This is a genomic window from Paenibacillus sp. FSL H8-0283 (assembly GCF_045040675.1).
Classification (GTDB): domain Bacteria; phylum Bacillota; class Bacilli; order Paenibacillales; family Paenibacillaceae; genus Paenibacillus; species Paenibacillus amylolyticus.
In genome coordinates this window covers 6,282,123-6,512,808 of record NZ_CP150295.1, presented here as the reverse complement: position 1 = coordinate 6,512,808, position 230,686 = coordinate 6,282,123, and the positions used below count along the sequence as shown (strand labels likewise).

176 protein-coding genes, 1 tRNA gene, 3 rRNA genes and 1 riboswitch (2 of these 181 only partly in view) are annotated in these 230,686 nt (G+C 47.0%); of the genes, 153 read left to right on the top strand and 27 right to left on the bottom strand.

Features of this window, described 5'->3' with window-relative positions; all coding sequences use genetic code 11:
• Nucleotides 1–140, top strand: the 3' portion of a protein-coding gene (locus MHI52_RS28665; RefSeq protein WP_076209748.1) for an SDR family oxidoreductase. It extends 649 nt beyond the left edge of the window; 140 of the gene's 789 nt are visible here — the last part of the coding sequence; its start codon lies off the left edge, out of view; the stop codon is at nucleotides 138–140.
• A 113-nt stretch (nucleotides 141–253) separates the two neighbouring features.
• On the opposite strand, the gene MHI52_RS28660 is transcribed toward MHI52_RS28665, so the two are convergent.
• Together MHI52_RS28660 and MHI52_RS28655 are read right to left on the bottom strand one after the other, a co-directional pair.
• The gene (locus MHI52_RS28660; protein ID WP_036612698.1) at nucleotides 254–802 is read right to left on the bottom strand and encodes a GNAT family N-acetyltransferase; all 549 of its coding nucleotides are present in this window, start codon (nucleotides 800–802) and stop codon (nucleotides 254–256) included.
• 127 nt (nucleotides 803–929) lie between these two features.
• Entirely contained in the window at nucleotides 930–1,172 is a 243-nt protein-coding gene (locus MHI52_RS28655; protein WP_244988428.1) for a DUF2164 domain-containing protein, read from the bottom strand.
• A 280-nt stretch (nucleotides 1,173–1,452) separates the two neighbouring features.
• On the opposite strand from MHI52_RS28655, the gene MHI52_RS28650 reads away from it, so the two are divergent.
• Nucleotides 1,453–3,186 carry a glutamine--tRNA ligase/YqeY domain fusion protein gene (locus MHI52_RS28650; RefSeq protein ID WP_127548964.1) on the top strand — a complete coding sequence of 578 codons (1,734 nt, stop codon included), beginning with the start codon at nucleotides 1,453–1,455 and terminating at the stop codon, nucleotides 3,184–3,186.
• A 261-nt stretch (nucleotides 3,187–3,447) separates the two neighbouring features.
• Nucleotides 3,448–4,005 (top strand): stalk domain-containing protein, encoded by a 558-nt coding sequence (locus MHI52_RS28645; protein ID WP_353882398.1) that lies wholly within the window; start codon nucleotides 3,448–3,450, stop codon nucleotides 4,003–4,005.
• A 187-nt stretch (nucleotides 4,006–4,192) separates the two neighbouring features.
• On the opposite strand, the gene MHI52_RS28640 is transcribed toward MHI52_RS28645, so the two are convergent.
• Entirely contained in the window at nucleotides 4,193–5,386 is a 1,194-nt protein-coding gene (locus MHI52_RS28640; RefSeq protein WP_036667790.1) for an MFS transporter, read from the bottom strand.
• Between the two features lie 163 nt (nucleotides 5,387–5,549).
• Between MHI52_RS28640 and MHI52_RS28635 the strand changes: the two genes are divergently transcribed.
• Nucleotides 5,550–6,179: a molybdenum cofactor guanylyltransferase gene (locus MHI52_RS28635; protein ID WP_405158054.1), complete on the top strand. Its 630-nt coding sequence runs from the start codon at nucleotides 5,550–5,552 to the stop codon at nucleotides 6,177–6,179.
• Here MHI52_RS28635 and MHI52_RS28630 read toward each other — a convergent pair.
• The gene (locus MHI52_RS28630; RefSeq protein WP_405158053.1) at nucleotides 6,149–7,120 is read right to left on the bottom strand and encodes an AraC family transcriptional regulator; all 972 of its coding nucleotides are present in this window, start codon (nucleotides 7,118–7,120) and stop codon (nucleotides 6,149–6,151) included. The two genes, MHI52_RS28635 and MHI52_RS28630, sit on opposite strands and share 31 nt — an antisense overlap.
• A 248-nt stretch (nucleotides 7,121–7,368) precedes the next feature.
• On the opposite strand from MHI52_RS28630, the gene MHI52_RS28625 reads away from it, so the two are divergent.
• From MHI52_RS28625 to MHI52_RS28600, 6 genes are all read left to right on the top strand, one after another.
• Nucleotides 7,369–9,372, top strand: a complete 2,004-nt coding sequence (locus tag MHI52_RS28625; protein ID WP_340984067.1) for a beta-galactosidase — start codon at nucleotides 7,369–7,371, stop codon at nucleotides 9,370–9,372.
• Nucleotides 9,373–9,495: 123 nt separating this feature from the next.
• Nucleotides 9,496–11,286: a sensor histidine kinase gene (locus tag MHI52_RS28620; RefSeq protein WP_405158052.1), complete on the top strand. Its 1,791-nt coding sequence runs from the start codon at nucleotides 9,496–9,498 to the stop codon at nucleotides 11,284–11,286.
• Nucleotides 11,283–12,392 carry a response regulator gene (locus MHI52_RS28615; RefSeq protein ID WP_405158051.1) on the top strand — a complete coding sequence of 370 codons (1,110 nt, stop codon included), beginning with the start codon at nucleotides 11,283–11,285 and terminating at the stop codon, nucleotides 12,390–12,392. The genes MHI52_RS28620 and MHI52_RS28615 overlap by 4 nt, the downstream gene beginning before the upstream one ends.
• A gap of 147 nt (nucleotides 12,393–12,539) precedes the next feature.
• Complete coding sequence (locus tag MHI52_RS28610) at nucleotides 12,540–13,820, top strand: ABC transporter substrate-binding protein (protein ID WP_047840742.1); 1,281 nt, start codon at nucleotides 12,540–12,542, stop codon at nucleotides 13,818–13,820.
• Nucleotides 13,821–13,999: 179 nt separating this feature from the next.
• Nucleotides 14,000–14,884 carry a carbohydrate ABC transporter permease gene (locus MHI52_RS28605; RefSeq protein WP_047840741.1) on the top strand — a complete coding sequence of 295 codons (885 nt, stop codon included), beginning with the start codon at nucleotides 14,000–14,002 and terminating at the stop codon, nucleotides 14,882–14,884.
• The gene (locus tag MHI52_RS28600) at nucleotides 14,881–15,708 is read left to right on the top strand and encodes a carbohydrate ABC transporter permease (protein ID WP_405158050.1); all 828 of its coding nucleotides are present in this window, start codon (nucleotides 14,881–14,883) and stop codon (nucleotides 15,706–15,708) included. Before MHI52_RS28605 ends, MHI52_RS28600 begins: the two co-directional genes overlap by 4 nt.
• Before the next feature lie 161 nt (nucleotides 15,709–15,869).
• Here MHI52_RS28600 and MHI52_RS28595 read toward each other — a convergent pair whose 3' ends face one another.
• Nucleotides 15,870–17,363 (bottom strand): PLP-dependent aminotransferase family protein, encoded by a 1,494-nt coding sequence (locus tag MHI52_RS28595; RefSeq protein ID WP_405158049.1) that lies wholly within the window; start codon nucleotides 17,361–17,363, stop codon nucleotides 15,870–15,872.
• Between the two features lie 135 nt (nucleotides 17,364–17,498).
• On the opposite strand from MHI52_RS28595, the gene MHI52_RS28590 reads away from it, so the two are divergent.
• Nucleotides 17,499–18,107, top strand: coding sequence for a LysE/ArgO family amino acid transporter (locus tag MHI52_RS28590; RefSeq protein WP_405158048.1), 609 nt, complete (start codon nucleotides 17,499–17,501; stop codon nucleotides 18,105–18,107).
• A gap of 214 nt (nucleotides 18,108–18,321) precedes the next feature.
• On the opposite strand, the gene MHI52_RS28585 is transcribed toward MHI52_RS28590, so the two are convergent.
• The 3 genes from MHI52_RS28585 to MHI52_RS28575 form a co-directional block, all read right to left on the bottom strand.
• Entirely contained in the window at nucleotides 18,322–19,158 is an 837-nt protein-coding gene (locus tag MHI52_RS28585; RefSeq protein ID WP_076319250.1) for a methyl-accepting chemotaxis protein, read from the bottom strand.
• A gap of 376 nt (nucleotides 19,159–19,534) precedes the next feature.
• A complete protein-coding gene (gene moaA, locus MHI52_RS28580; RefSeq protein WP_076253648.1) occupies nucleotides 19,535–20,536 on the bottom strand; it encodes a GTP 3',8-cyclase MoaA in 1,002 nt (333 codons plus the stop codon).
• A gap of 119 nt (nucleotides 20,537–20,655) precedes the next feature.
• Nucleotides 20,656–22,881, bottom strand: coding sequence for a methyl-accepting chemotaxis protein (locus MHI52_RS28575; protein WP_405158047.1), 2,226 nt, complete (start codon nucleotides 22,879–22,881; stop codon nucleotides 20,656–20,658).
• 364 nt (nucleotides 22,882–23,245) lie between these two features.
• Between MHI52_RS28575 and MHI52_RS28570 the strand changes: the two genes are divergently transcribed.
• The 11 genes from MHI52_RS28570 (at nucleotide 23,246) to MHI52_RS28520 (ending at nucleotide 35,712) form a co-directional block, all read left to right on the top strand.
• A complete protein-coding gene (locus MHI52_RS28570; RefSeq protein ID WP_100528372.1) occupies nucleotides 23,246–24,070 on the top strand; it encodes an ABC transporter ATP-binding protein in 825 nt (274 codons plus the stop codon).
• The gene (locus MHI52_RS28565) at nucleotides 24,051–24,863 is read left to right on the top strand and encodes an ABC transporter permease (protein WP_405158046.1); all 813 of its coding nucleotides are present in this window, start codon (nucleotides 24,051–24,053) and stop codon (nucleotides 24,861–24,863) included. Before MHI52_RS28570 ends, MHI52_RS28565 begins: the two co-directional genes overlap by 20 nt.
• Nucleotides 24,860–25,798 carry an ABC transporter permease gene (locus tag MHI52_RS28560; protein WP_405158045.1) on the top strand — a complete coding sequence of 313 codons (939 nt, stop codon included), beginning with the start codon at nucleotides 24,860–24,862 and terminating at the stop codon, nucleotides 25,796–25,798. The genes MHI52_RS28565 and MHI52_RS28560 overlap by 4 nt, the downstream gene beginning before the upstream one ends.
• A gap of 140 nt (nucleotides 25,799–25,938) precedes the next feature.
• Nucleotides 25,939–27,003 (top strand): ABC transporter substrate-binding protein, encoded by a 1,065-nt coding sequence (locus MHI52_RS28555; protein ID WP_405158044.1) that lies wholly within the window; start codon nucleotides 25,939–25,941, stop codon nucleotides 27,001–27,003.
• 21 nt (nucleotides 27,004–27,024) lie between these two features.
• On the top strand, nucleotides 27,025–28,398 hold the full coding sequence (locus MHI52_RS28550) for an aspartate aminotransferase family protein (protein WP_405158043.1): 1,374 nt from the start codon (nucleotides 27,025–27,027) through the stop codon (nucleotides 28,396–28,398).
• Nucleotides 28,399–28,495: 97 nt separating this feature from the next.
• Complete coding sequence (locus tag MHI52_RS28545) at nucleotides 28,496–29,785, top strand: M20 family metallo-hydrolase (protein WP_405158042.1); 1,290 nt, start codon at nucleotides 28,496–28,498, stop codon at nucleotides 29,783–29,785.
• A 4-nt stretch (nucleotides 29,786–29,789) separates the two neighbouring features.
• Entirely contained in the window at nucleotides 29,790–30,671 is an 882-nt protein-coding gene (locus MHI52_RS28540) for a nitrilase-related carbon-nitrogen hydrolase (RefSeq protein ID WP_405130929.1), read from the top strand.
• A 49-nt stretch (nucleotides 30,672–30,720) separates the two neighbouring features.
• Entirely contained in the window at nucleotides 30,721–32,088 is a 1,368-nt protein-coding gene (locus MHI52_RS28535) for an NAD(P)-dependent oxidoreductase (protein WP_076253640.1), read from the top strand.
• 659 nt (nucleotides 32,089–32,747) lie between these two features.
• On the top strand, nucleotides 32,748–34,043 hold the full coding sequence (gene preA / locus MHI52_RS28530) for an NAD-dependent dihydropyrimidine dehydrogenase subunit PreA (RefSeq protein WP_076319240.1): 1,296 nt from the start codon (nucleotides 32,748–32,750) through the stop codon (nucleotides 34,041–34,043).
• Nucleotides 34,040–35,485 (top strand): dihydropyrimidinase, encoded by a 1,446-nt coding sequence (hydA, locus tag MHI52_RS28525; protein WP_405158041.1) that lies wholly within the window; start codon nucleotides 34,040–34,042, stop codon nucleotides 35,483–35,485. The genes preA and hydA overlap by 4 nt, the downstream gene beginning before the upstream one ends.
• Complete coding sequence (locus MHI52_RS28520) at nucleotides 35,485–35,712, top strand: hypothetical protein (protein WP_047840726.1); 228 nt, start codon at nucleotides 35,485–35,487, stop codon at nucleotides 35,710–35,712. Before hydA ends, MHI52_RS28520 begins: the two co-directional genes overlap by 1 nt.
• A 16-nt stretch (nucleotides 35,713–35,728) precedes the next feature.
• Here the strand turns inward: MHI52_RS28520 and MHI52_RS28515 are convergent, their stop codons facing one another.
• The 8 genes from MHI52_RS28515 to MHI52_RS28480 all read right to left on the bottom strand — a co-directional run bounded on the left by MHI52_RS28515 (nucleotide 35,729) and on the right by MHI52_RS28480 (nucleotide 45,444).
• The gene (locus tag MHI52_RS28515; protein WP_308600310.1) at nucleotides 35,729–37,405 is read right to left on the bottom strand and encodes a PucR family transcriptional regulator ligand-binding domain-containing protein; all 1,677 of its coding nucleotides are present in this window, start codon (nucleotides 37,403–37,405) and stop codon (nucleotides 35,729–35,731) included.
• A gap of 339 nt (nucleotides 37,406–37,744) precedes the next feature.
• The gene (locus MHI52_RS28510; RefSeq protein WP_339284507.1) at nucleotides 37,745–40,969 is read right to left on the bottom strand and encodes an efflux RND transporter permease subunit; all 3,225 of its coding nucleotides are present in this window, start codon (nucleotides 40,967–40,969) and stop codon (nucleotides 37,745–37,747) included.
• A 33-nt stretch (nucleotides 40,970–41,002) separates the two neighbouring features.
• Entirely contained in the window at nucleotides 41,003–41,950 is a 948-nt protein-coding gene (locus tag MHI52_RS28505; protein ID WP_036612627.1) for a TetR/AcrR family transcriptional regulator, read from the bottom strand.
• 213 nt (nucleotides 41,951–42,163) lie between these two features.
• On the bottom strand, nucleotides 42,164–42,295 hold the full coding sequence (locus MHI52_RS28500; RefSeq protein WP_280523080.1) for a hypothetical protein: 132 nt from the start codon (nucleotides 42,293–42,295) through the stop codon (nucleotides 42,164–42,166).
• Nucleotides 42,296–42,566: 271 nt separating this feature from the next.
• Complete coding sequence (locus tag MHI52_RS28495; protein ID WP_017691901.1) at nucleotides 42,567–42,881, bottom strand: multidrug efflux SMR transporter; 315 nt, start codon at nucleotides 42,879–42,881, stop codon at nucleotides 42,567–42,569.
• The gene (locus MHI52_RS28490; protein ID WP_017691902.1) at nucleotides 42,881–43,222 is read right to left on the bottom strand and encodes a multidrug efflux SMR transporter; all 342 of its coding nucleotides are present in this window, start codon (nucleotides 43,220–43,222) and stop codon (nucleotides 42,881–42,883) included. The genes MHI52_RS28495 and MHI52_RS28490 overlap by 1 nt, the downstream gene beginning before the upstream one ends.
• Nucleotides 43,219–43,842: a TetR/AcrR family transcriptional regulator gene (locus MHI52_RS28485; RefSeq protein WP_405158040.1), complete on the bottom strand. Its 624-nt coding sequence runs from the start codon at nucleotides 43,840–43,842 to the stop codon at nucleotides 43,219–43,221. The genes MHI52_RS28490 and MHI52_RS28485 overlap by 4 nt, the downstream gene beginning before the upstream one ends.
• 126 nt (nucleotides 43,843–43,968) lie before the next feature.
• Nucleotides 43,969–45,444: a phospholipase D family protein gene (locus tag MHI52_RS28480; RefSeq protein WP_405158039.1), complete on the bottom strand. Its 1,476-nt coding sequence runs from the start codon at nucleotides 45,442–45,444 to the stop codon at nucleotides 43,969–43,971.
• Nucleotides 45,445–45,711: 267 nt separating this feature from the next.
• On the opposite strand from MHI52_RS28480, the gene MHI52_RS28475 reads away from it, so the two are divergent.
• The 9 genes from MHI52_RS28475 (at nucleotide 45,712) to fni (ending at nucleotide 56,326) form a co-directional block, all read left to right on the top strand.
• Nucleotides 45,712–46,656 carry a MerR family transcriptional regulator gene (locus tag MHI52_RS28475; protein ID WP_076319235.1) on the top strand — a complete coding sequence of 315 codons (945 nt, stop codon included), beginning with the start codon at nucleotides 45,712–45,714 and terminating at the stop codon, nucleotides 46,654–46,656.
• Between the two features lie 263 nt (nucleotides 46,657–46,919).
• Nucleotides 46,920–48,470 (top strand): phytoene desaturase family protein, encoded by a 1,551-nt coding sequence (locus MHI52_RS28470; protein WP_315370811.1) that lies wholly within the window; start codon nucleotides 46,920–46,922, stop codon nucleotides 48,468–48,470.
• Complete coding sequence (locus MHI52_RS28465; RefSeq protein WP_315370812.1) at nucleotides 48,467–49,930, top strand: phytoene desaturase family protein; 1,464 nt, start codon at nucleotides 48,467–48,469, stop codon at nucleotides 49,928–49,930. Before MHI52_RS28470 ends, MHI52_RS28465 begins: the two co-directional genes overlap by 4 nt.
• On the top strand, nucleotides 49,927–50,799 hold the full coding sequence (locus tag MHI52_RS28460; protein WP_036612612.1) for a phytoene/squalene synthase family protein: 873 nt from the start codon (nucleotides 49,927–49,929) through the stop codon (nucleotides 50,797–50,799). Before MHI52_RS28465 ends, MHI52_RS28460 begins: the two co-directional genes overlap by 4 nt.
• The gene (locus tag MHI52_RS28455; RefSeq protein WP_405158038.1) at nucleotides 50,799–51,566 is read left to right on the top strand and encodes a carotenoid biosynthesis protein; all 768 of its coding nucleotides are present in this window, start codon (nucleotides 50,799–50,801) and stop codon (nucleotides 51,564–51,566) included. The genes MHI52_RS28460 and MHI52_RS28455 overlap by 1 nt, the downstream gene beginning before the upstream one ends.
• A complete protein-coding gene (locus MHI52_RS28450; protein WP_405158037.1) occupies nucleotides 51,535–52,296 on the top strand; it encodes a lysophospholipid acyltransferase family protein in 762 nt (253 codons plus the stop codon). Before MHI52_RS28455 ends, MHI52_RS28450 begins: the two co-directional genes overlap by 32 nt.
• A 1-nt stretch (nucleotide 52,297) precedes the next feature.
• Nucleotides 52,298–53,446: a glycosyltransferase family 2 protein gene (locus tag MHI52_RS28445; RefSeq protein ID WP_340984084.1), complete on the top strand. Its 1,149-nt coding sequence runs from the start codon at nucleotides 52,298–52,300 to the stop codon at nucleotides 53,444–53,446.
• Nucleotides 53,443–54,924, top strand: coding sequence for a phytoene desaturase family protein (locus MHI52_RS28440; RefSeq protein ID WP_405158036.1), 1,482 nt, complete (start codon nucleotides 53,443–53,445; stop codon nucleotides 54,922–54,924). The genes MHI52_RS28445 and MHI52_RS28440 overlap by 4 nt, the downstream gene beginning before the upstream one ends.
• 334 nt (nucleotides 54,925–55,258) lie before the next feature.
• Nucleotides 55,259–56,326 carry a type 2 isopentenyl-diphosphate Delta-isomerase gene (fni, locus tag MHI52_RS28435; RefSeq protein ID WP_405158035.1) on the top strand — a complete coding sequence of 356 codons (1,068 nt, stop codon included), beginning with the start codon at nucleotides 55,259–55,261 and terminating at the stop codon, nucleotides 56,324–56,326.
• A 550-nt stretch (nucleotides 56,327–56,876) separates the two neighbouring features.
• On the opposite strand, the gene MHI52_RS28430 is transcribed toward fni, so the two are convergent.
• Complete coding sequence (locus MHI52_RS28430) at nucleotides 56,877–57,113, bottom strand: helix-turn-helix domain-containing protein (protein ID WP_339284494.1); 237 nt, start codon at nucleotides 57,111–57,113, stop codon at nucleotides 56,877–56,879.
• 385 nt (nucleotides 57,114–57,498) lie between these two features.
• Here MHI52_RS28430 and MHI52_RS28425 point away from each other — a divergent pair, with 385 nt between their 5' ends.
• From MHI52_RS28425 to MHI52_RS28415, 3 genes are all read left to right on the top strand, one after another.
• Nucleotides 57,499–58,842, top strand: coding sequence for a transcriptional regulator (locus MHI52_RS28425; protein ID WP_405158034.1), 1,344 nt, complete (start codon nucleotides 57,499–57,501; stop codon nucleotides 58,840–58,842).
• Nucleotides 58,843–58,848: 6 nt separating this feature from the next.
• Entirely contained in the window at nucleotides 58,849–58,986 is a 138-nt protein-coding gene (locus tag MHI52_RS28420; RefSeq protein ID WP_307415876.1) for a hypothetical protein, read from the top strand.
• A 147-nt stretch (nucleotides 58,987–59,133) separates the two neighbouring features.
• Nucleotides 59,134–59,304 carry an aspartyl-phosphate phosphatase Spo0E family protein gene (locus MHI52_RS28415; RefSeq protein WP_101313549.1) on the top strand — a complete coding sequence of 57 codons (171 nt, stop codon included), beginning with the start codon at nucleotides 59,134–59,136 and terminating at the stop codon, nucleotides 59,302–59,304.
• A gap of 81 nt (nucleotides 59,305–59,385) precedes the next feature.
• On the opposite strand, the gene MHI52_RS28410 is transcribed toward MHI52_RS28415, so the two are convergent.
• Entirely contained in the window at nucleotides 59,386–59,820 is a 435-nt protein-coding gene (locus MHI52_RS28410) for a hypothetical protein (protein WP_405158033.1), read from the bottom strand.
• 215 nt (nucleotides 59,821–60,035) lie between these two features.
• Between MHI52_RS28410 and MHI52_RS28405 the strand changes: the two genes are divergently transcribed.
• The 71 genes from MHI52_RS28405 (at nucleotide 60,036) to MHI52_RS28055 (ending at nucleotide 151,710) form a co-directional block, all read left to right on the top strand.
• The gene (locus tag MHI52_RS28405; protein ID WP_353882375.1) at nucleotides 60,036–60,506 is read left to right on the top strand and encodes a GNAT family N-acetyltransferase; all 471 of its coding nucleotides are present in this window, start codon (nucleotides 60,036–60,038) and stop codon (nucleotides 60,504–60,506) included.
• A 192-nt stretch (nucleotides 60,507–60,698) separates the two neighbouring features.
• Nucleotides 60,699–61,799, top strand: coding sequence for a redox-regulated ATPase YchF (gene ychF, locus MHI52_RS28400; protein ID WP_017691917.1), 1,101 nt, complete (start codon nucleotides 60,699–60,701; stop codon nucleotides 61,797–61,799).
• 637 nt (nucleotides 61,800–62,436) lie between these two features.
• Nucleotides 62,437–63,504, top strand: a complete 1,068-nt coding sequence (gene prfA / locus MHI52_RS28395) for a peptide chain release factor 1 (RefSeq protein ID WP_017691918.1) — start codon at nucleotides 62,437–62,439, stop codon at nucleotides 63,502–63,504.
• A gap of 24 nt (nucleotides 63,505–63,528) precedes the next feature.
• Nucleotides 63,529–64,413, top strand: coding sequence for a peptide chain release factor N(5)-glutamine methyltransferase (gene prmC / locus MHI52_RS28390; RefSeq protein WP_405159429.1), 885 nt, complete (start codon nucleotides 63,529–63,531; stop codon nucleotides 64,411–64,413).
• Nucleotides 64,414–64,498: 85 nt separating this feature from the next.
• Nucleotides 64,499–65,719 carry an FtsW/RodA/SpoVE family cell cycle protein gene (locus MHI52_RS28385; protein WP_076254008.1) on the top strand — a complete coding sequence of 407 codons (1,221 nt, stop codon included), beginning with the start codon at nucleotides 64,499–64,501 and terminating at the stop codon, nucleotides 65,717–65,719.
• Between the two features lie 269 nt (nucleotides 65,720–65,988).
• Nucleotides 65,989–67,209, top strand: coding sequence for an FtsW/RodA/SpoVE family cell cycle protein (locus MHI52_RS28380; RefSeq protein ID WP_036667775.1), 1,221 nt, complete (start codon nucleotides 65,989–65,991; stop codon nucleotides 67,207–67,209).
• A gap of 922 nt (nucleotides 67,210–68,131) precedes the next feature.
• Nucleotides 68,132–68,791 carry a stage II sporulation protein R gene (gene spoIIR / locus MHI52_RS28375; protein WP_282320069.1) on the top strand — a complete coding sequence of 220 codons (660 nt, stop codon included), beginning with the start codon at nucleotides 68,132–68,134 and terminating at the stop codon, nucleotides 68,789–68,791.
• Nucleotides 68,792–69,038: 247 nt separating this feature from the next.
• Entirely contained in the window at nucleotides 69,039–70,211 is a 1,173-nt protein-coding gene (locus MHI52_RS28370) for an L-threonylcarbamoyladenylate synthase (protein ID WP_405158032.1), read from the top strand.
• A 176-nt stretch (nucleotides 70,212–70,387) separates the two neighbouring features.
• Nucleotides 70,388–70,948 carry a manganese efflux pump MntP family protein gene (locus tag MHI52_RS28365; protein WP_036667772.1) on the top strand — a complete coding sequence of 187 codons (561 nt, stop codon included), beginning with the start codon at nucleotides 70,388–70,390 and terminating at the stop codon, nucleotides 70,946–70,948.
• Nucleotides 70,949–71,006: 58 nt separating this feature from the next.
• A complete protein-coding gene (locus MHI52_RS28360; RefSeq protein WP_036612575.1) occupies nucleotides 71,007–71,579 on the top strand; it encodes a low molecular weight protein arginine phosphatase in 573 nt (190 codons plus the stop codon).
• A 96-nt stretch (nucleotides 71,580–71,675) separates the two neighbouring features.
• Nucleotides 71,676–71,757: riboswitch (ZMP/ZTP riboswitch) on the top strand.
• Between the two features lie 141 nt (nucleotides 71,758–71,898).
• Nucleotides 71,899–72,492 carry a TIGR01440 family protein gene (locus tag MHI52_RS28355; protein ID WP_076254013.1) on the top strand — a complete coding sequence of 198 codons (594 nt, stop codon included), beginning with the start codon at nucleotides 71,899–71,901 and terminating at the stop codon, nucleotides 72,490–72,492.
• Nucleotides 72,493–72,711: 219 nt separating this feature from the next.
• A complete protein-coding gene (gene glyA / locus MHI52_RS28350) occupies nucleotides 72,712–73,959 on the top strand; it encodes a serine hydroxymethyltransferase (protein WP_164783303.1) in 1,248 nt (415 codons plus the stop codon).
• 427 nt (nucleotides 73,960–74,386) lie between these two features.
• Nucleotides 74,387–75,016 (top strand): uracil phosphoribosyltransferase, encoded by a 630-nt coding sequence (gene upp / locus MHI52_RS28345; protein WP_017691929.1) that lies wholly within the window; start codon nucleotides 74,387–74,389, stop codon nucleotides 75,014–75,016.
• Between the two features lie 37 nt (nucleotides 75,017–75,053).
• Nucleotides 75,054–76,211 (top strand): non-hydrolyzing UDP-N-acetylglucosamine 2-epimerase, encoded by a 1,158-nt coding sequence (wecB, locus tag MHI52_RS28340; RefSeq protein WP_282320072.1) that lies wholly within the window; start codon nucleotides 75,054–75,056, stop codon nucleotides 76,209–76,211.
• A gap of 185 nt (nucleotides 76,212–76,396) precedes the next feature.
• On the top strand, nucleotides 76,397–76,651 hold the full coding sequence (locus MHI52_RS28335; protein ID WP_017691931.1) for an AtpZ/AtpI family protein: 255 nt from the start codon (nucleotides 76,397–76,399) through the stop codon (nucleotides 76,649–76,651).
• Nucleotides 76,644–77,021: an ATP synthase subunit I gene (locus MHI52_RS28330; protein WP_017691932.1), complete on the top strand. Its 378-nt coding sequence runs from the start codon at nucleotides 76,644–76,646 to the stop codon at nucleotides 77,019–77,021. The genes MHI52_RS28335 and MHI52_RS28330 overlap by 8 nt, the downstream gene beginning before the upstream one ends.
• A gap of 45 nt (nucleotides 77,022–77,066) precedes the next feature.
• Nucleotides 77,067–77,885 (top strand): F0F1 ATP synthase subunit A, encoded by an 819-nt coding sequence (atpB, locus tag MHI52_RS28325; RefSeq protein ID WP_017691933.1) that lies wholly within the window; start codon nucleotides 77,067–77,069, stop codon nucleotides 77,883–77,885.
• 78 nt (nucleotides 77,886–77,963) lie between these two features.
• Complete coding sequence (gene atpE / locus MHI52_RS28320) at nucleotides 77,964–78,188, top strand: F0F1 ATP synthase subunit C (RefSeq protein WP_017691934.1); 225 nt, start codon at nucleotides 77,964–77,966, stop codon at nucleotides 78,186–78,188.
• A gap of 113 nt (nucleotides 78,189–78,301) precedes the next feature.
• On the top strand, nucleotides 78,302–78,790 hold the full coding sequence (atpF, locus tag MHI52_RS28315) for a F0F1 ATP synthase subunit B (RefSeq protein ID WP_036612568.1): 489 nt from the start codon (nucleotides 78,302–78,304) through the stop codon (nucleotides 78,788–78,790).
• Complete coding sequence (locus MHI52_RS28310) at nucleotides 78,787–79,335, top strand: F0F1 ATP synthase subunit delta (protein ID WP_036612565.1); 549 nt, start codon at nucleotides 78,787–78,789, stop codon at nucleotides 79,333–79,335. The genes atpF and MHI52_RS28310 overlap by 4 nt, the downstream gene beginning before the upstream one ends.
• A 16-nt stretch (nucleotides 79,336–79,351) precedes the next feature.
• Nucleotides 79,352–80,866, top strand: a complete 1,515-nt coding sequence (atpA, locus tag MHI52_RS28305) for a F0F1 ATP synthase subunit alpha (protein WP_047840700.1) — start codon at nucleotides 79,352–79,354, stop codon at nucleotides 80,864–80,866.
• 170 nt (nucleotides 80,867–81,036) lie between these two features.
• Nucleotides 81,037–81,909: an ATP synthase F1 subunit gamma gene (gene atpG / locus MHI52_RS28300; protein WP_405158031.1), complete on the top strand. Its 873-nt coding sequence runs from the start codon at nucleotides 81,037–81,039 to the stop codon at nucleotides 81,907–81,909.
• A 95-nt stretch (nucleotides 81,910–82,004) separates the two neighbouring features.
• Entirely contained in the window at nucleotides 82,005–83,408 is a 1,404-nt protein-coding gene (atpD, locus tag MHI52_RS28295; protein WP_047840699.1) for a F0F1 ATP synthase subunit beta, read from the top strand.
• A 62-nt stretch (nucleotides 83,409–83,470) separates the two neighbouring features.
• Nucleotides 83,471–83,875, top strand: a complete 405-nt coding sequence (locus MHI52_RS28290; RefSeq protein ID WP_036612555.1) for a F0F1 ATP synthase subunit epsilon — start codon at nucleotides 83,471–83,473, stop codon at nucleotides 83,873–83,875.
• 606 nt (nucleotides 83,876–84,481) lie between these two features.
• Nucleotides 84,482–84,739 (top strand): DUF1146 family protein, encoded by a 258-nt coding sequence (locus tag MHI52_RS28285; RefSeq protein WP_017691941.1) that lies wholly within the window; start codon nucleotides 84,482–84,484, stop codon nucleotides 84,737–84,739.
• A 522-nt stretch (nucleotides 84,740–85,261) separates the two neighbouring features.
• Complete coding sequence (gene murA / locus MHI52_RS28280; RefSeq protein ID WP_017691942.1) at nucleotides 85,262–86,608, top strand: UDP-N-acetylglucosamine 1-carboxyvinyltransferase; 1,347 nt, start codon at nucleotides 85,262–85,264, stop codon at nucleotides 86,606–86,608.
• A gap of 467 nt (nucleotides 86,609–87,075) precedes the next feature.
• On the top strand, nucleotides 87,076–88,416 hold the full coding sequence (gene spoIID / locus MHI52_RS28275) for a stage II sporulation protein D (protein WP_405158030.1): 1,341 nt from the start codon (nucleotides 87,076–87,078) through the stop codon (nucleotides 88,414–88,416).
• A 1,144-nt stretch (nucleotides 88,417–89,560) separates the two neighbouring features.
• Nucleotides 89,561–90,301, top strand: a complete 741-nt coding sequence (locus tag MHI52_RS28270; protein WP_036667765.1) for a M23 family metallopeptidase — start codon at nucleotides 89,561–89,563, stop codon at nucleotides 90,299–90,301.
• A gap of 170 nt (nucleotides 90,302–90,471) precedes the next feature.
• The gene (gene spoIIID, locus MHI52_RS28265) at nucleotides 90,472–90,759 is read left to right on the top strand and encodes a sporulation transcriptional regulator SpoIIID (RefSeq protein ID WP_024632710.1); all 288 of its coding nucleotides are present in this window, start codon (nucleotides 90,472–90,474) and stop codon (nucleotides 90,757–90,759) included.
• A gap of 219 nt (nucleotides 90,760–90,978) precedes the next feature.
• Nucleotides 90,979–91,977 (top strand): rod shape-determining protein, encoded by a 999-nt coding sequence (locus tag MHI52_RS28260; protein ID WP_036612542.1) that lies wholly within the window; start codon nucleotides 90,979–90,981, stop codon nucleotides 91,975–91,977.
• A 102-nt stretch (nucleotides 91,978–92,079) separates the two neighbouring features.
• Complete coding sequence (locus MHI52_RS28255; protein WP_076254020.1) at nucleotides 92,080–92,964, top strand: flagellar hook-basal body protein; 885 nt, start codon at nucleotides 92,080–92,082, stop codon at nucleotides 92,962–92,964.
• Between the two features lie 645 nt (nucleotides 92,965–93,609).
• On the top strand, nucleotides 93,610–94,449 hold the full coding sequence (locus tag MHI52_RS28250; RefSeq protein WP_076319216.1) for a flagellar hook-basal body protein: 840 nt from the start codon (nucleotides 93,610–93,612) through the stop codon (nucleotides 94,447–94,449).
• A 12-nt stretch (nucleotides 94,450–94,461) separates the two neighbouring features.
• Nucleotides 94,462–94,686, top strand: coding sequence for a DNA-directed RNA polymerase subunit beta (locus MHI52_RS28245; protein ID WP_017691949.1), 225 nt, complete (start codon nucleotides 94,462–94,464; stop codon nucleotides 94,684–94,686).
• A 487-nt stretch (nucleotides 94,687–95,173) separates the two neighbouring features.
• Complete coding sequence (gene fabZ, locus MHI52_RS28240) at nucleotides 95,174–95,605, top strand: 3-hydroxyacyl-ACP dehydratase FabZ (protein ID WP_036613058.1); 432 nt, start codon at nucleotides 95,174–95,176, stop codon at nucleotides 95,603–95,605.
• A gap of 111 nt (nucleotides 95,606–95,716) precedes the next feature.
• A complete protein-coding gene (locus tag MHI52_RS28235; protein WP_405158029.1) occupies nucleotides 95,717–97,438 on the top strand; it encodes a phospho-sugar mutase in 1,722 nt (573 codons plus the stop codon).
• Between the two features lie 218 nt (nucleotides 97,439–97,656).
• Nucleotides 97,657–99,678: a DUF5693 family protein gene (locus tag MHI52_RS28230; protein ID WP_133386091.1), complete on the top strand. Its 2,022-nt coding sequence runs from the start codon at nucleotides 97,657–97,659 to the stop codon at nucleotides 99,676–99,678.
• Nucleotides 99,654–100,835, top strand: coding sequence for a polysaccharide pyruvyl transferase CsaB (csaB, locus tag MHI52_RS28225; RefSeq protein WP_405158028.1), 1,182 nt, complete (start codon nucleotides 99,654–99,656; stop codon nucleotides 100,833–100,835). Before MHI52_RS28230 ends, csaB begins: the two co-directional genes overlap by 25 nt.
• Before the next feature lie 7 nt (nucleotides 100,836–100,842).
• Nucleotides 100,843–101,604, top strand: a complete 762-nt coding sequence (locus tag MHI52_RS28220) for a WecB/TagA/CpsF family glycosyltransferase (protein ID WP_076254027.1) — start codon at nucleotides 100,843–100,845, stop codon at nucleotides 101,602–101,604.
• A gap of 379 nt (nucleotides 101,605–101,983) precedes the next feature.
• Nucleotides 101,984–103,111 (top strand): glycosyltransferase family 4 protein, encoded by a 1,128-nt coding sequence (locus tag MHI52_RS28215; protein ID WP_036667762.1) that lies wholly within the window; start codon nucleotides 101,984–101,986, stop codon nucleotides 103,109–103,111.
• A gap of 455 nt (nucleotides 103,112–103,566) precedes the next feature.
• The gene (locus MHI52_RS28210) at nucleotides 103,567–107,229 is read left to right on the top strand and encodes an S-layer homology domain-containing protein (protein ID WP_339284471.1); all 3,663 of its coding nucleotides are present in this window, start codon (nucleotides 103,567–103,569) and stop codon (nucleotides 107,227–107,229) included.
• Between the two features lie 206 nt (nucleotides 107,230–107,435).
• On the top strand, nucleotides 107,436–107,777 hold the full coding sequence (locus MHI52_RS28205) for a hypothetical protein (protein WP_036612519.1): 342 nt from the start codon (nucleotides 107,436–107,438) through the stop codon (nucleotides 107,775–107,777).
• Between the two features lie 518 nt (nucleotides 107,778–108,295).
• Nucleotides 108,296–111,865, top strand: coding sequence for an S-layer homology domain-containing protein (locus MHI52_RS28200; RefSeq protein WP_405158027.1), 3,570 nt, complete (start codon nucleotides 108,296–108,298; stop codon nucleotides 111,863–111,865).
• A gap of 170 nt (nucleotides 111,866–112,035) precedes the next feature.
• Nucleotides 112,036–113,271, top strand: coding sequence for a hypothetical protein (locus tag MHI52_RS28195; RefSeq protein ID WP_405158026.1), 1,236 nt, complete (start codon nucleotides 112,036–112,038; stop codon nucleotides 113,269–113,271).
• A gap of 107 nt (nucleotides 113,272–113,378) precedes the next feature.
• Entirely contained in the window at nucleotides 113,379–116,027 is a 2,649-nt protein-coding gene (locus MHI52_RS28190) for a hypothetical protein (RefSeq protein ID WP_405158025.1), read from the top strand.
• A 135-nt stretch (nucleotides 116,028–116,162) separates the two neighbouring features.
• Nucleotides 116,163–116,756, top strand: coding sequence for a hypothetical protein (locus MHI52_RS28185; protein ID WP_405158024.1), 594 nt, complete (start codon nucleotides 116,163–116,165; stop codon nucleotides 116,754–116,756).
• A gap of 148 nt (nucleotides 116,757–116,904) precedes the next feature.
• Entirely contained in the window at nucleotides 116,905–117,177 is a 273-nt protein-coding gene (locus MHI52_RS28180; protein ID WP_017691962.1) for an alpha/beta-type small acid-soluble spore protein, read from the top strand.
• 255 nt (nucleotides 117,178–117,432) lie between these two features.
• Nucleotides 117,433–118,635, top strand: coding sequence for a methionine adenosyltransferase (gene metK, locus MHI52_RS28175; RefSeq protein WP_036612510.1), 1,203 nt, complete (start codon nucleotides 117,433–117,435; stop codon nucleotides 118,633–118,635).
• Nucleotides 118,636–118,844: 209 nt separating this feature from the next.
• Nucleotides 118,845–122,621 (top strand): SwmB domain-containing protein, encoded by a 3,777-nt coding sequence (locus MHI52_RS28170; RefSeq protein WP_405158023.1) that lies wholly within the window; start codon nucleotides 118,845–118,847, stop codon nucleotides 122,619–122,621.
• Nucleotides 122,622–122,816: 195 nt separating this feature from the next.
• On the top strand, nucleotides 122,817–124,466 hold the full coding sequence (locus MHI52_RS28165) for an RHS repeat domain-containing protein (RefSeq protein ID WP_405158022.1): 1,650 nt from the start codon (nucleotides 122,817–122,819) through the stop codon (nucleotides 124,464–124,466).
• Between the two features lie 58 nt (nucleotides 124,467–124,524).
• Nucleotides 124,525–124,818, top strand: a complete 294-nt coding sequence (locus MHI52_RS28160; RefSeq protein WP_405158021.1) for a hypothetical protein — start codon at nucleotides 124,525–124,527, stop codon at nucleotides 124,816–124,818.
• A gap of 552 nt (nucleotides 124,819–125,370) precedes the next feature.
• Entirely contained in the window at nucleotides 125,371–128,094 is a 2,724-nt protein-coding gene (locus MHI52_RS28155) for a stalk domain-containing protein (RefSeq protein WP_405158020.1), read from the top strand.
• A 47-nt stretch (nucleotides 128,095–128,141) separates the two neighbouring features.
• Nucleotides 128,142–129,302 carry a sensor histidine kinase gene (locus tag MHI52_RS28150; protein ID WP_192135010.1) on the top strand — a complete coding sequence of 387 codons (1,161 nt, stop codon included), beginning with the start codon at nucleotides 128,142–128,144 and terminating at the stop codon, nucleotides 129,300–129,302.
• Between the two features lie 7 nt (nucleotides 129,303–129,309).
• Nucleotides 129,310–130,032 carry a response regulator transcription factor gene (locus MHI52_RS28145; RefSeq protein ID WP_026081439.1) on the top strand — a complete coding sequence of 241 codons (723 nt, stop codon included), beginning with the start codon at nucleotides 129,310–129,312 and terminating at the stop codon, nucleotides 130,030–130,032.
• A 357-nt stretch (nucleotides 130,033–130,389) separates the two neighbouring features.
• Entirely contained in the window at nucleotides 130,390–130,767 is a 378-nt protein-coding gene (locus tag MHI52_RS28140; protein ID WP_074092505.1) for a hypothetical protein, read from the top strand.
• 456 nt (nucleotides 130,768–131,223) lie between these two features.
• Nucleotides 131,224–133,113, top strand: a complete 1,890-nt coding sequence (locus MHI52_RS28135) for a helicase-related protein (protein ID WP_405158019.1) — start codon at nucleotides 131,224–131,226, stop codon at nucleotides 133,111–133,113.
• Nucleotides 133,114–133,411: 298 nt separating this feature from the next.
• Complete coding sequence (locus MHI52_RS28130; RefSeq protein ID WP_405158018.1) at nucleotides 133,412–134,074, top strand: ComF family protein; 663 nt, start codon at nucleotides 133,412–133,414, stop codon at nucleotides 134,072–134,074.
• Nucleotides 134,075–134,323: 249 nt separating this feature from the next.
• A complete protein-coding gene (locus MHI52_RS28125; RefSeq protein WP_405158017.1) occupies nucleotides 134,324–139,867 on the top strand; it encodes a fibronectin type III domain-containing protein in 5,544 nt (1,847 codons plus the stop codon).
• 149 nt (nucleotides 139,868–140,016) lie between these two features.
• Entirely contained in the window at nucleotides 140,017–140,424 is a 408-nt protein-coding gene (locus MHI52_RS28120; RefSeq protein WP_340984118.1) for a TIGR03826 family flagellar region protein, read from the top strand.
• A gap of 172 nt (nucleotides 140,425–140,596) precedes the next feature.
• A complete protein-coding gene (gene flgM, locus MHI52_RS28115; protein ID WP_036612484.1) occupies nucleotides 140,597–140,881 on the top strand; it encodes a flagellar biosynthesis anti-sigma factor FlgM in 285 nt (94 codons plus the stop codon).
• An 11-nt stretch (nucleotides 140,882–140,892) separates the two neighbouring features.
• The gene (locus MHI52_RS28110; protein ID WP_076333996.1) at nucleotides 140,893–141,396 is read left to right on the top strand and encodes a flagellar protein FlgN; all 504 of its coding nucleotides are present in this window, start codon (nucleotides 140,893–140,895) and stop codon (nucleotides 141,394–141,396) included.
• 19 nt (nucleotides 141,397–141,415) lie between these two features.
• Entirely contained in the window at nucleotides 141,416–142,993 is a 1,578-nt protein-coding gene (flgK, locus tag MHI52_RS28105; protein WP_405158016.1) for a flagellar hook-associated protein FlgK, read from the top strand.
• Nucleotides 142,994–143,017: 24 nt separating this feature from the next.
• A complete protein-coding gene (gene flgL / locus MHI52_RS28100) occupies nucleotides 143,018–143,938 on the top strand; it encodes a flagellar hook-associated protein FlgL (RefSeq protein WP_405158015.1) in 921 nt (306 codons plus the stop codon).
• 13 nt (nucleotides 143,939–143,951) lie between these two features.
• Complete coding sequence (locus MHI52_RS28095) at nucleotides 143,952–144,521, top strand: DUF6470 family protein (RefSeq protein WP_405130894.1); 570 nt, start codon at nucleotides 143,952–143,954, stop codon at nucleotides 144,519–144,521.
• An 88-nt stretch (nucleotides 144,522–144,609) separates the two neighbouring features.
• Nucleotides 144,610–145,056: a flagellar assembly protein FliW gene (locus MHI52_RS28090; protein ID WP_405158014.1), complete on the top strand. Its 447-nt coding sequence runs from the start codon at nucleotides 144,610–144,612 to the stop codon at nucleotides 145,054–145,056.
• A 1-nt stretch (nucleotide 145,057) separates the two neighbouring features.
• The gene (csrA, locus tag MHI52_RS28085; RefSeq protein ID WP_127549079.1) at nucleotides 145,058–145,303 is read left to right on the top strand and encodes a carbon storage regulator CsrA; all 246 of its coding nucleotides are present in this window, start codon (nucleotides 145,058–145,060) and stop codon (nucleotides 145,301–145,303) included.
• Between the two features lie 144 nt (nucleotides 145,304–145,447).
• Complete coding sequence (locus MHI52_RS28080; protein WP_405158013.1) at nucleotides 145,448–147,163, top strand: flagellin; 1,716 nt, start codon at nucleotides 145,448–145,450, stop codon at nucleotides 147,161–147,163.
• Between the two features lie 130 nt (nucleotides 147,164–147,293).
• Complete coding sequence (fliB, locus tag MHI52_RS28075) at nucleotides 147,294–148,532, top strand: flagellin lysine-N-methylase (protein ID WP_405158012.1); 1,239 nt, start codon at nucleotides 147,294–147,296, stop codon at nucleotides 148,530–148,532.
• Nucleotides 148,533–148,656: 124 nt separating this feature from the next.
• Nucleotides 148,657–149,043 carry a flagellar protein FlaG gene (locus tag MHI52_RS28070; RefSeq protein ID WP_405158011.1) on the top strand — a complete coding sequence of 129 codons (387 nt, stop codon included), beginning with the start codon at nucleotides 148,657–148,659 and terminating at the stop codon, nucleotides 149,041–149,043.
• Between the two features lie 20 nt (nucleotides 149,044–149,063).
• Nucleotides 149,064–150,947 (top strand): flagellar filament capping protein FliD, encoded by a 1,884-nt coding sequence (fliD, locus tag MHI52_RS28065; protein WP_405158010.1) that lies wholly within the window; start codon nucleotides 149,064–149,066, stop codon nucleotides 150,945–150,947.
• Nucleotides 150,948–150,974: 27 nt separating this feature from the next.
• A complete protein-coding gene (gene fliS / locus MHI52_RS28060) occupies nucleotides 150,975–151,376 on the top strand; it encodes a flagellar export chaperone FliS (protein WP_127549089.1) in 402 nt (133 codons plus the stop codon).
• A complete protein-coding gene (locus MHI52_RS28055; RefSeq protein ID WP_164783304.1) occupies nucleotides 151,369–151,710 on the top strand; it encodes a flagellar protein FliT in 342 nt (113 codons plus the stop codon). Before fliS ends, MHI52_RS28055 begins: the two co-directional genes overlap by 8 nt.
• A 172-nt stretch (nucleotides 151,711–151,882) precedes the next feature.
• Here the strand turns inward: MHI52_RS28055 and MHI52_RS28050 are convergent, their stop codons facing one another.
• Nucleotides 151,883–152,236: a hypothetical protein gene (locus MHI52_RS28050; RefSeq protein ID WP_405158009.1), complete on the bottom strand. Its 354-nt coding sequence runs from the start codon at nucleotides 152,234–152,236 to the stop codon at nucleotides 151,883–151,885.
• Nucleotides 152,237–152,582: 346 nt separating this feature from the next.
• Here MHI52_RS28050 and MHI52_RS28045 point away from each other — a divergent pair, with 346 nt between their 5' ends.
• From MHI52_RS28045 to MHI52_RS28025, 5 genes are all read left to right on the top strand, one after another.
• Complete coding sequence (locus tag MHI52_RS28045) at nucleotides 152,583–152,780, top strand: cold shock domain-containing protein (RefSeq protein ID WP_024631599.1); 198 nt, start codon at nucleotides 152,583–152,585, stop codon at nucleotides 152,778–152,780.
• Nucleotides 152,781–153,199: 419 nt separating this feature from the next.
• On the top strand, nucleotides 153,200–153,763 hold the full coding sequence (hpf, locus tag MHI52_RS28040) for a ribosome hibernation-promoting factor, HPF/YfiA family (RefSeq protein WP_036667734.1): 564 nt from the start codon (nucleotides 153,200–153,202) through the stop codon (nucleotides 153,761–153,763).
• Between the two features lie 981 nt (nucleotides 153,764–154,744).
• On the top strand, nucleotides 154,745–157,249 hold the full coding sequence (gene secA / locus MHI52_RS28035) for a preprotein translocase subunit SecA (RefSeq protein ID WP_405158008.1): 2,505 nt from the start codon (nucleotides 154,745–154,747) through the stop codon (nucleotides 157,247–157,249).
• A gap of 439 nt (nucleotides 157,250–157,688) precedes the next feature.
• Nucleotides 157,689–158,802 (top strand): peptide chain release factor 2 gene (prfB, locus tag MHI52_RS28030; protein WP_101313559.1). Its coding sequence is split into 2 segments (ribosomal slippage): nucleotides 157,689–157,760 and nucleotides 157,762–158,802, totalling 1,113 coding nucleotides; the frame shifts between segments, so codons are not numbered across the junction.
• A gap of 132 nt (nucleotides 158,803–158,934) precedes the next feature.
• Entirely contained in the window at nucleotides 158,935–159,843 is a 909-nt protein-coding gene (locus MHI52_RS28025) for a YitT family protein (RefSeq protein ID WP_036612451.1), read from the top strand.
• A gap of 127 nt (nucleotides 159,844–159,970) precedes the next feature.
• On the opposite strand, the gene cls is transcribed toward MHI52_RS28025, so the two are convergent.
• Nucleotides 159,971–161,419, bottom strand: a complete 1,449-nt coding sequence (gene cls, locus MHI52_RS28020) for a cardiolipin synthase (RefSeq protein WP_340018619.1) — start codon at nucleotides 161,417–161,419, stop codon at nucleotides 159,971–159,973.
• 330 nt (nucleotides 161,420–161,749) lie between these two features.
• Here cls and argC point away from each other — a divergent pair, with 330 nt between their 5' ends.
• The 7 genes from argC (at nucleotide 161,750) to argH (ending at nucleotide 171,205) form a co-directional block, all read left to right on the top strand.
• On the top strand, nucleotides 161,750–162,799 hold the full coding sequence (gene argC, locus MHI52_RS28015) for an N-acetyl-gamma-glutamyl-phosphate reductase (protein WP_076319192.1): 1,050 nt from the start codon (nucleotides 161,750–161,752) through the stop codon (nucleotides 162,797–162,799).
• A 131-nt stretch (nucleotides 162,800–162,930) separates the two neighbouring features.
• Complete coding sequence (gene argJ / locus MHI52_RS28010) at nucleotides 162,931–164,169, top strand: bifunctional glutamate N-acetyltransferase/amino-acid acetyltransferase ArgJ (protein WP_405158007.1); 1,239 nt, start codon at nucleotides 162,931–162,933, stop codon at nucleotides 164,167–164,169.
• 336 nt (nucleotides 164,170–164,505) lie between these two features.
• Nucleotides 164,506–165,345, top strand: coding sequence for an acetylglutamate kinase (argB, locus tag MHI52_RS28005; RefSeq protein WP_017692001.1), 840 nt, complete (start codon nucleotides 164,506–164,508; stop codon nucleotides 165,343–165,345).
• 371 nt (nucleotides 165,346–165,716) lie between these two features.
• Nucleotides 165,717–166,970: an aspartate aminotransferase family protein gene (locus MHI52_RS28000; RefSeq protein WP_340907189.1), complete on the top strand. Its 1,254-nt coding sequence runs from the start codon at nucleotides 165,717–165,719 to the stop codon at nucleotides 166,968–166,970.
• 198 nt (nucleotides 166,971–167,168) lie between these two features.
• On the top strand, nucleotides 167,169–168,134 hold the full coding sequence (argF, locus tag MHI52_RS27995; RefSeq protein WP_338707146.1) for an ornithine carbamoyltransferase: 966 nt from the start codon (nucleotides 167,169–167,171) through the stop codon (nucleotides 168,132–168,134).
• A 325-nt stretch (nucleotides 168,135–168,459) separates the two neighbouring features.
• The gene (locus MHI52_RS27990; RefSeq protein ID WP_405158006.1) at nucleotides 168,460–169,713 is read left to right on the top strand and encodes an argininosuccinate synthase; all 1,254 of its coding nucleotides are present in this window, start codon (nucleotides 168,460–168,462) and stop codon (nucleotides 169,711–169,713) included.
• An 88-nt stretch (nucleotides 169,714–169,801) separates the two neighbouring features.
• A complete protein-coding gene (argH, locus tag MHI52_RS27985; RefSeq protein ID WP_036612430.1) occupies nucleotides 169,802–171,205 on the top strand; it encodes an argininosuccinate lyase in 1,404 nt (467 codons plus the stop codon).
• A 206-nt stretch (nucleotides 171,206–171,411) separates the two neighbouring features.
• On the opposite strand, the gene MHI52_RS27980 is transcribed toward argH, so the two are convergent.
• Nucleotides 171,412–172,200: an alpha/beta hydrolase family protein gene (locus tag MHI52_RS27980; protein ID WP_076328756.1), complete on the bottom strand. Its 789-nt coding sequence runs from the start codon at nucleotides 172,198–172,200 to the stop codon at nucleotides 171,412–171,414.
• A gap of 274 nt (nucleotides 172,201–172,474) precedes the next feature.
• Here MHI52_RS27980 and MHI52_RS27975 point away from each other — a divergent pair, with 274 nt between their 5' ends.
• The 4 genes from MHI52_RS27975 (at nucleotide 172,475) to MHI52_RS27960 (ending at nucleotide 176,185) form a co-directional block, all read left to right on the top strand.
• Nucleotides 172,475–173,098 carry a YhbD family protein gene (locus MHI52_RS27975; protein ID WP_074096600.1) on the top strand — a complete coding sequence of 208 codons (624 nt, stop codon included), beginning with the start codon at nucleotides 172,475–172,477 and terminating at the stop codon, nucleotides 173,096–173,098.
• Nucleotides 173,099–173,112: 14 nt separating this feature from the next.
• On the top strand, nucleotides 173,113–173,841 hold the full coding sequence (locus tag MHI52_RS27970) for a polymer-forming cytoskeletal protein (protein WP_076328757.1): 729 nt from the start codon (nucleotides 173,113–173,115) through the stop codon (nucleotides 173,839–173,841).
• A 34-nt stretch (nucleotides 173,842–173,875) separates the two neighbouring features.
• Nucleotides 173,876–174,559 carry a hypothetical protein gene (locus tag MHI52_RS27965; RefSeq protein ID WP_076328758.1) on the top strand — a complete coding sequence of 228 codons (684 nt, stop codon included), beginning with the start codon at nucleotides 173,876–173,878 and terminating at the stop codon, nucleotides 174,557–174,559.
• Between the two features lie 72 nt (nucleotides 174,560–174,631).
• Complete coding sequence (locus tag MHI52_RS27960; protein WP_036667723.1) at nucleotides 174,632–176,185, top strand: MDR family MFS transporter; 1,554 nt, start codon at nucleotides 174,632–174,634, stop codon at nucleotides 176,183–176,185.
• 231 nt (nucleotides 176,186–176,416) lie between these two features.
• Here the strand turns inward: MHI52_RS27960 and MHI52_RS27955 are convergent, their stop codons facing one another.
• Entirely contained in the window at nucleotides 176,417–177,850 is a 1,434-nt protein-coding gene (locus tag MHI52_RS27955) for a VanW family protein (protein WP_076319185.1), read from the bottom strand.
• 254 nt (nucleotides 177,851–178,104) lie between these two features.
• On the opposite strand from MHI52_RS27955, the gene ftsE reads away from it, so the two are divergent.
• The 5 genes from ftsE (at nucleotide 178,105) to MHI52_RS27930 (ending at nucleotide 184,167) form a co-directional block, all read left to right on the top strand.
• Nucleotides 178,105–178,791, top strand: a complete 687-nt coding sequence (ftsE, locus tag MHI52_RS27950) for a cell division ATP-binding protein FtsE (RefSeq protein ID WP_024631580.1) — start codon at nucleotides 178,105–178,107, stop codon at nucleotides 178,789–178,791.
• Nucleotides 178,781–179,698, top strand: a complete 918-nt coding sequence (gene ftsX / locus MHI52_RS27945) for a permease-like cell division protein FtsX (protein WP_047840643.1) — start codon at nucleotides 178,781–178,783, stop codon at nucleotides 179,696–179,698. Before ftsE ends, ftsX begins: the two co-directional genes overlap by 11 nt.
• 187 nt (nucleotides 179,699–179,885) lie before the next feature.
• Nucleotides 179,886–181,166 (top strand): murein hydrolase activator EnvC, encoded by a 1,281-nt coding sequence (locus MHI52_RS27940; RefSeq protein ID WP_076254090.1) that lies wholly within the window; start codon nucleotides 179,886–179,888, stop codon nucleotides 181,164–181,166.
• A gap of 135 nt (nucleotides 181,167–181,301) precedes the next feature.
• Nucleotides 181,302–182,774: a S41 family peptidase gene (locus MHI52_RS27935; protein ID WP_036612405.1), complete on the top strand. Its 1,473-nt coding sequence runs from the start codon at nucleotides 181,302–181,304 to the stop codon at nucleotides 182,772–182,774.
• 64 nt (nucleotides 182,775–182,838) lie between these two features.
• Nucleotides 182,839–184,167: a PDZ domain-containing protein gene (locus MHI52_RS27930; RefSeq protein WP_253503599.1), complete on the top strand. Its 1,329-nt coding sequence runs from the start codon at nucleotides 182,839–182,841 to the stop codon at nucleotides 184,165–184,167.
• Nucleotides 184,168–184,262: 95 nt separating this feature from the next.
• Here the strand turns inward: MHI52_RS27930 and MHI52_RS27925 are convergent, their stop codons facing one another.
• Together MHI52_RS27925 and MHI52_RS27920 are read right to left on the bottom strand one after the other, a co-directional pair.
• Nucleotides 184,263–184,952: a response regulator transcription factor gene (locus MHI52_RS27925; RefSeq protein WP_127551491.1), complete on the bottom strand. Its 690-nt coding sequence runs from the start codon at nucleotides 184,950–184,952 to the stop codon at nucleotides 184,263–184,265.
• A gap of 21 nt (nucleotides 184,953–184,973) precedes the next feature.
• Complete coding sequence (locus MHI52_RS27920; RefSeq protein ID WP_405158005.1) at nucleotides 184,974–186,185, bottom strand: sensor histidine kinase; 1,212 nt, start codon at nucleotides 186,183–186,185, stop codon at nucleotides 184,974–184,976.
• A gap of 211 nt (nucleotides 186,186–186,396) precedes the next feature.
• Here MHI52_RS27920 and MHI52_RS27915 point away from each other — a divergent pair, with 211 nt between their 5' ends.
• From MHI52_RS27915 to MHI52_RS27905, 3 genes are read left to right on the top strand one after another with little or no spacing between them, the layout of a single operon-like run.
• Nucleotides 186,397–187,332, top strand: coding sequence for an ABC transporter ATP-binding protein (locus MHI52_RS27915; protein ID WP_282320131.1), 936 nt, complete (start codon nucleotides 186,397–186,399; stop codon nucleotides 187,330–187,332).
• Nucleotides 187,333–187,344: 12 nt separating this feature from the next.
• Nucleotides 187,345–188,541: an ABC transporter permease gene (locus MHI52_RS27910; protein WP_405158004.1), complete on the top strand. Its 1,197-nt coding sequence runs from the start codon at nucleotides 187,345–187,347 to the stop codon at nucleotides 188,539–188,541.
• Nucleotides 188,534–189,712: an ABC transporter permease gene (locus MHI52_RS27905; RefSeq protein WP_127551482.1), complete on the top strand. Its 1,179-nt coding sequence runs from the start codon at nucleotides 188,534–188,536 to the stop codon at nucleotides 189,710–189,712. Before MHI52_RS27910 ends, MHI52_RS27905 begins: the two co-directional genes overlap by 8 nt.
• Before the next feature lie 99 nt (nucleotides 189,713–189,811).
• On the opposite strand, the gene MHI52_RS27900 is transcribed toward MHI52_RS27905, so the two are convergent.
• Entirely contained in the window at nucleotides 189,812–190,654 is an 843-nt protein-coding gene (locus tag MHI52_RS27900; RefSeq protein WP_127551480.1) for a flagellar motor protein MotB, read from the bottom strand.
• Nucleotides 190,638–191,435 carry a flagellar motor protein gene (locus MHI52_RS27895; RefSeq protein WP_062837042.1) on the bottom strand — a complete coding sequence of 266 codons (798 nt, stop codon included), beginning with the start codon at nucleotides 191,433–191,435 and terminating at the stop codon, nucleotides 190,638–190,640. Before MHI52_RS27895 ends, MHI52_RS27900 begins: the two co-directional genes overlap by 17 nt.
• 169 nt (nucleotides 191,436–191,604) lie before the next feature.
• Here MHI52_RS27895 and uvrB point away from each other — a divergent pair, with 169 nt between their 5' ends.
• From uvrB to ligA, 15 genes are all read left to right on the top strand, one after another.
• The gene (gene uvrB, locus MHI52_RS27890) at nucleotides 191,605–193,596 is read left to right on the top strand and encodes an excinuclease ABC subunit UvrB (protein ID WP_127551478.1); all 1,992 of its coding nucleotides are present in this window, start codon (nucleotides 191,605–191,607) and stop codon (nucleotides 193,594–193,596) included.
• Nucleotides 193,597–194,462: 866 nt separating this feature from the next.
• Nucleotides 194,463–197,321 (top strand): excinuclease ABC subunit UvrA, encoded by a 2,859-nt coding sequence (uvrA, locus tag MHI52_RS27885; protein WP_282320133.1) that lies wholly within the window; start codon nucleotides 194,463–194,465, stop codon nucleotides 197,319–197,321.
• A gap of 337 nt (nucleotides 197,322–197,658) precedes the next feature.
• The gene (locus tag MHI52_RS27880; RefSeq protein WP_017692026.1) at nucleotides 197,659–197,871 is read left to right on the top strand and encodes a hypothetical protein; all 213 of its coding nucleotides are present in this window, start codon (nucleotides 197,659–197,661) and stop codon (nucleotides 197,869–197,871) included.
• A 455-nt stretch (nucleotides 197,872–198,326) separates the two neighbouring features.
• Nucleotides 198,327–199,496, top strand: coding sequence for a S1C family serine protease (locus tag MHI52_RS27875; RefSeq protein WP_047840633.1), 1,170 nt, complete (start codon nucleotides 198,327–198,329; stop codon nucleotides 199,494–199,496).
• Nucleotides 199,483–201,435: a stalk domain-containing protein gene (locus MHI52_RS27870; RefSeq protein ID WP_405158003.1), complete on the top strand. Its 1,953-nt coding sequence runs from the start codon at nucleotides 199,483–199,485 to the stop codon at nucleotides 201,433–201,435. Before MHI52_RS27875 ends, MHI52_RS27870 begins: the two co-directional genes overlap by 14 nt.
• Nucleotides 201,436–201,762: 327 nt before the next feature.
• Entirely contained in the window at nucleotides 201,763–204,276 is a 2,514-nt protein-coding gene (locus MHI52_RS27865; RefSeq protein WP_017692029.1) for a U32 family peptidase, read from the top strand.
• 104 nt (nucleotides 204,277–204,380) lie between these two features.
• Nucleotides 204,381–208,031 carry an SNF2 helicase associated domain-containing protein gene (locus MHI52_RS27860; RefSeq protein WP_405158002.1) on the top strand — a complete coding sequence of 1,217 codons (3,651 nt, stop codon included), beginning with the start codon at nucleotides 204,381–204,383 and terminating at the stop codon, nucleotides 208,029–208,031.
• Nucleotides 208,032–208,106: 75 nt separating this feature from the next.
• Nucleotides 208,107–208,985 (top strand): UTP--glucose-1-phosphate uridylyltransferase GalU, encoded by an 879-nt coding sequence (galU, locus tag MHI52_RS27855; RefSeq protein WP_036667709.1) that lies wholly within the window; start codon nucleotides 208,107–208,109, stop codon nucleotides 208,983–208,985.
• Nucleotides 208,986–209,166: 181 nt separating this feature from the next.
• Entirely contained in the window at nucleotides 209,167–209,715 is a 549-nt protein-coding gene (gene rfbC, locus MHI52_RS27850; RefSeq protein WP_036667708.1) for a dTDP-4-dehydrorhamnose 3,5-epimerase, read from the top strand.
• A 54-nt stretch (nucleotides 209,716–209,769) separates the two neighbouring features.
• Nucleotides 209,770–210,795, top strand: a complete 1,026-nt coding sequence (gene rfbB / locus MHI52_RS27845; RefSeq protein ID WP_340984160.1) for a dTDP-glucose 4,6-dehydratase — start codon at nucleotides 209,770–209,772, stop codon at nucleotides 210,793–210,795.
• Nucleotides 210,792–211,673, top strand: coding sequence for a dTDP-4-dehydrorhamnose reductase (gene rfbD, locus MHI52_RS27840; protein ID WP_340984162.1), 882 nt, complete (start codon nucleotides 210,792–210,794; stop codon nucleotides 211,671–211,673). The genes rfbB and rfbD overlap by 4 nt, the downstream gene beginning before the upstream one ends.
• Before the next feature lie 134 nt (nucleotides 211,674–211,807).
• Nucleotides 211,808–212,683 (top strand): phosphatidylinositol-specific phospholipase C/glycerophosphodiester phosphodiesterase family protein, encoded by an 876-nt coding sequence (locus tag MHI52_RS27835; protein WP_339195764.1) that lies wholly within the window; start codon nucleotides 211,808–211,810, stop codon nucleotides 212,681–212,683.
• 115 nt (nucleotides 212,684–212,798) lie between these two features.
• Nucleotides 212,799–213,494: a heptaprenylglyceryl phosphate synthase gene (locus MHI52_RS27830; RefSeq protein WP_036612366.1), complete on the top strand. Its 696-nt coding sequence runs from the start codon at nucleotides 212,799–212,801 to the stop codon at nucleotides 213,492–213,494.
• 356 nt (nucleotides 213,495–213,850) lie between these two features.
• The gene (pcrA, locus tag MHI52_RS27825; protein ID WP_036612363.1) at nucleotides 213,851–216,205 is read left to right on the top strand and encodes a DNA helicase PcrA; all 2,355 of its coding nucleotides are present in this window, start codon (nucleotides 213,851–213,853) and stop codon (nucleotides 216,203–216,205) included.
• A 211-nt stretch (nucleotides 216,206–216,416) separates the two neighbouring features.
• Entirely contained in the window at nucleotides 216,417–218,438 is a 2,022-nt protein-coding gene (ligA, locus tag MHI52_RS27820) for an NAD-dependent DNA ligase LigA (RefSeq protein WP_341009112.1), read from the top strand.
• Between the two features lie 133 nt (nucleotides 218,439–218,571).
• Here ligA and MHI52_RS27815 read toward each other — a convergent pair whose 3' ends face one another.
• Entirely contained in the window at nucleotides 218,572–219,945 is a 1,374-nt protein-coding gene (locus MHI52_RS27815; RefSeq protein WP_405158001.1) for a molybdopterin-dependent oxidoreductase, read from the bottom strand.
• A gap of 713 nt (nucleotides 219,946–220,658) precedes the next feature.
• Here MHI52_RS27815 and MHI52_RS27810 point away from each other — a divergent pair.
• From MHI52_RS27810 to MHI52_RS27770, 9 genes are all read left to right on the top strand, one after another.
• Nucleotides 220,659–222,211 (top strand): 16S ribosomal RNA (locus MHI52_RS27810).
• A gap of 108 nt (nucleotides 222,212–222,319) precedes the next feature.
• Nucleotides 222,320–222,395, top strand: a tRNA-Ala gene (locus MHI52_RS27805).
• A 210-nt stretch (nucleotides 222,396–222,605) separates the two neighbouring features.
• Nucleotides 222,606–225,531: ribosomal RNA gene (locus MHI52_RS27800) — 23S ribosomal RNA — on the top strand.
• A 143-nt stretch (nucleotides 225,532–225,674) separates the two neighbouring features.
• A 5S ribosomal RNA gene (rrf, locus tag MHI52_RS27795) occupies nucleotides 225,675–225,791 on the top strand.
• Together the 16S, 23S and 5S rRNA genes with 1 tRNA gene alongside form the textbook arrangement of a ribosomal RNA operon.
• A gap of 178 nt (nucleotides 225,792–225,969) precedes the next feature.
• A complete protein-coding gene (eis, locus tag MHI52_RS27790; protein WP_405158000.1) occupies nucleotides 225,970–227,145 on the top strand; it encodes an enhanced intracellular survival protein Eis in 1,176 nt (391 codons plus the stop codon).
• Nucleotides 227,146–227,605: 460 nt separating this feature from the next.
• Nucleotides 227,606–228,067 (top strand): CtsR family transcriptional regulator, encoded by a 462-nt coding sequence (locus MHI52_RS27785; RefSeq protein ID WP_036671579.1) that lies wholly within the window; start codon nucleotides 227,606–227,608, stop codon nucleotides 228,065–228,067.
• Between the two features lie 31 nt (nucleotides 228,068–228,098).
• The gene (locus MHI52_RS27780) at nucleotides 228,099–228,623 is read left to right on the top strand and encodes a UvrB/UvrC motif-containing protein (RefSeq protein WP_036607138.1); all 525 of its coding nucleotides are present in this window, start codon (nucleotides 228,099–228,101) and stop codon (nucleotides 228,621–228,623) included.
• Between the two features lie 28 nt (nucleotides 228,624–228,651).
• On the top strand, nucleotides 228,652–229,722 hold the full coding sequence (locus MHI52_RS27775) for a protein arginine kinase (RefSeq protein WP_405157999.1): 1,071 nt from the start codon (nucleotides 228,652–228,654) through the stop codon (nucleotides 229,720–229,722).
• 185 nt (nucleotides 229,723–229,907) lie between these two features.
• Nucleotides 229,908–230,686 carry the 5' portion of an ATP-dependent Clp protease ATP-binding subunit gene (locus tag MHI52_RS27770; protein WP_036607223.1) on the top strand. The gene runs 1,684 nt beyond the window's last position, so 779 of the gene's 2,463 nt are visible here — the first part of the coding sequence; it begins with the start codon at nucleotides 229,908–229,910; the stop codon falls past the right edge of the window.

Here is a 230,686-nt window from a genome sequence, read left to right as displayed (position 1 = left end):
TCCGTAAAGAGATTCCACTGGGCCGTTATGGTCAACCAGAGGAGTTTGCCAAAGCGGTGGTATTCCTGTTATCCGGAGCCAATACGTACATTACCGGAACCTCATTGATCGTGGATGGTGGTATGGTCCGAGCACTATAAAAGTCATGGATACAATAAAATACCCTCTGTCACCACATTACGTGGAGATCGAGGGTATTCGTGTTGATCCATTATGTTGGGAGAGATCACTCCCGATTCATTATGTAGGCGAATTAGCGCAAGAGTTCCCATTCATGCTGAAGCATGCCGTACACCGCATGGTTCACGTAACCTTTAGGCAGTTTCTCTGCCTGACGAATGACCCCCTCGAGAACAAATCCGAGTCTTTCAGGGATAGCGCGACTCCGTTTGTTATTCGTTGCCGAGCGAATCTCGACGCGATTCAGGTCCAGGGTCACCAGAGCATAATCAACCAGAACGCGACAAGCGCTTGTCATCAAGCCTTGACCCTCAAAACCTTTGCCAAGCCAATATCCGATGCTTACCGAGCGATTGGTCCAGTTAATTTCGTGGAATCCAATGACGCCGGCTAGATCCCCTTTTGACCATACTCCGGCGGTGAATCCGCCATTCTCGGCACCTTGTTTTAACGCGTTGGTAATAAAGTTCGAGGTGTGTTCCACTTCTGTCACATGATCCACCCACGGCAACCAATGTCTCAGTTGATCCCGCGAGCGATCCGTCAGTTCGAACAGTGGTTTGGTATGTTCCATGGCCAGTGGCCGGAGTTCGGTATATTCATCCAATGAATAGGTAAACATGAATGCAACCTTCTTTCTTTGTATAGTGTTGTTCAAAAAAGTCCACTTTTGATTACGAATTATGCCTAGCGGCATTATTAGCATCGAATATGAAAACCAGATTTTTTGAACACGTATTTGTAGTGGATTAACGTGAGGTCTTGGGCAACTTTTGCTCCAGTGCAAACAGGTCTTCTTCCATTGAGGCCATGCGTTGATTAACCGTTGTGCGTGCGTCACGGAGTGCCTGATTATATATGTAGGGAGCGAGCTGTGTCATGAACAGGTCGAGGACACCCCAAGCGGCCAGATCGCCGAGTTCTTCGCCACGTTCCTCTTCGAAATACGACTGGATGGTGCGAATGGCTTCATCCTGCTGTTCTTTGGTCAGTTTAAGCGAGTTCGATGGAATGGGAAACCCTCCCTTTAATTTGTTTTTACTATCATGCTACATGATTCGAGCGAACCCGTCAAAATGGTTTAGGGCCTATTTATGCACGGCTAATCCTGACTTTGGTGCCGTTCTTTATTGAACTCCTCCCCCGTTAAAGGTATATTTAAATGAAACGCGTACGAAACTTTCCAAGAAAATAGTTTTTTTCAGGAAATGACTTCGTTATTAAGGAATTATAGCCGGAATTGCTGCAATTCCCTAAGGCTCCAATCCATTCATGAAAGGTTTGATACCTGTGGACAATCGTACAACCCCACCTAACTTTATCAAAAATATTATTACCGAAGATCTCCGGTCTGGGAAAGTCCAGGAAGTTATTACCCGTTTTCCTCCGGAACCGAACGGTTATCTGCATATCGGCCATGCCAAGGCGATCTGGATTAACTTTACGCTGGGCGGCGAATTTGGCGGCAAAACGAATCTGCGCTTTGATGACACGAATCCGGTCAAGGAAGATGTAGAGTACGTTCAATCGATTCAGGAAGACGTGAAATGGCTCGGATACGAGTGGAATGAGAAACGTTTTGCCTCGGATTATTTTGACGAGATGTACAACCGTGCTGTCTTGTTGATTAAAAAAGGTAAAGCTTACATCGACGACCAAAGCGCCGACGAAATCCGTGAAATGCGCGGAACGCTGACGGAGCCGGGTAAGAACAGCCCGTACCGTGATCGTTCGGTGGAAGAGAATCTCGACCTGTTCACACGTATGCGTGCAGGCGAATTCAAGAACGGGGAGAAAGTGCTGCGTGCCAAGATCGATATGTCTGCACCGAATATCAACCTGCGCGATCCGGTCATTTACCGGATTTCTCATGCACATCATCATAACACGGGCGACAAATGGTGTATCTATCCAATGTACGCCTTTGCTCACCCGCTCGAAGATGCAATTGAAGGTGTAACGCATTCCCTCTGTTCCCTGGAGTTCGAGGATCAACGTCCATTTTACGATTGGGTTATTGCCGAGTGTGAGATGGAGAACCAACCACGTCAATATGAATTTGGTCGGCTGAATCTGTCCCAGATGGTAACAAGCAAGCGGAAGCTGAAACTGCTCGTAGATGAAGGACATGTGGATGGATGGGATGATCCACGTATGCCAACAATTTCGGGTCTGCGCCGCCGGGGTTATACACCGGAAGCTATTCGTGATTTTGTATATGAGACAGGCATTTCCAAAAACTATGGAGTTATCGACCTGCAAACGCTGGAGCACTTTGTACGTGAAGACTTGAAACTGAAAGCTCCACGCACGATGGCTGTGTTGCATCCGCTCAAAGTGGTCATCACCAACTACCCTGAAGGACAAGTGGAATGGCTTGAAGCAGAGAACAATGTGGAGAACCCAGAGATGGGTAATCGCCAAATTCCGTTCTCCCGTGAGATTTATATTGAACAAGACGATTTCATGGAAAATCCGCCGAACAAATATTTCCGTTTGTTCCCTGGCAACGAAGTTCGTCTGAAACATGCATACTTCATCAAATGTAACGATGTGATCAAAGATGCAGAAGGTAATGTAACCGAGATTCATTGTACCTATGATGTGGAGACAAAGAGCGGCAGTGGATTCACTGGCCGTAAAGTCAAAGGAACAATCCACTGGGTAGAAGCGACTCAAGCGGTACCTGCTGAATTCCGTCTGTACGAGCCGTTGATCCTGGATGAAGCACCGGAAGCAGAGGTGGAAGTGGCAGTAGCTGGGGCTGAAGCTGAGGTTGTGGAAGAGCAACCGGAGAAAACGTTCCTGGATCAATTGAACCCGAACTCCCTTGAGATTGTTAATGGGTATGTGGAACAAGAGATGAAAGAAGCGAATGCTCAGGATAAATTCCAATTCTTCCGTCACGGTTACTTTAGTGTAGATCCGAAACATTCCGAACCAGGACGTCCGGTATTTAACCGGGTCGTATCCCTGAAGAGCTCATTCCAACTGCCGAAGGCATAATGTGAAGCGCATAGGTAGGACGATAGGTTAGCAGTAAACTTAAATCTATGAACGTAAAAGGCGTCTCCAGGGCAATAAGCCAATGGAGACGCCTTTTTCTTGTGCGCCTGCAATTGATAAAGAAGGTTGTACTAATACAAGTCCTGGTTCTGCGTGGATACACAAAAAATAATTATTAATACAACGGGATACTTAAATAAACATTTTTCCAACTTTCGGCGTTTAAGTTAATGTGAACAATAATTTCAAGGAGGAATCAAGATGAAGCGATTTGTTTCTTTATTGTTGATGTTAACTTTAGCTGTCTGCGTAGGCTCTGTTGCCTCTGCTGCTTTGGACCAATCCCTAATGGATCTACCTTTTAAGGAACGTGCGGCGAATGTGTACAATTCATCACTAAAAAAAGTTGAACTAAGTGTCATAAAGGATGGAAAGGCAACAAAAACAACTTATAAATCCATTTATATCCCAGTGAAAGATGTTTTTAAACGATCTGGAGCAACGTTTAAATGGGATGGAAAGAAAAAAATCACCACGATTAAAAATGAAGGACAAGAACTGATTCTTAATTTCTCTGGCAAAGAAATCACAGCGGGTAACAATCAAGTTGTGCTCCCTCAAGAGTGGGTACAATTGAAACACGGGATCTCGAGTATGGATGCATTTGTCTTAGCATATATTTTTGAACTCTCGACTGATGACTCCGATCAAGAAAGAGTGGACTGGAAAGAAAAACTGAATTTCTTGGATATCAAAGGTACAACCGGTTTTCCAGGATTAGATAAGTATATGCATGTGTTTGTTCAGTTTAATGATTAGTTAAAATCTATAGAGAAAATAGCATCGTATTCATATTATGATAGAACGAATTACAGCTCCGCTTTATCCCCGGATTTTACCCTTTGAAAAGGGAATCAAAAAAATCCGGGGATAACAGCGATCGAAAGATTCTTCTGTCCTCGTAGTGCTCCAGTGGAAATCTTTTTCAACTTTTTCAAACAAAAGATTATCTGTCCTCATCCATATTGCCCATCTCCGTCAACACAACCGGCTGATAGCCGTTACGTCGATTCGATAACCACATGATGCTAAATCCAACAGCGCCGATGAGCGAGAAGAATACGCCGATACTATACATGATTTCTGCACCGAAGCTCTGGAACAACCAGCCGCCGAACAGACCGGCAATGACGCCGGAGAGACCGCCCCAGGCCATTGTGTAGACCGCTTGACCGGAGGAACGGTAAGGTCTTGGAATGAACAGCATGGTCAGTTGCGTACCCACATAGAAGTACCCACCAAACGTAATGGAGTGCATCAACTGAATGAATACAATCTCCAGTGGGTTGTTAGCCAGTGCCATGAGCTGCCAGCGAAGTGCAAACAGCACACTGATCAGAATGAGAGATGCCAGGAGCATGCTCATTTTGCGTTTGAGTAAGCGATCGAGCAACAGGAATACGCCGACTTCGAGAATGGATGAGGTGAAGATGGCCCAGCCGACCATCTGTTTGTCGCCACCCATTTCTACTATGTATAGTGACATAAACGTACTGTTCATGGCATTAGGCACCGATACGAGTACACCCAGGCCGATAAATGCCATAAAATACGGATTGAACATGACTTTGCCAAACCGCCGAAAAGTAACCACCGGTGTATCCGAAGCGATCGGCTGTCTGGGTAGAAATACGGATAATACAAAGGCGGTGGCAATCATGCACGCAAATATAATAGATACACTGCCGATGCCAAAACGGTCAATGAGCGGTCCGGCTGCGACGGCAGTCAGCGCCCAACCGAGTGAACCCCAGAGCCGGAATGATCCGAATTTTTGGGTTGTACCATCGATATATCCGAGAATCAGACTGTTCGTTTGAGCAAATAATGGGCTTTGAAAAAAATAAAAGAAAATCATGGCTACATAGATCCACGTATACGTGGGCGCATAGAATACACCTTGGGCGAGCACAAATGTGCCTCCCATCATAATCATCAGAATGATGCGAATGTTGCGAGATTTATCGCTCCAGAAACCCCAGAACGGGTTGGCAAACAAGGATACAAAGGGTCCAATCGCCATCAGACTGCCAATCTCCAGTTTGGTCATACCAATCTCTTGCAGGTAAAGCTGCAGGAATCCGGCGAAGATGGAGATGGCTCCATATATGAAAAAGTTATATAGTTTCAGAGAAACCAATGAGGGATTGCCTCTTGAAGGTGCAGGTCTGTCCAATTAAGCCATTCCTTTCAAATGCATATTGTTCAATGTATCATTTGTTGAAAGGGGATTCAATGCATAGCGAACGTTTTGAAATTGATGCAGTCAAACACATATCGTTACCAGGAGGGAGGATAACAACATGAACACGCGTGAATGGACAGGCATCATATTGGCAGGAGGATTATCCAGTCGCATGGGGACCAACAAGGCCATGCTGGAACTGAACGGTTCCGTTGTACTGCAACATGTCACAAAGGCCATGAGACCCGCCGTATCCCGTATCATCGTGGCTGCCGGACCCAATGTGACAACCTACGGTGCAATAGGCTACGACTGCGTTCAGGATCACTATCCGGGGAAGGGGCCACTCGCCGGTCTTCACGCGGCGCTGGAAGCTTCCGATACAGACTGGAATCTGGTATGCGCCTGCGATATGCCGCTCCTGCAAACGTCCTTTTTTGATGGGATAAAAAAGCTGGCCGAGTCGCATGACTCTTATTCTGCTATCGTTCCACGCGTGGATGGACATGTCCACCCTCTTGCAGGGGCTTACCACATACGAGTGCTCCCTGATCTGGAGCAGCGTCTGATACAGGATCATCTTCGAGTCATGCGATGGCTTGAAGAGATCGGATGCTGTTATGTCGAAGCGGAAGAGCTTGAGAGAGCTGGCGTTCATCAAGTAGCGATGCAAATGAGTAATATGAACACGCCGGAAGAGTACGAGCGTATCCGTAATCAAGATTCTGGACTCGATTCCGATCTGTAGGATACAGGATCACCTGATGCTTCTGCATGATGATTGCGATATTGAAGCGGGCTTTGGCCTGTCCAACGTTTGAATTGTCTGCTGAAATGGGACAGATGGGTGTAACCGAGCTTCCATGCAATTTCCCCGAGCGACAGCTCTGGTTGTTCGATCAGTACTTTGGCCTCCTGCAACTTCAAGCTGGACAAGTAAGCCCTGGGCGATCGCCCGTACACCTTGCGAAAGACCTGTAGACCATATCCCGAGCTGATGCCAAACGAGGATATAATCTGCTCTACTTTGACCGTGGATACACTGCTTTCCTTGGTTCGAAGCTGGGCATGGAATGCCTGCTTGATTGCCTCCGCTATAGCTCCCGCATAATGCATGGCTGTTGGAGCTGGTGCATGTGAAGCAGCAACGGAAGTGGTGGCCTCCGGTTTATTGTCAGCGGCTTGGGACAACAGGGCGAACAGTTCAAACATGCGTGCCTGCATGATCATTTTGTCAGTGGACGTGTAGGCTTCAGATACGTTAATCATCCCCATCCAACTCTCCAGCACAACGCGCATCTTCCTATTATCTGCCGTACCTGCTGCGTAGATTCGGCTGTGCTGTGACATCAGCTTCAGGGTGAAGACCGGATCATCCACATTAAAGTGAGTGCTAAAATAAGTCATGCCTTCCGTGGATACACATTGATTTGTATGTTTGAACCCGGGAGGAATGAGAAGAATGGAACCTTCCTCCACGGTATAGGTATAACCATGAATCACACTCTCCTGCGTACCTTCGATGACCAACATAATTTCAAAGCCCGGATGTGATTCCTCAGGCATCGCCCATCCATAGGGTACTTGTTGGCTGTGAGCACCATAGAATTTGATGTTACAGTCGATAATAGGCAGCCAGTGGGCCAGCGTATGGTGAGGCATTTCTCGGAGCTGTGATCGGATATCCATAACATTCACCTCGGAAAAGGGTAAAAACAACTTGCCTTATACAATCGGCACCCGTAGTATACTTCATTATAATCAGTTTAACGTGGGCATGGTTAATCCATGGAATACATCAGCGTTTGAAGTGGTTGCTGAACAATCCAAGTTCTTCAACCGACATTAATGTAAACGCTACCATTATAGATTGGAATATGTCAACTCTTGCACACGTCAAGATCATTATATTTTCCACCTAAAAAGGAGATTAAATCATGGACAAATTATTATATGGCGTAGCTTACTATGATGAATATATGCCTTACGAAAGATTGGACAAAGACATTCAGATGATGAAGGATGCAGGGATTAACGTGGTCCGCATTGCAGAATCAACCTGGAGTACCCATGAACCGCAGAATGGTGTATTTGACTTCTCTTCCGTGGATCGTGTGCTCAATGCCATGCATGAGGCGGGGATTCAGGTCATCGTTGGCACACCAACGTATGCTGTTCCAACGTGGATGGTCAAGGAATATCCGGACATTCTGGCTACAACCTCACAGGGACCTGGCAAGTATGGCGCAAGACAGATCATGGACATTACACATCCAACCTATCTATTCTATGCCGAGCGGATCATCCGCAAGCTGATCTCTCGGGTAAGTACACATCCAGCGGTAATCGGTTATCAGACAGATAACGAGACGAAGCATTACAATACGGCTGGAGATAATGTACAACTGCAATTCGTCAAACATATGCGGAACAAGTTCAGCTCCCTGGATGAGCTTAACAAGGAATTTGGCCTCGACTACTGGAGCAATCGGATCAATAGCTGGGAGGACTTCCCGTCTGTTGTAGGAACGATCAACGGCAGTCTGGGTGCTGAATTTGCCAAGTTCCAGCGACAGTTGGTAACCAACTTTTTGGCTTGGCAAGTGGGGATCGTGAATGAATACAAACAGGAAGGACAGTTTGTTACCCAGAACTTTGACTTCGATTGGCGTGGATATTCCTACGGCATTCAAGGGGATGTGGACCATTTTGCCGCATCGAAACCTTTTGACATCACCAGTGTGGACATCTACCATCCTTCCCAGGATGATCTGACCGGCATTGAGATTTCATTCGGCGGGGATGTGGCGCGTTCGACCAAACAATCGAATTATCTGGTACTGGAGACCGAAGCGCAGGCGTTCTGGCATTGGGTTCCTTATCCGGGACAGCTGCGTTTGCAGGCATTCAGTCATCTGGCTTCAGGGGCGAACATGGTCGCTTACTGGCACTGGCATTCGTTGCACAATTCCTTTGAGACGTATTGGAAAGGATTGCTCAGTCATGATTTCGAACCGAATCCGGTGTACAACGAAGCGAAGACCATTGGTAGGGATTTTGCAAGACTGAGTCCTAAGCTTGTGAATCTGAAGAAAAAGAATCGGGTGGCCGTGCTGTTCAGCAATGAGGCCCTGACTTCCATCAAGTGGTTTGGGTTTAACTTCACCAGTGACAAGAACTACAATGACGTGGTGCGCTGGATGTACGATGAATTGTACAAGATGAACATTGGCTGTGACCTCATCGACCCATCGGTTGAGAGTTATGCGGAGTATGACGTACTCGTTGTACCTGCTCTGTATGCTGCTTCGGATGCATTGCTGGAAAAATTGAATCAATTCGTAGAGGATGGCGGACATATCGTCTACTCGTTCAAAAGTGGATTTGCAAATGAGCATATCAAGGTACGCTCTACCCGCCAGCCCGGGCTAATTAGTGAGGCATGCGGGATCAGTTATAACCTTTTTGTAGAGCCAAAACATGTTTCGCTGCGCGATGATCCATTTGTAGTTGGTGAGGAGCAGAACCGAGTTCACACCTGGATGGAACTGATTACACCAACAACGGCTGAAGTACTCGCTTGGTATGATCATCCACATTGGGGTGAATATGCGGCAATTACCCAGAATGCCTATGGAAAAGGCAAAGCAACCTATGTCGGCTGTTACACCAGTTCTGCGGTGATCCGTAAGGTGTTGGAACGTGTCATGAAGGAAGCGGGCGTATGGGGAGCTGATCAGGAGCTGGCTTTTCCGATCATTGTGAAGACAGGTGTGAACGATCAAGGGAACACGATTCGCTATTATTTCAATTATGCAGATGAGGCAACATCCTTCGTGAATGCTTATGGAGAAGGGACTGAACTTCTGGCAGGAACCCCGATTGCTGCGGGAGAGAAGATCGAACTGGAGCCATGGGGCATACGGATTATCGAACAATAATAGAAAATAATAAATATAGGTATATAAGTTGAATTTAACATTTCCAAACGAATATAAAGACCAAAGCGCCCTCAGCTTCCATGCTGGGGCGTTTGTCTATTTTAGCTCAGGAGTGGATGCGCTGTGTTTACCGAATGTTATCGGAAGCTGATAGATCCTTTCAAACGCAGCATTCGCAATAAATTGATTCTTACCATGACGCTTCTGGCTGTTCTGCCCGTCATTGCCATGACCGCTATGGCAGCCGAGAATACCCGCTTTTCCATGGAAAAGGAGATTATGGAGACCAACCGAGCCAATATGAACTGGGCCTCCATCTATCTGGGTGAACAGTTCGCGCGCATGAACAATATTATTTATTCCATTCAGATCAGTGACGAATTGCATCAATATCTGGCGTTGAACGAGGAAGCGCCGGCAGCCAGTCGGTTCGATGAACAGAAGGCCATGTTCAATATGCTGAACAGTGTATACTATTCGGCTGGCAATTATGTATTTGGCGTTGAACTCTATCTGAAGGAATTGGACACCCTGTTCACCTTTAACTCGATGGATTCTCGCATCAAGGCGGTATCGGAAATACCGGAAGGATATCATGAGCTTTTTGCACAACATAAAGATTTTACGATTATCAATGATCCGGACGATCCGCAAAAGTTTCACATGACCCGCAGCATGAACCGCTTCGAGGATCAGGCACAGATCGGGGCCATCAGTCTGGAGGTCAAGTGGGCTGAGTTCAACCAGACCCTGGAGCTGCTGGATAGCCGGGGAGACTATGCGGTATACATTGCTGATAGCGCGGGCAGTCCGGTCTATCAGCCAAACCAAGAGATTCAGCCGTCTGCGGAAGCACTGGAGAAATTGGCAGGCACAAAAGAAAGCTCGGGTTTCATCCGGACAGCCAAAGAATATGTATTCTTTCACTCCATCGAGCCGTCAGGACTACGTGTGATCAAGATTGTACCTGCCCATGTCGTTAACGAAAGTGCCTTGGAAACGATGAAATACGGATTGGTTGTGGGTGGCCTGGCCACTGTCATATCTGTGGGACTAGCTGCGCTGGTGGCCTGGCGCACATCAAAGCCCATTGTCAGACTGGCAAATTCCATGAAGGGTATTCAACTGATCAAGGACAGGGAAGTGGTGCGAAGTGGCCGGGTAGATGAGATTGGTCTGCTGGAGAAAAATCTGCATGGCATGGCTAATCGTATTCGGGAACATATTCGAGACAACTACCTGATGAATCTGGAGAAGCAGACGGCCGAGCTCAAAGCACTGCAATCCCAGATCCATCCGCATTTCCTGCAAAATACGTTGCAGATGATTGGCGGCATGGTCTACTCGCAAAAACCGGCAGACAGTTACAAAGTCATTCGAGCCTTGAGCGAGATGTTTCGTTATATTGTGCGAGCGCCGGATGGACTTGTCCCTCTACAGGCTGAACTGGACCAGCTGGAGCATTATATGCTGATTCAGAAGCAGCGTTTTGCCGGCAGGCTTGAATATACACTGGAAATCACCGGAGAACTTCGGGCGTGTTATATCCCCAAGTTGTCTGTGCAACCCATTGTGGAGAATGCATTTTTGCATGGTCTGGAGAAGAAACAGGGCGAGTGGAAGCTGGGTATTGAGGTGGTCTGTGAACCTAGAGATGTAACCATTCGAATTTGTGATAACGGCGTGGGTATGGATGCTGAGAAACTAACGGAGATGCAGTCCAGACTGGAGCGGCTTACCCGGCAGGCTGATCGGGTGTGGAGTTCAGGTACAAGTATTGGACTGGTCAATGCGGCCTCACGAATGGTAATGCATTTTGGACCTGAATATGGGATGAGCATAGAAAGTGAATACGGACAGGGGGCAAGCGTTACGGTACGAATCCCCTGCAATACAGGAGGCGAAGCCTTGTGAACAAGGAACTGTACAGAGTGCTGTTGGTGGATGATGAACCGTGGAACCGGGATATTTTGCGTAACCTGGGAGATTGGAATGAACTTGGCATGACCGTTGCAGGTGAGGCAGAGGATGGCGAGCAGGCCATTCAACTGGTCAAGCAGCATCAGCCTCACATTATCATTACGGACATGCGCATGCCCGGCACAGACGGTGTGGAGCTGTTGCAGACGCTTAGCGGACAATACCCACAGATCAAGGTGATCGTGGTGAGCGGATATGATGACTTCAATTATGCAAAACATGCGATCCGGCATCGGGCTGCAGATTATCTGCTCAAACCGGTGAATCCGGATGAACTGAATGGTGTACTTGCTAAATGTGCAAAGGAATTGGAAAAGGTTGAATCAGCACCTGAATCATGGGAATCGTACCCATCTTCGTTCGCAGGTGAGTTCTCCCTGTTTCAGCAGCAGGCTCGCTTGCGGTTTAATGACCTAAACGTTCAGAGTCTGCGGGAGTGGTTCCAGCAATTACAGCAGAAGCTGGAACGATGCGAGATTAACAGACCTCGGCAGCTTGGAAGGGTGGCTCATGAATTACAGGCTTTGCTGGACGAACTGTGCGTCTCCAATGGCTTGTACGAGCGGCCCGAAGCAACGGCGCTACCTCCTGCGTCTGCGCTGGCTTCCATCGAATCCACGATCACATGGATTTCGACTCCGTACTATCAGGCTTTGGAGCAGCTGATTGCGCAGCGTAAGTTCAAGAATAAGCTGAACCTGGACGAGGTGAAACAATACATTGAGCAGCACTGTATGGAGATGATTACGCTGGAGCAGCTCGCCCAGATCTTTTTTGTTAGTAAGGAATATCTCAGCAAGGTATTCAAGAAAGAGTATGAGGTGAATGTAACCGACTATGTTATCCAATTACGTATGACGAGAGCGAAAGAATGGGTGATGGATGAACAGATTCCGTTCAAGCATGTTGCCGAGATGGCGGGTTATGAAGATGTGTCCTACTTCTATCGGGTATTTAAAAAGCATTTCGGAGTATCTCCAGGGGAGATGCGGAAGGGACAGGCTCGTATATCAGGTAAATCAGGCAGTAGTACGGAATGAGACGTACGAGAGAGCATTTGAGGCAGGATTAAGGTTTAAAATAATCCAATACACAAGTCTAATTTTGTCCAATGAAGCGCTTTCATTTACTGATATATAATGATCCTATGAAAGACAAACCAGTTACACACCGGGAGGTCATAAGAGATGAAAGTATGGAAAAGCGTAGCAAGTGCGGTACTGGTCAGTGTTCTGCTCGCAGGTTGCGGTTCCAATGCAGGAACGGACAATGGGCAGGAGGAATCGGCATCAGGCAGCACGGTATCACTCAAAGTATTCGTTGCACAACCTCGGCTGAAAGAACATTACGATAAATATATAGAACAGTTCAAAGCCAAGGAAAAAGCAGAGAAAAACATTGAGGTGAACGTGCAACTGGAGATGCCGCCTGCGGACAATGCACCTCAGATTCTGAAGACTCGTCTCGCCTCCAATGATGCACCAGATGTGTTCGCCCTGCATGCAGTCAATGAGATTCCACCATTCAGCAAAGCTGGTTATCTGGAAGACCTGTCGGGCCAACCTTTTGTTGATAAGCTGCTGGATTCGGTTAAACCTTCCATAACGGATGCGGAGGGTAAAATCGTAGCTATTCCATTGGAAACAGTATCATGGGGCTATCTGTACAATAAAGATATTTTTGAAGAGCAAGGGCTGGAAGTGCCAACGACGTTAACGGAAATGAAAGCGGTCGTGGAGAAACTCAAAGCAGCCAACATTACACCGTTTGAACTGTCCTACAAAGAAGCCTGGATTCCGCAATTATTCCTGCCACTTACCGTGGGTGCATTAACTCAGTCTGAGCACAAAGACTTCGTGGAGAAGATGAATCAGGATCAGGGCTCCTTCTCCGATATGAAAGCATTGTTCGATATCTTCGATCTCGTCAATGCCAATGGAACGGACAAAGCGCTGGAAGTGGGCGGAGATGATGGTTCAGCAGCCTTCGCATCTGGAAGCGCCGCGATGTGGATTCAGGGACCCTGGTTTGCCGAAACTATACTGAAGTCCAACCCGGACTTGAACTTTGGTGTAGCACCAATGCCGATCAATGATAATCCGGATGATACCAAAATCAATCTGAGCACTTCCACTTCACTGGCAGTATCGTCATCTAGCAAAAACAAAGAAGTGGCACTCGATTTCGTGAACTACATTCTCGATGACAAGGATTCAAGTGCATTCTTCGAAGCACTCAAATTCAATCCGATTGCCAAGATCCATGACTTCAAGAGCTTCCCGTGGGTAGACGATGCACAGAAATATGTGAGTGAAGGTAAAGCTTATGAGGACCCATCCCTCCCTCAAGCGGTGAAAGACGAGTCAGGCAAAGCGTTGCAAGGCTACTACTCTGGGCAATTAAATCAACAGCAGGTTATCGATGCGCTCGACAAGGCGTGGAAATCCTACAACAAAGTCAACAAGTAAGGAGCTGTGAGGAATGGAGTATCCGCTTTTGTTGGCAAATCTCAACGGTCTGAGAGTTTTGTCAACAAATGAGCGGTACTTTGTTTCGTCAGAGTCTCCAAGCAGATGATACGGCAGGCAGAACGTTCTTCGTTCCCTCGTTTACAATCATCCGCTTCGAGTGAAAAGGGGGAGAACCAATGGCTACGAATGTGTTCAAGAAGTATCTGTCACTGCTCGCGTTCACTGCGCCTGCCTTTGTCATCTATGCGATTTTCCTGCTGTATCCCACGTTTAGTGGCATGTTCTATAGTCTGACGGATTGGAACGGACTTAATCAGGATTACAGCTTTATCGGTCTGGGCAACTTCGTGGAATTGTTCAAAGAAGATCCAGACTTTCTGAACTCTCTGTGGTTCACGATGAAATATGTAATATTTATGCTGATTCTGCAAAATGGAATTGCCTTGCTGCTCGCTGTGTTGATTGAGTCACGAACGCGCAGCAAAGGGCTTTTCCGGACGTTGTTCTTCATGCCTAACATGATCAGTACAATCATCAGTGCTTTCATGTGGACCTTCATCTTCTCTCAGGTGCTGCCACAGCTCGCAGAGAAACTGGCTTTTTCGTTCCTCGACCAGCAATGGTTGGGTGATCCGAAGTTTTCATTTTACTCCATTCTGATCGTATCGCTCTGGAACGGTGTAGGGTATATGATGATCATCTATCTGGCTGCTCTCCAGGGTGTGCCGAAAAGTCTCAAAGAAGCGGCTGTTATTGATGGGGCCAACGCATTCCAGGTACTGCGTAATGTAGTGTTGCCGATGATAACTCATGCCGTGACCATCTGTTTCTTCCTGACGCTTAACGGAGCATTCAAAGTGTTTGAAGTGGTATATGGACTGACTGGTGGCGGACCGGGTCGGGCCACGCAGGTGATCACGATGAACATCTATGAAGAAGCATTCTCCAACAACTTCAGATACGGCTATGCGAGTGCCAAATCGGTTGTGCTGTTCATCATCGTACTCATCTTTACACTCATCCAGATCACCGTCATGAAGAAGAAAGAGGTGGAAGCATGAGGATGCAACGACTGAACAGTTATCTGATTCGACTGCTGCTGATTCTGGGCTCTCTCGTCGCCATGCTGCCGATCTACATGGCGGTTGTGAACTCTTTCAAAACACAGGGTAAGATGTTCCAATCTTTTCTCGCGCTGCCAACAACGTTGCACTGGGAGAATTATTCGGACGCGTTTAACAAAATCAATCTGTTGGGCAGTTCCATGAACTCGGCAATTGTATCCTTTCTGGGGATTGGGGGAATCGTCTTCTGTGCCTCACTTGCGGGATACAAGTTGTCACGTACCTCCGGACGTTTGAGCAACCTGATCTTCTTCCTGTTTGTTGCATCCATGCTGGTGCCGTTCCACTCGATCATGATTCCGCTGACACGGGTAGCCAAAGGCATGGGGGTGCAAGGAAGCACGTACGGATTGGCCCTGATCTATATCGGACTTGGCGTGAACATGGCAATCTTCCTCTATCACGGGTTTGTGAAGTCCATTCCGCGTGAATTGGAAGAATCAGCTCAGATGGACGGATGTAATGAGTTCCAGACATTCTTCCAGATTATCTTCCCACTCTTGTTGCCGATCACAGTCACCATCGCGATTCTGGACTTCCTGTGGATCTGGAATGACTTCTTGTTGCCACTGCTCATGCTGACCGATGTGAATCGTTATACGCTGATTCTGTCCACAAACATGCTGTTTGGTGAATATAACAAGGAATGGCCGTTGATTCTGTCCTCCCTGGTACTGACTGCGATTCCGGTTATCCTGATCTATGCGTTCTTCCAGAAGTTCATCATGGAGGGTATTGCGGAGGGTGCGGTCAAAGGATAGAACGTTCAAAGGAATCCCGCAGCGCATCTGGTGTTTGCCCGTTCTGTTATTCGGCCAAACTTTCGAAACTTACGCAAATAGCCTTGATCTGAAGGACGTGGTCCTTCAAGGTCAAGGCTGTTTTTTTTGATTGTGAAATCAGGAAAAAGCATTCGTCGAAGTCAGGATCCAGAATCCATAAGCCTGTGGACAGCCTCTGCCAGGCATTGTAGTCCACGCTCCATCTCATCGGGTGAAGCATACGCGTAAGAGAGCCGAATGTGACTCGCATCTAACCGGTCATACAGATAACCCGGGTGGATAAGTACATTTTGCTCCAGACAGGTATGGAACAATTGGCGGATAGAGAGAGGGGAGACAGTGAATTGCAGCCAGATGTAAAATCCACCAGCGGGTATTTCCCACTCCGCAATCCCATGGAAGTGACGTTGAAGCAACTCCAGCATGATATCTCTGCGTCTGCGTAGTTCAGGGCGAAGGCGTTCCATATGTCCAGCGTGATGTCCTTCGGCGAACCATAGGGCAGCGGCTTCTTGGGCGAGTGAACTGGTGCCGTAATCGGTCTGCATCTTGATATCGGCGAGACGGCGAATGACCGGCTCTGGCCCAACTAGCCATCCGAGGCGCAGACCGGGGCTGACTGCCTTTGACAGGGTGCCCATATGCAACACCCGTCCTTCCTGGTCACGCGCCTTCAGCGATGGCGGAGGAGGAGCATCCAGCCACAGATCACTGTAGGCGGCATCCTCCAGTATGGAGATGCCTAGTGTTCGAGCGGTGGTCATCAGTTCTTCCCGGCGGTGATCACCCATCACAGAGCCAGTGGGATTGTGGAAGCTCGGGATCGTATAGAGAAGCGAGATATGATCTTGATCTTTGACATGCTGAGCAGCATCCTCCAGACGTGCAATGTGCAATCCTTCGTCATCCATAGGGATGCCACTCATTTTCAACCCTGCCGATTGAAAGGCGTGAATCGAATAGAGATACGACGGTTTTTCCAGGAGAACCGCTGATCCGCGAGGGAGCAGTCCGACCGAAATTAAGTGCAGCGCCTGAAGAGAGCCCGACACGATCAGTATGGAATCCGGAGAGGCCTGAATGCCGGTAGTCTGCAAATGGACGGATAAAGCCTCACGAAGCTCCAGGCTTCCTTGAGGTTCCAGATAGTTGAGTGTACGAGAACGATGGGACAGGGCATACAGAATGTCGTTAAAAGCCTCCTGAGGCATCAGCTCTGGGGCAAGCTCCCCTGTACCGAGTCGTATGATGCCAGGCCGGAATTCAGCCTGATTAATCTGCTGGATCTCGGGCAGGTTGGGATAATACCAGCCCTCCTCGATGGCTTCGTTCCAGTTGGGCATCGCTCCATGAGCCATACCATGCCAACCGGAGCCGGAAATATAGGTTCCCCCGCCATGTCTGCCCTCAATGAGGCCAGCGGCGGTCAGGTTATCCAGGGCAGTGACCAATGTACTGCGGTTTACCCCCATGGACTCAGCCCATATTCGCTGTGAGGGGAGACGATATCCTGCTGACCATTCGCCCGTTGTGATTTTCTGCCGGATATAGGCTTCAATCTGGCGATATAAGGGCAAGTCGAGAGAGGGGTTCGGTTTCCACCCCATGTTTAGCCGAGAATCAGAACGTTCCATGACAGGCAGAGTCACCTCCGTGTTTCTTTGTAACCAACACTATATCATTTGGTTGGGTCTGATGCCATCCAAGTGGTTGGTTACGTCAGCCATCATCTGCCCTACTATGGAATACAGAGATAAGGGGGAAGCGCGATGGAGGTTGTTATTCACGCAGTGGTTCTGGCATTTGGCCTGATCTTGCCACTGGGTGTGCAGAATGTATTTATTCTTAACCAAGGCATGAGCCAGAGGCGTTATATACATGCCCTGCCTGCTGTAATAACGGCAGGGGTCAGTGATACGTTGTTGATCGGGGCAGCCGTTGGAGGGGTGTCGCTCATTTTGTTGCAATGGCCATTGCTAGCGAATGTGATGTATGCAGTAGGAAGCTTGTTTCTGCTATATATGGCATGGAGTATTTGGAGGTCGTCCGAATCTGTGGAAGGTTCGCAAACGGTAATGTCAGCAGGGCGACAGATTGCGTTCGCAGCATCGGTATCTTTACTCAATCCCCATGCTCTGCTGGACACGGTTGCCGTGATTGGCACCAGTTCACTTCAGTATGAAGGGGTGGAGCGCATTTATTTTGCCCTAACAGCCGCGGCTGTATCGTGGATATGGTTCTTGGGACTTGCAGGCGCAGGCAGGGTGATTGGCAGAACGGATCGAACTGGACGCATCAGTCTGGTGTTTAATCGGTTGTCCGCTGTGGTCATGGTTGGTTTGGCGGTTATGATGCTGTGGAAGCTCGTCTATGCATAGAAGGACCGTGATGTAGCGGGCTCATTTTATTTAAAATAAAAAAACTCCCCGTGACGTTAATCCCACGGAGAGTTCAATGTGGCTGCTGAATTTGGTAATCAGCATAGCCTGTTGAATTAGTTATTGAGTAGGAATATGTAGTGCTCGATAATGCATCGGTGTTGTGTCTCTTATATATGGTTAGTCATTTGAGTTAAGTTCATCGTAATCGGATCTATTCCGCCTTCAGCAACATGGATTCAATAAACACTTTCAGATCACGGCTTACACTGTTCAACTGATCAATGACCTCGCTGAACTCGGTTACCAGCACCGCCTGTTGGTTGCTAGACTGTGAGATGGATGTGATCTCCTGCTCCATCTGCTGAATGGAATGCTGAACATCTTTCAAGGAACGTTCGATATTCACCGTAGCTTCTTTGGTACCTGTAGAAAGTTTACGCACTTCAGATGCAACGACGCTGAATCCGGCGCCTGCTTCACCTGCTCGGGCCGCTTCGATGGCTGCATTCAGGCCGAGCAGATTGGTCTGTTCCGAGATTTCACGGATGAATGCGGCGACTTTGTTCACTTCGCCTGAGTTCTGCACAGCCATGCGGGTATTATCCAAAATCTGCGTGGAAGATGCCGTCAATTGCTCGGATTGGGCGGCTACCGTCTGCACCATATCTGTTAATTTTCCGCTGATACCACCGATCAATTCAGTGAAGTGCTCCAGTTTTTCCTCGTTCTGAAGAGAGAAACCAATGGCAAGTGTGCCCACGATATTTCCTTGTTCATCCCGAAGTGGGGTGGCCGCCGAGTTGATTGATGTGCCATAGAATTTTGCATCAATACGGTTCGCTGAAGTTTCCCCATGTATAAGTGCCCGGCGGAGTGTAGGGTCATCGAGGGAAACGGGGTCTCCTGCCTTGATGCCCAGATCGAGTTCATTGCTCGGGACATAATACCAGAACTTCTCGGTATCGGTTACTGCAATCATGATATCGTGTTCTTTCAGCATAATTTTAAAATATGGACTTGCTGCAACGAGTGCTTCAACGATGTTCAATAAGGTTCAGCTCCTATAATGTATGTGTATCATCTAGATGTATTGTATACATCGTCAGAATGAGGTTGATCTTGAAGGCCTGATAAGGGCATAACGTATATTAATTAAATTTTCAACAAATGAAACAGGAGAATTGATGATTTTCAGAAATTTATGAAAATATAACGAAAAAGCAGACAAGAACATCATGTTCTTGTCTGCTTTGGCTATCCATTTATGCCTTATGACACGCTCCACTTCACGTTATGAAAGCTGATTTACGTAAGGGGTCACCGCGCCAGCGTTACCTCATCCGTTGTGTGAAGAGGTCATCTTGACGGTAAACATATATATCGATATGCAGGAATACGCGGTTGAGTTATATTGCGTACTGTTGCTATCCGCCAATCTGGGACATGCGCCGTACCGTCGGCGTGTGAGATTGCATTTTTTGTTCCAAAGCCAGAGCCATCTCATGATTCTTCGGTTTCGTACCCAGCGCTTTGAGGAAAAGTGCCGCCATGGCATTCGGATCATCCACGAAGCGGCGGACATTATACTCATCTGACCAGTAGAGGCAAGCTTTGATATGTCCATCAGCGGTCAGCCGAAGTCGGTTGCAATTGTCACAGAAGTGATCGCTCACGGGATGAATCAATCCAAATGTGCCTTCGGAGCCCGCAATTTTCATATTGCGTGATGGGCCATTGCCCGCAGGGCCTTTTGTATTTTCTACCGTCCAGCCTGCTTCAGCACATACATCTGTCACGGCTTCCAGCGGCAAATAAGATTTGCGCCATGAATCCGAAGCCTGTCCAATCGGCATATATTCAATAAAACGCACATGAAGAGGTTGATCAATCGTCATTGCAATAAAATCCTTGATCTCATCATCGTTGATACCCTTCATCAGCACAACATTCAGCTTGATCGGAGCAAGGCCAGCGGCAGTTGCAGCTTCAATGCCTTTCAGCACCTTGTTCACATCTCCGCCGCGGGTAATCATGGAGAAGCGATCAGCGCGCAGGGAATCCAGACTGATGTTAATCCGGTTCAACCCAGCATCTTTCAACGCCTGAGCTTGTTTGTCCAGCAGAAGAGCGTTGGTAGTCAGAGCAATATCGTCAATCCCGTCAATTGCCGAGATCATGCTGACGAGCTTGTGCAGATCCTTCCGTACCAGCGGTTCGCCCCCCGTGAGCCGAACTTTACGCATGCCCATGGGAGCAAGCACTTTCAGCACCTGTGCAATCTCTTCGTAGCTCATAATCTCATCATGTGGAGCAAACTCCATACCCTCTGCGGGCATGCAATACACACAGCGTAAATTACAGCGGTCCGTAACAGAAATACGGATGTAGTCATGTATCCGGCCAAATGAATCCTGAAGCAGTTCCATGCAGACCACCCTTTCATCGGTTCAGATTGGAAATCTTCTATTATAAATGATACGACAATTTCAAAAGGAACAGTTGCATCAAATTTTAGCTATTTCTCCAATCCGCGTCAACGATGACGTCAGATGACAGCATTTTTGGCGGGGTGATTCAGATGGAATTGTCCCACGAGTTGTTGCAGAAAAACCGTAATGGCTTCCACGTTATGCGAAGAATGCTGAACCTGCAACATATCACGGATCAGCTCCATCATTTCTGCTTCTACCTCGGCAGAAGTCGCCCGATTTTGATGACTAATTGCAGCAATATTCTCCATCAACATGACCACTTGATCCACGACTTGTGTGCGTTCAGGTTCTTCAGCGGTAGCATTTTGCAAAAGTTGCGAAGCGGCCTGAACCAGTGTTGTTCCTTCAGCCAGCACCTGATCACCCTCTGTGATTAATTGGGATGCCGCTCCTGCTGCCGTTGAGATTCGGTCCAGAATCTGATGAATATTTTCAGTTGAAGAGCGGGATAACTCGGCTAGCTTGCGGATTTCCCCTGCCACGACCGAGAACCCTTGGCCATGTTCGCCCACGCGTGCGGCTTCAATGGTAGCATTCAGAGCCAGCAGGTTGGTCTGAGCTGAAATTTCATCAATGACAGCCAGTGCACGGTAAATCTCTTTCATGGTATCCATGAAGGACAGGATGGTACGGTTAGTATCGGATACCGCTCCTGAGATTTGGGTCATTTTATCGCCGATTCGTTCCACTTCCTGCTGGGCCACGCTGATCTGTTCGGTAGCAGAGGTCTCCAGTTGTTGCAGCGTTATGCGCATGTGATCAGCAGCGATCTTGGCCTGGTCGAGATCTTCCAGTTGGGTGCGAATGGCCTGAATCATCGAACCAAGCTTGTGGTTCACACGTTCAGTCGTGCCTTGGGTTGTCTCTGTTGAAGTTCGCATCTGATACTGGTTGTCCATAACGTCTACCGTGGCAAGTTGTACCTTCAGCATAATGCCTTCCAGAGAGTCAATCATGTTGTTGATCCACTTCGCCAGTTCACCTGATTCGTCTTGGGCAAAAGCAGACGTGTCCAGGCGCTGGGTCAGATCACCCCTGCCTTCGGCGTTAATTCGAATAAATCGGCTGATGCGACGCAAGTCTTCATGAACCCGTCGATATTGGCTGCGATGCAGCTGTAATGCAGTGAAGAATCCAAATAACACGTTAAAAGCGGCCATTGCTGCCGCGCTCCAACCACTACCAGTGAAGGCATAGACAAGAGCTGCTCCTGCAACGCCTGACAAAAGCGTGAAGAGACTGTGTTGCTTGAACTGGCGCCAGCCGATGCTTCGTATCCGATACACTTCCTCCAGATCCCCTTCACACATCATGCCCCAGCGATCAGGACAGTGTGGCAGCTGGAAGGTGATGCCTTTGCCGATCACAGAAATATGGCGGTAATCCGAGTAGCCGGGAAAGGCTACGAACAGATTGGAACCATTCTGAATGGTGTTTGCTACTCCGGGGTGTAGTTCTCCGGTCGATGGATCAGTGAACATGAGTTCCAGCTCGGTATGCTCCTTAACGGAAACGATACCCCATTCGGTGGTGACACCATCTTTGAGATTTTCCCCATGTGTAAAGGTACGGTCTTCGAATCGACTTCGGGATAAGGCGGTGCCGGGTTGCAGATGGGGCCGTAATATCGACTCAGCCATAAAGAGGTAATTGTCACCGGAATCGGGATAGATATGACCTGATTCTCGTTGGATCAGGTCACCGAGTACATCCCCGGGAACACGGCTGCATAATGAACCGACATATCGACCTTCCTGCAGGATTGGGGAGATAAACAGCAAGGTGACATCATCGTGAAAAGCGGACGAGCGGGGACCAATATCCAACGTCAGTGGATCAGAATATGGACCATACAAGCATTTTTTGCCATGACGATCTGCTCTGGAGTATTTCAATCCTGGTCCAATTAAAGCTTCGTAATCTTCATAGATCTGTCCAATATGTTTCTTATATGTAGAGAATACCACCTGATTCTGTTCGTTCAGCATGAATAGCTCCGTACTGTCTACGGCTCGAATATAACTGGATTGAAACCATGTATCTAGTTTACTTCGTTGCTGTGAACCTTGTAATACATCTTGTAATCGGACCGACTGTATCTGTTGAAGCAAACGATCCAGGTGATTCCATTGTTCATCTGCCCAGTCCATCATAAGCTGCCGTCTCGTTTCGGCAATTCCCTCAAAAATCTGTTCGACATCTTCCTTCATATGTGCGTTCAACCGATATGATCGCCACAGCGGCAATCCTTTTCTCCATCCCAGCCAATCAAACATCATGACCACCCCGATTTCTGGATTCTCTATTCAATCTTTATACAAGAAAATGAGCAAGAATACGAGGGCATATGTCATATTTTCCGAATATTTAATCAATAAATACAAATGATTGTGCGCTTGTTGTTAGGTGAAATGAATGTTAGCTATCTACGAAGAAAACTCACATGTATGTATCTGAGAATCCGTCTCATTTTACATTGTGTAACATGAACAGGCCCATACTCAAAACACACTGTATAATGTAATCCCCGCCCAAAGCGATATAGTATTATCTAACAAGCAAAAGCTGTTACGTTTGTGTATATAAACCTCCCATTCAGCCTTGGTGTGCAATGAAAACAACTTCCCACAAAGGAGAATGCCCATGTCCTCCATATCCTCAGCCACAGTCCCCGAAGCCTGCCATATTGATGTAGATCATGTGTCCGTTGTTTTTGGTACAGGTACACAACAAGTGACTGCCTTGTCGGATGTTACATTCCAGATCCAGTCCAATGAGTTTGTCTCTCTGCTGGGCCCTTCCGGCTGTGGCAAGTCGACCTTGCTCCGGCTGGTGGGTGATCTACTTCAACCTACCTCAGGCACCGTACGCATTGCAGGTCAGGAGCCTGAGCGGGCTCGGCTACAGCGACAGTTCGGCATCGTTTTCCAAACACCCGCCTTGTTCGATTGGCGCACCGTTCGTCACAATGTGGAATTGCCCTTGGAACTGCTGGGTACCCGCCGGAAGGAGTGCCGCCGCATTAGCGGTGAACTACTTGAAATGGTGGGGTTAACCCGCTTCGCAGACCATTATCCATGGCAGCTCAGTGGTGGGATGCAGCAACGTGTATCCATTGCACGTGCACTTGCACTTGATCCGCCATTGCTGCTCATGGATGAACCCTTCTCTGCCTTGGACGAATTCACGAAAGAAAAGCTTCAATTGGAGCTGCTTGAGATCAAGCGCTCAACAGGCAAGACCTTCCTCTTTGTCACACACAGCATCCCCGAAGCCGTATTTCTGTCCGACCGGATCATCGTGCTCTCGGCACATCCGGGGCAAGTACATTCCATTCATTCCGTCAATCTGCCTTCCGAACGTCATAGTGAACTGAGAGAAACGGAAGCCTTCTACCACATGATCACAACCATTCGCAACTGCTTCTACGAGGAGCGTGATGAATCTCATGTCCCTGCGGTTCTTTAAACCGGGATATCGATCCTGGGTTGTTATCTGGATTATGGCCATATTGGTGCTATGGGAAGGAATCGCCTGGATGCTCCAACTGTTCCTGTCACCTCAGCAGGCGGCGTCTCGCCTTCCTTATCTGCACGAAGTCCTTGCAGCCTTGTTTCGTTACTCGAGTACGCTCGCAGAGCAGGGGGCTGTCACGTTTGGCAATGCAGCCATTGGTTTTGGAGGGGGAACGTTGCTTGGTCTGGGTCTGGCTCTACTCATGAGCGGGGCCGTCTGGCTAGAGCGCACGTTATCTCCATATGTTGTCTCCTCACAGATGGTTCCGGTTATTGGTCTCGCACCAATTGTGTACGGGATCATCCACAATGCGGAGTGGGCCCGAATTGTTATGGCCGCGTATGTCACTTTCTTCCCGATCATCATCCATACGTTGAAAGGATTGAAAAGTGCAGCACCAGAGCATCTGGAACTGATGCGTTCCTGTGGAGCTTCACTGACTGCACGATATATCAAATGTCTGCTACCCTCAGCACTGCCGGGACTATTTTCTGGTATGAAAATAGCCGCTCCGCTGGCGGTGACCTCCTCCATCGTTGTGGAATTGATGGGCGCCCCCGACGGGCTCGGCGTCCTGATGGTCAGTTCGTTATATTACGGCCATGCCCAAGTTGGCATGTTCTGGGCCACCATCATGCTTAGTATTGGCATTGGCCTGATCTCGTATCTGGCCATCAGTCTGGCTGAACGTTGGCTAACCCCTTGGCAGCCTGAATTCAGGGCGAAAGGAGGCGATGCCACATGAGTGAAGGTAGAGTTTTGCAACGGAAGCGTGATGAAGGTGTGGCTATTGCTGCTGTAACTGGCGCGGCTACGCCCCTCACGGGTTCACAGATAACATCTGCTCCAGGATCAGAAATTCACGGACAACAGGGACAAGCCGAAAAGGCCAGATTGGGTACCAGCGTTCGCAGGCGCTCAATTGTACTGAGTATGCTTCCTTGGGGTGCGGGTGTGTTGTTTCTCGCCCTCTGGCAGCTCAGGGTGTTTCATTGGATATTTTCGTTGGAAAGCTACCAACTGCCCGTGCCTTCCGCCATTGCGGCATCCATTCAGGAAAATGCCAATATGCTCTTTCGATATGCGATGTACAGCGGAACCGAAATGCTGGGAGGTTTTTTGCTCGGTTCATTGTTGGGTGCTCTGGCGGCAGCGGGTGCATCGTTCTTTCCAACAAGCGGCAGGGCCGCGGTTACGGTTCTGTCTGCACTTAATGCTGTTCCGATCGTGGCCCTTGCCCCGATTATGAATAATTGGTTCGGTGATGGGATCTGGTCCCGTATTGCTGTTGTCACGGTGATTACAATGGCCGCCATGGCCGTCAGCCTGTTCAAAGGCCTGACTTCCATTCAGCCGCAGTACAGTGATTTGCTGAGTGGCCTTGCCGCGAGCAGGATGCAGTTTTTTTGGAAACTGAGACTGCCTCACGCGTTGCCCTCCCTCTTTGCCGGTCTGAAGATCAACATGTCGACCAGTATTATCGGGGCCATTGTGGGTGAATTTTTCATCGCCTCCCAGGGGCTGGGGTACTTGCTCTCGGATCAGATTCGACTGGCAAACATGCCCTTGGCCTGGTCCTGTATTGTCATCGCCGCCGCGCTCGGTATTGTGCTGTATGAAGCAGTTGTCTTGGCAGAAAAACGACTCATTCCGTGGAATCGTGCACGCATAAATCCATAACTTACATCAGGGTATCAACCATCCATAGATATTAATACCTGATAGAGGTTGTTCAAAAAGTCCACGGTACTGAAAAGCAGACTTTTTGAACACGGACTGATGCTTGATAAATCGTATATAAACAGGGGGTTGTTCTGTACATGTACAAAACGTTGAAGCCGGGTTTGCTGGTATTGGTCCTGTTGGTTGTTATGATGCTGAGCGCATGTTCTACGAAGTCCGAGCCGGCGGCTGAACCTGCCGCTGCGAGTTCAGGAGGGACGGGAGAAGCAGATCAACCGTTAACCAAAGTGAAAATTCAGCTGAAATGGGTGCCGCAGGCGCAATTTGCCGGGATCTATGCAGCGAAGGAAAAAGGTTTTTTTGCAGATGAAGGCATTGATGCCGAGATTATTCCGGGTGGCCCGGATATCGTGATTGAGCAGCAGGTGGTCAATGGCGCGGCCGATGTGGGGATCACGGGAGTAGACAGTCTGTTAGTCAGCCGGGATAATGGCCTGCCGCTCGTCTCGCTCGCTCAGATCTCGCAGAAGAGCAGTTATCGTTTGATTGCCAAGAAGTCCCTAGGCATTACTGATCCGGCTCAGATGAAAGGTAAGAAGGTCAGTACCTGGTTTGGCAGTCAGCAGTTTCAGGTGCTCGCGTTCATGGAGAAGAATGGCCTAGATCCGAAGAAAGATATTGAACTGGTGAAGCAGGGGTTCACGATGGATCAGTTTTTCAATGATCAGGTAGATGTGGCGACGGCAACAATCTATAACGAATATCACGTGGTGCTGGAAAGTGGAATGAAAGAATCCGATCTGGATGTGTTCAACATTGAAGATGCCGGTGTTGGCATGCTAGAGGATACGCTGATTGCCAAGAAAGATTGGGTAGACAGCAACCGTGAGCTTGCGGTTAAAGTGACTCGTGCCATTTTGAAAGGCTGGAACTACGCCATTGATCAACAGGATGAGACGGTGGATATCGTGATGAGTAATGTGACGGATGGTAGCACCACTCGTGAGCATCAGGTAACAATGCTGGAAGAGATTGCAAAGCTAATTCGCCCGGAAGGATTTACGGAGCAGCAAGTCGGCAGTTTTGTGGATGAGTCTTTTGCCCGAACTGCAGATATTGCACTGAACTATGGCTTGATCAAAAAAGCCGCCAACCTGGATGAAGCGCTGGAGAAGAGTATCTATGAAGAAGCTGTGAAATAAGCGTGTGGAGGAGGATGACGAATGAGTTCTGTAGATCAGCAGCCTCAGCCGCTTGGCGGTACGAAGGAAGAATGGCTGGAGAAGGATCGCAAATACGTGTGGCATCACATCTCGCCTCATAACGATCATCCAATGATTGCGGTAAGTGGGGAGGGCAGTTGGATCACCGATCAGGATGGTACACGTTATCTGGATGCGATGTCGGGACTGTGGTGTGTGAATGTGGGCCATGGCCGGGAGGAGATCGCGAGGAGTGCCTACGAACAGATGAAAGCACTCGCTTATGTACCGATGACGCAGAGTCATGAACCGGCGATTTTGCTGGCGGAGAAGCTGAATGAATGGCTGGAGGGGGAGTATCGAATATTCTTCTCCAACTCAGGTTCAGATGCGAATGAGGTGGCTTTCAAAATAGCCCGTCAGTATCACCATCAGAATGGTGAGCCTACACGGCATAAATTCATCTCCCGTCACCGTGCGTATCACGGCAACTCCATGGGCGCACTGGGCGCCACCGGGCAAGCCGCTCGCAAGATCAAATACGAGCCACTCGGCGTAGGTTTCTCTCATGTTCCACCACCGTATTGTTACCGCTGTCCGTTTGGACGAAACAAGGATGGATGCGGACTCGAATGTGCAACCATCTATGAAGAGGTGATTCGTTGGGAAGGTCCTGAGACGGTTGCCGCAGTAATTATGGAGCCAGTGATTACAGGAGGCGGCATGATTGTGCCCCCGCCGGATTATATGCGTACCGTGCAAGAGATCTGTCAGCGCTATGGCGTGCTGCTCATTGTGGATGAGGTAATCTGCGGTTTTGGTCGCTCTGGGCAGAAGTTTGGTCATCAGAACTATGGTGTACAGCCAGATATTGTGACGATGGCAAAAGGCATGACCAGTGCCTATTCGCCGCTATCGGCAACGGCCGTGCGAGCCGATCTGTATGACACGTTCCGCGAACCCGGACCGGATGCCCATTTTCGCCATGTGAATACATTTGGCGGAAATCCGGTGTCCTGCCGGGTGGCACTGGCAAATCTGGAGATTCTGGAACGAGAGAATCTGGTCAGCCGGGCGGAAGAACTGGGATACCTGCTTCGTGAGAAGCTGGAGCCACTACTGGAGCTGTCCATTGTGGGGGATATCCGTTCATTCGGATTCGCCTGTGGCATTGAATTGATTGAAGCAGACGGATCTCCTGCGGAGGCGGACAAAGTAATGAAGGTACTCGCCAGTTGTAAAAGGGATGGCATCTTGATTGGCAAGAACGGCGATACCGTGCCGGGGTTTGCGAACATATTGACGATTTCCCCACCATTTGTCACCACCGAGGATGAGTTGGATCTGATCGCTGGAAGTTTGCTCATTGCGCTACGTAGTCTGGTCGCAGGTTAGTTGCCATACACAGGTACGACAGGCGTTTACGGTTTAGCAAGCAAAATGAAAATTTTCATATCATTACGCGAAAATAAGCGCAAGGAGGCGAGGAAGGATGCAGACCACAACAGGCAAAGTCATTAATCAGCTTCGGCTGAATGAGCGAATTGAGCAGTTGTCACAGATTGGCCGAATCGCGGAGACGGGTGTTTGCCGACTTGCCCTGACCCCGGAAGATATGGATGGCATCATACAAGTTCGTCTCTGGATGGAAAATGCCGGTCTGACGACACGACTTGATCCCTTCGGTAATCTGATAGGTCGTCTGGAAGGTGCGGATCAGTCGTTGCCAATCCTCATGATTGGTTCCCACATCGACTCTCAGCCGTATGGCGGTCGATATGATGGAGCGATTGGTGTGCTCGGTGCACTCGAAGCCGTGCAGTGCCTGATTGAAAATGGCATTCAGCCCCATATGCCAATTGAGGTAATTGCCTTTTGCGATGAAGAAGGTTCCCGTTTTAACAAAGGCCTGTTTGGCTCACGTGGTATAACCGGTCAGTTGGAAGAAGGCGAACTGGAGCGGCAGGATAAAAACGGAGTGACTCGCCGAGAGGCGCTGGAAGCCTTCGGCTGTTCTCCTTCGGATTTTGAAGAAGCGATCTACCCGACAGGTTCCATAGGCAGTTATCTGGAGCTGCACATTGAGCAGGGGCCGGTGCTGGAAGCGTTGAATGCACCAGTAGGTCTGGTGACGGGCATCTCGGGTCCGTTGTGGTTTACGGTGACGATGAAAGGCATGGCGGGTCATGCCGGCTCCGTTCCGATGGGAATGCGGCATGATGCTCTGGTAGGCAGCGCCAAAGTCATTGCGGCTTTTGACGATATGGTGAGAGAAGACCCGGAAGCCCCAACCGTAGGTACGGTGGGAAGTTTGAGGGTGTTTCCAGACTCACGGAACATCATTCCGGAGGAAGTCAGCTTCACGGTTGATTTACGAGACATGGAGATGGAGCGCAGGAACCGGCTTGAAGCCCGATTAATGAACATTTTGGATGACGTGAGTTTCCGATATGGTCTAACCTACTCGCTGACAGAGGATACGAATAGTGAGCCGCGGTATTGTGCAGAGCCAATCAAGTCGGTGATTCGTTCATCCGCGGAAGAGATCGGGGTTACTTTGCCAGAACTGATGAGTGGTCCGTTCCATGATGCGTTGGCCCTTTCGCTTGTGTGTGATTATGGCATGATCTTTGTCCGCAGCAAGGACGGCATCAGTCATCATCCCAGCGAATATTCCTCCCCGGAGGATATTGGACTCGGAACGGAAGTATTGTATCGCACCATTCGGAGGATGTGCAGTGGAATGAACCAACCAATCATTTTACCTGAGGAGGCGTTGTGACGTTATGGGCAAAATCAGCATCGGATTAATCCAGGCTTCCCATGAGATTGAAGGTTCGGCTCCCGTTGAGGTACACAAAGAAGCTGCGGTTCAGAAACACATTGCGCTGGTCCGTGAAGCTGCTGCACGAGGGGCCAAGATCATCGGATTGCAGGAAGTATTCTATGGGCCGTACTTTTGCACAGAGCAGAATCCCAAATGGTATGCATCCGCTGAACCGGTGCCGGAAGGACCGACGACCAGACGTTTTCAGGAGCTGGCAAAGGAGCTTGCGGTGGTGATTATTTTACCTGTATACGAGGTGGAGGGAATTGCTTCGTATTACAATACGGCAGCCGTTATAGATGCGGATGGTACGTATCTGGGCAAATACCGCAAACATCATATCCCGCATGTGGAAGCAGGTGAGGGCACGAATGGGTTCTGGGAAAAGTATTATTTCAAACCAGGTAACCTTGGGTTTCCGGTATTTGATACGGCCTACGCTAGAGTCGGCGTGTACATCTGTTATGATCGTCATTTTCCGGAAGGCGCACGATTGCTCGGGTTGGCGGGGGCGGAGATTGTTTTCAATCCGTCCGCTACGGTTGCGGGTACATCGGAATATCTGTGGAAACTGGAACAGCCTGCTCACGCGGTAGCTAACGGCTATTATGTAGCGGCCATCAACCGGGTTGGCGTGGAAGCGCCATGGAATATGGGTGAATTTTATGGACAGTCGTACTTGGTGGACCCGCGAGGCAGAATGGTAGCGATCGGCAGCCGGGATCAGGATGAGGTCGTCATTGGCGAGATGGATACGGAGATGATTCGTGAGGTGCGTAATGTGTGGCAGTTCTACCGCGATCGCAGGCCGGAAACGTACGAACATCTGGTTAGTCTGTAAAAGTAGCTGGAAGCTGCGCGGATCAAACTTCAGGAGGTGCATGACATTGATGAACAGCTCAGGAACAACGTTATCCGATTATGGGTGGGAGAGTCGTTTTGCCGAGATGAAACCCGCCATGACAGGAAGGGAAGCGATGGAGGAGTCAAACCGCTGTCTGTACTGTTACGATGCACCTTGTATCAAAGCCTGTCCAACCGACATTAATATCCCTTCTTTTATTAGCAAAATATCAACAGGGCACCTGAAAGGATCGGCCCGCACCATCATGGATGCAAATCCGGTTGGAGCCAGCTGCGCACGTGTCTGTCCCACAGAGGAATTGTGTGAAGGCGCATGTGTGCTGAACGAATCGTCGAAGCCGATTCGCATTGGTGACTTGCAGCGTTACGCCACCGACTGGGCGCGGGCGAAGAATGAGCCGTTATTCCAGGCAGCACCTGCCAATGGGAGAACCGTTGCTGTTGTGGGAGCGGGGCCAGCAGGACTGTCGGCAGCACGTGAACTGGGGCGTGCAGGATATGAGGTGACGATCTATGAAGCAAAACCCAAAGGCGGGGGGCTGAACACGTACGGCATCGTATCCTTCCGTTTGCCCGAATCGGTTGCGCTATGGGAAGTGGAGCAGGTGGAGGCACTTGGTGTACAGATCCGTTATGGGGTGCGTATCGGTGTGGATATCCCTGCTTCGCAGTTGCTGGAGCAGCATGAAGCGGTCATTCTAGCCTGTGGCATGGGTTCAGTACCTATGCTGGGCATTGAAGGGGAGACACTCGAAGGTGTCTATGATGCGATTGAACTGGTGGAGTCTACCAAGCAAGGTGTTCCACCCGCTTTGAATGGTCTGAAGGTCGCCGTTATTGGCGCGGGTAATACGGCGATAGATGCAGCAACCTGTTCGGTACGTCTTGGTGCCGAGTGGGTGCAGATGTTATATCGGCGCGGGGAAAGCCAGATGACGGCGTATGCGTTTGAATATACGTTTGCCAAGCAGGAGGGTGTGGAGTTCCGCTGGTTTACCCTGCCGCAGCGTATCATTGGAGACGAGAACGGTCGGGTTCAAGCTGTGGAATGCGTGAAAATGGAGCTAATTACCCCGCCTGGTGGTGGGCGTGCGTTGCCCGTGCCTGTGGAGGGATCGGAGTTCATGATTGAATGTGATACGGTCATCCGGGCGATTGGGCAGCATCGGTTATTACCATTAATCGAAACGTTTGGGCTGCGTCACCAATGGGGCGTCGTTGAGATCGAACCGCATACGTATCGTACCTCGCATCCTCAGATCTATGCGGCAGGAGATGTCATTTTTGGTCAGGGCCAGGGTGAGGCGATGGTTGTCTCGGCTGCACAGCAGGGTAAGCTGGCTGCCGCCGCAGTCATGAAGGCATTACCTGGACAGGTGGAAGAGACGGCGTGAGCAGCGAGGGAGACAAGGGAAAGTGGAGAGTACACGGAAACCGTGGAATGGAAGGGTGTAAGGAGTGATTACGGGTGGGAGGGCGCAAGGGACTGCTAGAGTGATATAGGTGTAGATCAGATCTGAGCAAGAAGTGTGGGTACATCAAATTCTCGTGTACCTGACACGCTAACGAACCCTACACACCTTATAGTGGCAATTACCGAGGATTGGAAAATCTAACGAATCTCACACGTCTTATGTTGACGAACACCTGTTGAAATGAAGCCGAAATGAGCTACTACAGCCAAATAAGACTTTTACGATTCGTTAGATTTTGAAAGTGCCGCTAATGAGCCCAATAAGAGCTGTACAGTTCGTTAGAATTTAGGTGCTATCCAGAAACACCATTACTACGCAGAGATCCTGAGCATGACCAAATATTCCAGTGTAACTATATAAGTTGAACTAATCATTTACACGATAACGGAGAGGACAGAAAAAACCTGAAAAAGCAAAGCGTTCGCCTTTATCCCCGGATTTTCCCTTTCGGAAAAGGGAATCAAAAAAATCTGGGGATAACAGCGATTGGAAGGTTATTCTGTCATCGTAGTGTCAGTGTAAATAATCTTTAGTTCAACTTATATAGTAAGTTCAAACAACACCAAGGAGGGATCGTTATGGCTGACTTATCCATTAATCTGGCAGGTATTCGATCACCCAATCCATTCTGGCTGGCTTCTGCACCACCAACCAATACGGGATATCAGGTTCAGCGTGCGTTCGAAGCGGGCTGGGGTGGCGCGGTGTGGAAGACACTGGGTGAGCCGATTATCAATACATCCTCCCGTTTCGCGGCGGTCCATTTTGGTGGGCAACGGGTGGCGGGGTTTAACAATATTGAATTGATATCCGATCGTCCACTGGAAGTGAATCTGCGGGAGATTGCCGAGACCAAGAAACGCTTCCCGGACCGTGCGGTTATAGCTTCACTGATGGTGGAACCTACGCGGGAGAAGTGGCATGAGATTGTCAAAAAGGTGGAGGCTGTTGGCGTCGATGGCCTGGAGCTGAACTTTGGCTGCCCACATGGCATGGCCGAACGTGGTATGGGAGCTGCCTCTGGTCAGCAACCTGACCTGGTCGAACTCCAGACGATGTGGGTGAAGGAAGTGGCGACCACACCGGTGATTGTGAAGCTCACGCCGAATATCACGGATATTACGGCGACAGCCCGGGCAGCTGTACGAGGTGGCGCGGATGCGATCTCCCTGATCAATACAATTAACTCCCTGGCAGGTGTGGATCTGGATTCGTGGAATACCGTGCCCCATGTGGGCGGCAAAGGAGCGCATGGTGGATACTGTGGCCCAGCTGTGAAGCCAATTGCACTGAACATGGTTGCGGAGTGTGCACGTAATCCGGAGGTGGGTGTGCCAATCTCTGGCATAGGCGGCATATCTGATTGGCGGGATACCGCAGAGTTTCTGCTCATGGGCGCTACAGGGGTCCAAGTATGTACCGCAGCGATGCATCATGGATTTCGCATTGTGGAGGACATGATTGATGGGCTGAATGATTACTTGGATGAAAAGGGTCTGAGCAGTGTAGCAGAACTGGTAGGTCAGACGGTTCCACGTTACTCGGATTGGGGCAATCTCGATCTGAACTACAAAGTGGTCGCCCGCATCAACCGCGATGTCTGCATCAATTGCAACAAATGCCATATTGCTTGTGAGGACACCTCGCATCAGTGTATTGATATGTTGACCGACCCGTCCGGCTCCTATCTGGAAGTGGTGGAAGAGGACTGTGTTGGCTGTAATCTGTGTTCGATTGTTTGTCCGGTGGATGGGGCGATTGAGATGGTTGAGCTTGTGCCTGAGCAGGAACCTGTAACCTGGAATGAACGTCAGTCTGCGATTGCGATGTTGCAATCGGTTAGAGATCAATCAACCAAGGAGGCGATATCATGAGTACCCGCAAATTGATTCGTAACGGTGTGTTGGTCACAGCGTCAGATACCTTTGAAGCAGATATTTTGATCGAAAAGGGTAAAATCACACAGATTGGCATCGGACTGATGCCTGACGAACGAACGGAGGTTGTGGATGCAGCGGGCTGTTACGTCATTCCGGGCGGGATCGATCCGCATACGCATCTAGATATGCCCTTCGGTGGAACGGTAACGGCGGATGATTTTGCGACGGGAACGACAGCGGCAGCCTTTGGTGGTACAACAACGATCATTGATTTTTGTCTGACACAAAAAGGCCGTCCATTAATCGAATCTCTCCAGGAGTGGCATGCCAAAGCCGAGGGTAAAGCCGCCATCGACTACGGTTTCCATCTCATGATCGGCGAGATGAATGATCAGGTGTTAGAAGAGCTGCCGCAGATCATTGAAGAAGAGGGTGTGTCATCCTTCAAGGTGTTCATGGCGTATAAAAACCAGTTTCAGGCGGATGACGGGATTCTCTTCCAGACGTTGCAAAAGGCAAAAGAGTACGGCGCACTCGTCATGGTTCATGCCGAGAACGGGGATGTCATTGACCTGCTGGTTCGACAGGCGCTCGCCGAAGGGCGCACGGAGCCGATTCATCATGCGCTGACTCGTCCATCCATGCTGGAGGGAGAAGCAACAGGGCGTGCGGCGCGTCTGGCTGCACTTGCGGATTCACAGCTGTATGTGGTGCACGTGACCTGTGCGGAAGCAGTGGAGCAAATTGCGCGTATGCGTGAAATGGGCTACCGGATCTGGGGGGAGACCTGTCCTCAGTATTTGACACTGGATCAATCGATCATGGATCAGCCGGACTTTGAGGGTGCAAAGTATGTTTGGTCACCTCCGCTGCGGGAAGCAGCACATCAGGAAGTGCTGTGGAATGCATTGAAAAGTGGTCAGTTGCAGACGATTGGCTCCGATCATTGCTCGTTTAATTTCAAAGGGCAGAAGGACTTGGGCAAAGATGATTTTAGCAAAATTCCTAACGGGGGGCCTGTCATCGAAGATCGTCTCAGCATTCTGTATTCCGAAGGTGTAGTCAAAGGAAGGATCACACTGAATCAGTGGGTTGATCTATGTTCGACAAGAGCGAGCAAGTTATTTGGACTATTTCCGCAGAAAGGGACTCTCGCTGTCGGGACAGACGCGGATATCGTTATTTTTGACCCCTCTGTAAACAGGGTGATCTCGGCAGATACGCATCATATGAACGTGGATTACAGTGCATTTGAAGGTATGCAGGTACAGGGATGTCCGGTGACGGTGTTGTGCCGCGGGGAGTATGTCATTCGAGATCGGCAGTATACCGGAACAGCAGGGGCAGGCCAATATGTGAAGCGCAACAAGTATGATGCAGGCGCGCTCATACCGATGAAACATCCTGTGACGGCAGTGAATGGAGGGAGAAGCTGATGTCGGATCATGATGTGTTTGAGACCGAGAGGATTGCCATAGAGCGAATGGTTGCACAGGGTTATCGGATCTATGCGGTACGGGAACATCTGGAGGGTGCTCACGTCATATGGGGGCACCCGGATCTTCCCGAAGAGAAACAAGAGCAATACGTAGGCACGGCGTCTGGACGGAAGTGGTTCAGTCACATCCTGATTCGCCAGCTTCAGGAGCAACGGGGAGCGTAGACCATACTGAAGCTCTTCATGCGATCGGGCCGTGTACGTACTCATAAGCGTAGATGGCAAGTTCGATCGCGACCCTTTTCTCGGGGAGGATATAGTCTTCTCCCAAAAGGGCTTCGATTTTGTCCAAACGGTGATACAGTGTCTGTCTGACGATATATAGAGCGGTGGCCGTCTCTTGCTTGGAGCAGCACAGGACCAAATATCGCTTGAGGGTCCGCAGCAACTGACCTCCTTTCTCCACATCGTAACGAATGAGCGGCCCCAAATATTCTTCGATGAAATCATCCAGATTGCCACTCTGCTTCATACTAGCGATGATGCGGTAACAATGAAGATTACTGTAAAAGGGCTGCTGCATCACACCGATGTCCTTCTGAATTCGCAGTGTCTCCTTCGCGGATTCCAGACTATCCTTGAGACGGGAGAGGTCTGTGCAGTTATGACTGATACCGATCAAGCCTGAGAAGAGGCAGTGGGTCTGTTCCTGCTCGTGCTGCTGTAGCTGTTCGATGCAGCGCCAGAGACTGCTTTTGCGCTGAGATCCAGGTAGTGGGTCGAGAATGATAAGAATGATCTGGTGGTTCAGAACGGTGCTGTAGAGGGTGAAGTTCTCCCGAGCAAATACCGACCGGGCGACGATGTTACGTTGGATCAACAACTTCTGAAGTCTGATGCTATCTGTGTATGCTGGATTGCTGTCGAATAAAATAATAGTGGCTTTGCTCGTTGCGAGAAGGGGATTAACGGTAGATATATATTCATGGACTTCCTTCGTGGAGTGGTATCCGTTAAGCCAATCAATGACCCACATATCTTCTTTGTAGCGGCGTTTCTCTTCCATGTATTTGGTTCGCATCCAGTCCTGAGCAATCGCGGCCGCGCATCGTTCCAGTGCCTGAATGACGAATTCATCCGAAGGTTTGATCGGTATGCTTGAATCTTGATCCGTCAGCTTTTGATGCATCAGCACAAGGTCGGCAAAGGTGTAGTCCAACGCCTGAACAGGCATGCTGATCACATCCAATGTGTTATCTGACAGCTGCATTAAATTCGGAATATCCTCCCCCGCCAAATGTTCCCGCTGCAAAAACCAATCCTGCCGACGAGTCTCCAGCTGCTCTGGAGGGCAGTAGGGAACGGCACTTGCTTCCCCTTCAAGTGGATATAACGCCACGGCACATCCGGTTGTTCGTGACAATAATCGAAGCAGAGGTTGTACGCCATCTCCATTCAGAAGAAGTTGGTTAAAGGAGGTGGTGAGACTATCGAGTTCAGCGATCATTCGCTGATGACTGCGAATCAGGGTGAAATGCAGGTCTTGCGTAATATCGATATAACGGACTTGTTCGTGGAACCAGATCAACGGAAAATCAGCTGCTACTGCAATTTCTTTCATAGCCCCGAGCTGTAACTTGGTGTGATCCCCCAGTTCCATACAGAGTCCGGCAGCCCCACGTGCAATTAACTGACGCAGAAAAGACAGGCCTTGCTGCTCACCCTCCTGCCAGCCAATGCCTGTTGTCAGCACCAATTCCCCGCCATTGAGCAAGTCCCCCACCTCGGGAACCTCCATGATATGAACCCAGCGAACATACCGCTCCAGCGCACGATCACTGGCCAGGACTTCTGCCTTGCGAAACACAGGACGTTTTAACATGTCTCTGACTTGAATATGAAGCGTTGTCTCCCCCACACAACCACCATCCTTCCCCAATCACATGTGATCTATCTGGAGTCTGGAATCCGTCAACTTGCATAATTAATCCATATTATAAGTCTATTTACAGCCAATGGGCTGAAATCTAACGTTCATTTGTTTCAAATGACAAATGGGACTGTTCTTTTTGTGATTTTGATTAAAATAAAGAATTTATATGTCAGTCTATGTCTCGTGTGAATTACATAAAAAAAAGCCCCTTAACATCACATCGGAATTCAATCATTCCAATATGCGCTAAGGGGCGAGAAGCTAATATTATAGTCTGTATTTAAGTTGTACTCGAACCGTTACATGAGTACAATCAACGACTTCTTAATCTTCGATTCTTTTCTTTTTAAATTTCATCAGGAACTCATACACAATCGGTACGATAACCAGTGTGAGCAGCGTGGAGCTGATCAGACCGCCGATTACAGTGATTCCGAGTCCTTTGGAGATGATACCCGCACTCTCTTCGAGACCCGTTACCAGCGGCAACAGGGCACCAATGGTCGCGAGAGCGGTCATCAGGATTGGACGCAGACGAGTTGCACCGGCTTCCAGCAAGGCTTCACGGGTAGGCATACCCTCTTTTTCCTTGTGAATAACACGGTCGATCAACACGATAGCGTTGGTGACCACGATACCGATGAGCATCAGTCCACCCATCATGGCGGAGACGTCGAGCGTACCACCAGCGATGAACAGACCTACCATAATACCAATGACCGTAAATGGCAGGGAGAACAGGATTGCGAATGGTGCCAATCCGCCGCCGAATGTAACAACGAGCACGAAGTATACAATGGCGATGGCCGCCAGCATGGCGAGACCCAGTTGAGTAAAGGTATCATTAATCTGTTCGGTTGTACCGCCGAACTTCACTTCAACGCCATCAGGCAGATCCAGTTTGTCGATCTCAGCCTGTAGGTTACTCGAAGCTTTCGTTACATCCGAAGCCAGGATGTTGGCTGTAACTTGTACAACAACTTTACCATCAATTTGCATAATGGAGTTCGGGGACGTACCTTCTTCCACTTTGGCAACATCTTTGATTGGTACTTCAATGCCAAGCGGTGAAGTGACGGTTTCATCCTCAATCTCTTTAATGCTGCTGAATGATTTGTTGTCTGTCTCTACATATACTTTGTACGTTTTGTTATCAATATCGACTTCCGTAAGCACAGGACGTTCCCGTGCCGGGCTCAGCGTCATCGCCAGTTGGCCTGCAGTCAGGCCCAGGGAACTTAATTTCTCCTGATCCGCCACGAGCGTATACTGCCCGTAGGTGTCAGCAAGTGTTGTATCTGCTTTTTCAAAATTATCCTTATCCGCTTCAACCAGTTTCAGAATTTCATCCGATACAGGTTTGAGTTGCTCTACATTATCGCCATAGATGGAGAGACTCAGGCCGCTACCACCCAGACCGCCGGACATGTCGAGCTCATTCCAGGTACCTACGGTAACTTCTTTCTTCAGACCTTCTACAAGCTGTTCCTTCACTTTGGTAAAGTCTTTCGTGTCTTCGTTATATTCAATATAGAATAGAGCCGAGTTGGAACCACCGCCACCCATGCTGCTCAGTGGATTACTTCCGCCGATGGAATATTGCATTTTCTCCAGACCCGGTTGTTCCAGCAACCACTTCTCGGCAACAAGTGCTTCTTTTTCTACATCTTCACGCAAAGCTCCTGTTTGTGGGCTGTACGTAATGGTCACATATTTATCTTGTTGTTCAGGCAAGAAGCTTGCACCGATGAACGGGTACAGGAACAAACTGCCGACCAGCAGGATCACTGCAATACTGACCGTGATGAGTTTGTGTGACAGAGTCCAGTTCAGCAGGCGTTTGTAACCTTCCGCCATTTTGCCTGGTTTTTCTTCGTGATTCTGTTTGTTCTTCAACCCTCCACGGAACAGGGTGTGCGCAAGCATCGGCACAATGGTAATGGCAACGATCAGGGATGCCAGCAAAGCGAATACCATGGTCAGTGCAAATGGCGTGAATAACTCACCGACCATACCGCTTACCAATGCCAGTGGCAGGAATACAGCAATCGTTACGATGGTGGAAGAAAGAATTGGAATGAACATCTCGCGCGTTGCTTCACGAACCAGTTCACGGCCTTTCAGTTTCTCACCTTTGAGTGTTAATCTGCGGTAGATGTTCTCGATAACAACGATGGAGTCATCGACAACCCGTCCGATGGCAACTGTCATCGCACCCAGCGTCATCATGTTCAGAGTAATATCCATCATATTGAGCGCAGTCAATGCCATGAGCAAGGAGAGCGGGATCGAGATAATGGAGATAATGGTTGAACGAATATTACGCAGGAAGAGCAGGATGATCAGGATGGCAAACAAAGCGCCAAAAATGGCTTTGCCCAACATCGTGTTCACCGAGTCCTGAATCGGTTTACCTTGGTCGAGCAGGACAGTCAAATCAGCATTTTTGAACTGCGATTGCAACTCTTCCGCTTTATCTTTGACTGCGTTAACGACATCAACCGTGTTGGCATCGTTGGATTTTACAATGGAAATACCAATCGATTCCTTGCCGTCTGTCCGGGAAATGGATTCCGCTTGACCGATGACTTCGATCTTGGCAATTTCACTTAATTTCACTGTCGGGATACCAGCTGCGTTGGCAGCACCTGAAGGGCTACCTACACCGGCATTACCACCAGCGGCTTGGTCCGTTCCTTGTGAAGCACCTGGAGCGGTACCTTGACCAGCTTCACCAGTTGGTGCTCCAGAGCCTTGTGGGGCTACGTTTGAACCATTGCCTGCGGAAGCACCGGCACCGCCGGGTACAACTGGAATGGTAAGGTTTTTCAGATCATCGATGTCGATGATGTTACCATCTACAACAACGGCTTTCTGGGATTTATCCAGTTCAAACAGTCCAAGGGGCACACGAATGGATGAACCTTGAACGATGCCGTTTACCGTATCTTCCGTTAGGCCCAGCTCGGCCATTTTGGCTTGGTTAAACTTCAATTGAACTTCTTTCACATATTGACCGGACACCTGAACTTGAGCTACACCGTCAATGTCTTCGAGTGCAGGCTGAATATCCGATTCAACCAGTCGTGTCAATTGTTCCAGGTCACCGCCGTCCTTGTCGGACAGGCTCAGAGATACAACCGGGAAAGAGTTAATGCTGAACTTGGAAATGGTCGGCTTCTGCACACTGTCAGGCAGTTGAACTTCATTCAGTGCCTCACGAACGGTTGCAGTTGCGTTGGTCAGATCTGTTCCATAATCAAATTCGAGTGTGATCGATGCTGCGTTCTCCATGGAAGTGGAGGTCACCGTCTTCACGCCATCTACATTGCGTAGTTTTACTTCCAGCGGCTTCGTGACATCCTCAACAATTCCCTCCGGTGCAGCCCCCGGATCAATGGCAGTGACATTCAGAAACGGTACGTTGATGTTCGGAATTGTCTCTTGTTTCATCGTCAATCCGCTGTACAAACCTGCGAAAGAGATGATAATCGTCAGAATCCAAATCGCAAACTTGTTGTTCAGTGAAAAATTAATAATACCTTTCATACGATGGTTTCTTCTCCTCTCTGTTTCTCCTGTTTATGTGTGTGACGAGTCAGCTTGGATGAACCGGCTATACATGGCATCCAGAATATGCTGAAGCTCGGAGTGCAAAGATTGAATGGCAGTTACGTTCTCCAGATTGTGCATCATGCCCAGAATAATGGCACGCCGCGGTGTGAATTCCATCATCTCCTGCCGTAGAATGGCAATGGTCTCAAGTACATCATTCTTTGGTTGCCCAGCAGGCAATTCGGAGGCAGCAATATCCTGCATTTGCTTGATAATATGAATAGGATGCCGCATCACCGTGGAATCCGGATGGGGTTCGGTAATCCATGCAGGCCAGTCCTCCAAAGGAATCAAAGGCAAAGGTCGCTGCTTAAGGAATCCGTGCGCTGCATAATCCATCATTTGCAGTAAATTTGTTGCCATTTTGGTAACAGTAAGGGACGGCATCTCTGTAAACCAGATCTTGACGTAGGAAAGGAATAGCCCCTGTGTCAGCAAAATAAGGTCAATCGTATAAGGTTCAATCTCCGATCCGTACTGCTCCTCCAGCTTATCCTTAAACCAATGTAAGGTACGGACTTCCAGATCTCTTTGCAGCGGATGGCATTGTTCCTTGCGTTGCTGTTCATCATCCATCATCATGCTGCGCATCTGTACTCGCAAAAATTCCTTGAGCTCGGCAACATGGATCAACAGTGTCTCAATTTGCTTGTGAAGACGTTCACGCGAGGTAAGGCTGGTTTCATGCTCAATCTGTGTCATCTCGTCCATGAGCGTGTACATGCAGTACTCCAGAGTACTGGCTTCTAATTCCTCTTTGGATTTGAACATGATGTAGAGGCTACCTTTGGACATCCCGCATAATTCTGCAATCTCTTGCATGGATGTTGCAGCACTGCCTTTGGATGAGAATAACTTGAGTGCTGTAGTAATGATGAGCTTTTTCTTCTCATTCATCTCATGTATAGGGTTCATTAGAGATACATTCACCTCATCAGGGAACTTGTGAGTTCTTGAATTGACTTTAAGGTCAAAATAAGTATAAACGATCTGGTTAAAGGAATTCAAATGGGAGTAAATTGGAAAATGTATATGGGGAAAAGTGGCTGATCAAAGGGAAGGAGAGACGGCAAGTAACAAGGCGTAGCTTGTATGTACGATATGGATAAGGTATCAAGAACGTTTAAGTTAGTTTCCTCCAGTGAAGGCGTACAAGGCGAGTATAATAATGGCGACTAGAGCGATGAGATAGAAAATGGCCATGCCGATCAGAAGGGTATACCCTGTATAAGAGCCCATGCGTGCCAATAACTTTTTCATGATTTACGACATCCTTTCTTACGTGGCAAAGTATAAAGAGGTTCCCTATTTATATCATTCCCCAAAAAAGACGACTTTCTGATCGAAGTCGTCTTTTTTATATTACAGAATTTAATAGATATCATAATGGAAGCTAAGAATTACACGATAACGGAGATTGCAGAACTGACTTGAAGAAACGAAGTGTTCGCCTTAAAGCTTTCTGTAAGAAAGCTTCTTCGGAAGCGTATGCTATCACCGGAGATATAAAGTGTAACTTCATTTCGTTCCATTATGTGATCAGTTTCAAACCAACGGCTGCCACCAAAATCATCGCGATAAACAGGATACGCTTCGCTTCTTTCCGTTCACCGAACAGGAACATGCCTGTTAACGTACTGCCGACCGTCCCGATTCCCGTCCACACGGCATATGCTGTGCCCATCGGAATGGACGTCATGGCGTAGGACAACAACGAGAAGCTGAACACAAACGACACCAGCATAAGTACGATGTATGGCCATCCTTTTTTGGTGGAAGCACCATTAATACCGATTACGCCGAAAATTTCACATATCCCTGCACCTACAATTGCCATCCAAGCCATTATACTGCACCTCCTTTGGCTTCTTGCTGATCCGTTACCAGCTTCAGTCCAATTACGCCGCAGAGCAGCAACCCGATGAGCAATACTTTGGCCAAGCGGAACGGCTCACCAAACAATACCATTTCCGTAAGGACGGTACCCGCCGTACCAATTCCCGTAAAGACGGCATACACCGTACCCACAGGTAGCCTTTTGGAAGCGGCAATGATCAGTCCAAAGCTGATCACGATGGCAATCCCCGTTAAAGTCCACTCCCAGGCATTCGAGGCATGTTTCAGCCCGCTTACCCAGACAATCTCAATAATTCCGCCGATAAATACATATAACCAGTTGCGATTCATGTTGTTAAATCTCCTTCCGGCACAACGCTGTGCGCCTCGTCGTTCAAATGATGAATGCCATGCCAAAATACAGGCCAGGCTGCTTCCAACCGTCTCTTGTACCGACGGGAACTTCCATAGATAATTTCCACGGTAATACCGTCCAGAAACGTCATGAATGCAATGGCAGCCTGTTCCGCGGGAATGGCCGGAATATCTCCATGACGCATTGCCCGTTGTAGCAGACGATTCAGTGCACGTTCCATGCCATCGATAAACGGATACACCTGATCCATCACTTCGCCATACAGAGAAAGGGGGGGGTAAAAACAATTACGCAACATCAAACGAGCCGAAGCATGGGCATTGTATTCTTGTTCGAACCAGATCAACAAGCCTTTCAGCCTCTGCTCCAATGGCAGATCCGCATGATCACGGAAATATTCCAGTGTGTGCCGTGTTACCTCGTGAAATGCAAAGTCCAGTGTGTGTAAAAACAAGTCATCCTTGCAGCTGAAATGCGCATATATGGAAGGTTTTTTAATCCCGACTTCATCAGCAATAGCTCTCAGAGAAGCTCCCTCATAGCCATCTCTGGCAAAATGGAACAGGGCTGCATCCCGAATGGATTGTGCAGTCATTCAATCACCTTCCTAACGGTCGTTAGGTAATTATATTTTCACACTTTACATCACCTGTCAAGATGAAAATATCCGCCTGCACAGTAGAGTACAGGCGGATATAACAGGTATGGATGTGGTTTCTGATCAAAAGGTCGTAAGACCCAGAATCAGTTGCAGCTTATATAGGATACCTTTCAAAAACGTAGTCTTCTCCTGGAACTCATCCAGGTCTAACGTGAACTCGGCATCATTATTATTCCATATGCGCTCAAAATAATTCGCGATATCGAGTGTGAACTTATTGTCTGGAGGTGCAGCAACCCATAGATCATTCTCCAGATTGTAGTCATTCATGTTTCGGGGGGTGAAATTGGTTGAACCCCCGAGGACAATATGATCTCCGGTTGCTTTGGCAAGATAGATCATCTTGGTATGGTATTGCTCCTTGGTGGTGTTATACCAGCGGATCTGTATTTTACCGTCGGATTTATCATGCAATTCAGCGGCGACAGGACGGTTCGGAATCCCGATCTTTTCCTGACCAAAAGCATTTTCATTTGGATCTAGTACAAGCCGGATCTCGGTTCCTCGTTTTGCCGCTTCCAGCAGGGCTTCCAATACTTTCGGAGAGGCCACATAGAACATGCCCATCCATAAGGTGTCACCTTTGCCAGCCTGATTGATCTCATGGAGTACAGCGTCATTCACTTTGCCTTCAGTTAAATAACGTATTCGTATATCTCCCGTGTTTGAATTCGAGGAAGGAGCTGTGTAGGCAGGAACCTTGCCTCCGCCTGAGATGTCGAGAACAGCTTGCTCGGACTGAAGAATATCGCCAATGATTGGACCTGTTACTTCAAATGCAATATTTGAGTGATAGGCACTCGCATCATGGATATTGCCAGAAGAGACAATCGCTGTCTTCTCACTAACAACAACTTTGCGATGATTGGCCTTCACGTTGAGCAGCTTGAGATAGGAACGGACCGTTACATCCGGACCATCCGTGGCCATCAGGTTTTTGATCCAGCCATCTCCGGATTGCCCAAACCATTGGAAGAAGGTCCGCCAGACCGCAGAGTATACTGGAGTTGAATCACGCAAAGGGTCCACATCCGTGATGACCACATGAATGCCTGCTTGTTTCATTTGTTCCAGCAACGGATTGGGTGCTGAGTTATAGTTGGTATTTACTTCATCTGTAATGAACCAGATATCCATATCAGGATGCTGATTTTTTTTGGTAACCAGCGCTTCGGTGAATTCAGTACTCACGGGAGGAAAGTTCTGTCCCTTGTGCTGATAATTATTGAACAGGAACATATCCACCAGGACAAACTGCTCTGCTTCCTCCACAATTTGCATCATGCGCTGGAAAATCTGTTGTTCATGCTGCATCTGTCCGTCGGAGGAAGGATAAGTGAGGTCGTGCAGGAACTCGACTTGATCCACACGATACTCCGGACTTTCGTAGGAAATGCCCGCTGGTAATGGTTTGTAGGTCTGATAGAGCATGACGGCGATGAGCCATAGGACCAATAGGACAAGTCCTGTTCGTATGTATGGAAATTTGCCGCGTGAAGATTTGCGGTCTGATATATGGCGGCGTAATGAGGCCAACGGTGGACTCCCCCTTCTGTACTTGCTGACTTCTATTACCACACGGATGATAACGTTGACGCAGGAGAACCCGCTAGCATAACGAATGTAGCGGTAAAATGCATATGGCAAAATTGGCAGTATGCAATCGACAGGTGTCTGAGCGTTGTGTATAATGAGTGTATTATTTTTGTAGAATGTTAGGGTTTTCATATGCCTGACAAGGACGGGGAACCAATGATATAACCTTTGAAATCTGGACATTTAGGAAAGAAAGTGGGTAATAAGGTGTATTCCATCAAACAAGTCGCTGCCATGCTCGGTATCCCGACGGTGACGCTCCGGGCTTGGGAGAATCGGTATAGTGCGGTCACCCCTGAGCGGACGGAATCGGGTTATCGAATGTATACCGAAGAGAATGTTGCGGATCTGCGCTGGTTGAAAGAACAGGTTGAGCTACATCAGACCAATATTTCGGAAGCGGTACGGATGTTGAAAGTAAACAAATTAAATCCGCCCGAGGCTGTGCCCACGCCGATCATGGCTCCGGTGCCTACGATGGAAGAAGCCTACGCACGCATGGCAGATCAGATCTATGACTCGCTCTACAACTTTCAGGGTGAACGTGCCAATGGTTTGATTGATTTTGGGTTCACCATGTATGGGTATGACTCGATGTTCTATCATGTGTTGGTGCCCATTCTGGTTCGGGTTGGAGATGCATGGGAGCAAGGTAGGGCTTCGGTGGCTCAGGAACACTTCATGACACAGCTGATATCACAGCGGTTTTATCAGTTTTTCCATCTGTTCCCGATCTATCCGCATCTGCCCAAAGTTCTGGCGTTGTGTCCGGAAGGGGAGCATCATCAGGTCGGATTGCTGCTGTTCTCTCTTTTTATGCGTAAAAATGGAGCAGAAGTACTGTATCTCGGTGCGAACACGCCAGAAGAAGGCATCTTCCCGATTATTCGGGAGCAAAAGATCAAGTTGGTCTGCCTGTCAATCACAAGTCCAGGGCTTCTTGTTAAATGTGATCAGCTCGTCGAGCGGATTATGAACGAGTTCCCGCATATTCGCTTTGTACTTGGAGGTAAAGGCTATGAGCGTGCAGAGCATGCGCGTTATCCGCAATGGATTATGCCGGAGAGTTCTGCGGACTGGCAGTCGTGGATGGAGCGTGAATATCTCTCCGAGCGATCACCTGGTGCACGGTTTGGACAAGCCAATAATTAAACATAATCTCAAATGATATGAATAGGTTAGTGTATAAAGGACATCCTTTGACGAAAGTGATCAAAGGGTGTTTTTTGTGTTTATAAATGGATTACCAGGTATTTGACCGACGGGTCATTTTTTGGTTTACAAGCTCGTATAATATTTGTATTATATTTGTATAATGTTTTTGCTAGTTACCGCTTAAAGTGTTCTTGGGCGGTTTAATAATAGGTTAGGGGCTAGAGAACTATAGGAATTCCCTACATAGAAAGGTGAGTGGCATGATACCGAATCAACAACGCAAACGTGCAGCTGTCATTGGCGCAGGTCCAGGTGGACTTGCAGCAGCGATGTTATTGTCCGGTCAGGGGTACGAGGTAGATGTGTATGAGAAACAGCCAGTCATCGGGGGGCGTTCTGCCAGATTGGAACTGGGTGAATATCGATTCGACCGCGGTGCTACATTTTTGATGATGCCTCAGCTGATTGAAGAGATGTTTGACGTGGTGGGACGTAAGTTATCCGATTATGTGCATATGAAAGAGTTAACCCCACTGTACGCACTGAACTTTGGTGATAAGGTGTTCACGCCTTCTCGTAATCGGGAAGATACAGCTGCACAGATTAAGGAATTGTTTCCGGGTAATGAAGACAATTACCTTCGGTTCATGCAAGAAGAAGAAGTGAAATTTGGCAAAGTCATGCCTTTACTCCGTCGTCCTTTTGGCAAGCTGACTGACTATTTGCGCAAGGATGCGGTAACAGCTCTACCTAAGCTTGATGTCCACAATACAGTCTATGGAATCTTGTCCCGCTATTTTACAGACGAGCGTCTGCGCTGGGCATTTACATTTCAATCCAAATACCTTGGCATGTCTGCCTGGGATTGTCCGGGCACCTTTACCATACTATCGTTTATTGAGCATCACTACGGATTGTTCCACCCCATTGGCGGCGTGAATCGGATCTTCCAAGCCATGGCCGATGTCGTGGAAGAATACGGAGGACGCATACATACTTCCACCCCGGTGAAACAGGTCATCGTTCGCAATGGTCGTGCAGAAGGTGTGTTGCTTGAGAACGGTGAACGCATCGAAGCAGACCATGTGGTGGTGAACGCCGACTTTGCACATGCGGTTAACCATCTGTTTGAACCAGGCGTGCTTAAGAAATATACCCCGGAGAAAATGAAACGCAAAAAGTATTCCTGCTCTACAGCAATGCTGTATCTGGGCGTGGATGGTGATGTGGATCTGCCGCATCACTCGATCTATTTTCCCGAGGACTACCGGTTAAACGTTGATGAGATTACAAAGCATAAAATGTTATCAGCCGATCCATCTCTATATATTCATAACCCTTCCAGACTTGATTCGACGCTGGCACCGGAAGGGAAATCTGCTTTGTATGTTCTTATGCCTACGCCTAACCTTACCGCAGACATTGATTGGGAGGCAGAACGGGAGAATGTGCAGGAGGCCATGATGAAACGCATGGAAGGCATTCCTGAGCTGGCAGACATACGCAACCGTATTGAAGAATGTATGCTGTTCACTCCACTTGATTGGCAGACTGAACTAGATGTGTATCGCGGAGCAACGTTTAATATGGCACATAACCTGGGTCAGATGATGTATCTGCGTCCCCATAACCAGTTTGAAGAGTTGAAAAGTGTATGGCTGGTAGGCGGCGGAACACATCCGGGTAGCGGGTTGCCCACGATCTTCGAATCGGCACGGATCAGTGTCAGACTGATTCAGGAAGAGGACGCACGCACACGTTCCAAGCCATCCTCTTATGTGAAGACGGCAGAAGCCAGAGGGCATTCATGAAGCGGGCCGCTATTGTAGGCGCAGGGATTGGCGGACTCACTTCGGCACTGTTATTGAACCGTCAAGGCTGGGATGTCACCGTGTATGAACGGGGTTCCCGCGTTGGCGGACGCATTGGATATGAGCAGGAAGGCGAGTATCGGATCGATCAGGGGCCAACGATCGTACTGCTGCCGGAGATGTTACTTGGCATAATGGAGGAAGCAGGCGTAGATCGTTCGAAGATTGAGTTACTTCGCTGTGATCCGTTATACAGAGTGCATTACCACAGTGGTCGTGTCATGACCAAGATGACCTCACGTGAAGAGCAGACGGCGGAGATTGAACGTTTGTTCCCGGGAGAGAGCCGGGGATTCTCACGATTCATGAAAGATATGGACACGTTGTTTCCGGCAGGCAGGGCAGCGTTTCTGGAAAGGGCTTTTCCGCGCAAAAGGGATTTCTTCACCCCTTCGCTCATGTCACTCATGGGCAGATTGCGTGCACACAAAAGTGTCCGGAAAGCGGTAGGCGATTATTTTGAGCATGAGGAATTGCTTGATGCGTACTCTCTGCAAAGTTTATACATCGGTGGATCACCGTTTGGAACGCCAGGTATCTATTCCCTTTTGCCTTACGCAGAGCATGAATATGGCATCTGGATGGTCAAAGGTGGATATGCAGCATTGCCGGCTATTCTGGAACAGGAACTGATATCACGTGGTGGGCGTGTCGTGCTGAATTCGGAAGTGACCGGACTCAAGATTAAAAATGGTGTGTGTGAAGGTATAGAAACGGCAGCAGGCGCAGAAAATGTGGATGCAGTTATCTACAATGGTGATTTCCCCCATCTATCAGGTTTGCTTGGACAATCACCAGAGGTAGCACGTAAAAGAAAACCGTATCGTCCCTCTTCCGGATGTGTATTGCTCTATGTGGGCGTGGACAAAACCTGGGAAGATGCAACGACGCACCAGTTCTTCCTGCCACCGAGTCTTGAAGGCAGTTTGCAGGAAGTGTTCAATCAGCGACGCATTCCGGCAAAGTCCTCATTTTACGTATTTAATCCGGTCGCATTGGATGAAACTGCAGCGCCTCAAGGACAGAGTGTATTATATTTCCTCATTCCCGTACCAGATGCCGAAGGTGTCGACTGGGATCAGGAGAGTGAAGCATTGGCAGAACGGGTACTGGAAGAAGCGGAGCAACGTGGATTCCCGGGACTTCGTGCAGCGATCAAGTGGAAAAAGGTACGTACACCCGCTGACGCAGAGCGAGACGGGCTCTATGGGGGCGGAAGCTTTGGTATAGCACCTGTATTATTCCAGTCCGGTGTATACCGACCGCAACCCAAACCATTCCCTAATATCAAGGGATTATATGCCGCAGGAGCATCTGTACATCCAGGTGGCGGAGTGCCGATTGTAATGCAGAGTGCACGGATGGCCGTCAATCAACTCATGAAGGAGATGGGAACATGAATGAAGCGATTTTGAGCAGGTGTGAAGAGTTGATGCAAAAGGGTTCTTCCTCTTTTTATCAGGCCTTTAGAGGGCTGCCAAGTCCACGTCGGGAAGCGGTATATGTCATTTATGCCTTCTGCCGCATGATTGATGACAGTGTAGACGAGCCGGAACATTCGCCCTATACGATTCACGAGATCCATGATTTGTTTGATCAGTTGGACGACGCAGAAGGACATTTTATCTGGCCAGCACTGAGATGGTTGTTCAACAGCTTTCCTCATCTGGATAAGGGGCCATTTTTCCGTCAGATGGAAGGGCAGCTCACGGATCTTAAAGTAACACATTATACAACGATGCAGGAACTGGAGCATTATTGTTATCTGGTGGCCGGAACCGTAGGCGAGATGTTGTTGCCTGTATTGAGAGATGATAACGGCGCAGAAGTAGCGATGAACGGGATTGCTTTGGGTAAAGGGATGCAGATCGTTAATATTATTCGGGATGTTGGTGAAGATCGGGCCAGAGTGCGTCGGTATGTTCCGCTGGAAATCATGGAGAAGCATGGTTACACCGAGCAGGACTTTGAAGACGGGGTTGTGGACGAACGTTTTATTGCCATTGTTCATGAATTAAAAGCTGCAGCATTGAACTGGTTCCGTATTGGCATGGATCGTCTGGATACGTACCCAACGGAAAGTGCGTTTTCCATCGAGCTGGCAGCAGCCTTTTACTCCACCATTCTACACGCGGTTGAACGCAACGACTATGACGTATATACCAAGCGGGCATATGTTAGCGATGAATTGAAACTGGAGATGCTGGGTGCGATTGTGAAACGTTACCCGATGCTGGCCTATCAAGCCTCCCGAACGGCGGTATCCTGATGATCCAGTGGCTTTACTGGGCGTGGTATGTCATTGGAGCAACCTTGATGCTAACGATCGGTGTGCCTGACGTATTATCTTTTTCAAATGGTTTATTTCTAATCTTCTACGCATTGTATGTGCTGGATCTGATCTATCAAGGGCGTAATCGGACAGGCCTGTCCGACCAGTCAGTCATCTGGCTGAAACCCGGACTCTGGATATCCTCTGTGATTATCTGGCTTGGAGGTATGGGCGTAGAGTGGGTAGGCGTTCATACGCATTGGCCTTTTGGCGAGTATGCCTACTCAGACTTCTTCGGGATTCATCTGTTCAGTGTGCCAGTTACGCTGGGTTTCGCCTGGATCGCAGTGGTGGGTAACTCGGCGCTGTTAAGTGGCGGTGGTTCAACGTGGACTGGCAGATTGCTTCGAGCAGTGAAGACCGGGTTCTGGGCGATTGTACTCGATCTGGTGCTCGACCCTGTTGCGCATGCAAGAGGATTCTGGGAGTGGCAAGCCCCAGGTGGATTCTACGGTGTTCCGTGGACCAATTACATAAGCTGGTTTATCATGGGTGCATTCTTATCCCTTTTCCTTCCGGCCATGCCTAATGACCGTAGCTCATTGCTGCGTGCAAAATGGTTGTATCAGCTGTTTATTCTTCTGTTCGGCCTGCTTGCTCTAAAGGAAGGGATTACGGGCAGTTTTATCATCGCCATTGCTGGTGTGCTTCTTGCCGAAGGGAGCTGGCTCTATGATTCGCGCCGTAAAATCAAAAACGTTTAATCGTATTTTTGCCTTATACAATCACTATTATCTGCTACGTCGGCGCTTCCGCTCCTTCACGCTCACAGGGTCACTGGACCCGCAGGTGGACATCAGGGACAACTCCCCGATTGAAGCGACTCGTCCGGTGATCTATTTCATGAATCACAGCTCCTGGTGGGATGGTCTGTTGCTCTATCATGCGGCCAGGCAGACATCGCGGGGTGATCATTATGTGATGATGGAGGAGCAACAGCTTCAGCAATATGCTTTTTTTCGTAAATTGGGTGCGTATTCGATCAATAAGGAGAGTGCGTCCGGTATTCGGACCTCTCTACAGTACACCAGTGAATTATTGGATTCAGGTAAAAGGGTCTGGATTTTTCCCCAAGGAGAAATATTGCATCAGGAGGCCAGACCGATTCAGTTCCGTCCAGGCATCGGATTGTTACTTCGTCGTTCTCCAAATGCCATTGCTGTACCGGTAACCTTGTGCCATGGGATGGTCCAGCATGATTTACCGGAAATATCGATGCAGGCGGGCCCGGCTGTGATGGAAGACTGGAAGGCGTTGAAGAGTGAAGAGATTGCCGCCAGACTCGGCCATGTGCTGGAACAGCAGTTAGACGATCATAGATCAGAGCTTATACGGATGGGGCAGGGAAGTTTGCCAGATGCGATTCCACTGATTCGTCATGTACGTTCGACAAGTGAAAAATACGATGCGGCACGAAAGCGGGTGAACCGTTAGCATGAATGCATCTGAAATCTTCTGGATTGTGCTTACCTGCATATTGGGCATACAGTTGCTGTTCGCTCTATGGAACGTCTCCTGTCTGCCCAAAGTGCGTTCATTCCGAGCAGACCGAATACAACCACCAGACCTGCTGGTCTCGGTGCTGATTCCAGCCAGAAATGAAAGACTACATATCGAAGGATGTCTGGAGAGTGTGCTCGCGAGCGATACATCAGGATTCCAGATGGAAGTATTGGTGCTGGATGATCGCTCCGAAGATGAGACAGCGGCCATGGTACAAGCGATTGCGGATCGGGATGCACGTGTGCGTTTGCTGCATGGCGTTGATCTTCCCGAAGGCTGGATGGGGAAATCCCATGCGTGTCACAGGCTGGTTCAGGAGGCCAAGGGAGAATGGTATATGTTCGTGGATGCGGATGTGCGTCTGGAGCCAAGTGCCATTCGGCAGACTCTTGCGGCAGGGTGTGAGCAGAGCGGGGGGCTGGTAACCGGTTTTCCTTATCAGGTAACAAAGACGTGGATGGAAAAGCTTGTTGTACCCATGATGGTCTTCACCATCATCAGTCATCTGCCCATTTTCATGATACGCAGATCATCCAGTCCGATGTTTGTGGCCGCTACGGGGGCTTTTTTGCTGATTCATCGCTCCAGTTACGAAGCTTCCGGTGGTCATGCTGCCATTCAGGCACATCTGGTGGATGATATGAGTCTCGCCAAAGCAGTCAAGCGTGCAGGTCATCCGGTGATGCTGACCGATGTGCATGATGTAACGAATACCCGCATGTATCAGAACGGTGCAGAAGTATGGAATGGATACAAGAAAAATATGTACGAAGGTATGGGACGTAAAGACGTACTGCTGCTGGGCACGATGTTGATGTATACACTGATGTATATTGTGCCTCCACTAGGATTGATTATTGGACTCCTTATGGGCAGTTCGATGTCCATTCTGTATGGATTGTTAGGAACATTATTAGGTATGGCTGTGAAAAGAGTAGCGGATCATGCTGGCGGACAACCCTGGTGGCTCGCCCTTCTGCAACCGGTCAGCATGGCCTGTGTCATTGCCATCGGACTTGCTTCCTGGCAGGCAGGCCGCTCCGGCAAGGGGTATGTATGGAAAGGTAGGCGGTACAGTTGAGAGGTAACGTCATTATAATCGGTGCAGGATTTGGAGGTCTGTCGTGTGCAATACGACTGGCTTCACAAGGTGTGCAGGTGACCATTCTGGAACGGCAGCAACATGTAGGTGGCAAGCTACAGCAGATTGAGCGGGACGGGTATCATTTTGACCGTGGACCGAGCACAATCACGATGCCATCGACCTTTCGTTCAGTCTTCGACCATGCGGGTGTAGCAATGGAAGATTACGTACAGTTATATGAGTTAGAGCCGCGCACGCGTAATATATTCGCAGATGGCACAGTGGTAGATTTGTCAGGCAATCGCGGGTGGATGAAGGAGCAGATTGCAGCGTACAGTCCGGAGGATGCGGCTCGTTATGATGCATTTATGGATGAGTCTGCTGCACTGTATGCGGAAGCCAATCGTCATTTTCTGGGTAAGTTGCTGCTGTCTCCTTCTGACAAATACAATCTTCAGATGCTGCGCAGCCTGCTCCGCGTGCGGCCAACGGTGAAGCTGGATAAGTTACTGCGCTCGTATTTCCAACATCCACATACGCTGGCTATGTTCGGACGGTACGCGACCTATGTGGGATCATCGCCGTATCAATCGCCTTCCATCTTTGCCATGATGGGTCATGTGGAAGCAGAAGTGGGCATCTACGGGGTCAAAGGTGGAACCTATCAACTGATCGAAGGTATGACCCGGCTGGCTCGGGAAAAAGGTGTACAGATCATTACCGGCACAGAGGTCCGGCAGATTGTTGTTCGGAATGGAAAAGTGGCTGGCGTGGATACGGATCAAGGCTTCCGCGAAGCAGATCAAGTGGTTGCGAATGGAGATGTGCTTAGCGTAAATCGACTGCTGCTCGCACCGGAACATCGGAAAGAAATGAGCGATGCCCGCATACGGAAGTATGAGCCCTCCATTTCAGGATTTGTGACGCTGGCAGGTGTGAGAAGACAATATGATGCACTGCTGCACCATACGGTCTTTTTCCCGGAACGGTATGAACCGGAGTTCGACCATATTTTCCGTGACCGTAAAATGCCCGCCGATCCCACGATCTACATCTGTTATTCCGGTTATTCGGAAGCGGGCATGGCTCCGGCGGGAGCCAGTAATCTGTTCATTCTGGTCAATGCCCCCTATTTGTCGGATTCATGGAATTGGGAGCAGCAGACGGAACGTTACGGAGCGTTTGTGCTGGAACAATTGGCGGCGCGGGGAATTACCGGGTTGAATGAATCCGATGTGCTGATCCGGTACACACCGCAAGATATCGAACGGGATACCTTGGCGCACCAAGGATCGATCTACGGCATCTCGTCCAACTCCGTGAAGCAGACCTTTATGCGACCAGGCAACCGAAGCAAAGATGTACAAGGACTCTGGTACGTCGGCGGAACGACACATCCAGGCGGCGGAACCCCGATAGTGACGTTGTCCGGACAGCTTGTTGGTGAGCAATTGGCATCGGAAATCTTGAGATAAGTTTGTTGTGCAGATGATGGAGTGAAAATGTGTTTTGTTGATCCATGTGCGTGTGTATCGTCTCTGCTAATTAACTTTGAAGCTACTACGGATGATCCGTGCTGTTGAGTAGGTATGAGATAGTGGTGCTCCGGGATTTAAGTGAGACATTTGGTGTCGGGGCATCCTTTCAATAGCCGGTTTGGAACGTTATACTGGATAGAGTTAAACTGCTGAGCTGCAATGCTTATAGGATTAATGTTTTTGTCTTTTGCAAAAGACGTATATACATAGAAGTAAGGAACGGGCAGGTTATCCTGTCGATCCGCACGATTCTCACATAGGAGGTCTCATCATGAATGAACAAGAGCGAGCCGGCGAACGGCTGCTTCCCGAAGTGGCTACGGGAGAACGGAAGCTAGAGCACGTGCGCCTCTGTCTTGAGGAGAATGTGGCAGGAGAAGGGGTAACCAGCGGTATGGAGCGGTTTGCGTTTCGCCATCACCCACTGCCGGAACTGGATTTTGAAGAGGTGCATCTGGAGACTTCGTTTATTGGCAAAAAAGTACGTACACCCTTGCTCATCAGTTCGATGACGGGTGGAAGCAAAACAACAGGCGCCATCAATGAGCGCCTCGCGCGAGTAGCGAACGCCAGAGGCTGGGCGCTCGGCGTAGGTTCGATCCGGGCTGCCGTAGAACAGCCGGAACTGGCGAGTACCTTCGATGTCCGCCGTTGGGCACCGGACATTCCGGTCATTGCCAACCTGGGTGCGGTGCAGCTGAACTATGGCTTCACCACAGCTGATTTCCAGCGTGCTGTAGATATTGCGGGTGCGGACATGCTCGTGCTTCACCTGAACACCTTGCAGGAAGTTTTCCAGCCGGAAGGTAACACCAACTTCAGTGGATTATTTCAACGGATTGAAAACTTGTGTCGTGAGCTAGACGTACCTGTTGGCGTAAAAGAAGTAGGTTTTGGCATCGATGGTGTGACGGCTCAACGCCTATATGAAGCGGGTGTCGCGTTCATTGATGTAGCCGGAGCAGGGGGCACAAGCTGGGTGCAGGTAGAGAAGTACCGCAACAATAACCCGGTACGCCGGGCAGCAGCTGAAGCTTTTGCCGACTGGGGCATTCCCACAGCGGAGTGTATTCAGGAAGTACGAGCGCTGAATCCTACTGGTGCCCTGATTGGCAGCGGTGGACTGTACACTGGCGTGGATGCGGCCAAAGCCCTCGCGCTCGGTGCGGATCTGGCTGGTTTTGGCCGATCTCTGCTCGAATCCGCAGTCGCTTCCGATGATGCGCTGAATGAGCGGTTGGAACAGGTTGAATTTGAACTACGTACGGTGATGTTTGGCATTGGTGCAGGGCAGATTGAAGATCTGAAGCAGGCGTCACGTCTGGTGGAACGACGGTAGAGTGAGGGTGGAAATGCAGGTGCGAACCCCAAGCTCACATGATTTCCCTGGGGAATTCGCACCTCGAATTTTGTCGAAAACATCGTTTTCGTGACCTTTTGGCAACACATGTGTTCGTTGAAGGATGTTTTTTATCACAAATGTTTCTATAATTTGGTATAATAATTGAGAATACGTGATAATATTTGAACTTGATGACGTTATTACGCGTGCTTTCGCTGTCGCACTCCGTATGGAGTGCGTGGATTGAAATTGGTGTTCCGTTGTCCAAAGTAACTGCTTCTCACGTCGCACTCCGTATGGAGTGCGTGGATTGAAATTTGGACAAGTTCAAAGACAAAGCCAAGAAGGTTCGTCGCACTCCGTATGGAGTGCAATTTATCAAATCCTTAAAGCGCCTTAACTATTTCGTGCTTGTTCTAACATAACCAGAAGTCAGAAGTAAGCCAAACAAACCGTCCAAAGTAAAACATGGACGGTTTGTTTGTGTTTCTCTTTGAAAGTGAGAATTTGATGGCTTCTTTGAGAATGCTCAGCCCAGTTTGTTTTATTACACCTTATCATCGTCAGGTATGTACTCTAACACATCTATAAGAGTATAGTCGTTTCCTGTCATTGCCCGTAGAGTGTTCACGATGTTATTTAAGGTATCTAAATCAAGCCTTTTCGTTTTTCCTTCGCACAGATCATAGATAAGGTTCGGTCTAACTTTTGCTTCTCTAGCCAGTGCATTTTTAGTGACGCTGGCTGCATCTAAAGTATCGCCCAATCTTATTTTTATAGACATACCAATTCCACCTTTCACTTTAATGATAACCTAACGTTAAATATACTGGAGGGTTAGTCCTGGCTGAGCATATCACAGGAAATGCAAGAGAGATGCTAGAGTCAATCGTGGACAGATTGAGTGGTATGGATGCGATGACATTTCTCACGGATGTCTTATTGTGGACTCCCGACCGTGTGGATATGAATTTGATGCTTGATCGCATACTATGACAAGACTCTCCAGCCCTCTTCCAGGCTATTTTTTACAACATTTTAAGCAAAGCAGATAAATATCTTTATAATAAAAGTAAATTATTTACAAGTAAAATATTGATATTAAATTCAAAAATATAGTATTATTTAATTGACCATTGCTTAATTTTGCTTGGAAAGGTGGTGTACCTTTGAACTCAGTAGCCACAATACGTGATCATTTAGCAGACTACTTAAAAACGAACCATATGACACTCAATCAATTCTCTGAGATATCGGGAATCAACTCAGGGACGTTGAGTGGTACGCTGAACGGGCTGCGTACCATTGGCATGCAGCAGTTGGATCGACTAACTGCCGGGATGGGTTTAACAGAGGGTTACTTCTATGAATTATACATACATGAGTGTTTTGTACATACAAGCCCGGATTGGCGAAGACTGGGGCCTTTTTTATACCGTTGTGCCGAACTCGGTAAGGTCGATTATATGGAAGAAGCCGTTAATCTAATTATGGATAATCTTTCCTATGCACCGCTTTTGTTCGAGTTGGCTGAACAGTTATATCGTGAAGGGAAGTTGGAAGCGGCCAAGCCTTTGTACCTTTGTGTAGCCGAGGGTGAGAAAATGCAACATTCTGAACGGTTGGCTCTAAGTCAGTATCGTTTGTTCACAATCGGGCTTTCCAAGGATCAGTTGAGCAATCTTACACTTGCAACGCAGTTTGAGTTTTTTGTAGATCGGCTTGATGAACCCTACCAGCTGGATGGATTGAACGATTTGATTAATGTGTATGCTTCGTTACGCCGATGGGATAAGGTGAAGAATCTTGCTGACAAGTTAAAATTAAAAGCAATGATCCATTATGAATTAGGGGTAACATCTGAAGAGCCCGAGGCTAAACCCAAAAAGCAGATTGTTTTTTACGTTTTGTACGCATATTTAGCGCTTGGAGAAGCTTGTTTCTACTATGAAGAATATGAAAAGGCACTTCAATATGTCTCTTTGTACACCGATTATAGCTGGGTAAATAATCCGAGCGACGAGGAAAATGTTGTTATTCGTCAGTTCGAAGAATGGGCAGAAGGCAACCGTTATCTATATAAATTAATGTCAGGCAAAACAGAGGTTATCCCAAGTTATATGAACTACATCTCGGAGAGAGAGAACGAAATCTTTCCTGCTTTATGTGCAATTGTGAATGCGGCAAATCGGTTTGATATCAACATTGATTCAGTTCTTGAAGCATATGACGCGTATTTCATGTACCAAGAACAGAGTAGCCGTATTGGGAAAATCAGCGAGCAATTTACGAATGATCAATATGGTACTTTGCTTGTGGGCCTAGGTACATACTATTTAAAACATCAAGATTATAACAGAGGATTTGAGTTGATTCTTAACGGTTTGGATTTTGTAATTAAAATTAAGAATAAAGATAGTGTTCTAGAGTGTATAAAAATATTTGAAGAATTTCGGTGTTTTGCAGTTGAAGAAGCTAAACTACGATATAAAAGAATGATTCGGGAGGTTTGATGACGAATGAAGATGAAATTGGCAGTATTGATAGTTACATGCAGTATCGCAGTAGGCGTAGTTGTTCCTATAACTCAACCCATCCCCGTTGAAAAAGACCGTCCAGTAATCATGACAACTAATGGCCATGGCATGGGAAGTTAACCAGCGTTTCTGAAATTAATATGTGCTGCTCCCTCAAGTAGAATGGTGAATTGTCTACGTTGAAGGGAGCTTTTTCGTGTTGGAGTTCGCCTGATTTCCTACTAATTAGCAGAATGGACTAGAATGTTACAACAGGGAGGGGTGAATATGGATTGTGGTGAGCTCAAGTTGCAGATCGAAGCAGCGAGACAAAAGCTCTATCAACTCAAGATGGACTATGGAAATCTGCTTCATCCTCATGTTATACAGCAATCTATGGTCCTGGATGATCTAATTAATCAATACAATCAGGTTAAAATAAAAAAGCCGATTGAATAATTCAATCGACTTTGGGCGAGAAACTTTGGCGGTCGCTCGCCCCTATATTTTAACATAAGTCCACAGAGCGAAGTATCGTTATTACATACATTCATCTTTCACGGTGATATTCTCATTGGTTACAGTAACGTAGGAATTGCCGGACAAGTATTCCGTATAACCGCAAACCGTTTTGTTATAGGTTTTTCCGCGGCTGTCCGTGAACGCCAAGGAGACCACCCCCTCCCCGGAAAGTTTCAGCTGCGGGGCGAATTTCACGTTTGCTCCGCTGGGAATATCCTTATTGAATACGTAGGTGGAGCCACTCTCATTGTTGTTTAACGAGTTGTCGCCTTGGACTAGGCTAGCCTGAATATTGGTGAGGTCATAGTCGGACTGATTGTGGATCGTGATTCTTAAGTGGCGAAAGGGATCCATTGCATTCAGAAAGCTCATAAAAGCGACTATGGCGATTCCGAGTATGATAGCGGATAAGATAATCATTTTCTTTTTGGAGAATCGGCGACGTGTGTTCAATAAGATCCACTCCTTTCCTTCATGAGGTATAAACGATGGGAAGAGATCAAAAGTTTTGATTAAAATGGATAAATATGAAAATTGAAAACCGAATCGTCAGAATAACTTCATGCGCTAAGCGAGAGAACAGGATACAATAAGATACTAGTAGTGCAAAAAGGGCTGCACAGAGATCATACATAATCAAGATCAATCGAAATAAGGAGGGGAAAAAGTTGAAACTTTCTCCAATGAATCAGGAAGATTATGCGAGTTTTCGCATTCGATCGATTAAGGATTTTGCACAGGAAAAAGTAGAAGCGGGCACCTGGGCTGAGGAAGAGGCACAGCAACTGGCGGAGGAATCTTATGAACGTTATCTGCCAGAAGGCTTGAACACACCCGGAGCGTATCTCTACAATCTGGTGCATCCTGTGGACGGCAATGTAGGGTATATCTGGTTTAATATCACGGATAATCGTCGCGGAAAAGATGCTTTTTTGCTGGATATTGTGGTTGAAGAAGCGCACCGTGGTAAGGGATACGGAACAGAGACGATGCAGGCGCTTGAACAGACGGCCTTGAGTCTTGGCGTGGATCGCATTGGTTTGCATGTGTTTGGACATAATGTGCGGGCGAGCAGCCTGTATCGCAAGATGGGATATGAGGTAACGGACCTGACGATGTACAAGGAAATCAGAGGGTAAATCTAAAAACGGATAATCTAGGCCAAACTTAAGATCTGCGCAAAACGAATTATCCGCAGTAACTGGGGATTTCGGGAAGCGGAAGGGACTCTGGTCGAATTGGCGAAGTTCCTTGATGCCTTGAGGTTTGTCATATATAATGTATAGGATTATCCATACCGAACAAGTAATCAATGAGGAGTTGTCATATACATGGCTTTGAAAGCTGGAATCGTGGGTCTGCCTAACGTTGGTAAATCTACATTGTTTAATGCAATTACACAAGCAGGTGCCGAATCGGCAAACTATCCGTTCTGTACAATTGACCCTAACGTGGGGATCGTTGAAGTACCAGATGAGCGTTTGGACAAACTGACAGAACTCGTTGTACCTAAGAAAACAGTACCAACGGCGTTTGAGTTTGTAGATATCGCTGGTCTAGTTCGCGGTGCGAGCAAAGGCGAAGGTCTCGGTAACAAGTTCCTTGCCCACATTCGTGAGGTAGATGCGATTGTACACGTAGTACGTTGCTTTGTAGATGAGAACATTACACACGTCGATGGCAAAATTGATCCAGTAAGCGATATCCAGACGATCAATCTGGAGCTGATCCTGGCCGATATCGAGAGTGTTGAGAAGAAAATCGATCGCTCCAAGAAAAACATGAAGGGCGGCAACAAGACTGCCTCTCAAGAAGTAGAAGTATTGGAGAGAGTGAAGGCTGTTCTGTACGATGACAAGCCGGCACGCAGCATGGAACTTACGGATGATGAGCTTCTGATCGTGCGCGATCTGCACTTGCTTACCCTGAAGCCTGTTCTGTACGCAGCCAATGTAGCTGAGGACGAAATCGGCGACGTGGCGAACAATGCTTACGTGCAAAAAGTAAGAGAATTCGCAGCTGCTGAAAACGCAGAAGTGGTGCCGATCAGTGCAAAGGTTGAAGAAGAGATTTCTGAGCTGGAAGGCGAAGATAAACAAATGTTCCTGGAAGAACTCGGTATCGAGGATTCCGGTCTGAACCTGTTGATCAAAGCGGCTTACAAATTGCTCGGTCTGTACACATACTTCACAGCAGGTGTACAGGAGGTTCGTGCGTGGACAATCCGTAAAGGTACCAAAGCGCCTGGCGCAGCGGGTGTCATTCACACCGACTTCGAACGTGGATTCATCCGTGCAGAAGTTGTTTCTTATGACGATCTGGTTGCAGCGGGTTCCATGAACGGTGCCAAAGAGCGCGGACAACTTCGTCTTGAGGGTAAAGAGTACGTTGTAAATGACGGCGACGTTATGCACTTCCGTTTCAACGTATAGGTTGTTACACGTTTATATGTAGATTAAATAACATGACCCTGCGACCTTCTCGTGAAGTTCGTGGGGTCTTTGACTTAGAGTTTTGCAGATGAGGAACAAGAAAAACCACCGGGATTAGGTTGGTCGCCTTGCAATCCGGTGGTTTTCATTCGTTTGATTGAAATTCGCCGTGGTCGCCCACCGGCCTTTGTTAGAGAAGTCACGATGTTAGCGCATCGTGGCTTTTGTTTATTTTACATTTCGGAACAACATCGAACAACAATTTCATTTTGTATTTCGCAGCACCAAAAATTAGTTCATCCGCATGCGGAACAGTTACTATTCAGAACCATAAGAATATGCTATAATTAAGAGTCGTATACCACGTTAAAATTCGCGCTTGAACAGATGAGCTTAAGCGAGTTTCATACAGGGTACGCGATTTCTTGATTTCACTTTAAAAGTAAAGGATTTGATGACGTTGTAGCGATGTTATACGTCGATCATACAGGAATGTGAATACATGCTGCGGTCAGGGGATTCGGTGAGAATCCTGTGCGTTGTGGAATATAGATTATAGATGTTATGAATAATGAAACCGAAATAATTATTAAAAACGATATTTGCATGGACAAAATAATGTGTGAGGTGACTATACATGTTGGATAAATTACAGGCGTTAGCCGACCGTTATGACAAGTTGAGCGAGCTTTTGTGTGACCCGGATGTGGCAAGTGACAACAAAAAGTTACGGGAATACTCCAAAGAACAATCCGATCTGCAACCGACTTATGAAGCGTACAATGAATACAAACAGGTAAGTCAGGATCTCGAAGCTGCGAAGGAAATGCAGGGTGAGAAACTGGATGATGAGATGCGTGAAATGGTCAAAATGGAAATTGACGAACTGAGTACTCGCCAGAAGGAACTGGACGAATTGATTCGTGTGCTTATGTTGCCAAAAGATCCGAATGACGACAAAAACGTTATTGTTGAGATTCGCGGAGCAGCTGGTGGAGATGAGGCAGCGTTGTTTGCAGCAGATCTGTATCGGATGTACACACGTTATGCAGATGCACAAGGCTGGCGTGTAGAGCTGATGGACGTTAACACAAATGATCTCGGTGGGTTCAAAGAGGTTGTTTTCCTGATCAACGGACGCGGCGCTTATAGCAAAATGAAATACGAAAGCGGCGCACACCGTGTGCAGCGTATTCCAACAACTGAGTCAGGCGGACGTATTCATACGTCAACTTCAACGGTTGCGGTTATGCCTGAAGCCGAAGATTTTGATATTGAAATTCATGACAAAGACATCCGTGTTGATACGTTCTGTTCCAGTGGTGCCGGTGGACAATCGGTTAATACCACGAAATCCGCAGTACGGGTAACGCACGTTCCAACGGGAATCGTGGCGACATGTCAGGATGGAAAATCACAGAACTCCAACAAGGAAAAAGCGTTGCAGGTTCTGCGTACACGTATCTTCGATATGAAACGTATGGAAGAGGAAGCAAAGATCTCTGTTGAGCGGAAAAGTAAAGTGGGAACGGGCGACCGCAGTGAGCGTATTCGTACGTACAACTTCCCGCAAAGCCGTGTGACGGATCACCGTATCGGCCTGACGATGCACAAGCTGGATCAGATCATGAACGGGGAGATTGAAGATATCTTGTCTGCACTGACGATTGCTCAGCAGACCGAGTTGATGGATAGAGGAGAATAATCTGTGACCCGCGCGCAGTTTGTCATGACGCCGGAACAGAGCTGTCGGGAAGCCTTCGTGGAGGCTTCCTCTTTTTTGGAGAAGTGCGGCGTGTACGAGCCGCAAAACAATGCCCGGCTGCTTTTGGAACATGTACTCGGCGTTTATGGCGCCGCGTATTACATGATGCAGCCGGAGGCTTTTCCCAGCGAGCATCGCAGCCGCTGGGAGGACGCCGTCACGCGCAAGGCTGCGGGTGAGCCGGCGCAATACATTATCGGTAGCCAGGAATTCTATGGGCTGCCGTTCGAGGTCACGCCGGCCGTGCTGATTCCGCGGCCGGAGACCGAGCTGTTGGTCGAGGCTGTGCTACGCGAAGCCGACCGCGTGTTTCCCGACGGCGCTCCGCTCGCCGTCGATATCGGCACGGGCAGTGGCGCCATCGCGGTGACGATGGCTTCACTGCGCCCGCGCTGGCAGGTCGGCGCCGGGGATCTCTCGGCGGCTGCCCTGCAAGTGGCCGCGCGGAACGCGGCCGCGAACGGCGTGCAGATCGACTTCCGTGAAGGCGATCTGCTGGCCCCGTTCGCCGGGGCTCGGGTGGACATCCTCGTGTCCAACCCGCCATACATCCCGGCGGCTGATATCGCCGGGTTACAGCAAGAGGTGCGCGATCATGAGCCGCGCATGGCATTGGACGGCGGTCCGGACGGGCTTGCACCGTACCGTATCATGCTGGAGCAGTTGGCGCTGTTGCCTGCGCCGCCGCAGATCATTGGTTTTGAGCTGGGCCAGGGGCAGGCTCGCGACATCGCAGCTTTGCTTGAATCGGCGGGACATTGGCCGGAAATTATCATTGTACCGGACCTTGCCGGAATCGAGCGGCATGTCCTGGGTGTTCGTACTTCGGAACAGGTGACGAAAATGTAAGGTTCCGCGGGTTTTCTTTTTGCCGTGAAATCCTCTACAATGAGATATACCGAAGATTTCTGAATGCTTGGGGGAACATAATTACATGCTGCACAAATTTAAAAAGATAGACTATTCTATTGTCTTTATACTCGTTATTCTGATGGGTATCAGTATTTTATCGATTTACAGTACAACGTTTGGTCGTCCGAAGCTGGAGGGACTCCCGAAAAGCGCAGTGATCTTTTATATTTTGGGCTTCGTAGTCTTTTTTGGGATGTCGATGATCAACTATAAATTCATAATCAAAAATTATTTATATATCTATGGCGTGGGGATGCTCCTGCTCATATTCGTTATGTTCTTTGGTAAGGAATATTACGGTGCAAAAGGCTGGCTGTCCATCTTCGGGGTCAGTTTGCAGCCTGCTGAATTGTTCAAGTTATGCCTGATTGTGTTTTTATCGGCCTTTTTGGCCCGAAAGAAGAACCGTCCGCTCTATTTTGGACGTGACGTTATTCCGATTTCGCTCTGTGTTCTGCCGCCGTTACTACTCGTATTGCTTCAAAATGACTTGGGAAATGCTTTGAGTTATGTAGTCATTCTTGTGGGCCTACTGTGGATTGGTAACATTAAATTTACGCATGCCCTCATTGGCTTTATGATCGCAGTGGCTGCTTTTATCGGTGGTACACAGGCGTATATTCATTACCATGATGAGATTGTTAAATTTCTGAATGACATTGGACGTTCGCACTGGGCGGATCGTTTTGATCCTTGGCTTGTACCAGAGCTGACCTCAAGAGATGTACTCTGGCAGACGTATAATGCAAAGCTTGCGATTGGTTCTGGTGGGATTACAGGCAAAGGTTATATGGAAGGCACAACGATTCAGTCGAATCGGGTGCCGCTGGCCTATGCTGACTCCATCTTTGTGCAGATTGGGGAAGAATTTGGTTTCATCGGTGCCTCGGTACTGCTTCTCCTGTACTTTATCCTGATTCACAGGCTGGTGCTGATTGCACTGGAGTGTAAGGATCGCGCGGGGCCTTATCTCATTGTTGGGATCATAGCGATGCTGCTTTACCAGATCTTTGTTAATATTGGTCCATTCATTGGTCTGATGCCGTTGACAGGAATTACGCTGCCGTTTATCAGTTCGGGTGGTACCTCCATTATGATCAACATGATCAGCATGGGTCTTGTGATGAGTATTAAGGTCCACACGGAAGAGAATGAGGATATTCTTGGCTCTGCGGAACAACCGAGTATTACGGATCTGGTGAGGAAATTGCTAAGACGCAAGCCATCCCAGCAGGAGCAATAACGTTTCTGAGTCAAACCGTGAAATAGCACGTCAGATTTATGTATATAAGCTAGATAACTATAGAACCCTGGAACAGACCAACCCAAGTTACATTGGGTGGATGTTTTGGGGTTTTTATTGTTTTTAGAGTGTGAGTCAGGCCATTGAATGGTTTAATAGTCATCCTGAAGCATCCAGATTTCCATTGTATCATCCATTTTTATACAATGGTAATATTGAGTTCAATTGGAAATCATAGAATGCTAGATTTCAGGGGGATGGACAGAGTCATGTTGAGAATGTTGAAAAAGATGGACGGTGTGATTCTTTTTGTAATGCTGTTGCTCATGATTATTAGTGTATTTGCGATTTATAGCGGAACGCAGACAGATGCCAACTTGGCGAATCATCATGTCAAAACGATGTATTTCTATGTGGCCGGGTTCATTGCGGTGCTTGTGATCGGGCTTGTGAATTACAAGTTATACGTGAAATATGCGTTTTATTTGTATGGCTTGGGGATCATACTACTGATCCTGGCCAATGTCCTGGGAAGTTCAATCAATAACGCCAACGGTTGGCTGAAGCTGGGCGAGAACTTTTCTTTTCAACCGGCAGAGCTGTTCAAGATGATTCTGATTCTGTTTCTCGCCCATTTGATCGTGAAGAGACAACGAGGCACGCTGAAATTTTGGAGAGATATTGTGCCGATTGGCTGTTGGGCGTTTATTCCGTTTGCCCTTGTTATGGCTCAGAATGATTTGGGGAATGCGCTGGGGTATGTGGTGATTTTGGCTGCGGTATTCTGGATCGGAAATATGAGGCTGAAGCACGCATTGATTGCACTGGCGATTGTGGGAGTGGCGTTCTTTGGTTTTGTTAAAGCCTATACCTTCTACCATGGTGAAGTTTTCACTTTTCTTGAAAAGATAAAACGTGAGCATTGGGCGGAGCGGATTGATCCCTGGCTTGTACCGGAAAAAGCTACCTCCAAAGCTTCCTGGCATACAAAAAATGCAGGTTTAGCCATCGGTTCAGGGGGCATCATCGGCAAAGGTTATTTGCAAGGAACATCCGTTCAGAGTGGACGAGTCCCCTATACGTATTCTGATTCCATTTTTGTCGTGATCGCAGAGGAGTTTGGGTTTGTTGGTGCATCCGTACTGATTCTGTTGTACTTTATCCTGATCCACCGCATGGTGCTGATTGCTCTGGCATGTAGAGATCGCGCGGGACCCGTCATCATTGTAGGTATTATCGGAATGTTGTTGTATCAGGTGTTTGAGAACGTGGGGGCGTTCCTCGGACTGATGCCACTCACAGGTATTACGTTACCGTTCATCAGTTACGGCGGCACCTCTTTGCTTATAAATATGGCTTGCATCGGTGTAGTCATGAGCATTAAGTTGTACGGGCAAGAAGAGGAGGATGAACTTCTGATGGGGGAGCAGCAACCTCGGTTGTCGGAACGTTTATGGAATATGCTCAAGAAAGAGAAAAGTGCTGTGTAACTGTTGAGTCGGTATAGTGAAAAGTAAAGCGGTGAGACGTATAACGTGATCGTTCGTAGGAATAAAGAGGTTGATTTGCCCTGTAACCAGGTGCGGATCAGCCTTTTTAACATGATGGGTGAGAAAGTGTGAATGAGAGATGAAAGAAGCAATGCATAGGTGTCTTCGAGCCTGCTGTAGGCTGAGGCGAACCTGAAAGAGTTGGGAATAGAGTGTTGAGCATTGTGTGGAGCTTCAGGTGCCAGCTGTTAGGAGTTAAGAGTTAGGTGGTGTTAGGAGCTAACGAACCACACACGTCTTATTCGGGGATTTGAAGTGTCTGGAGAAAACTAAGGAATCTGAGACACATTATATCAGCATAAACAGCCTTCTGTAGCGTGTTGATCAGATAACTTTGGGGAATAACGTGCCTCATGTTCCTTACAATTTCAAAAGAATGCCTGAAGGGCAAATAAGACGTCCTCGGTTCCTTAGAGCATCGACTGGTCATTCGCGAGAGTTATTCGCCTAGGGTCGCCAGTACACTCTTCAAGGCTTCTTGGACGCTGACATTCTGTCTTCGTATAACTTGCCTGGGTTTAAACACACATTCTAGTAGTACGTGTTCAATATAGTTGGGTTTTCAGTACCGAGAAGATGGGATGAGGTTAGAAATGGAGTAGTGGAGCGTAGGATAAACTACGTGAGCAATCAAAATGGTTCCTTGGTAAACAACCTTCGTAAGCCTCCCGCTTATTTCGGCTGAATCTCATATTCAACGTTGATGATGGAGCTAGGCACCCTTTGTAATTAAAGTGGGCTTGTGAACAACCTCTAGTAGATTTATTGCAAATGCTAGGTTTACTTCCGTCTCTACCGGGCATACTGATAGACATGAGAGAGTTGCAGGCAACGTGATCAGAGAGCCGAGGGGGAGAACGGAATGAGCAGAAGAATTGTAAAGCAAATTGGACTTATTATTGTATGTCTTATGATGATTATCATGATGTGGGAAGGTCAGAAAACGGATGCAGCTGTGGCGGCCACAGCAATTCCGGAACAATCGATTCGCTTGCGTATTCTAGCAAACTCGGATGCACCGGGAGATCAATTGGTGAAACGCGAGATTCGGGATGCTGTCGTTGCTCAGATGGGCGAGTGGGTAGCCGAACTGGAGAATCCGCAAAGTCTGGATGAAGCGCGCAAGGTTATTCGTGAGCATTTGTCCGAGATTGAGAATAGAGTAGGAGAAGAGTTGGCCAGTCGCGGTTTAAATTATGAGTATCAGGTGGAGCTGGGTTCCGTTCCGTTCCCGACCAAACTATATGGTGGCACTGTGTATCCTGCCGGAGATTATGAAGCGGTTCGGATTACGCTGGGGGAAGGCAAAGGTCAGAACTGGTGGTGTGTGTTGTTCCCGCCGTTGTGCTTCATTGATGCAGGGACCGGGGATGCACTGGCGAAACCTTCAACGGTATCAGCCGCAGCGGCTGAACCAGGAGATGCAGAAGCATCTGTGCAGGGAGACACACCGGAAGCGAGATTCTTTCTGTGGGATATGGCTGTGAAACTATGGAGTTGGGTGACTAGTTTGTTCGCATAACAACGTACTTATAATACAGTAGAGGGCGACTTCGATTCAGGGAGCTGCCCTTTTGATATGAATTAGTGGTGAAATTCCGAGCGAAGTTTGAAGGGCATCCGAGTTGGGACAGGTATGTTATAATTACTTATATTGAATATGGATATGAACTAACCTACTTGAAGTTTAGGAATGATGATATATGAGCAGAGAAAACGAACCAGTGCAACACACCTCTGAGATGAGGGATGGTAGAGAAGAACGTGATATGAAAGCTCCGGGAGAGCTGGTCACCGAGATGTGGGATGTACGTGTCTTGGTGAGCGCTGAGAACGATCACGGATTGGGTAATATTGAAATGTTGGATGTGAAAAAGGGGAGCGCCGATCAACAGGCGCTCGCCGACTTGCAGGCTGCCGCAGCCTGCATTCGTCAAGGTCAGACGGTGGCCTTTCCGACCGAGACGGTCTATGGCTTGGGTGCTGATGCGCGTAGCACAGTAGCCGTGGAGGCTGTATTTGTCGCCAAAGGCCGACCTTCCGACAATCCACTGATTGTGCATATCGCGCACCGTGACCAGTTGGATACGCTGGTCACGGAAGTGAACGAAACGGCGGAAGCGCTGATGGCGGCCTTCTGGCCGGGACCACTGACGCTGGTGCTGCCGGTTAGGTCGGGGGCGGTGTCCCCGCGTGTCACCGCCGGACTGGACACGGTGGCCGTGCGCATGCCGGACCATCCGGTGGCCTTGCAGTTGATCGCGGCGGCGGCATGCCCTGTGGCTGCGCCAAGCGCCAACCGCTCCGGGCGGCCAAGCCCGACACTCGCGTCTCATGTACGCGAGGATCTGGATGGCCGCATCGGCGGCATTGTGGACGGCGGCCCCACCGGGGTGGGCGTCGAGTCCACGGTTGTGCAGGTCGGTGACGACGGTACCGTCACCATCCTGCGCCCTGGCGGCATTACGGCGGAACAACTGTCCGCCGTTGCCGCCCGTGTCGCCACGGACCCCGCGCTACTCGCGGAGGGGGCCGATGGCGTGGGCAGCCCGGCGCCGCGCTCGCCGGGCATGAAGTACACGCACTACGCACCCGCAGGGGCGCTGTGCGTGGTGGAGGGGCCGCCCGCAGCGGTGGCGGCCTGGATCAGCGCCGCCCTCGCAGAGGCGGCGCAGCGCGGAGAGCGCACCGCTGTGCTGGCGTTCGCCGAGCACGCGGAGCAGTACCGCGCCGATGCCGTGTTCTCGCTGGGAGACGCCAGCGAGCTGGAAGAAGCAGCGCGCCGGCTATACGCCGCGCTGCGCAACTGCGATGAGCAAGGCGCCACATATATTGTGGCTGAAGCCTGCTCACGCGAAGGGCTGGGAGCAGCCGTCATGAATCGGCTGCTCAAGGCTGCGGGGAACCAACTCATACAAGTTGGCAACCAGCAACCCTCATAACCTCTCCTGATCATACAGTCAGGAGAGCTAATCACTCTTTTTCCAAAACAAAATCAAGATTCTATAAAGCCAGCAACTGACCAGACATCCGTCGCCGTTTGCCTTTCATCGGTCATGTTTAGGTCCTTGTCCGCATATCGTGTACAAGAACCTTTACGTGACTTGGGGGTATGGGGATGTGGGATGTGTCTGTCCATGTAGGGCAGTTGGTAACCATTTTGATCATGGCTATTGCGCTTGGCCTCGATGCGTTCTCACTCGGGATCGGAATTGGCATGAAGGGCATTCGGCTGCGGGATGTATTGCGAATCAGTATTGTAACGGCGCTATTTCATATCATCATGCCGCTCATCGGCATGTATATGGGCAAATACGTCAGTTCCCTGCTCGGTGACATTACGACGTATGCGGCAGGTGGATTGCTTGTTTTGCTGGGTGCTCATATGATTCTGAATGCATTCCGTGAAGGCGATACAAAGCTGGTGGACCACCGTTCCCTGCTCGGCGTTGTTTTGTTCTCCCTCAGCGTAAGTGTGGATTCATTCTCCGTTGGCGTTTCCTTAGGGATGTTTAGCAGTGATCTGATCTTAACTGTACTTGCTTTCGGTGTGTGTGGCGGGGTGATGTCGGTTATGGGTCTGCTATTAGGCCGTCGGGTGAGCCAGAATCTCGGGGATTACGGCGAAGCCATTGGTGGCGCAATCTTGCTTGCGTTTGGACTTTTGTTTATATTTTAGAATAAAACTTGAAATATCATATCATTCGCATCATATGTAAAATGGGGAGGCTAACACAATGAAACATATTTTATTCGTGTGTACAGGAAATACGTGCCGCAGCCCCATGGCAGAGGGGCTTTTGAGAAAACTGGCATCGGAGCGTGGCATTCAGGTAGAGGTTCGCTCCGCAGGTGTGGCAGCAACGTCGGGTATGCCGATCTCCCGACATGCTGAAGCGGTTTTGAGAGATCATAACGTTGAAGGTCCACCTCATTCCACACAGCTTAGCTCTAACCTGGTAGGTTGGGCCGATCTGGTTCTTACATTAACACGGAGTCATAAGCAGCATGTCATGCAGGTTTTTCCCGATTCAGTCCACAAAACCTATACATTGAAAGAATATGTGGAGGATGATGAACAGGTATTAAGTGATGTTCAGGAGTTGGACAGCCTGTTTGCAACGCTTGAGATGAAACGCGCCCTTGGCCAAGAGATCCTGGCATCGGAGCGTGAGCGAGCCATTGAGATTAGACAACGAATTCCAAGTTTCGACATCTCCGATCCGTTTGGAGGAAGTCGTGATGATTACAATATAGCTGCAGCTGAGATTCGGACGGCATTGGACCGGCTTTTGGATAAGCTGGGATAATTCTGATCCTGCGAGGCAGGTTATAGAAATAGGACACGTGATGTAAATTAACCGTTGATTTTAGCCGCGGGTTGTTTTATGATGAAGGGGAAAACAGGGATCCGGTGTAACTGGCGACGAAGTGGGCATAACCACGATGGAGCACCGGAACAAACGGCCGGTCGCCTGGGCAAAAGAGCAATTCTGCGTTACCCGCAGACTGCTCTTTTTTTCGTCTTTCATCTGATTATTCGCTATAATAGTACCTGAGATGCCGTGCAAGAATACGAAGGACAACCAAGAGACAGCGGGCATGATTTTATCGGGAGGCGATAATAGGATGACTATAGAGTTAGATTCGGAACAACCCGGATTGCAGGAACAGACCGCGTCTATTCTGCATGAACTGGCGCTTGCCGGACAGCTTGGGCCTGGACAGATCGTTGTGATCGGTACAAGCACAAGTGAAGTCGCAGGCGCTCGGATTGGTACGAGTGGTGCCATTGAAGTGGCGCAGCAGCTTCTTGCGGGTATACGCGAGGTGCAGGAAGAGTTCGGTTTTGACACGGTATTCCAATGTTGTGAGCATCTGAACCGTGCGCTGGTAATGGAACGTTCTGTGCTTACTCGACTTGGATTGACCGAGGTTGGTGCAGTACCCGTGCCCAAGGCCGGAGGTTCAATGGCATCCGCAGCATATCGTTCGCTGACCGATCCATGCCTGGCTGAACATGTGCAGGCCCATGCGGGACTGGACATTGGGGAGACGATGATTGGGATGCATCTCCGGCATGTAGCCGTACCCTATCGTACAGCGCTTCGCTATGTTGGAGATGCTCGTGTAACCACAGCGTTGACCCGTCCGAAGTTGATTGGCGGCGAACGCGCGGTGTATCGTATGGAAGAACAACCAGATTCGACATTTTGTGACTAACATATAAAGCGAGACTAATTGGGTTACACTCCTGACTTTGATTGCATCACCATCTTCCGATCGCTGTTATCCCCAGATTTTTTAATTCCCTATTTAAAAGGGGAAATCCGGTGATAAAGGCGACCACTTCGTTTCTTCAGATTGGTGTTGCACTCGCCGTTTTCGTGTAAACATTAGTTTCACTTTATAACTTCACTTATAACTGGGAGGAATTTAATCATGGAACAATTGCGCAAGAATGACCCGGCAGTACTGGAAGCGATGAATCTTGAACTGAAACGTCAACAGAACAACATCGAACTGATCGCATCCGAGAACATCGTAAGTGAAGCAGTAATCGAAGCAATGGGATCTGTTCTGACCAACAAGTACGCTGAAGGATATCCAGGTAAACGTTACTATGGCGGTTGTGAGCATGTGGACATCGTTGAAGACATCGCGCGTGATCGTGCAAAAGAATTGTTCGGAGCAGAACACGTGAATGTTCAACCTCACTCCGGTGCACAAGCGAACATGGCAGTTTATCTTGCAGCGTTGAAACCTGGTGATACTGTACTTGGTATGAACCTTGCCCATGGTGGACACCTCACACACGGTAGCCCGGTTAACGCATCTGGTTTGCTGTACAACTTTGTGGCATACGGCGTACAGGAAGATACATTCCTGATTGATTATGATGAAGTACGCAAAGCGGCTTTCAAACACCGCCCTCGTCTGATCGTTGCAGGTGCAAGTGCGTATCCGCGTACCATTGATTTTGAAAAGCTAGCTTCCATCGCCAATGATGTAGGCGCTTTGTTCATGGTGGACATGGCTCACATCGCAGGACTGGTTGCTGCTGGTTTGCATCCAAACCCGGTTCCACATGCGCATTTCGTAACAACAACTACACACAAAACGCTGCGTGGACCTCGTGGTGGTATGATTCTGTGCCGCAAAGCGTGGGCAGCAGCGATTGATAAAGCCGTATTCCCAGGTTCCCAAGGTGGACCTCTGATGCACGTGATCGCTTCCAAAGCGGTAGCATTCGGTGAAGCTTTGCAACCATCGTTCAAAACGTATGCTGAGAATGTCGTGAAAAACGCACAGGTTCTGGCTGAAACACTGATCGCTGAAGGATTGAACATCGTATCTGGTGGTACAGATAACCACTTGATGCTGATCGACACACGCAGTGTGAACATCACAGGTAAGGAAGCTGAGCATGTGCTTGATTCCATCGGTATTACCGTGAACAAAAATGCCATTCCATTCGACCCTACAAGCCCGTTTGTAACGAGTGGTATTCGAATTGGTACACCTGCTGCAACTTCCCGTGGCATGAACGAAGAAGCGATGGTCGCTATTGGTAAGATCATTGCTAAAACGCTGAAAAATCCAAAAGATACAGCGAAGCTGGATGAAGCCCGTGCAGAAGTGACTGCACTGACAGACCAATTCCCGCTCTATACCGATCTTAAATACTAAAAAACTTTGCTCATGCTGTTTGTATTTGAGATGTTCTTAATGTACACACGCAGGCGGAGCAAACCGAAAGAACCTGAAGAAGCGTAGCGCTCGCCTTTATCCCCAGATTTCAACAATTATAATTGGATCAAAGAAATCTGGGGATAACAGCGATCGGAAGGTCATTCGGTTTGCGGAGCACCATTAGTGTTTACACGTTTTTGAACATACTCAACGACATAACAGCAAGAGCAAAACAGGACCGGATGGATCATTTTCCGGTCCTGTTTTTTATAGGATTCGGTAATCTGTAATGATTGGGTGCCCCTTGATGGTGTAATTCGTTGTTGGTGATGATATAATATACAGGATTTATCGAGCCCATGAATGGTGGCTAGGTATATTTGGAAATGCTGAACATGAAGAACTTACCGGAGGGACAAATTAGATGGGAAAATTAGTAATATGTGATCACCCTTTGATTCAACACAAACTGACGTTTATACGCGACATGCGTACGAATACGAAAGATTTTCGTGAATTGGTGGATGAAGTAGCAACGTTGATGGCTTATGAGATTACAAGAGATGTTGAACTGGAAACGATTGATGTACAGACACCTGTAGCTGCAACACAAGGTAAAGTCATCTCTGGACGTATGCTCGGACTGGTGCCGATTCTGCGCGCAGGACTAGGAATGCTGGATGGCGTTGTGAAATTGTTACCAGCGGCAAAAGTTGGACATGTGGGTCTGTTCCGTGACCCGGAAACACTGCAACCGGTAGAATACTACACCAAACTGCCTACAGACGTAACAGAGCGTCAATTGATTGTAATTGATCCGATGCTGGCAACGGGTGGTTCGGCAATTGCAGCTATTGACGTGCTCAAAAAACGTGGCTGTACCCAAATCAAGATGATGAACCTGGTCGCAGCACCGGAAGGCGTAAAAGCTGTGCAAGATGCACATCCCGATGTGGACATCTATGTAGCAGCATTGGACGACCGTCTGGATGATCATGGTTATATCGTTCCAGGGCTTGGAGATGCAGGAGACCGTCTATACGGCACTAAATAAGCATATTGCATGCGGAGTAGAAAAGAGGCTTGCTCGAATGTCTAACAAAATTAAAGTCATGACGATCTTCGGGGTGCGTCCGGAAGCCATCAAGATGGCTCCGCTTATTTTGGAATTGCAGAAACACCCTGAGTCTATTGAATCTATTGTTTGCGTAACTGCGCAGCATCGCCAGATGTTGGATCAGGTACTTGAAGTTTTCGACATTCATCCCGATTATGATCTGGATGTGATGAAGGACCGTCAGACATTGAATGAAATCACAATTCGTGTGCTTGGCGGTCTGGAGCCGGTGTTAGCCGAAGCTAAGCCGGATATTGTACTGGTTCACGGGGATACATTAACTACCTTTGTAGCGAGCTATGCAGCATTCTTGCAACAGATTCAGGTAGGACATGTGGAAGCGGGGCTGCGGACGTGGAACAAGCTGTCTCCATATCCGGAAGAGATGAACCGTCAGCTGACGGGAGTACTGGCTGATCTACACTTTGCGCCTACGGATTGGTCTTCTTCCAATCTTGCCAAAGAAAATAAATCGGAGTCTAGTACGTACGTCACAGGCAACACGGTAACAGATGTGTTTCAATATACTGTACGGGAGGACTACACACACCCGGTACTTGATTGGGCCCAAGGCAAACGCCTTGTGCTGATGACAGCTCATCGCCGTGAATCTCAAGGCGAGCCTCACCGCAACATTTTCCAGGCCGTCAAACGGATTGCCGACGAATTCGAAGATATTGCCATCGTGTACCCGGTGCATCCAAGTCCTGCTGTGAAGGAGCCGGCTCACGCGATCTTGGGGAATCATCCCCGTATTCAATTAATTGATCCACTAGACGTGGTGGATTTGCATAACTTTTACCCGCACACTCACTTGATTTTGACCGATTCAGGCGGTTTGCAGGAAGAAGCACCTTCGTTTGGTGTGCCTGTGCTCGTATTGCGCGATACAACAGAACGCCCGGAAGGTATTGAAGCCGGAACGCTGGAATTGGTAGGTACCGAAGAGGAACGTGTGTATGAACGGACCAAAGCTCTGCTTACAGACAAAACCCTGTATGCAAGCATGAGCCAGGCTGCCAATCCATACGGTGATGGACATGCTTCGGAAAGAATTGTCAATGCGATTTTGCATCATTTCGGTGTAAATGGTGAGCGTCCGGAATCATTTCACAGAAAATTCAAAAAATAATACATTTTTTCTGACGGATTTATAAAGGGCAAGCATACAGTTAAACTGTACGGTTTACGCGGGTTTATGGGCTTTGAGGGTCTGTATTCCCGTCGTTTCCCCCTTTAAAACGCTAAAATCATTCAATTGACAAAGGCTCTCATCATTCAGTAAAATTAACTGGGATTGCAAGGGTGGCGTGGAAAATGGCCGATTCGAACAAACCAAATTCATCCCGTAACCATGACGATAATGTATGGAAAGCGATGGGACTCGTGACAGCTTTTGGGATCGAGATTGCCATTCTCGCTGTTGCCGGATATTACGCTGGCTCCTGGTTGGACAAGACCATCGGAGGTAACGGAATATGGATCGCCGTAAGCGTTCTCTTTTTTCTTGCGGCAGGCGGTGTAAGCATCTACTTTATCGCGAAAAAAATCATGGGGGAAAGTGATGAGTGAACTAACCAGATACCGCAGATCGATGACTGTTTTCGTCATGTACTTTCTTATGATTTGTTTTCTCGCAGCGGCCTTTATGCCACGTGTGGAGACAATTGCTTTGGGACTGGCCCTGGGTACAGGAGTTAGCTGGATCAACGCATTTTACCTGGGCTACAAAGTAAGGAAAATGTCTGATGATGCGGCAGAAGGTAACTTGAAGCGTGTCAACTTGGGATTTTTGACAAGAGCGGCATTCGCTGTGCTCGGTATATTCATATCGATGCGCTTTCCGCAGTACTTCAATACATATGCGGTTGCAGGCGGTCTCGTCATTGCACAATATTCCTTATTGATTATAGGGATTGTCTATTCCCGCAGAGCAGAATGATGTTAAGGGCTGCAGCTTTCAAGTCGAGAAAGGGGTGAGAAAAATATGCATGAAGCTCCAATTATTATGCTTGGCGGATTTCGACTGGATCTATCGGTTCTGTTGATGCTGGTAGTTACAGGTGCAATTGTTTTTATTTTTGCTGTACTGGCAACACGGAGATTATCCGTTGAAAATCCCGGCAAGCTGCAAAATTTTATGGAGTGGGCAGTAGAATTCGTCCGCAATCTGATTTCCAGTACAATGGATATGAAGAAAGGTAAACATTTTATCTCTCTCGCTCTTTCCATGATTATGTTCATTTTTGTAGGGAACATGCTCGGCCTTCCGCTCGTGGCTGTATCTGAGGTAACAGATGTTAATCAGGCACAGGTATTCGGTAAGCCGATTGTTACAGCGGTGGAGGCGTTTGAAAAAGCGCATGCCAAGGACCCTGAAGCACACCCACACGTTGAACTGGCCTGGTGGAAATCACCAACAGCCGACTTGTCTGTAACGATGGGACTTGCTCTCGTAGCGTTCCTTGTATCTCATGGACTTGGATTGTTCCGTAACACCAAAGGGTATCTCCAGCATTACTTCAAGCCATTTGCCTTGTTCTTGCCAATCAACTTGATTGAGACGGCATCCAAGCTGTTGACACACGGTATGCGTTTATTCGCGAATATCTTTGCAGGTGAGGTACTGATCGCAACGATCCTGAAACTGACCACATTCAAAGTGTTTGGTGCTATTGCAGCGATTCCGCTACTTATGGTGTGGCAAGGCTTTAGTATCTTTATCGGCGCGATCCAGGCATTTGTGTTTGTTATCTTGATGATGGTGTACATTTCACAGAGCATCGAGACGCATGACGAGCATTAAGTTTCAAGCCCTACGAAGATTTCTTCACCAGGCTGAACAATAAAAAATTCGATTTATCATTTTAAGGAGGATATACAAATGGGAGCAATGGCATTAATCGCAGCAGCAATTGTTGCAGGACTGGGCGCGTTTGGCGCAGGTATTGGTAACGGTATGGTAATCAGCAAAACGGTGGAAGGTATTGCCCGTCAACCGGAAGCAAAATCCACTCTTCAAACAACAATGTTTATCGGTGTAGGTTTGATCGAGGTATTGCCGATCATCGGTGTGGTACTCGCGTTCATGTTCTACGGTATGGCTTAATCAAATTTTAAAGGTTTGGCGGGGAAGGCCATAGCCATCCGCGCCTTCTTTTTAGGTAATGTCCGTTCTAACGGATGACGTTTCAAGGATACCTCCAGGAAGGAGTGAACAGATTGAGTTTCATATGGGAAAATACGCTTCTTGCGATTGTTGCATTTGCAATTTTATATTGGCTGCTTAGCCGTTATGCCTTCGGGCCTTTGTTCTCCATTATGGAAAAACGTCGTGAACTCGTGATGACGCAGATGAATGAGGCTGCACAGACTCGGGAACAGGCCATTGCCTATGTGGAGGAACAAAAACAAGCTCTTGAACAAGCACGTCAAGATGCTTACGACATCATTGAACAGTCCAAACAAACAGGTGGCAAACAAGCTGAATCGATTTTGGCTGATGCAAAAGCTGAAGCTAATCGTCTGAAAGACGATGCAGTACGCGAAATCGAGAGCGAGAAGAACAAAGCAGTCGCAGCACTTCGCAGCGAACTGGGTACAGCTTCCGTTCAGATTGCATCCAAGTTGATCAAAAAAGAAGTTGAGAACGGTCCTGCACAAGAAGAGCTTGTGAACCAATACCTCAATGAGGTAGGAGGCCGACAATGAGCCGCGATACGATAGTTGCCAAGCGTTATGCGAAAGCATTGTTCGAAGTTGCTCTTCAGCAACAGCAGGTGCTTGAGGTTGAACAGGAACTGGTTGCAGTAGTCAGTGCATTGACCGGAGATGCAGATATCGAGAAATTTATCGTATCCCCTAACATTTCTGATGAAGCGAAGCAGAACGTAATTCACTCAAGTCTTGATGGCAAGGTATCCGATTCAGTCCTTCGTACAGTCTTGTTGTTGATTGAGCGCGGACGCGTTGAATTGCTGGGAGACTTGCTGAATGATTATCGGAAGATCCAAGGTGAGTCGCTGGGCATCGCTGATGCGCGTGTCTACTCGACTTATGCGTTGAATGATGAAGAAAAAGAAGCGGTAGCCCGTGAATTCGGTGGCCGTGTCAATAAAAAGATTCGTATCGAGAACATTGTTGATCCGACTCTGCTGGGCGGATTGAAAGTCGCCATTGGCGATACGATCTATGACGGCAGCTTGGCTGGCAAGCTCGAACGTCTTGAGCAGTCTTTTAACAGACGAGTACAGTAGATTGGGGTGAGGACACTTGAGTATCAAGCCAGAAGAAATCAGTACATTAATTAAGAGCCAAATCGAACAATACAAGACCGATATCGATGTAGTCGAAGTTGGAACGGTTATCGAGGTTGGTGACGGTATTGCTCGTGTTTACGGACTTGAGAACGTCATGTCCAACGAGTTGGTTGAATTCCCAAGCGGTGTTATGGGACTCGCCATGAACGTGGAAGAAAGCAATGTCGGTGTCGTTATCCTGGGACCTTATTACGATATTCGTGAAGGCGACCAAGTTAAACGTACAGGTCAAATCATGCAAGTGCCTGTTGGTGAAGCATTGATTGGACGCGTTGTGAACCCGCTCGGTATTCCTGTAGATGGCAAAGGGCCAATCGCTACAACGGAATTCCGTCCGGTTGAAGGTAAAGCACCAGGCGTAATGGATCGTAAATCGGTTCATGAGCCGATGCAAACAGGGATCAAAGCCATTGATGCAATGGTTCCAATCGGTCGTGGACAACGTGAGTTGATCATCGGTGACCGTCAAACAGGTAAAACATCCATCGCGATTGATGCGATCCTGAACCAAAAAGGTAGCGGCATGAAGTGTATCTATGTGGCTATTGGTCAGAAACAGTCTACGGTTGCTCAAGTTGTGGAAACTCTTCGTCGTAAAGGCGCAATGGAGTACACAATCGTTGTAACTGCAGCAGCTTCCGATCCATCACCACTCTTGTACATCGCACCGTATTCCGGTTGTTCGATGGGTGAGTACTTCATGTACAAAGGCGAGCACGTTCTGGTTATCTATGATGACTTGACCAAACAAGCCTCTGCATATCGTGAGCTTTCCTTGTTGCTTCGTCGTCCACCGGGCCGTGAGGCTTATCCGGGTGACGTCTTCTACCTGCACTCCCGTTTGCTGGAGCGTGCTGCGAAGCTGAATGATGAACTTGGTGGTGGTTCTTTAACCGCACTGCCGTTTATTGAAACACAAGCTTCCGACGTATCTGCATACATCCCAACGAACGTAATCTCCATCACGGACGGACAAATCTTCTTGGAAGCTGACTTGTTCAATGCTGGACAACGCCCGGCGATCAACGTAGGTATTTCCGTATCCCGTGTCGGTGGTTCTGCTCAGATCAAAGCGATGAAAAAGGTTGCAGGTTCCCTGCGTCTCGACCTCGCTCAATATCGTGAGCTTCAAGCGTTCTCCCAGTTCGGTTCCGATCTGGATAAAGCGACTCAGGCCCGCCTGAATCGTGGTGCGCGTATGATGGAAATCCTGAAGCAAGGTGTTAACCAGCCGCTGCCTGTAGAACAACAGGTTGTCAGCTTGTACACTGCGGTTAAAGGATTCCTGGATGAGATTCCAACAGGTGATGTTACTCGTTTCGAGCGTGAGTTCCTCGCGTTCATGGAGAGCAGCCATCCGGAGATTCTTGCATCCATCCGTGATACTAAAGAATTGACTGCAGACAACGAAAATGCACTGAAAGGTGCAATTGAGAAGTTCAGAAAGAGCTTTGCTGTCTCTGTCTAAATAAATGATTGCAGGTGCGGAGTTGTCTAACCGATTCCGCATGTCTGCATGTAATACTTTGACTCTGTCAAAAAAGATGATGCTTACGATGTAGTTTTGACTTTGTCAAAACTAGTGGTGATGCTTACGAAGTAACTTTGACCCCGTCAAAGTTTTGAGGTGGTGAAATCATGGCAAAAGGCATGCGCGAAATTAAGCGGCAAATTAAAAGCGTACAAAGCACCAAGCAGATCACCAAAGCAATGGAGATGGTAGCTGCTGCAAAACTGCGTAAAGCGCAGGAAAAAGCGGAAGCAGCCCGTCCTTATTCGGAGAAACTGAAAGAAGTTGTAGCTAGTATTGCATCAAGCACGCAAGGTATACAGCATCCGATGCTGGAGAGCCGTCCGGTCAAAAAGACAGCTTACCTGATCATTACATCGGACCGTGGTCTTGCAGGTGGATACAATGCGAACGTTTTGCGTCAGGTTAATCAGACGCTCAAAGAACGCCACAACTCCCAAGACGACTACGAATTGTTCGTCATTGGACGTAAAGGACGCGATTACTTCAGACGTCGTGAAATTGTGATGGCATCCACAACAACGGATCTGTCGGATTCGCCTTCATTTGCAGACATCAAATCCATCGCACACGAAGCTGTTCATGGGTTTGAACTGGCTGAATTTGATGAATTGTACATTTGTTATAACCGCTTTGTGAATGCGTTGACCCAGATTCCTACGGTAGAAAAACTTCTTCCGATGGAAACACCTGAGGTAACTGCTGCGGAAGGACCAACGGCAAGCTACGAATACGAGCCGTCTGCTGAAGCTGTACTGGAGGTTCTGCTTCCGCGTTACGCGGAAACGCTGATCTATGGTGCACTTCTGAACGGTAAGGCAAGTGAGCTCGGCGCGAAAATGACGGCAATGGGTAATGCAACCAAAAATGCATCCAAACTCATTAACGACTTGTCATTGACATACAACCGTGCCCGTCAAGCGGCGATTACGCAGGAGATTACGGAAATTGTGGCAGGTGCCAACGCAGCACAAGGCTAACCGTTTTTTTATTAATGAAGGCTTGCAGAGCAAAGATAAACGAACGGTACATTATTTTTGCAAAAGTAGCAGGCTTGTAGGAGGGGAACGTTAAGATGAACAAAGGACGCGTTGTGAGCATCATGGGTCCGGTTGTTGACGTCGAGTTTGATCGCGGCGGTCTGCCGGAAATCCTCAATGCCATTACGATCACTACAGTAAGTGAGAGCGGCGTTAGTGTAAACCTTACACTCGAAGCTTCGAAACATCTGGGTGACAACCGAGTACGTTGTATTGCGATGTCCTCCACGGATGGACTTGTTCGTGGTATGGAAGCTTTAGATACAGGAGCACCAATCTCTGTACCCGTCGGAGAAGCAACACTGGGTCGTGTATTTAACGTACTCGGCGAAGCGATTGATACTGGCGGTGCCGTGGCTGCTGAGCACAAGAACCCGATTCACCGTTCAGCACCTGCATTTGATGAACTGACTACCCAAGCAGAAATGCTGGAGACAGGAATCAAAGTTATCGACTTGCTCGCTCCCTACGCTAAAGGTGGTAAAATCGGTCTCTTCGGTGGTGCCGGTGTAGGTAAGACGGTAACCATTCAAGAATTGATCAACAACATCGCACAAGAGCACGGCGGTATCTCCGTATTTGCGGGTGTTGGTGAGCGTACACGTGAAGGTAATGACTTGTATCACGAGATGAGTGATTCCGGCGTTATCAACAAAACAGCAATGGTTTTCGGACAAATGAACGAGCCTCCAGGCGCACGTCTTCGTGTAGCCCTCACAGGTCTGACGATGGCGGAATACTTCCGTGATGAAGAAGGCCGTGACGTGTTGCTCTTTATCGATAATATCTTCCGTTTCACCCAAGCGGGTTCAGAAGTATCTGCCTTGCTTGGACGTATGCCTTCCGCGGTAGGTTACCAACCTACGCTGGCAACAGAAATGGGTCAACTGCAAGAACGTATCACATCAACGAAAAAAGGTTCTGTAACATCCATCCAGGCCATCTACGTGCCTGCGGATGACTACACTGACCCGGCTCCTGCAACGACGTTTGCTCACTTGGATGCAACGACGAACTTGGAGCGTAAAATTTCCGAGATGGGTATCTACCCTGCGGTAGATCCACTGGCTTCCAGCTCCCGGATCTTGTCCCCTGAAGTTGTAGGTGAAGAACACTACAGCGTAGCTCAAGGCGTTAAACGTATCTTGGCACGTTACAATGAATTGCAAGATATCATTGCAATCCTGGGTATGGACGAGTTGAGTGAAGAAGATAGAGCGCTTGTATACCGTGCTCGTAAAATCCAACGTTTCTTGTCCCAGCCTTTCCACGTTGCTGAAGCATTTAACGGTATTCCGGGTAAATACGTTCCAGTTAAAGAAACGGTGCGCAGCTTTAAAGAGATTCTCGAAGGTAAGTATGATGATCTTCCGGAAGCAGCTTTCCTCTTTGTTGGTACAATTGAAGAGGCAGTGGAGAAAGCCAAAACACTGGTTTAGTCTGAATCCAGGATTGTCCTTATGAAGCGGGCTATCCTTCGGATATTTCAGGAGGGATGGAATTGAGCACCTTTTTGTTGGAAATCGTAACACCCGAGCGTTTGGTCTATTCAGAACAGGTGAATAGCATTACGGCTCGTGGTATTGAAGGGGAACTGGGCATTCTGCCAGGTCATATTCCTATGGTTACACCTTTGCAGATTGCACCAATCTATATCCATAACGGAAAAGAAAATAAACGAGTTGCTATCGGTGGCGGGTTTATCGAAGTTCGTAAAGATAAGGTTGTTGTACTCGCAGAGAGTGCTGAATTCCCGGAAAGCATTGATGTGGATCGTGCGCGTGCGGCGAAAGAGCGGGCAGAACGTCGGCTTGCAAGCCAAAGCAATCAGGACCACTTTGATCACCGTCGTGCAGAGATTGCGCTGCAAAAAGCGGTTAACCGGATTAATGTGTTCGGCAAATAAACGATTCTTTGAAGCCTGGCGGCTTAGTCTGCCGGGCTTTTTTGAGTTTGTTTAATAGAATTGTTTTATCGAATATATCAAAAGGGCTGACCACAAATCCATCCTATCCCTTCAGTAAACAGAAGTATTTTAAGCAAAATATTCACCGATTATGATTATTTGAATAGAATGTAGGACTAAAGTAGTGGGCGCATTTACCACTAAGAGAACCATTTTTTTCATGAGTAAATTTAAATTATTTCCGAGGAAATGACAGAATCGATATCGAAATAGCGCTCTTTTATGTCGTTTTAGTCACAAAATCCCGGCATTTTAAAATTAAAATATTTTAGAAGTGGAAATCAATGTAATTGACAATGTATGATGAAAGAGCCTATATTCCATAGAGTCAGCAGAAGCAGGAAGCTGCGTAGTAGATTCCATAGTCATGCACAGCCGCATTGTTGCTGCTCGGTGATTGGGCATCAGGAGATTCCTGCCTGGCAGGAGTAAATCTGACAGTACGCTCAGTATGTTGTGCTTAAGACATTCCAGTATACTAACAAGTTATGGGTGCCGGGCATATGATATGCTGATCGCTGCAACAAATGTGGAGGTAAAGAATATATGGATACTGATCTGACGAATCAGGTGAACCAAGCGTTAAGCACCAATGGCTTGGTCTCAATCATCGTCTCCCTGTTATGTATTGCGTTGTCTTGGTGGGCTTTGACAAATCTCAAACTGGATTTAATCATCAGGCAACCACGAGGTGCTCAGGGAAGACTGTTGCATTTGTTGCTCGCCATCATTTTGGGGCATGCCGTTGCTGGCTTTGTCATTGACTACTTGTCCTGGACTCAAATGTTGCGTAATTTGTTTTAATGTTGAGATGGTTGGTTAATCATCTGTTAGGTTCTTCAAGCTGCTCATTGTCGAATAACATCGATTAATTGTGTTAACAATTAGAGTATGAGTTGTCGGTAAAGAAATTAAGAAAAAAATGTGACGTAAAATTGGATGAATTTGAGATGTTTTATGTAAAAATGCTTGTATCGTACAATTCAACAATGTTATGATGGAAGTTAGGGAATTCACAATTGTTCACTTATTTTGTAGTTATAAACGGGATATCCGGTTCATGCCGGCTAATAACCATCCCACTCTGTCTGTTCTGATGCTCTGCTGGCTTGTAAGACACTGATTTTTACATGCTGAATAGCAAGATGCACGGCACATGGTATCATTGATATGGATTATAAAAACCAATTCTTTTCTGAACAGACATCTGTGGCAATATGCCAGAATATGTCGAAATTCCACACACAGCAACAGTCCTTTCTAGCATAGTGGGGCTTACGTATTCCGGAATGAAGAAAAGGGAATAAAAGCGCGGAGGGAACCATGATGAGCAAATTTATCGTCCGCGGTGGCAAAAGGTTGACCGGAAGTGTCAAAGTTAGCGGCGCTAAAAATTCTGTTCTTCCGATCATCGCTGCCTCTCTCTTAGGGGAAGAAGGACAAAGCGTTATTATTGACGCGCCTCCTCTAGACGATGTGATGACGATTAACAAGGTGTTGGAATCGCTGGGAGCGGGAGTTACATACCGGGACGAAGTGATTACCGTAAATGCGGAGAAACTTACTTCCTGTGAAGCCCCGTATGAATGGGTAAGTAAAATGCGGGCGTCTTTCCTGGTCATGGGGCCTTTGTTGACTCGTATGGGTCATACAAGAATCTCACTTCCTGGTGGATGTGCCATCGGTACACGGCCTATTGATCAGCATTTGAAAGGTTTTGAAGCCATGGGCGCAGAGATCAGCTTGGGCCAAGGTTATATCGAAGCTCGTAGCCAAGGTCGGTTGCGTGGCGCGAAAATTTATCTGGATGTGGCTTCCGTAGGTGCCACTCAAAATATTATGATGGCTGCAACATTGGCCGAAGGTGTAACTGTTCTGGAGAACGCGGCAAAAGAACCTGAGATTGTGGATCTTGCCAACTTCCTGAATGGGATGGGTGCCATCGTACGTGGTGCTGGTACTGGAGTGATCCGCATTGAAGGTGTGGAGAAACTGACAGGTGTTACACACACCGTTATTCCGGATCGGGTAGAAGCTGGTACGTATATGGCTGCTGCTGCAATTTCGGGTGGTGACGTGTACATTGAAGGTGCAATCTCTGATCATTTAGGCTCCGTTATCGCGAAGCTTGAAGAGATGGGTGTTACAATCCAACCGGATGAGAATGGCGTGCGTGTAATCGCAGATCGCCCTCTTAAGGCTGTGGATGTGAAAACATTACCATACCCAGGATTCCCGACAGATATGCAATCCCAGATGATGGCACTTTTGCTTGCATCTGAAGGAACAAGTGTCGTGACAGAGACTGTTTTTGAAAACCGATTCATGCATGTGGATGAATTCCAATTGATGAATGCGGAGATCAAAGTTGAAGGACGTTCGTCCATCGTCACAGGTAATGCCAAACTGAAGGGTGCCAAAGTAACGGCTACCGATCTGCGTGCGGGTGCCGCACTCATTATTGCAGGTCTTGTTGCTGAAGGTACAACGGAAGTGGGCGGTGTTCATCACATCGACCGTGGCTATGTACATCTCGCTGAGAAGCTTAATGGACTTGGCGCTGACATCTATCGGATCTCGGTTGATGAGCCTAAGCTGGAAGCAACCAAAGCACCTAGTGAAAAAGTGGAGAAAGAAGTACCGATGTTTAAGGTGCAACCAACTTTGGCTTAACACTGGATTGAATAGAAAAAATATGGTCCCTCTATTATAAGTCACACAGTTGTGTGGATTATGAATGCGATGGAACGTGATTGTCAAAAATGATAAAGCTAAGCCATCTGGCTTGGCTTTTTTTGTGTTTACTTTTAAGAAGACAACGAGATATTTGATACCTGATTCTATTAATAGCTGGTCCTAACTTGTATAGCATAACATCGTATTCTGTATCGATTCTGAACCAAATGAAAGAGCATACTTTATATGGGTGTCGGATCCAGCTAAACACCGGTATACAGCGACAGGTCAACGTTTCTAAGATGTAGATAGCAAAAGAAAACAAGAAATTGAACAGAACGAAAAGGGCCTCGTTTCTCTCAAATCAGGTTCTATCAGATCAAGCCAGCTCATAACCTAAACTATGGATTTGAACAACACGACCGGCACATGACCGGCCATAGATAACGGAGGGTTATATTCGAATGAAAGAAGCTCGTGTACAGGTAAAGGTACCCCTTGTCCCTCGTCCAGGTATGCAAGAGCCGGAGGGAAATATCGTTTCTGGAGTGGAAAAAGACAAGCCTGCCCCATTGAACCTGAGGACTGTTCCATCACAGCCTGCAAGATTATCCAATCCAGGACGGGTGTCGGCAGATGAACTGAACCGACAGACAACCGAGCATATTCATATACCTGTTATTGAGCTGGACCAGTTCCGCCGAGTGAAGCGTCGCCGAATGCGGACATTTGGACGAAAACCCCGATGGGGACGTAATACGACGCGATGGCAACCTGCTGCCGCTGTATCTGCCTTATTGGCAATGGCGTTACTGATTCCGGTAATTCTGGTATGGCCGCGGACAAGTGAATCACCAAAGCCGATCCCTGCTCCAACAGATTCAAGCAGTACAAGAACCCCAGCTCCTGCGCCAGCCGTTCCTGTTACGTACCCTGAACCTAAAGTGCGCGTATACCTGTCTGCAACGGGCACAACGATGAATCTGCCATTGGAAGACTATGTTACCGGGGTTGTGGCAGCTGAGATGCCAGCGGAATTCAGACTGGAGGCGTTAAAGGCGCAGGCAATAGCTGCTCGTACATTTATCGTGCGTAGGTTAGCTGCGAGTGATACAAGCGGTGTTCCATCAGGTGCGGCGGATGTGACGGATACGGTCAGCCATCAGGTGTTTATTCCGCCAGATCAGGTGGAATCGGATTGGACGCGTCTAGGGAAGGCGAAGGAATGGGAGAAGCTGCAACAGGCTGTGCGCGAAAGTCGAGATACGGTGATGACATATCAGGGCAAGGCAATCACCGCATCCTTTTTTTCCACAAGTAATGGGTATACCGAGAATGCTGAGGATGTATGGGGGAACGCCGTGCCGTATCTGCAAAGTGTAGACAGTCCGTGGGACAAAAACCTGGCACCAGGATTCAAGCAGACCGTCACCATGAAGCGTAATGATATTCTGCAGAAGTTAAACTTGGATGCTATTCCGGTTACCGCACAGAAGGGTGGATCGTGGATGGAAGTATTGTCTACAACCAAAGGACATCGGATTAAGGAAATGCAGATCGCAGGTGAGACATTCAGCGGACCCGAGGTTCGTAAACTGCTTGGATTAAGATCCAGCCAGTTCAGTTGGAAGACCACAGGTGACGAAATCCAGATTACAACGTACGGTTACGGTCATGGGGTTGGCATGAGCCAATGGGGAGCAAACGGCATGGCGCAGGAGGGACACACGGCCACCCAAATTCTCAAACACTACTATACCGGCATTTCATTCGGACAGGCATCCAAGATGCTTGCATCGAAGTAGGAGAGATGAACACGGATGGATAAAGCGAAATAATTCGAATGAGTAGGAGTATGTGCGAATGTATGCAAATGTATGTGAATGAGAGCAGTTTTGGTTTGGAACTCATCAGACTCTCCGTATATCATTGCGTGCTAACGAATCTGAGAGATCTTATTGGGCGTTATCACAACGAATGGAAATTCTAACGAATCTCAGACACGTTATATCACGATATACCACCGAACTGATCCAATAATAGCGCCCTAAAGAGTAATTAGTGTGTCTACGGTTCGTTAGAATTCCTAAGCCGCGATTTCCCCGCCAATAAGGCCGTCTGAGTTCGTTAGAAATATTTTATAATCTAATCATTAACAAAATGGAGGATACTGCCATTCACTACATGCTCATTCGCAATAAGCAAGCCGAACCAGAACCAGAACGTTGAAATTAAGTTTCCAAGCCCTAAGGTTAAAAAATTGATTTATGTTCCCTGTCTACTAAGCAACTTCTAACTATACTGTAACCATTCATGATTTAGCTTCTTTCAAATCAAGATGTTAGATGGAACATTCAGTATTGGCGCGCTTTGTCTATCTCTAATCTCACATCTCACTTTCAAAGAACCTGGGCGGTTTAAATCTGCATTATCCAGTCACATCCTATATCCTTTCTCTCACCGATAAATGCACCTCATAGAAGGATTGGCCTCTACAGGCAATCCGGACCAGTCTACCAACACCCATTCCGGAGCTTTCGAGATTCGGCTATATATGCGGAGAGTGCTAGCCGTATGGGGAGCGCAGGGGACAGAAAAGACCTGTAGAAACAAAGTGTCCGCCTTTACTATCGGATTTCACCATTCCGGAGCTTTCGAGATTCGGCTATATATGAGGAGAGTGCTAGCGTATGGGGAGCGCAGGGGACAGAAAAGACCTGTAGAAACGAAGTGTCCGCCTTTACTATCGGATTTCACCTTTGAAGAAGGTGATAGAAGAAATCTGGTAGTAACCAGCGGTCGAAAGGTTTTCTGGCCCCGAAGCGGCGCACGCACTAATCACTCCTCCCCCACATATATAGCACTCTCTGAAACCTCCGTGAAAATAATTAGAGTCGCGCGTGTATAAAAGAGTTGCACCCGGTAACACTTGTTACTGAGGTGATTAACATGAATGAACAAAACAAAAAAACAAACCAAGAAGAAACTCCTAAAACAACTCAAGGAGTACCGGCTAGTCAGCCCTCTTCATGGAAAAGAGCAATGTCCAAACGCTGGGTCTTCCCGGCAGCCTACATCGCAGCAGCAGGCATTATACTAACCTTAGTGTGGGTCTATCAGGGCACAGGCGACAAAACGCTAAACTCGGACCCTGCTAGCGGGGTAGTAGAAACAGGCGCATCGGCGGGTACAGAAGGAACAGCAGTAGGTGGAGAAGAAGAAAGTGTGGAAGTTGTTGCAAAGTCGGAGAATTTTGTATGGCCGGTAGCGGTACCGTCCGAAATTTCGGTAGTGAAACCTTTCTATGATAGCGAAGCTTCAACCGAGGAACATGAAGCGGCAATGGTGCAGTACAATGATACATTCATCCCGAACACGGGTGTGGATCTGGCACGTGGGGATAACAAAACGTTTGAAGTCAAAGCAGCACTCGCCGGTAAAGTTACCCGGGTTGAGCAAAATCCGCTCACAGGTCAAGTTGTGGAAATCACACATAGCGATAACCTGAAGACGGTGTACCAAAGCTTGGCAGACGTCAAAGTGAAACAGGACGACGAAGTGAAACAGGGAGATGCGATTGCATCCGCTGGCGTCAATGAATTGGGTAAAACGCTTGGCAACCATCTTCACTTTGAAGTGTACGAAGACGGACAGCCGGTTAACCCTCAAGGATATCTTCCGGAAAAATAAATGAATTTTACCGCAGCAACATGACGGGCAGGGGGTTAAACCTCTGCTCTTTTTGTGCTTTTCAGAAAATAATGGGACCTTCGAAGCTTGTCACACCTCTAAACCGCGAATATATAGGCATGCTCCTCATATAATGTACCAAACTATCCACACAGTAGGGAGGCGGGAGCGTGCACGATTACATCAAGGAACGGACCATCAAAATTGGTCGCTGCATTGTTGAGACGAGGAATACGGTCCGTACCATAGCCAAAGAATTCGGCGTGTCAAAGAGTACTGTGCATAAGGATCTGACGGAGCGTCTGCCGGAAATCAACCCTGATCTTGCTGACCAGGTGAAACACATTTTGGAGTATCACAAGTCGATCCGCCATTTGCGGGGCGGTGAAGCGACCAAAATTAAATACAAAAAAACGAGTGGCAAGAAACGTGAGGTGTTGGCTTCCGCCAAATCGTAAGCATCTTCACAAAGACGTAGGCCAAAAAGCTCACACATGCATTGAATCCCTCCCCTGAAGTATGATATGTTAAATGCTGGTACAGGATCGAATTATGACAGCTTATCAGCCCGATTTTTACATATATATGTTGCACTTTGTCGAACGAGCGGTGACGTGATAAGGGACTCTTTTTCACAGGATACGCTGACCAAATAATATCACTTTGGGGGCTCTTTTATGTTTAGCAAGGATATCGGTATTGATCTTGGCACGGCCAACGTGCTTATTCACGTGAAAGGAAGTGGGGTTGTCCTCGATGAACCTTCCGTCGTGACCATTGAAAGAGATACGAAGCGTGTCCTTGCTGTTGGGGAAGAAGCGCGTCGTATGGTGGGGCGTACTCCAGGTAACATTGTTGCCATTAGACCGCTGCGTGACGGCGTTATTGCGGATTTCGAGATTACAGAAGCGATGCTCAGACATTTCATTAATCGTGTGGGTGCAAGAAGCTGGTACAGCCACCCTCGAATTCTGATCTGTGCACCAACGAACATTACTTCCGTGGAGCAGAAGGCCATCCGTGAGGCGGCAGAACGCAGCGGTGCCAAAGAAGTGTTTCTGGAAGAAGAGCCGAAAGCGGCAGCGATCGGTGCGGGAATGGATATTTTTCAGCCGAGCGGCAATATGGTCGTGGATATCGGCGGCGGTACGACTGACGTTGCAGTCCTTTCTATGGGCGACGTGGTCACCGCCTCTTCTATTAAAGTCGCAGGGGACAAGTTCGACGAAGCCATTATCAAGTTTATCAAAGCCAAGTATAAGCTCATGATCGGTGAACGGACCGCTGAAGATATCAAAATTGCAATTGGTACCGTACATCCGGGTGGACATCAAACGGAGATGGACATTCGCGGACGCGATATGGTATCCGGCCTTCCTGTTACTGTAACGATATCGGGAAATGAAGTACAGGAAGCACTTTGGGATTCCGTGCAATCCATCATCGTGGCAGCCAAATCGGTATTGGAACGTACACCGCCTGAATTGTCAGCGGACATTATCGACCGTGGTGTTGTATTGACTGGCGGAGGTGCATTGCTGAACGGACTGGACGAGCTTTTGTCCAATGAATTGCATGTACCGGTATGGGTGGCGGAAGATCCAATGCACTGTGTCGTGAAGGGGACAGGCATAATGCTTAATAATTTGGATCAGGTGGTTAAGAAAAAGTTCTAATCTGCCGATATAAATAGCAAAGGTTCGCCATGCTCGGAAAGCAGAACGGACAAGCAGCCAACCTGTGATGCAGGTCAAGCGCTTGAGGAGAGGGGTTAATTCATGTTAAGAGGTCTGTACACCGCTACTGCGGGAATGATTACGCAACAACGCCGCCATGACACAGCAACACAGAATATCGTAAATATGAACACCACGGGATACAAACAGGTGAACAGCGTAAGCCGTTCCTTCCCGGAAATGCTCATTACTTTGGTAGGCGGAGATGCAAATCTTCCAACAAAGCGGCTGGGCAAGCTGAACACGGGGGTGTTCGCGGAAGAGAGTTTGTCCATGAATTTGCAGGGGACCATTATGGAGACTGGGCAGAAAAATGATTTTTCCATTTCATCCAATATGACTGTCAATGATCCGCAGACTGGACAACCTGTCCCGTTTGACGCATCAGGCAAATTTGTACGGGCCGACGGCACGGTGACTTACCAGCCCCAGGCGTATTTTACAGTTCAGGATGCAGAAGGTAACACCGGATATACACGCGATGGTCACTTCGAGATCACTGGAACGGGACAATTGCTGAGTTCAACAGGTTCACAAGTGTTGGATAATAATGGACAACCTGTAGTGTTGACAGGTTCTGTGGAGCAATTTAAAGTGGATGAGCAAGGCCGTTTGGTGAATGCAGCAACGGGTGCACCAACAGGTGTTACTCTTGGCATTAGTGTCATTGACCAGCCGAATCAACTGGTTCGTCAAGGTAATGGCAATTTCAGTCTCAGCGATGCAAACGGGGCAACGTCCCGGATGATGGCTGCCGGTGATAATGTGCAGATCCGTCAGGGATACCTGGAAGGTTCCAATGTTGATGCCTCACAGGCAACGGTTGATATGAACGCCGCATTCCGGGCGTATGAAGCGAACCAGAAGGTCGTACAATTCTACGACCGCAGTCTGGATAAAGCCGTCAATGAAGTCGGGCGTGTATAACGCTGACGTTTAAATATAACCGCGCAGCGGAGAGCCAAACGCCCTTTGCGTAGCAAAGCAGAGAGGCTCACGCGGAGCGCTAGAACCTAAACGCATCCGAGCCTACGCGAGGAATGCGTAGCAGTACCTGAGCGAAGCGATGGTCTCGACAGTCCTTTGCGGAGCAAAGCAGGGAAGAGACCACGCGGAGCGCAAGAGCCTAGACGTAGCCGATCCTATGCGAGGAATGCGTGGCAGTACCTGAGCGCAGCGACGGTCTCGACAGTCCTTTGCGGAGCAAAGCAAGGAGAGACCCCGCGGAGCGCAAGAGCCTAGACGCAACCGAGCCTATGCGAGGAATGCGTGGCAGTACCTGAGCGCAGCGATGGTCTCGACAGTCCTTTGCGGAGCAAAGCAAGGAAGAGACCCCGCGGAGCTACACGCCGCATAAAGAGCGTGCCCGACTATGATTCAGCCATGTGAAACGATGGCGGGAATCATAGTCGGGCAGTCGCGGCGCACACACACCACCGCCACTTAGCAAGATCGTACCCCACTTACCTAATCCGCCTGTTTCGGGAGTCCAGAGGGCAGCGCCATCTGGGGCCCTCCCTACTAGGGAGGGTTTGGGAGGGTGGACAGGACACAAGGGAGGGTATACCACCAATGAATAATTCCATGATTAGTGCCAAGGTTTCCATGACTGCCATTCAGCAGCGTCTGGATGTCATTTCCGATAATATTGCCAACGTGAATACGGCAGGCTATAAGAGCAAGCAGGCGGCATTCGAGGATGTGCTGACCCGGGTTCAACAACAACCGGACAAGTACAAACTGGATGGACGTTCCACACCGATGGGATATAACCTCGGTTTTGGTGCTCGTTTGGCAGATGTAACGAAGGATATGTCTCAAGGCCCCTTGAACGAGACTGGTCTTCCGACCGATCTGGCCATTGAAGGAAATGCGATGTTTGCAGTTGAAGCGAATGGGGAGAAAATGTGGACACGTCAGGGTGCATTTCATTTTGTACCTGATACAAGACCTAAGCCTACTCCGAATTCACCTGATATGATGGTGATGGTCAATGGCGAAGGCCACTTTGCCCTGGATCGTCAAGGCAATCGTATTACGGCACCAAATAATAGCAAAGTTGCTTTTGATGAAAATGGCAACCTGTTAATCCGACGCGGTAATGCGGCAAACGCAACCATTGGAGCACAGCTGCAAGTGGTAGACATTGAACGTCCTGAGGGGCTGGTGCAGTTTGCGGATAACCTGTTTGGTCTGGATGCGGGATTAACCGAAGATGATGTATTTGGCGCTAATGCAGCTACACGTCAAGCAGCGGCCTTGATCCGACCAGGATTTCTGGAGCAATCTAATGTTGATCTAACACAGGAGATGTCTTTGCTTATGCAAGGACAGCGGACATATCAGCTGGCGGCAAAGGCGCTAACTTCAAGTGATTCCATGTTGGGTCTTGCCAACAATATGAGAGCGTAAAAGGTGAATGTGATGACAGAAACACAGCAGCAGAACAGTAAGCCGGAGAAAAAGGAAGTCAAGAAGAAGAAGAGTGGATGGCGCATCGCAAGATGGTTCCTGGTTCCGGTCCTGCTTGTTCTTGCCCTCGCTGGCGGAATGGTAGCTGGATATGTGGTACTGGGCAAACAGGATATCGGTTCCGTATGGCAATGGAGTACATGGGAACATGTATATAATCTGGTATTCGCTCCATAATGTAACGAGTTAAGCGAAAACTCCTGCGCAGGCAGGAGTTTTCTTTTTGACGTTGAAAACAGTATAATGATGGATGACGTTTGACGTCACAAAAGAGGCCTCCCCTGCGAAAGACATTCGTCATCGCGAAGAGAGACCCCTTATCTTAACCTTCACTACTGCAGTCATGAAGGATATAACTAGTGTTAACCGAAAATATGCTTTCCATACAAAATTTAAAATTAAAAACCTTTTATATGAGCTTCGACTTGATCATAATCAGGTTTTCCATGTCCGCACTAAAGTCAGTGAAGGGAACGGAATCGTTCGAAAGAAGCGAAGCGCTCGCCTTTGTTTCCTAATGTTATCCATCTGAAAAATAGTTCAGAAACATTAGGAAACAACAGCGATCGAAAGAACGATCCGTAACCGTAACGGTCACCTATGCGCACATGAAAAATCCATGATGAAGAACGCTCATATAAACATCCCGAGAGGAGATTACACTGTGCTCGATATCAAACAGATTCAAGAAATCATCCCGCACCGCCCCCCGTTTCTGCTGGTGGACAAGATTCTAGAGATTGAGGATGGCAAACGTGCCGTTGGTTTGAAAAACGTAACCATTAACGAACCTTTCTTCATTGGTCATTTCCCAGAGTATCCGGTAATGCCGGGTGTACTGATTACAGAAGCGCTGGCGCAAGTTGGTGCAGTAGCCATTCTGAATTTGGAAGGCAACAAAGGAAAAATCGGATTTTTGGCGGGACTGGACAACTTCCGATTCCGTGGACAAGTTGTGCCCGGAGATACGTTGATTCTGGAAGTGGAGATTACACGTCTGAAGGGTTCTATTGGTAAAGGTAAAGCAACTGCCCGAGTGAACGACAAAGTGGTCGCTGAAGGCGAGATCATGTTTGCACTGTCTGACCCAAGCTGATTACATACGTGAGCATTGACATCATGCAGGAACGTAGTCGGGCCGAATGATGCAAGATGCTGAAGTAACTCAGCACACCTGAATTTATATAGACGGAAGGGGTTTATCGGAATGGAACAGTTAAGCACAGCAGCAGCAGAGACGTTGCAGCAATGGTTGGAGGATGCTTCGATTGATGAAGCAACGAAACAGGAGCTTCGTGACTTGCAGGATCAGCCGAAAGAGCTGGAGGAACGTTTTTATAGAAACCTGGAGTTTGGTACAGGTGGATTGCGTGGAGTCATTGGTGCCGGAAGCAACCGGATGAACCGTTACACCGTAGGTCGGGCAACGCAAGGATTTGCGCGTTATTTGCTTGAGCAGCATGGTGACCAAGAAGGGAAACCTTCTGTTGTCATAGCTCATGATTCCCGTCATTTCTCACCTGAATTCACACTGGATGCTGCGCTTGTACTGGCTGGAAACGGCATTGTAGCCAAGCTGTTCCCATCCCTGCGTTCAACTCCTGAGCTGTCATTCGCAGTGCGTCATCAGAAGGCAACTGGAGGGATCGTTGTAACAGCGAGCCATAACCCACCGGAATATAACGGCTACAAAGTATACAATCATGAGGGCGGTCAATTGGTACCGGATGAAGCGGAAAAAGTCATTCAGTACATCCAGGAAGTGCCTTCCCTTGCTGACGTGAAAAAGCTGACGCAAGAAGAAGCAGAAGCTCAAGGACTCCTGATCTGGTTGGGTGAAGACCAAGACCAAGCGTTTGTGGATACCGTAGCGAGCCGCAGTCTGAGCCGTGAACTGATCCAATCCGGCATAGGCCGTGATTTCAAAATCGTTTACACACCGCTTCACGGAACAGGTAACATCCCTGTACGTCGCGTGCTGGAGCAGATCGGATTCGAGCAAGTGCACATTGTAGCTGAACAAGAACAGCCGGATGCTGAGTTCTCTACCGTGAAATCCCCTAACCCGGAAGAACGCGAAGCGTTTACGCTTGCAATGAAGCTGGGAGAATCCGTAGGCGCTGACATTCTGATCGGAACAGATCCGGATGCAGACCGTATGGGTGCTGTTGTGAAAGACAATGATGGCAAATATTTCGTCTTGTCCGGTAACCAGTCTGGTGCCATTATGGTACATTACCTGTTGAGCCGCCTTCAAGAGACGGGTACATTGCCAAGCAACGGTGCGGTTGTCAAAACAATCGTAACAAGTGAGATGGGTGCTGTTATTGCTGAACATTACGGTGCAGAAGTGATGAACACACTGACGGGCTTCAAATATATTGGTGAAAAAATGAACCAGTTCGAAGCAACAGGCAGTCATACATTCTTGTTCGGATATGAAGAGAGTTATGGCTACCTTTCCGGTAACTATGCTCGTGACAAGGATGCTGTCCTTGCCTCGATGCTGATTGCTGAAGCAGCAGCGTATTATAAGAGCCAAGGCAAGACGTTGTATGATGTCTTGCAAGAGCTGTACAACCAATTCGGATATTTCTTGGAGAAGCTGGAGTCCCGTACGCTGAAAGGCAAAGACGGCGTGGCTCAGATTCAAGCCAAAATGACGGACTGGCGTTCCAATCCGCCACGAGAAGTAGCGGGAATTGCGGTACAAGATGTACTGGACTACTCCCTTGGTCTGGACGGTCTTCCGAAGGCGGACGTACTGAAGTTCATTTTGGCAGACGGTTCATGGTTCTGCTTGCGCCCTTCAGGAACAGAACCGAAGATCAAAGTATACTTCGCCGTGCGTGGAGAGAATTTGGAAGATGCGGAAAGCTGGATCGAGCGTCTGGTGACTACAGTGATGTCGCGTGTAGACGCACAATAATACGAATGCAACAATGAGCAAGAACATGAGAAGGCCTCTCCGCACCGTAAGGTTGGTTGGCGGAGGGGTTTTTCTTTGAAATAATATTACAGATGGATCTGGCATATAAGAGGGCTTGTTGACACAAGCTGTTTGTAACCTATTGTATGAATGTTTAAATGAACGAATTACTTGAGCTGAACGTGCATTTGGTTCCAACACTTGAGGAGGTACATGTAGTGCGTCAAAAATGGCTTTATTGGAATAACGCTTCTCGGAAGTGGTTGTGGCTCGTCGTTATTATCGGTCTGGTCGCGTCCATCCCTGTAATCAGTGATCGGGTGCAGACAGAATCTTCTGCCAAAAAGGTGGAGCTTGTCTTTAACTATCGAGGACTGCTGGATATCTCAGCGTATCAGGCACATCCGCAAGATTTCATGAATGAACAATTGACTCGTCTAAAAGACGCAGGCGTAACAACGATGGCTGTGTTCGAAAGTACATTGGACGAGCTGAGAAAGACACGCCGACTAATGGTATATAACGGCCAGGATCTCGCGAACCTGACTAAAGATGTGATCCCTTCTAATGCCAATTACACGTATGTGTTATTTACATCGGAGGAAAACGCACAGACGTATACCCCTATTATTGAACAAACGTTCGCTGATCGGCAGATTCCGGTAGTACCATGGGAATATGAAGGTCGTAGCGGCTTAATATTGCAGACTCCTCCGGAGAATGCCAACATGCAGCCTTTGCAGCCCGATCCGGTTGCCGTGAAGATGCTGCGTGATAAAGGTTTCTACATTTTGCCGCGGATCTCGGACAGTGTGCCATACAGCCAGGAATCGATGGAGCGCTTGCTTACCTTCTTCGAAGAGAATGGCGTAAAGCGCATCTTGTTTGATGGTGATGCTGTGAAAGGGTACAATGATAATGCAGAGATGAAGAGTCTCGACCAATTTGCACAGTTGCTGAACAAGCACAATATTGGTCTTGCAGCCATTGAGAACTTGAAGAAACCGCAATCTGGATTCCAGACCCTTGCTTATAAAACGGATTACAACGTTACGCGTCTGTACTCCCTTAGTGATGGAGATGCCAATCTGGATGTAGACACAATTGCTGACCGTTTTGTTCTCGCAACCAAGGATCGCAATATTCGTATGCTCTATATGAATGCATCGCCAAGCCGGAATACAGCAAAGGCCATGATTACAGATCCAATTGAGAATCTGATCAACAGCCTGGGTGAGCCGGGTCATGCCGTAGAACGCATGGCGAAGCATGGATTCGAGCTAGGACAAGCTGAGGCATTTACAGTTAAGGATTCTTCGATTCAGCGTTATGCCAAGCTGGTTGCTCTTGTTGGTGCAATTGCCATGATTGCACTTATGGTTTCTTATTTTATCCCACTACTGACCTTGATCGCATTTGTGGTCGCTTTGGTGGGCAGTGCAGGATTGTTCCTCTTGAAACCAACGCTGCTGGAGCAAGGAATCGCCTTGCTTGTGGCAATCGCCGCGCCGACCATAGCGATGGTGCTGGCCGTTCGTACAGTGAACTATCAGCAACAGCGTCAACCCGACGCATCTGCGGGTCGTCGTTTGAAACAAACGTTGGTGTTATATGTAAGAACTTCGATTCTGTCATTCCTGGCGGTACCTTTTGTCATCGCATTGCTTAACAGTATTACGTACAGTCTGGTGATTAACCAGTTCCGCGGCGTGAGTCTGTTGCACTTTGCACCTATGGCACTGGTGGCGATCTATATTGTGTTTTACCGGGGTTCGGGATCGTTCTCTATTAAACAAATTAAGAATATTCTTCGTACACCGATTACCGTTGTAATGGTAGTACTGGGACTTGTTGCTGCCGTTGTTGGATATTACTATTTGAGTCGTACAGGTAACTCGGGTTCGGTTACACCATTCGAGATGTTCCTTCGTGTTGTGTTGGAAGATACGTTCGGTGTACGTCCGAGATTCAAAGAATTTATGCTGGGACACCCGCTGTTTATCGTTGGCGTGTTCGCCGCTTTAAAATATCGTAAAGTCATCTTTGTGCTCATTATTGCAGCGATTGGGCAATTGTCCATGGTGGATACGTTCGCGCATATCCATACGCCGGCTGTATTGTCACTCATTCGTGGAGTGATGGGATTGGGACTTGGCTTAATCTTCGGTATCATTGCTGTGGGTGTGTGGCAAGTAGCGGAAGGATGTTGGAAAAAATGGTCACCACTTCTCAAAAGTTAGTCATCTCGGGGTATTACGGATTCCGCAATAGCGGAGACGAAGCGGTGCTAAAGTCGATTTTGACAGCGCTGGAAGAGGAAAGCCAAAGGTCAAACATAACCATTGAACCTATTGTTCTCTCGGGTGATCCCGAGTCGACAACCGCCATGTACGGTGTGCGCTCCGTGCATCGCATGAAATTGAAGGAAGTCCGTGAAGCACTCAAGGAGAGCGACGGGTTAATCAGTGGCGGAGGAAGCCTATTGCAGGATGCAACTGGACTGAAATCCATTCCTTATTATCTGGGTGTAATCAAGCTGGCCCAGTGGCTGAAAAAACCAACGTTTATCTATGCACAGGGGATTGGTCCTGTGAATCGTAAAATTTTTAATCCGATGATCAAATCGGTCTTTAAGGCCTGCACCTATGTATCCGTTCGGGATGAACAATCTGCAGACTACCTGCGTGGGCTCGGGTTACAGTGGAATCAGATCCATGTTGTACCCGACCCCGTAATGGGTTTGCCATTACCTGAAACAAATTCGAAGGCTGTAGTAGGTGCTACTTCAGCAGATGCTGTTAACCAGGCTAATCGAGTGGAACCTTCAACTGGAGGACATACCAAGCTTCCTGTGATCGGCGTTTCGGTACGTTTTTGGGAGTCAGACCGGAAGGAACTTACGGCTATTGCAGCCGGATTGAAAAAACTGTGCTCCAAAAGAGCGGTGCACTTGCGTTTTCTGCCATTTCATTTGCCAGTGGATGAACAGGCATCACGATTCCTTATGGAAATGCTAGGTGATGTGACCAGCAAAGGCAGCGAGATTAGCATCACAGAAGATCTGACCGATCCTCAGCTCATGCTGGAGGAAGTCAGCAAGTGTGATCTCGTTATCGGTATGCGTCTGCACAGTCTGATCTATGCGGCTTCGCAGTATGTGCCTCCGGTGGGCATCTCGTATGATCCGAAAATTGATCAATTCCTGCTTCGTCTCGATAGTGAACCAGCAGGCAATACAGATACACTCGATGGGAACAAACTCGCTAAGACTGTTGTTGGACTGCTGGATCAACGTTCACAGTGGCTGAAGGAACATGAAGAAGGTATCACCCAACTGAAGCAGGAAGCCAGAGTACCTGCACAGCAGATAATTAACTATTTAGGCCGCAAAGGATGAGATAAAGATGAGTCAGACCGGATCAATACCTACCGTTTCGATCTACGGCATTCCTTTTTCCAAACTGACGATGAAAGAAACGGTAAAGGTTCTCCAGGAAGCTGTGCTGTCCAAGCAGACACCACATCAGGTCATTACAGCCAATCCAATTATGGTTATGGCCGCATTGGAAAATCCCGCAATCATGGAAGTTATGCAAGCTGCGGAATTGATTGTTCCTGATGGAACAGGTGTCGTATGGGCTGCGAATTATTGTGGAGATCCTGTAGCTGAGCGAGTGCCGGGTTTTGAGCTTTTACATGAATTGCTGCGTGTTGGAGAAAACTATCGATGGGGCGTATATCTGCTGGGTTCCACCCCTGAGGTGATTCAAGAAACGGCAGTTCGGTTACAACAGCAATATCCGGCGATTCGAATTGTGGGTTATCGCGACGGTTATTTTGGTCCGGCTGAGGATGAACAGGTCATCGCTTCCATTCGGGAAGCGGCACCTGATCTGTTGTTTGTAGCACGTGGGGCGGACACACAAGAACCGTGGATTCACAAGCACAAAGATGCACTGCAGGTTCCCGTAACCATGGGCGTTGGCGGAAGCTTTGATGTGATTTCGGGTAAAACCAAACGTGCGCCTGTCCTGTTCCAAAAGTTAAGACTGGAGTGGTTCTATCGCTTATTGCGTGAACCAAGCCGGGCTGGCCGGATGCTTGCGCTTCCGAAATTCGCTGTTAAGGTGATGCGTGACAAAGAAAACGTGACGAAAGTCCGTTAAAAACAGGTAATTGCGAGATAAATGCGTGTTTTTGCTATAAATTGAGGATGGCTTTTCGGGTGTGATGAGCGTATAATTCATTCCGGATTACATGTGTGCCACTCCATGAAAAACGGAAGTTGTTGCATACGGCCACTTCGATGTCAGAATAACCTTTTGATCGCTGTTATCTCTGGATTTCTTTTATCCACCTTTACAAGGTTGAAATCCCGCGATAAAGGCGAACGCTTCGCTTCTACAGGTTATTTCTGCCCTCTCCGTTCTGGTGCAAATTGCATTTTTCATCAAAAGTGACTAACAAATAATTTTTTATATATAAAAAGAGATCAGGGGATTTATAATTTCGTACAGGTATTATAATTGGGGGTCGAATGTTCAAATGGTAGCGATCTTTATCATTGGATTTATCGTGTCAATGGGACTGGCTCTTGCCCTGACACCACTTGTCAAAAAGTTCGCAGTCCGCATTGGCGCAATGGATACGCCGAATGCACGTAAAGTACACACACGGATCATGCCTCGTCTTGGTGGTCTGGGGATATTCCTGGCCTTTATTATTACAGTTGCTGCATTGCTTCCGTTTGTATCGGCATGGTTCACGACTCGGGATATGAGTTTTGTCAGCGCGTTTCTGATTGGTGGAACAATTATTGTACTGATCGGCGCACTCGATGATCGGTTTGAACTATCGGCCAAAGTGAAGCTGCTTGGTCAGATCGTTGCTGCTTCTGTCGTTGTATTCGGATTTAATATCCGGGTAGATTTCGTTAACATTCCTTTTCAGGATTCCTACTCTTCACTCGAAGCTTGGGTATCCATTCCGCTGACGATCTTCTGGATCGTTGGTGTAACCAATGCGATTAACCTGATTGATGGTCTGGATGGTCTGGCAGCCGGTGTATCTGGTATTGCAATTGGTACCATTGCCGTGATGTCCTTCCTGATGGGTAACATGATGATCGCTTTGATGTGCCTTGTGTTGCTGGGTAGCATCATTGGATTCCTGTTCTTCAACTTCCACCCGGCCAAGATCTTCATGGGGGATACCGGATCACTATTCCTTGGTTTCTCTCTGGCGATGCTGTCCATGCTGGGATTCAAACAAATTGCTATCGTGTCCTTTATTACACCGCTGATCATTATCGGTGTGCCGCTCTCGGATACCTTCTTCGCGATTATCCGTCGTGCGGTACAACGGAAACCGATTTTCGCACCGGATAAAGGTCACCTGCATCACTGCTTGCGTGAACTTGGTTTCAGTCACCGTCAGACGGTACTGATCATATACGGAATTGCCGCGTTCTTCGGAGTTCTGGCGATTATCCAATCTTCCGCTGCTATGTTCGAAGCGAACTGGGTAACGTTTGTGGTCATCTGTATCATGATGTTCTTCCTCCAGGTGGGAGCAGAAGTCATCGGGCTTGTTAGCAAAACGAGAAGACCGGTTATCAACTTCCTGATGCGCATGCGCGTCAAGCTGAATCCGGAGACCCGTTCGAAATCATAAATAGATAAATGTAATGGTTATAGCTATTCTTGAATATTATTCCAGACCCAACCTTATCCCTTGTGGATAAGGTTTTTTGTTTATTTTGAGATTTTTACTAAATAATTGGAACCTTTTGCCGATATATAAAGGTAACTGACTTAAAAGAGGAGAGATGATATTTAATGCAACAAAAGAAACGGCCGTTGGTCTGGATGATGTTGGTCACCATGGTGTTCTCATTGTTCCCACAAGGTCTATTCGGTGGTTCCGTTGCTTCGGCTGCGGATTCATTTACGACTTATTTTACGCCATCCGATCGAACGATTCGTGAAAGCTCTAGACTTTCGTTAGTTTCTAACAAAGGTGAGTTTATCACTCGGGATAATGTGTATAAAAGCCCAACGTCATCATTAACGATAACAGGCACATTTGCTATGGTTAATGGAACATCGCTTAAAGTGAAGGTGGAGCAGTTGAATCTTGCTCAGACTGGAGCTGTCCAAGAATGGAAAGTTGATGAAACACGTACAACTACGACTGCAATAACTGACAATGGTAACAATCGTTTTACAGCAAATAGTGTAGGTTTGTTTTCCGGATTTAACAAAGTTACATTTATCGGGACACAAGGACAGAGTACCGTGGAAAGCTCAGACACATTCTATGTTTTGTATGATCCTGCCCCATTCATTGAAAATTTCACTCTTTTCACAGATCCTTCAGCTGAGGGAGGTAGTGTAGCTTACAATTTAAATGAAGGTACAGAGACTGTAGTTGACACAGAACGGGTGGATTTTCAAGGTAATGTGAAGAATGCAACTCAAGTTATCGTGTCTGTTAATGGTAAGGACGACATTGATACACCTGTACGGCCAGATGGAAGCTTTTTTGCGGCACAAATGAAATTGTTGCCAGGAAAAAATATATTGAAGTTCAAAATTGTAAGTGAAGCAAATCAGATCGAAACAGAGCGTGTGGTTTATTATTTTGATAAAACTAAGCCGTTCGTTCAACTTAATGTAAATATCGGTAGTGAGACGAAATCGGTATTGAGCAGAAGCGAACCGGCAACGTTCACAGATCCAGATAAGACAACTGCAACATTATCTGGTGAAGTATTGATTCCGTATGAGGAAGGTAGTAATAATTTTGCTACAGATGGAAAAGTAACAATACAACCTGGAGGAAAAACAACCTTTGACGATTATGATGTTACGGTAACTGAAGAGAAACTAATTACAGGTCCCGACGGGAAATCTGTGAAATACAGAATGGTTAAGTTTCAAGGGGTTCCAACCTATGATTTAACACCTGATGGTTCCATAATAGCGAAAAATCAAATCCTTAAAGTTAACGTAACCCAAGGAACATTCAGTGCAGAATATGCAGCGAATTACGTATATTCATCGGATGCACAGGATATTACTAACATTTACTACCTACCTAATTACAAGGGTGGAGTTATCGACTCCAAGGTTCCAATTAACGGAACAATGTTGCAGGATGATGAAGTATTTATATTAGTTGAGTCCAGCAGACCAATCACAAAGACGCTAAAAGCTGTATATCTGCCTTCAGGGGCTAATGAGCTTGATATTACAGAATATACTGGCACTCCGGCTGCTAGTGGCTTAGAGTCCAATCAAAAAGTATACGTTATTAAGAAGCTTGCGAGCGGTAAACAACAGATCCGCTTCTCATTTGGAACGAATGTTTCACCAGAACTCTCAAAAGTTGTTGAGCTGACTTATGCTACAATCAGTTCGATCTATGTAGAGAGCCTACAGAATGGTAGAACATATACATTTGACTCATCTAAAGGCACACAAAACCTGACTCTTAAAGGGGAACTACTTGGTTTTAAGTCCTTGACTGATCTCAAGGCTGAGTTGATTGTAAATGGTCAATTAAAGGCAACGACAGATGTAAGTATGGTGAAAGATCCAGTTCTTGCTTTCCCTAAAACTAAAGACTTCAACTTCAGTCTACCGATTCAGAGAAATGGTCCTATCTATTATGGAGAGAACACTATCGAAATACGGGCTATTGAAGAAGATGCGGGTGGGCTACCGAGAACGATATCCACGATTTTGAAAATTAATGTAGTGGATACGAATAATTCAACGATTTCTACATTCATGCCTACATTGATTCCTAAAGACTCCAGAAGTGTTTTTGATAAAAACACAGTATCGACATATTCGGAAGATGAACTGACTAAAATCTTTGCCGTCACTCCAGACTTTGTGCTCAAAGATAACAAATACGTAACAAGTGAAAAAGAATATGATTTGGTATTCCGAGGTAGTGGTGCACAGAACATTAATGTGACATCTGGATCAAAAGTGATCTTCAGCAAAACCGTTAATACAACACCGGTTCTGGATATCATCAACAGTGGATCAGTTGGAGGAGAAACAACTGGCTCTGACTTTGCGGGTAATGAAGATCAGTTTATTGCGAGGATTCGCGGTTTGAAGTTCGATGCACCGGGAACCCAAGTTTATACACTCGAATTAATTAATAGTACAGGTGCCCGCTCTACACAGAGAATCGAGATTGTCCGTGAACCTGCGTCCTATCGAATTGTTGCGCCTCAGCCAACAGTAGGTAATCAAATTGTCGTAAATAAAAACTTTATCCGGTTCGATATCGAGGCAGAGGGAGCAACGGAGGTTCTTATTGGTAAAGAAGCAGCGGTTAAACGGCCTGACTATAACAATCGTTTCATACTGGATTATGTGGGATTGAAGGCCGACAAAGAAAACAAAATCAAGATTAGCATTACGCGTGCTGGTGGGACTACGAATGATACGGTAACTGTGTATTACACCAGTGCGGTTACAACAGATTCGCAGTATATGGCTCCTAAAGTAGCCAATAAATACACGGTGTTCAATAAAGAATTAACGTTGTCCTTCCCTAAAGGGACGGTTCTTCAGTCGGAGAACTCGATAGGAATCACGAAATTTTATCCTAACAACAAACTTTTGTTTGGTATTGCAGAACCAGCAAAAGGTATTGTAGAGCGAATTAATGATTATGGAAATTCAATAGGCGTTGATTCGGATGAAAGAGGTACCAATGTTCAAAAAACACCAATACAAGTGTCTCCAACGATTTCTGGTAATTTCGCATCTACTTTAAGTACAGGTGATTTTGCACTGATTTCGGATATCTACTGGATCAATGGTGGCTTAGGAGAGCTAGGTAACAAAAGCGACAATGGATACAAACCTGGTACAAACGGTCTAGCTCCTTATAGCGTAGAAGGGACATTTACTAATTATGCTGCAGAACGTATCCTGACACCTTCACAGCGGGGAACATTAACTCTGAATTATGATCCATCTATTGTAGATGATGTAGGATCTACAATTACGGTTTACAAATACTCAGATAAAACAAATCCAGGTAACTGGGTATCCATTGGTGGTAAAGTAGATACGAAGAAGCATACGATTACTGTACCGTTTAATGAGTTTGGTTATTACAAAGTCATGAAGCAGAGCAGAAGTTATTCGGATATCACGAATCATCCATGGGCAAGAAATGTACTAAATGCGATGTATTCCAAAGGGCTGATGAAGCCGTTGAAGAGTAATTCATTCGGTGCAGATGATCAAACAACACGTGGGGAATTCGCAACATTGTTGGTTAAGGGAATGGATATTCCATTGATAAATCCAACCAAACAAACGTTCAGTGACGTAGGGAAAGGCACTGGAGCTGAGATTTGGAGCTATGAAGCCATTGAGACAGCAGCGCGTGTGGGGATTGTACAAGGACGCAGTGATGGATTCTTCCAGCCACAATTACCAGTTTCCAGAGAAGAAGCGGCTGTTATGATTGCACGTGCAATGAACGCGAAACTTGCGGCCAATGATAGCAAGTTATCTTCAGCGCTAGGTAAGTCGTTCCTGGATTCATCTTCAATTGAGTATTATGCTCGTCCAGCTGTACAAGCAGTGACAAAAGCGAAGATCATGGAAGGAAGCCCTGTGACTGTTCCAGGGGCTAAGAAACCTTCGTATCAATTCAATCCAAAGGGGAACATGACTCGCGCAGAAGCAGCGAAGATTGCTGTGGAATTGCTCAAAAAGAGCACAGGATTATTCCCTAAAACTTTGAGTTAATTCATTTGATACATGGAATCAATTTAGGAAGGACCTGTCCCTTACTCTAAAGGGGCAGGTCCTTTTCATGGCTGTCAATGAATTGACATAGAGTACTTTTATAATAGAAGAAACAGAACTTTTACCAATAACTATTTTTGTAATTTGCTAGAGTTTAAGATACAATAACGGTAAATACACAATGATCTAGAGGGTGAAGTTAGCTAATGAAACCGATTTATTCGAAAGCCCAGCTGGGCTACATGAAGGCAAAGACACAGTTTGAGAAGCAGGCAGTCATTCTGGAGAAAAAGTTGGAAGATACACGCAAGACTCAGGAGATCTCTCAGGAAGTTATGGAAGGGCTTGTACAGTCCACTGGCTTCCATGATGCGTATAACAATCTGGTTCTGGCTGAGAATGAGTTGATTGAATGGTCTCACACGACGATGAAGCATGAGAAAACGTACCGTGAGAACAGACAACCAATTGACGATATGTATCTGAGATTGAACAGTGATCCAAATATGCGTGCTCAAATTATTGAACTCGCGATGAAGATTAAATAACTTATATTTCCAGATGTGCAGGAAAAGCATCCCGATAGGGGTGCTTTTTTATTTTATTTTTTGTGAATTTTGTCGCTTCGTAGGTTGAAGTTGCGGGTATAAATAAACGTTGGTAGCACAGACAAACCAGAGATCACAATTCCAAATTCACTGCTGTATCAATGGTTTGAAAAGGTTTTGAATGGCTTCAATACCCGCACTGGACCTATACATAAAAAAAATCGAAACTTTTTTTGTGCAATCCGCAACTTTTTGAAATCTACTGCGTTTAAAGTGTAGAGTCGAAAACATTGGGCCTGTTACCAAGAATGACCTCGTGAAGAATCTTGTCTATATTTTAGAAAAAATTGCTTTACGGCACGAGAGACCCATTGTATAATACGTAAGGTAGGATTAGGAAACTACTCTATTTACGTGTGATTCTGATTTACAAACTAGTTTACAAGTTTCTGTGATATGCTCACAGACATCATTTATATTAACTTGCTCACAACTCTGGAAAGGGGGTGCAACAATATATGAGGAATACGAGCGACCCTATTAAAAAAGAAAATTCAAATGTTATGAACGCCCAAGGAGGAGAAAAAAAGGTTATGAAGAAAATTTTATCCGTAGCATTGTCTACAGCAATGGCATTCTCAATGTTTGCATCTGTAGCATTCGGTGACACAGCAGTTTCCCCGCAACAACAGTTTGATGCATTGAAAGCAAAAGGTATCTTTAACGGTTATCCGGATGGTACAGCAGGTCTTGACAAAGACATGACTCGCGCTGAGTTTGCAAAAGTTATCACTAAATTGCTGGGTCTGAAAGAGATCACTGGAACTCTTTCTTACACTGACAAAAACTACACAGCTAAAAACTGGGCTGTACCTTACATCGAAGCAGTAACTGCTGCTGGTATCATGGAAGGTAAAAACGTTGAAAAGAAAATCTTCGACTTCAACGGTAAAGTGACTGTGTCCGAGATGGCTACAATCCTGACTCGTGCATTGGATCTTGAAATCCCAGCTGAAACTGACAACACTGCAGCAGCATGGGCTAAAGGTTACGCTCAAGCAGCAATCAACGCTGGTCTGATCGATGCTAAAGCTAACTTCGGTGCTAACGCTTCCCGTGAATTGCTTGTAGGCGCTGCTTACGCAATTGACGAAGCACAAAGCTTGAAAGTTACTAAATATGAAGTAAGTGAAGGCGGTAAAGTCGTTACTTTCACAATCAGTGACGGCGAAACTGTAAAAGTTACTTTGGATAAAGCTCTTGAAGCTAACAAAGAAACTGAAGTGAAATTTACTTACAAAGAAAAATCTTTCACTGAGAAAGTTACTTATGTTGTAGAAGCTGCAACTAAAGTACAATCCGCTTCTTCTGTTAACTTGAAAGAAGTTGACGTTGCTTTTGACGGTAAAGTAGATAAAGCTACTGCAACTGATAAAAACAACTACTCTGTGGATAACAACTCTAAAGGAATCAAATCCATCACTTTGTTGGCTGACGGTAAAACAGCACGCTTGTTGTTGAACGAATCCAGCAAATTCACGCAAGGAACAACTTACAAAGTAGTTGTTAAAAACGTGAAATCTTCTACTGGTACTGTATTGCCACAAGGTGAAGTTTCCTTCACATCTGCTGACAATGTACTGCCTACAGTAACAGAAGTTAAAGCTCTGGGAACTAAAGTTATCAAAGTGACTTTCTCTGAGCCAATTGTAGCTCCATCAAGCAGCAACTTCCAATTGGATGATAAAGCTTTTGTTGGATCTGTAACTCCAGGTGCTAACCAACGTGAAGTAATTCTGCGTGACTACACAGGAACAATTTCTGAAGGTGCTCACAAATTGACAACTTCCATGATTGAAGACTTCGCTGGTCTGAAATCTTTGGCAGCAACTACTGATTTCACTGTAGCAGCTGATACTGAAGGTCCTAAAGTGACTGAAATTTCCGCTACTTTGGAAAAAGTAACTGTAACTTTCGATGAAGAGATCGATCCAGCTTCTGTAACTAACGACAGCTTCTACTGGAAATCTGGTTCTTCTAATAAAACAGGTACAGTAACTCAAATCGCTTCTAACGTTTATGAAGTTGTATTCAACACAGACAACCGTCTGCCAGGATATGAGTCCACATTGTTCGTAGAAGTGAAAGACTATTCCGGTAACGCTAACGCTGTGAAAGAACACAAAATCAACGCAACTGTTGACTTGGTTCGTCCACAAGTAGTTGAAACTACTTTCGGTGATCGTGGGAATAAAACTTTGACAGTACGCTTTGACAAAGCTGTTAATGCAGCTGACAAAAAGTACTTCACAGTTAAAAAAGGAAATGATGTAATTCCTGTAAGCGACGTGTCACCAGCTGATGCATCAGGAAAAATCTTCTATGTTAACTTCTTCAACCCAGTTGCAAGTGGTACTTACAACTTGAAGGTTGCTGATGTTCAAGATACTACTGCTTTGAAAAATACTCTTGTTGAATACAATGGTACGTTCGTAGCAAATGATACTGCTAACCCGTCTATTGTTTCTACAGATTATAACCAAGCAAATCGTAAACTCACTTTGAACTTCGGTCGTGAGATGGATCTTGCTACAGTTCAAGCAAAATCTAACTACTACATTAAGTTCCAAAAATCAGGTGCTGATGCTAACTACATCTCTATTCCAAATGAAGTAACTGTTAACCCAGTAAATGGTGGTAAGTCCGTAGTACTTACATTCCCTGAGAATATTGATGGAACTGCTGTAACATTTGGTCCTGCTGGTTCAGTTCAAGAAGTTAATGTTACTGGATTGAGATCTAAAACAGGCCAAGTAGTAGCACTGAACAAAACTGCACTGGATTCAGCTACTGCTAACCAAGTTCAATGGACTGGTACTAAACAAAAAGACGCAAAAACTTTTGAATTGACATTCAATAAAGTTATTGCTAACGCTAATGTTGGGGATTTCCAAATCAATGGTAAATATCCATCTTCCGTAAGCATTGACGACAACGTTGTAACGTTGAAAACGTCTGACGATCAAAACAGTGGTGCAACAATTACTGTGTTTGCGAATAGCTCTATCGAGACTTATTCCAACACTAAATTGAACCTGCCGAGCAACACAACAGTTACTGTAAATAATGCTGTTGCACCTCGTGTAGATAAAGTATCTACTGTTAGAACAGTAAATGCTACTACTAATAAACAAGAAATCGTTTTGACATTCTTGAACAATGTTGATACTGCAACTACTGAAATTAAAGATGTAACTGCTGATATCATTGTTAGAGATACTACTTTGACTAACACACCTGCGTTGCAACCAAACGTTGATTATGTTGTTACTAAAATCGCTGGTAAAGAAGTTACTGTAGAACTTACGAAACCAGACTGGGATACAAAAGCATTGTCTGTAAAAGTAGAAAATGCTAAGTATTTGGTTGCTGCTAATAGCACTGTTAAAGCCGCTAATTCTGATGTTTATACTGTAGCTGCTCCAGTTGGAAATAATGTTGAAGATGTTACGGTAAGTGGAACTAAGTTCACTCAAGGTGCAGCAGCTGTTGCAGCTGTAAGTAACACTGAAAATGGTGTTAAATTGGTTGCTAAAACAAAAGGTGTAAGCCTTGATAGTGTGACTTGGACAGAAGATGCTAGTATCGCTCCAGCTACTGTAGTAGCAACTGCAACTACAATCAAAACTAATGGAGCAACTGCTGCTCAATTGGAAAACGTAATTACTAACCAAGCTGGTCTGCCTTACGAAGTTTCTAATGTAGATGCAACTGCATACGCTGCACCTACAGCAGCTCTTACATTTACTTTCTCTGGTCAATCACCAAAAGTTAATGCTACCTTTGAAGCTACATTGAGCGAAGCAGTTACTTATCCAACTGGATTTGCTGCAGGAACTTACAAAGTTACAATTGGTTCTAAAACTTATGATGCTACTATCACTGCTTCTGGTACTCCAGCAGTAACGAAACTCTTAGTAGATCTTGGTGACGATACTAAAACAGATATTCAAGATAAGAACTTGTCCTTCGATGTTACTCAAGGTTCTTCTGTGAAGACTGTTAGATACGGTATCTCTGGTCTGTAATAACTGATTTATAGCAAAGAGTCGGGAATTTATTCCCGGCTCTTTGTTTTTTGTTTATGGAATTGTTATTTTTTTAATCTGAAAATACAAATACCAACAACATCGTAACTTTCTCCCCTCACCAAACGTTTATACTATAAAGCAACAAGCAACTTATGGGAGGTTTGGAAATGGATTATAAAAAGGTCGTGATGACATCGTTGGTAAGTATGTTGTTGATCAGTTCAAGTGGAGGTATGGCAGTAGCTGCGAATACGAATAGCGTATCGGGTAATTCATTACAAAACGGTTATACAACCCTGAAGAGATCTGAGGGCATAGCAAAAACTAATTTCGTAAGTAAGAGCGCATCCAAGAAAGAATTACTTGCAGAAGATGTTAATGTTGTTGCTCCAAAAGTAAGCCTCGAAGTTGGAACGAGAATTCCCCAAATTAACAAACAGATCGAAATTCCATTTACACAAGACCTTGATACAACTAATCAAGAATTTTATGCAAGTGACTTGATTATCAGGCAACTGTCTCAAGTGAACGTTCCTACATTAATTCCAATGATCGATTACACTACAGTAGTTGAGGGTAATAGTATTATTGTCACTTTTTTAGCAGATTATGCGGATGAATATGCTGTACAAGTTAAAGATTCTCTTTATATTCGTGCTAATGGAATCCCGGCTTCACAGTCAGCATGGTACATTACAACACAAAACACCCAAGTGAACACAGAGATCCCTAAGGTTAGACTCGAAGTTGGAACAAAAATTCCCCAAATCAACAAACAGATCGAAATACCATTTACACAAGACCTTGATACAACTAATCAAGAACTATATGCAAATGACTTGATTATCAGGAAACTGTCCCAATTGAACGTTCCTACATTAATTCCAATGATCGATTACACTACAGTAGTTGAGGGTAATAGTATTATTGTCACTTTTTTAGCAGATTATGCGGATGAATATGCTGTACAAGTTAAAGATTCTCTTTATATTCGTGCTAATGGAATCCCGGCTTCACAGTCAGCATGGTACATTACAACACAAAACACCCAAGTGAACACAGAGATCCCTAAGGTTAGACTCGAAGTTGGAACAAAAATTCCCCAAATCAACAAACAGATCGAAATACCATTTACACAAGACCTTGATACAACTAATCAAGAACTATATGCAAATGACTTGATTATCAGGAAACTGTCCCAATTGAACGTTCCTATATTAATTCCAATGATCGATTACACCACAGTAGTTGAGGGCAATAGTATTATTGTCACTTTTCTAGCAGATTACATGGATGAATATGCGGTTCAAGTTAAGGATTCTAGTTTCATTCGTGCCAATGGAATCCCAGCTTCACAGTCAGAAGTCTTCACAACAACTAGAAATGTCCAGTTAATAGAGTAATAAAAAAGCAACTATTGCTTTGTAATAAATCCAACAACATCGTAACTTTCTATCTACTCCAAACGTTTATACTATAAAGCAACAAGCAACTTATGGGAGGTTTGGAAGTGGATCATAAAAAGGTCATAACGACTTTGATAACTAGTATGTTATTCATCAGTTCAAGTGGAGGGCTAGTAGCTGCCGCAAGTACACCAGCTAACTCAGGTAAACCTGCTACAAATAACAGCACAACAACAAAGAAGCAACAGACAACAACCACGAACAAAGTCGTACATACCCTGGCTAAGGTACCTGCGGTCAAAGTAACTGCACGTAGTACCGTGAAGTTAACAGACGTCAATATCTTGTCGCAAGACGACGGGAATACGGTGACGTATACACTGACGTATAAAAATAATGACAGCACACCGATGATGATGCTCGATTATTGGAGCAAAGTGAAAACAAAAGGTGGAACAAGCTTCTCTCCGAAACTGATCGCTAAGGATCAGGAGAAAAAGACGGTATCACCAGGTTCCACGGTGGATCTCACATACGTTATGAAGGTTGGACGTGAAGTGAAATTAAGTGATCTGAACTTCCTGATTGTAAAATGGGATTTCAGTAAACCAAATTATGAAAGCACGTTGGGGAAATTCAATGTTCCCGCATCATATAGCATCACTACACCTGTAGGTAAAACGAAGACGGTTCGTCTGAGTGATTCGGCCGTCAAGGTTAAAGTCTCTGGAATTAAAGTGTATCCAGGTGAGAATAAGAAACAATACGTCAAAGTTGGCGTGAATCTAAATAATATCAGTTACAAGCTGTTGGATAATCCAAACATCAAGTGGATTCTACGTACACCGGGAGGTACGAATTATCCGTTGACCCCGGATAAGGATAGTACAGGTGTCAGCATTCAGGCACAGGCCAACAAAACGTTAAATTTAATGGCTTCTTTGCCTACAGCGTTGAAACTGGAGAAGTCCGAATTACTTCTTGTGGAAGAACAAGGTGAAGAAAAGACTGCTCTGCCAGTTGCAGCACTACAGCTTCCTGAAGCTAGCCAAACCAATGTAAACGTAGCAGCCAATCAACCGAATATCATTTCGATTGATGGAGAATCTGTATCGACTCTTTTGGAATCTGCTCGTGTCCGTGGTGAGGATGAAGAGTTTGATCTAACGATGCAGTGGGTCATTAAGAACCAAGGGAAAAAAGAAGTTAAGGTTCCCAAATACGCATTAGAGATCCGTACAGAAGATGGTACTTCCTATCCGATCGAGACGAAGGCATTAGATGATCTGAAGTTGAAGCCAGGTGCGACTAAAACGATCAAGCTGATCACTACGATTCAAGGGGATGGGGATACCAGCAAGATCAAATTATATGCGATGACACCTACAACCAAAGATGAGAGCAAAGAAGGGGATACGTCTGGTGGAAGCACGAGTGGCTTTGAGTTCTCCTATCCGGTTGGCATCTATGCTATTCCTGAATCCGTAACAAGTGGAGATGGACTTACAACGGAAACGGTAATTAAAAATAGTAAAGGTACATTCGGTGTATCTGTTGGCTCCTTGCAACGGCTCCCATGGACAGACAGTGATATTATTGCTGCCAAGGTCACCATCCGTAATGCATCGGCCAAAACGGTTCAATTGCCTGAGCTGGAAGCGATGTTCACAATCGATTCTGCACGTATTGATGGAGATACGAAGCTGATTCGTGCAGAAGGCGGCAAGTTACTAGGTTCTGGTATGGTCACCGAAGCTTATCTCCTGACGAAGATTCCATCTGAACTCAATATGAGCCGTCTGGAATTAACTTTGCAGGAGAAAGTAAGTGAGGAAGAAAAGAACGATTGGATTACTCTTAGTACGTCCGGTTTAATTCAGCCCCTCTCTTATGTAGGCGAAGGGAAAACCTATACTCAAGGAACTGCAGATAAAGAAACAGAGCTGGGCATACGCAGAACATATGTGTATCCGGGATCTTCGTCCGATATTGTATACACCGAATTCGAGATGACGAATAAGTCTCTGCGTCAGAGTGGCCTTGCGAAGTTGGTAGGATACTACAAAACAGCAGATGGTCAATATTACAAAGCAACAGCTAAGCAGGCAAACCGTGTACCGGGACCAGGTCAGAAGAGTATTGTTACGTTCTGGGCCAAAGTGCCGAAGAGTGTAAAAACATTATCTGATATGCGTCTGATTGTAGGTGAAGGGGTTGCTGATAACAAGTTTGTCACCGGTGAAGGTGAGGCAACGGCTTATGTTAATGCCATGTCATTTGAAGTACAGCCGAAATCATTATCTGTTCTATCTTCTCTGAATGATATCGACTTGTATCCGTTCAAATTCTCGGGTAGCAATATTAAAGCTTACCTTACAGGTGGAACGGCAGTACAGATTGAGATGATCTACTCCTTAACACAGGAGGAAGCTGTGGATAGTGGAGAGTACGGACACAAGCTGATTCTGTCTATAACTGATGGGTCAGGAAAAGTGTTTGATAAAGAGATCACACCAGGAACTGATCTGAAGACAGGTATTAATCAGACGCTCAACTGGAGTATTGATGATACGGTATTTGATAAAATACGTGGTGGCTCATATCGCGTAGCCTTGTATGATGTTTTCGAAGGTCAACGAATTCGTCTTGCAGAACAAGGCTATAGTTACGATGTATCCAAACTGCCTAAAGAAGAACCGATCATCCCGGAGTTCCCGGAAGAGGGTTCTAATAATCCCAATAATAATCGGTAATTTGTACGCAAATTAAGATATTTTAAAGCTAAGACCTCGCTTCCACATCTACGGAAGCGAGGTTTTGCTTGTCGCATGTCTATTTTTTCTCTATAGTTAAAGTTAATAGATTACCAGAGGAGGAAAATGATTCACATGAAACCTTATATGAAAGTGTCCCTCGCTGTGCTCGCCATTGGTGTTGGCGTGTGGGTGGGGTCGGTATACAGTAATACAGCCATCGGTGCAGGTACAAGCCAACCAGGAACAGCAGATGATCCGGTTGTAACAAAGAGTTATGTAGATCAGCAGATCCAACAGGCTTTGGGCGGTAAGATCCCGACTGGAGGAGGAAGTATCAATACGGGAACAGACAGCAATGCAGGAAATGGTAACAACACTGGCTCTACAGGAACCGGAAACTCCGGTAGCACAGGTGGAGACACATCCCTTCCTCCACTGGTCTCGGGCGCTTCTGAAGCCGTTGAGATCGTAACCGTGAAGCCGGGTCAACAGCTGATCGGCAAGTCTGGCGCGGAGTTCATTGTACGTAGCGGTAAAGCTGTGATCGTCAGTGAAGGTACGAATGGCGTAGCTGATCTGACGGACGGGATTGACCTGACGAATGGACAGGCAGCGCCGACCAATCACCTGCTCTCTTTTCCAAGGGATGGACGGGGGATCACGGTATTGGAAGGAAACAAATATAGCCTAACCGTAATGGTTCGTGGTGGATATACTCTGAAATAGGATTTGTAGCTGTTAAAGGAATTATTCATTAGTCATACTCTTCATTTGCTCAGATTACCCAGTTATAACAAACATTAATACGGCTAGCCAGCCTTGTTCCTGCTCACTCTATAACTGTTGACAATCAATTAATGGAGGTGCAGGAACCATGGCTAGAAGCAATCGCAAAGTGGTACCCGAAAGTCGTCAAATGCTGGATCAGATGAAGTATGAGATTGCTGCAGAGTTTGGTCTCAATGTAGGTTATGGTGGTAGAGGTTTAGCTGGTGCGGATACAGAATTTGGATCTGAACTGGGTGAAGTAAGTGATCACTCCTATGGGCAATACAAAGGGTGGGGACATCTAACTTCCCGCGAGAATGGATCGGTTGGTGGAGAGATCACGAAAAGGCTAATTCGCCAGGCAGAACAGCACTTATAGGGCATTTTCCTTACCCCATTTCGTTTGACACGTCTTGACAAATACGTTAAGATGGCACTTGAGGTATGCAACCTTTTCCACTAGGGAAAGGTTGATTTTCGTTTGAGGCAATTACCTGAAAAATCCTTATCTTCGGTACTGCGGACTCTGCGTCCTTATTCCATTTTGGAAAGCTTCGAGGGTACAGTGAACGAATCGCTGTCATGTTTTGTTCGGGCAATCGCCATACTACTAGTTATGGGAGGTTGAAACTTCATGTCTGTTAAAGGCCGGCATCTATTTACATCGGAGTCTGTAACTGAAGGACATCCGGATAAAATCTGCGATCAGATCTCAGACGCCGTATTGGACGCGTTCCTGGCGAACGATCCCAATGCTCGCGTAGCTTGCGAAGTTTCCGTAGCCACAGGCTTAGTGCTTGTCATCGGTGAAATCAGTTCAGCTTCTGAATACGTGGACATTCCGTCCATCGTTCGTAATACAATTAAGGATATTGGCTACACACGTGCCAAGTTCGGTTTTGATTATAACACTTGTGCAGTTCTGACTTCTCTGAATGAGCAGTCCGCTGATATTGCCCAAGGCGTTAACGCAGCGCTTGAGAACCGTGACCCGGAACAAGTTGCTCGTGAAACAGAAAACATTGGTGCAGGTGACCAAGGTTTGATGTTCGGTTTTGCAACGAACGAAACACCTGAACTCATGCCTTTGCCAATCGCACTGTCCCACCGTATCGCGCGTCGTCTGGCGGAAGTGCGTAAGAACGGTACATTGGAATATCTTCGTCCGGATGGTAAAACGCAAGTAACGATTGAATACGACGGTGACAAACCGGTACGTGTGGATACAATCGTTGTGTCTACTCAGCACGCTGAAGAGACTACGCTGGAGCAGATCCAAAAAGATATCAAAGAACATGTAATCTTGCCTGTCGTTCCAGCTGGATTGCTGGATGAGCAGACTAAATATTTCATCAACCCAACAGGACGCTTCGTTATTGGCGGACCTCAGGGAGATGCAGGCCTTACTGGACGTAAAATCATCGTAGATACCTACGGCGGTTATGCACGTCACGGCGGTGGTGCGTTCTCTGGTAAAGATCCTACAAAAGTAGACCGCTCCGCAGCATATGCGGCACGTTACGTAGCGAAAAACCTTGTAGCTGCAGGTCTTGCAGACAAAGTTGAAATCCAGCTCGCTTACGCGATTGGTGTAGCCAACCCGGTATCGATCAACGTGGATACATACGGAACTGGCAAAGTCAGCGAAGAGAAATTGGTTGAGCTTGTGCGTAACAACTTTGATCTTCGTCCGGCTGGCATCATTCGTATGCTGGATCTGCGTCGCCCAATCTACAAACAAACCGCTGCTTACGGTCACTTCGGCCGTACAGACCTGGATGTACCTTGGGAGCAAGTGGACAAAGTAGACCTTTTGAAAACTCAAGCAGGTCTGTAAGTTAGATTCAAAAGTAATGAAGCCCTTGATTCCGTTAAAGGAATTAAGGGCTTTTTTGTGCTTCCATCGATTTCACTGCTTGTCATGGACAAAGGAAAAATTATGGAATAAATCCCCAAATAACTAAATGAAATCCCTTCTCTAACCGAAATACATAATGAGGTCTGTTCATCAGACAGGAGAAGAAATGCAGATAAGGGGGAAGATCAGTGGAATTGAAGAGAATTGCAAGAAAAGGCATGCTCGGAATCTTAATTGTTATGCTGACCGCTCAAGGTTGGCTTACGGGTTGGAGTGGAGTCGAACAGGGAGCATATGCTGCACACGTATTAAGTGCAAATGGAATAACGAATACTGTTCCGGCCGTGAAAGGAACGAATGTGGATAGTTCAATACCATTCGTTATTGATTTTGATAAACCTGTTCAGAAGGCACCAGGTACACAAAGTTCAATCTTGATTAAGCGTTTGGATGACAATACAACGATGGGTTCGGTGCTGGTATCCAGTGAACAAGTCGTGATTGATCCCACACCACCGATTACAGATCCTACGACACCGGATGCGGGAGACAACACACCTGTACCAGCTACTGGCCTACGAGTGACGATTACACTGGGCAAGACTCTACCGGGAGCAACATACTACGTAGAGATAGATAATAAATCATTTGTTTACGCGGACAACACTGCATTTCCGGGACTGACTAACAAAGAGTGGACCTTCAGTACTCTGGGGCTAGGCTCAACTTCCCTTGTGAGTAGAGTTCCTGATAACGCAGCAATGGTATCCCTTTCAACTAAGGTAGTAATGACGTTCGATAAGCCGGTAACCCCAGGTAGAGGGAATCTCATTATTTATCAGGGAAGAGTTGGTGGTACAGTATTTGAGCAGATTCCAGTAAACGCAGGAGCACCTCGAATTACAGGTTTTGGAACCAATACGATTACGATCGTTCCCACGAATAACTGGAACAACAACACTACATATTACATCGTAATGCCAGAAGGTTATTTGCGGGATAGCAATGAGAATGATATCAGTGCAATTAGTGGGAATGTTTGGGGATTCAATATCATATCCGATCCGACGTCACTCATGGTATCTACTGTATCTCCCGCAAACGGTACTACCAATGCACCTTTGACGGGAAATTTAACAGTTACGTTCAACAAAGAACTTGATCCGAATTACATTCAGAATGTAACGCTCAAAAAATCAAATGGAGCAACCGTTGCATCCAAGACAGCCATTAATAGTGCAAACAATAGACAATTGCTGATTACACCTGCGAACGCATTGGACAGCAACACGAATTATGTGGTAGACATCCCAGCCAATACGTTTCGTGATAAAGCAGGAAATACATTCACAGGCCTTAATGGGTCTACATCATGGGCCTTTAAAACATTAAGTGCAGATACAACTGCACCTGTGTTGAAGAATGCTAAGATGCATAGCAATAACACCATTCGCCTGACTTATGATGAGTGGCTGTACAGCACTAATTCGCTGAGTAGTACTTATGCTGTAACTGTAAATGGTGAAAAGAGGAATGTCAGTTCCACTTATATCTCAGGTGACAGTGTATATGTTGTCTTGGATACGGGTGTAGCGGTAGGACAGGTTGTGCGGATCGCATATGCACCCGGTACTACAGGTAATCGTCTTACAGATCAGTCTTCCAACGCTGCGGCTGCTTTTGGCGCAAGAGATGTGGAGAACGGTTTAGATTCTGTTATGTCCAAGCCGCGAGAAGGTAACGTGTATTACAGTACAATGACGTTGTACTATCCTGAGACGGTATATATCACTTCAAGTGATGCAGCAAGACAATTCAGTGTAACTGCGGATCAGTCGGCTGTAGGCATCAATAGCATCTCGGTTAACAATAGCTCGGTTGTGACGTTGAATCTCAGTCGATCCGTTACAGATGGTGAAGTCGTTCGTGTTGCATACACGCCAGGTTCATGGCCTGTAAAAGATACACGTGGACAGGCTCTTGCTGGATTCAGCGGCTTCTATGTCCGTAATTCAATTGATACCAAACCACCTGAGTTTAAGAGTGCTGAGGTGAGTGGTAACAAGTTATGGATGCGTTACAATGAACCACTGAACACGACGAATAAACCGCTCAACAGCCAATATTCTGTTCTGGTCGATGGTAAGCCAGTCTTCGTTAATGATTCCGAGATCGAAAATGATCTGGTTACGTTAACGCTGGCTTCAGCGGTGAAGGATACACAAAATATATCTCTATCATATGTACCTGGAGCATTGCGATTAACGGATCTGAACAATAACCCAGCAGGATATCTCAATCTGACTCCAGTAACGTACACATATGGAAATGGCAAAATCCTTTCGGCTACGCTTCAGGGAGACACGGTTCAGATTAATTTCCGTGATTCAATCCAGTCCCAGGCTGCACTAACAGCATCTCAGTTCAGTGTAGTGATTGGTAATTCAACCACAACTGTATTGTCTGCTTCAGCTTCTGGCTCTGTGGTGACGTTGAAAGTGGATACTTCAGCAGTAACATCGACAGCTACTCAGACGGGAACGGTGAGTTATGTACCTGGGGCAGTGCCGTTAAGGGATGCGTCGAATGTCACTGTAGCGGCATTTGGACCACTTACGTTGCAACAGACAAACAATAGTTCTACCAGTAGCCAGACGAACAGCCTTCCTGCCTGGTTAACAGAACTAGATGCATCGAGCTATGGTCAGTCTTTACTTGTGATGAACAATAATACGGCTTCTGCCGAGTCTGCGATGTCACGTAATAATCGCTCTACTCGTCAATTCAATGTGGATGCGACCAAGCTAATCAAGACCTTTGAATACGCATCGGCGGTCGGTAAGACCATGGAGCCTATTGTGTTTGAGATTCCCGATAGTGAATCTTCTGCGTATGTTGGATTCCCGTTGAATGCACTGACACAGATTGCGGCAAGCTATCGCACAGGTAGCATTGGTGTGAAATATGGAGATCGCCTTTGGACTGTTCCTCTTTCCAATCTGGATTTAACCGCTATGAGTCGAAGTGTAGGAACCACTGGAGCATCAACAGGTGTGCGTGAGCCATCCTTCTACGTGCAACTTGAGACGGTACCCGTGCTTGCGTCAGGTACATTGGATGGAATGCTTATTAACTCGGGCGCACAGAAGCTAGGTAATAATACGGATGTATATCTGTTTGCTTTTAATGGAAACAATAATCAGCGTATGGAACTTGATCTCAAAAGCCAGTTGTCTATGAAATTACCTGCAAATACCCCTACTGCCACATCCGTATATACTTATATCGATCCGGTTACGCTTATGTTATCCAACGTACCTAGTTCGTTTAAAAGTACGGCTGGGGGTATGGTTATAAAAGGCCAGATAAATGGCAATCAGACGGTAGCTCCGGTCACCCGTACCGTAAACTATCAGGATACGGCATCACATTGGGCTAGTGCAGTCATTAAAGAGCTCTCTGCGAAATGGATTATTAGTGCACCTAATGGATCCTTCTATAGACCGAATGAGAACATTTCACGTGCGGAATTTGCTGAATTGGTCGCTAGAGGTCTTGGACTGAATGGAGAACCTACCGCAGCAAGTCGTTTCCAGGACGTTCGCAACGGTAGTGTGACAAGTGCCTATATCGGTGCTGCCGCTGAAGCGGGAATCATTACGGGAAATACCGATGGTACCTTTAAGCCGGATCGCCCTATTACGCGTGAGCAGATGGCACTTATGATGGTACGTGCGATGAACTACGGTGGGAAAACAGTCTCTCTTCAATCTTCGGCTGCTACCACTCTATCCAAGTTCAAGGACAGCAACAAAATCCAGTCCAAGGATTCTGTTGCCAAAGCGGTGCAGGAGGGAATCATTCAAGGCATGACAGCCAGAACATTTGAACCTCAGGGAAATGCAACTCGTGCACAGGCAGCAGTGATGTTGAAACGGGTTTTGGACAAGTTAGGATATCTATAATTTAATAGGGACACTTCAAGGAAGCTCATTTCTTGAGGTGTTCTTTTTTTGTCTAAGGATGTAAGCTCTGTCTTACGTCTTAAGTCAAAGGCAAAGTTACTACAACCCTACATATGGTGTACCCTATCGGACATTTGATGTCCAAAAAGCAGGTGGTGATGCGATTACTACGACGAGATCGGCCGCAGAACATCGATGACTGATGATTATGGAAAGACCACGTACAGTTATCGTGCAGCAGATGGGGTGCTGAACGGAATGACGTTCCCGGATGGGACACGACTTGATTACGCACTCGCAACATCGGGAACGACGCCTGTGGATCGTATGACATTCAGTTATGCGTCCAATAGCTTGCTGGAGAAATTGTCGTTTGGCAAGGGTCTCAGCACAAGCTACCAGTTCAATGGCTATGACCTGTCGGGAATCACGATCTCTCAAGGGACATCTGCGGTGCAACAGTTCGCCTATGAATATGATGGAAATAAAAACATCACGTCTCGTACACAGAACGGGGAAACCGATCAATACACATACGATGAATTGAGCCGGATTCAGACCGAAACGGGCACACAAAAAGAAACGTATACTTATGACCCGAATGGTAACCGGTACAGTACCGGAAGTGGTAAGATATACGGTCTAAAGGATGCACAGTATACGTATGACAGCCAGAATCGTCTGATTAAAGCAACGGGTGAAGGCAAAACGGTAACCTACAGCTATAATGGAGATGGACTGTTGTATGAACGTACGGAAGGCGACCAAACGATTCGTTATTACTACGATGAAGAAGCCAAACTCATGGCTGAGGCCAGTGTAACTTCTGGAAAAGCAGAATTGACTTATGCTTACATCTATGATTTGTATGGACAACTGTGGGCACGTCAGGACAAGCAAACAGGCAAGCTGGAATACTACCAATTTAACGGTCACGGAGACGTGGTTGGACTCGTGGATGATGCCGGTCAAGTATTGAACCAGTATACGTATGATATCTGGGGGGGGCCATCAACGACGGAACAAACCGTCCCGAATATACTTCGTTATGCTGGCGAGTATTGGGATGAAACGATAGGGTTACAGTATTTGCGAGCCCGATGGTACGATCCAGGCATGGGTCGATTCATTGGTGAGGATACGTACGAAGGTGAACTGAACGATCCACTGAGTTTGAATTTGTATTCGTATGTAAACAATAACCCCTTGAAGTACGTGGACCCTAGTGGGCACATGCCAAAAAATCTCTTAAACGGCTTCTTGAAGGACTTCTTGAATGGTAGGAATGATGGAACGAAATATACAGATTTACAATTATCCGATGCTGTGTTGAATGCTAATGGAGATAATCGAATATATTTAGCGTTCCATGAAATTGCCCAAATTCATACAGCAAAAGCAATACATTTAAAAACAGGCTTGAACACAACTTTGGAATATCATATAGAACAAGAAATTGCATGGTGGCCTAATAAGCATTATTGGGTAGATATAGTAACATCAAACGGTCAAATGTGGGAATTAAAGGCCAGACGAGATGTTCCTTACGGTGATACTGACGGGTACTATGAAGATGCAGAAGAACAACTGACAAAATATCAATCTGTAAATGGAAAGCTTGTTAGGGGAGCGCAGTATCGAACAATAAAAGGAATAATTGTAGAAGGTGATTTATATATGGATATTGAATTTTTCGATAAAGGGAAGATATTCTACGAGTTCTATTTGAATTATGGTAATGGTAAAACTGTGTCAATGACAACTAGACAGGCAGAAAATTATGTGGATGCGAATCACTTGTACCCGCCTGAATTCAACTTTAAAACCAAAAAAAGGAGAAGGTAGTTTGACAACTAAACTAATTAGTTCCTTCCTTCTGATTCTGTTACAAATGGGGTGTAATATGGCTAATGAAAGTAATTTTGTATATGAAGCAACTTACGTAGTAGAAGTATTGGAAGCTTCTATAGAACATAAGGGCTTTCCAAAATCAGAGATAGTCAGGATTGACAATTTTTTTGATATGGATCTTTTTAGAGAAGAGGAGAACAGAATTCAAGAAAAGTTGATGAGTGTCTATATGGCCTTTCTGGGAAAAACTAATTTTAAGAATATTGACTCTGACGAGAATAATAAGTTGTTTAAACAACTAAACATGGAGTTAAATGAAATCTATGTGGAATTAGAATCAATGTAATGGTGCGGTGGACATGTTGTATCCAACTATAGAGATGCCATTTGAATTCACTCCTTTTTCGGTGATGTCCAAAACTGAAGCGAAGGAATACTATGTATAGTTAATAAAAGTCTTCCAAAATGTCAGAGAATATGAAAAGTTGTAATAATTGTACCCTATAGTGTGGACTTACTTAAAAAGTCCAACTATGGGGTGATTTTTTATTGAAAAATACATATCTGCTAAGTTCTTTGTGATTTCCTTACAATTAGATAAAGGGAAAGAAGAAGGGTAACTATTACCTAGATTACGCAATATGAAAGATTTCGAGAGTTATCATTGATTTATCAAGATTTAAATCCAACATCTGGATTTTTGTTAGATTCAGAAACGATTATTTGTGACAAGGTTTTTAACCAATATATACCTCAATCTTAGCTGGGGGCGTAACTTTTTCCACAAAAGGCAGTCTATTAATAGAAGAGTATACTAGAGATCTCGCTATCGGCTGCCTACTTGGCAGTGTTCGTGATGTCTAAGATTGATATACAAGATGGGAGAGACGTTTCAGACATGCTGGGGAAACATGAGAAACAGCTGGAAGACGTTAAGGGCAGTAAGGTGAAGAAATGGGCGATTGTGACGCTGGCGGGTGTGATCTGGATTGCACCGGTGATGAGCGCAGGTGGGCAGATGTGGTCAGGCACTTCGTGGCAATCGGTGGCCGCTGCAGCATCTACAAATACAAGCAAGTTGAGTGAGGAAATTCTGACTTCGGGTGCGAAGCTCATGAAATACAGATATACAACAACACGTTCCGGTTCCAAGGTCAACGTACTCGCGGATGTAGTCCAGGTGGATCTGCAGAACCCGTATGTGAAGCTGGATGTAATGACAGGCAAGGGCGGTAATCTGAACAGTAAACAGAGCACAGGTGCCATGGCTAAGGAAAACGGTGCAGTAGCTGCTGTAAATGGCGATTACTTCAATGTATCCGGGGAACTCTCGCCAATTGGTGGACAGGTCTCCGATGGCGTTCTGGTCTCCACACCTTCCGAACTGTCAGGCATGTATGCCCTCACGGTGACCAAGGATGGCAAACCGATGATCGATGAGTATTCTTTTGACGGAACAGTGAAGGCACAGGATGGTTCAACCTTTGCTTTGCGTGGGATAAATAAAGAGGATTATACGGTAGAGTCGGGTGCGGTGAAGTATAGTCATGCCAACTCGATGTATATTTATACACCGGCATGGACATCGAGCAAACGACCAAATGATCCTTCCACAACCCCAACAGAGGTTCTCGTGCAGAACGGAGTAATCACCCAAATCTCGGATAAAAAAGCGCTAAACATGACGGTGCCGAAGGATGGGTACATTTTGCGTGCGCATGGAACAGCGGCGACATGGATCATGAGCCATCTATCCGTTGGGCAAACCTTGGATGCGGATTACAAGCTAAAAGCCAAAACAACCGGGCAAACGGTTGATCCTAGTAACCTGGAGATGATGATTGGCGGTCATACCATTTTGGTGAACGGTGGAAAGGCAGCTTCCTTTTCCCGTGATATCGCATCTTCCGGCATTGGTGGCATTCGTGCAAGAACGGCAGTAGGATACTCCCAGGATGGTCGGTATGTCTACATCATTGCAGCGGAGAAAAACAGTAACAGCAGCGGGATGTCGCTGACGGAACTGCAATCCTTTATGACCAGTGTGGGTGTCTGGAAAGGCATGAACCTGGATGGAGGCGGCTCCACAACAATGGTAACACGTCCGCTAGGTGAGCAAACCGCTGGTCTGACGTTCAACACAGAGTATGGCACCGAGCAACGTCAGGTTGTAAACACGCTAGGTGTGTTCTCTACGGCTCCTGTAGGTAAACTGAAGGGCTTTGCCGTGAGTGGTAGCCAAACGTTGCTGGTGGGTCAAGAGGGCAAGTACACAGCCAAAGGATATGACACCTACTACAACCCGATCGCAACAGGCGATATCAGCATGTCCTGGAAGTCCAGCAACAACAGCATCGTGAGTGTCAGCAACGGTACAATCAAAGGCGTGAAGCCAGGCACAGCAACGCTGACGGCAACGAGCAATGGAGCTTCATCTTCTATTAAAGTATCGGTATTGGGTGGAAGTGAATTGGCTTCCCTGACAGCAGGATCAGGTCTCGGTTCGCTCCAAGCAGGCACAACGATGTCCATTCCTGTAACGGCAACAACGAAGAGTGGACAAAGTGTTACGGTTCCGGCAGACTCGCTGACATGGGAATTTATCGGGTTCAAAGGTAAGGTTACTGCTGACCAATTAACGGTATCTTCCGTTAATTCTGGTGCACAAGTAGGATATGCGATTGGTCGTTATGATGGTTACAGCACAGTCGTAGTACTCTCGGCTTCTGCAAGTGAAACGATCTGGGAGAACTTCGAGAACGTGAATTATCCGATTAACTTCACAACGAACGCAGCGGGTGTAACTGGTACGGCAACAGTCACAGCAGGAACTGGTGAAAAAGCCGGCTCCAATGTACTGCAACTCGGTTATGATATGACTGCTGGAACAGGCAAAATGTACGCTTATGCACAACTGAATGGCTCTACCGGTAGAGAGGTGTCTGCTGCAGCTACATCGATGTCAATGGATGTTATGGGAGATAAAAGCCTGAACTGGTTACGTGCCGAATTTACGGATGCCAATGGCAAAACGGTATATGCCGATCTCGCCAAGGCAATTGACTGGAACGGGTGGAAGAAGCTGAGTGTGGACCTGAACGGACTGAACATCTCCTATCCGGCGAAGCTGAAGCGGGTCTATGTGGTGAACGTGGAGGAAGGTCAGGATGAGCGTGCGAAATCAGGTACGGTTGCTTTTGACAATATCGCATTCACGATGCCTTCCAAGTCCAGTGAAGTCGGATTGCCTACGGGTACAGCTTCGCTTGTGCTTGGACAGAAATCGATGACGGTGAACGGAACGAAAAAAGTGATTGATGCAGCACCGGTCCTGAAAAATGGTACAACGTATGTGCCAATCAAACATGTTTTGGACGCTTTTGGTGGTCAGGCAAGCTGGGATAGCAAAAATCAGCGGATCACGGTATTACGTGGTGGCAAGCTGATTGATTTGATTGTAGGGCAGAAAGAATTCATTCTGAATGGTAAAAGACAGAGCGCAACTGTTGCACCATACGTAACGGGTGGTAGGACTTTAGTCCCGCTAAGACTCGTTTCCGAGCAACTTGGTCTGACTGTAAAATGGGAACAGAAAACGAAGACCGTTACCATCTCATCGTGATATGGTATGATATATACCGGAAACGATAGAAATGGAGTCGAACAAACGTGGATTTACAAGCCGATGCCATAGACCGCGTCATTAAAAACGCCATACAAGTCATGGAAAACAGCAAATATCAAATGTTCGAAATTATGGACGCAACTCGCGATGAGCTGAAAACACTCAACGAAGAGTTAAAGTCGGTACTGAAGGAGACGGCGGAAACGATCGAGAAAGTAGATCAATTGGAGCTGAACTACCGCCGTTCCCGGATCCGGCTGACTGAGGTTAGCCGCGACTTTGTCCGTTATTCCGAACATGATATCAAGCAGGCGTACGAGAAAGCAACACAGCTGCAGCTGGATCTGATGATTTATCGTGAGAAGGAAATGTATCTGAAGGCTCGTCGGGATGATCTGCAGAAGCGTGCCAAAAATGTGGAAGCTTCTGTGGAGCGTGCCGAGACCATCGGTTCGCAGATGGGTGTTGTACTCGAGTACCTGTCAGGTGAACTGGGTCAAGTGACCCGGATCATCGAATCTGCCAAAAATCGACAAATGATTGGTTTGAAAATAATTTTGGCCCAGGAAGAAGAGCGGAAACGTATTGCTCGTGAGATTCATGACGGGCCTGCGCAGATGCTCGCCAATCTAGTGCTTAGGACGGAAATTGTAGAAAGAATGCTCATTAAGCAGGATTTTAAGATGGTCCAGGCCGAAATAGTAGATTTGAAAGGCCAGGTTCGTTCCAGTCTTGAAGAAATGAGAAAAGTTATTTTCAATCTGCGTCCTATGGCACTGGATGATCTGGGACTGATTCCAACGCTTCGGAAGTATGTGCAGGATTTTGAGGTAAAAACGAAAATCCGGTCGCTTTTTGAAACAAGAGGTAAGGAACATCGTTTATCTTCAGCCATGGAGGCTGCAATCTACCGCCTCGTGCAGGAAGGTCTGTCGAATGCTGCAAAGCATGCTTATCCCACATATGTTGTAGTGGAAATTACATACCAGGCTCAGCTCGTCAAAATTGTCGTTCAGGACAATGGGCTTGGGTTCAAACCGGAGCTTCTTGCCAAGAAAAGCAAGGATCATACCCACTTCGGTCTGATTGGGATGAGAGAACGGGTTGAACTGTTAGAAGGAAGAATAGAGATTGAATCCGCAGAAAATCAAGGAACCAAAATAGTGATTCATATCCCGACAAACGTGGATAAGGGAAAGGAGTAGCAGGATGATGGAAAACCGTGATACTGGTAAAGCATCGATTAAAGTTCTTTTGGCTGATGATCATCAGCTGTTCCGTGAGGGACTGAAACGCATTTTAAATATGGAGGACGACATTGAGGTCATCGGTGAATGCGGCGATGGTATTCAAGTGCTCGAATTCTGCAATCAGGATAAACCTGATATCGTATTGATGGATATCAACATGCCAATCGAAAACGGGGTTGAAGCAACGGAGAAATTGCGTGAGCTGTTCCCTGATGTCAAAGTGATTATCTTGTCCATTCATGATGATGAAAGTTATGTATTTGAGACGCTTCGTAAAGGGGCTAACGGATACTTGCTGAAGGATATGGAGGCAGAGTCTCTGATCAATGCGATTCGTTCCGTGCATGAAGGACATGCGTTCATACATCCGAAAGTAACAGGCAAACTGATCATGCAGCTGCGTCGTATGACGTATCTTAATGAAACAGGGGCAATGAGTGAAGGCGCTTCGAAGGAAGCGGGCGTTAAATTTGTCGCTGGCGACAATAACCCACTCACACGTCGTGAGGCTGAAGTACTTCGCTTGATGGCAGAAGGTAAGAGCAATAAAATGATTGGTGAATTCCTGTTCATCAGTGAAAAAACAGTAAAAAACCATGTCAGCAGTATTCTGCAGAAGATGGAAGTGGACGACCGTACTCAAGCTGTTATCAATTCGATCAAATATGGTTGGGTTACGCTCTAATACCTTATGTTTTTTGTAAAGCAGTATTCTTATGGTAAGTCAGTCCATTGGTTGATTCAACCTAGACGAAGTATAGATTGGTGTTCACTCGCGCCCTTTCCAGAATGTTGGATTGGTCTGCGGGTTAATGGACTTTATCACTGCAAATGAGCAAAGTGTAAGGTTGTGCGGAACATATGTTCAAGCTTAGGCGTGAATGAATGACCTGGCCTGTCTTTCTTCGTCCGGTGTCGATCAGCGTGGAATATGAGTGATAGGAAATGCAAGTGTAACCCTTCAGGAAGTACAGCATATACTTGTTGTATACAGGGATGTTCGCCATGGGTGAGCATGACCTTCCGAGGAGGTGCAGTTGCCATGGTTGCTCATCTGACTATGATTCTGCTCATATACTTCCTGGCGGCAATGGCCGTTCATGCCATGCACCAGCGCCATCTTTCCCGTCCGGAATCTGAAGGTTTCGAGCAGATTCTGCTCATCCCTTCCAATCAGGCAGGGCGGATCGAAGGCATTGTAAGAGAACTTTGCCGGGAATTATTATACCGTGGTAAGAGCTTCAAGTTAACAGTTGTTGCTGATCGTACAGAAGCGGAAACGATTACGATTATTGAAAAGCTTATGCAAAGGCAAGGCATGGAGACATCTTATCTGCCTGCTGTCCCTGCTGATATTGAACGGGTAGCACAGACCGATCACACGTTTCGCCTGATTGATTTGCGTGAGTCAGAGCAATAAATCATCATGTGAACGGAAATGGGATTAACATTTCGCAGATCTACAGTGAAAAGATTACAGCAGAAGCTGTAGTCTTTTTTTGTAATTGTAGCCAAGTCTGCTTTTAAATTAAAAATGGGTTTTTATGCAATCTATGGTTATTGTCTGGGTTTTGACGAGTTCATGAGTATTAAAATAAACTTTTCGAAGTCAGAACTCTTAATTTAAAAGTATAGACGATTCAGATTGGAAAAAGTTTCGCAATTTTATAGAAAGATTCTGGTTATTAGCAGAATTGGTGTGATGGATCATGTTGTGTGACTAACCTTGTGATGTAAAGATTCAATTGGTATAGTGATAAGTAGATTGATCATACGAAGATGGAATATGGACATGAAGCACATGCTCCGGCGAACAGCCGGGTTGGCATGTGCTTTTTTTGCGTTCAGGAGAAAGTACGATGGGGGAGGAGATTAAATGAAGGTTGCTTTGTATGTGTGCCGTGTAGGGGAAGGGTGGAGCATGGTGTTATCACTCGATATTCGAGTGGATGTGGCTTGGTGGCTAGAGGGAGGAAGTGGGCGACATGTGCTGCGCTGGTTGCTGTTAGACAAGGCGTTACCGTTAAGTCAGGCATCCTGGTTGGTTGGACATTTTGAGATGGAGCGAGGTATGGATCAGTGGGGCCAGCACGAATGGCAGAGCTACCTTGCACGGAAGCTGGATGTGTATGAATTGGCCTCGGGGGAAACAGAGGCCAGAAAAGGTATAGCAGGCAAAGCGGGGAGTGCCGCTGCGCGTCGCATGCAGGTAGGTGGGATGCCAGAGCCGTATCCCGCCGGGCAGTGGGCTCAGCTGGAGCGGGACGCGGCCCTGCTGGCTGAGCGGATCAGCGGCCGCCAATTACTGGCGGCCGAGGCGGAGGCGTTGCTGGCGGACACCGCCCAGCCGCCAAAGGAGTGGCGCGCGGCTGCGCAGCTCGCGCGCTTGCATGGGCGGCTGAGTATCACAGCCGCCCTCGAAGGGCCTGCCACGCGCCGTCGGCACGCGTGGCTTGGACGCGCGCGGAGCGCGCCCCGCTGCCCCCGTTGTGGCAGCGAAGCCAGGCAGCGCGTGCCCTGCGCTGCCTGCGGCCTGGCGGCGTGCGCCTACTGCGAGGCTTGCCTCGCGCTGGGGCGCAGCCGTGCTTGTGCGCTGCTGCTACGCAGTGCAGCGCAAGAGGCCGTGCCACGATGCGGCGAAGCACCGCGTGGCACGGCCTTGGCCCCCACCGGCGGCGGGCTCGCCCGGTGGGGGCTTAGCGCAGCGCAGAGCGCGGCAGCAGCCGCGGCGCTTGCGTTTTTGGCCCGGCCGCCCGCAGGGGATGGGCCGGGGCGGTTCTTGCTGTGGGCCGTGACCGGGGCCGGCAAGACCGAGATGATTTTCCCCCTGCTCCAACATACATTGGACCGCGGTGGACGAGCTCTGGTCGCTACGCCGCGCAGGGATGTGGTGCTGGAGCTAGCCCCGCGTCTGGCCAAAGCTTTTCCGGACACCTCGCTCGCTACCCTATACGGAGGCAGTGACGAACGCTGGAAAGACGCTCAGCTCACGCTTGCGACCACACATCAACTAATGCGTTTTTATCAGGGATTTGATCTCGTCATTATCGACGAACTTGATGCATTCCCTTATCACAACGATCCCATGCTCGCTCACGCGGCAGCATCCTCCTGTAAGCCGGACGGGAATTTTGTTTATCTATCTGCCACACCGCCTGCTCGGCTCCAGAGGGAAGCAGCACGGGGGAAACTCAATCATGCCAAAGTTCCAGTACGTTTCCACCGTCATCCTTTGCCCGTGCCAAGATTGGTCAAGATGGTTACCGTTGCTGAATGTATTAAGATTCGAAATCTTCCTTCTGCCTTGAGGACTAACATCCAAATTTCATTGAAGCGTGACGCCCAGGTATTTGTCTTTGTGACACGCATTGCCCAGATTGAGGCGTTTGTGAACCTGATGCGTCGTACCTTTCCCGGAATCCATATCGAAGGAACTTCATCTCAGGATCCTGATCGCGCTAGCAAAGTTACAGCCTTTCGTGAACGCACAATTCGTTTGCTCGTAACGACAACAATTCTGGAGCGTGGCGTGACCATTCCGCGCAGTGATGTTTTTATATTGGATGCAGACAATGGTCTCTTTGATGAAGCGTCACTGGTCCAGATGGCGGGAAGAGCAGGGCGTTCCATGGATGACCCGGCGGGTAGAGTGGTTTTTGCATCATCTCGTCGGACGCGCTCACAGGTGAAGGCCGTTGCACAGATTCGGAAAATGAACACCATCGCTCGTCGCAAAGGCTACCTGCATCCACCATCCAAGACATAATTGTCATCTGCCCAGTTCGTATCCACATATCACAATACATTCCCGAGACTGGAGGTATGCCCCTATGCTCAACTGGCTCAGCAACATAACCGATCACGCGCAACACCTGACCCAGCGTCTTCATCACCTGCTCGCCCCGCCGGGAGCGACTTGTCTGACATGTGGGACTCGAGCGATTCTGTCTTCTACCTATCCAGGCATATGCCCACGTTGTGTGAAACAGATTCCATGGATTCGTTCCATCCGCTGCCTGCGTTGTGGTCGGGGAGTCGGTTGCCCGGACTGTGCTCGTCCACACTTGCAAAACCGTTCTTTTATCCTCAACCGCAGCGCCGTACAGTACAACGCTCTTATGAAAGAATGGATTGGCATGTACAAATTTCGGGGCCATGAACGATACGCGCCGCTCCTAACCGCGCTGTTGATTCAAGCCTTTCAAGCGATGAGCGAAGAACGAAATTCTGCTTTGGCAAAAGAACCCCCAGCCCCCGTGGCTCATTTCGCCACACATGCTCAACAAACGAAGCCGCAATGGCGGCCTGACGCGGTCACCTATGTCCCGGTGAGCAGCGAGCGGCTTGCCGAACGTGGCTTCAATCAGGCGGAGCGGCTGGCTGCTGGGCTCGCCACCGCCTGCCGCCTACCCATCGTTAATCTGTTGCAGCGCCAGATCAACACCACCAAACAAAGCTTCAAATCACGCGGTGAGCGAATTGAAACGATGAAGAACGCTTTTTCCATCAACCCGGATGGCATGCAATTAATTGAAGAGCTATACAGGGCATCTAATCTGCCAACACAGATGGGCATGTCACATGCCAAACCCATACAGTTACTGCTAATCGATGATATATACACAACAGGCAGCACCTTGGACGCTTGTGGGCGGGTTCTTATAAATGCTGGCTTCCACATGGAGATTCCGGTCGAGATTTACACGCTGACACTGGCAAGATCCTAGACAGTAAATCCAAGTAATAAATGACGTCCAGCATTCTTCAGCCACTTTAGATGGGTGATCTATACTGTATATTTAATAGTAGACAGGAAAATATGTTCCTTTATTAATCATTGGTACGTTAATGCGTGTCTCCATTCCATTATTTCGTTTGAAATATAGTTGTTTGATGAAATTATAAATGAAAGCGTAATAAGAAAATTTTTACATGTAAAAAAGAGGAATTGGTTTTCTCGCGCAGAATAGATAGTTTTGCCGTTCACCACAGGTGACAGCATAGGGAGTGGCACAACATATCTGTTGAAGGGGAGAACAAAAGTGGTCGTAGGAAAAAGAAAAAATGGATTTTACTTATGGACCGTCCGTCTACTAGTATTCATGCTGGTATTCGGACAGTTTGGCGTGTACGGGGGGAACCGGGCAGATGCCGCAACGAGTAATAGAATTATTGCATCCAGTAATGATTATCGTTTTGTATTATCAGAACAGAATGGAAATCTGATGGTGAATCAGAAACCGGTTGATTTGGGTTGGGTCAGATCATACAGCTTTTCAGCAACAGGGTATTCCTTCTCAAGAAGTCAGTCTATTAGAGGAACAGTTGAAGATATGACCAATGTTACCTTTGGTAAATATACTTCTACCTATACTGGGCAAGTAACTAATGCATTTATCGTTGACTTTTCCGAGGTGTGGGAATATTACAGTACCATGGAATATAGACAATCAGGTATGAATGTAGGTGTTTGGGACATCTCCAGAGTCGATGAATTTGGGATGGAAACACCCAGATATGTACAAAGTTATGAAGCCTCTCAACTTAGTTTGGTGATTAGTGCGGATACAGGTGCTGTGGTAGATTTTGTATCCAACCTTAATCCATATTACACACGCAAGGCAGAATCATTCAGCTTTGTTAAAGAGTCGGGAACAAAGGAGCCAATTACTACGGTTCCTGCTATTCCAACTGGCCTGGTAGCCACTGCGAATGATGCTACGATCAACCTTAACTGGTCAGCTGCACAACAAGCAGTTCAGTATGAGATTGAAGAAAATGGAGTAACTAAAGGTCCATTTTATGGTCTGAACTATACAAGTGGCCCTTATAAAAATAATACGAACTATACTTACAGAGTACGTGGTATTAATCAAAGAGGTGTAGGTGAGTGGAGTGTTCCATACTCGCTGAGAACTTTGCTTGAAAAACCGATCTTAACCGTAAAAGGCGAAGAGGGAAAGAATACATTGAATTGGAAATCTGTTGAATTTGCAGATCGATATCAATTGCGAATTGACGGAGGAGAACCTATTGAATTGGGCAATGTGAACTCATATGAGCATGACGATTTGGATGCCAATTCAACACATACCTATGTGCTGAAAGCTTTCTCAACTGACAATGAGAGTTCATGGAGTAAACCACTAAGTCAATTGACAGTACCTAACCGTGCAGATGGTTTGAAAATTACAGATGCTACATTGAATAAATTGTCTGTATCCTGGACTGCTGTTAAGGGAGCCACAGGATATGATCTGGAGATCAATGGGGCAGTTGTTGCGGTAACAGGAACAACATACAACAAGACTGGACTTGCAGCCAATACAGAATATACCTTCAGAATCAGATCCAAAAATTCAGGTGGGGTAGGAAGTTGGAGTGATCCAGTAACGGGCACCACTCAATTGAGCACACCTGTAGTTCAGTCTAATGCCACGGCAGAGGAAGTTGTACTTGTATGGGCTCCAATTGAAGGTGCAACTTCGTATGAGATTGAAGCAGATGGAGTTGTTTCTTCAGGTTTAGAAGATCCAATCTTTAACCACACCAATCTGACATCAGGCACAGCGCATAAATATCGTGTGCGGGCAATCAATGAGACAAATACAAGTGCTTGGACACCAGTAGTAACGCAAAATACCTTGCCTGGCTCTGTCGGTGGATTGAATGTGAGTGCAGTCACCAATGCAGCCATTACGGTAAAATGGAATGTGGTTACCGGTGCTACAGGCTACGATCTGGAAATTGACGGCACTCCGATTTCTTTGACAGCTACAAGTTATACGAAGAGTGGACTCGTCGGAAACACGGAACACACTTTCCGTATTCGTTCAAAGAACGTTGCAGGTGCAGGAGCCTGGAGCGAAATAGTAACAGGTCGTACGCAATTTAATCTTCCTGTATTGAAGGCATCCTCTGAAGAAACAGCAATCACATTGACGTGGACATCCATACCAGATGCTACTGGATATGAAGTTGAAGCAGATGGTGTAATTGTTGCGAATGTAAGTGAATCAAACTACACACACGAAAATATATTACCAGGTACTTCTCATAAATATCGTGTTCGTGTAGCTACTGACAATAACACAAGTGCTTGGACAGCTGTCCTGACACAGAGTACATTGCCTGCAATAGTATCAGGTCTCAATATAACATCCACAACAAACACCACAATTGCCTTGAAATGGAGTGCAGTGACCGGTAGCTCTGGATATGACTTGGAGATTGATGGAGTGGTAGTTCCAGTTACTGGTTTAACATATACGAAGAGTGGTCTTACAGCGAATACGGACCATACGTTCCGTATCCGTTCCAAGAATACTGCAGGTGTGGGTGTGTGGAGTGACGTAGTAAGTGGCACGACTCAACTCAATACGCCTGTTCTGAAAGCATCTTCCCAAGAAGATGCAATTACAGTAACTTGGGCAGATGTTACAGATGCAACCAAATATGAAGTGGAGGCAGATGGTATTGTTGTAGCTACGGTTACGACGCCAGTCTATATGCACGAGAGTTTGACTCCAGGAACAACGCATAAGTATCGTGTACGAGCCCTGACGGAGATGAACGTTAGCCCTTGGACTGCACTTCTCACTCAGAATACTTTACCGGGTTCAGTCACAGGATTGAGTGTAACCTCTGCAACCAATGTCGCTATCGCGCTTAAGTGGAATGCCGTAATTGGAGCAACGGGCTACGACTTGGAGATTGATGGCACGGTAGTAGCTGTAAGTGGATTAACATACAACAAGACAGGTCTTGCAGCCAATACGAATCATACGTTCCGGGTTCGCTCTAAAAATACGGCAGGTGCCGGAGTATGGAGTGATCTCATTGATGGTACGACATTGTTGAATACCCCTATTTTAAAAGCTTCCTCGGAAGAGACTGCTATTACAGTAACATGGGCAGATGTATCAGATGCGATCAAGTATGAGATTGAAGCAGATGGCTCAATTGTTGCAACAGTTAATGAGCCGAAATATGTACATTCAAGTCTTCAGCCAGGAACAGCTCATAAGTATCGTGTACGAGCATTGACAGATACAAACAACGGGGCTTGGACTGCTGTCTTAAATCAAAATACACTACCAGGTTCAGTTACTGGACTGGGTATTACCTCTGTAACGAATACAACAATGGCTTTGAAATGGAATGCTGTAACCGGAGCAACAGGTTATGAGCTTGAAATTGATGGCACGGTAGTAGCTGCTACTGGATTAACCTACAACAAGACCGGACTTGCGGCTAATACGGATCATACGTTCCGCGTTCGCTCCAAAAATGCGGCAGGTGCCGGAGCGTGGAGTGATGAGGTAAGTGGTACAACGTTATTGAATACCCCTGTTCTAAAAGCTTCCTCGGAAGAGACTGCGATTACATTGACATGGGCTGATGTAACAGATGCAACCAAGTATGAGATTGAAGCAGATGGAGTTGTTACTGGTACAATTAGCGAACCGAAATATGTGCACACTAGTTTGCTTCCAGGAACGGCGCATAAATATCGTGTACGTGCACTGACGGACTCTAATACAGGTGCCTGGACTGCGGTGCTGACGCAAAATACGATACCTGCTTCGGTTACTGGTTTAAGTATTAGCTCCGTTACCAATGTAGCCATTGCCTTAAAATGGACGGCAGTAACGGGAGCAACAGGATATGATCTTGAGATCGATGGTACAGTTGTACCAGTAACGGGAGTAGCTTATACGAAGAGTGGGCTTGTGACAAACACGGATCACACGTTCCGTATTCGTTCTAAAAATACAGCAGGTGCAAGTATATGGAGTGAGATTGTAGATGGCACAACTTTACTTAACACACCTGTGCTGAAGGCTTCTTCTGAGGAACAAGCGGTCACCTTGACATGGCCTGAAGTTAAAGATGCAACCAAATATGAGATTGAAGCGGACGGAGTCTTAGTGGGTACTGTTAAGGTGCCTACTTATACTCACAATAATCTGATAGCTGGAACAGCACATAAATACCGCGTACGCGCTCTGACCGAAACCAATGTTGGAGCTTGGACTGCGGTCTTGACACAAAATACGTTGCCTGGTTCTGTGACCGGGCTAACGGTAACAAGTGTAACGAACACAGCTGTTGCTCTGAAGTGGAACGCAGTCTCAGGAGCGACGGGATATGACCTTGAAATTGATGGCACGGTGGTACCTGTTAGTGGAGTGGTTTACACCAAAACGGGACTTATCGCCAATACGGATCATACATTCCGTATTCGTTCCAAAAATACTGCTGGAGCTGGAGCTTGGGGAGATGTAACAGATGTTACAACCCAGTTAAACACACCTGCTCTGAAAGCAACATCAGAGGAAACAGCTATTACTTTGAATTGGCTTGATATTAAAGATGCAACTAAATATGAAATTGAGGCAGATGGAACAATTGTTTCTACAGTAACCGATCCCTCATATGTTCATAGTAATTTGCTTGCAGGAACATCGCACACCTATCGTGTGCGTGCATTAACGGATAAGAACAGCAGCGCTTGGTCTACGGTCTTGACTCAAAACACTTTCCCGGGCATTGTGACCGGATTGAGTATGAATTCTGCAACAACAGTAGCCATTGCTATGAAGTGGAATGCAGTTACGGGAGCAACAGGATATGATCTGGAAATTGACGGTAAAATAGTCGCTGTAACCGCTTTGGCTTATACCAAAACAGCACTTCTAGCCAATACAGAGCATACCTTCCGCATTCGTGCCAAAAATGCTGCCGGCATTGGTAGCTGGAGTGAGATTGTAACCGCCTCGACCCAATTAAATGTACCAACAACGCTGAAAGCTGCACCTGAAGAAACGGCAGTTACGCTGACATGGAATGAAGTTGCTGGTGCAACAAAATATGAGATTGAGGCAGATGGCATAGTGGTTGCTACTGTAAGTGATCTCTTGTATGTCCATAATGGAGTACTTGGTGGAACCATTCATAAATATCGTATTCGTGCCCTGACCGACACTAATGTGAGTGCATGGACAGCAATATTGTCCCAAACTACGTTGCCTGCAAGTGTCTCAGGCTTGAGTATTAACTCTGCAACCACAGCGGCTATTGCGCTGAGATGGAGTGCTGTAACTGGAGCTACCGGGTATGATCTGGAGATTGATGGTACGGTGGTTGCCGTGAGTGGAGTAGCTTATACGAAGAGCGGACTTGCACCAAATACGGAGCATACTTTCCGGATTCGTGCCAAAAATGCTTCTGGTGCGGGAGTTTGGAGTGAGATCATAACGGGAATGACTCAATTAACTACACCTATGCTGAAGGGAACTTCGGACAAAACAAACGTTTTTCTGACTTGGGACTCGGTTGGGGGAGCTTCGTCTTACGAAATTGAAGCCGATGGGCAAATTGTGGCGACTGTCAGTGATACAACGTTTATTCATTCTGACCTGTTACCGTTCAGTTTGCATAAATATCGCATTCGGGCATTCAATGATCAGAACACAAGCATATGGTCTTCTGTACTAAGTATTAGAACATTGAATTAGTAATGTATAAGGGGGAAAGGGTTTGCATATATGTGCATCCTGTTCCCCTTTTTTGCTTTGTAAATAGACTATGGCTTCATCAGAGAAAATAAGGTAATGTATAATTATTATCTATTCGGAAATGGAAGTTTGAGAGGGGCGTTTTAGCGATGAATCTAGGTAATTGTCCTCGCTGTGGTAAATTATATGCGTTGAATTTTCGAGATGTATGCTCGAATTGTATTAAGGAAATGGAACAGGAATATCAGATCTGTGTAGATTATTTGCGCGAAAATAAAGGCACCAATATCCAGGAACTATCTGATGCAACAGAAGTTTCGATCAAAACCATTACCAAGTTCATCCGTGAGGGACGGATTTCCATCGAAAATGCCCCGAATATGATGTATCCTTGTGAAGTATGCGGAACATTGATTCGTGAAGGTCATATGTGTGACTCTTGTCGTAATCGTTTGACGAAAGACTTGGCTAGTGCAGCTCGCGATGTAGGTCAGAAGGATAACGGCAATATAGGCGGACGAACCTACAATGCTGTCGACAAACTACGCGATTCATAGGAATGAGGTCTTAAATACGAATATTGCTATAACAAATGTTTTGAAACGTACCGATAAACTTATTAAAGATTATCGGTTTTTTTATTTTCCCAATCATTTCGATAACATAAAGATAAAGTAAGAAAAACGTATATCAATGTAAAATTCTAACGTGGAAGGAAGTGTAGTTCATATGAAAATCAATGAACCGAGTAGAATTGGAGCAATCAATTCATATCAAAGGAACGTTGAATCCAATCAGCAGGCTGATGCCAAGAAGAGCCGCCGTAAGGACGAAGTATCCATTTCTCCGGAGGCGATGAAGATGCTTGAGGAACAAAGTCGTACACAGGATGCAGGACGCTTACAGCGGATACAGGAACTGAAGGAACAGGTTAGTTCGGGAACGTATCAGGTAGACAGCAGCAAGCTTGCTGACAAGCTGCTGCCGTATTTTAAGTCTTTTGATAAGGAATAGGTGATCACGTAATGGCAGCACTGGACAGATTAATTGCAGTTTTGCAGCAAATGGAACAAAGTCACCGCGATATGCTGGCACTCAGCGAGGTCAAGAGACAGGTCATTGTCAAAAACGATGTGGATGAACTCATTGCCGTTCTGAACAAAGAATCCCGTTTCATGAAACAACAAGAGCCATTGGAGATTGAACGGCAGAGCGCAGTTCACGAATTGCTTCAGGAGCGGGGCATCAAGTCCATGTTGAACCTGAACATTACGGAGATCTCGAAGCTGATTTTTGATCCGGCTGACAAACAGCGATTGCTTGAAGTCCAGAAGAAGCTGGCGGGAACACTGCAGGAGTTAAAGGAAATCAATCAACTGAATCAAAAGCTGATCGAGCAATCGTTGATGTTTATTGATCTTTCAATGGATATCTTTGCTTCTCGGCCAGAACAGGATGCCACATATCAGCATCCTGCTGATAAGAACGGTAATCCAGGGCGAATCGGTCTGTTTGACACGCGTGCCTGATTAATTAGGGGGAAACCAGGTGACATCTACATTTCATTCAATCGAAACGGCTAAACGCAGTTTGTTCACACAGACGACAGCTCTTAGCACAACAGGTCATAACGTAGCCAATGCCAACACGGAAGGGTACTCACGCCAAAAGGTAAACATGCAGGCATCCATTCCAATGGAGCCGTTTGCATTTCTGCATAGCACAACACCAGGACAGCTCGGTACAGGGGTAGAGTTCGACTCTATTACCCGTGTGCGCGAGAAATTTCTGGATGACCAATATCGTAATGAAAACACCAACTTCGGGAGTTGGTCCATTCAACGAGACACGCTTGAGAAACTTGAAGCTATTGTGAACGAGCCTTCCAACACCGGATTTCGGACGGTTATGGATAACTTCTACAAATCATGGTCAGATCTGAGTAAGAATCCTGAGGATGTTACAGCACGTCGTATTGTCAAGGAAACAACACTGGCTCTTACGGATGCGATGAATCAGATTAGCCGCCAATTGGGTGCGCTTAGCGAAGATCTGAATAGCAATATTGCTGTGAAAAGTAATGAGATTCAGGGCTACCTTGGTAACATTGCAAACCTCAATAGTGCCATTGTAAAAGTCGAGTCTCTTGGCGACAATGCCAACGATTTACGTGACCAACGTGATCTGATGACAGATAAACTGTCCAAAATCATGAATATTTCCGTTACAGATTCTCCACAAGGTTATCAGATTCAGATGAATGGAGAAGCTCTTGTTACAGGTGGAGCTGTAACGACGGAGGTAACTTCGGACTATCTAAACACGGCTTATACTGCAGGAACACTCACCAATGGTGAGGTTCACGGGATGATTAAGTCCAGAGACACCTTGGTGAGTGATTATCAGAAGCAAATGGATGAACTCGCCAACACGCTAGCTAACGGGGATATCAAAATTACGATTCCTGCAGGTTCTGTTTTACCTGAAAATACGGTTATAGATGGAGTTACTTACTCTGGGGATGACCGTATTCTTAAAACAGACTTAAAAGACGTTATTGTAAAAGGATTTAATGGCTTGCATCAGCTTGGTTACAGTTTGGATGGTGCCTCGGCTGCAGGGATTCCATTTTTCACAGTGACAGGAACCGACCCGGCTAATCCGGTATCCACCGGCATAACAGCAGGTAATATTTCCTTGAATGCCGAGATTTTGGCCGATCCGAACAAAATAGCTTCATCTTTGCGCACTACGACGGATGCTTCTGGAACGGAAACGGTGGTTAAAGGGAATAACACCCTTGCTATACTCATTGCCAATCTAAAGGATACATCGATTAAATCTACGGATGGACTGCGAAACGCCACAATTGGTGCACAGTTCAGTGCAATTGTAGGACAGCTTGGGGTTCAATCTCAGGAAGCTGCTCGTCAGACATCTAATACTGAGTTTCTTGTCCAGCAAGTAGAGACTCGTCGTCAATCTGTGAGCGGCGTATCTTTGGATGAAGAGATGTCCAATATGATCAAGTTCCAACATGCATACAACGCATCTGCTCGATTTATGACCACTTATGATGAATTGCTTGATAAATTAATTAATTCTACTGGAACAGTAGGCAGATAATAGAAAGGAGTGACATAACAAACCATGAGAATAACGAATAATATGCTCAGTTCACAGCTGCTTTTGAACCTGAACCGAAATGCACAGCAGATGAATAATACGCAGACTCAGATGGCTTCAGGAATGAAAATTAACAAGCCTTCTGATGATCCGGTGGGTATTACTTACTCTTTACGTTATCGTGCGGAACTCGCATCTAATGAACAGTATCAAAAGAATGTGGATAGTGCGACATCTTGGCTAGATTTTAATGATACAGTTATGGATCAAGCAGGGAGTATCGTGCAGCGTTTGCGTGAGTTGACCGTACAAGCATCCACTGGCACGAACCCTCAATCTGCTCTAGATAGCGTCAAAGAAGAAGTTAATCAGTTAAAAGAACAGCTTATTGATGTAGCGAATAGTAAGCTGAATGGTAAATATGTATTTAATGGTGAAACATATGACATTAAGCCTTACGATTTTACCAAGGATGCGAATGGATCTTCCGATACAACAGATGCAGCTTCTGTCATTACCGATACAGGTAAAATCAATTTCATTGTTGGGGAAAGTGTGCAACTACCCATTAATGTAACGGGTAATGAAGCATTTGGGAATGAAGATGAAGATGACAATCTATTTGTAGTTTTGAATAACATTATTCAAGCATTATCAGATGGAGATCAGAAGGAATTATCTAATCAACTGGGTACCATTGACAGTAGAATGGATAAAATGCTGGCTATCCGCTCTGAGATTGGAGCCAAAACGAATCGTATCGAATTAATGATGGGCCGTCTCGATGATCTGGGTGTGAACTTAACGGATCTTCAGGCGAAGGTTGAGGATGCAGATTATGCAGAGCTAATCATGAAATCTAAAATACAGGAAAACATATATAACGCTTCACTATCAGCAGGTTCGAAGATTATATCACCGTCTCTTGTGGACTTTCTGAGATAAAAGGAGGAGTGGTATGAATACTCTTCCTGTTGTTCAGATTAGAACGACACCATCTCTATTAAGCATAGATGCTGATCTTGGGCAATTCTCATTGCGTCAGCCTAAGGCGGATGTGCAGCTTCACACAAGACCTGCTAAGTTAACAGTTCAAAGTCATGCTCCAGAGCTGAATGTTGATCAATCTAAAGCATTCGCAGCTTACAATGGTGGAAATATGATTGATATGAATGCTCGGATTTATTCGGGTATTCAGCAGATTTTCTTACAAAACATTGCTAATCGTGTTCAACAAGGAGATCAATTAGCAGAGATTCATAAACCAGGTAATACGATTGCTAATATTATTGGTGAGGATTGGCAGGGGACTTCTTTTCCAGAGATGCGAGGACCGGCATCTATCGACAACGTAGATGTTCGTGTCAATGTTCGTGCTCCGGAACTTAATTACACACCAGCCGTTTCAGAGCTGAATGTTAGGGTCAATCGACCTGAAATCGAGTATCAGCGAGGTAAACTCGACATCTATGTGAAGCAGTATGCATCAATACAGTATACGCCACCAGCTATTGATGTTGGAATGTAACAACTATAAAGTAGAGCTGTAGACAGTCTTGAAGCAGACATCTACAGCTCTTTTTGCGTAAAATCTTTGTTTGGGAGGCTTCGTTATTATGAAAATTCAGACAAGTATGTGGGGCGAGATCGAAGTGCAAGATGAGGTTATTTATTCCTTTTCCAAGGGGCTGCCTGGATTCGATGATGAGCACAAATTTGCATTAATTCCGTGGGAGGATACTCCCTTTGTATATTTACAATCTCTTCAGGAGCAAGAGCTTTCCTTCCTGCTTGTTAATCCATTCCTCTTCTCTCCTGGATATAGCTTTGAATTACCCGAGGCAGATCGAGATGAGCTTGAGATTCGTGACCAGGTTGAAGTGTATTCTATGGTCACGATTCATACACAGGTGAGCCGATCTACGATGAATCTATTGGCTCCAGTTGTGTTGAACCCAGAGAACCGAACAGGTAAGCAAGTCGTACTACATCAATCGGGGTATGAGACGCGTTGTCTGATCTGGCCAGAAGAACAGTTGAGTTCCGCTAAAGGAGGTGTGTGAGATGCTCGTGTTGTCGCGAAAAAAAGGCGAGTCTATCATCATCCAGGATCAGATCGAGATTACGGTGCTAGCTGTAGAAGGAGATACGGTGAGAATCGGAATCTCTGCACCCAAACATATTGATATCTATCGTCAGGAGATATATGCGTCCATTCAGGAAGCTAACCGGGAGTCAGCTACGCCTCTTGCCGCCAATGTTGAAGCATTTATGGAACGCCTGCGTAACTCGGAATTGAAAAAAGATTAAAAATATTCCATTTTGCTATAAACAGTTGCACACCTCTCGTCGATATATAATTTAGACGCTGCTTCGGCAGGGCGGCCGACCTTAATGTCGCAGCGTTTACCACAAGGATGTGGAACTAACTTATTTTCAGGGAGGAAATTTCTAATGATTATCAACCACAATATCGCGGCGTTGAACACACACCGCCAACTGAGCACTAACACTGCTAACACGAACAAAAACATCGAAAAATTGTCTTCCGGTCTTCGTATCAACCGTGCTGGTGACGATGCTGCAGGTTTGGCAATTTCCGAAAAAATGCGCGGACAAATCCGTGGTTTGGACCAAGCGACTCGTAATGCTCAAGATGGTATCTCTTTGATCCAAACAGCTGAGGGTGCATTGAACGAAACTCACTCCATTCTGCAACGTATGCGTGAGCTGGCAGTTCAATCTTCCAACGATACAAACACAACTCCAGACCGTCAAGAACTGCAAAAAGAAATGAACCAACTGACTTCCGAGATCAACCGGATCGGTAACACTACGGAGTTCAATACGAAGAAATTGTTGAACGGTGACTTGTCTGATAAATTCATGACAAAAGCAGCGGTAACTACTCCGGGTACAACAGTTGATGTGACTAAAGCAACTACCCAAACAGTTAAAGTTGGCGCAGAGCCAATCGCATGGTCAAACGATGCTTCCAAAGTGGCATTTGACGTTAAGTTTACTGGTAAAGCAGCAAACGATTTTGATTGGGCAGCAGTAAATGAAGGATCAGCAGCAGGTAAGAATGAGATTAAGATCACAAGAGATGCCGATGGCTTTAAGCTTTCATTTGATGGTATCGATAAAACGGGTACTCCTTTGAATTTGAAAATTGATGCTCAAGCATTAGCTTACGATGCTGCTAAGGATACTTACTCCTTTGACAATGAGGGCATCTCTTTCTCCTTTAAAGGATCTGACGCTAAAAATTGGGCCGTAGGTGAATCTGTAACTATGGACTTGAAAAAAGCTAACGGCGCTAGTGGTAATTTAACTACAGCTGTGGTTAACACAATTCCAACCGCACAGGATTGGGCGACAAATACTAATGCAGGCGTTACTCCGGCGGCACTGTCTAACTTTAAGATCGATGCAGCTGACGATCAACTTCTTGCTAATGTCTCCCAAGTGAAAGTGAGTCTTGCAGGTACTGATCTGACTGTTGATTTATTGGACAAAGACGGTAATTCCGTATCTTCCACTAAGTTCTCTGGAGTCGGTGCTACATTCAATTACGATGCTAATGGCATTAAGTTTGACCTAGCTAAAGGTACTGCAACTGCTTTGGAAGGTACATTTAAATTAGAGACAGCATCGTCTAAAGTGGAAGTAGTGGGTCCAGATATCTCAGCTGCAGAGTATGAGGATCGTTCTGCATCATTCCAAATCGGTGCAAATGAAAAGCAATCTCTTTCTCTTGGTGTTAACGATATGCGTGCTGCTGCATTGGGTATCACTGGTTCGGGTGCTGGCTTCTCATCAGCAACTAATGTAACAAACGGAACAAACAACACAAATGCAGAGAAAGCTCTTGATCTGACAAGCAACGCAAATGCTGCGAATGCAATTACAATTGTTGACAAAGCGATTGCTTCTGTATCCAGCGAACGTTCTAAACTGGGTGCTGTACAAAACCGTTTGGAGCACACAATCAACAACTTGGGAACATCTTCTGAGAACTTGACTGCAGCGGAATCCCGTATCCGTGACGTAGACATGGCAAAAGAAATGATGTCCCAAACGAAAAACAACATCTTGGCTCAAGCAGCTCAAGCGATGTTGGCACAAGCAAACCAACAACCACAAGGCGTTCTGCAATTGCTTCGTTAATTTTAAATTATTTCTGGAGGGATTGGTTATCCAATTCCTTCGGAATCTTTTACATTTGCAAGTTGAAATAGATATCTTCCATGCGAGGGTATCTATTTTTATTTACAAAAGGTGAATGAGAGGTAGACTCATGACAACAAAAAATCGAACCATTCTAGTTCCCGAGTATATGCAGCAATTTGCTTGTATAGGCTCAGCCTGTGAAGATTCCTGCTGTGTTGGATGGAGAGTTGACATTGATCAACAGACGTATAAGAAGTATGCCAAATCTCGCAATATTGAATTAAGACCTTTATTTGATAAAAACGTTTCTAGACAACGATCAGAGCCTACTGAACATAGATATGGCAAAATTAAAATGGATGAACAAGGAAGATGTGGATTCCTATCTGAGGAAAACCTGTGTAAGGTTCAGCTTACATTAGGTGAAGACTTCTTATCCAATGTGTGCAGTACGTATCCTAGAAGTATAAACAGCATCAATGGTGTAATAGAGAAGTCTACGACCTTATCTTGTCCAGAAGCGGCGAGACTTACGTTGTTGAATCCAGCAGGCATTCAGTTCAATGAGATTGAAGAAAGCGAAGACAACAAAGTCTGGATTACCAAGCAGATTGTTACCGATAATCCGAGTGCCAAAAATAAATTAACCAAGTATTTCTGGGACTTGAGGATTTTTACGATTCAAGTGTTGCAAAGCCGTGATTACACGATATCAGAACGATTGATTGTATTAGGGCTGTTCTACCAGAAGATACAATCTCAGATCGACGATGGGAACATGGAAGAAGTTCTTGATACCATCACAACGTATTCAAGGATGATTGAAGATCCTGCTACTAAAGAGTCATTGGCAAATATTCCTGTAAATCAAACAGTACAGATGAAAATATGTAAGGAGCTTATGGATTTCCGTTTTGGACATGGAATGCATAAATCTCGTTATATGGAATGTGTAGTGGAAGCGCTGAACGGGATTATGTATACTGAGGACTCCCCAGAGGAAGAGATTGCAGAGAGATATAAGGCAGCAAGTGAAAATTACTATACTCCCTACATGGATGAGCATGAATATATCCTCGAAAACTACCTTGTAAACCATGTTTTCAAAAATCTATTCCCATTTGGACGAAGCCGGGTATATGACGATTACGTTATGATGGTCGTTCATTTCTCTATGATTAAGCTGCATTTGATTGGTATGGCTGGTTTCCATAAGGGCTTAAATGAGGAACTTGTTATAAAACTTATTCAGTCATTTGCTAAAACGATCGAACACAACTCCACATATCTCAATAATGTTCTTGAGCTATTAGAAGAGAATGGATTCACCTCAATGGCATATATGTCGATCTTGATTAAAAATTAACCTATCTACTTGAGACCTTGGACAATTCGAGGTCTTTTTATACATATTTTTCATATTGCTCTAATCAGAACGTTAACGGGAGCCGATATAAAAAGTAAATATGTAGCCGGAGGTAGTGGTAAAGATGAATGTACAGTTCTCATTATCCGCTAAAACGTCATCATCAGTCAGTCAACAGGGAGACTCTTCTTCAGCATCTGAAGTACAACGAGCAGAATTGAACGCAGTTGTGAATCAAGGTTTGAGTTTGAGCCAATTGGAGAAGCAGGGGGCCTCTCTGTCCATTGGTCAAGAGCATTTGATCAAGACCATTGAGAATGCCGTAAAATCACTTCAGGGCCCGCAAACAACACTCGACATCAGCATTCACGAAAAAACACATGAAATTATGGTCAAAGTCCTTAATAAAGATACAGGAGAACTCATTCGTGAAATACCTCCTGAGAAAACACTGGATCTGGTTGCGAAAATGATGGAGTTAGCCGGAATTCTAGTAGATGAGAAGATATAATGTAGATCTGGAGGTGCAGAATGGTTACACGTGTTAACGGCTTTTCAGGCATGGATATTGATAGTATGGTCAAAAGTATGATGGCTACCAAAAATCTCAGGCTGGACCGATTAAATCAGGATAAACAGGTTCTGCAATGGCAGCGAGAGAGTTACCGTGATTTAAGCAGTAAATTGTACGATTTTCGAGTCAATAAACTAACAACGAAGTATGGTAATCCTGCTGCGTTGAATGCGAATAAATCTGTCGTTTCTGGCAATACGACCGCTGTGAAAGCGGATGCTACAGCTAGTGCAACTACAGCAGATATGAAAGTCACTGTTGAAAAACTGGCAAGTGCCAAAACGCTTGAAACGTCTGGTCTAGGTCAGGGTGTGAATAGAAATACAACACTCGCCTCTCTCGATGGAATGGATCTGTCGGCAATGAGCGATGCGGACCGTACAGATTACTTGAAGAAAGGCTTCGATATCACGATCAATGGAATGACCTTCAAGGATAAAGATGGGAATTCACTCTTTAACGGAAGTACAACCATTTCTTCCTTTATATCGACCATTAATTCAGCCTTATCAGCAGATGTATTTGCAAGTTACGATGAAGCAACCGGGAAGTTATCACTGGCTTCGCACTCGGGTGGAGCAGCTGGAGATATCAAAATAGAGACACCAGCAGGCAAGAACTCATTAATCGCTCTTTTTTCCAAAAAGACGGTTATAGAAACAAATGGTGCCGGGTTGAATGTAACGGGTACTCAGACACTGGGCGACCTTCAGAAATTAAAAGATGGGAAGGCTCCTGAACCTGGGGCGCAAATGAAAGGTTACAGCTTCGTGATTAATAATGCGACCTTTGTTTTTAATGAAACAGATACCATATCTAGTGTGGTTAGTAAAATAAATAGTAAAACCCAACCTGATGTTACAGCTTCATTTGATGATAAAGGTAAGTTAACATTCACTGCAGATCCAGGGAAAGAGATCAAGATGGGCGGCAATTCCTATGAGTTCCTTTCGCTTTTCAAAGGTGCAGTTCCTTTCGAAGAGGGTACAAATCCCCTGACTAAGGTACAAGATGGTGTGGATGCGATTGTTAAGGTGAATAATCAAAGTCTGGAGAACATTAGAAAGAATACATTTACAATTAATGGTGTGACATTGACGCTGCAGGAAGAAACCATGAAAAATGGTGTCGATAATCCTGTGATCATCAAGAATCAAACGGACCCGGATAAAGCATTAGAATCTATTAAAGGGTTTATCGATGACTACAATAATCTAATTAAATCTTTGAATAGCACGATCCGTGAAACCAAATACAAAGATTTCAAACCACTTACGGATGAGCAGAAAAAAGAAATGAAAGAGTCTGAAATTATAACATGGACTGAAAAATCTAAAAGCGGATTGTTAAAGAACAACGACATCATTAAATCCGTTCTCTCGGATATGAGGTCAATCATTTCAGAAAAGTTGGGTCCTCTAAATGCCATGGGTATAACTACTGGATCATACTCAGAAAATGGAAAACTTGTTATTCAGGATGAGTCCAAGTTAAGAACTGCACTCAGTTCAAATCCTCAGGCAGTAATAGATCTTTTCCAGGGTCCTGATAGCGCACCGAATGACGGGATTTTCGATAAATTATCAGATAAAGTTACTGCTGCGATCCAGCGGGTATCCGACCGTTCAGGTACAAACCGGTTTACAACGGATGTCACAAGTACTTTCAGTGAAGAAAATCCGATTGGAAGACAAATGAAACAATACAACAGTCGTATTGCTCTAATGCAGCGCAATCTGGCAAGTACTGAGGATCGTTACTATAAACAGTTTGCTGCTATGGAAAAAGCAATGTCAAACATGCAGGCACAATCGTCCAGTTTATTAGCTAAATTAGGCTAATTAATTCTATAATAAAGGGTGAGACTTTTGATCACTTCTCCATATGATAAATATCGTCAATCCTCTGTCCAAACTTCTAACCCGGCGCAGTTAGTCATCATGTTATATGACGGAGCCATTCGTTTTGTCAAGACATCGATTGCCGCAATGCAACAGCAGGACATTGAGAAGGTTAATCTGAATCTGGGTAAAGCCCAGACTATTATTAGTGAGTTAATGAGTACATTGGATCAGTCTTATGATATATCGAAAAATCTATATTCTCTGTATGAGTACACGAACCATTTGCTTATTGAAGCAAATATTCATCGGGATGAAACAAAGGCTGAAGAAGCTGTAGGTTATCTGTCTGAACTCCGTGAGACTTGGATTCAAGCTTCAAAAATTGCGATGAGCCAGGAAGGTCAACCTTTGAATGCCAATGGATAGATCAGAATGTATTAGTCAACTGGAGAGTACGACTAATGACATTTTGAATAATCTATATGATTTGAATTACGAGCAACTTGAATCCTTCATAGAGTTACGACAGCAGATTGTGGATCAATTGATTGAACATTTCTCTCAAGAACAGGCTAGTAAACATGAGAAAGAAATCATTAATAACCTGTTGGATCAGGATCACGAGATTCTTGCTCGAATGAATACGCTACGACTTGAAGCGCAGGACTGGTTGCATAAACGAGGACAGGCGAAAGTGCAAAGAAACGCGTATGAAGCGGGATATACACCAGATAGTTTTTTAATGGATAGAAAAAAATAAGAATTCTACAAAAAAACCTTTATGCACGAACTTTGACTAAGGTAAGCATTCCGCGAGTCAAAGGTGTGAAATAAGGTTTTTTTGTATTATTTGTCGTTATTCAGGAGAGGAATATTCAACCAAACAAAAAGAACATTTGCCTCCAAAGAAGGAAATGTTCTTTCATGATTTTCTATTGAACTATTCTTACATGTACTCTCTCGATGTGGTTGCCACTGGCATCTACCACATTAACTTCACCATGGTCTTCCCAAGGCATAATTTGAAAATTATGTTTATATGCTGTGAGCATTCCATTACGACTAACACCAAAATAGTCTTGATTATCCGGAGCAATGTAATAAGTATAATTACGGCCATAAGTCGGATTATACCCTAACTGATAAGATTCTCCGACCTTTAATGTGATGGTGTACTCTATGGCTTTAGTAGCCGCTGATGCAACAGTTGATTCAGCAGCACTCGCTACTCCTACGCTTACTGAGAATAGTAGAACCATTGATGTAGCCAATAAAAGTTTTTTCAAAGTGTCATCTCCTTTTTATACTACCTATAGTACATCATAATTAAATTAAATTTAATATTTTTCCTTTTATATTAAAATAAAACTAAAAATAAAACATTTACTATATCCAATTGTATTTTTAGGCCGCTAATACTGTTAAATTAGGCTAAACAGTAAACTGTTAAACCTGATATATTCAAGATATCCCACCTTTCAACACAAACCCCAATTAATCTACAAAAAATTCCAAGAAAACATTTACGTTTCCAATTGACAATGGATAACTTTGGATGGTATTATCTGAATTGTGGGCAGAGGTTAAGGCCGAAAGCTTCACTTCATTTGATGACGAAGGGAATGTTAGTGCATGCAAGGTAAAGTAAAATGGTTCAACGCAGAAAAAGGTTACGGTTTCATTGAGACTGAAGACGGCGGCGACGTATTCGTACATTTCTCCGCGATTCAATCCGAAGGATTCAAAACTTTGGAAGAAGGTCAATCCGTAGAATTCGACATCGTCGAAGGCGCGCGTGGACCGCAAGCAGCTAACGTAATCAAATTATAATCATCCGGACAATCCGACCTACATATATGGTTAGATGGTTACCAAATTGAATTATCGCTAGCATCAGACTCCGGTGATCCGGGGTCTTTTTTTGTTTCAATAGATTCGAGATTTGAGGTTCATCCTAGACACATTATTGCAGTGAATTTAATAGATTCAAGAGATAGATTGAAGTTCATTTTACATATTAGATTGAGCAAGTTCAAAAACGGTTAAATACATCATCAAGCGCCTAATAAGACATACCATGTAAATATTCGATTATGGCTGAATATGATGAAATATCGCGAAATATGGCGTTATGCCTACGTTGGCAGATGTGGCTTGAACAGATGTCATTATTCGGTCACCGGGAGTTTTTACATGGCGCTTACATTCGTGTTATAATGAAGTGGCAAAGGAAAAAGGAGGAGTGCCCTATGAATTTAAGTATTCGAGGTCAACAAATCGAGGTTACTGATGCTTTGAAGGATTATGTCGACAAAAAGTTGAGTAGACTCGAGAAGTATTTCGATGCACCCCTTAACTCTGACGGTGCTGTTACATTGAGCACGACGAGAGGTTTGCATACGGTAGAGGTGACGATCCCATTGAAAGGCATTGTGCTCCGCGCTGAGGATGAGAGCGATGATATGTATGCATCGATTGACTCCGTGGTGGACAAGCTGGAACGTCAGATCCGCAAACACAAAACAAAAATTAACCGTAAGTTCCGCCAGGAAGGTAGCCTGAAAACACTCTTCGTTGAAGATCCAACAGGTACTGTAGCTACAGCTGAACTGGATACGGACACGGATGACGATGATTTTGAAGTCGTACGGACGAAACGCTTTATGTTGAAACCAATGGACGTGGAAGAGGCCATCCTCCAAATGAACATGGTTGGTCACAATTTCTTCGTATTTTCCAACATTGACAGTGAAGAAGTTAGCGTTGTTTACAAACGGAACGATGGTAAGTACGGATTGATCGAACAAGGTTAATATTAACGTACAGGATCATCGGAACGGACATGCGTATGAATATCTAATAATAATGAAGACAGGGACTGTAGTTTCCTGGATTGGACTTAACAAGAGCTTCCATCCCTTAGGGGATGGGGCTCTTTTGTGCGTAGAGAAGCTGGGAAATCACCTTTGGAAATAAAATGGTGAAACTATTCCCTATGCTGTTGCGTCTAATAGATAGTAAGAATAATCATAATTGGTACAAGTTTATCACCAGATTCCGATGCTTACGAAAATATTCGTATACCTACATTCGAGAACTGGATATTGAGATTTCCATCCAAATTTACCATCAAAATTCGTTGACAGGGCTGTCTATCCTGCAAAACGAAACATGACAATCGAACGCTTCCGCTAACGACTATGATTTTTTGCACTTAAACTCCATTTGATATGTCTCAGAAGTTCAAAGAAGTGTGCCGTGGCGTGTTGCGGCGGCCCTTACAAACTGTTACAATTTATGCAAAGAGAATCATTGTCCTGATGAGGAATTGTCAACGAATGATCGCTAATCATAATCAATGACAGGCACAGCACCATGAACATGATTCGCAAGGCTCGGGCTTCGGCTACTTTTTAATAACCGAATCCGTTTGAATACCGAATCAGCTTCATGAGAACCCTTGGCAAGCCTGGAGTTGATTCATCATATTACTTATTAGCATATGATTTGAATTTGATTTTTACACGGATGACGAAGAGGGCGGAAATGATCTGTAGAAGCGAAGCGTTCGCCTTTATCCCCGGATTTCCCCCTCTGAGAAGAGAGTTTAAAAGAAATCAGGGGATAACAGCGATCGAAAGGACATTCTGGCAACTGAGTTGACGAAGTGTAACCTTCATTAAGCTCAAATCATATTGTTTGTCACCCCCGGGCAAGTGGATGCAATATCCATCCGATGGTGTCGCGTGGCGGCAACAGGGGGTCTATTCTGTTTTGCACGAAAGGGGTATACCATGCTAGGACTTGTCAAAAAGATCTTCGGCGACATGAATGAACGTGATGTTAAACGTCTGATGAAGACGGTCGATGTGATCAATAAACTGGAACCACAATTTCAGGCGTTGTCTGATGAACAACTGAAAGGTAAAACGGACGAATACCGTGCTCGTATTGAAAAGGGAGAAACGACAGATGAACTTCTTCCAGAGGCATTTGCAACCGTACGTGAGGCATCACGTCGTGTACTGGGCAAACGTCACTACGATGTACAGATGCTGGGCGGTATCGCTCTGCATGAAGGCCGTATTTCCGAGATGAAAACGGGTGAAGGTAAAACGCTGGTAGGAACACTTCCAGTATATCTGAACGCGTTAATGTCCAAAGGTGTACACGTGGTCACGGTCAATGACTATTTGGCACAAAGGGATAGCCAGGAAATGGGACAAATCTATGAGTTCATGGGCATGACGGTTGGGGTTAACCTCAGCGGTATGGACCATGCGTTGAAACAACATGCATATGCATGTGATATTACGTACGGAACGAACAATGAGTTTGGTTTTGACTATCTGCGTGACAACATGGTGCTTTACAAAGAGCAAATGGTACAACGTCCATTGTTCTTCTGTATCATTGATGAAGTAGACTCCATCTTGGTCGATGAGGCGCGTACGCCACTCATTATCTCTGGACAAGCTCAGAAGTCGACGGATATGTACTATGCAGCAGATCGTTTTGTGAAACGTTTGGTGCCAGAAGAAGACTTTACGGTTGACATTAAGGTGAAATCCGTAGCGTTGACTGAGGCGGGCGTGGCAAAAGCAGAGAAAGCATTTGGTATCGAGAACTTGTATGATCATGCCAATGTAACTCTCAACCATCACATTGTACAGGGCTTGAAAGCTAATGCAATCATGCGTCGTGACGTGGATTATGTTGTCAGTGATGAGGAAGTCATGATCGTCGATGAATTCACAGGTCGTCTGATGTCTGGACGTCGTTACAGTGATGGATTGCACCAAGCGATTGAAGCCAAAGAAGGCATTGAAGTACAAAACGAGAGCATGACGCTTGCTACGATTACCTTCCAGAACTATTTCCGGATGTACCGTAAACTTGCGGGTATGACGGGTACAGCGAAAACCGAGGAAGAAGAGTTTAAAAAAATCTACGGTCTCGAAGTACTGCAAATTCCAACCAACCGCCCAAACAAGCGGGATGACATGGCAGATGTCGTGTACAAGAGCATCGATGGCAAGTTCAATGCCGTTGTAGAAGAGATCGTGGCACGCCACAGTAAGAATCAACCGATTCTGGTAGGTACAGTGTCCATTGAGAACTCTGAACGCCTGTCTGACATGCTTAAACGCCGTGGTGTCAAACACCAGGTACTGAACGCCAAGTACCACGCGGAAGAAGCAGAGATCATCTCAGGAGCTGGTCAAGCGGGTGCAGTAACGATTGCAACCAACATGGCAGGACGGGGTACGGATATTATATTGGGTGAAGGTGTAGCTGAAGTAGGCGGCCTTCATATCATCGGTACGGAGCGTCACGAATCACGCCGGATTGATAATCAGCTGCGTGGTCGTGCAGGACGTCAAGGTGACCCGGGTTCAACACAATTCTACCTGTCACTGGGTGATGAATTGATGAGACGTTTCGGTGCAGATAATGTATTGAACATGATGGAGCGCCTTGGTTTTGAAGAAGACCAACCGATCGAGAGCCGGATGATTACCCGTGCAGTAGAATCAGCGCAGAAGCGTGTTGAAGGTAACAACTTTGACGTGCGTAAAGTCGTTCTGCAATATGATGATGTTATGAACCAACAACGTGAAATTATATATAAACAGCGCCGTGAGGTACTGGAGTCCGAAAATATCAAACAGATCGTTATGGATATGATCAAACCTTCCATTGAACGTATTGTTGAAGCACATTGTAGTGACGATATTCCAGAGAACTGGGAGCTACAGGAAGTTGCCGATTACATGAACAGCAAATTGCTGGACGATGGTTCCATAACTAAAGATGATCTGTGGGGTAAGGAAGCAGAAGAGATCATCGAGTTCCTGTTCACGAAAGTTCAAAACAAGTACAATGCACGTGAAGAGCGAATTGGCGAAGAGATGGTTCGTGAGTTCGAGAAAGTGGTTGTGCTCCGTGCAGTAGACAGCAAGTGGATGGATCATATTGATGCAATGGATCAATTGCGTCAAGGTATCCACCTTCGTGCCTACGGTGGTACAGATCCACTGCGTGAGTACCAGTTCGAAGGCTTCGAGATGTTCCATCAGATGATCGCTTCGATTCAAGAAGAAGTAGCGACTTATGTGATGAGAGCACAGATCGAGAGCAATCAGGAGCGTCAAGCGGTTGTTGAGGAAAGTCAGATCTCGACAAGCGGTGAACCTGCTGAGAAACGTCCAGTGAAGGTTTCTGACCAAATCGGACGTAACGATCCATGCCCGTGCGGTAGTGGCAAGAAGTTCAAACACTGCCACGGTCAAGAGTAGAGCGATGGTTTTTATATACACTATAGTGTAATAAGTTGAACCTTGATTTTACACCATAACGGAGAGTGCAGAAGCAATCTGAAGAAGCGGAGCGTTCGCCTTTATCCCCGGATTTTTCCCTTGTAAGAGGGAATCAAGAAAATCTGGGGATAAGAGCGATCGGAAGATGCTACTGTAATCGGAGTGCAGGTGTAACAGTTACTAGGTCAACTTATATAGCATGACATGAATGGCTCCTTGCAGCCGGGTATTCCATAGGATGAAGTGAAGGATGCAAAACCGATTAATGGTGCATAGTTATAATAATATGACCATGATCACGGGGAAGAGATATACTGATACAACAGTAGTCTCAACACCAGGGTAACGCATCGGATACTTGATCTGGAGGAATGCCCTGGATGCGGGGAGCTTATCTTAATGAAAAGAGGAATTGCACATGATCGATCCAAACGTGAAGCATGACCTGCGTGAAATAGGCAAGAAACTAACCAACCTTAGGGGGTCTCTTTGACTTAGATCTGAAGCAAGAGATGATCGGCAACTTCGAAGTGAAGATGTCTGCTCCGGATTTCTGGGATGATAGTGACAAGGCGCAATCCGTAATCGCTGAGCTAAATGCGGTGAAGGGATCTGTGGATCAATACACCAAACTCCAACAGGACTACGATGATGCGGTGATGATGGTAGAACTGGCTGACGAGGAAGGCGACGAAGACCTCGCTGCAGAGATCGGTAGAAGCGTCACAGCGATCGTGAGCAAGGTGGCAGAGTTCGAACTTCAGCTGCTCCTGAACCAGCCGTATGATAAGATGGATGCCATTCTAGAGCTTCATCCGGGCGCAGGTGGTACCGAGTCACAGGACTGGGGACAAATGTTACTGCGGATGTACACACGTTGGTCCGAGAAGCGTGGCTTCAAGGTTGAGGTGCTGGATTATCTGCCAGGAGATGAGGCGGGGATCAAGAGCGTCACGCTATCGATCAAGGGGCACAATGCTTATGGTTATCTGAAAGCCGAGAAGGGTGTACACCGACTGGTGCGGATCTCTCCTTTTGACTCATCGGGCCGTAGACATACGTCCTTCGTATCATGTGATGTGGTTCCTGAGATTGATGATACGATTGAATTGGACATTCGAACAGAGGATCTCAAGATTGATACCTACCGTGCGAGTGGCGCGGGTGGACAGCATATCAATACCACCGACTCAGCCGTGCGGATTACCCACCTTCCGACAGGTGTAGTTGTAACGTGTCAGAATGAACGTTCACAGATCAAGAACCGTGAGCGGGCGATGAAGATGCTTCGTTCGAAATTGTATGAGCGTAAAATTGAAGAGCAAAAACAACAGCTGGATGAAATCCGAGGAGATCAGTCGGATATTTCATGGGGTAGCCAGATTCGCTCCTATGTGTTCCATCCCTATAGTATGGTAAAGGATCACCGTACAAGCGTAGAGACTGGAAATACAGGGGCAGTAATGGACGGCGACCTCGATGCATTCATCGATGGTTATTTGCGTAGCCAGATTAAAGTAGAAACCGATTAATATAAGTTCCTGTATGGACCCATACGTGTAGGCGTATGCTGGTGTATACGGGAGCTTTTTTTTGAATAATTTTATAGGATAGAAAAAATGAGCGAACAACTGATCAGTCACATAAAAGGAGAGCACGAGAACATGCAACAACGATCACAACTTCACAATAATCGCAAAAAGAGGATAACTAGCCTCATTCCACTCAATGGTCCATGGAGAAACGTCGTGGATACGGTATCTATCATTGTAGGTTCGTTTTTAATTGCAGTGGCCTTTAATTTATTTTTATTACCAAATCAGATCGCTTCGGGTGGGGTGTCCGGGTTATCAATTCTGGGCAAGGAATGGCTTAATTGGGAGCCGGCATATACCCAATGGGCAATTAATATCCCACTTTTGATTGCGGGTTTCCTGCTCATTGGCAAGCAGTATGGTGTTCGCTCGGTATTGGGCAGTATTGTCCTGCCACTGTTAGTTTATCTCACGAAGGATTGGGCCATTCCAACAACGAATCCGCTACTTGGTTCACTGTATGGTGGGATTGGTGTTGGTTTAGGGATTGGAATTGTATACAGAGGTAGAGGATCAACAGGTGGCATGAGCATTCTTGCCAGAATCGTACAGAAATACAGTGGATTGAGTTACTCTCTGTGTGTCGTAATTATGGATGCTACGGTTATTATTATGGCTGCTTTTGTATTGTCATTGGAACAGTCTCTCTATGCACTAATTGGGTTGTATGTTACTGGTAAAGTGATCGATGCCGTTGAGATGGGCCTAGGCTTTTCCAAGGTGGCTTATATTATCTCCAACCAGACCGAAGCGATTAGCAAAGTGATTCTGGATGACCTGGATCGCGGATTAACGAAGCTGGAGGCCAAAGGCGGTTACACCGATGATCAACGAACGGTACTGATGGTCGTGGTTGGACAGAATGAGGTACCAAGACTCAAAGCGTTGATCCGGTCTGTGGACCCGGGAGCATTTGTCATTATCAGTAACGCGCACGAAGTGCTCGGCGAAGGCTTTAAGCGGGGAGAACATGTGTGAACGGGTTGAAAACTAGTGAGTGAGCCGTGTAGGCTCATAAGAAATGACTTCATCAAAAAAAGCAGGCATATCCTTCTCCGAAATGGAGGTAGAGGATGTGCCTGCTTTTCTACTATTACTATAGATGCTACAGAATCGGAGATAACAGACGGGAAATGGCTTCTTTGAAGCGAATGATTAGACTGCGTTTTTGGTATTCATCGAGCGTCATTTCTCGCGATACATGCAGGTCGTGCTCAAAGGTTTGTACAAGTGCTGTCGCAATCGCTTCATCGTACATAAAAGCATTAACCTCAAAGTTCAACCGGAAACTGCGGTAGTCAATATTGGCGGTTCCCACGGATGCAACCAAACTGTCAATGATAAGTGTTTTGGCATGAATGAAGCCATTATCATATATAAATACTTTGGCGCCCACCTTCAACAACTCACCAATATAAGATAACGTAGCCCAATATACAAAGGCGTGGTCGGGTTTATTTGGAATCATAATGCGAACATCAATGCCGGACAGACACGCGAGACGAATAGCTTCGAATACACTGGCATCCGGGATAAAATAAGGCGTTTGAATCAGGATTGATTGTTTGGCCCCGTTAATCATCTTAAGATAACTGTTTTTGATATGCTCGGTCTCTGCATCAGGTCCACTGGAGACAATCTGCATGGCAATCTTTCCTGTGCCCTCAATATGAGGGAAATGCGCCGGAACATAAGGTGTGTCGTGTTGCTTGGACGCTTCATTCCAATCTAGGAGAAAACGGGTCTGCAGCGCATGAACGGCGTTCCCTTGAATACGCAGATGTGTGTCACGCCAGTAACCGAATTTCGAGTTCAAGCCAAGATACTCATCTCCAACGTTAAACCCGCCTGTGTACCCAAGGTTACCATCGATGATGACAATCTTACGGTGGTTCCGGTAGTTCATACGTAAGTTGATCAGACTGAATTTGGAGGGGAAAAAGACTTCAACCAAACCGCCTGCTTCGCGCAATTCTTTGAAAAAACGTTTTGATACCCGCCGTGATCCGAGCGCGTCATACAGCAAACGAACTTTGATGCCTTCCCGCGCTTTGCGGATGAGTGCATCTCGAATTCTTTTGCCCAGACGGTCGCCTCTATAAATGTAGTATTGTACGTGCACGTGATCCTGAGCCGCTTCGATGTCATCCAAGAGCCGCTGGAATTTATCTGTTCCATCCGTAATGATCTCGACCGCATTATCTTCCGTCACCAGAGCACCGTTCTGCTTCAGGTTCATATAGATCATGTCCTGGCTAGTCTCGGTTGCTTGGTTGCGGAAAGGGGTGCGGTTATCGTGCAACTGCGTGAGCTGGGCTTCAATACGTTCCTCTAGCCCGAGTTTCTTACGTTCCTTCCACTGGAAAAGCCGGTATCGGGTCAGGTTCTGACCGGTTAAAAGATAAAGTAAAAACCCAAACACCGGAATAAAGTTCAAGACGAGCAGCCAAGCCCAGGAAGCACTGGCATCCTTCCGTTCGAAGAAAACGACTGCTGCGGCAAAAATAATATTCAGGCCAAGGAGTACAATAAGTAAAATGGATTCGATATGCACTATAGTCCCCCACGTCTCATAATGACCATCATGAATCTATTCATATGTCCTTGGTAGCAGGTTAGTTATGAATGAGACCCTGATTGTAATGTTTCCTACTAATACGTATTTTAACAGATGTATACCAATTCGTCCCGGATGAGAAAAAAAGATATGTTCGGATTGGATGAAAATCCATGTGAAATTGATGATAGAGTGTTGTATTTATATAACCAGAGTCGTATAATAATACACAAATATGCATATAAGCGACGGAATTGCTGTGTTTAAGTATCCTTCAGGCAAGGACATAGCACAAGTAGCGCATACATCGAGATTGGGGGAGCGAGAGTGAATAATAAATTAAAAGTAGCAATCGTCGGTTCCACCGGCTACGGCGGGGTGGAGCTGATTCGTTTTTTCCAGAATCATCCGCTGGTTGAAATTACATCGGTGATCTCATCATCGAGCAGTGGTGAGTCCATCGCAGATGGATTTCCGCATTTGACGGGCGTGATTCACAGGCCACTCGACGGTGTAGATCCGGCTGAAATTGCGAGCCGTGCGGATCTGGTATTCACAGCGACCCCGTCCGGCGTAAGTGCTAAGCTCGTACCAAGCCTCCTGGCAGCAGGACTTAAGGTGATTGACCTGTCTGGCGATTTCAGACTTAAGGATGGAACAGTGTACGAAGAGTGGTACAAACATCCGGCGCCTCCAGCTGATTTGCTGGAACAAGCGGTATACGGCATGGCTGAGGTGTATGGCGAAGAAGTGAAGGGGCAGAATTTTATATCCAACCCGGGCTGTTATCCAACGGCTACACTTCTTGGACTGATCCCTGCAGTAGAGGCAGGCTGGATTGATCCTTCTACTATTATAATTGATGCCAAATCAGGCGTATCTGGAGCAGGACGCGGAACAAGTCTGACAAATCATTATGCAGAGATGAATGAGAATTTAAAAGCCTATAAACTGAATAAACATCAACATATTCCCGAGATCGAACAAGTGCTTGGCAGTATAACGGGAACGCCTGTTACGGTTACTTTCACAACACATCTGGTGCCAATGACACGTGGAATTATGAGTACGATGTATGCAAACCTCGTTGGGGAACACAGCGACCGGGAGATCGTGGATTTGTACCGCAAATATTATGAGAACCGACCTTTCGTACGTGTACGTGAACCGGGCATCTGGCCTTCGACCAAAGAAGTGTACGGATCCAACTATTGTGATATCGGATTTGCGGTGGATTCTCGCACAGGGCGTTTAACGATTATTTCGGTCATCGACAACCTGGTGAAGGGTGCTTCCGGGCAAGCGATTCAAAATATGAACCTGATGATGGGATGGGAGGAGAACCTCGGGCTGAACATGACACCGGTATATCCATAAGGGATTGGAATTCAGGAGGAGCACTGGGACATTCGGTGTAAGAGTGCTCTCTCAGAGTCTTCTAGGGAGAACGGATCAGGTTAAGCAGGCGGATCATCAGCATATAGCTGAACGCATACGGGGGATATGATATGGGAACGAATGTGGAGCAACATACTTTTACCGTGGTTGAGAACGGAACAATTGTAACCCCTGGGGGATTCACTGCTGGTGGACTTCACTGCGGATTGAAAAAGACATCTCGTAATGACATCGGAGCGATCCGCTGTGATGTACCGGCTACATCTGCTGCTGTATACACAACGAACGTGTTTCAGGCGGCACCACTCAAAGTAACGCGCGAAAGCTTGAGCAACGGACGCCTTCAGGCTGTTATCGTTAACAGTGGTAATGCCAATGCATGTACAGGGCAACAAGGGGAAGAAGATGCTTATGCGATGCGTTCGGCGGCTGCGCGTGAGTTGGGTGTGGCAGAAGAAGACGTGGCTGTGGCATCCACAGGTGTCATTGGGGAATTGCTCAAAATGGATGCTGTACATTCAGGCATCACCGGACTTCCAGCGCATATGGGTAAGGAATCGAATGAGGCGGAACAATTTTCACAAGCGATTCTGACAACGGATTTGGTGAAAAAGGAAGCTTGCGTCTCCGTTATAGTTAACGGTAAGACGGTTACGATTGCGGGAGCCGCCAAAGGCTCGGGTATGATTCATCCGAATATGGCGACAATGCTCGCTTTCATGACCTCTGACGCGGTCATTGGTGCAGAAGCGTTGCAGCGCTTGCTGCGCCAGGCAACCAATCATACATTTAACATGATTACCGTTGATGGGGATACAAGTACAAACGACATGCTGGTAGCTATGTCCAGTGGTTATGCAGGCAATGAAGAGCTGACGATGGAGCACCCGGATTGGGACGCTTTTGCAGCTGGATTTACCTATGTATGCCAAGTGCTGGCTAAAGCTATTGCTCGTGATGGTGAAGGAGCAACCAAACTGGTTGAGGTAGAAGTTACAGGTGCGGTAAGTGATGAATCCGCGCAAGCAATCGCGAAAACTGTCATCGGTTCGAGTCTTGTGAAATCAGCCATGTTTGGCGCTGACGCCAATTGGGGACGGATTATTGCAGCCGTAGGGCGTGCAGGACAGCCGGTGAACCCGGATACCGTAGATATCCGTTTGGGAGATATTTCGGTACTTGCGCAGTCCCGCCCAGTCGTGTTTGACGAAGAAGCGGCATTGGCCTATTTGCAGACTGATACAGTTCGCATCGTGGTGGATTTGCACCACGGCGAAGGAACAGCAACAGCCTGGGGCTGTGACCTGACGTATGACTACGTCCGAATTAACGCAGCATACCGCACGTAATAAACCTTTGGGGTAAAGGTTTTGCGAAACAGCTGTCTTCTATTGTGAAGCTGTTTCGTGAGATGTTTCAAAAATTATCAATGAAATTTAAACTTGTTGTTTGGTGTTGGACATATAGCGATAGTAATGGAGAAGACGGAATTGATTCTGCAGAAGCGGAGCGGTCGCCTTTGTCTCCGGGTGTTCCCCTATATAGGGATAATTCAAGAAACCTGGAGACAACAGCGATTGAAAGAACAATCCGAATTCGGAATGGACTCCTACCAGCCTTTATGACCTTATAAAAGTGTTATATTTTTTTGAATATAATTTTTACTATGATAGGAGCTTGCCCTCATGAATTCAACAATGCCAAACGAGAGTACCGCAACGGAAGCGAGCACAGAGAAACAGATGTTTGTCATGAAATGTGGAGGCAGCACGCTGGCGGCATTGCCCGAGTCTTTCTTTGCGGATCTGCGTGATCTGCAGTCTCAGGGCACGCAGCCGGTAATCGTGCATGGCGGAGGTCCTGCGATCTCGGATAACCTGGCGAAGCTTGGTATCGAAACCGAATTCGTTAATGGCCTGCGCAAAACGACTGAACCTGTGCTGGACGTAGTGGAGATGGTGCTTGCGGGCAGTATCAACAAACAGATCGTACGTCTGATTCAACGTGTTGGTGGTCGTGCACTAGGCTTGTCCGGCGTGGACGGGGGTCTGATCCAGGCTAAACCTGTTACAAACCACGCAGAGATCGGTTGGGTAGGCGATGTCACTGGGGTGAACGCAGAGATTATTCAAGGTATAGTGAACATGGGTTACATGCCAGTTATCGCACCGGTTGGCGTAGATGCAACTGGACAACGCTACAACATTAACGCAGATACAGCTGCGGGTGCAGTGGCATCTCATCTCGGCGTAAGCCGGATGATTGTCGTGACAGACGTTCCTGGCATCATGAAGAACGTAGGCGGCGAGAAAAAAGTACTGCCATCCGTATCTGTACAAGAGATTGAGGACATGATCCAGACCGGAGAAATCTATGGCGGTATGATTCCCAAAGTGCGTGCAGCTATCGCTTGTATCCATGGTCAAGTACGTGAGGTCGTCATCGTAGACGGCAGCGAACCCCAGATCCTGAGCCGAGTGCTCGGCGGAGAAATCATCGGAACAAGAATCATCCGTATGCAATAATTTGCTCTCGATGCGCTAGGGTCTTAATAGCCTTATATTAAATAAAAAAATATGTGCACGGCTTTTTTATATAAGAAATCTAATATTACACTCACATATCGTAGGGTGCAGAACCAGTCTGAAGAATAAAAATGCATAACGGAGAGGACAGAAATAACCTGAAGAAGCGGAGCGTGCGCCTTTATCACAGGATTTTCCCCATTGAAGGGGAATAAAAAAAATCCAGGGATAACAGCGATCGGAAGGTTGTTCTGTCATCGAAGAGGAGTATGCATACGTTCGGAAGATGGTTCCGCAATCGGAGTGATCTAGTGTAAATAAGAGCTCTTATATAATTGCCGTTGCACCAACCAATAAGGAGTGATAGGGTCATGGCAAAAGGCAACGAACAGCCAGGTTCTGGCACAGCGGTAGCGGGCGCAACAGCAACAGGTGCAGCGGCACAGACGGAAAGCTCGCTTTTCCAAACGTATGCACGTTATCCAATCAGTCTGGTCAAAGGTAAAGGCAGCTGGTTATGGGACGATCAGGGGAACCGCTATCTCGATTTCATGTGCGGACTCGCTGTAACTAGCTTGGGCCATGCACCGGAGAAAGTTGGAGCCAAGCTGAAAGCTCAGATTGATGAGCTGTGGCATGTATCCAACCTATTCCAGATTCCAGGCCAGGAGAAGGCAGCAGCACTGCTGACAGCCAATACGTGCGCTGATGCAGTGTTCTTCTGTAACAGTGGTGCCGAAGCGAATGAAGCAGCTATCAAAGTAGCACGTCGTTATCACCAAAAGGTGAAAGGCACAGATCGCTATGAAGTGATCACATTTGCCCAGTCCTTCCATGGACGGACACTCGCAACGCTGACAGCAACCGGACAGGATAAGGTGAAAGAAGGATTTTTGCCATTGCCAGCCGGATTTGTAACTGTACCTTTGCATGATATCCCTGCACTTGAAACGGCAATTGGACCCAACACAGCAGCTATTATGCTGGAAATGGTTCAGGCCGAGGGTGGTGTATATCCGGTTGAACCGGAATTCGTCAAACATGTACGGAAATTGTGTGACGAGCATGGGTTGCTGTTGATTGTCGATGAAGTACAAACAGGAATGGGACGTACGGGTAAACTATTTGCGCACGAACATTATGGCATTGAGCCAGACGTGTTCACCGTTGCCAAAGGTATCGGCAGTGGTTTCCCTGTAGGCGCGATGTTGGGGAAAGGTTTCCTGCGGGATGCGTTCACGCCAGGTAGCCATGCGACAACATTTGGCGGAACACCACTTGCTTCATCCGTTGTGATAGCAACAATTGAAACGATGCTGGAAGATCGCTTGCCAGAGCGTGCAGCGGAGATGGGTGAATACCTGATGAGCTCCCTGCGGAATCGTTTAGCGGGTAATTCCTTTGTGAAGGAAGTTCGTGGCTTGGGATTGTTGGTCGGCATCGAATGTGCTGAGCCGGTAGGTGATATTGTGCTTGCTGGGCAAAAACGCGGTATTTTGTTCGTCTCTGCAGGACCTAATGTGATTCGTTTGCTTCCAAACCTGTATGTGAGCAAAGAAGAGATTGACGAGGCGGTATCCTTGGTAGCCACATTGATCGAAGAGCACGTAGCGGCGAAAGCCTAACATAAAAATGATAACCTTTCTGTCTCGGGGCCATTCCCGGCCTCGAAGCAGAACGAGATGATGAATCCCTGTAGCCGCGCGGTGAACTTGCAGAAGGCGGAAAAGAATAAACTTGAGAAGCACCAAGACAAAGTGTCAATGTGCTCTCTCTTCTGCCCATGCGGGTGCAGGGAACCGGAAATAAGGAGGACATTATACATGACAGCACAACAGACGGAAAAGATTCAGAAGATTGATCTGAGAGGCCGGGATTTTATCGAATTCACGGACTACACAGCAGAGGAAATTCGTTATCTGCTTGATCTCGCAATTGAGATTAAAGGCAAACAAAAAAGCGGTGTACCTTTTCAACCGTTGAAAGGCAAAACGATCGGACTTATTTTTGAAAAATCATCCACACGTACGCGTGTATCCTTTGAAGTGGGTATGTTCCAATTGGGCGGACACGCGCTCTTCCTGAGCAAAAATGATATCCAGCTGGGTCGCGGGGAAACAACACATGATACAGCCAAAGTATTGTCCCGTTACCTGGACGGCATCATGATCCGTACCTTTGGACACCATAATGTAACTGAACTGGCAGAGCATGCGGATGTTCCAGTTATTAACGGCCTGAGCGATGCAGCGCATCCTTGTCAGGTACTGGCAGACTTCCAAACGGTGCTGGAGCACAAAGGCAAGCTGGCAGGTCTGAAAATGGCCTACATCGGAGATGGCAACAACATGGCACACTCCCTGATGCTCGGTGCAGCGAAGATGGGTATGCATGTTGCTGTAGCAACGCCAGAAGGTTATGAGCCGGATAGCGCAGTTGTGGAGCAGGCACGCATTATCGCACAGGAGAGCGGTTCTGAAGTGACTGTAACCTACAGTGCACAGGAAGCTGCGAAAGATGCAGATATCGTGTATACGGATGTATGGGCGAGCATGGGCTTTGAAGAAGAGCAGAAGATTCGGGAGCAGGCATTTGCGGCATATCAAGTGGACGAGGAACTGATGAAAGGCGCGAAGGCGGACTACATGTTCTTGCATTGTCTGCCAGCACACCGCGGCGAAGAAGTGAGTGCCGGTGTAATTGACGGACCGAACTCCCTGATCTTTGATCAGGCGGAGAATCGCTTGCATGCACAGAAAGCCTTAATGGCTGCATTAATGAGCGAATAGATGCTATTTGCCTTTATGGGTTGATTTTAGGCGCAGATTTCGCGATGATAGATTCATCTATAATGTACTTTAAAAAGTTAATTAAATAAGAAGCATACACAAACACGGAGAGACAGAAAAAGCCTGAAGAAGCGAAGCGTGCACCTGAAAGCTTTTTGAAAGAAAGCTGCATCGGAAGCATAGGCTATCCCCGGATTTTACCCTTTGTCATAAAGGGATGAAAAAAATCTGGGGATAACAGTGATCGGAAGGATTTTCTGGCTCGTAGGATTCAGTGTATGAAGGCTCTGTTTAACTTAACTGATCTTGGGGAGGACCATCGAACATGGCTAAGGAAAAAATTGTACTCGCATATTCAGGCGGGTTGGACACATCTGTAATTTTGAAATGGTTGAAAGAAACATATGATGCAGAGATTATCGCTTTCACAGCGGATATTGGACAAAAGGATGAATTGGACGGTTTGGAGGAAAAAGCACTGGCAACAGGCGCTTCCAAAGTATACATCGACGATCTACGCGATGAATTCGCAAAAGATTTCATTTATCCGATGTTCCAGGCAGGTGCCCTCTATGAAGGACAATACCTGCTTGGCACAAGTATTGCTCGTCCACTGATCGCTAAACGTATGGTGGACATCGCTCGTGCAGAAGGTGCTACAGCCATCGCTCACGGCGCTACAGGTAAAGGAAATGACCAAGTTCGGTTTGAGTTGAACGCGGCTGCACTGACACCAGACATTAACGTAATTGCACCTTGGCGTCTGGAAGAATTCCGTAACCAATTCCCGGGACGTGCCGAGATGATCGCGTACGCTGAGAAACATGGTATTCCGGTAACCGCTTCTGCGGCTAAACCATACTCCACAGACCGTAACTTGCTGCATATCAGCTATGAGAGCGGTGTGCTCGAAGATCCTTGGTTCGATCCAAGCGCGGACGAGAACAAAGACATGTTCCTGCTGAGCAGTGCACCTGAAGATGCACCAGATCAAGCGGAATATGTTGAACTGGAATTCGAACAAGGTGACTGTGTTGCACTGAACGGTGAGCGCTTGAGCCCACTGCAAGTGATGGAGCAACTGAACGAGCTGGGTGGCAAACATGGTATTGGCCGTGTAGATATGGTTGAGAACCGTTTTGTTGGTATGAAGAGCCGTGGCGTATACGAAACACCAGGTGGAACAATCTTGTTCACCGCACATCGCAAAATGGAGTCCATCACGATGGACCGTGAAGTGATGAACCTGCGTGATAGCCTGATCACACGTTACAGCACACTCGTTTACAACGGCTTCTGGTTCGCACCGGAACGTCTGGCGCTGCAAGCACTGGTGACTGAAAGCCAGAAGAACGTTACAGGTACAGTTCGTGTGAAACTGTATAAAGGCAACATCATCGGCGCAGGCGTGAAAAGTCCTGTCAGCCTCTACAATCCGGACATCGCAACGATGGAAGCTGATCCAACGCAAGCCTACGATCAAGGTGATGCAACAGGCTTTATCCGCCTGAATGCACTGCGTTTGAAAGTAACTCCGGCGTGGAGCAAAACAAAAACTAATTTCAACCTGCATCTATAGAGCTATATCAATATAAATGACAAGGCAGGCCGTTCTTGCACATCTGGCAGGAGCGGCTTTGTCCATGAGCGAAAGGGGAGTACTCACCGTGAGCAAGCTGTGGGGAGGACGTTTTACAAAACAAACCAATCATTTGGTTGAGGAATATACGGCATCGATCAATTTTGACAAGGCTTTGGCTGAGGAAGATATTCAAGGAAGTCTGGCTCATGTAACGATGCTGGGCAAATGCGGCATTCTGCCAGCGGAAGATGTAGAGACCATCAAAGAAGGATTGATCACCGTTCTGCACAAAATCCGTGCGGGCGAAGTGGAATTCTCCGTATCGGATGAAGACATCCACATGAATATTGAGAAAAACCTGATCGAGACGATTGGCCCTGTAGGCGGCAAATTACATACAGGCCGTAGCCGGAATGACCAGGTAGCAACGGATATGCACCTATACCTGCGCGAACGCGTGGTTGGATTTGTAGGCATGCTGCATTCCTTGCAGGAAGCACTGATTGGACAAGCGAAAGATAACCTCGATACGATTGTACCGGGTTATACGCATCTTCAACGGGCACAGCCGATCCTGTTCGCTCATCACCTGATGGCGTATGTATCCATGTTCCAACGGGATGCCGAGCGTCTAATGGACAGCTACAAACGCATTAACATCCTGCCACTGGGCGCAGGTGCGCTCGCGGGCACAACATTCCCGATTGACCGTCATTTTGTGGCGGAACAACTGGGCTTTGATGGGGTTTACGAGAACAGTCTGGACGCAGTAAGCGACCGTGACTTTATCGTTGAGTTCCTGGCAGCCGCTTCGCTGATCATGACTCACTTGTCCCGTCTGAGTGAAGAGTTGGTCCTGTGGAGCAGCACAGAGTTTGGATTCGTTGAACTGGACGATGCGTTCTGTACAGGCAGCAGCATTATGCCTCAGAAGAAAAACCCAGACGTTCCTGAACTCGTTCGTGGTAAAACAGGACGTGTGTACGGTAACCTGATCGGTTTGCTGACAGTACTGAAATCTCTTCCGCTGGCATACAACAAAGACATGCAGGAAGACAAAGAAGGCATGTTTGATACAGTAGCGACGCTGGAGGGTGCACTGCAACTGTTTGCTCCAATGATCGCGACAATGACAGTGAACAAGGATCGCATGCGTCAAGCGGTCAACCAGGATTTCTCCAACGCTACGGATATTGCCGACTTCCTCGTGGGCGAAGGCTTGCCTTTCCGTCAGGCGCATGAAGTGATTGGTAAAACGGTACTGTACTGCATCCAGAACAGCAAGTATTTGCTGGATCTGACGATTGATGAATTCCGTCAGTTCTCACCACTGTTTGATGACCGGATCTATGATGTGCTGCAACCGGAAGCGGTAGTTAACGCTCGTAATGTTTACGGCGGAACTGCTTCGGGTCAAGTCGCTGAAGCGATTGGACGCAGTGAGAAGGTACTGGAGATCACCGAGCAATGGATTACGAACCGCGGTTAATACCACCGCTACTATAAGGTACCCTTACAGATACAACAGTACAACAAAGAAGCAGGCCAGAGAACTTTGTTCTCAACGGCCTGCTTCTTTGTGTTGTACAGCGATGTGCTCTAGATATATTGAACTCAACCGCGAACGGAAGGTAGGTTGTTCTACTATCGGAGTACCAGTTTAGTTAATCGCGGTAGCTCCATTGTAATTCTCCACTAATCGCGCTTTTGTAAAGGCAACCATTTCAATACATCCTGAATCTTGGCATCCCAGTAGCCCCACTCATGTTCACCAGGCCCTTCCTCGTATGTCAGTTCGAAGTTCGTCTGTTCACAGGCTTGACGGAAGGTTTGATTATCCTCATACAGGAAATCTTCCGTTCCGCAGCATTGGTAGAGCAAAGGTCGAGGACTTTCGCTAGATTGGCTTTCTTTTAACAGATGAATCAGATCGTTCTCTGTACCCGCCACCTCTGGTCCGAAAATACGTTGTAACTCCGTCTGTTGCAATGCTGAGGATGCGTTTCTATCCATATGTGCAGACATATCGAGTGCTCCAGACAAACTGGCAGCTGCAGCATATTGATCTGGTTTACGAAGGGCCAGCTTGAACGCCCCATAGCCACCCATGGATAATCCGGCAACGAAATTGTCCTCCCGTTGGTCTGAGAGCGGGAAGAAAGAACGAGCAAGTGCCGGGAGTTCTTCACTGATAAAGCTCCAATAACGTCCGCCTTCTACCATATCTGTATAGAAGCTGCGGTGAACCTGTGGCATAACAACGGCGATCCCGAGGTTGGCCACATAACGTTCGATGGAAGTCCGGCGCAGCCAGATGGAATCATCATCAGACAGACCGTGCAGCAGGTACAGGGTTGGGTGCAGTCCTTTGCCAGTCACATTCTCCATACCGATCTGATTGTGGGTTTGTTGCGGCAGAATGACATGCATGCTGGTGCTAAGCCCGAGCGTATCCGAGTAAAAATCACATTTAATAAGTGCCATGAGTATAAGAAACCCCTTTCATAAGTTCGTTAACCACGTGTTCTGACATGAGACGATGGGATGGAAATCGGATGCCTGAGCCTCCAAAGTGTTTATATGTAACAGGTTATACGCATTACGCTTCCATTGCAATAACAAGATCTACAGTAGAAAACAAAGAATTTCACACCAGTGGTTAAAGTGGAAATCTGTAATCTGATCATTGATTTTTCAATCTGGTTTACAACGTAACAATGTTATGTTACACTCATTTCAATAAAAAGGGGGACCATATATGACGGATGATTTGATCTCCAAGAAAGAATTGTTGGACCTGACAGGAATCTCATACGGCCAGTTATACCGTTGGAAGCGGAAAAATCTCATTCCGGAAGAATGGTTCATTCGGAAGTCGTCCTACACCGGACAAGAGACTTTTTTTCCCAAACAACAGATTTTACTGCGCATTGACAAGATTCTCAATATGAAAGACGGATTATCGCTGGATGAGCTGGCAGACGTGTTTTCACCTACGTTGGGTGAAGTGGAGATGTCTGCAGAGCAATTGTTAGAGCGAAACATTGTTTCACAAATATCGCTGGATCTGTTAAAAGAAGCAGGTCGAGAACAATCGCTGTATGCTTTGGAGCAGATTATGATGCTCTACGTCCTTGATAAGCTGTTAATGAGCGGAGATATTACTCGGCAAGAGGGTGCGTTGCTGATCGAAGTGATGTCCGAACATTATTATCGTTTTACAGGCAAACCCAGCGAACTCGTGCTTATTCGTAAGATGGGTGTTCCTTCATTCATGCTGGTAACAGCAGGAACGGAGTTTTATTTTGACAATGGTGTGAAAGTGGTTCTTAGGCAGCCGATGGGAACATTTATGGAAGAATTAAAACTCAAATTAGGATAAGGAGAGGATCATCTATGGAAGAGCGGAATAAGCGGAATGATCTGAATGTGGCGGGCATAAGTCAAACGGCAGGCGGGAATTTTCACCGTGTATCTATTGATGGCATGGCTAAGGTGAACGGCAACCTGGACTGCACCTCTATGGAAGTGAATGGAACATTGAAGATGCACGGCGCTTTGACCTCCGAGAGTGCAGCGATTAACGGCATGTGCACGTTGAATGGACCTCTGACCAGTTCTCGTGTTCGGGTGGATGGCATGACGACGATTAACGGAGATCTCCATAGCCCTGAACTTGAAGTGAACGGAAAGTGTACCGTACGTGGAAGAGTAGATGGGGAACGAATTGATATTGGCGGTGTGATCGATATTGAAGGGGATGTCCAATGTGAGTCCCTGAATGTACGGGGCAATATTAAGATCAGCGGATTACTGAATGCGGGAACAGTGGAGATCAGGCTGTATACATCTTCTTCGGCTAAAGAGATTGGCGGAGAGCGTATCGATATTCGTCGCAAAGAACAACAGAATGGCTTTTGGAAAAGTATTGGTTTGGGCGGGACCCCTTCATTTAAGACATCCTTAATTGAGGGTGATGAGATTGTGCTGGAAGATACCGAAGCTGACATTGTTCGGGGGAGTAACATTTTTATCGGTCGCGGCTGTAACATCAGACTGGTTGAGTATTCAGGTGAACTTGAGGTAGATCAGGATGCCAAGGTGGGCAGCAGTCAGCGAATTTAAAGTTTGGATATGGAGAGAAAGGGATGGGATCGACATGAATAACAATCCTGGGCGTTCATTGGACAAAAAAATGGATATCAGCATCGTTGGTGATGGCAGTTCTTCTGGTGGCGTGTACGGCAAGATCAAGGTTGTAGGGGACGCGTCCTTTAACGACAATCTATCTTGTGATCGATTCAAATGTACGGGTACATCGGTCATATACGGATCGCTTGAATCCACAGATATTAAAATTACCGGAACCCTGACTCTAAAAGAGCGAGAGACCAGCAACGATGGTGAGGTTGGAATCCAGGCATCTGGCCTGCATACCAAAGCTGAGCATATAAAAGTGGTAGGTGAACTTCATCTGTCAGGGGATTGTCAGGCGGAAAATATCAAGCTGAACGGGCGTTTGACGATAGCGGGAATGCTCAGCGCTGAACACATGACGCTCAAAATCATGGGTCCATCCGAGGTCAAGGAAATGGGTGGTTCCATCATCTCGGTGAAGAGTGGCCGTTTGAATGACTTGTTTACGGGGAATAAATCAATTCTCAAGGCACAGATTATCGAAGGTGATGACATTGAATTAGAGAATACGGAGGCCGAGATTGTCCGTGGCGATAAAATAAAAATTGGTCCTGGCTGCCTGATTGGTACAGTGGAATACCGTTCATCTCTGCAAATTCATCCGCAATCGGAAGTTTTGCTGCAAAGCAATCGGTCCTTGGACTGATTAACGCAGACTTCTTTTCGGATATACTAATGCAGTCATATGAATAGAGCGTGAATGGAGAGATTGAGTACAATGGCTGCACGTAAAAACAGTATTGGATTGGTGCTGGCAGGGTTACTGCTCAGCATACTAATGGCTTCGATGGATAATACCATCGTGGCAACAGCTATGGGGGATATTGTCGGGAAGCTGGGTGGGCTCGACAAGTTCGTCTGGGTTACCTCCGCGTACATGGTGGCTGAGATGGCAGGGATGCCGATCTTCGGTAAGTTATCCGATATGTATGGACGGAAGAAGTTTTTTGTATTTGGTATTATTGTGTTTATGCTTGGCTCAGCGCTGTGCGGAACGGCAACGTCTATTGTGGAATTGACGATGTACAGAGCGATTCAAGGTATTGGCGCGGGGGCCCTGGTACCGATTGCCTTTACGATCATGTTTGATGTCGTTGCACCAGAATCTCGTGGTAAATTGGGTGGATTGTTTGGAGCCGTCTTTGGCCTCTCCAGCGTATTCGGACCTCTGCTCGGTGCTTACATTACCCAGTATGCGACATGGGAATGGGTATTCTATATCAACCTGCCGCTAGGCTTGATTGCATTTGTGTTTATTGCGTTCTTCTATAAAGAATCCCATCAGCATCAATCCCAACAGATCGACTGGCTGGGTGCTGTAACACTGATCGGTGCTGTTGTGTGCCTGATCTTTGGTCTGGAACTGGGTGGCAAAACATTTGCCTGGGATTCGTGGCAGATTCTTGGCTTGTTTGCCGGATTTATAGCATTAGCCCTGCTCTTCCTTTTTGCAGAGACAAAAGCCAAAGAACCAATCATCTCCTTCAGCATGTTCCGCAACCGGGTCTACTGGTCCAGTAACGTTATTGGTATGTTCAGTGGTGCGGCGTTCATTACAGCATCCGTGTACATTCCGATCTTCATACAGGGGGTACTTGGTGGTAAAGCGACCAACTCCGGTCTTGTGCTGCTACCCATGATGCTTGGGTCCGTTGTGACGGCATCCTTGGGCGGGGTGCTGATGACCAAAATCAAGTATCGTAATATCATGATCCCTACGTTAGCTTTACTTGTCATTGGACTTGGATTGCTGACCACACTGGATGAGAATTCTTCCCTTTGGACGATACGTATCTACATGGTGATGGTTGGTCTGGGTGTCGGTGCGTCGTTCTCTGTACTTAGCAATGCAGCCATGAACGCATTTGAACCGCAAAGGCGCGGAGCAGCAAGCTCCACACTTAACTTTTTGCGGTCCCTCGGCATGACGATGGGCATTACGATCTTTGGTATCGTACAGAGCCAGGTATTTACGCGTAAAATGAACGATGCTCTCGCTGGTTCAGCTGCGGAAGCAGGCGGTGCTTCAGCGGGTGGCGTGCCGCAGGGAGTGGACCTGACCGATCCGCATGCGTTACTCTCACCAGAACTCAGACAGGCGATTCCGCCTCAGGTGCTGGATACCATCACACATGCCTTGTCTTCTTCCATCGTGCAGTTATTTGCCTGGGCTGTCATTCCGGCTGCACTCGCGTTGGTCGCTTCCTTCTTCATGGGAAGAGAGAAGATGGTTGTAGGCGAAGAGCAAGGCGAATACACCGGCGGTCACTAAACCGTAATGCAGTAAACCGTAAGTTACGGTAGTAAAGCTAATCTCAGCTTGGTAAAACTCGAATAACTTTTCTTGAAAATGTAGAGACACACTTCTCGCTTATCCCCAAAAGGGACGTGAAGTGTGTCTTTTTGTTTTCGTGTGATCAGCTTATGTTTATCCATGAATTACGGCAGGACCTTGTTTGTACCATTCCGTGATCTGTAAGTTGTCGGTTGCTTTGAAAAAAAATTAAGGCTGTTTCGTATCGCTAATCCCGTCCTCGACCACAGAAGGCCCTTGTGGGTCAGGCAGGCTGCTATGACCGGAGCGGGCAATCAGGCGATTCTGAGCTTTGTACGTGTCCCTTGTAATCGTTTTGGATTCGACCACTTTACCGTCCAGCCTCTTGGTTCTTACCGTCTCCACAATATATCCAGGCTGTCCGTCTTGCAGCACCTGCTGTGCACCATCAGGCAGTACCGTACTGGACACATACTTTACCGGAACACTTAATGTTTCAATGGTGCGAGATTCAAGTGCATAGCTGACATTCTCGGGGAAGGTGCCGAAAAATTTCACCATCAATTGGTGATTCTTCACCTCTGCATGAATGAGTAAGGATTTTCCAGTATTATTCTTGAAGCGAAAATTGATGGCTCCCGAGGCAAAGGTGGCATCCAGTCCTTTGGGCAAATATTTGACCGGCAGGGAATGGTTGCGGCGCTCAATAATATCAAGACCCGTCAACAGCGCTGCATTATACACCGTACTGGATACCTGGCAGATTCCCCCGCCAATTCCGGGGGTGAGTCTTCCATTAACAATGACCGGGGCCTCACGAAACCCATACTCCTTTTCAGCTTGACGGACGACCTTCTCATAATCAAATGTGGCATCTGGTGGCAAGATCATGCCGTTAATCGCTTCCGCTGCTGCACTGACATTATGTATCCGGCCTTCACTACTATTGCCCAGACCCGTGGAGAACTGGATGATCTTTCGGTCAATGCCTTCCCGGCGCAGCGAATCAAGAGTTACTTCGGGTTTCAGCGTATACAGTGGTACCTGGATCAGCAATGGGGCGGGTTTCTCATCCCGGTTCAGTACACTGAAATCCCTGTGCAGCTTCGTCTGAATGATACTTGTGAGTGTATCCCAATCAATGCGGCGGACGCCCTTTTCCGGGATATACTGGACTTTGTCACTTGTGGTAATGCGGCGAACAGCGTCCGCAGGTGTACCAAAGGTTTCTTTTTCCCAGGCAGGGCTGAGATGTCCTTGGAGTGGTCTTGAGTTATAGGTCATATCGAGAGAGAACTCTTTCGGAAAATGATAACGTGCATAAGCGCGTTCCCACAGGTTACCTTCCTCCAGCTGCTGTATTGCGGACTCCAAGCTGTTAACGTTGTAACTCACCCCCACCTGAGCTGCGGTATACGACATCGTCTGGGGGTTGGGTTCAGTCACTTCAAAGGTGACAGGCCAGTCCTCCAGCTTTTGGATCTGTTCATCCAATTCATGCAATACGTTCTTACGATTCTTCCCCTCCACCAGCATCTCGCCAACATGAACGTTTTTGGGCAGGGCAGGTTGATTCACGTACATGTACAACAATCCATAAGACGCGGAGCCGATCAAGAGGATGGAGAATAGAACAATGACCGTCAAATGTATTTTTTTCATAACCGTACGCTCCTTTATACTTCGGTTGTTCCCGACTTTGTAACACTTTCTATATATATGATCCAATGCAGGAAAACTTTCGGGTACTCAATAGGTAACAAATTTGTTACAATAAACTTCATATGCATCCATGCTTCACCATTGAAACAGGAACGAAGTGGATTTTTCCCTGATGAAATTCAGGTCTTTTTAAAGGAAATGCCGGGATTGTGTCGAAATGATAATGGCTAACTATGCGAGCAGGAAGTGATGATGTGATAGAAATGCAGGACGTGTGGAAGACCTACGCCAATGGGACCCACGCATTACAAGGGGTGTCGGTGAAGATCGACCGCAATGAATTTGTTTATATCGTCGGTCCGTCCGGAGCAGGTAAATCGACATTTATGAAATTGATGTACAGAGAAGAAGTTCCGACCAAAGGACAAATATCCATTAACGGATTTAATATTGGTAAGTTGAAGCCAAGAAAGATTCCTTATGTGCGTCGTAACATCGGCGTTGTGTTCCAGGATTTTCGTCTGTTGCCACGGATGACAGCATTTGAGAATGTGGCATTTGCGATGGAAGTTATTGAAGCGCCGAAGCGTCATATCAAAAAACGGGTGATGGAAGTGCTCGACTTGGTGGGACTGCGGAGTAAGGCAAATCGTGAACCTTCACAGCTCTCGGGTGGAGAACAGCAGCGTATTGCTATTGCACGGGCTATCGTCAATAACCCGTCGGTTATTATCGCGGATGAACCTACAGGTAACCTCGATCCGGAGACGTCGTGGGGCATTATGCAACTGCTGGATGAGATTAATTTCCGGGGAACAACCATTGTTATGGCAACCCACAACAAAGATATCGTGAATACGATGCGTAAACGGGTAATCGCGATTGAACGTGGACAGATTGTACGGGATCAGATGAGAGGGGAATACGGTTATGAATTTTAGTACTCTCTTGCGCCATCTGCGGGAGGGATTCAAAAACGTATTCCGCAACGGCTGGATGTCCGTGGCCTCCATCATGTCCATCATTGTGTCGCTATTGATTCTTGGTGTGTTTATGTTACTGGTGCTCAATGTGAACTCCATGGCGAATCAGGTTGATAGCCAAGTGGAGATCAGCACGTTCCTCGAACTGAATGTGGACGAGAACCTGCGTAACACACTGGAGAAAGAAATCAGCGCGATGCCTGAAGTAAGTGAGATTCGTTTTGTTTCCAAGGAAGAAGGACTCAAGGAGTTCCGTGAGCGTCTTGGAGAGAGTGCAGATAACGTGCTTAGCGGTTTCGATGTGGACAACAACCCACTGCCGGAGACCATTGAAGTTGAGGTCATTGAACCGGAAACCGTCACTTTTGTGGCGCAAAAAATCGAAGCTTTGAACGAAAAACACCCGGAGAAGCCGATCATGAAAGTGAATTACGGCAAGGAAACGGTGGAAGTGTTGTTCAAATTTACGAAGCTTGTTCGTAATATCGGATTTATTTTTGTCGGGGGACTGGGTCTCATGTCCATGTTCCTGATCTCGAATACGATTCGCGTAACGATTCTGGCACGTCGCCGGGAGATCGGAATTATGAAGCTGGTTGGCGCAACAAATACCTTTATTCGCTGGCCTTTCTTTATTGAAGGTGCACTCATTGGATTTATTGGCTCGGTCATTACGGTTGGTGTGTTGTTTGTTGGGTACAGCCAGTTGATGAAGACGATTGGTCAGGATGTCTTCATGCAGATGCTTAACTTGATTCCGCTCGGCGAAATCTGGGGGCTGTTTGGAACACTGTTGATCGGACTTGGTGTGCTGGTAGGTATTTTGGGAAGTACACTGTCCATTCGGAAATCACTCAACGTTTAATTTTGTTTTCAACGATCGAATTGCAGAATATGTCGAAAAGAATGGTAAAGCAGGTTCATTAATGGACGCTGTTTGACGATATGTAGGAAAGACGGAGTCTTTTAAGATTGAAGAAAGCAAAGAACATGCTGTTCACCACCTGTGCAGGTTGCTTTCTTGTGAAATCATAGGATGGGGGATCATCATTTTGAAAAAAACCGCTTCGCTGCTGGCCTTTACGTTATTGGCCAGTTTGACGCTTCAACCTTCTGACGGATATGCCAAGAGTAGCATCAGCGATATTGACCAACAGATTCAGCAACTGGAGAGCAAGGCGGCTTCTGCCAAGCAGGAGCAAAAAAAAGCGGCTTCCAACAAAAAGGAAGCACAGCATTACAAGAACAAAACCAACGCTTATCTGAAGGTTGTTATGGAACAGATCAATGTCGTTAGTGATGAACTGGCGAGTGTATCCTTGCAGATCGAGAACACGGAGGAAGATCTTCGTACAACGAAAAAAGATCTGCAAGCGGCAGAAGAACGCATTGTTGCAAGGGAAAAATTGTTGGAGTCACGCGTGCGCCTGATGTATACGGACGGTGCTGTATCCTATCTGGATGTATTGTTGTCCTCTACTAGCTTCACTGACTTCCTGACCCGTGCGGATTCACTCAAAACGATTGTGGATCAGGATCAGCATCTGCTGGATGAGCACAAAGCGGACAAGCAACTTGTCGTGGACAAAAAGGCAGAATTGGATGTGCAATATGCGGAAGCCAAGAGCCTGTATGCACAGAAGAAACAGCGTAAGTCCCAATTGAATGAAAAAGAAGCGGAAAAGCAAGTGCTTCTCGCTTCATATGATGCTAAAATTGAAGAGTCAGAAGAGCTGACACAAGAGCAGGAAGATGTATTAATGCAGATTGCCAGCAAACGTTCGGCACTTCTTCAAGAGAAAAATAAATTGCGTGAACAGCAGGCGGCTGCCGCAGCCAAAGCAAAAGCCGCAGCAGCGGCTCGGGCGAAAGCTGCAGCCAAGGCGCCTACTAGAGTGAGTTCGGATAGTAGCAGTGAGGTCACGTATTCATCCGGTAATGGTATCTTCTCAAGACCGGTATCTGGAGGACGTATTTCTTCTGGATTCGGCCCCCGTACCCATCCGATTACGGGCGTAGTGGGTAAAATGCATGCCGGTGTCGATTTTGCTGTTCCTCAGGGAACTTCGGTTCATGCTGCTTCTGGCGGAATCGTGATCATGGCTGAATGGTATAGCGGTTATGGTTATACGGTTATTGTGGACCACGGCGGTGGACTATGGACGTTATATGGTCACTTGCGCGAAGGTGGATTCAAAGTCAGCAAGGGAGACACAGTAAGCAGAGGGGATACCATTGCGGAGTCAGGAAATACAGGGAACTCTACTGGACCTCACTTGCATTTTGAAGTGAGAGACAACGGTACTGCTGTAAATCCGATGAACTATTTGTAATTATTGCTCCATCGTTCGAATGGAAAAAACATATTCCGTACAAGCTAGACATATACTAAGCTGGCATGTTCAGGGAATGGATTCTGGCAACAATGGAATCGGACACGCTTCAAAACTAAAGGCGGTGACAAACGGATGATGAAGAAAAGATCGGCGCTACTGCTTGTCATTGTGGGTCTCCTTGGCGGTAGTTTACTAACCCTGGTATTAATGACGTATCCGGGAATAGCGAGCCAGGCCACACCGGGCGAAGGTTTGCTGGCCAGTGTAACCGGTAATACACAGCAGAAGAACGATTTAAAGAAGATTGAAACCGCGATGGATTTGATCTCAAGCAACTATTATAAAGATGTGGATCAGACCAAATTGATTGACGGTGCGATCAACGGCATGATGGAATCACTTGGTGATCCGTACTCCAACTATATGGGGCAGGAAACGGCTGCTCAGTTTGAAGAGTCGATCGAAGGTTCCTTTACCGGTATTGGCGCAGAGGTATCCTCACAGGATGGAAACGTTGTTGTTGTTTCCCCTATCAAAGGATCCCCTGCCGAGAAAGCAGGTATTCGTGCAAAAGACATGATTATGTCGGTCAACGGTGAATCCCTGCAAGGTTTGGAACTGAACAAGGCTGTTAACAAAATCAGGGGTCCCAAGGGCAGTGAAGCGAAGGTACAAGTTAAACGTGCTGGATCTTCAGAACTGATTGAATTTGTCATTGTACGGGACGACATTGATCTGGAGACCGTATATGCTCACATGGAGGATGGCGGAATTGGCGTTATTGCCATTACCCAATTCTCTCTCAATACAGGCGATCGCTTTAAGGAAGAATTGGCGAAGCTTGAGAAGCAGAACATGAAAGGTCTGGTCATCGACGTACGGAATGACCCAGGCGGTGTATTGCAAGTTGTTATTGATATTGCTGAACAGTTTGTTCCCAAAGGCAAGGTTATTGTGCAGGTTGAAGACAAGAACGGCAAAAAGGAACAAAGCAAGTCCAATGGATCAGCCAAAGCTTACCCAGTCACAGTCCTGATGAACAAAGGCAGTGCGAGTGCGTCGGAGATTTTGGCCGGTGCATTACAACAGTCAGCAGGTGCTAAGTTGATTGGTGAAAACTCCTTTGGTAAAGGAACCGTCCAGACGAGTTATGACAAGCAGATGGGTGATGGCAGCTTGCTGAAGATCACTATTGCCAAGTGGCTCACTCCGAACGGAGACTGGATTCATGAAAAAGGAATCAAACCGGATATTGCGGTAGACCAGCCGGATTATTTCTCGGTGGCACCGATTAACAAAGAGAAGTTACCACTGAAATATGACAGCAATAGCTCGGATGTGAAAAGTGCGCAGACGATGCTGAGAGGACTCGATTTCAAACCGGATCGTGTGGATGGATACTACGACCAGAAGACGGAAGAAGCGGTCAAGGCATTCCAGAAGCAAAAAGGCATTCAGGCTACAGGCCAGATTGACGAGAAAACCGCTGAATCACTGGAAGCGGCTCTGATTGAACGTATTGCCAATCCTCAATATGATGCACAGCTGAAACGCGCGATCGAAAATGTCTCAAAGGATATTTCGTCCGCTGTGTCGAAGCCATAAAGAAGGCTGATTTTCAGCCTTCTTTTTTTCTGAACCGGCTGAAAGAGAGGGGTGACCGACCACAATGGAATGGGTATGGCCGTGGTTAACTACATTAGGGGAAGCTTTGTTGCAGTTGTTTATTCAGCCGTTTTATTATATTGCGGTGATCCTGATTGCGCTGATCTATCATCGTCAATTACTGCAGGAGCGTAAATTGTTCCATGTTCGTTTGCAAAGCTCGATAACACAGACGATTCGGGCGGTGCTCGGAGGCATACTCATTGGTACCATCGTCTCGATTGTGTCCCTATTCCTCGGTGCACATCTTACACTGGGAAGCCTGATATGCATATGGGCTGCAACATTAATTCTATCCTTGTTCCGTATCCGGTATCTGTGCTTTGCTTATGCGGCCGGGTTACTGGGTGTGCTACAATTTGGTTTGAATGTGGCTTCAGGCTGGCAACCATCGGGTTGGATGGGCACTATCACGGAAACGCTACGTACCCTGGATATGCCTGCACTGCTTGTCCTGGCTGCCCTTCTACATATGGGTGAAGCCTTGTTAGTACGCATGCAGGGGGTATCGATGGCATCACCACTTCTCTTCGAGGGAAAACGCGGGAAACTGGTTGGTGGATATCAACTGCAGCAGTTCTGGGCCATTCCTCTACTGATTCTTGTTCCAGTCACAGGAGGCGGCGCGGAGCTGGCATGGAATCCACTGATGAATACAGGTCATAGTTACATGCTGGTTGCGTTGCCGATTATGCTCGGATTTGGTGAGATAACGCAGAGTATGCTTCCGGGACAAAAGGTACAGATCTCATCCAAGCGGTTGATGATATATGGGGCAACTTTGCTTGTGTTCAGTTTGCTTGCTTCATGGTGGTCTCCACTCATGGTGGTTGCTGCGCTGATCGCATTTATTGGACATGAATTTCTGGTATGGTACAGCGCGTTTGAAGAGCAAAACCGCAGTCCGGTATTTGTCCATCCGCAGCATGGCCTGAAGGTATTGGCTGTTATTCCGGAGAGTCCTGCAGCGGATTTGGGGATTGAAGCAGGTGAGACATTGTACAAGGTGAATGGTAAGTTGGTTCATTCACCGGAAGAGTTACATCGTGCCCTGCGGATGAACCCGGCCTTTTGCAAACTTGAGGTGAGAAATCACCAGGGAGAAAGCAAGTTCATGCAACGAGCGATCTATGAAGGGGAGCATCATCAACTTGGGGTCATTATGGCACCGGACAATCACGAGGTTTGGGCGATTCGGTTACGTCCACTGACGTTGTTCCATATCATCAACCTCAAATTGTTTGCCCGTCTGAAAAAACCACAAAGGGACGAAGCTCCCTTGGCGTTACCGCCAGCCCCTGTGGCCAGTGATAAAGGGTCCATAGAGATGTAACAACTAAGCATACGTGATGAAGTATGTTGCATAAATAAAACAAAGAAAAAGGTATTTCCTAACGCCGTCACAGGCAAGGGAAATACCTTTTTTTGTTATTGTTTTAACATAAAGATGGCGATTTGGGTCCGATCACGCAAGCTCAACTTACCGAGAATATCCGTGACATAGTTTTTGACGGTGCCTTCACTGAGGAACAGTTTGGCGGCAATTTCCTTATTGGACAACCCCTCCGATATGGCCTCGGCAACCGCCAGCTCCATACGTGTCAGTCCATAGGCTTCGATTGGATTCTGTGTCAGGGGAATTGCAGCGGGACGAAGAAGGCCTGCCAATTTGCGGGCAATATCCGGATGAATTAACATATCACCGTTATGTACGGTCTTGATGCCTTGAATGATCCGCTCGGGGGGGACGTTTTTGAGCAAATAACCGCTTGCTCCATTCTGTAATGCCTGAATAATATACTCATCGTCGTCAAAAGTAGTTAGCATGAGCACCTGGATTTCAGGAAAACGTGCCTTGATGCGTTTGGTACCTTCAACTCCGTCACATTCCGGCATCCGAATATCCATTAAAACCACGTCCGCAGACGTCCCTGATTCAAGCAATTCCAATGCTTCCTGCCCATTTGAGGCCGTGCCTGTAACGAAAATGCCGGAGCCCAGTCCAAGCAACACTTTCAGGCTCTCACGAATGAAGTAATCATCGTCTGCGAGAATCAGCCGAATAAGTGGGAGCTGGCCTGAATCATTCTTGTTGTTCACATCATTACGTTCGGACATGAAAATATTCACTTCCTTTTTTCAGAGTATATCCATCTGGTTCGTTATTGGAATGCGTGTAATCACTGTATACGGATAAGCCGATTGAATCTCCAAGGTTCCTCCCACCATTTGTGTGCGCAGAAGCATACCTTCCTGCCCTATGCCGTTTCGCTTGGAAGAAGGAGGATTGATTTTGCCATCATTACTTACACTCATACACACTTCCTGATCCCCAAATACCAGCTCTACTGTGATTGAAGAAGCATTTCCGTGTCGCAGGGCATTGGTCAAGGCTTCTTTGGCATTTTTGAACAAAACAATTTGTATGCTGGGATACAGCACATGGGATGGGCCATGAACTTCATAATTTGTCTTCACGCCGGTATCTCTGCCCACTTCCTCTAGGAGACGATCCAGGGCGTAGGCTTCGGATGCATAGGAATTAGGTTGCAGTTTGTGTAGTGTGCTGCGCATATCATCCATACTATCGGCCAATTGATCGCGAATCTGTCTCACCATTTCCGTTCCTTGTTCCATATTCAGGGGAAGGGTCAGCAGGGCGGATTCCGACATCATTTTGGTGCGGATCAGTCGATGCCCGATATCATCATGAAGCTGTCTGGAGATACGGGTACGTTCCTCTGCCTGAGCCACTCCTTCAAGTTGCTTTGTAAATAACAGCAACTGCGCACGAGTTTCTTGTAGCTCGTAATGTTTGCTGCGAAGTTCGTCATAGACTTGTTCCAGTTGTCCGCGGCTGCTCGCCGTTCTTGATCCCTGCCAGGACAGAGCCGCTGTGATGAGCAGAAGCAGGTTGCCAAGAACCATCGCAGTTGTCTCTGGGGAGAGTAATGTAGTGGCGGTTGTATTTAGTGTGGTTAACCCTGGCTGCGGTGCCTGTGGGTCAGAATAATGCCAATGCAAAGCGACATTGTTAGCGACAAGCTGAATTGCAAACATCAACCATCTGCGACTTCCCTCCAGTCTGTATATATACACGTAGAGCACGGATAGAGAGAGGAAAAACATAAATGGTCCATACGAAGCAATCAACCAGCAGCTCCAGAGTATTTCGGCCAGCAGCAACAGCCATTGCTGTGTACTTGAACGGTTAAAATCTTTCCACACGGAGAGTCCAAGCGCGATGATGATATACAAGGTGTAGACGGCTTCATTTTCCAAGGGAAGCATCAACAGGTACAGTACTGCTGGAACGATAATTAATCCATATTGCAGAAACCGCATTGGCATATGTAAATGACATCCTTTATATAAAAAGTGGAGTACAAAATCTCTTGGTAATGCGCCCTTGATTATACCATAAGCAGCATTCGAATCAGGAGATGACTTAAGTCACCTTCGATTCATGACTTTTTGTACCTTCGCTACAGATTGCGATCCGTTACAATAAAATTATGAAATCCAGCGGCGAAGGCCGAAACGGAAAAGGGGCGTAAAAGGGATGGGCATACTTGAAGTGGATCATGTAGTAAAACGATACGGCAGCAAGCTGTCCGTGGATCATTTGAACCTTAGTGTTGGCAAAGGCGAGATTTTTGGATTGCTTGGTCCCAATGGAGCAGGAAAAAGTACCACCATTAGCATGATTGCAGGGCTCCTGAATATGGATCAGGGTGAGATCAGATTAGATGGGATCTCGGTCAAGGAGCGACCGCTTGAAGTAAAGCGCAAGATCGGACTCGTTCCGCAGGATCTGGCTTTATACGAAACCATGTCTGCTGCGGAGAATGTGACCTTTTTTGCCAGACTGTATGGACTGCGTGGAAAATTGCTTAAGGAAAGAGTGCAGGAGTCCCTTGAATTTGTAGGGTTGCAGGATAAAGCAAAGGATGCCCCCTCGACCTTCTCTGGCGGTATGAAACGCAGGTTAAACATCGCATGTGCGATTACACATCGCCCGGATCTAATTATCATGGACGAACCGACAGTTGGCATTGATCCGCAATCCCGGAATCATATTCTTGAATCGGTACGGACACTCAACAAGATGGGTTCAACGATCATATATACAAGTCATTACATGGAGGAAGTGGCTGCGATTAGTCACCGGGTTGCGATTATGGATCAGGGGCGAATTATTGCCTGTGGGACTGAAGCAGAGCTGAGAGAACGGGTAGCATCGGAGGAAAAAGTAGTGCTCTCCACTTCCGTTATCGGTCCCGACGTCGTGGAAGAACTGAAACTTCACCCCCGTGTGCGGATGGTAGACGTTTCAGAGAATACACTGACCATTACGCTGCCTTCGGCACAGCAGGATCTCCAGGATCTGCTCTTCATTTGCAGCAAACATGAAGTATCCATTCAGTCGCTCAAGGTCGAAGAGCCGGATCTGGAAACGTTGTTCCTCAATCTGACCGGGCGTACGCTTCGGGACTAGGGGGAGCAAGAGATGAATATATGGCATATTTGCATCTTTGAATTAAGGCGTATTCTTAAGATTCGATCTGTGGTGTTAAACCTGTTTATTTTGCCGTTGTTACTGATTTTTATATTGGGCACGGCCCTTTCCAGTACGATGGGTACGGCGGATGATGTTATTCCGGATACTGTACGTGTGGGAATCATTCATTTGAGTACTGAATCTGGTGGAGAATCAAGTACGGTTAATCAAGCACTGGATTCATTCGTTGAATCCCCGGAAGTGGCTGAGATGGTCAAGGTGCAGAACTTTACAACTGAAGAAGAGGCCGTTCATTCGCTGCGTACCGACAAGCTGGACTTTGCTGTAATGATTCCTTCGGATTTTGAGCAAAACGTGATGATGGGGAAAGAGGCCAGGTTACAGTGGATACGAGGAAAGGACAACACACTTAATACCTTGGGTGAAACTTTGTTCACACGTTTTACGGATGAATGGAACCGACAGATGGCGATTACCAAAGTGCTCGGTCCGGAAGTAATTGCTGCCATGGCCTCTGCTTCGGAGTCTGGTACGGCGAATTCAACCTCGATTGCTGTCACTAATCCCGGTAAGACAGGTACGGCGTATAGTGCCTCCCAATACTATGCAGCTTCCATGCTGGCGATGTTCATGTTGTACTCAGGCATGACAACCAGTACCAGCCTTTTTGGAGAGCGTGATAACAAAACGTTAATTCGCCTTCAGGCTGCGCCTATAGGTAATGGAGTTATTTTCGCTGGCAAAATTGCAGGTAATAGTCTGCTTGCTTTCTTACAAGCAACAACGATCATCCTTATGACATATTGGCTCTACGGTGTGGATTGGGGAACCCATCCTTGGTATATTGTGCTGACTTGTGTATGCATCACATTGGCATCCATGACTCTTGGCGTAATCGTGGCATTGGTATGCAAAAGCACAGCATCGGCCAGTGCAACCTTACAAGGTATCATCGTTGCCATGACATTCATCAGTGGTGGGTTCATGCCCATTCCGATTGATTTTGTACAACGGCTTAGCCAATTTACGGTTAACCACTGGGCGCTCCAAAGTTTTCTGAGAATGATGCTGGATGCACCTGTAGCAGAGATTGTGTATAACATTCTAATGTTAGGCGTGGTATGCGCTGTATTAGTGTTCATCTCAGGGATGATCTATAGAAAGGCAGGATACCGATATGAATAGTCTACACATCGCCTGGTTGATGATTAGACGTACACTTGGCCGTAAAATGGGCTTCATTACGTTTCTGCTTCTGCCTTGCCTGGTGGTTACAGGAGCGGTTGCTCTTTTTGGAAGCGAGCAGATTACACGTACTGTTATTCCCTATGTGAATGAGGATGGAGGGGTGGCAGGGACATGGATGATTCATGAACTTGCTGACAAGGAGGAGTATCTGCTCAAACCGATGACAAACGAAGCAGAAGTGAAGGAAGCCATCGCTCAGCAAAAAGGAAGTTCTGGCATCATCATTCCGGCACATTATACGGAGGATCTGTTACAAGGAAAGCCAACCGAAATTCAATTGGTGGAACTGCGTATAAGTGAAAGTTCCTATACCCTACGAGCAGCAGTTGAAGGTTTGACGAGCGGATTGTTACAATCTGCTTCAGCTGTTAAGGTGGCAACAGGTCCTGTCTCAAGTGAGACAGATATACTATCGAGTACACTGAAGCCATTTGAACAGCTTTTACAGGAGATAGGAAAACATCAAGTCGCTGGTGAAGTCACCGATCTGCAGATCTATCCCAAGCCAGGCCTGAACAATGTGACTGGATTTACAATCATGTTTATGATGGGGCTGTTGACCAGTGCAGTGGCTGTGATAATGGAAGATCGCAGGAAACGTACGATGGCCAGAGTATATACGGCACCCGTCCGTGCATATGAGATTGCGCTTGGTAACTTCCTCGGTAGCTTTGTCATTGGCATGATTCAGATTGTTCTCGTTTTGGGAGTCAGCAGGTGGCTACTGCATTATGATGCCGGTATTCCTTTTGGCATTCATTTCATCATCTTGGCCGCATTCATGCTGGTTTCCATGGGGATCGCAAGTACCGTGGCAGGATTAATACGTAATCCCAAAAATGCCAACATGCTGAATTCACTTGTCATTATGCCAACTTGCATGATAGGTGGTTGTTTCTGGCCGATCTCGTTGATGCCGGATTATATGCAAAAGCTCGCCAACTTTGTTCCACAGAAATGGGCGATTCAGGCGGTGGAGACGATCTCTGCTGGCGGTACATTGTCGGATATCACATTGCCACTATTGATTTTGTTTGGCATGGCTGCCATTTTGCTGACTGTTGGCTCTGCGATTCTACGCCCTAGCCAGCCAGGAGTAGAGGCATAAGGTTATACGACATAAAAAAAGCACGCTCTGCTGAATTGAATTCAGTTAGAGCGTGCTTTCTTTGCATAAGGAATGATGCGTTATGTGAGATATTGATGATTAAGGTTGGAGTTGACGCAGGACCGTTATTTCGACCCGACGGTTCTTTTGTCTTCCGGCCGCTGTGGTGTTGTCACCCGTTGGGCGAGTATCCGCATATCCGGCATACTGGAATCCGTCTGGATTAAGCTTCTCTGTATCCAAAAAGAATCGTAATACAGACAGTGCACGTTCTCCAGAAAGTTCCCAGTTGTCTTTGTACGTGGAGTTGGCCCCGACCGGAATATTGTCCGTATGTCCTTCGATGCTGACAACGGTATTCAGATCACGGAACAGGCTGGCAAGTTTACTTAGCGTTGGTGCTGCACCGTCCTTTAGAGCGGCCTGTCCCTGATCAAACAGGAAGCGGTCACTAAGTGTAATGGATAGGCCCTGTGGCTTGTCCGCAACAAAAATCTGATTTTCCAGTTTATTATCCTCGATATATTGGGTAATCACATTGAACAGATTTTGCAATTCCTGCTCCTGTGATCTGAACTGTTCTTCCCGTTCTGTGAGGGGCTTGTTGTCATTATCTGGTGTTGCAGTCCCGGAATCGGAAGGGTTTCCTTCACCATCTGAAGGATCTTCACCCTGCACCTCGGATGGTGGAGTCTCTGTAATCGTTTGACCGGGTTTCTCACCGAGTCCCTCACCAAGCTCAAGGATTGAGTCGGACGCATTAAATGTATTTTGTAACGATTGAGTAACGACGTCATATTTACCGGAATCCAGATTGCTCATGGCATACATGATGACAAAAAAGATCAAAAGCAGAGTGATGAGATCGGCATAAGTAATCATCCAGCGATCCCGATGATCGATAGTTTCACGTTTTCCGCGCCGTTTACTGCGCCGACTCATCCAATCCCTCCTTTGCTAGGGGGCGTATATGCTGACGATGCGTAAGGGTGAAGGACTCCAGTCTTTTGCGTACAAGCTGGGGATTCTCACCGTTCTGAATGGCAAGTACACCTTCGAGAAGCATTTCCATGGTCTGCACTTCATCGGCACCTCTGGATTTGATCTTGGAGGCAATGGGCAAAAAGATAAGATTGGCACTGGCGACCCCATACAGGGTTGCGGTAAAGGCAACAGCAATGGCAGGTCCGAGTCCGGTTGGATCGGTCAAACTGCCAAGTACCTGAATAAGTCCCATCACGGTTCCGATGATCCCCATGGTTGGAGCGTACCCACCAGCGGATTCGAATATTTTGGCGTAACCCTCATGTTTTTGTTCAATAGAATCGATCTCCATCTCCAGGATCTGGCGAACCACATCCTGATCGGTACCATCAACAACCATCTGAATACCGTCTTGCAAAAATGGATGCGGATGATCCATAACCTTGCGTTCCAATGCAAGTACACCTGAGCGGCGTGCGATTGAAGACATCTCCACCAGTTCTTCAACCCACAAGCCTGACTCATTATTGTTACGTCCAAAAGCCATACGCAGGGCAGCTGGAATCGTACGAAGGCGATGCGCCGGGAAACTGGCAACCACAGCAGCAATCGTTCCACCGAATACAATTAAAGCAGCCGTTTTTTGCAGGAGACCAGACAATTGGCCGCCTTCCCACAAAAAACCGCTAATGACTGCGGCAATTCCGGCAATAATACCGATAAGTGTCGCAATATCCATAAATTAACCCACTCCTATCTTCATTTCACGTTTGCATCACTAAAACGAACGAGGTATAATTAAACGGGAACAAATATTCCTATTACTATAAGTTTTCCCATATGAAAATTCGGGGAACTTCGACAATATATAGTGACTATTATTTTAGACGATAGGGTGAGATACGGCAATGAGCGATATTATAATGAGCGACAAAACGTTCGAAATCGAATCAGAGTTTTCTCCCCAAGGTGATCAGCCTGCAGCCATTATAGAATTGGTGAAGGGTGTTCAGGAGGGGAAGAGGTACCAGACACTGCTGGGTGCAACGGGTACGGGTAAGACGTTTACGATAGCCCAGACGATAGCCCAACTGCAACGTCCGACGCTGATTATTGCACACAACAAAACGTTGGCAGCGCAGCTTGCAAGTGAGTTCAAAGATTTTTTTCCTAACAACATGGTTGAGTATTTCGTCAGTTATTACGATTATTTTCAGCCAGAAGCATATATCCCGTCCTCCGATACGTATATCGAGAAGGATTCAAGTATTAATGAAGAGATAGACAAACTGCGGCACGCAGCGACAAGTTCGTTGTTTGAGCGCAGGGACGTCATCATTGTAGCGAGTGTTTCCTGCATTTATGGTTTGGGTTCACCGCACTCGTATTCAAGCATGTTGCTCTCACTTCGGGTAGGCATGGAGAAACCGCGCAATCAGATTTTGTCTCGTCTGGTAGAGATCCAGTATCAGCGGAACGATATTAACTTTGTGCGGGGTACATTCCGTGTTCGTGGGGATGTTGTTGAGATTTTCCCTGCCTCCAAGGGTGAACATGCAATTCGGGTTGAATTGTTTGGTGATGAGATCGAGAAAATTACGGAGATTGATGTGTTAACCGGAGAACTGATTGGTGAACGTGAACATATTGCCATCTTCCCGGCGTCTCACTTCGTAACGCAAGAAGAGACAATGAAGGTTGCGCTGGTGAACATTGAGCGTGAACTGGAGGAGCGTCTTGAAGTGTTGCGTGAACAGGGGAAACTGCTGGAGGCTCAGCGACTGGAGCAACGCACACGGTATGATATCGAGATGATGAAGGAAGTTGGATTCTGTTCGGGGATTGAGAACTATTCCGGTCCGCTGACTTTCCGCGAACGCGGCGATACCCCATACACACTGATGGATTACTTCCCGGATGACATGTTGATCGTGGTCGATGAGTCTCACGTGACTCTGCCACAGATCCGTGCGATGTACAATGGTGACCAGGCGCGGAAGACGGTATTGGTTGAGCATGGTTTCCGTCTGCCGTCAGCGCTGGATAATCGTCCACTCAAATTCGATGAGTTCGAAGGCAAGATGGATCAGATCATCTATGTATCGGCCACACCAGGCCCGTATGAGATAGAGCATACCGATACGATGGTGCAACAGATTATCCGTCCAACCGGACTGCTTGATCCAATCATTGAACTGCGTCCAACAAAGGGGCAGATCGATGACTTGATTGGTGAGATTAACGACCGGATTACCAAAGACGAGCGTGTGTTGATTACAACATTAACGAAGAAGATGTCCGAGGACCTGACGGATTATCTGAAGGAAGTTGGAATCAAAGTTCGTTATCTGCACTCCGAGATCAAAACGTTGGAACGGATGGCGATTTTACGTGATTTAAGGTTGGGCGTTTTCCATGTCCTGATCGGAATTAACTTGCTCCGGGAAGGTCTCGATCTGCCCGAAGTTTCCCTCGTCGCTATATTGGATGCTGATAAGGAAGGATTCCTGCGTTCCGAACGCTCACTGATCCAAACGATTGGTCGTGCGGCACGGAACAGCGAGGGTCGCGTTATTCTATACGGTGACAAAGTAACGGATTCGATGGATAAAGCGATAAAGGAAACAGAGCGTCGTCGTGCAATCCAGATCGAGTACAACGAGAAACATGGAATTACACCACAGACGATTCGCAAAAAAGTGCGTGATGTGATTGAGGCAACCAAAGTTGCCGAATCCAAGAAAGACTATCTTACAGGCGCAGCCGAGAAGATGTCGAAGAAAGATCGCCAGGCGCTTATTCAGCGCCTAGAGGTAGAGATGAAAGATGCAGCCAAAAACCTGCAGTTTGAGCGTGCTGCCGAGCTTCGCGATGCGTTGCTGGAACTTCGCGCTGAATAAGATACAGCTCATTCATATGCTCCGGTAAAGATGGATCTGTAACAAGAGAACGGCCAATTGGCCGTTCTCTTGTTGAGTAAGGAAATCGTTGATATCTACCGATAATAAGAGATGTTGAAATCTTGAATTCAGGTCTATACTGATAGAAATGTTGAAATTGGTTAAAAGGTTTATAGGAAAGCAATTGGGAGTCGAGAGTGCCCCGGTGTTGACCTCGGAGCCGAGCCGAAGGCAATGGCGACCTTGCCGCGACCAAGGCGAAGCCGAGAGCGTTCCGGTGTTGACCTAGGAGCCGATCCAAAGGCAATGGCGACCCTGCCGCGACCAAGGCGAAGCCGAGAGCGTCATCGGTGTTGACCTAGGAGCCGAGCCAAAGGCAATGGCGACCTGACGCGACCAAGGCGAAGCTGAGAGCGACCCGGTATTGACCTTGGAGCCGAGCCGAAGGCAATGGCGACCTGACGCGAACGTGGCGAAGCCGAGAGCGTCCCGGTGTTGACCTTGGAGCCGAGCCGAAGGCAATGGCGACCTGTCGCGAACGTGGCGAAGCCGAGAGCGTCCCGGTGTTGACCTTGGAGCCGAGCCGAAGGCAATGGCGACCTGTCGCGAACGTGGCGAAGCCGAGAGCGTCACCTCGCAGTAGAGCGGCCGTATAAGGTTCCGGCAATGAGCCGGAACCTTATACGGAGCCGCGGGCACACGACCACCCTTCACATAGCAAGACCCGACCCCTCACCGTTGCACCGCTTGTTTCGGGTGTCCAGAGGGCTGCGCCCTCTGGGGCCCTCCCTTGGAAGGGAGGGTTTGGGAGGGATCGAAAAGCCTTTTAAAAGGTTGGATTAGCAAATTTGAGAGGATGAATACTATTGGCGAGCGATAACATTGTCATTAAAGGCGCACGAGCGCATAACCTGAAAAATATCGACATTACCATCCCGCGTGACCGCTTTGTTGTATTAACCGGCCTGAGTGGCTCAGGCAAGTCCTCGCTGGCTTTTGACACGATCTATGCCGAAGGACAGCGGCGTTATGTAGAATCATTGTCAGCTTACGCACGGCAGTTTCTGGGACAGATGGAGAAACCGGATGTGGATTCCATCGAAGGATTATCTCCTGCCATTTCAATAGATCAGAAAACAACAAGCCGTAACCCACGTTCCACAGTAGGAACCGTGACCGAAATTTATGATTACCTGCGCCTGTTATTTGCACGTGTGGGCCATCCACATTGTCCGGACCATGGCGTGGAGATTAGTTCCCAGACCGTAGAACAAATGGTTGACCGCATTATGCAATATCCAGAGCGTACCCGGTTGCAGATTTTGGCACCCATTATCTCGGGCCGCAAGGGCGAGCATAAAAGTGTATTTGCTGATGTGTCCAAGCAGGGCTTTGTCCGTGTACGGGTAAACGGGGAACTGCGTGACCTGTCAGAAGATATTCAATTGGAGAAAAATAAAAAGCATACGATTGAAGTGGTTGTTGACCGGATCGTTGTTAAGGATGATGTACAGGCGCGTCTGGCGGACTCCATTGAAACGGCACTTAATTTGTCCGGTGGACAACTCCTGGTGGACATTATGGGTGAAGAAGAGCTGCGCTTCAGTTCCAACTTTGCCTGCCCGGTGTGCGGATTCAGTATTGAAGAGCTGGCACCGCGGATGTTCTCATTTAACAGCCCTTTCGGGGCTTGCCCGGATTGTGATGGGTTAGGTGTCAAAATGATCGTTGACCCTGATCTGCTCGTACCGGATCGGACTAAGACCATCGAAGATGGAGCTTTTGATGCTTGGACAGGTGGTACATCCACCTATTATCCGCAGTTCCTGAAGTCGGTATGTGAGCACTTCAACATTCCGCAAAATGTACCTGTCGAAGATCTGCCAGCTGAGCAGATGAACAAGTTGTTGCAGGGTACAGGTACGGAGAAAATCCGTTTCCGCTATGAGAATGATTTTGGACAACGCAAGGAAGCACTGGTTACCTTTGAAGGTATCGTGAATAACCTGGAGCGTCGTTACCGTGATACAGCTTCTGAAGGTATTCGTGAATTCATCGAAGGTTACATGAGTGCGAAGCCTTGTGGTACATGTAAAGGTCAGCGTCTGAAACGCGAGAGTCTTGCGGTTACGATCAATGATCACAACATGGCGTATGTGACTAGTTTGTCCATTGGTGAAGCTGGCCGATTCTTCGATTCATTGGAATTGAGTGAGAAAGAGCAGACGATTGCCAAGCTTATTCTGAAAGAAATCAACAGTCGTCTCGGCTTCCTGGTGAATGTTGGTCTGGATTATCTTACACTGAGTCGTGCTGCCGGAACATTGTCAGGTGGGGAAGCCCAGCGGATCAGACTGGCCACACAGATTGGTTCCAGCCTGATGGGTGTATTGTATATTCTCGATGAGCCAAGTATCGGTCTGCATCAACGGGATAATGATCGTCTGATCTCAACGCTTGCGCATATGCGCGACATTGGTAATACGTTGATCGTGGTTGAACATGATGAAGATACGATGATGGCTGCCGATTATATTATTGATATTGGCCCAGGTGCAGGTATCCACGGAGGTACCATCATGTCACAGGGTACACCGGAGGAGATCATGAACGATGAGAACTCCTTAACCGGTCAATATCTGAGTGGACGCAAATTCATTCCGATTCGTACAGAACGTAGAAGTGTAGGAGACCGTTGGTTGGAAGTACGCGGAGCCAAAGAAAATAACCTGAAGAATCTGAATGTGAAGATTCCTGTAGGTGTATTTACTGCGGTAACGGGTGTGTCTGGCTCAGGTAAATCCACATTGATCAATGAGATCCTCTACAAAACGCTGGCACGTGATCTGAACCGTGCTCGGGTACGTCCGGGTCAACATAAAGAGATTCGTGGTCTGGAGCATATCGATAAAGTTATCGATATTGACCAGTCGCCAATCGGGCGGACACCACGTTCCAACCCGGCTACATATACCGGTGTCTTTGATGATATCCGGGATCTGTTTGCTCAGACGAACGAAGCCAAGGTACGTGGATACAAGAAAGGCCGGTTCAGTTTTAATATCAAAGGTGGACGTTGTGAAGCCTGCCGTGGAGACGGCATTATCAAAATCGAGATGCACTTCTTGCCGGACGTCTATGTTCCTTGTGAAGTCTGCAAAGGCAAACGATACAACCGTGAAACGCTTGAAGTGAAATATAAAAACAGAAATATTTCCGATGTGCTGGAAATGACGGTTGAAGATGCAACCCAATTCTTCGAGAACATTCCGAAGATCCATCGTAAAATGCAGACACTGATGGATGTGGGTCTGGGTTATATCAATCTGGGACAACCTGCAACCACATTGTCTGGTGGTGAAGCCCAGCGTGTGAAGCTTGCTTCCGAGCTGTATCGCCGCAGTACGGGGAAAACCATCTACATCCTCGATGAGCCGACTACCGGTTTGCATGTCGATGATATCGATCGTTTGCTGAACGTGTTGCACCGTCTGGTTGATTCCGGCGAATCGGTGCTAGTGATCGAGCATAACCTGGATGTGATCAAAACGGCAGACTATGTTGTTGATCTGGGTCCAGAAGGCGGTAGCGGTGGAGGTACCATTGTTGCAACCGGAACACCTGAGGATATCGTTAAAGTGGAAGCTTCTTATACCGGCAAGTACTTGAAGCCGGTTCTGGAGCGGGATACCGAGCGGAGCAAGGCACTGCAGTTGGTGGACTAAGGTCCTCTAACCAGTAGTTATATCAATATGAAGTGGCAGTATTGGCCCTTCTTCTCGAAAAGGTAAAGACGTTGGATTACGATCTAATGTGCTCTGCTTCTGAGAAGAAGGGCTTTCATTATGAATTATGCACGGTGTTTCCTTCGGACTAAGGTTATTTCGTGAGAGTGTTTACATATGCATTGCGACGAGCGTTACAGGAATATTCGGCCAAATTGTCTTTTTTTCATTTTTATGGATGATAGGGCTTGCATTACAAGCAGGGTACAGATAACATAGAGGAAGATATTAGGGTGTGCGTTAGCTGTTCAACTATGGTAAGGAGGTCTGTCTATCCATGCTGTTTGCAGAAGCTGCCACGGCGAGTACATCGAATTTTAATGCATTTGATATTTTTGTCATCTTATTTACGATCCTGATTTTCATCGGAGTTGTTCGCCTTCTTCGGGCACCGAAGAAGAATCTGTTTGCGATCGGATTTGCAGTAGTCAGCCTACTGGTATTTCTGATGACAGACTATGCGATGATAACGGGTTGGTTTGCTCAGTAGGAATGCCGCTGAATTGAATTAAGCCAATAGTGCATGTTCAAAAAGATCGGTTTTCAGTACCGAGAAGATGGGATGAAGCTAGAAATGGAGTAGCGGAGCGTAGGGAGGACTACGTGAGCAACGGACATTTCGGCTGAATTCTATATTCGATGCTGATGATGCCATTAGGCATCCTTCGTAATCAAAAGCGGACTTTTTGAACAACCTCTAAAAGAGGCACAGACGAACACCTTCCAGAGAGACATGGAGGGTGTTTTTTTTCGTTTATATCGAGCGATAGAACAAGATTTTATCTTCTCTACTAAAATAGGACTTAAAACAATTGTATATCCAGATTCTGTATGATACATTGAGGGATACCGGAATTGCAGATGAGAGAAAAAGAGAATAGATTCAGCGATGAATCCGATGTCGAGTCGCGCAAGAAGGATGTATAGAGAGGGTCAGGTGAGAATATGAGCGTGTTGGGTAAAAAGGGGATAGCCATACTGATGGCTGCTGTACTCTCGATTAGTGTAGCGGCAACGGCCGGTGCAGCTGAATCCAAAGCGGCGATGCAAGCGAAAGTGGTAGATGGTCAAGTCTATGTGAACACCAAGGATCTGCTCAAGGCAGTTGGTGGAAGTGGACAATATGATGCCAAATCCGGAACGTACACGTACAAGGGAAGTGAAGCCATTCCCAAAGTGATCGAAAAGGTATCTCCTTCGGTCGTAGGCATTATTGGGAAATCTACCGAAGTGCAGGACGGTGCAACATCAGACGACCGTTATAATCTTGCACATGGTACAGGTGTCATTATCCGGTCCAATGGATGGATTGTAACGAATGCACATGTGGTCGACGGATTAACGAATCCGGTTGTCGTAACGACGGATGGCAATACATACAAAATTACGAAAACATACAGTGATGCACTAAGTGATCTGGCGCTAATCAAAATCAATGCCAAATCACTCAAACCGGCGAGCTTTGCCAAAGCTTCACAAACTACTGTTGGAGAAACGGTGATTGCCTTGGGTACGCCGATTTCCTTTTCTCTGCGCAACTCGGCAACGGTAGGGGTAATTAGCGGCTTGAATCGTGGTGTTGAGGCGACCTACCGGTTGATTCAGACCGACACGGCCATTAACCCAGGAAATAGCGGAGGACCGCTGGTCAACCTGAAGGGTGAAGTGGTTGGTATCAATTCCATGAAATTTTCTGCGGTCGGCGTAGAGAGTTTGGGATTTTCGATTCCCGTGGATACCGTTCAATATATCATCGATCAGTTTTTTAAATATGGAAAAATAAAACGTGCAAGTCTGGGGCTACAGCTGGAGGAAAGTTGGTCTGCGATTGTGGGCCTGCCTACAGATGATCCCTTAACGATTACGGGCGTACTGTCTCCAGAAGCCAAGAAAGCCAAAATCAAAGAGGGCGATGTCCTATACAGTGTTGCGGGCACACGTGTCTCTTCAGTAGTGGATATCAATGAGTTGCTCAAAAAGTATCTGCCTGGGCAAAAGGTAAAGCTGTTGATGCAATCGGATGGCGATATCGTCACCCGCACGTTGGTGCTTGCTGATCGCGCAGACATCGTAGACGAGGAAGATGAAGCGTTCCTTGCAGATGAAGAACAATAAAGCCCGGCGATCAGCCCGGATGGAGAGAGGACGAAAGAACGGAATGAAAAAGTCATGGATACGTGTGCTAAGCACAGGTGTATTAACCGGGATGCTGACCATTGGCGCGGCATTGCCTGTATGGGCATCTGATCTGACGACAAGTGAACTACGGGTGAAAGCGGGGAGCACGAGCGCCTACATCAACGGCGATAAGCAGGCCATAGCCAAACCTTACAAGTTCAAGGGTGTTACGATGGTGCCTGTGGGAGTGTTCAAGAAAGCATTTGGCAGTGAAATCCGGTTGGAGAAAAATGATGTTGTCAAAATCAAGGAAGGTCCACACACGGTTACCCTAACGATTGGCAGTTCAATTGCCTGGGTGGATGGTGTAAAACATGAGATGGGTGCCGCTCCCAAGATGGTGAATGGTGTACTTATGGTTCCACTTCGTCCGGTTGCTGCCGGTATCGGGGCGACGCTAGCTCCGACTAGCTCCGGAGAAATGGTCATTCGTCTGTTGCAAACCGATGATTCGGTGGATGACGAGGATGGCATTCATCCGGATGAAGGCAAAACCAGAATTGGTAACAGTTTTTACGGTTGGTCCATTAACTACCCGGCAGACCTTATAGTTTTCCAGACCGGTGAGCAGGAGCGCATGATGACTTTTGGCACTGCGGACAACAGTTATTATCTTGAAGTGTATGTCAGCGATCAGGATGTGGCTCTGGATGCGGATGATTTGTTGCAGCAACTCGTCCAGGAGGCCAAACAATCGGGAGATACGGTGCTGGATCGTCAAGCGGTGTCGAAAGGCAAAACACCTTATGCACGGATTATCGTGAAAGATGTAGACGGCATGTTATGGGAGATGCGTCAGTATCTGAGTGAAGGTCGTCAATATGATGTGTACCTCGCGGATTACGAAGCCCTGAATTATAAAGATCTAGGCAAACGTGCAGCGCTACTCAATTCATTCCAGCCAACATATGCAGAGTCGGATCGAACGATTAAGGATCTATCCACCGTAGATAATGGCATGCGCTCCGCGTGGAACGATGACTATGGTATTGAATTGAAGATTCCAGCCGGCTGGTCAATGGATAACAATCAGATGATCTATGAAGCCAAGGATGGTGCGTATCTGCAATGGCGTGTCACTTCGGCGAAAGCAGGTACAACGGTAAAAGACTGGAGCGGCCAACTGGATAAGTGGATGCGCGAGACATTTACACCAGAGAGTTACGAGCCAATTGGTTCATATACGATGGATATCTCGGGAGAGACTGCTGAGGTGAATGAATTCCGTTATAACTTTGGTGGGGGCTGGCAGACCGAGTTTGATGTTCTTTTGCAGAAAAATGGGTATCGATATTATGCAGAGTATACGTTCCCTGAGGAGCAAAGTGCAGATCGGGCATGGTTTGAACGGATTATGAAGAGTGTGGAGATTGATTTTGATACGGTTGCCGATAATTTCGGTCAGCTGGATGAAGATCCTTATTTGACAGACAAAACGAAGACACTTACACGTACGTCCAAACGTTATAAATACAGTGTAGATATTCCGCGTTACTGGACGCCGTATAGTGATCGATTCGAATATTCACCTGTGGTGTACACCTTTACTGGCGGAGAATTCTCCATTGCGGCGAGCGAAGACAAGTCGATCGAGATGACGGTCAGCCAATTGAGAGAAGCCTATGCCGAAGCCACCAAAACCCGTAAGAACTTCAAGTTGCTTGGCAGTGAAGAGCTGACGTTTGCGGGTGTGCCTGCATTTTCCTTTACGTATCATGAGCTGGACAAAGGCGTGCCATATGCGGGTCGTCAGATCGTGTTTGAAAAGGACGGAACAACCTATACGATCACAAGTGGGCTGAATGATGCCAACAAGACAGAAGTTCAGGCGGCAGCCTTGGAAAAAGCAGTGAACTCATTTACTTTTATTAAATAAATGTAGTGGAGCCGGAGGGTCAAAAGACCTTTCGGTTTTTTTCGTTGTACTGGAAATGAAAATGGTAAACGGTTTTTTCAGGAAAACGTAGAAGAGTCGGTGCAGAAGTGGTACACTATACTAGTTCAGGAGTTATGACTACTGATCTGATGAATAGGAATGACTGTAAGCTTGGAGTTCAGGCAATACAGACATAATAGATAGATATTGTAATACCGTGACAATGCAGGTGTACCCGATAAGGTGCAGTCTTAGGCTTAGTATGTTCAGACGTTTAGAGATATAGGGATGAAATCCGGCGGATAGCCGGTTATGGGGAGGATCTACATGAAAACAGCAACAATACGAAGAGAAGACGTTGAACTTCTGGCACCGGCTGGTGACTGGGATTGTATGCGTTCGGCGGTAGCTAATGGCGCAGATGCAATTTTCTTCGGAGTCGAAAAGTTTAATGCACGGGCACGGGCGAACAATTTCCGTATGGACGAGCTGCCGGAGATAATGGCGTTTTTGCACAGTTATGGCGTAAAAGGTTTTTTGACCTTTAATATATTGATTTTTGAAAATGAATTGACGGATGCCAAAGAACTGATTGACGCTTGTGTCGATGCAGGTGTGGACGCTGTAATTGTTCAGGATTTGGGGTTGGTGAAGATGATCCGCGAGATCTCGCCGGATTTCCCGATTCACGGTTCAACACAGATGACAATTACGTCTCCGGAAGCGGTCGAGTTTACGAAGCCGTTTGATATGGAACGTGTCGTTCTGGGACGGGAGAATAACCTGAAGCAGATCCAGAAGATCGGTGAGCAGGCGAAGCTTCCAATGGAAGTATTTGTCCATGGTGCGCTGTGTGTATCTTACTCGGGGCAGTGTCTGACTTCCGAAATGTGGGGAGGACGTTCGGCTAACCGTGGGGAGTGCGCACAAGCTTGTCGTCTTCCATACGACCTGATGGTGGATGGGGTGCACAAACCGATGGGTGATGTAGCCTATCTGTTGTCTCCGAAGGATCTGGCGGCGATTGATTTGATGCCGGAACTGATCGAAGCAGGTGTGACATCTTTCAAAATTGAAGGACGTCTCAAAACGCCGGAATACGTAGCAAACGTAGTAAGCAAATATCGTAAAGCGATTGACCGTTATTTTGATGGAGATAACACACCACCAAGCAAGGAAGAAGTTCGCGAATTGCAGCAAAGCTTCTCCCGTGGATTCACACATGGTTTCCTGAGCGGTACAAACAACAAAGAACTGGTGGATGGAACGTTCCCGAAAAGCCGTGGTGTCTACCTCGGTCGTGTAGATCAAGTGTTGCGCGATGGTGTGGTCCTCAAGCTGGATGCACCTGTGAAACGTGGAGACGGAATTGTATTTGACGCCGGAGACCCGACTCAGAAGGAAGAAGGCGGACGGGTATACGATGTGCGTCGCAAAGGTGTAAAACTCGAAGGCGAAGCCGAAGAGGGCTGGATCGTTGACGTTGTGCCAGGCCGTAGTGACGTAGATCTGCGCCGCGTGAAAGTTGGCGACAAAGTGTGGAAAACGAATGACCCGGCGCTGGACAAACGTCTACGTCAAAGCTTCGAGACCGAGAAGCCGTACCGTGTATTCCCAGTGAAGGTGAAGGTCATCGGCAGCCCGGGGCAGCCGCTTAGCACATGGTGGACAGACGTGCAGAAAGGCACGACCGTCCGTATTGATTCCGAGATGGAACTGGACATCGCCCAGAAGCGTCCAATGACACATGAATTGCTCGAAGAGCAGTTCGGACGTCTGGGAGGCACCGTGTTCCAGTTGGAAGGAATGGACGTCAACCTGCACGGTGACGTCATCATCCCAATGCGCGAGTTGAATAATATTCGCCGTCAGGCGGTAGAACAACTCGCGGGTGAACGTCCTAAACCGCCTGTCTACGTGAAACGGGCGGTAGATGTGTACGGCGATTCAGTTAAACCGGCATCGCCAGTCGCTCGCGGTCAAGCAGAACTGACCGCACTCTGCCGTAGCCTGCCACAAGTGGAGGCAGCGATTGAAGCAGGAATCGGTATGATCTATGCCGACTTCGAGTTTATCAAACAGTTCCCGGCAGCCGTGGAAGCTGTGCATGCCGCTGGTCGCAAGATCGCGCTGGCAACACCGCGTATTCACATGCCTGGGGAGAACGGATATCACAACAACATCTTGCGTCTGAAGCCGGATGCGGTATTGGTACGTAATACAGGCGCACTGTACTTCTACCTGCGTCACCGGATGGAGAACCCGGATGCGAAGCACCCGGAATTGATCGGCGACTTCTCATTGAACATCGCCAATCACAAAGCAGTAGAATTGTTCCTGGAAGCCGGATGTGACTGGATTACCCCATCCTATGACCTGAACATTCAACAAATGGTTGATTTGCTGGGTCACTCCCGTACAAGTCAGACCGAAGTGGTTATCCATCAGCATCTGCCGATGTTCCACACCGAGCACTGTGTGTACTGTACGTTTATGAGTGAAGGAACGGACTTCACGAACTGTGGCCGTCCTTGTGAGGAACAGCGTGCATCCCTGCAAGACCGGATCGGCATGTCTCACCCGGTACGTGTGGATGAAGGTTGCCGTAATACGGTATACAACGCAGTGGAGCAGTCAGGTGCCGAGTATCTGACCAACTTTATGGATCTGGGTGTATCCCGTTACCGTGTGGAATTCCTGGAAGAGACACCGGAGCAGGTACGCGAAGTTATCGATCTGTATAACCGTGCACTGCGCGGCGAGATCAGTGGTACACAAGTGTGGAAAACACTCAAAGCAACAAACCAACTGGGCGTTACACGTGGTCAATTGGTAAAATAACGTTTGTATGGTACAACTACAGTTACAAGCATGAAGGAACCCCAATCTCTGCTTCAAGGAGCTCTTGGGGTTTTTTTACATCATGATACAGGAGGCGAAGAAGCGTGGCGCCATTCACAATTATGGATATCAAATTGCTGTGCGGGGTCACGGCATTCAAGCGCGGAGAAGATTATAACCAATCTGGCAGGGTGACCAATCTGGTGGTCGGTGAGGATCAGCTTCATTATGAAGCTCAGGTACGTGGATCGGAGCGTTATCAGGTTACGGTGGATGTAGATGGATCAGGTGAGATTGTGGCAGGCTGCAGTTGTCCGGGTGACGGTAGGCATTATGACTATTGCAAACATGTCGCTGCTGTCCTGTTGGCTATTCACGAATGGGGTGAGCAGCAGGAGCGTAATGCCACGATTGCTTCGGGGAAGCCTCCTCAACCTGCTCTAGGCCAAGGAGCCAATACCAGTTCCAGTTCAGGTTCCAAGTCCAGGGTTGGGACGTTGGTCGAAGAGAGCATGTGGGAGCGACCGCAGTCCCCTTCACAACGAGAGCAACTGAATGATGCCCCAGAGCGTCCGCCCGTTCACTTTGCCCAAGCAGGTCGTCCAAGCTCAGCTTCGGGGTGGGGCCGCTCAGCAGATAAACCTTCATACCGTACGGCGGATCAGATTCTGTCCATGTTTGCCAAGGATCGGAGACCGCTGCATGGAAATGATCGTAAATACACTGCCCCTGTCAGCCGTTCCTCCCTGCGGGAAGAATTGCAGGTTCAGTTTATATGTAAGCTGACACAGGTTCACAAGGGTGGTGGGAAACTTGCTCTTGAATTGAAAGTGGGTAACAAACGTCTGTATGTGGTGCAGAAAGTGAAGCAATTCCTGAACTGTATCGAGAAGGGCGAGCCCATGTCATTTACCAAGCTGTTTCACTATGATCCATTGATGCATGTTTTCACTCCGCAGGATCAGGCCATTCTCTCGATGCTTATTCGAATGAGACAGAGTGAGGAGGCCTATCGCCAATCCATCTCCGGTTATCTGGGAGCTTCGGACGGACGGGATATATTGATTGCTCCGCTCGTATGGAAGCCATTGCTGGAATTGCTGCTACAGGCTGACAGCCGGATGGAGGGCACGGGATTTGCCAATGGGCCACTCACACTAGGGGAAGGAGTACTTCCTTTATTTTACCGGATCGCCCAGGGAGCGAATGAAGGGTATCAGCTTGAAATTTCGGGACTGCGTGAGCTGATTCTTCTTCCTGCTTATGATGCCGCCGTGGTGGAAGGACAGTTGCATATGTTGGAGCCGATGCAGATGCGAAGTCTGGAGGACTTGAGTGGGGCGCTCACGTCGTATGGAATCAAGGAAAGCATCGATATTTCGACTCAGCAGGTGGATGAATTCGTACAGCATGTCGTGCCAGAACTGCGTACGCTTGGACATCTGTCCATTGATTCGCAGGTGCGTGAACAGATCGCGGAACCGGAACTTTCACCGAAGCTGTACATTGACTTCTATCGTGAACGTATTACAGCGCGTCTGGAATTCGACTATGAGGTCATGGTTATTAATCCGCTTGCCGAGTATTTAATAGATGAAGAAGAGAAAAAGGTTATTTTGGTGCGTGATCGATACAAAGAGCGGAATCTGATTGAACGGCTTGATCGATCCTTTCTCGAAAGGGATGGTAGTGTTTGGGCGAGCGAACGGGAAGATGCAATATATGATGTAATGTATCATCTGTTGCCTGAGCTTGAGAAACAGGTAGAAGTCTATATGCCAAACGCCGTGAAGGCGATGGTGCAATCCTATCCAACACCGCCGAAAGTACGGGCAGATTTGGGAAGAGGATTGGACTGGCTGGAGATTTCATTTGAGATGGAAGGTGTGGACGAGCAGGAGCTTCAGGAACTCATGCGTCGCATTGTGGAAAAGAAACCGTATTTCCGTCTCAAGAGCGGTGTCTTTCTTTCACTTGAAAATGAAGGTGCAGATAGCTTCGCTCACATGGCCGATTCACTTGGGCTGGGAGCAGATGACATCAAGAGCAGCCATATCCGGCTGCCAGCTGTTCGGGCGTTACAATTGCCAGGCAGGGACGAAGTTTCCGGTCATGTGAAGTGGGGAGGCTCTCTGAAACGTTTCCTCGATGATCTCAGAGATCCCGAACGGATGGATTTTACATTGCCGGGATCACTGACCCCCATCCTGCGGGATTATCAGAACAGTGGATACCAGTGGCTGCGTACCCTCGCTTATTATCGTTTTGGCGGCATTCTGGCGGATGATATGGGACTTGGCAAAACGTTGCAAAGTATCGCCTATATCACAGCGGTTCTTCAGGAGAAGCCTGAGTACAACATTGAGCATACGAGCGGTGATAAATACCGGGAGAGCGGATCATTACGGGGTGGTGAAACGTTGGCGACTACCGACATCGATCCCGAAACTGGGCTCCCATTGGACAAGATGGCTTCAGTGAATACAGATGGCTTATGGTCCACGATGCAGCAGGATGGACTGACGATCCGAACGAGGGTCATTCACCCTCCGGTACTTGTCGTGGCGCCTGCCTCGCTAACCTATAACTGGGCTAATGAGTTTGCACGGTTTGCCCCGCATCTGAAAGTCCTGATCGCAGCCGGTCAGAAAGAAGAGCGAGCCAATATGCTTTCAGGCATGGATGAGGCAGATGTAATTGTGACGTCGTATCCTCTGTTGCGACGGGATTTGGACACCTATCTCGGCCGAACCTTCCATACGCTCATTTTGGATGAAGCTCAGGCAATCAAAAATGCTTCTTCCCAGACCGCGCAGGCAGTGAAACAAATTCAAGCCCCGCGTCGTTTTGCACTCACAGGAACGCCTGTAGAGAACTCACTGGATGAATTGTGGTCCATTTTTGAAGCGGTATTCCCAGGATTATTTCCAAGTTACAGAAGATTCCGCGACCTTCCTCCGGAACGGATCTCGCGGATGGTGCGTCCGTTTATTCTGCGCCGCCTGAAGAAGGATGTGTTGGAAGAATTGCCTGATCGAATTGAAACGGTACAGCGGTCAGAGCTTACGGTTGAACAGAAGAAATTGTATGCCGCATACCTTTCCCAGCTTCAGGATGAAGCATCGAAGGACATGGAGGATAACGGATTCCAGAAGAATCGTATCAAAATTCTGGCTGGCATCACGCGCTTGCGTCAGTTGTGTTGTCATCCGGCCCTCTTTGTTGAAGGCTATCAAGGCGATTCCGGGAAAATGGAACAGTTGCTTGAAACGGTCGAGGATTGTTTGGCTTCAGGCAAACGAATTCTCATCTTCTCCCAATTTGCGAGCATGTTGAACCTGATTCGTCAGACCCTTGCAGCACAGGGAAGGAATCTGTTCTACCTCGATGGTCAGACCCCTGCGCAGAGCCGGGTTGAGATGTGCCAAAGATTTAATGAGGGCGAAGCTGAACTGTTCTTAATCTCCCTGAAAGCTGGCGGTACCGGATTAAACTTAACAGGGGCAGATACCGTTATATTATATGATCTATGGTGGAATCCCGCGGTGGAAGAACAGGCGATTGGCCGTGCCCACCGTATGGGACAGAAACAAGTGGTGCAAGTCATCCGCCTGGTTACCGAAGGTACAATCGAAGAGAAGATTTTGGAACTCCAGCAGCGCAAGAAGGACTTGATTGCCGAAGTGATCGAACCGGGAGACGGAGGATCGACGACCTTATCCGAACAGGATATCCGCGAATTGTTGATGGTATAATGGAGTCCAAGCATCGTAGCAATAGGAATCATTAATTATAATAAACTATGTATCTAGCAAAAGGAGTGGGTTCGTGTGCGTATTCGCAAAGCGATTATTCCAGCCGCAGGGCTGGGTACCCGGTTTCTGCCTGCCACCAAGGCGATGCCTAAGGAAATGCTGCCCATCGTGGACAAGCCAACGATTCAGTACATTATTGAAGAAGCCGTAGCTTCAGGCATTGAAGATATCATTATTGTGACAGGTAAAGGGAAACGGGCCATTGAAGATCACTTCGATTATTCTTTTGAGCTGGAGCAGAATCTGGCGGACAAACAGAAGTGGGACTTGCTTAACGAAGTACGCAAACCCTCCGAGATGGCAGATATTCATTATATCCGTCAAAAGGAACCGAAGGGACTTGGTCACGCCATTTGGTGTGCCCGCAAGTTTATCGGCAACGAGCCTTTTGCCGTCCTGTTAGGGGATGATATTGTGGAAGCGGAACATCCCTGCCTGAAGCAGATGATCGATGTCTACGATGAACTGCAATCTCCGATTGTAGGTGTACAACCTGTTGATTGGAGCGAGGTATCCCGCTATGGGATAGTGGACGGAGAGTTACTGACCCCTACCGATGATCGTGTCTTTCGGGCCCGCCGCTTAATTGAGAAACCAAAGACCGAAGATTCCCCTTCGAACCTTGCTATTATGGGACGTTATATTCTTACACCGGATATCTTTGAGATACTAGGTCAACAATCTGCTGGTGTAGGGGGAGAAATTCAGCTTACGGATGCCTTGTCCCGATTGAATGAACAGCGGCAGATTCTCGCATATCATTTTGATGGGTTACGTCATGATGTTGGTGAAAAGTTGGGCTTTATTGAGACATCGATTCACTACGCATTGCAACGCCCGGATCTACGGAAAGATCTCTTGAAGTATTTGGAACAGGTCGTAAAGAATCAATAAATGGTTTTCCGCATGCCCTTGAAGTCCAGCCGAAGAATGATATCGCGGCTGGGCTTTAATTTATTTTATGGAAGAGTAAATATGAGGGTTATACAGGCCAATGAACAAACACATACCCGACACTGTACATATACATAGTCAATATGAAGAAATGATGTCAACAGCAAAACGGAGGGATGTCATGAAGGTACTTCCGCTGTTTATGGATGGTGCTGCCATATTGGAACCCAAGGTTTATGGTGATCACCGTGGATATTTTATGGAGAGTTATAATGAGCAGGTTCTGCATGAACAGGGGATACAGCACGTCTTTATTCAGGACAATCAATCCTTGTCGGCTGAAGCAGGTGTTCTGCGTGGGCTTCATTATCAACTTCAGCCCAAAGCACAGACTAAATTGGTGAGGGTTATATCTGGGGCTATATATGATGTGATTGTGGATGTCCGCACCTCATCCCCTACTTTTGGCCGATGGAAAAGTGTCATTCTAAGTGAGTACAACCAGCGGCAACTGCTTGTTCCTCAAGGATTTGCTCATGGATTCTGTACCTTGGTGCCTAATTCCCGGGTAACTTATAAGGTAGATGCCTATTATTCACCTGAACATGATCGTGGAATTTTGTGGAACGATCCGGCGCTCGCCATTGATTGGCCTGTGACGAAACCTATATTATCGGAGAAGGATCAGAAGCATCCTTTACTGAAAGATGCTGAACTGAATTTCGACTAATTAATCAGACTTTTCAGATACTTCTTTATCTGGAGGCAGAGGGAGAGAGACAGCATGAAACTACTGGTTACGGGTGGGGCCGGATTTATCGGCAGCAACTTTGTGTTATATATGCTTCGTGAACATCCGAGTTATGAAATTATCAATGTGGATGCATTAACGTATGCAGGGAACTTGGAGAACTTGCATACGGTAGAGTCCAATCCCCGATATACCTTCATCAAGGCAGATATTGCAGATGTACAGCAGATGGAAGCTGTTTTTTCCCAAGGCATCGATGTGGTTGTGAATTTCGCTGCCGAGTCTCATGTGGATCGAAGTATTCTGTCCCCGGATATCTTTGTGCGTACCAATGTGATGGGGATTCAGGTTCTGCTGGATGCGGCAAAGAAGTATCAGGTCACCAAATTTGTTCAGGTATCGACGGATGAGGTATATGGATCATTGGGTGCAACAGGTTTATTTACTGAAGATACACCTCTGATGCCAAACAGTCCGTACTCTGCAAGTAAAGCTGGCGGGGATCTACTCGTAAGAGCTTATCACGAAACCTTTGGACTTCCTGTAAATATTACACGTTGCTCTAATAACTACGGGCCTTTTCAATTTCCAGAGAAACTGATTCCGCTGATTATATCCCGTGCATTAAATGATGAAGCCATTCCAGTATATGGTGACGGCCTCAATATTCGTGACTGGCTTTATGTCGAGGATCACTGTAGCGCGATTGATTTGGTGATTCATAATGGACAATCTGGAGAGGTATACAATATTGGTGGTAATAATGAACGTACTAATATTTACATTGTGGAGAGCGTATTGGAACAACTGGGTAAACCAGCGAGTTTGATTCAATATGTACAGGATCGATTGGGACATGACCGGCGTTATGGTATAGATCCTACCAAGATACGTACAGAGCTCGGATGGCAACCTGCACACAATTTTGAGACAGGGATCAAGGAGACGATCGAGTGGTATCTGAAACATCAAGATTGGTGGACGAGAATTCAATCAGGCACATATCAGGACTATGTTCAGCTTCAGTACGGTAAGCGGATGGGTGATTCGTCCAAATGAACTATAGAGTTATGGTGACTGGCGCGGCAGGACAGCTGGGTTATGATGTGGTGAAGACCTTTCAAGCAGAGGGTCATCAGGTATTGGCCTGTGACAAAAACCAGATGGATATTACCGATCAACAGCAGTGCACAGATATGATTACAACGTTCCGACCTCATATCATTATTCACTGCGCTGCTTATACGGCGGTCGATCAGGCCGAGGTAGATGAAGATACAGCATATGCAATCAATGCATCAGGTACTAGAAATATCGCGGTTGCCGCCGAGAAAATGAAAGCAAAACTGGTATATATCAGTACCGATTATGCATTTGATGGGAGCGGGAGTACACCTTACCGCGAGTACGATGTAACGAATCCGCAGAGTGTATACGGCAAGTCGAAGCTTGCCGGGGAACGGCTGGTTCAAAGTTTTTGTACGCAATGGTTTATCATTCGAACATCATGGGTGTATGGCGTGTATGGCAGTAATTTTGTCAAAACCATGCTGGAACTTATGGAAAAACGTCCACAACTGCAAGTTGTTCATGACCAACAAGGTTCGCCAACCTATACGGTCGATCTTGCCCGATTCATTCATATCCTTTCCATAAGTGAAAAATATGGTATCTATCATGCCTCCAATTCAGGAACTTGCACATGGTACGAGTTTGCAGAGGCAATAAAAGAAGAAGCCAATATGCAGAGTGGGTTCGAGCCGACAGCCGAACTTACGCCATGCACAACCGATCAGTTTCCGCGTCCAGCCCCCCGTCCTGCATACTCGGTCATGGATCATTTGGCAATTCGAACGAACGGTCTGGAACCTCTGAGACCTTGGCGTGAGGCGCTGATTGCGTTTTTGAAAGAGTTGAGTGTACAGCAAAAGGACTGAGCATGTGGAGGGTCCGTGCTTTATTCCCAAACTACACCCACCATTTAACAGCCGCCTCGGGCGGCTATTTTGTTTTACACCTCATCAATTCGGGTAGTTAGCTAACAAAAAGGTACTGAGGATGTGAATGTGATATGAAACGCATTGCCGCCGTGTTAATACTACTGATCGTTACCGTGGGCACACTCTTTTTCGCCTATGAAAGCGAGAGTGAGGAACAACGGGACGGATTTACCGCTTATAGATTAATCGCCCATGCGATGGGCAGCATTCGTGATCAACCATATACCAACGCCTATGAAGCGATGATTGCCAATTACGAGAAAGGCACACGTGTATTTGAGATCGACTTTATGTTGACATCGGATCGCAAAGCCGTAGCCAGACATGAATGGACCGCTAATATGAGCAAAATGCTAGGACAAGACGAAGAGCTTCCGGAGGATAAACAAGCCGGGGCACTGACACATGATGAATTTATGAATACGCCTATTTTAGGCATGTACCAACCCATGGATGCCGACGGCATTATAGATGTACTGGCCGAGTATCCGGATATGTATATCGTAACCGACACCAAGGAACAGAAGGATGAGGATATTCAGCAGGTGTTAAGATCCCTCGTGGATGCAGCCAAAGAACATGACCCATCTGTGCTGGATCGGGTGGTTGTACAGATTTATAACGAACCGATGCTCGAAACGGTGAAAGAAGTCTATGCATTCCCTTCCATTATCTATACGTTATATGCCACACAGGATACAGAAGCTCAGGTTGTTGATTTTGTGCAAAAGAATGATATTGATGCCGTGACTATGCCGGAATATAAAGTAAACCAGAATTTCGTCGCCAAGCTGAATAGTGCAGGTTCTGTCACCTACGTGCACACCATCAACGACACTGAACAGGTGGCTAACTATGAGAAATGGGGCGTGTACGGGGTATACTCTGACGTGCTGACGGAGCAGGAGTTGGATGAAATGAATACACGTTTTGCCTGGAAACCGTAAAAATACATGTTTTTCTGTTCCCCTTTTTATACGAACATTGACACTCGCTGCCTGCTGACTTAGACTTAGTTTACAAGCTTTCTAGGATGCAGAAGAACCTCTGGAGGAATGTTCGTTGATAGACATGATTAAGCAGTGGAGACATGTATTTAAGCTTGACCCAGACCGGGAAATTACGGACGAAGAACTCGATCTGGTCTGTATGTCGGGGACCGATGCAATTATCGTTGGCGGATCTTCGGGGATTACCTATGATAACACGGTAGACCTGATGTCCCGTGTGCGTCGTTATGAGTTGCCATGTGTGCTTGAAGTATCCGATCTGGAGGCTGTTGTTCCCGGGTTTGACGGATATTTGATCCCGATGGTCTTGAATGCAACGGACAGCAAATGGATGATTGGGCACCACCAGCAAGCGATAGAGCGTTATGGTTATCTCATCCCGTGGGATCTACTTATTGCCGAGGGTTATATTGTGCTCAATGCAAACTCCACGGTAGCTCGGTTGACTGGCGCAGATACGGATCTGACGACAGGAGCTGCGGTGGCATATGCCCAGGCTGCGGAGCGTCTACTCAATCTTCCAATTGTATACATGGAGTACAGCGGAACGTTCGGAGATATGGAGCTTGTTGGTGAGACACACAGACAATTGGATCGGGCACACCTTATCTACGGCGGCGGAATTGATGATTCGGAGAAAGCCGCGCAAGCTGCCCAGGTGGCAGATACTGTCGTGGTAGGTAACATTGTGTACAGCGATTTAACTAAGGCACTTGAGACGGTTTTGGCTGTAAAAGGAACCATTTAATCGGTTTAGTTTACCATTCCCCCATTTTCCCCTTATGATCTGTTAAAATAGAACTTTGCCCTTACTAATTAAGCAATTCGTATACAAGAGTAAGGTTTACACAGAAACGAAGTGTTCTCTCTTGTATTTTTACTACCTTTAAATATAAGCTAAACTAATTTTTACACGAGAACGAAGAGGACAGAAATAAGCTGGAGAAGCGGAGCGTTCGCCTTTATTACCGGATTTTTACCTTTGAAAAGTAGATCGAAAAATCCGGGAATAACAGCGATCGGAAGATTATTCTGTCATCGGAGTGGCGAGTGTAACCTATTAATTTTGCTTTATAGACCAACCAACGAAAGGAGCATGCATGCATGCAACCTGTAAATATACATGATGCCGTTGCACGACTTAACACCCCTCAACGGCAAGCCGTCGAGGCGACGGATGGCCCGCTGCTGATTATGGCCGGAGCCGGCTCCGGCAAGACGCGGGTGCTGACACACCGGATTGCCTACCTCATTGCAACACGGAAAGCGCCCCCGTGGGGCATTTTAGCGATCACATTTACGAACAAAGCCGCCCGTGAGATGCAAGACCGTGTATCCCAACTCGTAGGTGGATCTCAGGGCCGCGACATATGGGTATCCACGTTCCACTCCATGTGCGTGCGTATTTTGCGCCGTGACATTGAACGTATTGGCTTTACCTCCAACTTCAGTATTTTGGACTCATCGGACCAATTATCTGTAATTCGTAGCTGTATGAAAGATCAGAATATCGATACCAAGAAATTCGAGCCCAAAGCAGTTCAATCCATGATGAGCACGGCCAAGAATGAACTGATCAGTCCGGAGCAATATGAGAAGCAGTCGGGAGACTATTTCGAGGGTATTGTGGCGAAGGTATATAAGATGTATCAGAAAAAGTTAAGAGCCAACAACTCACTTGATTTCGACGATCTCATTATGCAGACCATTCAACTGTTCAAAGAAGTGCCGGAAGTCCTCGACTTTTACCAAAAGAAATTCCAATACATTCACGTGGACGAGTATCAGGATACGAACCGTGCACAGTACATGCTGTGCCGCATGCTCGCTGACAGTCACCATCACATCTGCGTTGTAGGGGATAGTGACCAGTCGATCTATCGCTGGCGTGGGGCGGATATCAGCAATATCCTGAACTTTGAGAAAGATTACCCTGAAGCAAGTACGATTTTGCTGGAGCAGAACTATCGTTCAACTTCCAATATCCTGAATGCAGCCAATGAAGTGATCGGCCTGAATACAGGGCGTAAACCGAAGAAACTGTGGACGGACAAAGAGGGTGGTTCGAAGATCAAGGTGTACCGTGCGGATTCCGAGCATGATGAGGGGTATTTTGTTACCTCTGAGATTAGTAAAAATGTGAAGAACGGCAAATCCTATCAGAACCATGCCATTTTGTACCGTACCAACGCTCAGTCCCGGGTTATAGAGGAAATTCTGATCAAGTCTGATATTCCGTATCAGATTGTCGGCGGCATCAAGTTCTATGATCGTAAAGAGATCAAGGACATTCTGGCGTATCTGCGCCTGTTATCCAACCCCGACGATGATATCAGTCTTACCCGGATCATTAATGTACCAAAACGTAGCATTGGTGATACAACAGTAGCGAAGCTCGCGGCTGCGGCAGGAGAGCGTGGAATTTCTATTTTCCGTGTGCTTCAGGTCGTAGATGATCTTGGTTTTGCTGGTCGTACGCGGAATGCGCTGGTGGAGTTCTATGACATGATCGCTGCGTTGCATCAGATGGTAGAGTATCTGTCTGTAACTGAATTGACCGAGAAGATTCTTGAGATGAGCCAATACCGTCTTGAGATGCAAAATGAAAACACACTCGAATCCCGTGCACGGCTGGAGAACATTGAAGAGTTCCTGTCGGTAACGATGGAATTTGAGAAAAATAATGAAGATAAAACGCTCGTGTCGTTCCTCACCGATCTTGCATTGATTGCTGACATCGACAGCATGAACGATGATGAAGAGGATCAGAGCGACGCGGTTACCCTGATGACCATGCACAGCGCCAAAGGTCTGGAGTTCCCGGTTGTCTTTATCGTAGGTATGGAGGAAGGAGTCTTCCCGCATAGCCGTGCCTTTATGGACAATGAAGAGCTGGAGGAAGAACGCCGACTTGCTTATGTAGGGATCACCCGTGCGGAAGAGCAACTTTTCCTGTCTTGTGCACAGATGCGGACGTTGTTTGGACGTACAACAGCGAACCCGCCTTCCCGCTTCCTGGATGAAATTCCGGATGAGCTGAAGGAAGACACCTCCATGGCTCGTGATCGTTACCGCCGTGGCAGTAGCGGAGGAGGCTCATATGGTGGACGTGGGTTAGGCTCTAGTGGAGGAAGTAACTTCGGTGGTGGCACCAAGCTGTTTGATCACCAAAGTAAAAGCGGTTCATCTGCTACCTCATCCACGCCAACTTCGCGTGTGACCACAAGTGTCTCCCGCCCAACATATTCTACGCCATCCTCTGCTTCCAAGCCGGTAGCTTCTGATGGTGAAGCAGGATTCAAGGCAGGAGATAAAGTGCAGCATGGCAAATGGGGTACAGGCACCATTGTTGCGGTCAAAGGGACAGGTAATGATACCGAACTGCAGATTGCCTTCCCGGCTCCGGTGGGTGTGAAACGTTTGCTTGCCGGATTTGCCCCAATTACGAAAGTAGAATAAGAACGAAACCTCCTTTTGTACGATAACAGAGAGAACAGAAATAACTTGAAGAAGCATAGCGTTCGCCTTTATCCCCGGATTTCCACCTTTTAAAATGGATTAAAAGAAATCCGGAGATAACAGCGATCAGAAAGTTATTCTGTTATCGGAGTTCACGTGCAATAGGAGTGTTCGTTCTACATAGATCAAATTAACGGAGGGATGGCCCTGTATGGACCCGATGCACCGGATGGAGCAACTCGTTACCGAGCTGAACCAGCATAATTATCAGTACTACACGATGGATCAGCCACAGATCAGCGATAAGGAGTATGATCTTCTGTACGATGAACTGGTTACGCTGGAACAGGAAAGCGGCATGGTTCTGCCTGATTCTCCAACACAGCGTGTGGGTGGCGAACTGCTCAAGGGGTTTACCCCGCATCGCCACTTATCCTCCTTATGGAGTCTGGACAAAGCACAGAATATTGAGCAGCTGCGTAGCTGGAATACCCGTGTACTGAAACTGATTAATGACTATAACAGTAAAAATCCCGATACGCCTTTACCGGAACCAGGTTATGTCATTGAGTTGAAGTTTGACGGATTGACGCTGAACCTGACATACACCAACGGTGAGTTGGTGCAAGCCTCTACACGAGGGAACGGTACCGTAGGTGAAGGTATTTTGGCACAGGTAAGAACGATCCGATCCGTTCCGCTCAAAATTCCTTACACAAGCGGTACGATTGAAGTACAGGGTGAAGGCATCATGAATCTGTCTGTCTTGGACCGATACAATGAGACAGCGGCAGAGCCACTCAAGAATGCGCGTAATGCAGCAGCAGGAGCGCTCCGCAACCTGAATCCGAAGGCGACGGCTGAGCGTCGGTTGAATGCTTATTTTTATAATGTAGGTTATTCGGATGACATTCAGTTTGCCAATCATCAGCAGATGATGGATTTCCTGCGTGAGAACCGCTTCAAAGTTAATCCATCGATTACTTATTTCCATGAGTTTGATGATGTGATGGAACAACTGGCCGCGATTCAGGAGAACCGAGGGCAGCTAGACTATCTGATCGATGGAGCTGTTATCAAAATTACGGACATGCGCACCCGCGAAGTGTTGGGTTATACCGATAAGTTCCCTCGCTGGGCGGTGGCATATAAATTCGAGGCTGAAGAGACTACAACGGTTCTTAACGCTGTGGTATGGAATGTGGGCCGTACTGGCAAAGTAACTCCGCTGGCACGCGTAGAACCGGTTGAACTTGCCGGGGTAACGGTACAGAACTGTACTCTGAACAATGTCGGCGATATTGAGCGCAAAAATCTGAAGTTTGCTCTGGGCACACGGGTCTTTATCCGTCGCTCCAACGACGTCATTCCTGAGATTCTGGGTAAAGTGACGGAGGAGAGTGATGGTGAGGAGATCGTCTTCCCTGAGCAGTGTCCTGCATGTGGATTCCCACTGGAGCAACGCGGAGCGCATCTGTTCTGCAACAATAGACTTGCGTGTAAACCACAAACGGTGGCACGTATTTCCCATTTTGCTTCCCGTGATGCTATGGACATCGAGACGTTCAGTGAGAAAACAGCGATTCAGTTGTATGATGAATTGAACGTACGTGAGCCTGCCGACCTGTATACGTTACAGTTTGATGATTTGGTGAAGCTGGAGCGGTTTGGGGAAAAGAAAGCGAACAACCTTATCGCTGCGCTTGAGCTTAGTAAAGATAGAGACTTGGCTTCCTTCTTATACTCACTGGGTATTCCGAACACAGGTAAATCGACAACGCGCATGCTCGCTGATCATTATCGAGATCTGCACGCCATTATGAATGCAACCGTGGAAGAACTGGTTGAACTACCCGACGTCGGTGGTATTGTGGCAGAGAGCATCGTAAACTTTTTTGCAGATCCGTTTACACAGGCTGCAATTGAGAAAATGCTCAACTTGGGTGTGAAAGCTCAGGCACCTGAGGCACCAGCCGTTGCTGTTGTGGAAGATTCCTTCTTCAGTGGTAAAACGGTCGTCTTGACCGGAACGCTGCATCAATTGACGCGGGAAGAGGCAACGCAAAGACTGGAAGCGCTCGGAGCGAAGGTGACTGGCAGTGTGTCGAAAAAGACAGATTTGGTTATTGCCGGAGAGAAGGCAGGTAGTAAACTAACCAAAGCTCATGATCTCGGTATTCCAACGATTGAGGATGAGGATGAACTTGTACGTCTTTTGAACCCACAGGATTAAAGTGTAATCAGAGAGTTCATAATGAGGAAAAAGAAAAAGGCCCCCGAAGACACGAATATGTGATCGGGGGCTTTTGCTATTTATTGAATTACTTTTACAACGAAAGAACGCTCACCAATCTTATCTTATCTCATCATGATCCACTTAAATTGTTAGGGATGCGCTGAGATGCGCCTGTAAGCCATGCATCCTTATCATATCCTCGTTCTTCCCAGTAACCGATATGTTCGCTGTCGATGAGTTCAATGCGATTCAACCATTTTACTGATTTATAGGCATACATCTGAGGAATAACGAGCCGTACCGGACCGCCAAGATCAGCAGGGATAGGTTTGCCATCATGCATGACAGCGACCATAATATCTTCCATTTGTGCTTGATCCATCGTAATGGCATCCGTATACACACCATCACCGGAATAAAACTTCACACTATGAGCTTCCGGTTTGACCCCGGCTTGTTTCAAAAGCTGTGCAAGAGAAATGCCTTCCCAGGTATTCTTATATACAGACCAGCCCGTTACACAGTGGAAATCACTAACCTGTACGGTACGCGCCAGCTTCACGAATTGTTCCCAGTTCCATACCTGTGCCCGTTCAACCAGTCCATCGATTCGGAAAGACCAGTTAGCATTGGAGAAGGACGGTATGGGCGTAACCGTATATACGCGGAAATGACCTTCAGCTCCGCCTCCAATGGGAGGTGAAGAGGCAGACAGCGGTTGTGGCAGAGGAACCATACGGTTAGGATCGTTCTCCAGCATGCTATCAATACTATTATCGATCTTGAGATTTCGTCCTACCCAGGATATAAAAGTAGGGCCAAGAGTCACGGCGAGACCAACCCCCACAGCAGAACGGATGAAAGCTCGTCGTGTATACAAAGGTTGAGGTCGCTCCTCTGATTTGAGGGGATCTCTCTCGGAACTGCGATCAAACTGGGAAGAAGATATAGCAGCCGGAGTTTCTTTTTCATCCGATATTGAATCAGATGGATCAGCTGTATTTTGAGTTCGTGTTGAAGTTGTAGTGGTTTTAACCGCACGACGTGCAGGGTCCTTTAACCATTTGGTCCGAGTGATGGAGTGATAGATAATATAAGGTAAGCCCACCCAAGTCAGCAGGTCATGGATCAAAAGTGCAACATTCGACCATCGAGGTCCAGCTAGCTTGAACTGCCATAATACAATACCCGAGAGTAGCCAGCCTACCAGCAGCGCAAGAACAAAGATGGTGTTCACCTTTTGCCAAGGCCTATTACGAAGCTGTTTCCAGTGCTTTCCGGCCAAAATCAAGTAATATAATACGGGTGCCAGCATAGCTAGCCCAACGATGATATGTAGCCATTTTAACCAGACACGTCCAATTCCAAGTATCTCGCGCCAAAAGCCGCCTACCAGCATAAGACCTGTTATAGCAAGGATCACAACAATCCAGGCATTCCACGCATGGATGGAAACCAACTTTTTGCCGTAACCTTTGCGTCTGTTCTTCAACCATTGTTTCAAGTGCGATCACCCCATATAGGTTAGTAATGAGTTTATTCAGAACTTTGATATGTAATAGCTAGCTGTGAATGGAGTACGTGATCTGTGTAAAGGTGCAATGCGAGATGGTTATAAGATTGTTCATAGGCTACTTATGAAAGTAGTACACTTGACTGCTTAACCTTATCCCTATATCTATATACCTTATTATAGAGTTTTTGGATCACTTTCTTCAAACCAACAGAAGGGCAGGGATCGTTATCCCGATCGGTACTCTAACTAAAACTCATCTAGATCATTATTACTTGTGGTTATAAAAGGGAGTATTTATAGAAATGAGTTATTTCTTTTATATGTAATGCACTTTAAGGGTAGCCTTTCACTTGTTCAGAGCATGTGCTAATCTGTCGAATACAGGTTTGGAAACAAGACAGCGTAGATGAAGATATGATGATATCAAAAGGTTGATTAAAAATGCTTGCTAAATAAATCACTACGTGATATATTATTTCTTGTCGCTTCAAACGAATGGTTGTCATAATCATTTGAAAGATGACGAAAACAAAGTGTTGACAGTAAGTTAGTTAACATGATATGATAAGATTCCTGTCCGGTTGACAAACATTAACATAAACGGACATACAAGTTCCTTGAAAACTGAACAAATGGATAGTAACTTTTGATTCACAATGAATCGTCAGATTCAAAATGAGCTTATCGCTCTTTTCAATACTTTATTGGAGAGTTTGATCCTGGCTCAGGACGAACGCTGGCGGCATGCCTAATACATGCAAGTCGAGCGGACTTGAAGAGAAGCTTGCTTCTCGGATGGTTAGCGGCGGACGGGTGAGTAACACGTAGGCAACCTGCCCTCAAGTTTGGGACAACTACCGGAAACGGTAGCTAATACCGAATAATTGTTTTCTTCGCCTGAAGAGAACTGGAAAGACGGAGCAATCTGTCACTTGGGGATGGGCCTGCGGCGCATTAGCTAGTTGGTGAGGTAACGGCTCACCAAGGCGACGATGCGTAGCCGACCTGAGAGGGTGATCGGCCACACTGGGACTGAGACACGGCCCAGACTCCTACGGGAGGCAGCAGTAGGGAATCTTCCGCAATGGGCGAAAGCCTGACGGAGCAATGCCGCGTGAGTGATGAAGGTTTTCGGATCGTAAAGCTCTGTTGCCAGGGAAGAACGCTTGGGAGAGTAACTGCTCTCAAGGTGACGGTACCTGAGAAGAAAGCCCCGGCTAACTACGTGCCAGCAGCCGCGGTAATACGTAGGGGGCAAGCGTTGTCCGGAATTATTGGGCGTAAAGCGCGCGCAGGCGGTCATTTAAGTCTGGTGTTTAATCCCGGGGCTCAACCCCGGATCGCACTGGAAACTGGGTGACTTGAGTGCAGAAGAGGAGAGTGGAATTCCACGTGTAGCGGTGAAATGCGTAGATATGTGGAGGAACACCAGTGGCGAAGGCGACTCTCTGGGCTGTAACTGACGCTGAGGCGCGAAAGCGTGGGGAGCAAACAGGATTAGATACCCTGGTAGTCCACGCCGTAAACGATGAGTGCTAGGTGTTAGGGGTTTCGATACCCTTGGTGCCGAAGTTAACACATTAAGCACTCCGCCTGGGGAGTACGGTCGCAAGACTGAAACTCAAAGGAATTGACGGGGACCCGCACAAGCAGTGGAGTATGTGGTTTAATTCGAAGCAACGCGAAGAACCTTACCAGGTCTTGACATCCCTCTGATCGATGCAGAGATGTATCTTTCCTTCGGGACAGAGGAGACAGGTGGTGCATGGTTGTCGTCAGCTCGTGTCGTGAGATGTTGGGTTAAGTCCCGCAACGAGCGCAACCCTTATATTTAGTTGCCAGCACTTCGGGTGGGCACTCTAGATAGACTGCCGGTGACAAACCGGAGGAAGGTGGGGATGACGTCAAATCATCATGCCCCTTATGACCTGGGCTACACACGTACTACAATGGCCGGTACAACGGGCTGCGAAATCGCGAGATGGAGCCAATCCCAACAAAGCCGGTCTCAGTTCGGATTGCAGGCTGCAACTCGCCTGCATGAAGTCGGAATTGCTAGTAATCGCGGATCAGCATGCCGCGGTGAATACGTTCCCGGGTCTTGTACACACCGCCCGTCACACCACGAGAGTTTATAACACCCGAAGTCGGTGGGGTAACCGCAAGGAGCCAGCCGCCGAAGGTGGGATAGATGATTGGGGTGAAGTCGTAACAAGGTAGCCGTATCGGAAGGTGCGGCTGGATCACCTCCTTTCTATGGAGAATCGTTTCCTGCAACGGAAACATTCAAATACGCAGGTTCTTAGAACCTGCAACAGCAACACAGTTACTTATCCATTTGTTCAGTTTTGATGGAATTTGAGGGGCCATAGCTCAGCTGGGAGAGCGCCTGCCTTGCAAGCAGGAGGTCAGCGGTTCGATCCCGCTTGGCTCCACCAAACAATTTCATCTATTTGGCTTGTTCTTTGAAAACTAGATATCGAAACGAAACAAACGCGAATTAGAACATTCCTTTAAGCTGATCTTGTGTAAACAAGTCAAGTGTATAAAGGTAGTTAAATTGCTTTTGTGAGGGTATCGGGTGAGAGCGACTTTTGGCTTTGCGCAAGCAAAACAAGGGAAGCGAGCGACCGAAACCGGAACAAAATGGTTAAGCTACTAAGAGCACACGGAGGATGCCTAGGCGCTAGGAGCCGATGAAGGACGTGGCGAACAACGAAACTGCCTCGGGGAGCTGTAAGCAAGCTTTGATCCGGGGGTGTCCGAATGGGGAAACCCAGCTGGGGTAATTTCCAGTTACTCATAACTGAATACATAGGTTATGCAGAGGCATACCAGGGGAACTGAAACATCTAAGTACCCTGAGGAAGAGAAAACAATAGTGATTCCGTCAGTAGCGGCGAGCGAACGCGGAGAAGCCCAAACCAGAGAGCTTGCTCTTTGGGGTTGTGGGACGTCTCACATGGAGTTACAAAGGAACCGGTTAAGCGAAGAGGTCTGGAAAGGCCCGCCAAAGAAGGTAAAAGCCCTGTAGTTGAAAGTCTGTTCCCTCCGAGACGGATCCCGAGTAGTGCGGGGCACGTGAAACCCCGTATGAATCCGGCAGGACCATCTGCCAAGGCTAAATACTTCCTAGCGACCGATAGTGAAGCAGTACCGTGAGGGAAAGGTGAAAAGCACCCCGGAAGGGGAGTGAAATAGAACCTGAAACCGTGTGCTTACAAAAAGTCAGAGCCCGTTTTAGGGGTGATGGCGTGCCTTTTGTAGAATGAACCGGCGAGTTACGTTCCCGTGCAAGGTTAAGGTGAAGAGCCGGAGCCGCAGCGAAAGCGAGTCTGAATAGGGCGAATTAGTACGTGGACGTAGACCCGAAACCGGGTGATCTACCCCTGTCCAGGGTGAAGGTGCGGTAACACGCACTGGAGGCCCGAACCCACGCATGTTGAAAAATGCGGGGATGAGGTGGGGGTAGCGGAGAAATTCCAATCGAACTCGGAGATAGCTGGTTCTCCCCGAAATAGCTTTAGGGCTAGCCTCGGAAAACAGAGTCGTGGAGGTAGAGCACTGATTGGGTGCGGGGCCCGCAAGGGTTACCAAGCTCAGTCAAACTCCGAATGCCATAGACTTACTTCCGGGAGTCAGACAGTGAGTGCTAAGATCCATTGTCAAAAGGGAAACAGCCCAGACCATCAGCTAAGGTCCCCAAGTGTGTGTTAAGTGGGAAAGGATGTGGAGTTGCACAGACAACCAGGATGTTGGCTTAGAAGCAGCCATCATTGAAAGAGTGCGTAATAGCTCACTGGTCGAGTGACTCTGCGCCGAAAATGTAACGGGGCTAAACACACCACCGAAGCTATGGCTTGATGCTTTGCATCAGGGGTAGGGGAGCGTTGTATAAGGGTTGAAGGTGTACCGTAAGGAGCGCTGGACATTATACAAGTGAGAATGCCGGTATGAGTAACGAAAAGATCAGTGAGAATCTGATCCGCCGAAAGCCTAAGGGTTCCTGAGGAAGGCTCGTCCGCTCAGGGTAAGTCGGGACCTAAGGCGAGGCCGAAAGGCGTAGTCGAAGGACAACAGGTCGAAATTCCTGTACCACCGTAAGCCGTTATGAGCAATGGGGGGACGCAGTAGGGTAGTGACGCGGACTGATGGATGTCCGTCTAAGCAGTAAGGCTGATGTGTAGGCAAATCCGCACATTGTAAGGCTGAGCTGTGATGGGGAGCGAAAATTATAGTAGCGAAGGTCATGATCTCACACTGCCAAGAAAAGCCTCTAGCCAGGTGATGGTGCCCGTACCGCAAACCGACACAGGTAGGCGAGAAGAGTATTCTAAGGCGCGCGGAAGAACTCTCGTTAAGGAACTCGGCAAAATGACCCCGTAACTTCGGGAGAAGGGGTGCCCCGGTAGTGTGAATAGCACGAGGGGGCCGCAGTGAAAAGGCCCAAGCGACTGTTTAGCAAAAACACAGGTCTGTGCGAAGCCGTAAGGCGAAGTATACGGGCTGACGCCTGCCCGGTGCTGGAAGGTTAAGGGGAGTGGTTAGGAGCAATCCGAAGCTGTGAACCGAAGCCCCAGTAAACGGCGGCCGTAACTATAACGGTCCTAAGGTAGCGAAATTCCTTGTCAGGTAAATTCTGACCCGCACGAATGGCGTAACGACTTGGGCGCTGTCTCAACGAGAGATCCGGTGAAATTTTAATACCTGTGAAGATGCAGGTTACCCGCGACAAGACGGAAAGACCCCATGGAGCTTTACTGCAGCTTGATATTGAATTTGGGTACGATCTGTACAGGATAGGTGGGAGCCTTTGAAGCATGAGCGCCAGCTTGTGTGGAGGCAACGTTGGGATACCACCCTGATCGTATCTAGGTTCTAACCTGGTACCGTAATCCGGTGCGGGGACAGTGTCAGGTGGGCAGTTTGACTGGGGCGGTCGCCTCCTAAAGAGTAACGGAGGCGCCCAAAGGTTCCCTCAGAATGGTTGGAAATCATTCGAAGAGTGCAAAGGCATAAGGGAGCTTGACTGCGAGACCTACAAGTCGAGCAGGGACGAAAGTCGGGCTTAGTGATCCGGTGGTACCGCATGGAAGGGCCATCGCTCAACGGATAAAAGCTACCCTGGGGATAACAGGCTTATCTCCCCCAAGAGTCCACATCGACGGGGAGGTTTGGCACCTCGATGTCGGCTCATCGCATCCTGGGGCTGAAGTAGGTCCCAAGGGTTGGGCTGTTCGCCCATTAAAGCGGTACGCGAGCTGGGTTCAGAACGTCGTGAGACAGTTCGGTCCCTATCTGTCGTGGGCGTAGGAAATTTGAGAGGAGCTGTCCTTAGTACGAGAGGACCGGGATGGACGTACCGCTGGTGTACCAGTTGTTCCGCCAGGAGCACCGCTGGGTAGCTATGTACGGACGGGATAAACGCTGAAAGCATCTAAGCGTGAAGCCCCCCTCAAGATGAGATTTCCCAGTATGTAAGACCCCTTGAAGACGACGAGGTAGATAGGCTGGGGGTGGAAGTGCAGCAATGCATGGAGCTGACCAGTACTAATCGGTCGAGGGCTTATCCAATAGCAAGTGATAATTCGCATGTTTCGTTTCGAATCTAGTTTTCAGAGAACGATCTCTGAAATGAAAATTGGTACATCACAGAACGTGTGTATGATTTTCAGTTCCATATCTGATTTTAAGAAGCTATGCTTCGACAAATCGCGTTTGGTGGCGATGGCGGAGGGGTTCCACACGTACCCATCCCGAACACGACCGTTAAGCCCTCTAGCGCCGATGGTACTTGGACCGCAGGGTCCTGGGAGAGTAGGACGCCGCCAAGCGAAGAACCACTGCCGATGTTATTCGGTGGTGGTTTTTATTTGTTTATTTTAGGGGATGCGGAAGCATCTCTTATTTGACTTTGTAAGAATCCTCTGACACACTCTAAGGGGTACATATATCAGATATCAGGCCATGATTTGGATTGATATAACTCTAGCGAATGGGGTGTAGGACAACATGGAAATTCAGAAATTGACGGTAGATGATTTTGAACCGGCGATGGCACTCTCCGAATATGCTTTTCAAGTAGTAATGAGTGAAGAACAGAAAGAAAAACGGCGGAGTCAATTTTCGTCACAGGATATATGGGGTGTATATGAGGACGGGCAGCTAGGAGCCAAACTTCACATCATTCCTTTTCAAACCTATATTCATGGCAGATCGTTCGAGATGGGCGGTATTGCGGGTGTTGCCACCTGGCCAGAGTATAGACGCAAAGGCTGGGTAGCGGGTCTGCTGAAGCATGCGTTGGAAGAAATGAATCGTAACAAACAGAGCATATCATTCTTGCATCCATTCTCTTTTGGTTTCTATCGGAAGTATGGATGGGAGACGTATGTTGAATTTAAACGTTATAAAGTACCTACAGCTCATTTGCCTCAGAAAAAAGCGACACCTGGAACAATTCGGCGTGGGGATCCGGGCCTCAGCATATTAAAGGAAGTATACAGTGCTTATGCTGAGCGTTATAACGGAACTCTGGTTCGGGATGATGCAAGGTGGGAGAATTCAGTTCTTGTTAATGGGACCAGCCAGAAGGCTGTATATTACGATGAAGCTGATGCAGCACAAGGTTATCTTTTATATGAGGTTAAGGAAAATAAATTTACCATTAAAGAGATCATCTATCTGAATGAAGAGGCTAGGCAAGGGCTGTGGACCTTTATTGCTAACCATGATTCCATGATCCAGGAAGTTACGTTGCAGGCGCCTGCCAGTGATACGCTTGCCTTCCAATTGGATAACCCACGGATTCAGCAGGAGATTGTACCTTATTTTATGGCGCGTATCGTTAGTGTAGAGCAGTTTATATCCCAGTATCCATTTGCAAGCCAGGACTCACCGGTTCAGATTGTACTTCAGGTAGAAGATGCCCACGCTCCATGGAATGAAGGGGTATGGCAATTAAACGTGGCAATGAACGGAACAGCGTCCATATGGAAAACAACGGAGCCAATTACTGATGATCAGATCATTAAGGTGGATATTCAATCCCTTACCGCGGTGCTGATGGGATATCGCAGACCAACGGAAATGGCACGAATCGGAAGAATTCACGGACCGAACACAGCAATCAAGGCTTTGGAACAAGCGATTCCTGAACGGGAAACCTATTTGCTCGATTTCTTCTGATGACTATTCCCACTGCTCCATTTAACTTATTAGCTTATATAGAAATACGGCGTGATTGAAAGACAAATGGACTTCTCCAGCAATTTTGGGGAGGTTTTTTTGTGTCCGGGGAATATTTCGTGTAAAATCGTAAAAAATGAATAGTGACCCCACTTGGCAAAACCACAAAATATGCTATAATGGTTATAAAGTCAAAGAAAGTCAAAGTCAACTAAAGGTTTAATACTTAAGTAGCTTTCTTTCTACAATCTGATGCATGATCGCCAATATACGGGATTCATTTCATCGGAGGATCAAGGGAATATTAAAGGACCTTCGTGCTTCCTTCGCTCTCCTGTTGACACCATTGGAAGCAAGATTCGCTGTTTCCCTGATTGGTTAAATGGGTAGAGAAGGTGTACTCTGTGGGGGCGTGTGGGTCCTTATTGACTTAACGTTTCAGACAGTGGAGGATGATTGGATGCGTAATATCTCTGATATTATCGAACGATATCTGAAGAGTATTTTGCATGAAAGTCCCGAAGGAATGGTTGAAATTCAGCGTAATGATCTGGCAGATCAATTCTCATGTGTACCTTCCCAGATCAATTATGTCATCAGCACACGTTTTACACTCGAGAAGGGATACCTGGTAGAGAGTAAACGCGGCGGTGGTGGTTATGTTCGCATACAGCGCATTGAATTACCGGCCCAATCAGCTCTGCATAATCATTTGCACCATAGTATTGGTGAAGAGATCGGGCAGACAGCTGCCGAAGGTCTGATCTATCAATTGGAAGAAGCGCGCTTCTTGAACAAGCGGGAAGCCGGGTTGATGCGAGCTGCTGTATCTAGAGAGGTTATATTGGTCAAACTTCCTTACCGGGATCAAATTCGTGCCAGAATGTTGAAGGCGATGTTAATATCTTTGCTCGGTAAATGAAAACTATCGGGGTCAAAGGAGGTACATCAATATGCTGTGCCAAGAATGCAATAAACGTCCGGCGACACTTCATTTTACGAAGATCGTAAATGGAGAGAAGACGGAATTCCATATTTGTGAGTCATGTGCCCGTGAAAAAGGGGAAATGATCCCTGGAACAGCAGGCGGGTTTTCCATTCACAACTTGTTGTCCGGATTGCTTGATTTTGATCCAGCCGGCAAAAGTGGATCGGCAGGAACACCGCCTGCAAAAGCTCTTCAATGTGAAGAGTGTGGTATGACGTACGCACAATTTAGTAAGATAGGCCGGTTCGGCTGCAGTTCATGTTATAAATATTTTGACAGTCGTCTGGATCCTTTGTTCAAGCGGGTTCATGGTAATACGTCCCATGTAGGCAAAGTGCCTGCACGAGCTGGTGGTCGCATCAAGGTGAAACGGCAAATCGCTGATCTCAAGCGTGAGCTCCAGGAGAGCATCGCGCAAGAGGAATTTGAAGAGGCGGCCCAGATCCGTGACCAGATCAGAGGACTTGAAAAAGGAATAGCTCAGGAGTAAAGTTTGTCATGAGTAGGAGGGATGCGTAATGCCTAATCTGCGCTTTACAGAGAAGGCGCTCAGCGACTGGATGCGCAGTGATGCGGCTGATTCCGAAATTGTCATTAGCAGCCGTGTCCGGATTGCACGCAACCTTCAGCATGTTCCGTTTCCGATGCTGGCTTCCAATGAGCAATCGGAAGAGGTGCTGAATAAGCTGAGCGAAGTACTTCAATACGATGACGTTCATGCCTTTGGGGATTTTCATACGTTGGATCTGATCGATATTGACGAACTCGACAAACGGGTGCTGGTGGAGAAACATCTCATCAGTCCAAGTCTTGCGAATGAATCCAGGAATGGTGCGGTTATTCTCAGTGAGGATGAGTCAGTCAGTATTATGATTAACGAAGAGGATCATCTTCGTATCCAGTGCCTCTATCCGGGGTTCCAGGTGAAAGAAGCCTGGGAGAAAGCTTCCGCAATAGATGATGCTTTTGAAGCGCACGTGGATTATGCTTTTGATGATCGCAGAGGATACTTAACCAGCTGTCCTACTAATGTAGGTACAGGTGTAAGAGCATCGGTTATGATGCACTTGCCTGCCCTGGTGATGACACAGCAGATTGGCCGTATTCTAACCGCAGTTTCCCAAGTGGGATTGACGGTGAGAGGAATATACGGTGAAGGTAGCGAGGCGATGGGTAACCTGTTCCAGATCTCGAACCAGATTACTTTGGGACAGACAGAACAGGAAGTCATCGAGAACCTGCATGGTGTTGTGTTACAGATGATTGGTCATGAACGTACAGCCAGAGAACGGTTAATTACCGACTCCAGACTGCGGATTACGGATCGTGTCATGCGTTCTTATGGCATATTGTCTCATGCAGCTATTGTTGATTCCAAGGAAGCTGCACAGCGCTTATCGGATGTACGCCTTGGCGTGGATCTCGGATTGTTGGATGGACTGTCCATCACGGTAATGAATGAATTGAATGTGATGACACAGCCGGGATTTTTGCAGAAAACATTCGGGGAAGATATGCGCACAGATGAGCGTGACATATACCGTGCTCAGTTGATTCGTGATACGATCAATGCAGCGAAGAAGTCCTAGTTTAGCCTGATATAGTATTGAATTATGGTTTCATGCCGCATTGCGGCTTTTATATAATAAGGCATGTACAAATGCCGAATGACTTTATTCGCAGCATGGCTGCAAACAAAAATGATATGAAGAATACGACGGTTATTTCATTATATGACCCTCGTTTTATCCAAAACCATGGAGGTGCAGGAGATATGATGTTTGGAAGATTTACGGAACGGGCCCAAAAGGTGCTCGCACTCGCGCAGGAAGAAGCTGTCCGTCTCGGTCATAATAACATCGGTACTGAGCATATTTTGCTCGGCCTCATTCGTGAAGGCGAAGGCATCGCAGCCAAAGCACTGATCGGCCTGGGACTCGGATTGGAAAAAATTCAGGATGAAGTAGAAACGCTAATTGGCCGTGGCCAAGAGCAACCTACCAACATTGCATATACGCCACGTGCGAAAAAAGTAATTGAACTGTCTATGGATGAAGCTCGTAAATTGGGCCACACTTATGTAGGCACAGAGCATATCCTGCTCGGATTGATTCGTGAAGGCGAGGGTGTGGCAGCACGTGTGCTCAATAACCTGGGAATTAGCCTGAACAAAGCACGTCAACAAGTGCTGCAATTGCTTGGCAGCAGTGAAGCTGTATCCAGCCATAATGGCACACCTGCCAATGTCAGCACACCAACGCTGGACAGTCTGGCACGTGACCTCACGGCATACGCCAGAGAGAATAACCTTGACCCGGTCATTGGACGTAGTAAAGAAATTGAACGTGTCATCCAGGTGCTCAGCCGTCGTACGAAGAACAACCCGGTATTGATCGGTGAGCCAGGTGTAGGTAAAACAGCGATTGCTGAAGGCCTTGCACAAAAAATCATCGCAAATGAGATTCCGGAAACATTGCGCGACAAACGTGTAATGACCCTGGATATGGGTTCTGTAGTCGCTGGAACCAAATATCGTGGTGAGTTCGAAGATCG

What these genes read in the sequence shown, in the direction of transcription:
- MHI52_RS28660 (WP_036612698.1), bottom strand. Translation starts at nt 802, where the DNA reads ATGTTTACCTATTCATTGGATGAATATACCGAACTCCGGCCACTGGCC.
- MHI52_RS28650 (WP_127548964.1), top strand. Translation starts at nt 1,453, where the DNA reads ATGAAAGGTTTGATACCTGTGGACAATCGTACAACCCCACCTAACTTT.
- MHI52_RS28645 (WP_353882398.1), top strand. Translation starts at nt 3,448, where the DNA reads ATGAAGCGATTTGTTTCTTTATTGTTGATGTTAACTTTAGCTGTCTGC.
- MHI52_RS28635 (WP_405158054.1), top strand. Translation starts at nt 5,550, where the DNA reads ATGAACACGCGTGAATGGACAGGCATCATATTGGCAGGAGGATTATCC.
- MHI52_RS28630 (WP_405158053.1), bottom strand. Translation starts at nt 7,120, where the DNA reads ATGGATATCCGATCACAGCTCCGAGAAATGCCTCACCATACGCTGGCC.
- MHI52_RS28625 (WP_340984067.1), top strand. Translation starts at nt 7,369, where the DNA reads ATGGACAAATTATTATATGGCGTAGCTTACTATGATGAATATATGCCT.
- MHI52_RS28610 (WP_047840742.1), top strand. Translation starts at nt 12,540, where the DNA reads ATGAAAGTATGGAAAAGCGTAGCAAGTGCGGTACTGGTCAGTGTTCTG.
- MHI52_RS28605 (WP_047840741.1), top strand. Translation starts at nt 14,000, where the DNA reads ATGGCTACGAATGTGTTCAAGAAGTATCTGTCACTGCTCGCGTTCACT.
- MHI52_RS28600 (WP_405158050.1), top strand. Translation starts at nt 14,881, where the DNA reads ATGAGGATGCAACGACTGAACAGTTATCTGATTCGACTGCTGCTGATT.
- MHI52_RS28595 (WP_405158049.1), bottom strand. Translation starts at nt 17,363, where the DNA reads ATGGAACGTTCTGATTCTCGGCTAAACATGGGGTGGAAACCGAACCCC.
- MHI52_RS28590 (WP_405158048.1), top strand. Translation starts at nt 17,499, where the DNA reads ATGGAGGTTGTTATTCACGCAGTGGTTCTGGCATTTGGCCTGATCTTG.
- moaA (WP_076253648.1), bottom strand. Translation starts at nt 20,536, where the DNA reads ATGGAACTGCTTCAGGATTCATTTGGCCGGATACATGACTACATCCGT.
- MHI52_RS28575 (WP_405158047.1), bottom strand. Translation starts at nt 22,881, where the DNA reads ATGATGTTTGATTGGCTGGGATGGAGAAAAGGATTGCCGCTGTGGCGA.
- MHI52_RS28570 (WP_100528372.1), top strand. Translation starts at nt 23,246, where the DNA reads ATGTCCTCCATATCCTCAGCCACAGTCCCCGAAGCCTGCCATATTGAT.
- MHI52_RS28565 (WP_405158046.1), top strand. Translation starts at nt 24,051, where the DNA reads ATGTCCCTGCGGTTCTTTAAACCGGGATATCGATCCTGGGTTGTTATC.
- MHI52_RS28560 (WP_405158045.1), top strand. Translation starts at nt 24,860, where the DNA reads ATGAGTGAAGGTAGAGTTTTGCAACGGAAGCGTGATGAAGGTGTGGCT.
- MHI52_RS28555 (WP_405158044.1), top strand. Translation starts at nt 25,939, where the DNA reads ATGTACAAAACGTTGAAGCCGGGTTTGCTGGTATTGGTCCTGTTGGTT.
- MHI52_RS28550 (WP_405158043.1), top strand. Translation starts at nt 27,025, where the DNA reads ATGAGTTCTGTAGATCAGCAGCCTCAGCCGCTTGGCGGTACGAAGGAA.
- MHI52_RS28545 (WP_405158042.1), top strand. Translation starts at nt 28,496, where the DNA reads ATGCAGACCACAACAGGCAAAGTCATTAATCAGCTTCGGCTGAATGAG.
- MHI52_RS28540 (WP_405130929.1), top strand. Translation starts at nt 29,790, where the DNA reads ATGGGCAAAATCAGCATCGGATTAATCCAGGCTTCCCATGAGATTGAA.
- MHI52_RS28535 (WP_076253640.1), top strand. Translation starts at nt 30,721, where the DNA reads ATGAACAGCTCAGGAACAACGTTATCCGATTATGGGTGGGAGAGTCGT.
- preA (WP_076319240.1), top strand. Translation starts at nt 32,748, where the DNA reads ATGGCTGACTTATCCATTAATCTGGCAGGTATTCGATCACCCAATCCA.
- hydA (WP_405158041.1), top strand. Translation starts at nt 34,040, where the DNA reads ATGAGTACCCGCAAATTGATTCGTAACGGTGTGTTGGTCACAGCGTCA.
- MHI52_RS28520 (WP_047840726.1), top strand. Translation starts at nt 35,485, where the DNA reads ATGTCGGATCATGATGTGTTTGAGACCGAGAGGATTGCCATAGAGCGA.
- MHI52_RS28510 (WP_339284507.1), bottom strand. Translation starts at nt 40,969, where the DNA reads ATGAAAGGTATTATTAATTTTTCACTGAACAACAAGTTTGCGATTTGG.
- MHI52_RS28505 (WP_036612627.1), bottom strand. Translation starts at nt 41,950, where the DNA reads ATGAACCCTATACATGAGATGAATGAGAAGAAAAAGCTCATCATTACT.
- MHI52_RS28500 (WP_280523080.1), bottom strand. Translation starts at nt 42,295, where the DNA reads ATGAAAAAGTTATTGGCACGCATGGGCTCTTATACAGGGTATACCCTT.
- MHI52_RS28495 (WP_017691901.1), bottom strand. Translation starts at nt 42,881, where the DNA reads ATGGCTTGGATGGCAATTGTAGGTGCAGGGATATGTGAAATTTTCGGC.
- MHI52_RS28490 (WP_017691902.1), bottom strand. Translation starts at nt 43,222, where the DNA reads ATGAATCGCAACTGGTTATATGTATTTATCGGCGGAATTATTGAGATT.
- MHI52_RS28485 (WP_405158040.1), bottom strand. Translation starts at nt 43,842, where the DNA reads ATGACTGCACAATCCATTCGGGATGCAGCCCTGTTCCATTTTGCCAGA.
- MHI52_RS28470 (WP_315370811.1), top strand. Translation starts at nt 46,920, where the DNA reads ATGATACCGAATCAACAACGCAAACGTGCAGCTGTCATTGGCGCAGGT.
- MHI52_RS28465 (WP_315370812.1), top strand. Translation starts at nt 48,467, where the DNA reads ATGAAGCGGGCCGCTATTGTAGGCGCAGGGATTGGCGGACTCACTTCG.
- MHI52_RS28460 (WP_036612612.1), top strand. Translation starts at nt 49,927, where the DNA reads ATGAATGAAGCGATTTTGAGCAGGTGTGAAGAGTTGATGCAAAAGGGT.
- MHI52_RS28455 (WP_405158038.1), top strand. Translation starts at nt 50,799, where the DNA reads ATGATCCAGTGGCTTTACTGGGCGTGGTATGTCATTGGAGCAACCTTG.
- MHI52_RS28450 (WP_405158037.1), top strand. Translation starts at nt 51,535, where the DNA reads ATGATTCGCGCCGTAAAATCAAAAACGTTTAATCGTATTTTTGCCTTA.
- MHI52_RS28445 (WP_340984084.1), top strand. Translation starts at nt 52,298, where the DNA reads ATGAATGCATCTGAAATCTTCTGGATTGTGCTTACCTGCATATTGGGC.
- fni (WP_405158035.1), top strand. Translation starts at nt 55,259, where the DNA reads ATGAATGAACAAGAGCGAGCCGGCGAACGGCTGCTTCCCGAAGTGGCT.
- MHI52_RS28430 (WP_339284494.1), bottom strand. Translation starts at nt 57,113, where the DNA reads ATGTCTATAAAAATAAGATTGGGCGATACTTTAGATGCAGCCAGCGTC.
- MHI52_RS28420 (WP_307415876.1), top strand. Translation starts at nt 58,849, where the DNA reads ATGAAGATGAAATTGGCAGTATTGATAGTTACATGCAGTATCGCAGTA.
- MHI52_RS28415 (WP_101313549.1), top strand. Translation starts at nt 59,134, where the DNA reads ATGGATTGTGGTGAGCTCAAGTTGCAGATCGAAGCAGCGAGACAAAAG.
- ychF (WP_017691917.1), top strand. Translation starts at nt 60,699, where the DNA reads ATGGCTTTGAAAGCTGGAATCGTGGGTCTGCCTAACGTTGGTAAATCT.
- prfA (WP_017691918.1), top strand. Translation starts at nt 62,437, where the DNA reads ATGTTGGATAAATTACAGGCGTTAGCCGACCGTTATGACAAGTTGAGC.
- prmC (WP_405159429.1), top strand. Translation starts at nt 63,529, where the DNA reads ATGACGCCGGAACAGAGCTGTCGGGAAGCCTTCGTGGAGGCTTCCTCT.
- MHI52_RS28385 (WP_076254008.1), top strand. Translation starts at nt 64,499, where the DNA reads ATGCTGCACAAATTTAAAAAGATAGACTATTCTATTGTCTTTATACTC.
- MHI52_RS28380 (WP_036667775.1), top strand. Translation starts at nt 65,989, where the DNA reads ATGTTGAGAATGTTGAAAAAGATGGACGGTGTGATTCTTTTTGTAATG.
- spoIIR (WP_282320069.1), top strand. Translation starts at nt 68,132, where the DNA reads ATGAGCAGAAGAATTGTAAAGCAAATTGGACTTATTATTGTATGTCTT.
- MHI52_RS28370 (WP_405158032.1), top strand. Translation starts at nt 69,039, where the DNA reads ATGAAAGCTCCGGGAGAGCTGGTCACCGAGATGTGGGATGTACGTGTC.
- MHI52_RS28365 (WP_036667772.1), top strand. Translation starts at nt 70,388, where the DNA reads ATGTGGGATGTGTCTGTCCATGTAGGGCAGTTGGTAACCATTTTGATC.
- MHI52_RS28360 (WP_036612575.1), top strand. Translation starts at nt 71,007, where the DNA reads ATGAAACATATTTTATTCGTGTGTACAGGAAATACGTGCCGCAGCCCC.
- MHI52_RS28355 (WP_076254013.1), top strand. Translation starts at nt 71,899, where the DNA reads ATGACTATAGAGTTAGATTCGGAACAACCCGGATTGCAGGAACAGACC.
- glyA (WP_164783303.1), top strand. Translation starts at nt 72,712, where the DNA reads ATGGAACAATTGCGCAAGAATGACCCGGCAGTACTGGAAGCGATGAAT.
- upp (WP_017691929.1), top strand. Translation starts at nt 74,387, where the DNA reads ATGGGAAAATTAGTAATATGTGATCACCCTTTGATTCAACACAAACTG.
- wecB (WP_282320072.1), top strand. Translation starts at nt 75,054, where the DNA reads ATGTCTAACAAAATTAAAGTCATGACGATCTTCGGGGTGCGTCCGGAA.
- MHI52_RS28335 (WP_017691931.1), top strand. Translation starts at nt 76,397, where the DNA reads ATGGCCGATTCGAACAAACCAAATTCATCCCGTAACCATGACGATAAT.
- MHI52_RS28330 (WP_017691932.1), top strand. Translation starts at nt 76,644, where the DNA reads ATGAGTGAACTAACCAGATACCGCAGATCGATGACTGTTTTCGTCATG.
- atpB (WP_017691933.1), top strand. Translation starts at nt 77,067, where the DNA reads ATGCATGAAGCTCCAATTATTATGCTTGGCGGATTTCGACTGGATCTA.
- atpE (WP_017691934.1), top strand. Translation starts at nt 77,964, where the DNA reads ATGGGAGCAATGGCATTAATCGCAGCAGCAATTGTTGCAGGACTGGGC.
- MHI52_RS28310 (WP_036612565.1), top strand. Translation starts at nt 78,787, where the DNA reads ATGAGCCGCGATACGATAGTTGCCAAGCGTTATGCGAAAGCATTGTTC.
- atpG (WP_405158031.1), top strand. Translation starts at nt 81,037, where the DNA reads ATGGCAAAAGGCATGCGCGAAATTAAGCGGCAAATTAAAAGCGTACAA.
- atpD (WP_047840699.1), top strand. Translation starts at nt 82,005, where the DNA reads ATGAACAAAGGACGCGTTGTGAGCATCATGGGTCCGGTTGTTGACGTC.
- MHI52_RS28285 (WP_017691941.1), top strand. Translation starts at nt 84,482, where the DNA reads ATGGATACTGATCTGACGAATCAGGTGAACCAAGCGTTAAGCACCAAT.
- murA (WP_017691942.1), top strand. Translation starts at nt 85,262, where the DNA reads ATGAGCAAATTTATCGTCCGCGGTGGCAAAAGGTTGACCGGAAGTGTC.
- spoIID (WP_405158030.1), top strand. Translation starts at nt 87,076, where the DNA reads ATGAAAGAAGCTCGTGTACAGGTAAAGGTACCCCTTGTCCCTCGTCCA.
- MHI52_RS28270 (WP_036667765.1), top strand. Translation starts at nt 89,561, where the DNA reads ATGAATGAACAAAACAAAAAAACAAACCAAGAAGAAACTCCTAAAACA.
- MHI52_RS28260 (WP_036612542.1), top strand. Translation starts at nt 90,979, where the DNA reads ATGTTTAGCAAGGATATCGGTATTGATCTTGGCACGGCCAACGTGCTT.
- MHI52_RS28255 (WP_076254020.1), top strand. Translation starts at nt 92,080, where the DNA reads ATGTTAAGAGGTCTGTACACCGCTACTGCGGGAATGATTACGCAACAA.
- MHI52_RS28250 (WP_076319216.1), top strand. Translation starts at nt 93,610, where the DNA reads ATGAATAATTCCATGATTAGTGCCAAGGTTTCCATGACTGCCATTCAG.
- MHI52_RS28245 (WP_017691949.1), top strand. Translation starts at nt 94,462, where the DNA reads ATGACAGAAACACAGCAGCAGAACAGTAAGCCGGAGAAAAAGGAAGTC.
- MHI52_RS28235 (WP_405158029.1), top strand. Translation starts at nt 95,717, where the DNA reads ATGGAACAGTTAAGCACAGCAGCAGCAGAGACGTTGCAGCAATGGTTG.
- csaB (WP_405158028.1), top strand. Translation starts at nt 99,654, where the DNA reads ATGGTCACCACTTCTCAAAAGTTAGTCATCTCGGGGTATTACGGATTC.
- MHI52_RS28220 (WP_076254027.1), top strand. Translation starts at nt 100,843, where the DNA reads ATGAGTCAGACCGGATCAATACCTACCGTTTCGATCTACGGCATTCCT.
- MHI52_RS28215 (WP_036667762.1), top strand. Translation starts at nt 101,984, where the DNA reads ATGGTAGCGATCTTTATCATTGGATTTATCGTGTCAATGGGACTGGCT.
- MHI52_RS28205 (WP_036612519.1), top strand. Translation starts at nt 107,436, where the DNA reads ATGAAACCGATTTATTCGAAAGCCCAGCTGGGCTACATGAAGGCAAAG.
- MHI52_RS28200 (WP_405158027.1), top strand. Translation starts at nt 108,296, where the DNA reads ATGAGGAATACGAGCGACCCTATTAAAAAAGAAAATTCAAATGTTATG.
- MHI52_RS28195 (WP_405158026.1), top strand. Translation starts at nt 112,036, where the DNA reads ATGGATTATAAAAAGGTCGTGATGACATCGTTGGTAAGTATGTTGTTG.
- MHI52_RS28185 (WP_405158024.1), top strand. Translation starts at nt 116,163, where the DNA reads ATGAAACCTTATATGAAAGTGTCCCTCGCTGTGCTCGCCATTGGTGTT.
- MHI52_RS28180 (WP_017691962.1), top strand. Translation starts at nt 116,905, where the DNA reads ATGGCTAGAAGCAATCGCAAAGTGGTACCCGAAAGTCGTCAAATGCTG.
- metK (WP_036612510.1), top strand. Translation starts at nt 117,433, where the DNA reads ATGTCTGTTAAAGGCCGGCATCTATTTACATCGGAGTCTGTAACTGAA.
- MHI52_RS28165 (WP_405158022.1), top strand. Translation starts at nt 122,817, where the DNA reads ATGACTGATGATTATGGAAAGACCACGTACAGTTATCGTGCAGCAGAT.
- MHI52_RS28160 (WP_405158021.1), top strand. Translation starts at nt 124,525, where the DNA reads ATGGCTAATGAAAGTAATTTTGTATATGAAGCAACTTACGTAGTAGAA.
- MHI52_RS28155 (WP_405158020.1), top strand. Translation starts at nt 125,371, where the DNA reads ATGCTGGGGAAACATGAGAAACAGCTGGAAGACGTTAAGGGCAGTAAG.
- MHI52_RS28145 (WP_026081439.1), top strand. Translation starts at nt 129,310, where the DNA reads ATGGAAAACCGTGATACTGGTAAAGCATCGATTAAAGTTCTTTTGGCT.
- MHI52_RS28140 (WP_074092505.1), top strand. Translation starts at nt 130,390, where the DNA reads ATGGTTGCTCATCTGACTATGATTCTGCTCATATACTTCCTGGCGGCA.
- MHI52_RS28135 (WP_405158019.1), top strand. Translation starts at nt 131,224, where the DNA reads ATGAAGGTTGCTTTGTATGTGTGCCGTGTAGGGGAAGGGTGGAGCATG.
- MHI52_RS28120 (WP_340984118.1), top strand. Translation starts at nt 140,017, where the DNA reads ATGAATCTAGGTAATTGTCCTCGCTGTGGTAAATTATATGCGTTGAAT.
- flgM (WP_036612484.1), top strand. Translation starts at nt 140,597, where the DNA reads ATGAAAATCAATGAACCGAGTAGAATTGGAGCAATCAATTCATATCAA.
- MHI52_RS28110 (WP_076333996.1), top strand. Translation starts at nt 140,893, where the DNA reads ATGGCAGCACTGGACAGATTAATTGCAGTTTTGCAGCAAATGGAACAA.
- flgL (WP_405158015.1), top strand. Translation starts at nt 143,018, where the DNA reads ATGAGAATAACGAATAATATGCTCAGTTCACAGCTGCTTTTGAACCTG.
- MHI52_RS28095 (WP_405130894.1), top strand. Translation starts at nt 143,952, where the DNA reads ATGAATACTCTTCCTGTTGTTCAGATTAGAACGACACCATCTCTATTA.
- MHI52_RS28090 (WP_405158014.1), top strand. Translation starts at nt 144,610, where the DNA reads ATGAAAATTCAGACAAGTATGTGGGGCGAGATCGAAGTGCAAGATGAG.
- csrA (WP_127549079.1), top strand. Translation starts at nt 145,058, where the DNA reads ATGCTCGTGTTGTCGCGAAAAAAAGGCGAGTCTATCATCATCCAGGAT.
- MHI52_RS28080 (WP_405158013.1), top strand. Translation starts at nt 145,448, where the DNA reads ATGATTATCAACCACAATATCGCGGCGTTGAACACACACCGCCAACTG.
- fliB (WP_405158012.1), top strand. Translation starts at nt 147,294, where the DNA reads ATGACAACAAAAAATCGAACCATTCTAGTTCCCGAGTATATGCAGCAA.
- MHI52_RS28070 (WP_405158011.1), top strand. Translation starts at nt 148,657, where the DNA reads ATGAATGTACAGTTCTCATTATCCGCTAAAACGTCATCATCAGTCAGT.
- fliD (WP_405158010.1), top strand. Translation starts at nt 149,064, where the DNA reads ATGGTTACACGTGTTAACGGCTTTTCAGGCATGGATATTGATAGTATG.
- MHI52_RS28055 (WP_164783304.1), top strand. Translation starts at nt 151,369, where the DNA reads ATGGATAGATCAGAATGTATTAGTCAACTGGAGAGTACGACTAATGAC.
- MHI52_RS28045 (WP_024631599.1), top strand. Translation starts at nt 152,583, where the DNA reads ATGCAAGGTAAAGTAAAATGGTTCAACGCAGAAAAAGGTTACGGTTTC.
- hpf (WP_036667734.1), top strand. Translation starts at nt 153,200, where the DNA reads ATGAATTTAAGTATTCGAGGTCAACAAATCGAGGTTACTGATGCTTTG.
- secA (WP_405158008.1), top strand. Translation starts at nt 154,745, where the DNA reads ATGCTAGGACTTGTCAAAAAGATCTTCGGCGACATGAATGAACGTGAT.
- MHI52_RS28025 (WP_036612451.1), top strand. Translation starts at nt 158,935, where the DNA reads ATGCAACAACGATCACAACTTCACAATAATCGCAAAAAGAGGATAACT.
- argJ (WP_405158007.1), top strand. Translation starts at nt 162,931, where the DNA reads ATGGGAACGAATGTGGAGCAACATACTTTTACCGTGGTTGAGAACGGA.
- argB (WP_017692001.1), top strand. Translation starts at nt 164,506, where the DNA reads ATGAATTCAACAATGCCAAACGAGAGTACCGCAACGGAAGCGAGCACA.
- MHI52_RS28000 (WP_340907189.1), top strand. Translation starts at nt 165,717, where the DNA reads ATGGCAAAAGGCAACGAACAGCCAGGTTCTGGCACAGCGGTAGCGGGC.
- argF (WP_338707146.1), top strand. Translation starts at nt 167,169, where the DNA reads ATGACAGCACAACAGACGGAAAAGATTCAGAAGATTGATCTGAGAGGC.
- MHI52_RS27990 (WP_405158006.1), top strand. Translation starts at nt 168,460, where the DNA reads ATGGCTAAGGAAAAAATTGTACTCGCATATTCAGGCGGGTTGGACACA.
- MHI52_RS27980 (WP_076328756.1), bottom strand. Translation starts at nt 172,200, where the DNA reads ATGGCACTTATTAAATGTGATTTTTACTCGGATACGCTCGGGCTTAGC.
- MHI52_RS27975 (WP_074096600.1), top strand. Translation starts at nt 172,475, where the DNA reads ATGACGGATGATTTGATCTCCAAGAAAGAATTGTTGGACCTGACAGGA.
- MHI52_RS27970 (WP_076328757.1), top strand. Translation starts at nt 173,113, where the DNA reads ATGGAAGAGCGGAATAAGCGGAATGATCTGAATGTGGCGGGCATAAGT.
- MHI52_RS27965 (WP_076328758.1), top strand. Translation starts at nt 173,876, where the DNA reads ATGAATAACAATCCTGGGCGTTCATTGGACAAAAAAATGGATATCAGC.
- MHI52_RS27960 (WP_036667723.1), top strand. Translation starts at nt 174,632, where the DNA reads ATGGCTGCACGTAAAAACAGTATTGGATTGGTGCTGGCAGGGTTACTG.
- MHI52_RS27955 (WP_076319185.1), bottom strand. Translation starts at nt 177,850, where the DNA reads ATGAAAAAAATACATTTGACGGTCATTGTTCTATTCTCCATCCTCTTG.
- ftsX (WP_047840643.1), top strand. Translation starts at nt 178,781, where the DNA reads ATGAATTTTAGTACTCTCTTGCGCCATCTGCGGGAGGGATTCAAAAAC.
- MHI52_RS27935 (WP_036612405.1), top strand. Translation starts at nt 181,302, where the DNA reads ATGATGAAGAAAAGATCGGCGCTACTGCTTGTCATTGTGGGTCTCCTT.
- MHI52_RS27930 (WP_253503599.1), top strand. Translation starts at nt 182,839, where the DNA reads ATGGAATGGGTATGGCCGTGGTTAACTACATTAGGGGAAGCTTTGTTG.
- MHI52_RS27925 (WP_127551491.1), bottom strand. Translation starts at nt 184,952, where the DNA reads ATGTCCGAACGTAATGATGTGAACAACAAGAATGATTCAGGCCAGCTC.
- MHI52_RS27920 (WP_405158005.1), bottom strand. Translation starts at nt 186,185, where the DNA reads ATGCCAATGCGGTTTCTGCAATATGGATTAATTATCGTTCCAGCAGTA.
- MHI52_RS27915 (WP_282320131.1), top strand. Translation starts at nt 186,397, where the DNA reads ATGGGCATACTTGAAGTGGATCATGTAGTAAAACGATACGGCAGCAAG.
- MHI52_RS27910 (WP_405158004.1), top strand. Translation starts at nt 187,345, where the DNA reads ATGAATATATGGCATATTTGCATCTTTGAATTAAGGCGTATTCTTAAG.
- MHI52_RS27905 (WP_127551482.1), top strand. Translation starts at nt 188,534, where the DNA reads ATGAATAGTCTACACATCGCCTGGTTGATGATTAGACGTACACTTGGC.
- MHI52_RS27900 (WP_127551480.1), bottom strand. Translation starts at nt 190,654, where the DNA reads ATGAGTCGGCGCAGTAAACGGCGCGGAAAACGTGAAACTATCGATCAT.
- MHI52_RS27895 (WP_062837042.1), bottom strand. Translation starts at nt 191,435, where the DNA reads ATGGATATTGCGACACTTATCGGTATTATTGCCGGAATTGCCGCAGTC.
- uvrB (WP_127551478.1), top strand. Translation starts at nt 191,605, where the DNA reads ATGAGCGATATTATAATGAGCGACAAAACGTTCGAAATCGAATCAGAG.
- MHI52_RS27880 (WP_017692026.1), top strand. Translation starts at nt 197,659, where the DNA reads ATGCTGTTTGCAGAAGCTGCCACGGCGAGTACATCGAATTTTAATGCA.
- MHI52_RS27875 (WP_047840633.1), top strand. Translation starts at nt 198,327, where the DNA reads ATGAGCGTGTTGGGTAAAAAGGGGATAGCCATACTGATGGCTGCTGTA.
- MHI52_RS27870 (WP_405158003.1), top strand. Translation starts at nt 199,483, where the DNA reads ATGAAGAACAATAAAGCCCGGCGATCAGCCCGGATGGAGAGAGGACGA.
- MHI52_RS27865 (WP_017692029.1), top strand. Translation starts at nt 201,763, where the DNA reads ATGAAAACAGCAACAATACGAAGAGAAGACGTTGAACTTCTGGCACCG.
- rfbC (WP_036667708.1), top strand. Translation starts at nt 209,167, where the DNA reads ATGAAGGTACTTCCGCTGTTTATGGATGGTGCTGCCATATTGGAACCC.
- rfbB (WP_340984160.1), top strand. Translation starts at nt 209,770, where the DNA reads ATGAAACTACTGGTTACGGGTGGGGCCGGATTTATCGGCAGCAACTTT.
- rfbD (WP_340984162.1), top strand. Translation starts at nt 210,792, where the DNA reads ATGAACTATAGAGTTATGGTGACTGGCGCGGCAGGACAGCTGGGTTAT.
- MHI52_RS27835 (WP_339195764.1), top strand. Translation starts at nt 211,808, where the DNA reads ATGAAACGCATTGCCGCCGTGTTAATACTACTGATCGTTACCGTGGGC.
- pcrA (WP_036612363.1), top strand. Translation starts at nt 213,851, where the DNA reads ATGCAACCTGTAAATATACATGATGCCGTTGCACGACTTAACACCCCT.
- ligA (WP_341009112.1), top strand. Translation starts at nt 216,417, where the DNA reads ATGGACCCGATGCACCGGATGGAGCAACTCGTTACCGAGCTGAACCAG.
- eis (WP_405158000.1), top strand. Translation starts at nt 225,970, where the DNA reads ATGGAAATTCAGAAATTGACGGTAGATGATTTTGAACCGGCGATGGCA.
- MHI52_RS27785 (WP_036671579.1), top strand. Translation starts at nt 227,606, where the DNA reads ATGCGTAATATCTCTGATATTATCGAACGATATCTGAAGAGTATTTTG.
- MHI52_RS27780 (WP_036607138.1), top strand. Translation starts at nt 228,099, where the DNA reads ATGCTGTGCCAAGAATGCAATAAACGTCCGGCGACACTTCATTTTACG.
- MHI52_RS27775 (WP_405157999.1), top strand. Translation starts at nt 228,652, where the DNA reads ATGCCTAATCTGCGCTTTACAGAGAAGGCGCTCAGCGACTGGATGCGC.